The organism is Arthrobacter sp. Leaf69 (assembly GCF_001422645.1).
Classification (GTDB): domain Bacteria; phylum Actinomycetota; class Actinomycetes; order Actinomycetales; family Micrococcaceae; genus Arthrobacter.
In genome coordinates, this window is record NZ_LMLR01000001.1 from 226,256 (window position 1) to 454,526 (window position 228,271).

218 protein-coding genes, 4 tRNA genes and 1 pseudogene (2 of these 223 cut by a window edge) are annotated in these 228,271 nt (G+C 66.7%); 144 read left to right on the forward strand and 79 right to left on the reverse strand.

Features of this window, described 5'->3' with window-relative positions; all coding sequences use genetic code 11:
- Together ASE96_RS01060 and ASE96_RS01065 are read left to right on the forward strand one after the other, a co-directional pair.
- Window positions 1-653, forward strand: partial view of a GAF and ANTAR domain-containing protein gene (locus ASE96_RS01060; RefSeq protein ID WP_056424782.1) — the 3' portion only. 82 nt of this gene lie to the left of the window's left edge; 653 of the gene's 735 nt are visible here — the last part of the coding sequence; the start codon falls outside the window, past its left edge; its stop codon occupies window positions 651-653.
- A 36-nt stretch (window positions 654-689) separates the two neighbouring features.
- Window positions 690-1,907, forward strand: a complete 1,218-nt coding sequence (locus ASE96_RS01065) for an MFS transporter (protein WP_056424783.1) — start codon at window positions 690-692, stop codon at window positions 1,905-1,907.
- Between the two features lie 510 nt (window positions 1,908-2,417).
- Here the strand turns inward: ASE96_RS01065 and ASE96_RS19435 are convergent.
- Window positions 2,418-2,993, reverse strand: a pseudogene (locus tag ASE96_RS19435) (flavin-containing monooxygenase); the annotation flags it as partial.
- A 75-nt stretch (window positions 2,994-3,068) separates the two neighbouring features.
- Between ASE96_RS19435 and ASE96_RS01075 the strand changes: the two are divergent.
- Window positions 3,069-3,683, forward strand: coding sequence for a TetR/AcrR family transcriptional regulator (locus tag ASE96_RS01075; RefSeq protein WP_056424789.1), 615 nt, complete (start codon window positions 3,069-3,071; stop codon window positions 3,681-3,683).
- A 116-nt stretch (window positions 3,684-3,799) separates the two neighbouring features.
- Here ASE96_RS01075 and ASE96_RS01080 read toward each other — a convergent pair whose 3' ends face one another.
- A complete protein-coding gene (locus tag ASE96_RS01080; protein WP_056424792.1) occupies window positions 3,800-5,011 on the reverse strand; it encodes an aminotransferase class I/II-fold pyridoxal phosphate-dependent enzyme in 1,212 nt (403 codons plus the stop codon).
- 116 nt (window positions 5,012-5,127) lie between these two features.
- Window positions 5,128-6,102, reverse strand: coding sequence for a phosphatase PAP2 family protein (locus ASE96_RS01085; RefSeq protein ID WP_082492511.1), 975 nt, complete (start codon window positions 6,100-6,102; stop codon window positions 5,128-5,130).
- A gap of 74 nt (window positions 6,103-6,176) precedes the next feature.
- Between ASE96_RS01085 and ASE96_RS01090 the strand changes: the two genes are divergently transcribed.
- The 6 genes from ASE96_RS01090 (at window position 6,177) to ASE96_RS01115 (ending at window position 16,142) form a co-directional block, all read left to right on the forward strand.
- Entirely contained in the window at window positions 6,177-7,517 is a 1,341-nt protein-coding gene (locus ASE96_RS01090; RefSeq protein WP_056424795.1) for a glycoside hydrolase family 32 protein, read from the forward strand.
- 97 nt (window positions 7,518-7,614) lie between these two features.
- Window positions 7,615-8,673: an o-succinylbenzoate synthase gene (locus tag ASE96_RS01095; protein WP_082492512.1), complete on the forward strand. Its 1,059-nt coding sequence runs from the start codon at window positions 7,615-7,617 to the stop codon at window positions 8,671-8,673.
- Window positions 8,674-8,825: 152 nt separating this feature from the next.
- The gene (locus ASE96_RS01100) at window positions 8,826-10,910 is read left to right on the forward strand and encodes a PhoX family protein (protein ID WP_056424797.1); all 2,085 of its coding nucleotides are present in this window, start codon (window positions 8,826-8,828) and stop codon (window positions 10,908-10,910) included.
- Between the two features lie 236 nt (window positions 10,911-11,146).
- Window positions 11,147-12,943: an arginine--tRNA ligase gene (gene argS, locus ASE96_RS01105; RefSeq protein WP_200912966.1), complete on the forward strand. Its 1,797-nt coding sequence runs from the start codon at window positions 11,147-11,149 to the stop codon at window positions 12,941-12,943.
- Window positions 12,940-14,661 carry a 2-succinyl-5-enolpyruvyl-6-hydroxy-3-cyclohexene-1-carboxylic-acid synthase gene (menD, locus tag ASE96_RS01110; protein ID WP_056424801.1) on the forward strand — a complete coding sequence of 574 codons (1,722 nt, stop codon included), beginning with the start codon at window positions 12,940-12,942 and terminating at the stop codon, window positions 14,659-14,661. The genes argS and menD overlap by 4 nt, the downstream gene beginning before the upstream one ends.
- 527 nt (window positions 14,662-15,188) lie before the next feature.
- Window positions 15,189-16,142, forward strand: a complete 954-nt coding sequence (locus ASE96_RS01115; RefSeq protein ID WP_056424804.1) for a type IV toxin-antitoxin system AbiEi family antitoxin domain-containing protein — start codon at window positions 15,189-15,191, stop codon at window positions 16,140-16,142.
- A gap of 114 nt (window positions 16,143-16,256) precedes the next feature.
- Here ASE96_RS01115 and ASE96_RS01120 read toward each other — a convergent pair whose 3' ends face one another.
- From ASE96_RS01120 to ASE96_RS01135, 4 genes are all read right to left on the reverse strand, one after another.
- Window positions 16,257-17,060, reverse strand: coding sequence for an amino acid ABC transporter ATP-binding protein (locus tag ASE96_RS01120; protein ID WP_056424807.1), 804 nt, complete (start codon window positions 17,058-17,060; stop codon window positions 16,257-16,259).
- An 11-nt stretch (window positions 17,061-17,071) separates the two neighbouring features.
- Entirely contained in the window at window positions 17,072-17,863 is a 792-nt protein-coding gene (locus ASE96_RS01125; protein ID WP_056424810.1) for an amino acid ABC transporter permease, read from the reverse strand.
- Window positions 17,864-17,960: 97 nt separating this feature from the next.
- Complete coding sequence (locus ASE96_RS01130; RefSeq protein ID WP_056424812.1) at window positions 17,961-18,764, reverse strand: ABC transporter substrate-binding protein; 804 nt, start codon at window positions 18,762-18,764, stop codon at window positions 17,961-17,963.
- Window positions 18,765-18,937: 173 nt separating this feature from the next.
- A complete protein-coding gene (locus tag ASE96_RS01135) occupies window positions 18,938-20,410 on the reverse strand; it encodes an isochorismate synthase (protein ID WP_056424814.1) in 1,473 nt (490 codons plus the stop codon).
- 87 nt (window positions 20,411-20,497) lie between these two features.
- On the opposite strand from ASE96_RS01135, the gene ASE96_RS01140 reads away from it, so the two are divergent.
- From ASE96_RS01140 to ASE96_RS01155, 4 genes are all read left to right on the forward strand, one after another.
- Complete coding sequence (locus ASE96_RS01140; RefSeq protein ID WP_235500064.1) at window positions 20,498-21,283, forward strand: demethylmenaquinone methyltransferase; 786 nt, start codon at window positions 20,498-20,500, stop codon at window positions 21,281-21,283.
- Window positions 21,284-21,295: 12 nt separating this feature from the next.
- Complete coding sequence (locus ASE96_RS01145) at window positions 21,296-22,690, forward strand: geranylgeranyl reductase family protein (RefSeq protein ID WP_056424820.1); 1,395 nt, start codon at window positions 21,296-21,298, stop codon at window positions 22,688-22,690.
- A 9-nt stretch (window positions 22,691-22,699) separates the two neighbouring features.
- Window positions 22,700-23,800 (forward strand): polyprenyl synthetase family protein, encoded by a 1,101-nt coding sequence (locus tag ASE96_RS01150; protein ID WP_056424821.1) that lies wholly within the window; start codon window positions 22,700-22,702, stop codon window positions 23,798-23,800.
- 415 nt (window positions 23,801-24,215) lie between these two features.
- Window positions 24,216-25,052 carry a DUF559 domain-containing protein gene (locus ASE96_RS01155; protein ID WP_056424822.1) on the forward strand — a complete coding sequence of 279 codons (837 nt, stop codon included), beginning with the start codon at window positions 24,216-24,218 and terminating at the stop codon, window positions 25,050-25,052.
- 141 nt (window positions 25,053-25,193) lie between these two features.
- Here ASE96_RS01155 and ASE96_RS01160 read toward each other — a convergent pair whose 3' ends face one another.
- Together ASE96_RS01160 and ASE96_RS01165 are read right to left on the reverse strand one after the other, a co-directional pair.
- The gene (locus ASE96_RS01160; RefSeq protein WP_056424825.1) at window positions 25,194-25,622 is read right to left on the reverse strand and encodes a hypothetical protein; all 429 of its coding nucleotides are present in this window, start codon (window positions 25,620-25,622) and stop codon (window positions 25,194-25,196) included.
- A 14-nt stretch (window positions 25,623-25,636) separates the two neighbouring features.
- The gene (locus ASE96_RS01165; RefSeq protein ID WP_056424827.1) at window positions 25,637-26,308 is read right to left on the reverse strand and encodes a trimeric intracellular cation channel family protein; all 672 of its coding nucleotides are present in this window, start codon (window positions 26,306-26,308) and stop codon (window positions 25,637-25,639) included.
- A gap of 61 nt (window positions 26,309-26,369) precedes the next feature.
- Between ASE96_RS01165 and ASE96_RS01170 the strand changes: the two genes are divergently transcribed.
- From ASE96_RS01170 to ASE96_RS01215, 10 genes are all read left to right on the forward strand, one after another.
- A complete protein-coding gene (locus ASE96_RS01170) occupies window positions 26,370-27,104 on the forward strand; it encodes a sirohydrochlorin chelatase (RefSeq protein WP_056424830.1) in 735 nt (244 codons plus the stop codon).
- 132 nt (window positions 27,105-27,236) lie between these two features.
- Entirely contained in the window at window positions 27,237-28,985 is a 1,749-nt protein-coding gene (locus tag ASE96_RS01175) for a nitrite/sulfite reductase (RefSeq protein WP_056424834.1), read from the forward strand.
- On the forward strand, window positions 28,982-29,713 hold the full coding sequence (locus ASE96_RS01180) for a phosphoadenylyl-sulfate reductase (RefSeq protein ID WP_056424836.1): 732 nt from the start codon (window positions 28,982-28,984) through the stop codon (window positions 29,711-29,713). The genes ASE96_RS01175 and ASE96_RS01180 overlap by 4 nt, the downstream gene beginning before the upstream one ends.
- A gap of 89 nt (window positions 29,714-29,802) precedes the next feature.
- Window positions 29,803-30,795, forward strand: a complete 993-nt coding sequence (gene cysD / locus ASE96_RS01185) for a sulfate adenylyltransferase subunit CysD (protein ID WP_235500109.1) — start codon at window positions 29,803-29,805, stop codon at window positions 30,793-30,795.
- A complete protein-coding gene (locus ASE96_RS01190) occupies window positions 30,795-32,219 on the forward strand; it encodes a sulfate adenylyltransferase subunit 1 (protein WP_056424839.1) in 1,425 nt (474 codons plus the stop codon). The genes cysD and ASE96_RS01190 overlap by 1 nt, the downstream gene beginning before the upstream one ends.
- A 300-nt stretch (window positions 32,220-32,519) precedes the next feature.
- Window positions 32,520-33,773: a glycosyltransferase gene (locus ASE96_RS01195; RefSeq protein WP_056424842.1), complete on the forward strand. Its 1,254-nt coding sequence runs from the start codon at window positions 32,520-32,522 to the stop codon at window positions 33,771-33,773.
- 141 nt (window positions 33,774-33,914) lie between these two features.
- Complete coding sequence (locus ASE96_RS01200) at window positions 33,915-35,081, forward strand: RtcB family protein (protein ID WP_056424846.1); 1,167 nt, start codon at window positions 33,915-33,917, stop codon at window positions 35,079-35,081.
- A gap of 225 nt (window positions 35,082-35,306) precedes the next feature.
- Window positions 35,307-36,482 carry an ABC transporter substrate-binding protein gene (locus tag ASE96_RS01205; protein ID WP_056426540.1) on the forward strand — a complete coding sequence of 392 codons (1,176 nt, stop codon included), beginning with the start codon at window positions 35,307-35,309 and terminating at the stop codon, window positions 36,480-36,482.
- Between the two features lie 48 nt (window positions 36,483-36,530).
- A complete protein-coding gene (locus tag ASE96_RS01210; protein ID WP_056426543.1) occupies window positions 36,531-37,256 on the forward strand; it encodes an ABC transporter ATP-binding protein in 726 nt (241 codons plus the stop codon).
- Window positions 37,246-38,181, forward strand: a complete 936-nt coding sequence (locus ASE96_RS01215) for an ABC transporter permease (RefSeq protein WP_056424849.1) — start codon at window positions 37,246-37,248, stop codon at window positions 38,179-38,181. Before ASE96_RS01210 ends, ASE96_RS01215 begins: the two co-directional genes overlap by 11 nt.
- A gap of 461 nt (window positions 38,182-38,642) precedes the next feature.
- Here the strand turns inward: ASE96_RS01215 and ASE96_RS01220 are convergent, their stop codons facing one another.
- A complete protein-coding gene (locus ASE96_RS01220; protein ID WP_200912967.1) occupies window positions 38,643-40,883 on the reverse strand; it encodes a hypothetical protein in 2,241 nt (746 codons plus the stop codon).
- A 338-nt stretch (window positions 40,884-41,221) separates the two neighbouring features.
- Between ASE96_RS01220 and ASE96_RS01225 the strand changes: the two genes are divergently transcribed.
- From ASE96_RS01225 to ASE96_RS01240, 4 genes are all read left to right on the forward strand, one after another.
- Complete coding sequence (locus ASE96_RS01225; RefSeq protein ID WP_056424852.1) at window positions 41,222-41,518, forward strand: putative quinol monooxygenase; 297 nt, start codon at window positions 41,222-41,224, stop codon at window positions 41,516-41,518.
- A 119-nt stretch (window positions 41,519-41,637) separates the two neighbouring features.
- Window positions 41,638-42,933 (forward strand): uroporphyrinogen-III C-methyltransferase, encoded by a 1,296-nt coding sequence (gene cobA, locus ASE96_RS01230; RefSeq protein ID WP_056424855.1) that lies wholly within the window; start codon window positions 41,638-41,640, stop codon window positions 42,931-42,933.
- A gap of 89 nt (window positions 42,934-43,022) precedes the next feature.
- On the forward strand, window positions 43,023-44,483 hold the full coding sequence (locus ASE96_RS01235) for an FAD-dependent oxidoreductase (protein ID WP_056424858.1): 1,461 nt from the start codon (window positions 43,023-43,025) through the stop codon (window positions 44,481-44,483).
- A gap of 200 nt (window positions 44,484-44,683) precedes the next feature.
- Window positions 44,684-45,685, forward strand: coding sequence for a DNA topoisomerase IB (locus tag ASE96_RS01240; protein WP_056424861.1), 1,002 nt, complete (start codon window positions 44,684-44,686; stop codon window positions 45,683-45,685).
- A 32-nt stretch (window positions 45,686-45,717) separates the two neighbouring features.
- Here the strand turns inward: ASE96_RS01240 and ASE96_RS01245 are convergent, their stop codons facing one another.
- Window positions 45,718-46,560, reverse strand: coding sequence for a DUF1206 domain-containing protein (locus ASE96_RS01245; RefSeq protein ID WP_056424863.1), 843 nt, complete (start codon window positions 46,558-46,560; stop codon window positions 45,718-45,720).
- A gap of 137 nt (window positions 46,561-46,697) precedes the next feature.
- Here ASE96_RS01245 and ASE96_RS01250 point away from each other — a divergent pair, with 137 nt between their 5' ends.
- Window positions 46,698-47,234, forward strand: coding sequence for a hypothetical protein (locus ASE96_RS01250; protein WP_056424866.1), 537 nt, complete (start codon window positions 46,698-46,700; stop codon window positions 47,232-47,234).
- Window positions 47,235-47,351: 117 nt separating this feature from the next.
- On the opposite strand, the gene ASE96_RS19675 is transcribed toward ASE96_RS01250, so the two are convergent.
- From ASE96_RS19675 to ASE96_RS01305, 12 genes are all read right to left on the reverse strand, one after another.
- Entirely contained in the window at window positions 47,352-47,477 is a 126-nt protein-coding gene (locus ASE96_RS19675; RefSeq protein ID WP_268753729.1) for a hypothetical protein, read from the reverse strand.
- Between the two features lie 57 nt (window positions 47,478-47,534).
- Window positions 47,535-48,215, reverse strand: coding sequence for a FadR/GntR family transcriptional regulator (locus ASE96_RS01255; RefSeq protein ID WP_056424871.1), 681 nt, complete (start codon window positions 48,213-48,215; stop codon window positions 47,535-47,537).
- Window positions 48,212-49,516 carry an MFS transporter gene (locus ASE96_RS01260; RefSeq protein ID WP_082492514.1) on the reverse strand — a complete coding sequence of 435 codons (1,305 nt, stop codon included), beginning with the start codon at window positions 49,514-49,516 and terminating at the stop codon, window positions 48,212-48,214. Before ASE96_RS01260 ends, ASE96_RS01255 begins: the two co-directional genes overlap by 4 nt.
- A gap of 31 nt (window positions 49,517-49,547) precedes the next feature.
- Complete coding sequence (locus ASE96_RS01265) at window positions 49,548-50,375, reverse strand: 4'-phosphopantetheinyl transferase family protein (RefSeq protein WP_056424876.1); 828 nt, start codon at window positions 50,373-50,375, stop codon at window positions 49,548-49,550.
- A gap of 2 nt (window positions 50,376-50,377) precedes the next feature.
- Complete coding sequence (locus tag ASE96_RS01270; protein ID WP_056424880.1) at window positions 50,378-51,178, reverse strand: ABC transporter permease; 801 nt, start codon at window positions 51,176-51,178, stop codon at window positions 50,378-50,380.
- Window positions 51,175-52,173 carry an ATP-binding cassette domain-containing protein gene (locus tag ASE96_RS01275; RefSeq protein WP_056424882.1) on the reverse strand — a complete coding sequence of 333 codons (999 nt, stop codon included), beginning with the start codon at window positions 52,171-52,173 and terminating at the stop codon, window positions 51,175-51,177. The genes ASE96_RS01270 and ASE96_RS01275 overlap by 4 nt, the downstream gene beginning before the upstream one ends.
- Complete coding sequence (locus ASE96_RS01280) at window positions 52,170-52,382, reverse strand: MbtH family protein (protein ID WP_056424885.1); 213 nt, start codon at window positions 52,380-52,382, stop codon at window positions 52,170-52,172. Before ASE96_RS01280 ends, ASE96_RS01275 begins: the two co-directional genes overlap by 4 nt.
- Before the next feature lie 64 nt (window positions 52,383-52,446).
- The gene (locus tag ASE96_RS01285; RefSeq protein WP_056424888.1) at window positions 52,447-63,138 is read right to left on the reverse strand and encodes a non-ribosomal peptide synthetase; all 10,692 of its coding nucleotides are present in this window, start codon (window positions 63,136-63,138) and stop codon (window positions 52,447-52,449) included.
- Between the two features lie 145 nt (window positions 63,139-63,283).
- The gene (locus ASE96_RS01290) at window positions 63,284-63,541 is read right to left on the reverse strand and encodes a hypothetical protein (protein WP_156367469.1); all 258 of its coding nucleotides are present in this window, start codon (window positions 63,539-63,541) and stop codon (window positions 63,284-63,286) included.
- Window positions 63,542-63,636: 95 nt separating this feature from the next.
- Window positions 63,637-66,402 carry a cation-translocating P-type ATPase gene (locus tag ASE96_RS01295; RefSeq protein ID WP_056424894.1) on the reverse strand — a complete coding sequence of 922 codons (2,766 nt, stop codon included), beginning with the start codon at window positions 66,400-66,402 and terminating at the stop codon, window positions 63,637-63,639.
- A gap of 25 nt (window positions 66,403-66,427) precedes the next feature.
- On the reverse strand, window positions 66,428-67,261 hold the full coding sequence (gene ppk2, locus ASE96_RS01300) for a polyphosphate kinase 2 (protein ID WP_056424896.1): 834 nt from the start codon (window positions 67,259-67,261) through the stop codon (window positions 66,428-66,430).
- Between the two features lie 241 nt (window positions 67,262-67,502).
- Window positions 67,503-68,945 carry a PucR family transcriptional regulator gene (locus tag ASE96_RS01305; protein ID WP_056424899.1) on the reverse strand — a complete coding sequence of 481 codons (1,443 nt, stop codon included), beginning with the start codon at window positions 68,943-68,945 and terminating at the stop codon, window positions 67,503-67,505.
- Between the two features lie 145 nt (window positions 68,946-69,090).
- On the opposite strand from ASE96_RS01305, the gene ASE96_RS01310 reads away from it, so the two are divergent.
- From ASE96_RS01310 to ASE96_RS01320, 3 genes are all read left to right on the forward strand, one after another.
- Window positions 69,091-70,521 carry a gamma-aminobutyraldehyde dehydrogenase gene (locus ASE96_RS01310; protein ID WP_056426546.1) on the forward strand — a complete coding sequence of 477 codons (1,431 nt, stop codon included), beginning with the start codon at window positions 69,091-69,093 and terminating at the stop codon, window positions 70,519-70,521.
- Between the two features lie 164 nt (window positions 70,522-70,685).
- Entirely contained in the window at window positions 70,686-72,050 is a 1,365-nt protein-coding gene (gene gabT / locus ASE96_RS01315) for a 4-aminobutyrate--2-oxoglutarate transaminase (RefSeq protein ID WP_056424902.1), read from the forward strand.
- Window positions 72,051-72,292: 242 nt separating this feature from the next.
- Window positions 72,293-73,165, forward strand: a complete 873-nt coding sequence (locus ASE96_RS01320; RefSeq protein ID WP_056424905.1) for a universal stress protein — start codon at window positions 72,293-72,295, stop codon at window positions 73,163-73,165.
- Between the two features lie 27 nt (window positions 73,166-73,192).
- On the opposite strand, the gene rarD is transcribed toward ASE96_RS01320, so the two are convergent.
- Entirely contained in the window at window positions 73,193-74,233 is a 1,041-nt protein-coding gene (rarD, locus tag ASE96_RS01325) for an EamA family transporter RarD (RefSeq protein ID WP_056424908.1), read from the reverse strand.
- Window positions 74,234-74,408: 175 nt separating this feature from the next.
- Between rarD and ASE96_RS01330 the strand changes: the two genes are divergently transcribed.
- The 7 genes from ASE96_RS01330 to ASE96_RS01360 all read left to right on the forward strand — a co-directional run bounded on the left by ASE96_RS01330 (window position 74,409) and on the right by ASE96_RS01360 (window position 83,150).
- Window positions 74,409-75,869 (forward strand): FAD-dependent oxidoreductase, encoded by a 1,461-nt coding sequence (locus ASE96_RS01330; RefSeq protein WP_056424911.1) that lies wholly within the window; start codon window positions 74,409-74,411, stop codon window positions 75,867-75,869.
- A 101-nt stretch (window positions 75,870-75,970) separates the two neighbouring features.
- Window positions 75,971-77,344: a GAF domain-containing protein gene (locus ASE96_RS01335; RefSeq protein WP_056424915.1), complete on the forward strand. Its 1,374-nt coding sequence runs from the start codon at window positions 75,971-75,973 to the stop codon at window positions 77,342-77,344.
- Window positions 77,345-77,478: 134 nt separating this feature from the next.
- Window positions 77,479-79,002 (forward strand): acetaldehyde dehydrogenase ExaC, encoded by a 1,524-nt coding sequence (gene exaC / locus ASE96_RS01340; RefSeq protein WP_056424918.1) that lies wholly within the window; start codon window positions 77,479-77,481, stop codon window positions 79,000-79,002.
- A gap of 163 nt (window positions 79,003-79,165) precedes the next feature.
- A complete protein-coding gene (gene adhP / locus ASE96_RS01345) occupies window positions 79,166-80,176 on the forward strand; it encodes an alcohol dehydrogenase AdhP (RefSeq protein WP_056424920.1) in 1,011 nt (336 codons plus the stop codon).
- Between the two features lie 16 nt (window positions 80,177-80,192).
- Complete coding sequence (locus tag ASE96_RS01350; RefSeq protein WP_056424923.1) at window positions 80,193-80,600, forward strand: DUF779 domain-containing protein; 408 nt, start codon at window positions 80,193-80,195, stop codon at window positions 80,598-80,600.
- A 197-nt stretch (window positions 80,601-80,797) separates the two neighbouring features.
- Window positions 80,798-82,390 (forward strand): amino acid permease, encoded by a 1,593-nt coding sequence (locus ASE96_RS01355; RefSeq protein ID WP_056424926.1) that lies wholly within the window; start codon window positions 80,798-80,800, stop codon window positions 82,388-82,390.
- A gap of 154 nt (window positions 82,391-82,544) precedes the next feature.
- Window positions 82,545-83,150, forward strand: a complete 606-nt coding sequence (locus ASE96_RS01360; protein ID WP_056424928.1) for a TetR/AcrR family transcriptional regulator — start codon at window positions 82,545-82,547, stop codon at window positions 83,148-83,150.
- A 43-nt stretch (window positions 83,151-83,193) separates the two neighbouring features.
- Here ASE96_RS01360 and ASE96_RS01365 read toward each other — a convergent pair whose 3' ends face one another.
- From ASE96_RS01365 to ASE96_RS01385, 5 genes are all read right to left on the reverse strand, one after another.
- Complete coding sequence (locus ASE96_RS01365) at window positions 83,194-83,829, reverse strand: DUF2461 domain-containing protein (protein WP_056424931.1); 636 nt, start codon at window positions 83,827-83,829, stop codon at window positions 83,194-83,196.
- Between the two features lie 140 nt (window positions 83,830-83,969).
- Window positions 83,970-85,997 (reverse strand): DUF6541 family protein, encoded by a 2,028-nt coding sequence (locus ASE96_RS01370; protein WP_056424934.1) that lies wholly within the window; start codon window positions 85,995-85,997, stop codon window positions 83,970-83,972.
- Between the two features lie 7 nt (window positions 85,998-86,004).
- Window positions 86,005-87,210 carry a polysaccharide pyruvyl transferase family protein gene (locus tag ASE96_RS01375; RefSeq protein WP_056424937.1) on the reverse strand — a complete coding sequence of 402 codons (1,206 nt, stop codon included), beginning with the start codon at window positions 87,208-87,210 and terminating at the stop codon, window positions 86,005-86,007.
- Window positions 87,211-87,338: 128 nt separating this feature from the next.
- Window positions 87,339-88,838 (reverse strand): catalase, encoded by a 1,500-nt coding sequence (locus ASE96_RS01380; protein WP_056424941.1) that lies wholly within the window; start codon window positions 88,836-88,838, stop codon window positions 87,339-87,341.
- Window positions 88,839-88,862: 24 nt separating this feature from the next.
- Window positions 88,863-89,330, reverse strand: a complete 468-nt coding sequence (locus tag ASE96_RS01385; RefSeq protein WP_056424945.1) for a Fur family transcriptional regulator — start codon at window positions 89,328-89,330, stop codon at window positions 88,863-88,865.
- Window positions 89,331-89,469: 139 nt separating this feature from the next.
- Here ASE96_RS01385 and ASE96_RS01390 point away from each other — a divergent pair, with 139 nt between their 5' ends.
- The gene (locus tag ASE96_RS01390; RefSeq protein WP_056424948.1) at window positions 89,470-90,741 is read left to right on the forward strand and encodes an MFS transporter; all 1,272 of its coding nucleotides are present in this window, start codon (window positions 89,470-89,472) and stop codon (window positions 90,739-90,741) included.
- A gap of 51 nt (window positions 90,742-90,792) precedes the next feature.
- Entirely contained in the window at window positions 90,793-91,665 is an 873-nt protein-coding gene (gene htpX, locus ASE96_RS01395) for a zinc metalloprotease HtpX (protein WP_056424951.1), read from the forward strand.
- A 169-nt stretch (window positions 91,666-91,834) separates the two neighbouring features.
- Here the strand turns inward: htpX and ASE96_RS01400 are convergent, their stop codons facing one another.
- Window positions 91,835-92,326 (reverse strand): YajQ family cyclic di-GMP-binding protein, encoded by a 492-nt coding sequence (locus tag ASE96_RS01400; protein WP_056424955.1) that lies wholly within the window; start codon window positions 92,324-92,326, stop codon window positions 91,835-91,837.
- Window positions 92,327-92,527: 201 nt separating this feature from the next.
- Between ASE96_RS01400 and ASE96_RS01405 the strand changes: the two genes are divergently transcribed.
- Both ASE96_RS01405 and ASE96_RS01410 read left to right on the forward strand, forming a co-directional pair.
- The gene (locus ASE96_RS01405; protein ID WP_056424958.1) at window positions 92,528-92,782 is read left to right on the forward strand and encodes a hypothetical protein; all 255 of its coding nucleotides are present in this window, start codon (window positions 92,528-92,530) and stop codon (window positions 92,780-92,782) included.
- Window positions 92,783-92,943: 161 nt separating this feature from the next.
- Window positions 92,944-93,025, forward strand: a tRNA-Tyr gene (locus tag ASE96_RS01410).
- A gap of 108 nt (window positions 93,026-93,133) precedes the next feature.
- Here the strand turns inward: ASE96_RS01410 and ASE96_RS01415 are convergent.
- Both ASE96_RS01415 and ASE96_RS01420 read right to left on the reverse strand, forming a co-directional pair.
- Window positions 93,134-94,345, reverse strand: coding sequence for a tyrosine-type recombinase/integrase (locus ASE96_RS01415; RefSeq protein ID WP_056424961.1), 1,212 nt, complete (start codon window positions 94,343-94,345; stop codon window positions 93,134-93,136).
- Window positions 94,338-94,973 carry a hypothetical protein gene (locus ASE96_RS01420; protein ID WP_056424964.1) on the reverse strand — a complete coding sequence of 212 codons (636 nt, stop codon included), beginning with the start codon at window positions 94,971-94,973 and terminating at the stop codon, window positions 94,338-94,340. Before ASE96_RS01420 ends, ASE96_RS01415 begins: the two co-directional genes overlap by 8 nt.
- Before the next feature lie 389 nt (window positions 94,974-95,362).
- Here ASE96_RS01420 and ASE96_RS19780 point away from each other — a divergent pair, with 389 nt between their 5' ends.
- Genes ASE96_RS19780 through ASE96_RS01445 form a run of 5 tightly spaced genes read left to right on the forward strand, consistent with a single transcriptional unit; the run spans window position 95,363 to window position 97,652 of the window.
- On the forward strand, window positions 95,363-95,866 hold the full coding sequence (locus ASE96_RS19780) for a helix-turn-helix domain-containing protein (RefSeq protein ID WP_442853881.1): 504 nt from the start codon (window positions 95,363-95,365) through the stop codon (window positions 95,864-95,866).
- Complete coding sequence (locus ASE96_RS01430) at window positions 95,863-96,165, forward strand: hypothetical protein (protein ID WP_056424970.1); 303 nt, start codon at window positions 95,863-95,865, stop codon at window positions 96,163-96,165. The genes ASE96_RS19780 and ASE96_RS01430 overlap by 4 nt, the downstream gene beginning before the upstream one ends.
- Window positions 96,162-96,875, forward strand: coding sequence for a hypothetical protein (locus ASE96_RS01435; RefSeq protein WP_056424972.1), 714 nt, complete (start codon window positions 96,162-96,164; stop codon window positions 96,873-96,875). Before ASE96_RS01430 ends, ASE96_RS01435 begins: the two co-directional genes overlap by 4 nt.
- Before the next feature lie 13 nt (window positions 96,876-96,888).
- Entirely contained in the window at window positions 96,889-97,293 is a 405-nt protein-coding gene (locus tag ASE96_RS01440) for a hypothetical protein (protein WP_056424975.1), read from the forward strand.
- Window positions 97,272-97,652, forward strand: coding sequence for a hypothetical protein (locus tag ASE96_RS01445; protein WP_056424978.1), 381 nt, complete (start codon window positions 97,272-97,274; stop codon window positions 97,650-97,652). The genes ASE96_RS01440 and ASE96_RS01445 overlap by 22 nt, the downstream gene beginning before the upstream one ends.
- 12 nt (window positions 97,653-97,664) lie before the next feature.
- Here the strand turns inward: ASE96_RS01445 and ASE96_RS01450 are convergent, their stop codons facing one another.
- A complete protein-coding gene (locus ASE96_RS01450) occupies window positions 97,665-99,128 on the reverse strand; it encodes a hypothetical protein (RefSeq protein WP_056424982.1) in 1,464 nt (487 codons plus the stop codon).
- Window positions 99,129-99,202: 74 nt separating this feature from the next.
- Here ASE96_RS01450 and ASE96_RS01455 point away from each other — a divergent pair, with 74 nt between their 5' ends.
- From ASE96_RS01455 to ASE96_RS01465, 3 genes are all read left to right on the forward strand, one after another.
- The gene (locus ASE96_RS01455) at window positions 99,203-99,916 is read left to right on the forward strand and encodes a hypothetical protein (RefSeq protein WP_156367471.1); all 714 of its coding nucleotides are present in this window, start codon (window positions 99,203-99,205) and stop codon (window positions 99,914-99,916) included.
- A 766-nt stretch (window positions 99,917-100,682) separates the two neighbouring features.
- Window positions 100,683-101,135: a DUF6325 family protein gene (locus ASE96_RS01460; RefSeq protein WP_082492516.1), complete on the forward strand. Its 453-nt coding sequence runs from the start codon at window positions 100,683-100,685 to the stop codon at window positions 101,133-101,135.
- 91 nt (window positions 101,136-101,226) lie between these two features.
- A complete protein-coding gene (locus ASE96_RS01465; protein WP_326951768.1) occupies window positions 101,227-101,499 on the forward strand; it encodes an SHOCT domain-containing protein in 273 nt (90 codons plus the stop codon).
- Window positions 101,500-101,596: 97 nt separating this feature from the next.
- Here the strand turns inward: ASE96_RS01465 and ASE96_RS01470 are convergent, their stop codons facing one another.
- From ASE96_RS01470 to ASE96_RS01480, 3 genes are read right to left on the reverse strand one after another with little or no spacing between them, the layout of a single operon-like run.
- On the reverse strand, window positions 101,597-102,094 hold the full coding sequence (locus tag ASE96_RS01470) for an SRPBCC family protein (protein WP_056424994.1): 498 nt from the start codon (window positions 102,092-102,094) through the stop codon (window positions 101,597-101,599).
- 13 nt (window positions 102,095-102,107) lie between these two features.
- A complete protein-coding gene (locus tag ASE96_RS01475; RefSeq protein WP_056426548.1) occupies window positions 102,108-102,440 on the reverse strand; it encodes an ArsR/SmtB family transcription factor in 333 nt (110 codons plus the stop codon).
- 52 nt (window positions 102,441-102,492) lie between these two features.
- Complete coding sequence (locus ASE96_RS01480) at window positions 102,493-102,759, reverse strand: hypothetical protein (protein ID WP_056424997.1); 267 nt, start codon at window positions 102,757-102,759, stop codon at window positions 102,493-102,495.
- 449 nt (window positions 102,760-103,208) lie between these two features.
- Between ASE96_RS01480 and ASE96_RS01490 the strand changes: the two genes are divergently transcribed.
- Together ASE96_RS01490 and ASE96_RS01495 are read left to right on the forward strand one after the other, a co-directional pair.
- Window positions 103,209-103,520, forward strand: a complete 312-nt coding sequence (locus ASE96_RS01490; protein WP_056425003.1) for a hypothetical protein — start codon at window positions 103,209-103,211, stop codon at window positions 103,518-103,520.
- A gap of 39 nt (window positions 103,521-103,559) precedes the next feature.
- Window positions 103,560-104,153, forward strand: a complete 594-nt coding sequence (locus ASE96_RS01495; RefSeq protein ID WP_056426551.1) for a DinB family protein — start codon at window positions 103,560-103,562, stop codon at window positions 104,151-104,153.
- Window positions 104,154-104,162: 9 nt separating this feature from the next.
- On the opposite strand, the gene ASE96_RS01500 is transcribed toward ASE96_RS01495, so the two are convergent.
- Window positions 104,163-104,522, reverse strand: a complete 360-nt coding sequence (locus ASE96_RS01500; protein WP_056425006.1) for a VOC family protein — start codon at window positions 104,520-104,522, stop codon at window positions 104,163-104,165.
- A 121-nt stretch (window positions 104,523-104,643) separates the two neighbouring features.
- Between ASE96_RS01500 and ASE96_RS18705 the strand changes: the two genes are divergently transcribed.
- Entirely contained in the window at window positions 104,644-104,820 is a 177-nt protein-coding gene (locus tag ASE96_RS18705) for a DUF1059 domain-containing protein (RefSeq protein WP_082492518.1), read from the forward strand.
- Window positions 104,817-105,971 carry an EAL domain-containing protein gene (locus ASE96_RS01505; protein ID WP_082492519.1) on the forward strand — a complete coding sequence of 385 codons (1,155 nt, stop codon included), beginning with the start codon at window positions 104,817-104,819 and terminating at the stop codon, window positions 105,969-105,971. Before ASE96_RS18705 ends, ASE96_RS01505 begins: the two co-directional genes overlap by 4 nt.
- A gap of 5 nt (window positions 105,972-105,976) precedes the next feature.
- On the opposite strand, the gene ASE96_RS01510 is transcribed toward ASE96_RS01505, so the two are convergent.
- A complete protein-coding gene (locus ASE96_RS01510) occupies window positions 105,977-106,414 on the reverse strand; it encodes a DUF1810 domain-containing protein (RefSeq protein WP_056425012.1) in 438 nt (145 codons plus the stop codon).
- 33 nt (window positions 106,415-106,447) lie between these two features.
- Window positions 106,448-107,077 carry a GAF and ANTAR domain-containing protein gene (locus ASE96_RS01515; RefSeq protein ID WP_156367472.1) on the reverse strand — a complete coding sequence of 210 codons (630 nt, stop codon included), beginning with the start codon at window positions 107,075-107,077 and terminating at the stop codon, window positions 106,448-106,450.
- 243 nt (window positions 107,078-107,320) lie between these two features.
- On the opposite strand from ASE96_RS01515, the gene ASE96_RS01520 reads away from it, so the two are divergent.
- The 4 genes from ASE96_RS01520 (at window position 107,321) to ASE96_RS01535 (ending at window position 109,771) form a co-directional block, all read left to right on the forward strand.
- Window positions 107,321-108,052 (forward strand): MgtC/SapB family protein, encoded by a 732-nt coding sequence (locus tag ASE96_RS01520; protein ID WP_056425019.1) that lies wholly within the window; start codon window positions 107,321-107,323, stop codon window positions 108,050-108,052.
- A gap of 77 nt (window positions 108,053-108,129) precedes the next feature.
- Window positions 108,130-108,753, forward strand: a complete 624-nt coding sequence (locus ASE96_RS01525) for a hypothetical protein (RefSeq protein WP_056425022.1) — start codon at window positions 108,130-108,132, stop codon at window positions 108,751-108,753.
- 19 nt (window positions 108,754-108,772) lie between these two features.
- Window positions 108,773-109,315 carry a GNAT family N-acetyltransferase gene (locus tag ASE96_RS01530; RefSeq protein ID WP_056425025.1) on the forward strand — a complete coding sequence of 181 codons (543 nt, stop codon included), beginning with the start codon at window positions 108,773-108,775 and terminating at the stop codon, window positions 109,313-109,315.
- A gap of 51 nt (window positions 109,316-109,366) precedes the next feature.
- Window positions 109,367-109,771: a VOC family protein gene (locus ASE96_RS01535; protein ID WP_056425026.1), complete on the forward strand. Its 405-nt coding sequence runs from the start codon at window positions 109,367-109,369 to the stop codon at window positions 109,769-109,771.
- A gap of 28 nt (window positions 109,772-109,799) precedes the next feature.
- Here the strand turns inward: ASE96_RS01535 and ASE96_RS01540 are convergent, their stop codons facing one another.
- Window positions 109,800-110,288: a GNAT family N-acetyltransferase gene (locus tag ASE96_RS01540; protein WP_056426552.1), complete on the reverse strand. Its 489-nt coding sequence runs from the start codon at window positions 110,286-110,288 to the stop codon at window positions 109,800-109,802.
- A 137-nt stretch (window positions 110,289-110,425) separates the two neighbouring features.
- Between ASE96_RS01540 and ASE96_RS01545 the strand changes: the two genes are divergently transcribed.
- Entirely contained in the window at window positions 110,426-110,971 is a 546-nt protein-coding gene (locus tag ASE96_RS01545) for an acyl-CoA thioesterase (protein WP_056425029.1), read from the forward strand.
- A gap of 29 nt (window positions 110,972-111,000) precedes the next feature.
- Here the strand turns inward: ASE96_RS01545 and ASE96_RS01550 are convergent, their stop codons facing one another.
- Together ASE96_RS01550 and ASE96_RS01555 are read right to left on the reverse strand one after the other, a co-directional pair.
- A complete protein-coding gene (locus tag ASE96_RS01550; RefSeq protein WP_056425032.1) occupies window positions 111,001-111,801 on the reverse strand; it encodes an ABC transporter permease subunit in 801 nt (266 codons plus the stop codon).
- Entirely contained in the window at window positions 111,798-112,802 is a 1,005-nt protein-coding gene (locus ASE96_RS01555; protein ID WP_056425035.1) for an ABC transporter ATP-binding protein, read from the reverse strand. The genes ASE96_RS01550 and ASE96_RS01555 overlap by 4 nt, the downstream gene beginning before the upstream one ends.
- 156 nt (window positions 112,803-112,958) lie before the next feature.
- Between ASE96_RS01555 and trxA the strand changes: the two genes are divergently transcribed.
- On the forward strand, window positions 112,959-113,372 hold the full coding sequence (trxA, locus tag ASE96_RS01560) for a thioredoxin (RefSeq protein WP_056425038.1): 414 nt from the start codon (window positions 112,959-112,961) through the stop codon (window positions 113,370-113,372).
- Between the two features lie 155 nt (window positions 113,373-113,527).
- Here trxA and ASE96_RS01565 read toward each other — a convergent pair whose 3' ends face one another.
- Window positions 113,528-113,806: a putative quinol monooxygenase gene (locus ASE96_RS01565; protein ID WP_056425040.1), complete on the reverse strand. Its 279-nt coding sequence runs from the start codon at window positions 113,804-113,806 to the stop codon at window positions 113,528-113,530.
- A 101-nt stretch (window positions 113,807-113,907) separates the two neighbouring features.
- On the opposite strand from ASE96_RS01565, the gene ASE96_RS01570 reads away from it, so the two are divergent.
- The gene (locus ASE96_RS01570) at window positions 113,908-115,584 is read left to right on the forward strand and encodes an AMP-binding protein (RefSeq protein ID WP_056425042.1); all 1,677 of its coding nucleotides are present in this window, start codon (window positions 113,908-113,910) and stop codon (window positions 115,582-115,584) included.
- A 20-nt stretch (window positions 115,585-115,604) separates the two neighbouring features.
- On the opposite strand, the gene ASE96_RS01575 is transcribed toward ASE96_RS01570, so the two are convergent.
- Window positions 115,605-116,597 (reverse strand): DNA-3-methyladenine glycosylase family protein, encoded by a 993-nt coding sequence (locus tag ASE96_RS01575; protein ID WP_056425045.1) that lies wholly within the window; start codon window positions 116,595-116,597, stop codon window positions 115,605-115,607.
- 163 nt (window positions 116,598-116,760) lie between these two features.
- Between ASE96_RS01575 and ASE96_RS01580 the strand changes: the two genes are divergently transcribed.
- Window positions 116,761-117,195, forward strand: a complete 435-nt coding sequence (locus ASE96_RS01580) for a VOC family protein (RefSeq protein ID WP_056425048.1) — start codon at window positions 116,761-116,763, stop codon at window positions 117,193-117,195.
- A gap of 34 nt (window positions 117,196-117,229) precedes the next feature.
- On the opposite strand, the gene ASE96_RS01585 is transcribed toward ASE96_RS01580, so the two are convergent.
- Window positions 117,230-118,396, reverse strand: coding sequence for an SLC13 family permease (locus tag ASE96_RS01585; protein WP_082492520.1), 1,167 nt, complete (start codon window positions 118,394-118,396; stop codon window positions 117,230-117,232).
- Window positions 118,397-118,505: 109 nt separating this feature from the next.
- Here ASE96_RS01585 and ASE96_RS01590 point away from each other — a divergent pair, with 109 nt between their 5' ends.
- The 7 genes from ASE96_RS01590 (at window position 118,506) to ASE96_RS01620 (ending at window position 126,806) form a co-directional block, all read left to right on the forward strand.
- The gene (locus ASE96_RS01590) at window positions 118,506-119,891 is read left to right on the forward strand and encodes a cystathionine beta-synthase (protein WP_056425050.1); all 1,386 of its coding nucleotides are present in this window, start codon (window positions 118,506-118,508) and stop codon (window positions 119,889-119,891) included.
- Window positions 119,892-119,971: 80 nt separating this feature from the next.
- The gene (locus ASE96_RS01595; RefSeq protein ID WP_056425053.1) at window positions 119,972-121,189 is read left to right on the forward strand and encodes a cystathionine gamma-synthase; all 1,218 of its coding nucleotides are present in this window, start codon (window positions 119,972-119,974) and stop codon (window positions 121,187-121,189) included.
- A gap of 6 nt (window positions 121,190-121,195) precedes the next feature.
- Window positions 121,196-122,473 (forward strand): glycosyltransferase 87 family protein, encoded by a 1,278-nt coding sequence (locus ASE96_RS01600; protein WP_056425057.1) that lies wholly within the window; start codon window positions 121,196-121,198, stop codon window positions 122,471-122,473.
- 137 nt (window positions 122,474-122,610) lie between these two features.
- Window positions 122,611-123,150 (forward strand): winged helix-turn-helix transcriptional regulator, encoded by a 540-nt coding sequence (locus tag ASE96_RS01605; RefSeq protein WP_056425060.1) that lies wholly within the window; start codon window positions 122,611-122,613, stop codon window positions 123,148-123,150.
- Window positions 123,147-124,475: an MFS transporter gene (locus ASE96_RS01610; protein ID WP_056425062.1), complete on the forward strand. Its 1,329-nt coding sequence runs from the start codon at window positions 123,147-123,149 to the stop codon at window positions 124,473-124,475. The genes ASE96_RS01605 and ASE96_RS01610 overlap by 4 nt, the downstream gene beginning before the upstream one ends.
- 83 nt (window positions 124,476-124,558) lie before the next feature.
- Window positions 124,559-126,001, forward strand: coding sequence for a glycosyltransferase 87 family protein (locus ASE96_RS01615; protein ID WP_082492521.1), 1,443 nt, complete (start codon window positions 124,559-124,561; stop codon window positions 125,999-126,001).
- Window positions 126,002-126,011: 10 nt separating this feature from the next.
- Complete coding sequence (locus ASE96_RS01620) at window positions 126,012-126,806, forward strand: SDR family oxidoreductase (RefSeq protein WP_056425066.1); 795 nt, start codon at window positions 126,012-126,014, stop codon at window positions 126,804-126,806.
- An 88-nt stretch (window positions 126,807-126,894) separates the two neighbouring features.
- Here the strand turns inward: ASE96_RS01620 and ASE96_RS01625 are convergent, their stop codons facing one another.
- A complete protein-coding gene (locus ASE96_RS01625; RefSeq protein ID WP_156367496.1) occupies window positions 126,895-128,067 on the reverse strand; it encodes an acyl-CoA dehydrogenase family protein in 1,173 nt (390 codons plus the stop codon).
- A 359-nt stretch (window positions 128,068-128,426) separates the two neighbouring features.
- Between ASE96_RS01625 and ASE96_RS18710 the strand changes: the two genes are divergently transcribed.
- The 7 genes from ASE96_RS18710 to ASE96_RS01655 all read left to right on the forward strand — a co-directional run bounded on the left by ASE96_RS18710 (window position 128,427) and on the right by ASE96_RS01655 (window position 134,575).
- Complete coding sequence (locus tag ASE96_RS18710; RefSeq protein ID WP_082492522.1) at window positions 128,427-128,951, forward strand: RNA polymerase sigma factor; 525 nt, start codon at window positions 128,427-128,429, stop codon at window positions 128,949-128,951.
- Window positions 128,952-129,094: 143 nt separating this feature from the next.
- Window positions 129,095-130,021 carry a CU044_5270 family protein gene (locus tag ASE96_RS01630; RefSeq protein WP_156367473.1) on the forward strand — a complete coding sequence of 309 codons (927 nt, stop codon included), beginning with the start codon at window positions 129,095-129,097 and terminating at the stop codon, window positions 130,019-130,021.
- Window positions 130,022-130,122: 101 nt separating this feature from the next.
- On the forward strand, window positions 130,123-130,776 hold the full coding sequence (locus ASE96_RS01635) for an MOSC domain-containing protein (protein ID WP_056425072.1): 654 nt from the start codon (window positions 130,123-130,125) through the stop codon (window positions 130,774-130,776).
- 410 nt (window positions 130,777-131,186) lie between these two features.
- Entirely contained in the window at window positions 131,187-133,328 is a 2,142-nt protein-coding gene (locus tag ASE96_RS01640; RefSeq protein ID WP_056425075.1) for a DEAD/DEAH box helicase, read from the forward strand.
- Between the two features lie 231 nt (window positions 133,329-133,559).
- Window positions 133,560-133,631: transfer RNA gene (locus ASE96_RS01645), tRNA-Thr, on the forward strand.
- 62 nt (window positions 133,632-133,693) lie between these two features.
- Window positions 133,694-133,767, forward strand: a tRNA-Met gene (locus tag ASE96_RS01650).
- Between the two features lie 148 nt (window positions 133,768-133,915).
- The gene (locus ASE96_RS01655) at window positions 133,916-134,575 is read left to right on the forward strand and encodes an NAD(P)H-binding protein (RefSeq protein ID WP_056425079.1); all 660 of its coding nucleotides are present in this window, start codon (window positions 133,916-133,918) and stop codon (window positions 134,573-134,575) included.
- 128 nt (window positions 134,576-134,703) lie between these two features.
- Here the strand turns inward: ASE96_RS01655 and ASE96_RS01660 are convergent, their stop codons facing one another.
- Both ASE96_RS01660 and ASE96_RS01670 read right to left on the reverse strand, forming a co-directional pair.
- Entirely contained in the window at window positions 134,704-137,838 is a 3,135-nt protein-coding gene (locus tag ASE96_RS01660) for a M43 family zinc metalloprotease (protein WP_162238808.1), read from the reverse strand.
- Between the two features lie 229 nt (window positions 137,839-138,067).
- Window positions 138,068-139,252, reverse strand: coding sequence for an ROK family transcriptional regulator (locus ASE96_RS01670; RefSeq protein WP_235500066.1), 1,185 nt, complete (start codon window positions 139,250-139,252; stop codon window positions 138,068-138,070).
- A gap of 103 nt (window positions 139,253-139,355) precedes the next feature.
- On the opposite strand from ASE96_RS01670, the gene ASE96_RS01675 reads away from it, so the two are divergent.
- The 5 genes from ASE96_RS01675 (at window position 139,356) to ASE96_RS01695 (ending at window position 144,447) form a co-directional block, all read left to right on the forward strand.
- Window positions 139,356-141,062, forward strand: coding sequence for a glycoside hydrolase family 13 protein (locus ASE96_RS01675; RefSeq protein ID WP_056425092.1), 1,707 nt, complete (start codon window positions 139,356-139,358; stop codon window positions 141,060-141,062).
- A 44-nt stretch (window positions 141,063-141,106) separates the two neighbouring features.
- Window positions 141,107-142,081 carry an aldo/keto reductase gene (locus tag ASE96_RS01680; RefSeq protein WP_268753738.1) on the forward strand — a complete coding sequence of 325 codons (975 nt, stop codon included), beginning with the start codon at window positions 141,107-141,109 and terminating at the stop codon, window positions 142,079-142,081.
- A gap of 162 nt (window positions 142,082-142,243) precedes the next feature.
- Complete coding sequence (locus ASE96_RS01685) at window positions 142,244-143,107, forward strand: HpcH/HpaI aldolase/citrate lyase family protein (protein WP_056425099.1); 864 nt, start codon at window positions 142,244-142,246, stop codon at window positions 143,105-143,107.
- A 24-nt stretch (window positions 143,108-143,131) separates the two neighbouring features.
- Window positions 143,132-144,094, forward strand: coding sequence for a DUF2797 domain-containing protein (locus ASE96_RS01690; protein ID WP_200912968.1), 963 nt, complete (start codon window positions 143,132-143,134; stop codon window positions 144,092-144,094).
- A 128-nt stretch (window positions 144,095-144,222) separates the two neighbouring features.
- Window positions 144,223-144,447, forward strand: a complete 225-nt coding sequence (locus tag ASE96_RS01695) for a DUF3188 domain-containing protein (RefSeq protein WP_056425101.1) — start codon at window positions 144,223-144,225, stop codon at window positions 144,445-144,447.
- Here the strand turns inward: ASE96_RS01695 and ASE96_RS01700 are convergent.
- Both ASE96_RS01700 and ASE96_RS01705 read right to left on the reverse strand, forming a co-directional pair.
- Entirely contained in the window at window positions 144,437-146,098 is a 1,662-nt protein-coding gene (locus ASE96_RS01700) for a SulP family inorganic anion transporter (protein ID WP_056425103.1), read from the reverse strand. The genes ASE96_RS01695 and ASE96_RS01700 overlap by 11 nt on opposite strands.
- Window positions 146,095-146,472 carry an ArsR/SmtB family transcription factor gene (locus ASE96_RS01705; protein ID WP_056425106.1) on the reverse strand — a complete coding sequence of 126 codons (378 nt, stop codon included), beginning with the start codon at window positions 146,470-146,472 and terminating at the stop codon, window positions 146,095-146,097. The genes ASE96_RS01700 and ASE96_RS01705 overlap by 4 nt, the downstream gene beginning before the upstream one ends.
- A gap of 145 nt (window positions 146,473-146,617) precedes the next feature.
- Here ASE96_RS01705 and ASE96_RS01710 point away from each other — a divergent pair, with 145 nt between their 5' ends.
- From ASE96_RS01710 to ASE96_RS01725, 4 genes are read left to right on the forward strand one after another with little or no spacing between them, the layout of a single operon-like run.
- Entirely contained in the window at window positions 146,618-147,103 is a 486-nt protein-coding gene (locus ASE96_RS01710; RefSeq protein ID WP_056425109.1) for an FAS1-like dehydratase domain-containing protein, read from the forward strand.
- 2 nt (window positions 147,104-147,105) lie between these two features.
- Window positions 147,106-147,543 (forward strand): MaoC family dehydratase, encoded by a 438-nt coding sequence (locus ASE96_RS01715; RefSeq protein WP_056425112.1) that lies wholly within the window; start codon window positions 147,106-147,108, stop codon window positions 147,541-147,543.
- A 15-nt stretch (window positions 147,544-147,558) separates the two neighbouring features.
- Complete coding sequence (locus ASE96_RS01720) at window positions 147,559-148,836, forward strand: MFS transporter (RefSeq protein ID WP_056425113.1); 1,278 nt, start codon at window positions 147,559-147,561, stop codon at window positions 148,834-148,836.
- A gap of 51 nt (window positions 148,837-148,887) precedes the next feature.
- Window positions 148,888-149,955, forward strand: a complete 1,068-nt coding sequence (locus tag ASE96_RS01725) for a UDP-N-acetylmuramate dehydrogenase (protein WP_056425116.1) — start codon at window positions 148,888-148,890, stop codon at window positions 149,953-149,955.
- A gap of 35 nt (window positions 149,956-149,990) precedes the next feature.
- Here the strand turns inward: ASE96_RS01725 and ASE96_RS01730 are convergent, their stop codons facing one another.
- Window positions 149,991-150,467, reverse strand: coding sequence for a hypothetical protein (locus tag ASE96_RS01730; protein WP_056425117.1), 477 nt, complete (start codon window positions 150,465-150,467; stop codon window positions 149,991-149,993).
- A gap of 70 nt (window positions 150,468-150,537) precedes the next feature.
- Between ASE96_RS01730 and ASE96_RS01735 the strand changes: the two genes are divergently transcribed.
- Window positions 150,538-151,647, forward strand: coding sequence for a winged helix DNA-binding domain-containing protein (locus ASE96_RS01735; RefSeq protein WP_056426569.1), 1,110 nt, complete (start codon window positions 150,538-150,540; stop codon window positions 151,645-151,647).
- Between the two features lie 18 nt (window positions 151,648-151,665).
- Here the strand turns inward: ASE96_RS01735 and asd are convergent, their stop codons facing one another.
- From asd to ASE96_RS01805, 14 genes are all read right to left on the reverse strand, one after another.
- Window positions 151,666-152,808 (reverse strand): aspartate-semialdehyde dehydrogenase, encoded by a 1,143-nt coding sequence (asd, locus tag ASE96_RS01740; protein WP_056425118.1) that lies wholly within the window; start codon window positions 152,806-152,808, stop codon window positions 151,666-151,668.
- A gap of 51 nt (window positions 152,809-152,859) precedes the next feature.
- Window positions 152,860-153,276, reverse strand: coding sequence for a hypothetical protein (locus ASE96_RS01745; protein WP_056425120.1), 417 nt, complete (start codon window positions 153,274-153,276; stop codon window positions 152,860-152,862).
- Between the two features lie 245 nt (window positions 153,277-153,521).
- The gene (locus ASE96_RS01750) at window positions 153,522-153,938 is read right to left on the reverse strand and encodes a hypothetical protein (RefSeq protein ID WP_056425123.1); all 417 of its coding nucleotides are present in this window, start codon (window positions 153,936-153,938) and stop codon (window positions 153,522-153,524) included.
- A complete protein-coding gene (locus ASE96_RS01755) occupies window positions 153,935-154,585 on the reverse strand; it encodes a hypothetical protein (RefSeq protein ID WP_056425125.1) in 651 nt (216 codons plus the stop codon). Before ASE96_RS01755 ends, ASE96_RS01750 begins: the two co-directional genes overlap by 4 nt.
- Before the next feature lie 23 nt (window positions 154,586-154,608).
- Window positions 154,609-155,583: a hypothetical protein gene (locus ASE96_RS01760; RefSeq protein WP_235500067.1), complete on the reverse strand. Its 975-nt coding sequence runs from the start codon at window positions 155,581-155,583 to the stop codon at window positions 154,609-154,611.
- A gap of 151 nt (window positions 155,584-155,734) precedes the next feature.
- Complete coding sequence (locus tag ASE96_RS01765) at window positions 155,735-155,953, reverse strand: NF038396 family protein (RefSeq protein WP_056425129.1); 219 nt, start codon at window positions 155,951-155,953, stop codon at window positions 155,735-155,737.
- Between the two features lie 4 nt (window positions 155,954-155,957).
- Entirely contained in the window at window positions 155,958-156,545 is a 588-nt protein-coding gene (locus ASE96_RS01770) for a dihydrofolate reductase (protein WP_056425130.1), read from the reverse strand.
- Window positions 156,542-157,345 carry a thymidylate synthase gene (locus tag ASE96_RS01775; RefSeq protein ID WP_056425131.1) on the reverse strand — a complete coding sequence of 268 codons (804 nt, stop codon included), beginning with the start codon at window positions 157,343-157,345 and terminating at the stop codon, window positions 156,542-156,544. Before ASE96_RS01775 ends, ASE96_RS01770 begins: the two co-directional genes overlap by 4 nt.
- A 33-nt stretch (window positions 157,346-157,378) precedes the next feature.
- Window positions 157,379-157,783, reverse strand: a complete 405-nt coding sequence (locus ASE96_RS01780) for a GntR family transcriptional regulator (RefSeq protein WP_056425132.1) — start codon at window positions 157,781-157,783, stop codon at window positions 157,379-157,381.
- The gene (locus ASE96_RS01785) at window positions 157,780-159,429 is read right to left on the reverse strand and encodes a hypothetical protein (RefSeq protein ID WP_235500068.1); all 1,650 of its coding nucleotides are present in this window, start codon (window positions 159,427-159,429) and stop codon (window positions 157,780-157,782) included. The genes ASE96_RS01780 and ASE96_RS01785 overlap by 4 nt, the downstream gene beginning before the upstream one ends.
- Window positions 159,430-159,507: 78 nt before the next feature.
- Window positions 159,508-160,482, reverse strand: coding sequence for an NUDIX hydrolase (locus ASE96_RS01790; protein WP_056425133.1), 975 nt, complete (start codon window positions 160,480-160,482; stop codon window positions 159,508-159,510).
- 11 nt (window positions 160,483-160,493) lie between these two features.
- Window positions 160,494-162,758 carry an RNA degradosome polyphosphate kinase gene (locus ASE96_RS01795; RefSeq protein ID WP_056425135.1) on the reverse strand — a complete coding sequence of 755 codons (2,265 nt, stop codon included), beginning with the start codon at window positions 162,756-162,758 and terminating at the stop codon, window positions 160,494-160,496.
- A gap of 115 nt (window positions 162,759-162,873) precedes the next feature.
- Window positions 162,874-163,851, reverse strand: coding sequence for a mycothiol synthase (gene mshD, locus ASE96_RS01800; RefSeq protein WP_056425138.1), 978 nt, complete (start codon window positions 163,849-163,851; stop codon window positions 162,874-162,876).
- 253 nt (window positions 163,852-164,104) lie between these two features.
- Entirely contained in the window at window positions 164,105-164,803 is a 699-nt protein-coding gene (locus ASE96_RS01805) for a winged helix-turn-helix transcriptional regulator (RefSeq protein ID WP_056425141.1), read from the reverse strand.
- A gap of 255 nt (window positions 164,804-165,058) precedes the next feature.
- Here ASE96_RS01805 and ASE96_RS01810 point away from each other — a divergent pair, with 255 nt between their 5' ends.
- From ASE96_RS01810 to ASE96_RS01835, 6 genes are all read left to right on the forward strand, one after another.
- A complete protein-coding gene (locus tag ASE96_RS01810; RefSeq protein WP_056425144.1) occupies window positions 165,059-165,793 on the forward strand; it encodes a hypothetical protein in 735 nt (244 codons plus the stop codon).
- Window positions 165,794-165,976: 183 nt separating this feature from the next.
- Window positions 165,977-166,591 carry an FABP family protein gene (locus ASE96_RS01815; RefSeq protein ID WP_056425148.1) on the forward strand — a complete coding sequence of 205 codons (615 nt, stop codon included), beginning with the start codon at window positions 165,977-165,979 and terminating at the stop codon, window positions 166,589-166,591.
- Window positions 166,592-166,730: 139 nt separating this feature from the next.
- A complete protein-coding gene (locus tag ASE96_RS01820; protein WP_156367474.1) occupies window positions 166,731-167,438 on the forward strand; it encodes a flavodoxin family protein in 708 nt (235 codons plus the stop codon).
- Window positions 167,439-167,460: 22 nt separating this feature from the next.
- On the forward strand, window positions 167,461-168,543 hold the full coding sequence (gene ygfZ / locus ASE96_RS01825; protein WP_056425155.1) for a CAF17-like 4Fe-4S cluster assembly/insertion protein YgfZ: 1,083 nt from the start codon (window positions 167,461-167,463) through the stop codon (window positions 168,541-168,543).
- A complete protein-coding gene (locus tag ASE96_RS01830; protein ID WP_056425158.1) occupies window positions 168,540-168,938 on the forward strand; it encodes an ankyrin repeat domain-containing protein in 399 nt (132 codons plus the stop codon). Before ygfZ ends, ASE96_RS01830 begins: the two co-directional genes overlap by 4 nt.
- Window positions 168,939-168,982: 44 nt before the next feature.
- Complete coding sequence (locus ASE96_RS01835; RefSeq protein WP_056425161.1) at window positions 168,983-170,509, forward strand: DHA2 family efflux MFS transporter permease subunit; 1,527 nt, start codon at window positions 168,983-168,985, stop codon at window positions 170,507-170,509.
- A gap of 24 nt (window positions 170,510-170,533) precedes the next feature.
- On the opposite strand, the gene ASE96_RS01840 is transcribed toward ASE96_RS01835, so the two are convergent.
- From ASE96_RS01840 to ASE96_RS01860, 5 genes are all read right to left on the reverse strand, one after another.
- Window positions 170,534-171,244, reverse strand: coding sequence for a GNAT family N-acetyltransferase (locus ASE96_RS01840; RefSeq protein WP_056425163.1), 711 nt, complete (start codon window positions 171,242-171,244; stop codon window positions 170,534-170,536).
- Window positions 171,245-171,286: 42 nt separating this feature from the next.
- A complete protein-coding gene (locus ASE96_RS01845; RefSeq protein WP_056425173.1) occupies window positions 171,287-172,312 on the reverse strand; it encodes a 6-phosphofructokinase in 1,026 nt (341 codons plus the stop codon).
- A gap of 169 nt (window positions 172,313-172,481) precedes the next feature.
- Window positions 172,482-172,736 (reverse strand): PspC domain-containing protein, encoded by a 255-nt coding sequence (locus ASE96_RS01850; protein ID WP_056425176.1) that lies wholly within the window; start codon window positions 172,734-172,736, stop codon window positions 172,482-172,484.
- Between the two features lie 3 nt (window positions 172,737-172,739).
- A complete protein-coding gene (locus ASE96_RS01855) occupies window positions 172,740-172,994 on the reverse strand; it encodes a hypothetical protein (RefSeq protein WP_056425179.1) in 255 nt (84 codons plus the stop codon).
- Between the two features lies 1 nt (window position 172,995).
- Window positions 172,996-174,630 carry a PspC domain-containing protein gene (locus tag ASE96_RS01860; RefSeq protein WP_056425181.1) on the reverse strand — a complete coding sequence of 545 codons (1,635 nt, stop codon included), beginning with the start codon at window positions 174,628-174,630 and terminating at the stop codon, window positions 172,996-172,998.
- Between the two features lie 124 nt (window positions 174,631-174,754).
- Between ASE96_RS01860 and ASE96_RS01865 the strand changes: the two genes are divergently transcribed.
- On the forward strand, window positions 174,755-176,122 hold the full coding sequence (locus ASE96_RS01865; protein ID WP_056425185.1) for an ATP-binding protein: 1,368 nt from the start codon (window positions 174,755-174,757) through the stop codon (window positions 176,120-176,122).
- Window positions 176,119-176,793, forward strand: a complete 675-nt coding sequence (locus tag ASE96_RS01870; RefSeq protein ID WP_235500069.1) for a LuxR C-terminal-related transcriptional regulator — start codon at window positions 176,119-176,121, stop codon at window positions 176,791-176,793. Before ASE96_RS01865 ends, ASE96_RS01870 begins: the two co-directional genes overlap by 4 nt.
- Window positions 176,794-176,954: 161 nt before the next feature.
- Here the strand turns inward: ASE96_RS01870 and ASE96_RS01875 are convergent, their stop codons facing one another.
- A complete protein-coding gene (locus ASE96_RS01875; protein WP_056425187.1) occupies window positions 176,955-178,172 on the reverse strand; it encodes a pyridoxal phosphate-dependent aminotransferase in 1,218 nt (405 codons plus the stop codon).
- Between the two features lie 286 nt (window positions 178,173-178,458).
- On the opposite strand from ASE96_RS01875, the gene ASE96_RS01880 reads away from it, so the two are divergent.
- The 9 genes from ASE96_RS01880 to rplL all read left to right on the forward strand — a co-directional run bounded on the left by ASE96_RS01880 (window position 178,459) and on the right by rplL (window position 185,053).
- A tRNA-Trp gene (locus ASE96_RS01880) sits at window positions 178,459-178,531 on the forward strand.
- A gap of 78 nt (window positions 178,532-178,609) precedes the next feature.
- Window positions 178,610-178,894, forward strand: coding sequence for a preprotein translocase subunit SecE (gene secE / locus ASE96_RS01885; RefSeq protein ID WP_056426579.1), 285 nt, complete (start codon window positions 178,610-178,612; stop codon window positions 178,892-178,894).
- Between the two features lie 115 nt (window positions 178,895-179,009).
- Entirely contained in the window at window positions 179,010-179,834 is an 825-nt protein-coding gene (nusG, locus tag ASE96_RS01890) for a transcription termination/antitermination protein NusG (protein ID WP_056425188.1), read from the forward strand.
- 130 nt (window positions 179,835-179,964) lie between these two features.
- Window positions 179,965-180,396 carry a 50S ribosomal protein L11 gene (gene rplK / locus ASE96_RS01895; protein WP_018773647.1) on the forward strand — a complete coding sequence of 144 codons (432 nt, stop codon included), beginning with the start codon at window positions 179,965-179,967 and terminating at the stop codon, window positions 180,394-180,396.
- 185 nt (window positions 180,397-180,581) lie between these two features.
- Window positions 180,582-181,289, forward strand: a complete 708-nt coding sequence (rplA, locus tag ASE96_RS01900) for a 50S ribosomal protein L1 (protein WP_056425191.1) — start codon at window positions 180,582-180,584, stop codon at window positions 181,287-181,289.
- 95 nt (window positions 181,290-181,384) lie between these two features.
- Entirely contained in the window at window positions 181,385-182,479 is a 1,095-nt protein-coding gene (locus tag ASE96_RS01905) for a hypothetical protein (RefSeq protein ID WP_056425192.1), read from the forward strand.
- 108 nt (window positions 182,480-182,587) lie between these two features.
- The gene (locus tag ASE96_RS01910; protein ID WP_056425193.1) at window positions 182,588-183,697 is read left to right on the forward strand and encodes a GNAT family N-acetyltransferase; all 1,110 of its coding nucleotides are present in this window, start codon (window positions 182,588-182,590) and stop codon (window positions 183,695-183,697) included.
- 310 nt (window positions 183,698-184,007) lie between these two features.
- Complete coding sequence (gene rplJ, locus ASE96_RS01915) at window positions 184,008-184,604, forward strand: 50S ribosomal protein L10 (RefSeq protein ID WP_056425194.1); 597 nt, start codon at window positions 184,008-184,010, stop codon at window positions 184,602-184,604.
- A gap of 74 nt (window positions 184,605-184,678) precedes the next feature.
- A complete protein-coding gene (rplL, locus tag ASE96_RS01920; protein WP_056425195.1) occupies window positions 184,679-185,053 on the forward strand; it encodes a 50S ribosomal protein L7/L12 in 375 nt (124 codons plus the stop codon).
- Window positions 185,054-185,323: 270 nt separating this feature from the next.
- On the opposite strand, the gene ASE96_RS01925 is transcribed toward rplL, so the two are convergent.
- A complete protein-coding gene (locus ASE96_RS01925; protein WP_056425198.1) occupies window positions 185,324-185,851 on the reverse strand; it encodes an aminoacyl-tRNA deacylase in 528 nt (175 codons plus the stop codon).
- 5 nt (window positions 185,852-185,856) lie between these two features.
- Window positions 185,857-187,056: an acetyl-CoA C-acetyltransferase gene (locus tag ASE96_RS01930; RefSeq protein WP_056425201.1), complete on the reverse strand. Its 1,200-nt coding sequence runs from the start codon at window positions 187,054-187,056 to the stop codon at window positions 185,857-185,859.
- 416 nt (window positions 187,057-187,472) lie between these two features.
- Between ASE96_RS01930 and rpoB the strand changes: the two genes are divergently transcribed.
- The 8 genes from rpoB to ASE96_RS19680 all read left to right on the forward strand — a co-directional run bounded on the left by rpoB (window position 187,473) and on the right by ASE96_RS19680 (window position 201,952).
- Window positions 187,473-190,991: a DNA-directed RNA polymerase subunit beta gene (gene rpoB / locus ASE96_RS01935; protein ID WP_056425206.1), complete on the forward strand. Its 3,519-nt coding sequence runs from the start codon at window positions 187,473-187,475 to the stop codon at window positions 190,989-190,991.
- Between the two features lie 119 nt (window positions 190,992-191,110).
- A complete protein-coding gene (locus ASE96_RS01940; RefSeq protein ID WP_056425211.1) occupies window positions 191,111-195,010 on the forward strand; it encodes a DNA-directed RNA polymerase subunit beta' in 3,900 nt (1,299 codons plus the stop codon).
- Window positions 195,011-195,508: 498 nt separating this feature from the next.
- Window positions 195,509-195,883 carry a 30S ribosomal protein S12 gene (gene rpsL / locus ASE96_RS01945; RefSeq protein WP_011692814.1) on the forward strand — a complete coding sequence of 125 codons (375 nt, stop codon included), beginning with the start codon at window positions 195,509-195,511 and terminating at the stop codon, window positions 195,881-195,883.
- A 1-nt stretch (window position 195,884) separates the two neighbouring features.
- The gene (gene rpsG / locus ASE96_RS01950; protein WP_011692813.1) at window positions 195,885-196,355 is read left to right on the forward strand and encodes a 30S ribosomal protein S7; all 471 of its coding nucleotides are present in this window, start codon (window positions 195,885-195,887) and stop codon (window positions 196,353-196,355) included.
- A 69-nt stretch (window positions 196,356-196,424) separates the two neighbouring features.
- Entirely contained in the window at window positions 196,425-198,539 is a 2,115-nt protein-coding gene (gene fusA / locus ASE96_RS01955; RefSeq protein ID WP_056425214.1) for an elongation factor G, read from the forward strand.
- Between the two features lie 263 nt (window positions 198,540-198,802).
- On the forward strand, window positions 198,803-199,993 hold the full coding sequence (tuf, locus tag ASE96_RS01960; protein WP_056425216.1) for an elongation factor Tu: 1,191 nt from the start codon (window positions 198,803-198,805) through the stop codon (window positions 199,991-199,993).
- A gap of 169 nt (window positions 199,994-200,162) precedes the next feature.
- A complete protein-coding gene (locus tag ASE96_RS01965) occupies window positions 200,163-201,719 on the forward strand; it encodes a carboxylesterase/lipase family protein (RefSeq protein WP_056425219.1) in 1,557 nt (518 codons plus the stop codon).
- A 107-nt stretch (window positions 201,720-201,826) separates the two neighbouring features.
- Entirely contained in the window at window positions 201,827-201,952 is a 126-nt protein-coding gene (locus ASE96_RS19680) for a hypothetical protein (protein ID WP_268753730.1), read from the forward strand.
- A gap of 10 nt (window positions 201,953-201,962) precedes the next feature.
- On the opposite strand, the gene ASE96_RS01970 is transcribed toward ASE96_RS19680, so the two are convergent.
- Entirely contained in the window at window positions 201,963-203,390 is a 1,428-nt protein-coding gene (locus ASE96_RS01970; protein WP_056425225.1) for a GH1 family beta-glucosidase, read from the reverse strand.
- A 452-nt stretch (window positions 203,391-203,842) separates the two neighbouring features.
- Here ASE96_RS01970 and rpsJ point away from each other — a divergent pair, with 452 nt between their 5' ends.
- The 32 genes from rpsJ to ASE96_RS02130 all read left to right on the forward strand — a co-directional run bounded on the left by rpsJ (window position 203,843) and on the right by ASE96_RS02130 (window position 223,144).
- Window positions 203,843-204,151, forward strand: a complete 309-nt coding sequence (gene rpsJ, locus ASE96_RS01975) for a 30S ribosomal protein S10 (protein WP_038464699.1) — start codon at window positions 203,843-203,845, stop codon at window positions 204,149-204,151.
- A 17-nt stretch (window positions 204,152-204,168) separates the two neighbouring features.
- Window positions 204,169-204,819 carry a 50S ribosomal protein L3 gene (rplC, locus tag ASE96_RS01980; protein ID WP_024366134.1) on the forward strand — a complete coding sequence of 217 codons (651 nt, stop codon included), beginning with the start codon at window positions 204,169-204,171 and terminating at the stop codon, window positions 204,817-204,819.
- Window positions 204,820-204,823: 4 nt separating this feature from the next.
- Window positions 204,824-205,447: a 50S ribosomal protein L4 gene (gene rplD / locus ASE96_RS01985; protein WP_056425230.1), complete on the forward strand. Its 624-nt coding sequence runs from the start codon at window positions 204,824-204,826 to the stop codon at window positions 205,445-205,447.
- Complete coding sequence (rplW, locus tag ASE96_RS01990; protein WP_056425233.1) at window positions 205,444-205,749, forward strand: 50S ribosomal protein L23; 306 nt, start codon at window positions 205,444-205,446, stop codon at window positions 205,747-205,749. Before rplD ends, rplW begins: the two co-directional genes overlap by 4 nt.
- Window positions 205,750-205,778: 29 nt before the next feature.
- Window positions 205,779-206,618 carry a 50S ribosomal protein L2 gene (gene rplB / locus ASE96_RS01995; RefSeq protein ID WP_024366131.1) on the forward strand — a complete coding sequence of 280 codons (840 nt, stop codon included), beginning with the start codon at window positions 205,779-205,781 and terminating at the stop codon, window positions 206,616-206,618.
- Between the two features lie 12 nt (window positions 206,619-206,630).
- Window positions 206,631-206,912: a 30S ribosomal protein S19 gene (rpsS, locus tag ASE96_RS02000; protein ID WP_018773666.1), complete on the forward strand. Its 282-nt coding sequence runs from the start codon at window positions 206,631-206,633 to the stop codon at window positions 206,910-206,912.
- 38 nt (window positions 206,913-206,950) lie between these two features.
- Entirely contained in the window at window positions 206,951-207,316 is a 366-nt protein-coding gene (rplV, locus tag ASE96_RS02005) for a 50S ribosomal protein L22 (protein WP_003803798.1), read from the forward strand.
- The gene (gene rpsC / locus ASE96_RS02010) at window positions 207,317-208,162 is read left to right on the forward strand and encodes a 30S ribosomal protein S3 (RefSeq protein WP_056425234.1); all 846 of its coding nucleotides are present in this window, start codon (window positions 207,317-207,319) and stop codon (window positions 208,160-208,162) included. It begins immediately after the preceding gene.
- Window positions 208,163-208,579: a 50S ribosomal protein L16 gene (rplP, locus tag ASE96_RS02015; RefSeq protein WP_011692803.1), complete on the forward strand. Its 417-nt coding sequence runs from the start codon at window positions 208,163-208,165 to the stop codon at window positions 208,577-208,579. It abuts the gene before it with no gap.
- Between the two features lie 2 nt (window positions 208,580-208,581).
- Window positions 208,582-208,911 carry a 50S ribosomal protein L29 gene (rpmC, locus tag ASE96_RS19740; RefSeq protein WP_056425235.1) on the forward strand — a complete coding sequence of 110 codons (330 nt, stop codon included), beginning with the start codon at window positions 208,582-208,584 and terminating at the stop codon, window positions 208,909-208,911.
- Entirely contained in the window at window positions 208,908-209,216 is a 309-nt protein-coding gene (rpsQ, locus tag ASE96_RS02025; RefSeq protein WP_056425236.1) for a 30S ribosomal protein S17, read from the forward strand. The genes rpmC and rpsQ overlap by 4 nt, the downstream gene beginning before the upstream one ends.
- A gap of 411 nt (window positions 209,217-209,627) precedes the next feature.
- Window positions 209,628-209,996, forward strand: coding sequence for a 50S ribosomal protein L14 (rplN, locus tag ASE96_RS02030; RefSeq protein WP_003803789.1), 369 nt, complete (start codon window positions 209,628-209,630; stop codon window positions 209,994-209,996).
- Window positions 209,997-209,999: 3 nt separating this feature from the next.
- Complete coding sequence (gene rplX / locus ASE96_RS02035) at window positions 210,000-210,359, forward strand: 50S ribosomal protein L24 (RefSeq protein WP_056425237.1); 360 nt, start codon at window positions 210,000-210,002, stop codon at window positions 210,357-210,359.
- The gene (gene rplE, locus ASE96_RS02040) at window positions 210,359-210,940 is read left to right on the forward strand and encodes a 50S ribosomal protein L5 (protein ID WP_056425240.1); all 582 of its coding nucleotides are present in this window, start codon (window positions 210,359-210,361) and stop codon (window positions 210,938-210,940) included. The genes rplX and rplE overlap by 1 nt, the downstream gene beginning before the upstream one ends.
- Before the next feature lie 95 nt (window positions 210,941-211,035).
- Complete coding sequence (gene rpsH / locus ASE96_RS02045) at window positions 211,036-211,434, forward strand: 30S ribosomal protein S8 (protein ID WP_056425243.1); 399 nt, start codon at window positions 211,036-211,038, stop codon at window positions 211,432-211,434.
- Between the two features lie 18 nt (window positions 211,435-211,452).
- The gene (gene rplF, locus ASE96_RS02050; protein WP_056425247.1) at window positions 211,453-211,989 is read left to right on the forward strand and encodes a 50S ribosomal protein L6; all 537 of its coding nucleotides are present in this window, start codon (window positions 211,453-211,455) and stop codon (window positions 211,987-211,989) included.
- A 2-nt stretch (window positions 211,990-211,991) separates the two neighbouring features.
- Complete coding sequence (gene rplR, locus ASE96_RS02055; RefSeq protein WP_018773674.1) at window positions 211,992-212,375, forward strand: 50S ribosomal protein L18; 384 nt, start codon at window positions 211,992-211,994, stop codon at window positions 212,373-212,375.
- Between the two features lie 26 nt (window positions 212,376-212,401).
- A complete protein-coding gene (gene rpsE, locus ASE96_RS02060; RefSeq protein ID WP_173403037.1) occupies window positions 212,402-213,082 on the forward strand; it encodes a 30S ribosomal protein S5 in 681 nt (226 codons plus the stop codon).
- Between the two features lie 3 nt (window positions 213,083-213,085).
- Window positions 213,086-213,292 (forward strand): 50S ribosomal protein L30, encoded by a 207-nt coding sequence (gene rpmD, locus ASE96_RS02065; protein ID WP_056425250.1) that lies wholly within the window; start codon window positions 213,086-213,088, stop codon window positions 213,290-213,292.
- Entirely contained in the window at window positions 213,293-213,787 is a 495-nt protein-coding gene (gene rplO / locus ASE96_RS02070) for a 50S ribosomal protein L15 (RefSeq protein WP_056425252.1), read from the forward strand. It begins immediately after the preceding gene.
- A gap of 185 nt (window positions 213,788-213,972) precedes the next feature.
- Complete coding sequence (gene secY / locus ASE96_RS02075; protein ID WP_056425255.1) at window positions 213,973-215,283, forward strand: preprotein translocase subunit SecY; 1,311 nt, start codon at window positions 213,973-213,975, stop codon at window positions 215,281-215,283.
- Between the two features lie 5 nt (window positions 215,284-215,288).
- Window positions 215,289-215,858: an adenylate kinase gene (locus ASE96_RS02080; protein WP_200912986.1), complete on the forward strand. Its 570-nt coding sequence runs from the start codon at window positions 215,289-215,291 to the stop codon at window positions 215,856-215,858.
- 105 nt (window positions 215,859-215,963) lie between these two features.
- Window positions 215,964-216,791 carry a type I methionyl aminopeptidase gene (gene map, locus ASE96_RS02085; RefSeq protein WP_056425261.1) on the forward strand — a complete coding sequence of 276 codons (828 nt, stop codon included), beginning with the start codon at window positions 215,964-215,966 and terminating at the stop codon, window positions 216,789-216,791.
- A 387-nt stretch (window positions 216,792-217,178) separates the two neighbouring features.
- Window positions 217,179-217,622, forward strand: coding sequence for a hypothetical protein (locus ASE96_RS02090; protein WP_056425264.1), 444 nt, complete (start codon window positions 217,179-217,181; stop codon window positions 217,620-217,622).
- Window positions 217,623-217,808: 186 nt separating this feature from the next.
- Complete coding sequence (locus tag ASE96_RS02095) at window positions 217,809-218,831, forward strand: P1 family peptidase (RefSeq protein WP_056425268.1); 1,023 nt, start codon at window positions 217,809-217,811, stop codon at window positions 218,829-218,831.
- Between the two features lie 177 nt (window positions 218,832-219,008).
- Window positions 219,009-219,230: a translation initiation factor IF-1 gene (gene infA, locus ASE96_RS02100; protein ID WP_009358723.1), complete on the forward strand. Its 222-nt coding sequence runs from the start codon at window positions 219,009-219,011 to the stop codon at window positions 219,228-219,230.
- 69 nt (window positions 219,231-219,299) lie between these two features.
- Window positions 219,300-219,413 (forward strand): 50S ribosomal protein L36, encoded by a 114-nt coding sequence (gene rpmJ / locus ASE96_RS02105; protein ID WP_009358722.1) that lies wholly within the window; start codon window positions 219,300-219,302, stop codon window positions 219,411-219,413.
- A 182-nt stretch (window positions 219,414-219,595) separates the two neighbouring features.
- The gene (rpsM, locus tag ASE96_RS02110) at window positions 219,596-219,970 is read left to right on the forward strand and encodes a 30S ribosomal protein S13 (RefSeq protein WP_024366110.1); all 375 of its coding nucleotides are present in this window, start codon (window positions 219,596-219,598) and stop codon (window positions 219,968-219,970) included.
- A gap of 51 nt (window positions 219,971-220,021) precedes the next feature.
- Window positions 220,022-220,423, forward strand: coding sequence for a 30S ribosomal protein S11 (rpsK, locus tag ASE96_RS02115; RefSeq protein ID WP_018773682.1), 402 nt, complete (start codon window positions 220,022-220,024; stop codon window positions 220,421-220,423).
- Between the two features lie 133 nt (window positions 220,424-220,556).
- Window positions 220,557-221,567 (forward strand): DNA-directed RNA polymerase subunit alpha, encoded by a 1,011-nt coding sequence (locus tag ASE96_RS02120; RefSeq protein ID WP_024366109.1) that lies wholly within the window; start codon window positions 220,557-220,559, stop codon window positions 221,565-221,567.
- Between the two features lie 76 nt (window positions 221,568-221,643).
- Window positions 221,644-222,222, forward strand: coding sequence for a 50S ribosomal protein L17 (gene rplQ / locus ASE96_RS02125; protein ID WP_056425271.1), 579 nt, complete (start codon window positions 221,644-221,646; stop codon window positions 222,220-222,222).
- Between the two features lie 31 nt (window positions 222,223-222,253).
- On the forward strand, window positions 222,254-223,144 hold the full coding sequence (locus tag ASE96_RS02130; RefSeq protein ID WP_056425275.1) for a tRNA pseudouridine synthase A: 891 nt from the start codon (window positions 222,254-222,256) through the stop codon (window positions 223,142-223,144).
- A 34-nt stretch (window positions 223,145-223,178) separates the two neighbouring features.
- On the opposite strand, the gene ASE96_RS02135 is transcribed toward ASE96_RS02130, so the two are convergent.
- The gene (locus tag ASE96_RS02135; RefSeq protein WP_235500070.1) at window positions 223,179-224,582 is read right to left on the reverse strand and encodes a sensor histidine kinase; all 1,404 of its coding nucleotides are present in this window, start codon (window positions 224,580-224,582) and stop codon (window positions 223,179-223,181) included.
- Window positions 224,583-224,791: 209 nt separating this feature from the next.
- Here ASE96_RS02135 and ASE96_RS02140 point away from each other — a divergent pair, with 209 nt between their 5' ends.
- Window positions 224,792-225,556, forward strand: a complete 765-nt coding sequence (locus ASE96_RS02140) for a response regulator transcription factor (protein ID WP_056425280.1) — start codon at window positions 224,792-224,794, stop codon at window positions 225,554-225,556.
- On the opposite strand, the gene ASE96_RS02145 is transcribed toward ASE96_RS02140, so the two are convergent.
- From ASE96_RS02145 to ASE96_RS02160, 4 genes are all read right to left on the reverse strand, one after another.
- Entirely contained in the window at window positions 225,553-225,999 is a 447-nt protein-coding gene (locus ASE96_RS02145; protein WP_235500071.1) for an Hpt domain-containing protein, read from the reverse strand. The genes ASE96_RS02140 and ASE96_RS02145 overlap by 4 nt on opposite strands.
- 86 nt (window positions 226,000-226,085) lie before the next feature.
- On the reverse strand, window positions 226,086-226,970 hold the full coding sequence (locus ASE96_RS02150) for a type II secretion system F family protein (protein ID WP_056425282.1): 885 nt from the start codon (window positions 226,968-226,970) through the stop codon (window positions 226,086-226,088).
- 7 nt (window positions 226,971-226,977) lie between these two features.
- Window positions 226,978-227,913 (reverse strand): type II secretion system F family protein, encoded by a 936-nt coding sequence (locus tag ASE96_RS02155; protein ID WP_056425284.1) that lies wholly within the window; start codon window positions 227,911-227,913, stop codon window positions 226,978-226,980.
- Between the two features lie 7 nt (window positions 227,914-227,920).
- Window positions 227,921-228,271, reverse strand: partial view of a CpaF family protein gene (locus ASE96_RS02160; protein ID WP_056425287.1) — the 3' portion only. Its footprint extends 1,146 nt past the window's final position; only the last 351 of its 1,497 coding nucleotides appear in the window; its start codon lies beyond the right edge, outside the window — the gene reads right to left on this strand; its stop codon occupies window positions 227,921-227,923.

Genomic DNA, 228,271 nt, shown 5'->3' on the forward strand with positions numbered 1-228,271 from the left:
GCCGCCTCGCTGAATTTTCCGCGGCCACACTCAGCCACGCCGCCGGCGCCGAGATCGAATGCGGCGTCACCCTGCAGCGCCGGAAAAAGACCATGACCGTGGCGGGGAGCAGCCCCAGGGCCGTCATCCTGGACCGCATCGAGCAAAGCCTCGGCGACGGCCCCTGCATCGAAGCCCTGCGGACCCGGTCCGTGGTGCTGCTCGCCGACGTCGATACCGATCCGCGCTGGCCGGACTACCAGGTGCAGCTCGCGGCACAGGGCGTCCGCAGCACCCTCGGCGTGCCGCTGGAAATCGGCGAGGACGCCATCGCCGCCCTGAACTTCTTCGGCTCCGACACCGGGCTGTTCACCGAGGACATTATTGCCAACGCCTCTGGCTTTGCCGACCTCGCCGGCCGTTCCCTCCGCCTGGCGGTCCGGATCGGCACCGCGCAGTCCCGCGCCGAGGATCTGCAGGCCGCCATGGAACACCGCACCTCCATTGATCTTGCCTGCGGCGTGGTGATGGCCCAGAACCGCTGTTCCCAGGAGGAAGCCATGAGCATCCTCAGCCGCGTTTCCAGCAACCGGAACCAGAAGCTCCGGGACGTCGCGGCCGAGGTTCTCCGGAACCTCACTGCGGACGAAGTCCGCACGCACTTTGACGCCTGACCGCCCCGGCACGCCGTCCGCCCTAGGATGAAGGGGATGACCACCACCAGCCACGCCGCCCCCTTCACCCTCCGCAGCATCGCCGTCCCCGCCTTCGGCCCGGCGCTGCTGTTCAGCATCGGCGAGGGCGCCATCCTGCCCGTGGTGGCACTGTCGGCCCGCGACCTCGGCGCCTCGGTGGCCGTCGCCGCGCTGGTCGTCACCCTCATTGGCCTCGGCTCCTGGTTCTTCAACCTGCCCGCCTCACTCATCACCCTGAAGTTCGGCGAACGCTGGGCCATGGTGGGCGCGGCGGTTGCGAGCGCCGTCGCCCTGGCCGCCGCGGCGCTGTCCCCGCTGCTGTCCGGCGGACTCTGGCTGCTGGCGGCGGCCATGGTTGTTGTCGGCATGGCCGCCAGCGTCTTCAGCCTGGCCAGGCAGAAATACCTGACCGAGGCGGTACCGGTGATCATCAGGGCCCGGGCGCTGTCCACGCTCGGCGGCGTCAACCGGATCGGCATCTTCATCGGACCGTTCATCGGCGCCGCCGTGATGCAGTTCTCCGGAATCACCGGCGCCTACTGGGTGGGTGTCGTGGCCATGGCCGCGGCCGCCGTCTTGTCCATCACCATCCCGGACTTCGTAGCCAAGCCCGCCGCGCACGACGGCGTCCCGGTCCAGCAGGCAACGCTGCGCGGCGTCGCCGTCTCCCATGCCGGGGTCTTCCTGACTGTGGGCGTCGGCGTGCTGCTGCTCAGCGCACTGCGTGCGTCCCGGCAGGTGGTCATCCCGCTGTGGGCCGAGCACCTCGGAATGGACGCGACACAGGCGTCGCTGATCTACGGGCTGTCTGGCGCCATCGACATGCTGGTCTTCTATCCGGCCGGCAAACTGATGGACCGCAAGGGCCGGCTGTGGGTGGCCATCCCGTCGACCCTCATCATGGGCACGGCCATGCTGCTGATCCCGCTCAGCACCGGCTTCGCGGGCCTGTTGCTCGCGTCACTCCTGATCGGCTTCGGCAACGGCATCAGTTCAGGCCTGAACATGACGCTGGGGGCCGACTTCTCACCCGACAACGGCCGGGGCCAGTTCCTGGGCATCTGGCGGTTCATGGCCGACGCCGGGGCCACCGGCGGCCCGGTGCTGCTTTCAGGCGTGACCGCCGTGGCCTCGCTCGGAGCCGGAGTGGCCGCCACCGGAGTGCTCGGCTTCGCTGCCGCCGCGGTCTTCGCCGTCACCATCCCCAAGCTGAAGCACCGGCGCAACTACTGAGGGTTCCGGCATGCGCCTTTCTATCTGCTTGACCACGTAGGCTGCGTCCCGGTCCACACCGCCGATCAGCCCCGAGGTGAGGGCGTACTGGAACGGCATGCCGACGAAGTAGAGCCCCGGGATCCCGGGGACGGCACCGCGTTGAGTTTCCGGCCAGCCCGATGGCGCCAGCTTCAGCCCGTCGATCCAAGCCAGGTCCGGGCGGTAGCCGGTGGCCCAGATGACGGTCCGCACGACGGCGGGGCTGCCGCCGTCGGCGGGGGTGCCGCCGTCGAACACGGGCTGGCCGCCCGCGGTGCCGGTCATGCGCGGCACCCGGACCACACCGGCGCGGTCCAGGTCCTTCGCGGAGATCCGAATCAGCGGTGCCCCGCGCTGGTGGAAGCCCGCCGCGACCTTGCACCCGACCGGTGTGCGCAGCGTCAGGACATTGTGGATGAACCGCCAGTAGGCCCCTCCGGCGTAGCGGAGCAGGGGGTCGGGGATGTGCGGGGTGGGCCGGCCCGCCAGGAGCACCCGGTGGCTGGCCGCGAGCTCCAGGGCGATTTCCGAGCCCGAGGTTCCGGCGCCCACCACCAGCACATCGCCGTCGGGGATGTCCGCCGGGCCGCGGTACTGCGAGCTGTGGAGCTGGCGGATCGAAGCGTCCAGTCCGGCGGCGGCGTCCGGAAGGCGGGGGAGTGCGTTGGCCCCGGTGGCGACGATGACGTTCCGCGCCCGCACGGTGCCGGCCGTCGTTTCGACGGCGAACCCCGCGTCGGCCGGGGTGACGCCGGTGACGCGGATGCCCGTCCGCACCGGCAGGCCGAAACGCGCCGCGTAGCTTTCGAGGTAGGCGGCGAACTCGTCCTTGCCCGGGAAGGTGTTCCGCGCCGCGGGGAAGGGGAGGCCGGGGAGGCCGTCGTGCTGGGCGGGGGTGAACAGCCGCAGCGAGTCCCAGCGGCGGCGCCAGATATCGCCCATCCGCGGGCCGCCCTCGAGGACCTCGAACCGCAGCCTGGTGCGGGCGAGGTGGTAGCCGGCGGCGAGGCCGGCCTGTCCCGCGCCGATCACGACGGCATCCAACGGCTGGCGGTTCTGGTCCATGGCGGGCTCCTTGCTGAGAGCATTTCCTTAGTCACTAGAATACCGTTCTAGTGAGTGGAGCGGTAGTCTAATTTCATGGCAAAATCCACGCGGCGGACGCTCCAGGCGGCCGGCACCCGGGACGTGATCGTCCAGGCGGCCGGTCGGCTGTTTGCCGCCGACGGGTACGTCCGCACTACCATCGACGGGATCGCCGCCGAGGGCGGGGTGGCCGTCCAGACGGTCTACAACTCGGTGGGCAACAAGGCCGCGCTGCTCTCGGCGGTGCTGGACAGTGCAGCTGCGGGGCCCGGCGCGCAGGCCGGGGTGCTGGACTTCATGCGGGAGCGCACCCGGCAGGCTGCCGACCTCGACGCCCTGGTCAACGTGCTGGCGGACTGGTTTGCCGAAGTCCATCCGCGCACCGCCGGGATCACCGCCGTCATCGCCGGGGCCGCGACCGTGGACGACGCGGCAGCACAACTGGAGACGGACCGCGCGCAGCAGCGGCTCCGGCGCTACGAGGAGGCCGCCGCCGCTGCCCGGGCCCGCGGTGGGCTCAGCTCCGGGATGTCCGACGCCGAGGGGGCCGCCGCCATCTGGTCGCTGGGCCACCCCCAGACCTACCGCGCCCTGGTGCAGGACGCCGGTTGGTCCACGACGGCCTACCGGGAGTGGATCGCCAAGGCCCTCGCGGCGGCGCTCGCCTAAGATGCACCTTTTCCTCGCGAATGAGTCCGGCACCATGCTGTGTACGAAGTATCCACGACTGCGAGGTAGGCCCGACATGGCGCGGGGCAACGCCCACGGCAGACGCCGGCGGGGATTCAGAGCCGCGGCAGCGTGCCGCCGAAACGCTGGATCGCCGCGGCAAAGACCGGCAGGGCGCGCTGGATCATGTCCTCTGACGCGGTGAGCGAGATCCGGAAATAGCCCGGGGTCTCGAACAAGGTCCCCGGCAGGACAAAGACATCCTGGTCCGCGAGGGCAGCGGTGAACTGCTCGTCGTCGTCCGAGGGGGTGCGGACGAAGAGGTAGAACCCCCCGTCCGGCCGGGTGACCTGGTATCCCATCCCGGCCAGCGCGTCGACCATCAGGTCGCGTTTGCGCTGCAGCCCGGCGACGTCGATCGAGAACTGTTCCAGCCGCGGCAGCGCGTACTGCAGCAGGGCATTGGGGTAAATCCAGCCCATCGCCATCTGCAAGGCGGTGAGCGCTTCCCGGAGCGGACCGCGGTCCGGCATGGTGGGCGGCAGCGCGAGGTAACCGATCCGCTGCCCGGGCGCCAGATGGGTCTTGCCATAGGAGTAGGCCAGAAGCGTGTACGGATAGTATTCGGCGGGGCTGTGGAACCGGGCGCCGTCGTAGACGATGCGGTTGTACGGCTCGTCGGAGAGCAGGTAGACCCGCCGCCCGTTGCTGCGCGAGGCCCCTTCCAGCATGTCCGCCAGGTCCTTCAGGAGCGAGGGCGGATAGATCCTGCCGGTCGGGTTGTTGGGCGTGTTGACGATCACCACCCGGGTCCGCGGCGTAATGGCCGCCCCCAGCGCCGCCAGATCGAAGTCGAACGTCTCGGCGTCGCAGCGGATCTTCACGGGCACCAGCCCGGCCTCGATCGCCAGCGGTTCGTAGAAAAACCAGGGCGGCAGGGTGAAGATGACTTCATCCCCGGGGTCGGCGACGGTCTTCAGCGCCAGCGGAATCGCGGTGAAGCCGCCCGTCGTGAGGTGGATGTCCGCCGGCTCGAAGGGCAGCCCCAGCAGCCGCTGCAGGGATGCCGCCGCCGCGGCCTGCGCCTCCGGCTCGTTCGTCTTGTAGGCAAACCACCGCTCATTGCGGGGCGTCAGCGCTTCCGCCAGGGCTTCGACATAGGCGGGCGGCGGCATCTCATGGGGATTGCCGAGGGCGAAGTCGCAGATCCCCGGGGCATGCTGGCGCCGGGCGTAGACGGAGTCGCGGAGGAACGTGTTGATCCGCTGTTGCGACGGTACGGACGCGAGGGTGGTGGCGCGCCGTGAAACCGGAGAATCAGTGCTCATGGCAGTTCCTCGAGACGTGGCAGCTGACCGTGTGGACGGCCGGGCCAACGCGCTGCCGAGCCAGTGGCTGTGCGGGACTAATTCTGGCCCCCGGCGGGCCGGATGTAAACGGCCGGTCAGCGCCGGGGCGGGTTCCGCCGTCGTGCCGCATAGCCGAACAGCCATACGCCGGCGGCCGTGGCGAAGTAGCCCGCCATAACAATCAGCGAGGTCCCGGCCCAGAAATAGTGCGTGCTGCTGCCGCTGTTGTTCTGGCCTTGCCAGGCCGCAGCGCCCAGCAGGGAGAAGGCAGCGACGGCGGCCGCGGCGAGTCCCGCCAGCAGTGGCAGCGCCAGCCACAAGCGGGAAGAGGCCCAGTGCTCTCCGTAGCCGTCCCAGACATTCCAGCGCGGTCCCGTGCGGATGATCAGCCAGCCTGCCGGGAGCATAAAGACCGCCACCACGAGGAAGGCCGCGACCACGTCCGCGGGCCGGTGCCACTGGTTGATCAGGGTGGACAGCCCCGTGGCAACGGCGAAACTGCCGCCCAGGAACCCGGCCAGCGGACGCCAGCGCGGGGTCGCCATGAGGAACACCGCTGCCGCGGCTGACGCGGCCAGGGTGGTATGTCCGGACGGCAGCGAATTCAGTTCCAGGGTTTCGATCCCGCGGTAGGGCCGGACGGGAACGATGTCCTTCAGGATCTGGGTGGCCACGTTGGCGCCCACGCAGGCTGTCACGGCGATTCCCGCCGCCGCCCAGCGCCGCCGCATCACGGTCACAAAAAGGACCACAACCGTGGCGAGCAGCAGGGACAGCGCCGGCAGCCAGTCCAGGAGCTTGGTGGCGGCCTTTCCGGCGGCCCCGTGGATTTCGACTGCTTCCACGAGCGCGGATTCGTCGATGAACTGGCCCGTCGTGGTGCGGACAAAGAAGTAGTAGGTCGCGGCAAGTGCGGCCATGCTGACGAGGGTGGCCAACAGGAAGAGGACGCCGGCGCCCCTGCCCTGGCGGCCGGCGTTGCTTGCGGGCGTGCCCGGGGCGTGCGGGGACGGCGGCTGCGGGTATTCCGAGGCCGCGTGCATGCTGGTGTGGTCCTGCCGAAAACTCATCCGTATCAGGTTCCCACAGAACTCTGCGAACTTTCTGAGGGCTCCTGCTACCCGCGCGCGGGTAGTGTTTGGCCATGGACACCGCGGCGCAGCATCCGGACCCGGCCTTTCCCCACTTCCATCCGAGGCCCGCGAAAGGCTGGATCAACGATCCGAACGGCCTGTGCTACACCGACGGCCGCTTTCACGTGTTCTTCCAGTACAACCCCGCTTCGGCCCGGCACCAGCGCATCTGCTGGGGACACCTGAGCTCCCCGGACCTGGTCCGCTGGGACGAGGAACCGGTGGCGCTCCGGCCACAGCCCGGCGGACCGGACGCGCTGGGGTGCTGGTCGGGTGTGGTGACCCACGACGACGGCGTCCCCACCGCCGTGTACTCCGGCGTGGACACCGAGGGAAGCCATTCGCGTGTGGTCCTGGCCCGGGCGGACGCGGTACTCCGCTCCTGGACGCAGGAGGGCCACGTCGCGGCGGAGATTCCACCGGACCCGCAGGTCACCGCCGTCCGCGATCCCTTTCTGTTCCACTTTCAGGGCCGCCGCTTCGCCCTCCAGGGCGCCGGGCTGGCGTCCGGCCACGCGGCCGTGCTGCTCTACAGCGTCGATGACGTCCGGCGGTGGACGTACGAGGGGATCTGGTTCAGCACGGAGGACCACCTCGCCGCCCGGCATCTGCCCGCGGAGATCTGGGAGTGCCCGCAGCTGGTCCGGGTCCCGGACTCGTCCGGGGCGGAAACCTGGCTCCTGATGGCCTCATTGTGGCTCGCGGCAGACCACCACGACCACCCGAACGGCGTCGGCTACCTCCTCGGCTCGCTGGCACCCAACGGAGCAGGGCTGCCCGTGTTCACGCCCGCGGCGGGAGGCAAAGCGGATCTGGGACCGGCGTTCTACGCCCCGCAGATCCTCGCCCTCGACGACCGGGCGCTGCTCTGGGGCTGGTCCGCTGAACTGGAGGACGGTGAGGGGAGCCCCGGGCGCAGCCCGGAAGAGATCGACGACGCCGGCTGGGCCGGGATCCTGACGTTCCCCCGCCAGCTCTCGGTCCACGGCGGCGTCCTCGCCGTCGAACCCGCGGCCGAACTTCGTGCCTACCGCGGCGCCCGGCTGCACCGCGGGGCCGCCGGCACCCTGGCGGTGCCGCCTGAAGCGGAAATCCGGGTGAGCGGCGGAGAAGGCACCCTCCGGCTGGTCCTCAATTCCGCGGGGCAGCGACGGACCGTATTCGCCGACGCGGTGGCGGGCGGCGACGAGCTCAGGATCTTTATTGATGCCTCCATCGTGGAGGTGTACCGCCACGGTTCGGTGCCCACCACACTGCGTGCCTACCCGGGCCCCGGCGAGGACTGGCAGCTGGAACTGCCGCAGGGCGCAGCGGCGGACGTCTGGGAACTCCAGCACCCGGGGCGTTCCTAGCGTCCGGATGCCCGCGGCGGGCGGGTGGTCCGGCTTGGCCCGGTGCTGCGTGCCGGGGGCCCGCGGCCCGGCGCGGAGCACCGGTACAGTGAATCCCATGCCCACCCACTCGGCCCCGCCGTCGCCGGATGCTCCCGGAAACCATGCCCCGTTGTCCGCCGGCCCGCTGCCCGGACTCGAGGAACTCCTCGCTGTCGCGCATGTGGTGAGCCTGCCCATGCGGGTGAAGTTCCGCGGCATCCTCCAACGCGAAGCCCTGCTGCTGGAAGGCCCGCTCGGCTGGGGCGAGTTTTGCCCCTTCCCGGAATACGGCGATCAGGAAGCCTCCCGGTGGCTCGCCGCCGCCGTCGAAGCCGGCTGGCAAGGCTTCCCGACCCCGCTTCGGGGCAGCATCCCTGTCAACGCCACGGTCCCCGCCATCGGCGCGGACAGGGTCCCGGACATTCTGGCCCGCTTCGGGCGGGTGGACGCCGTCAAAATCAAGGTGGCCGAGCCCGGGCAGAGCCTGGACGACGACGTTGCCCGCGTCGCCGCCGTCCGCGCCGCGCTGCCGGACGCCGCGATCCGGGTCGACGCGAACGGCGGCTGGGACGTGCCGACCGCCGTCGCGGCACTCACCAGGCTGGCCGACGTCGGACTCGAATACGCCGAACAGCCGGTCCCCGACATCGCCGGCCTCGCCGAGGTGCGCCGCCGGCTGCGGGCTGCCGGCGTCCCTGTGCTGATCGCCGCGGATGAGAGCGTGCGCAAGGAGGACGATCCGCTCAGGGTGGCCCGCGCCGGCGCCGCGGACCTGATCGTGGTCAAAGTGGCGCCGCTCGGGGGCGTGCGCCGCGCGCTGGACATCGTGGCGCAGGCCGGGCTCCCCGCCGTGGTCAGCTCGGCCCTGGACACGTCCGTGGGAATCCGCGCCGGGCTGGCGCTCGCCGCCGCCCTGCCCGAACTTCCGTACGCCTGCGGGCTGGGCACCGTGTCCCTGCTCGCCGCCGATGTCACCCGGGATTCCCTCGTTCCCGACGACGGCGCCATCCGCCTCCGCCACGTCGCCGCCGATCCGGGCCTGCTGGCAGAGTACGCCGCCGCGCCGGAGCGGCGGGACTGGTGGCTGGACCGTCTGCGCCGCGTCCACGCGGTGCTCGCCGCCCCCGCCCGCTGAGACGCCACGCCCGCTGAGACGCCCACGCCCGCTGAGACGCTCCTTCACGTCTGGCGGGAGTTCACCCGGACTTCATCCGGAAGACTCCTGCGCGTAGGACCCGGCTGGAACGGTGGGGAGGCCCGCAACCCACCCCCGTGGAAGGTCTCTCCATGTCTGTCTCCTCCGGACGCAAGTTCTCCCTGCTCCCCATGCTCGGCCACACCAAAGGCAAGCGGAGCCCCGTCACCTGCGCACTCAAGTGCGACAACGCCTGCTCCGGCGAGGTCTGCAACACCAGTTCGAACAGCTACTTCCGGGACATCGCGTCCGCCACGATGTCGCGCCGCGCGGCCTTGGGCTTCGGCGCGGCCGGGGCGCTCGCCGTCGCATTCGGAGGGGCCGTGACGTCGGCGGAGTCCGCCGCGGCCGACGGCGGCCCCGGCCTGTCCGCGGCAGCCAAGAACGGCTTCGGCGCGTCCAAGCTCCGGTTCGCCGCCATCGCCCCGGTGGACGCCGCCGTCGACGCCTTCACCGTTCCGGAAGGCTTCACCTGGCAGCCCGTGATCCGCTGGGGCGACCCCATCTTCAACGATGCCCCGGACTTCGACCTCGGCAACCAGAGCGCTGCCGCGCAGGCCCGGCAGTTCGGCTACAACAACGACTACACCGACATCCTCGAGCTCCCCGGCAGCAAGGGCCGCCGCGCGGTGCTGTTCACCAACCACGAATACACGAACGAGACCATCATGTTCCCGGCTTCGCTGCCCGCCGCGGATGTCCGGGCGATCGGCGCCGCGGCCCACGGGCTCTCCGTGGTGGAGCTGGAACGCAAGAACAAGAACAAGCCCTGGAGCTACATCAAGGGTGCCAAGCTCAACCGCCGCTACCTGAACAACACGGCCTATGAGCTCACCGGCCCGGTGGCCGGCTCCCCGCTGGTCCGCACCAAGGCGGACCCGGCGGGCCGCACCATCCTCGGCACGCTGGGCAACTGCTCCGGCGGCACCACCCCCTGGGGCACCATCCTTTCCGGCGAGGAAAACTTCAACGGGTACTTCGTCGCGCCCGGCACCTCCGCCGAAGACAAGCGCTACGGACTCACCAACAAGCCCACGGCCCGGCAGTGGGAACTGGACGATCCGCGGTTTGATACCCGCACCGCGGGCTACGAAAACGAGGCCAACCGCTTCGGCTGGATCGTGGAGGTCGACCCCTTCGACCCGACGTCGACGCCGAAGAAGCACTCCTCGCTGGGCCGTTTCAAGCACGAGGGCGCCAACGTGATCGTGGCCGAATCCGGGCATGTCGTGGCCTACTCGGGCGACGACGAGCGCTTCGACTACCTTTACAAGTTCGTCTCCGCCGGCAAGTACCGCGAAGGCGACCGCAAGCACAACATGACGCTGCTCTCGGCCGGGGACCTGTACGTAGCCCGGTTCGCCGGCAATTCCCCGGCGTCCGAGATCACCGGCACCGGCACGGTCCCGTCCGACGGCGGATTCGACGGCACCGGCGAATGGCTGCCCCTCGTCGTCGGCGGGAAGTCCTGTGTGACCGGGATGTCCGTCGAGGAAGTGCTCGTGTACACCCGCGTGGCTGCCGACAAGGTCGGCCCCACCAAGATGGACCGCTGCGAGGACGTGCAGCCCAGCCTGCACACCGGCAAGGTCTACGTCGCCTGCACCAACAACTCGGACCGCGGCAAGATCGGCAAGGAAAGCGCCACCGAGGTCAACCCCCGCAACGAAAACCGCGACGGACACATCGTGGAAATCACCGAGACCGGCGACCAGACTTCCACGGCGTTCACCTGGAACCTGCTGATGGTCTGCGGCGATCCCGCGCAGGGCGATGTCACCTACTTCTCCGGCTACCCGGTGGACAAGGTCTCGCCGATTTCCTGCCCGGACAACCTCGCGTTCGACTCGGTCGGCAACCTCTGGATCTCCACCGACGGCGCCCCCTCCGGAATCGGCAAGGCCGACGGGCTGTTCAAGGTCACCCTCGACGGCGCCGAACGCGGACGCGTCGAACAGTTCCTCGCCGTCCCGCGCGACGGGGAGACCTGCGGGCCCATCATCCACGACCAGGAACGCACCGTCTTCGTCTCCGTGCAGCACCCGGGCGAGGACGGCACCTTCGATGCACAGCTGTCCTTCTTCCCGGACTACGTTCCGGCCGGGGCGACGCCGGCGCGTGGCCAGGCGCGCGCCCCGCGCCCGTCGGTGGTCCAGGTCTTCCGCACCGACGACTAGCTCCTTCCTGACGCTCCCTCACTTTTCGGGGCTTGTCGGGTGACGCTCCCTCACTTCCTCTTGCTTGACGGACAGGACGTGGGGGAGCGTTCCTCTTGTAGCGGCAAGATCTGAGGGAGCGTTCGTCTTGTGGCGGCCAGATCTGCGGGGGCGTTCCGGAATTGCCCACCGGATGTGAGGGAGCGTCGGGGGTTGGCGGAACTGATAATTTGAACAGTGTGAATAATCCGGCCGAAATGGTTGTCCCCAGAGTCCAGGCAGCAATTGCCAGCGCGTTCGGCGAAGAGTACCGCGGGACGGATCCCGTGGTCCGGCCCTCGCAGTTCGCGGACATCCAGATCAACGCCGCCATGGCGCTGGCCAAGAAGGTCGGCCTGCCGCCGCGGGACGCCGCCGCCCGGATTGTCGAGGCCCTCGACCTGGACGGGATCTGCACCGCCGTCGAGATCTCCGGACCCGGCTTCATCAACCTGACCTTCGACGGGACGTGGATCGAAGAGCTGCTCAATGCCGAGTCTCCCGGCGTCCAGGCCGCGCCGCCGGCGGAGGCCCAGCGCGTCGTCGTCGACTATTCCTCCCCTAACGTTGCGAAGGAAATGCATGTCGGCCACCTGCGCACCACGGTGGTGGGGGACAGCCTCGTGAAGGTTTTCGAGGCGCTGGGGGACACGGTCATCCGGCAGAACCACATCGGCGACTGGGGCACCCCGTTCGGCATGCTGATCGAGCACTGGCTGGAGGTCGGCGAGGATTCCCCTGAAGCGGCACTGCTGGTTGATGACCCCAGCGCCTTCTACCAGGCCGCCCGCGCCAAGTTCGACGCCTCCGCCACCGACGAGGAAGGCTTCGCCACGCGCGCAAGGCTCCGCGTGGTGGCGCTGCAGGGCGGCGACCAGGAGACGTTCGCCGTCTGGCAGCGGCTTGTGGCCCAGTCCAAGCGCTACTTCAACGCCATCTACTCCATGCTGGGGATCAGCCTCACCGACGACCACATCGCGGGCGAAAGCTCCTACGACGCCCATCTTGCACAGCTGTGCCAGGAACTCGAGGACCGCGGCATCGCCCGGATCAGCGACGGCGCCCTGTGCACCTTCCCCGCCGGATTCACCGGCCGCGACGGCCTCCCGATGCCGCTCATCATCCGCAAGTCCGACGGCGGCTACGGCTACGGCACCACGGACCTCGCCACCATCCGCTACAGGGTCCGAGAGCTCGAGGCCAACCGCGTTCTCTACGTCGTGGGCGCCCCGCAGAACATGCACCTGCGCATGGTCATGGCCACGGCCCGCGACGCCGGCTGGCTGCCGGACACAGTGGAAGCCGTGCACGTCCAGATCGGCAACGTGCTGGGGGAGGACGGGAAGATCCTGAAGTCCCGTTCCGGTGCCCCGGTCAAACTGATGGCCCTGCTGGAAGAAGCCGTGGACCGCGCCCGCGCCGTCATCGACGCCAGCCGGCCCGAACTCACGGAGGACGAACGCGCCGTGACCGCCCGTCAGGTGGGCATCGGCGCAGTCAAGTACGCCGACCTCTCCGTCGGGCACGACACTGAATACGTTTTTGACTTCGACCGGATGCTGGCCCTGAGCGGCAACACCGGTCCCTATGTGCAGTACGCCGCCGCGCGGATCCGTTCGATCCTGCGCAAGGCCGGGGTGCTTGAGCAGCACACGGCTGCAACCGGTGCTGCCGGAACCAACGCGGCCGGGACCAACGCGGCCGGGACCGACAGCGACGGCGGCACGCCGGCGACGGTGATCGCCGTCGTCGAACCCGCCGAACGCGCACTGGCCCTGCACCTCCTTGAGTACGGCGCCACGCTGCACAAGGTGCGCGAGGTGCTGGAGCCGCACCGGCTGTGCACGTACCTGTTCGAACTTGCGCAGCTCTTCACGTCCTTCTACGACCAGTGCCCGGTGCTGAAGTCCGAGGACTCGGTCCGGGAATCGCGGCTGGCCCTCTGCGCCCTGGTCCTGCGCCGGCTGTCCGAGGGACTGGACCTCCTCGGCATCGAGACGCCGGAGAACATGTGAGCGCAGGGGAGCTGAATGCGGAGGAGCTGAGCGCACTGGATTCCGCGCGGATCGCAGTCGCCGCCCTGCTGCTTGAAGGAGTGCGCTACGTGGTGGTGGCACCGGGCTCGCGTTCCGCCCCGATGGCCTATGCCCTGGCCGAAGCCGACGCCGCCGGACGGGTCGAACTGCTGGTCCGGATCGATGAACGGGATGCCGGCTTCACGGCGCTAGGGCTGGCACTGGCCACCGGGGCGCCCGCAGCCGTCCTCACCACCTCGGGAACCGCCGTCGGGAATCTCCTGCCGGCCGTGATGGAGGCCAACCACGCCGCGGTTCCGCTCGTGGTGGTCTCGGCCGACCGTCCGGAGGAACTTCGGGGGACGGGCGCCAACCAGACCACGGTGCAGCTGGACCTGTTCGGCGAGCACGTCCGCTTCGCCGCCGACGTGCCCGCCGGCAGTGACCCGCGGCGCGCCGTCGAGACCGCCCTCAGCGCAGCCACCGGGGCCTTCGAGGACACCCCGCCCGGGCCGGTGCAACTCAACCTGGCCTTCCGCGACCCCCTCGTTCCCGCCCCCGGCGACCAGCTGCCGCCCGAGTCCGGCCGCCGGGTGTACCGCGCGCCCCGCGGCCCGCTGGCCCTCGATTTCCCGCCGGCCTCTCCCGGCCTGCCGGAACGGCGCACCGTGGTGCTCGCAGGGCACGACGCCGGGCCCGTAGCCGAGGCCTTCGCCCGCGCACACGGCCTGCCGTTGCTGGCCGAGCCGTCCTCCAACGCGAGGTTCGGGCCGAACGCGGTGGGACCGTACCGGATTGTCCTCGACGCGTTCGGTCCGGAGTCGGCGCAGCCCATCGAGCGGGTGGTGCTCTTCGGGCGGCCCACCCTCTCGCGCCCGGTGAGTGCCCTGCTGGCCCGCGCCGACATTCCCTCCGCCCTGTACCAGCCGGTGCCCGTGGCCTGGTACGAGCCGGGCCGCCGCACCGAACTCCCGCTAGACAACCTGGGGGACCTGGCCGATTTCGCCGGCCGGGGCTCCGCGGCGTGGCTGGATGCCTGGCTCCTGGCCGGGGCCGCCGCCCAGCACGCCGTTGACCAGGTGCTGTCCGGCTCCGCCGCGGCCACCGGGCCGGCGGTCGGCGCCCTCGTCTGGGAACATTCCCGCGGCCAGCTCGTGCTCGGCTCGTCCAACGGCATCCGCGACGTCGACCTCGCCGGCGCGCCCGCTCCGGAGCCGGGCGCCGTCGTCTTCGCCAACCGCGGTCTCTCCGGGATCGACGGGACCCTGGCCACCGCCACCGGCATCGCCTTGGGCGGCCGGCAGGAAACCACGGTGCTGCTGGGCGACGTCACGTTCCTGCACGACGCCGGCGGGCTGCTCCTCGGCGCGGGGGAAGAGGAACCTGCGTTGCGGATCGTCGTCCTCAACGACGCCGGCGGGGCCATCTTCGGCCTGCTGGAACACGGCGCCGTCGAGGCCGCGGGCCGGTACGGAACCGCCGTCGAACGCCTCTTCGGCACCCCGCATGGTGTGGACCTTGCGGCCCTCGCGGCAGCCTACGGCGTCGCGCACCGTGCGGTCAGCACGACGGCGGAGCTCGCCGCGGCGCTGGCGGAGCCGTGGCAGGGGCGCAGCATCATCGAGGTGAGGACGGAGCGGCACGGGCTGCGGGAGCTGCACCAGCGCGTCCGGGCAGCCGTGGGTGCTGCCGTGGCCGGAGTCCTCGCCGCGGAATAGTCCCTCGCCGGGAAATCGCTACGGAAACGGACAGCCGCTACGTGGATCCACGTAGCGGCTGTCCGAATACGCCGCGGATGCTTGCTTCCGGGTGAGGGATGCCGACGTTCTCCTAGCAGTGCGCCGCGCGAAGTGCCCTGGGACGCGTCTTGCACCTGGCGACGCTCTTCTACCTTGGCGCGGCGCTAATTTCCCTGCGCGCCCGTATACCTGCCGCGTCAGGGCTTTCGCGCCGCGCAGAACGGGAACCGCGTCGCACATCTGGCCCGTCCACGAGGGAACGTGCCGGCCGACGCGTATCGCACCTGGCGATGCGCTCTCAGCTTGGCGCTCCGCAAATTGCCGTGCGCGCCCGTATACCCGCCGCGTCAGGGCTTTCGCGTACCGCACAGCAGGAGGCGCGTCGCGGAGCGGGAACGAGGGTCGCGCGGGGCGCGGCCTGGTCGCACAACGTGAACCGCGTCGGGTTGTCCACATGGTGCGGCTGGGGGATAGAGTCGCTGCCGCGGGGCTGGCACCTTCGTTCCATGAACGAGCTCCCTACGTTGATCCTTGCCCGCGAGCACATCCAGCAGGGCCTGACGCCCAAGGAGCTGGCCAGCCGTTGCCGCTCGGGCTCGCTGGTCCGGGTGCGGCGGGGTGTTTATGTCGACGGCGGCGCCTGGCGGGCCTTGAACCCCTGGGAACAGTACCGGGTCCGGGTCAGTGCAGCGGCCGAGACCTTCGTTGCTCCGACGATCTTTTCATGGCACTCCGCAGCGTCGGTCTGGCGCATTCCGACCGTCGGAATACAGCAACCGGTGCATGCACTGACGCTGCAAAACGACGGCGGACGCTCTAGGGCGGGGGTGGTGCGGCACTACGTCCCACCCGCCGGAATGAATTGTGTCCGGCGGGACGGGCTGCTGGTGACCGGGCGAGTTCGTACCGTGCTGGATCTCGCGGCCTTCTCACCGTTTGCCGAGGCAGTAGTGCCCGTGGACCATGTGCTCAAAGCGGACGCTGCGCAACGTCTTCCGGCCCTCTCTAAGGAGCAGCTCTTGGCCGGAATCGAGGGCAATTACACCGCGGCAGCCTCGAAGCGGATCCGGGCGGCCGTGGAGTTCGCTGATCCGCGGTCCGGATCTGCCGGCGAGTCATACAGCCGGGCCATCATGTGGATGGCCGGGTTCGAAGCGCCGGAACTCCAGCACGAGGTGCGTGATGTCTTAGGACTCGTCGGTTACACGGACTACTACTGGGACGGCGTGCGCGTGGCTGGCGAGTTCGACGGAGTCGAAAAGTACGTCAGGCCCGAATACCTCAAGGGCCGGACCGTCTCCCAGGCCGTCGTCGACGAGAAGGAACGGGAGAATCGAATCAGGGCATTGGGAAACGGCGTGGTCCGCTGGGTCTGGGCCGATCTGATGGCAGCCGGGCAACTCGAAAGGAAGCTGGCAGCGGCGGGAGTGCCCCGTCGTCGTGCGCGGTCTGCCCGGTGACTGCGATGCGCAATCGGACCCAGGAGGCGCAAAAGCCCTGGCGCTACCGGAATACGGCAGCGTCAGGGCTTTTGCGGGTCGCCCGGCGGAATCCGCCGCGCAGGCGTGCGGAAGCTACTCCGCGATGTCGATGTGCGTCGGGTCGAGCACCCGGCGGAGGAATTCCTTGGTGCGGGCATGGGTGGGGGCGCTGATGACCTGCTCCGCCACACCTTCCTCGACGACGACGCCGCCGTCCATGAACACCACACGGTCGGCAACCTCGCGGGCGAAGCCCATCTCGTGGGTCACCACCAGCATGGTCATGCCCTCCTTGGCCAGGTTCCGCATGACGGCCAGCACGTCGCCCACGGTCTCAGGGTCCAGGGCCGAGGTGGGCTCGTCGAACAGCATCAGCTCGGGGTCCATGCTGAGCGCGCGGGCAATGGCCACCCGCTGCTGCTGGCCGCCGGAGAGCTCGTCAGGGAAGCGGTCGGAAAGGTGTCCCAGGCCCACCCGCTCCAGATTCCGCATCGCCACGGCCGAGGCGTCCGCCTGGCTGCGCTTGAGCACCTTGGTCTGCGAGATGGTGCAGTTGCCCAGGGCGCTGAGGTGCGGGAAGAGGTTGAACTGCTGGAAGACCATGCCCACCTTGCGGCGCATCTTGTCGATGTCCACATCCGGGTCGGTTGCCTCGAAGCCGCCCACATGGACGCTGCCCACGTTGGGCTGCTCCAGCAGGTTGACGCAGCGGAGCAGGGTGGACTTGCCGGAGCCGGACGGGCCGATCAGGCACACCACCTCGCCGGGCTTCACCTCGAGGCTGATGCCCTTGAGTACTTCGTTGGATCCGTAGGACTTACGGAGATCCGTGATGGACACGCCGGCGGCCTTCACGGCCCCGCTGCGGTCATCGGCGTTCTGTACGACGTCGTTCATGACTGTCCTGCCTATCGCTTCGTCCGCGCGGAGCGGCTTTCGAACTTCCGGGCCAAGAGGCTCAGCGGGATGGTGATCACCAGGTAGAAGGCGCCGGCCACGAGCAGCGGCGTGAGGCCCGCACCCAGGCTGGAGATGCCGTCGCGGCCGAACTTCGTCAGCTCGTACTGCGAGGCGGTGAGGCCCAGCACGTAGATGAGTGAGGAGTCCTTGGTCAGGAGGATGACTTCGTTGGTCAGCGGCGGCAGGACGATCCTGAACGCCTGCGGGATGACAATCGAGATCATGGCCCGCCACTGCGGCATGCCCAGCGAACGGGCGGCCTCCATCTGGCCTTTGGGCACAGCCTGGAGTCCGGCGCGCAGGGTTTCGGCGATGTAGGCGGCCGCCACCATGCCGAGCGAGATCATGGCCACCACGGTCACGTTCCAGGAGACTCCGAAGGCCAGCGGGACGCCGTAGCCGAAGGCGATGAACACCAGCAGGGCCGGGATCCCGCGGAAGAACTCGATGTAGCCCGTGGCCAGCCAGCGGTACAGCGGGAAGGAGGAGAGCTTCATAAGCGCCAGCAGCAGGCCGCCGGACAGGCCCACCATAAAGCCAAGGGCCGTGTAGATCAGGGTGTTCTTGAGGCCCACAAGGATGATGTCCGGGAACATCGGGCCAATCTTGCCGAAGTTGAAGACGCTGGTGCTGATGGTCTCCCAGTCCGTGGCCAGGATCAGGGCAACCATCGCCACCACAAAGATTCCGGCTTGGACGTACAGGCTGACTCTGGCTCGTTGACGTGCGGTCATTGCCATGGTGTTCTCACATTCGTTTCGCGCACGTGAGGCCCCGTACGGACTGTTCTACAGCGGTACGGGGCCTCAACTGCGTAGGTCTCAGGCCGGGTGCTGGCTACTTGGCGGCTTCGCCGAACCAAGTGGTCTCGAACTTCTTCAAGGTGCCGTCATCGGTCAGGCGCTTGAGCGTGCTGTTGACCTGGGTGGCCATCGCGGTGTTGCCCTTCTTGATGGCGATGCCGAGCTGCTCGCCGGTGGTGAAGTTCTCCACGCGCTTGAACTTGGGGTCATCCTTGACGGCGTAGGCGAGGACGGACTGGTTGCCCAGGGCGGCGTCAATGGTGCCGGCCTGCAGGGCCTGGACCAGGAGGCCGGTGTCCTCGAACTGCTGGGCGTCGAGGCCCTTCTCGGCGGCGAACTTGGCGCCGGTGGTCGCCTGCTGGACGCCCACCTTCTTGCCCTTGGCGCTCTCCAGGTCCGTGATCCCGGAAGCCTCGCTGGCCACGAGGGTCAGGTCGTCGTCCATGTACGGGTCAGAGAAGTCCATGACCGACTTGCGGGTGTCCGTGATGGAGACGGAGGAAATGGAGACGTCGCACTGGGTCAGTGCGGTACCGGTCTCGATAGCCTCGAAGGAGCTGTCCACAACGTTGAGTTCGGCCTTCAGGTCCTTGGCCACCTCTGCCGCGATGTCCATGTCGAAGCCGACGATCTTGCCGTCCTTCTGGAATTCGAACGGCTCGTAGGGAACGTCCGAGCAAACGGTCAGCTTGCCGGCGTTGATGAGCTGCACGCCGCCCTCTGAGGTGGCTGCGGGGGTGGAACTGCCACCACAGGCCGTGAGCGTGAGAGCGCCGGCGGCGAGGATTGCGGCTGCCTTGGCGGCCAACTTTGCCGAGGCGAGGGACTTGAGCTGCATGGTTTCTTCCCTTTTGTTGCAGGTTATTGCAGGAGCAGGCGTGACTAAATCGGCTTATAGTGTATCGCCGAATACGAGATGTGCATCACAGGAAACTTAGTTTCACCATTGGATAACTATTCTCGAGACTAGCGCAAGGTGAAACGGCCGGAACATGTCTCCTATCCCGGACTCTAGCTGTTGATGCCGAGGGACTCCAGCATCGGCCGGAACTTCGCCCAGGTCTCCGCGAGCTCAGCTTCCGGGACGGAGCCCTCGACGACGCCGCAGCCGGCATAGAGCCGCACCGTCGTCGGGGACTCGATAACGGCGCCGCGCAGCGCGATGCCCCATTCCCCGTTGCCGGCCGCGTCGAGCCAGCCGACCGGTCCGGCGTAGGGTCCGCGGTCCAGGTGTTCCAGTTTGCGGATCAGGGCGCCGGCAACAGCGGTCGGTGTGCCGCAGACCGCTGCCGTGGGATGCAGGGCGTTGATCAGGGCGAGACACGTGGGGACATGGCCCTCCACCTCGGTCAGCTCAGCCTTCACGTCCGACGCGAGGTGCCAGACGTTGGGCAATTCCAGGATGAAGGGTTCGCTGTGCGCATTCATCGCTTCCGAGAACGGCGCCAGCTGGGTGGTGAGGGATTGGATGGCGATGTCGTGTTCGTGCCGCTGCTTTTCGGACCCCGCCAGCACCCGTTCCGCGAACTCCAGCGGCGAGCCGTCCATGCCGTCGGCGTCGCGGCGGTCCAGTGTGCCGGCCAGGACGCGGGCCTGCGCGGTGCGGCCCTCCACCTGGATCAGCATTTCCGGCGTGGCGCCCACCAGTCCGTCGACGCCGTAGGTCCAGCATTCGCGGTACCGCGCGGACAGCTCGCGCAGCACCTGGGCGGCATTCACGCCGGTGGGCAGGGTCGCCACGATGTCCCGGGCCAGCACCAGCTTCTCCAGCGCCCCGGACCGGATCTCTTCGACCCCGGAGGCGACGGCGGCCATCCAGTCTTCCTCGCCCAGCGATCCGGTGTGCAGCGTTGCCCCGGCGGCCAGTGGCAGGGGGCGGACGACGGCGCGGCCCGCCTGCACGGTGGTCGTGCCCGCCGCACCCCCGGCTGCACTGAAAGCGGTGCCGTCCCCGGCCGAGTCGGCGCCCGCCCCGGAGCTGTCAACAAAAGAGCCGTCCGCCAGGGCGCCGGCGCCGGCCAGGGCACCAGCCGCAGAGCCGCCGTCAATCCATTGGGTGAGTGCCGCGCGCGCGCCGGCCTCGGTGAGTTCGACGTCGTCGAACGTCAGCTGGGTGAGCCAGGCCGTGCCGTCGCGCAGTCCGACGACGATTTCGGGGACGATCAGCCGCGACGCGTGGGCGGAGGCTTTGGAGAAGGCGAAGGAACCGAACGCGACCGGGCCGGTGCCGGGCCGTTCCACCGCGTCCTCAATCTCGGCCTCAAGGACCAGATGGCGCCACCAGATGTCTGCCTCGAGGAAACGCTCGGGTCCCGTGGCGGTAAACCGGGCCACTTCGCCGAAGCCGACCAGGCCCGCTTCGCGGCGGGTCCAGCAGAGCAGGTCGTCACGGACCAGAAACGACGGCAGCCCCCCGGGAAATGATTCTGCATCGAGGGGCACTGTAAGTGTTCTGATAATTCTGGTACGGAACGCGCTGGTCATAGTGAGATAACACTACTCCCGCGCCCACCGGACTCCCTGCTCAGGGCGTGGTTCGTGGGTGTGCCGAACATTTGAGACAATGTCAGGGTGAACCGAGCATCCTTGGATAAGCGTCCGGACGAAGTAGCCACGATGTTTGACGACGTCGCCCCTAAATACGACGTCGTCAACGATGTCCTGTCGATGGGGCAGACGCGGCGTTGGCGCAAGGTTGTGGTCGAAGCCATGGATGTGAAGGCGGGCCAGCGGGTCCTTGACCTCGCCGCCGGCACGGGCACTTCCAGCGAACCGTATGCCGACGCCGGCATCGACGTGATCGCCTGCGACTTCTCGCTTGGCATGCTCAAGGTCGGCAAGCGGCGCCGCCCCGACATCGACTTCATCGCCGGTGACGCCACCCGCCTGCCGTTCGCGGACAACACCTTTGATGCCAGCACCATCTCCTTCGGCCTGCGCAACGTCAACGAGCCGAAGAAGGCCCTCGCCGAGATGCTGCGGGTCACCAAGCCCGGCGGCAAGCTGGTCATCGCCGAGTTCTCCCAGCCCGTGGTGCCGCTGTGGCGCACCATGTACACCGAATACCTCATGCGCGCGCTGCCCGCGATCGCCGTCAAGGTCTCCTCCAACCCGGATGCCTACGTGTACCTCGCCGAGTCCATCCGCGCCTGGCCGGACCAGGACCACCTCGCGGCCTGGCTCCAGGAAGCCGGCTGGGACAACGTCACCTACCGCAACCTCAGCGGCGGCATCGTCGCCGTGCACCGCGCCGTCAAGCCCGGCGCTGAGTCCGACCCTGCCGCGGGTGCGAAGGCACTTGCAGCCCACACCGGACCGGTGGCGAGGCTGCGCCGCAACACCCGGCCCGCCCGTTAGTCCATCGCCGCCGTGAAAGTACTGATTGTCGGGGCCGGTCCGGCCGGGTCCACTGCCGCCTACTACCTGGCCAACGCAGGCATCGACGTCACGGTGCTGGAAAAGACCAGTTTCCCGCGCGAAAAGGTCTGCGGCGACGGGCTCACCCCCCGCGCCGTCCGGGAGATCCAGAAACTTGGACTGCCCCACCCCGAAACGGAGGGCTGGCGCCGCAACAAGGGCCTGCGCCTGCTGGCCGGCGGACGCAGCATCGAGCTGCCCTGGCCCGAGGTCTCCGACTTCCCGCAGTACGGACTGATCCGGACCCGGCTCGGGTTCGATGAGGAGCTGGCCCGGCACGCCCGGTCCGCGGGCGCCGTCGTGCTGGAACGGCACAGCGTCACCGAGGCGCTGCACTCCGAAGATGGCCGGGTGACGGGCGTCCGCGCCGCCCTGCTGGACGAGTCCGGCCGCAAGACCGGCGAAACTCGGGACTTCACCGCCGACGTCGTGCTCGCCGCGGACGGAAACTCGACCCGCACCGCCGTCTCGCTGGGGATCCGGAAGCGCGATGACCGGCCGCTGGGCGTCGCCGTCCGCACCTACTTCACGTCGCCGCGGCACGACGACGACTGGATGGAAGGCTGGCTGGAGCTTCCCGGCCGCGACGGCAAGCTGCTGCCCGGCTACGGCTGGGTGTTCGGCGTCGGCGACGGCACCTCCAATGTGGGCCTCGGCATCCTGAACTCGTCCAAGGAATTCGGCAAGCTGGACTACAAGCAGGTCCTGCGCGAATGGACCGCTGGCATGCCCTCCGAGTGGGGCTTCACCCCGGAGAACCAGGTCGGCGAGATCCGCGGCGCCGCGCTGCCCATGGGCTTCAACCGCACGCCGCACTACTCGCCGGGCCTGCTGCTGCTCGGTGACGCCGGCGGCATGGTCTCCCCGTTCAACGGCGAAGGCATCTCCTATGCCATGGAGTCCGCACGTTTCGCTGCCGAATTCATCATCGACGGCGCCGCACGCTCGGCGTCCGCCGGCTGGGCCAAGGCCGACGCCGATGCGCACCTCTCCCGGTACGCGGACTACGTGCGGGACCAGTGGGGTTCGCACTTCACCCTGGGCCGCGCGTTTGCCGCCCTGATCGGCAAGCCGGCCGTGATGAAACTGGCTCTCCGGACGGGCATGCCCATCCCTGTACTCATGCGGTTCGTGGTGCGGTTGCTGGCCAACCTGACCGACCCCGCGGCCAAGGGCTTCGAGGACCGTGTCATCCGGGTGCTGGAATCGTTGGTCCCGGCGACGTCCAACCAGGCCCTGCCCAACGCGGCCCCGTCCAACCAGGCTCCGTCCAACCGGGCTGCGTCCGACGCGGACGCGTCTTCGCACTCCGGCGCCAACTCCGCGGTTTCCGCAACAAAAAGTTAGGGTTAACCCGTGACCAACTCCGCAGACCAAAGCTGGACGCACGCCGGACACGGCCTGCCGAGCTCTGAACCCGACCTGAACACCACCGCCATCGCCACCGGCCTGCAGCTGCCGGCGGGCTTTGCGGCGATCGCGGGGGACCCCGAACTGGGGCCCGCGATCACCACCAACCTGGCCCGCGTGGAGAAGAAGCTGCGCGAAGCCATTGCCAACTCGGACCCGCTGGCTGACGCGACGTCGCGCCACCTAGTGGAAGCCGGCGGCAAGCGCATCCGGCCGCTGCTGACCCTGCTCTGCGCCCACCTGGGCGACGCCTCGCTGCCCGCCGTGGTGCAGGCCGCCGTCGTCGTCGAGCTGACCCATCTGGCGACGCTCTATCACGACGACGTAATGGACTCCGCGCCGTTCCGCCGGGGCGCCCCCACGGCGCACGAGGTCTGGGGGAACTCCGTCGCCGTCCTGACCGGTGACCTGATCTTTGCCCGGGCCTCCATCCTGGTTTCCGAACTCGGTTCGCGTGCGCTCGGCATTCAGGCCCGCACCTTTGAGCGGCTGTGCCTGGGCCAGTTGCACGAAACCGTGGGGCCGCGCCCGGATGAGGACCCGGTGGAGCACTACCTGTCCGTCATCGCGGACAAGACCGGATCGCTCGTGGCGGCGTCCGGGCAGCTCGGCGCGATCTTCTCCGGTGCCGACGAAGCCTACGAGCCGATGCTGGTCGAGTACGGCGAAAAGGTGGGCGTCGCCTTCCAGCTTGCCGACGACGTCATCGACGTCACCGGTGTGAAGGTCAAGTCCGGCAAGTCCCCGGGCACCGACCTGCGCGAGGGCGTGCCGACGCTGCCCGTGTTGCTGCTGCGCAAGAGGGCCGACGACGGCGACGCGTCCGCCGTCGAACTCCTGAAACTGATCGACGGCGACCTCAGCTCCGACGAGGCCCTTGCTGCCGCCGTTGCCGGTCTCCGCGAGCACCCCGTGACGGCGGAATCCTGGGTGGTGGCACGTGCCTGGGCCAATGAGGCGATTGCCGCGCTCGCGCCGCTGCCCGAGGGCGTGGTGAAGGACTCGCTGACCAACTTCGCGCTGGCCGTGGTGGACCGCGCCAGCTGAGCTTGGCGTGCACCCGCCGGGTGACTTTCCGCGGGTGTTCCGGTTTAAACGGAATGGCCCCGGTTCCTCACAACGTTTCGAGTCATCCGTTGTGCGGAACCGGGGCCATTTCTCCGTTCGCATCAGGTCCACCGGAGGCATTTGATGAACCCATGAATGAGCATATGACAGAAATGTCACGCTGTCTAGGGTGTTTGTAAATTCACTGTCACAGTTCTTTGGGTCTGTGTGGGCTGTCTGCTGCTTGCTTGCCGGTGGCTTCGGCCGAGCGGGGGCACTTTGCGGCCCCCATTGCGGGATGCCGGGCTGGGTTGCGGCGTGTCCGCGTCGAAGTGCCCCCTGGCCGCGGCAGGAGTTGTCCACATGGCACAGTCTGCGTCGGCAATACCGGCCGTTGCTGGGGCACATTGGCGGAATGAACATCGCCACTTTCCTGGGCTCGCGGGGCGGACCGGCCAGCACGGCCGACCTCGGGCGGGCCGGATTCACCCGGTATCGGATTGGCCTGGCCGTGGCGGACGGCACCATCGTGAGGATCCGCCGCGGACACTATGCGTTGCCCCGGGAAGCCTCGGTCCTGCGGGCCGCCCGCGAGGCTGGAGGGCTATTGACCTGTGTCTCCGCTGCGCCGAGCCACGGCTTGTGGACGCTGGTCCCGGCCTCGAAGTTGCACCTCTGCGTCGGGCACCGGCCGGCTCCGTCCGGCTCGGTCGCACATGGCCAGTGCCGGCATCCACGGCACCCGTGGCTCCCTCTGGCCGGGCTGGCCGACACCCTGATCCACGCGCTGCGCTGCCTGCCGGAACTGGAGGCGCTCGTCATGGTCCAGTGTGCTGTGGGCCGCGGCGACATCAGCTTGGCCTTCCTCCGCGGCAAACTCCCGGGCAACCGCAACGCCCGGGCCAGGTCGGTGCTGGACCTGGTCATTCCCCGGGCCGACTCGCTGCTGGAGGTTCTCGCCAACACCGTCTTCCTCCGGGCGGGGCTGCACGTGCGCAGGCATGTCCAGATCCCCGGGGTGGGGGAGGTGGACTTCCTTGTTGAGGACTGCCTCATCGTGGAGACCGATGGTGAATCGCATCTGGAGCCGCGGCAGGCCAAGAAGGACCGGGGGCGGAACAACGCGAGCATGGTCGGAGGCTATTTGGTGCTCAGATTCGGCTATGACCTGGTCGTCTACCACCCCGAGCAGATGCTCGCACAGGTCCTCGCGGTGCTGGAGCAGCGCCGTCGGGGTGCGTTCAATCCCTGAAGCGCGGGCCGCATAGGCGGTCCGGGGCTACTTTGAAGCCTTAGCCGGTGATTCCCGGGCCGGGCGGCGGCGTGTCCGTGTCAATGTGCCCCCGGACCGCCGATGGCCGAGCCCGCGGGAAGCGGAACCTGCCCCTAGCCCCTAGTCCTCGTCGTCGTCGTTGAACGCCCACTCGAACATGTCGAAGACGAACTCGGAGAAGGTCCCCTCTTCGCTCTTCCACTGGCCGCGGGCGTTGTTGCGGCGGTACACAATCGGGTCCGGAACGCTGAGGTCGCCGACCCGGAAGCCCCACGTGAACTGTTCTTCCTCGTCCTCGAGGAACATGAGGAAGCCTTCGTCATCAACTTCGAGCTCTTCGGGGTCCCAGAAGTAGTGGTACGCCTCCATGATGTCCTCGCATCCGCCCACCGCGAGGTAGAACTCCCGCAATACCAGCGGCACCTGGAACTGGTGCTCGGCGAGGGCCGCATCCAGCTCGTCAGCCGGGAGGCCATCCTCTTCCTGCCATTCGTCTTCGAGATACTTCGGAACAAGCGCGCGGAACTTCTCGAGGAACATGTCAGTCATGGTTCTTATCCTAGCTAATCCTTAGCCCCGCCATCCCCAGTATCCAGGCCAAGCCGGTGCCAGCCGCGGACGGCCAGCGGAACGTACCATTTGCGCCGCCAGGCCGTGACCCGGAAGGCGAAAACGATGGCAGCCACGGCGCCCGCGGTGACCGCATTGAAGGTGCCGGTGACGGACAGCGCCACGGTCAGGGCAGCCCCGGCGAACGCCGGCAGGGCGTAGAGATCCTTGGGGTCGAACAGCTGCGGCACCTCATTGGCAGTGATGTCGCGCAGCAGGCCGCCGCCCACCGCCGTCGTGACCCCGAGGAGCACCGCCGCAATGGGGTTCATGCCGGCCTCGAGCGCCTTGAGGGACCCGGTGATGCAGAACAGGGCCAGTCCGCCGGCGTCGAAGAGCACCAGCAGCGAGGTGAAGCGCTGGACGCTGGAGAACAGGAAATACACCAGCACCGTGGCGAGCAGGGGAGGAGCCAAATAAGCCGGGTTGACGAAGGCCGTGGGAGGACCCGCATTGATGACGATGTCGCGGATGACGCCCCCGCCCAGGCTGACCATCGAGGCCAGCAGGAGTGAGCCGATGATGTCGAACTGCTTCCGCGCCGCGAGGAGGGACCCTGACACCGCGAAGAAGAAGACGCCGGCCAGGTCCAGCCAGATCAGGACTGCGCTAAAGGAAAAAGTCATGGAGCGTCCCGGTCGAATCTCGAGGGGCGGATGGGGCGGCTCCAAGGTTACGCTAACGGCTATGAATAGCCCCATCCTGATCGCCTGCGCCCACGGCACCTCGAGCACAGAGGGTGCTGCCGAAGTCAACGCCCTGCGGGACGGGATCGCCGCGCTCCGGCCGGGACTGGACGTCCGCGAGGCCTATGTCGATGTCCAGGAACCCGAGCTGCCGGCCGTCGTGGCAGGCCTCCCGGCGGGGGAGGCCGCCGTCGTCGTCCCGCTACTGCTCAGCGTCGGCTACCACGTCAAGGTGGACATCGCGCGGGCCGTCAAGAGCCGGCCGGGCACCCTCGCCGCCGCCCCGCTGGGGCCCGATCCGCGGCTCGCGGCCCTGCTGGACCAGCGCCTCCGGGAAGCCGGAGTGACCGACAACGACGCCGTGATCCTCGCCGCGGCCGGTTCCTCCGACCCCACCGCCGCGCAGAATGTCGAGGAACTCGCCGGCCAGCTCCGCGCCCTGCGTTCCAACCGCATCGTGGCCGCGTACGGCGCCTCCGCGAAGCCCTCCGTCCCCGAGGCCGTGGCCATGCTCCGCGAGGAGGCGGCGGGCGGCGCCGGCGCGGGGGAGTCGGCGGGGGGAGTGGACCTGGGCGGCCGCGTGGTCATCGCCGCCTACCTGCTGGCCCCGGGATTCTTCCATGACCAGCTCGCCAAGGCCGGCGCGGACCTCGTCACGGCGGCCCTGCTGCCGTCGCCGGTGCTCGCCGAAATCGCCCTGGAACGCTACGACGCCGCCCTCGCGGCGGGCGGCTGAACTGCACCACACCATGCACAGCAGCCCCCGTCACTTCAAGGCTCGCCGACGCTTCGTGACGATTTGTTGCCCTAGGTGACCTCGCGTTTCTGACCCTTTGAGACGGCATTCCGGCCCGCCTACAGTCGATCCATGACTGATACAGCTCTAGCCGGAGCGTCCCCGGACCAGGCTGCCCCAGGCCGCACCAAACGCCCCACCTCCCGCCCCGCCGCGAAGCCGCACGGGCAGTGGAAAGTGGACGGCACTGCGCCGCTGAACGCCAACGAAACGTGGAAGCAGGAGGACAACGGCCTCAACGTCCGCGAGCGTATCGAGTCCGTCTACGCCAAGCACGGCTTTGACTCGATCGATGGAACGGATTTGCACGGCCGCTTCCGCTGGTGGGGGCTCTACACCCAGCGCAAGCCCGGGATCGACGGCGGCAAGACCGCCACGCTCGAGCCGCACGAGCTCGAGGACAAGTACTTTATGCTGCGCGTCAGGATCGACGGCGGCGCCCTCACCACCGAACAGCTGCGCGTCATCGGCCAGATCTCGGTCGACTTCGCCCGCGATTCGGCTGACCTCACCGACCGGCAGAACATCCAGCTGCACTGGATCCGGGTCGAGGACGTCCCGGAGATCTGGCGCCGCCTCGAATCGGTGGACCTCTCCACCACGGAAGCCTGCGGCGACGTTCCCCGCGTCATCCTCGGCTCCCCGGTCGCCGGCATCGCCAAGGATGAGATCATTGACCCGACGCCGCTGATCCACGAGCTCGCCGAACGCTTTATCGGCGACCCGGAGCTGGCCAACCTGCCGCGCAAATTCAAGACCGCCATCACCGGCCACCCCAGCCAGGACGTTGTCCACGAAATCAACGACGTCGCCCTGGTGGGCCTGGTCCACCCCGAGCTTGGCATCGGCTACGACCTCTGGGTGGGCGGTGCGCTCTCCACCAACCCCATGCTGGGCAAACGGCTCGGCGCCTTCGTCCGCCCGGACCAGGCCGCCGACGTCTGGCTCGGTGTCACCAGCATCTTCCGCGACTACGGCTACCGGCGCATGCGCACCAAAGCCCGGCTGAAGTTCCTGCTGGCCGACTGGGGCCCGGTGAGGTTCCGCCAGGTCCTCGAGGACGACTACCTCGGCTACAAGCTCGACGACGGCCCGGCCGCGCCCAAGCCCTCCACGCCGGGCGACCACATCGGCGTGCACGAGCAGAAGGACGGCAAGTTCTTCATCGGCGCCACGCCGCTCGCCGGACGCCTCTCCGGCAGCCAGCTCGTGAATCTCGCCGACACGCTGGAAGCCCGCGGCTCGCAGCGGCTGCGCACCACACCGCACCAGAAGCTCGTGGTCCTGGACGTGCCCAAGGAGGAGGTGGAACCGCTCGTCGCCGAACTTGATGCCCTGGGCCTCTCCGCCCGGCCGTCCGTGTTCCGCCGCGGCACCATCGCCTGCACCGGCATCGAATACTGCAAGCTCGCCATCGTCGAAACCAAGGTCACGGCCGCAACCGCCGTCGCCGAGCTGGAACGCCGCCTCGCCGACCTCGTCGAGTCCGAGCAGCTCCCGCAGGCTCTGTCGCTGCACATCAACGGCTGCCCCAATTCCTGCGCCCGGATCCAGACGGCGGACATCGGCCTCAAGGGCATGATGCTTCCCACGCCCGACGGCGACCCCACCCCGGGTTTCCAGGTCCACCTCGGCGGCGGGCTGGCGTCCGACAGCCGCGAGGAAGCCGGCCTCGGACGCACCGTCCGCGGCCTCAAAGTCACGGCCGGGGAGCTGCCCGACTACGTGGAGCGTGTGGTCCGGAAATTCGTGGCCGACCACACCGAGGGCCAGACCTTCGCCGAGTGGGCCTTTGCCGCCGACGAGGGGGATCTCCAGTGAGCAAGCACGCGCCGGGGGTGGACCCCGTCCTCCGCACCCACGACGAGCTCAAGGTCCTCGCCGAAGCCGGTGCCGCCGAGCTCGGCTGGGACGCCCCCTCGCGCGAGGTGATCGCCTGGGTGGCACGCAACTTCGAGCTGCCCGCTGTCGCCGTCGCCTGTTCCATGGCCGACGCCGTCCTCCCGGCGCTCGTCGCGGACCAGCTTCCCGGCGTCGACGTGCTCTTCCTGGAGACGGGGTACCACTTCCCGGAAACGTACACGACGCGCAACGAGGTCGCGGCGAGCCTGCGCGTCAACGTGGTCGACGTGCTGCCGGAGAACACCGTGGAGCAGCAGGACCGGCTGCTCGGCAAGGACCTCTTCGCCCGCGACGCCGCCCAGTGCTGCGCGCTGCGCAAGGTGGCCCCGCTGCGCCGCACGCTGGCCGGCTACGAGCTCTGGTTCACCGGCGTCCGCCGCGACGAGGCCCCCACCCGCACCAACACGCCGCTGGTTACCTGGGACGAAACCAACGGCCTGGTCAAGGTCAACCCGGTGGCGGCCTGGAGCTTCGACCAGTTGGTGCAGTACTCCGATGACAACCTCCTGCCCGTCAACCCGCTGCTTTCACAGGGCTACCCGTCCATTGGCTGCCAGCCCTGCACCCGCAAGGTGGCTCCCGGCGACGACCCCCGCGCCGGACGCTGGGCAGGAACCGACAAGACAGAATGCGGACTACACGTATGAGCAACTTGAGCATAACGACGACGGACGGCTACGCCTCCGCAGCAGATGCCGCCCCCGCCCCTTCGCTGGACGGCAATGCTGCAAGCAGCATGCCGTCCAGCTCCGGAAGGCCCGATGCCACTCCCGGGGCGGCACCTGCCGCTCCGGCTCTGCAGTCGGGTCGCCTGAGTTCTGCGGCTCCGCGCGCGGCCCGCCTGTCGTCTTTGGATACTTTGGAATCCGAGGCCATCCACATCATCCGTGAAGTGGTTGCCGAGTTTGAGAAGCCGGCGCTGCTGTTCTCCGGCGGCAAGGACTCCGTGGTGATGCTGCACCTGGCCACCAAGGCGTTCTGGCCCGGCAAGGTGCCTTTCCCCGTGCTGCACGTGGACACCGGGCACAACTTCCCCGAAGTCATCGACTTCCGCGACCGGACCGTGGAGCGGCTGGGGCTCAAACTCGTCGTCGGCTCCGTGCAGGAGTTCATCGATTCCGGCGAGCTGGCCGAGCGTTCCGACGGCACCCGCAACCCGCTGCAGACCGTGCCGCTGTTGGATGCGATCCAGCGCAACAAGTTCGACGCCGTCTTCGGCGGCGGCCGCCGCGACGAGGACAAGGCCCGGGCCAAGGAACGGATCCTGAGCCTCCGCGACGAGTTCGGCCAGTGGGACCCGCGCAACCAGCGCCCCGAACTCTGGAACCTCTACAACGGCCGGCACACCGTCGGCCAGCACGTCCGCGCGTTCCCCATCAGCAACTGGACCGAACTCGACGTCTGGCGCTATATCGAGCGCGAGAACATCGAGCTGCCGGGCCTCTACTACGCGCACGACCGCGAGGTTTTCGCCCGCGACGGCATGTGGCGCGCCGTCGGCGAGGTCTCGCCGCCCCGCGATACCGAACAGGTGATCACCAAGACCGTCCGCTACCGGACCGTCGGTGACATGTCCTGCACCGGCGCCGTGGAATCATCGGCCGCCACCGTGCGCGACGTCGTCATTGAAGTCGCCGCCTCCACCATCACCGAACGTGGCGCCACCCGGGCCGATGACCGCATCTCCGAGGCAGCCATGGAAGACCGCAAGAAGGACGGCTATTTCTAATGAGCACCGACACTTTCCTGCCCGGCACCGCCGTGGAAGCAGCGGTTCTGTCCACTACCCTGTTCCGCTTCGCGACCGCCGGTTCGGTCGACGACGGCAAGTCCACCCTGGTGGGCCGGCTCCTGCACGACTCCAAGGCGATCCTCGCGGACCAGCTCGACGCCGTCGCCCGCACGTCCGCGGACCGCGGTTTCGGCGGGGCCGGTGCAGCCGGTGTTCAAGCGATCGACCTCGCGCTGCTGACCGACGGCCTGCGCGCCGAGCGGGAACAGGGCATCACCATCGACGTGGCCTACCGCTACTTCGCCACGGACCGCCGCAGCTTCATCCTCGCGGACTGCCCCGGCCATGTGCAGTACACCAAGAACACGGTGACCGGCGCGTCCACCGCGGACGCCGTCGTCGTGCTTATTGACGCCCGCAAGGGTGTCCTGGAGCAGACCCGCCGGCACCTCTCCGTGCTGCAGCTGCTGCGCGTGGCGCACGTGATTGTGGCCGTGAACAAGATCGACCTCGTGGACTTCAGCGAGGACGTGTTCCGCGGAATCGAAGCCGACGTACAGAAAGTCGGCCGCGAGCTGGGGCTCGGCGCCGATGGCATCACCGATCTGCAGGTCATTCCGGTGTCCGCGCTCGACGGCGACAACGTGGTGGACCGCTCGGACCGCACGCCCTGGTACGACGGCCCGGCCCTGCTCGAAGTCCTTGAGACGCTGCCGGCCGCGGACGAACTCGAAAGCCACCTGGAGAGTTTCCGGTTCCCGGTGCAGCTGGTGATCCGGCCGCAGGGCGCCCTGGCGCCCGACGCCGTCGCCGGGGGACTCGACGTGGAAGGCTACCGGGACTACCGCGCCTACGCGGGCCAGATCACCGAAGGTTCCGTGAAACTGGGGGACCAGGTCAGCGTCCTGACGCCGGGCCAGGCCCCGCGCACCACCACCGTCACAGGGATCGACTTCGCCGGAGAAGACCTCGCCGAGGCTGTGGCCCCGCAGTCCGTCGCGCTGTGCCTGGCAGACGAGTTCGACGTCGCCCGCGGTGACACGATCGCTGCGGCTGGCACGATCCGTGAGACGTCTGCGGACCTCTACGCCGCCCTGTGCTGGCTCTCGCCGAAACCGCTTCGCGAGGGCGCCAAGGTGCTGGTCAAGCACGGCACCCGCACGGTCCAGGCGCTGGTCCGGAACGTGACCGGAAAGCTGGACCTTGCCAACTTCCAGTTGGAACCCACCTCCACGCTGGAACTCAACGACATCGGACATGCCCAGTTGCGGCTCGCCGCGCCGCTGCCGCTGGAGAACTACCTGCACCACCGCCGCACGGGGGCGTTCCTGGTGATCGATCCCCTGGACGGCAACACCCTCGCTGCGGGCCTCGTCAAGGACCACCCGGGGGACCACGAGGACGAGCGCTACTCGATCTGAGTCGTGATCCCTAAGCCCGTCTCGACTGGTTGCGGCGTGGAAAGGCTGTTGCCGCTCGAAGGGGGTACTGCATAATAAGCGGCACGAGCGGCGAAAGCGGGTTGATGATGCGTGAGCGTGACGCGGTGCGGCAGGCTGCAGTGGCGACAGCGCTGAATGGGGGATTGCCCTCCGGGATCTGCCGGGACGAGGGGCAGTCTTTACAGCGTCACGCCGTCTATCAGGACCTTCCATCCCAAACCAAAAACGCATTGCTGCGCCGCCCTGGCTGTGCCACTGAAGCAGCCGCGGGGTAACCGCGTGCGCATCGTCGTTGTCGCCAATGACACTCGAGGCGGCGTGCAACCCTACATCGCGTTGGGCGCCGGACTCCAAGACGCCGGACATAACGTGCGCGTCGTGGCACCGGCGGACTTCGCGTCAATGGTTACCAGCCGGGGACTGGCTTTTTCCGGGCTCTCGGGCAACGCCCAGGCCGATGCCCGGCGTGTGGGGTCGACGTCGAAGCGCGGCCCGATCGCGAGCATGTGCTCGATCGCGGGGGAAATGACCACACGCATGGAGACCTGGACCAGGGAAACGCTCGAGGCCAGCGACGGGGCCGATCTGCTAACCGGCGGAGTGGGAGGCATGATCGTCGGGCTATCGGTCGCCGACAAGCTCAGCGTTCCCTTCGTCCCCACGCACCTGCAGCCGGTCGATGCACCTACTGGCGATTATCCGGGAGTCCTGTTCGCCGGAATGCCCACTTGGCTCGGGCGGCCGGGGCGCCGCCTGGGCCACACCTTGACAGGTCTGGCTCTCTGGACCCCGTTCAAACGGCCCATGATGTCGGCCAGAGCTTCCGTGCTCAAGCTCAGTGGACCGCCTGCGGCCGCGAAGGGCCAGCCGGTCCTCTATGGCTTCAGCCCGCGAGTGGTACAGGTGCCAACTGTGCCCGGGAAAGAGCGCCATGTGACCGGCTACTGGTTCGCCGATTCCTCCGGGTGGACTCCGCCTCCGGCGCTTGACGCCTTCCTCGCCCGGGAGGGCCCGGTGGTGAGCATCGGGTTCGGCAGCATGACCGGCGAGGACCCGGCCCGGTTCACGGCGACCGTGCTCTCCGCCGTGCGTGCCGCCGGCGTGCGGGCGGTGTTGTTGTCAGGCTGGGGCGGGCTGGCAGCGACACCGGACACTGACGACGTACTCGTGGCCGATGCCGTTCCGCATGACTGGTTGTTCCCACGCGTCGCGGCGGCGGTGCACCACGGCGGGGCGGGCACCACCGGGGCAGCCCTGCGGGCGGGCATTCCGGCGATCGTGGTCCCGTTCGGCGCGGACCAGCCGTTCTGGGGCGCCCGGGTCGCGGCACTGGGCGTAGGACCTGCACCCATTCCGCGACGGCAACTCACGGGGCAGGGGCTGGCCGCAGCCCTCAGCGACACGCTGGCGGACGCGGCTATGCGGTCAAGGGCCCCAGACTTCGGAATGGCGATGCGGGCTGAGGACGGTGTCGCTGCAGCAGTCCTGGAATTCGACCGGATCGGTCGTAGCGGCACAGTTTTCCCGGCCTGACGCTGTCACAGCCTCTTATTAGCCACGACCCTACAACGGCCGCGGTAGACTGACCGGCAACACCAGAAGGACAGCGGTCTGCCGGGTCAGCAGGCTGTCGGGCAGGAGTTCCGCGGGTGGCGGGCCAGGACGGGGGCTCCGTTGGAAGTCATTAACAGCAGGCTCTTCAGCTGGGCGTCGATCCTTGATGACAAGACCCGCGAGCAGGCTCTGACCACCGCCAAGCTGTCCATTATCTATCCGCATCTGGCGCTCATGCCGGACGCCCATCTGGGCCTGGGCGCCACCGTGGGATCCGTCATCCCCACCCTGCACGCTGTCATCCCGGCTGCCGTGGGCGTGGACATCGGCTGTGGCATGATCGCCGTCCGCACGCAGTATGCCGTGAAGGACCTGCCCGCGGACCGGAAGCGGTTGCGGCAGGGTATTGAGCACGCCGTTCCCCTGTCCGCCGGCCACTACAACCGCAGATTCACCGCCACCGCCGTACCGAGGCTCGCCGAGCTGCGGCGGATGGCAGCCAACGCCCGGTTCGACCCCGGCCAGTACGCCGCGAACTGGGAGCTGCAGCTCGGATCCCTAGGCTCCGGAAACCACTTCATCGAGGTGTGCGCGGATGAGGCGGACACCGTGTGGCTGTTCCTCCATTCCGGCTCGCGCGGCGTCGGCAACAAACTTGCGCAGCGGCACATCGCCGAGGCCCGGAGCGCGGTGCGGAACCGGCACATCGTCCTGCCGCACCCGGACCTGGCCTACCTCGAGGAAGGCACCCCCGAATTCGACCGGTACATCCGGGAACTCCGCTGGGCCCAGCATTTCGCCCTGTTGAACCGTGAGGAAATGATGGACCGGGTGATCCAGCAGTTTGAATCCTGGACGGGCGGTCGTGTCCGGGAGGCCGAACGGATCAACTGCCACCACAACTTCACCGCGCAGGAACAGCACTACGGCAAGACGGTCTGGGTCTCGCGCAAAGGAGCCATCAGGGCCCGGGCCGGGGACCCCGGACTGATTCCCGGCTCCATGGGCACCGCCTCCTACGTCGTCGTCGGCCTGGGCAACCGCGAGTCGCTGAATTCCTCGCCGCACGGCGCCGGGCGGGAATACTCCAGGAACGCCGCTAAAAAGACCTTCACCCTCGCCGAGCTGAAGGCCGCCATGAAGGGCATCGAATTCCGGCCCAGCGACGCTTTCATCGACGAGATCCCGGCCGCCTACAAGCCGATCGACCAGGTGATGCGGGATTCTGCGGACCTTGTCAAGATCCGGCACAAGCTGCGGCAGCTCGTCAACGTCAAGGGCGACTAAAACGTCCCGGTGCCCGATTAACCGGCCCGCATATGACGTTGCATGAACCCGCGTGACCCCGGGTTTCCGGACCGTTGAACCGCGCTCACGGCAGTCCCTATGGTGAAGCAATGACAACTACGGAACGGCTCTCCAACGGCCCCCGCAATGCGTTCCGGGGGCGATGTAGCCGGCGCTGAACAACCGCCCGGCCACCCCGAAACCACCACGAACAGGACCCTTTCCATGTCAGCCACCCCAGAACCCTCGAAGTCCAGCAGCCCGCCCCGAACCACCCGGATCGTCGCCGGCGAATCCGCCAGGCCCAAACGCAAACGAACCCTGGAGATCAGCCTCGCCGTCGGCCTCGTGCTGCTGATCGGCGCCGGCGCCGCCGTCGCATCCACGGTGTCCCGCGCGAACGAAACCGCTGCGCCCGCCGACGCCGTCAACACCCCCGCTGCTGAACTCAGGCTGGGCTACTTCGGCAACATCACGCACGCCCCTGCCCTCGTCGGGGTCAGCCAGGGCCTGGTCGCCAAGAACCTCGGCGAGACCAAGCTCAGCACCCAGGTCTTCAATGCCGGCCCTGCCGCAATCGAAGCCCTCAATGCCGGCGCCATCGACGCCACGTACATCGGCCCCAACCCGGCCATTAACTCCTACGTCAAGAGCAAGGGCGAATCGATCAGCATCATCGCCGGTGCCGCCTCCGGCGGAGCCCAGCTGGTGGTCAAACCCAACATCACCACGGCGGCGGAGCTCAAGGGCAAGAAACTCGCGACGCCGCAGCTCGGCGGCACGCAGGACGTGGCCCTCCGCGCGTGGCTGGGCAAACAGGGCTTCCAGACCACCACGGACGGCGGCGGCGACGTCGCCATCAACCCCACCGAGAACGCCCAGACCCTGAAACTGTTCCAGGACGGCAAGCTCGACGGCGCGTGGCTGCCGGAACCGTGGGCCTCCCGGCTGGTGCTCCAGGCCGGAGCCAAAGTCCTTGTCGACGAAAAAGACCTGTGGGAGAAGGGCGAATTCATCACCACCGTCCTGATCGTCAACAAGAAGTTCGCCGCCCAGCACCCGGACACGGTCAAGGCACTGCTGAAAGGCCACGTCGAATCCGTGGACTGGCTCAACGTGGCCCCCGACGCCGAGAAGTCCACGGTCCTCAACGCCGCCCTCAAGGAATCCGCCGGAGCCGCCCTGCCGGCCGACGTGATCGACAGGTCGCTCAAGAACATCGCCTACACCGTTGACCCGCTGGCCGGAACGTACCAGAAGCTGCTTCAGGACGGTGTCGACGCGGGCACTACCCAGCAGGCCGACATCAACGGCCTCTTCGACCTCACGGCCCTTAACAGTGTCTTGAGCGAGAGCGCCACCGGCACGAAGATCTCCGCACAAGGACTGGGCAAGGACTGACCAACCAGTTCCCGCCTCCAGCCCGCCAAGAGAAGTTAGGACATGACCATGCCAGTCGTACTGGAAAACCTGGGCAAGCGCTTCGGCGACGGCGCCCCGGTGCTGGACGACGTCAATGCCACCATCGGGCAGGGCGAGTTCGTCGCCCTGCTCGGTGCGTCCGGCTGCGGCAAGTCCACCCTGCTGAACATTATGGCGGGACTGGAGGCGCCGACGTCGGGCGCCCTTGAAGTGCCGAGCGACGGCGCCGCCTTTATGTTCCAGGACGCGGCGCTGTTCCCCTGGCTGACCGCGCGGGAGAACATCGAGCTGGCCTTGAAGCTGCGCGGCGCCGGCAAGGCCGAGCGGCGCGCGAAGGCGGGAGAATTGCTGGACCTCGTGCATCTGGGCGGGGCGGGGGACAAGCGCCCGCACGAGCTCTCCGGCGGGATGCGCCAGCGCGTGGCGCTGGCCCGTTCGCTGGCCCAGGACCGGCAGCTTCTCCTGATGGACGAACCCTTCGCGGCACTGGACGCGATCACGCGCGACCTGCTCCACGACGAGCTGGAGCGGATCTGGAAGGAAACCGGCCGCACCATCGTCTTTGTCACGCACAACGTCCGCGAGGCCGTCCGGCTGGGCCAGCGTGTGCTGCTGCTCTCCTCCCGGCCGGGCCGCGTGGTGCGGGAGTGGCATGTCAGCGAAGAGCACCGCACCGACGCCGGACTGGCCGGCCAGTTGACCGGCGAAATCACCGCCCGGCTACGCGAGGAGATCCGCCGCCATGCCAAGTAAGCCAACGACGCTGGTTGAGCCCGGCGAGACCCGCCACATTACCGCCGCCCTGACCCGGTCCTCCACCGGCTCGGCGGACCTCCGCGAACTGGAAGCCGGGCTGGATTCGCTGCAGTCCGACGCCGTCCGCACGTCGCGCATCGACTGGAGCCGGATTCTGCTGCCGGTCGCCGCGCTGGCGGTGCTGGTCATCATATGGCAGCTCTATGTGTCCCTGGGGTTCAAGCGGCAGGACCTGGTGCCCGGACCGCTGGATGTGCTCGCTCAGTTCGGGCAGCTCTGGGCCGACGGCAAGCTGCAGGAAGCGGTGTGGACCTCGCTGCAGCGCGGGCTGGTCGGGTTCTTGATCAGTGTGGCCATCGCCACGCCGGTGGGACTCCTGCTGGCCCAGGTTGCCCCGCTGCGCCGCGCTTTCGGGCCGCTGATCTCCGGTCTGCAGGTGCTGCCGTCCGTGGCGTGGGTGCCCGCGGCCATCATCTGGTTCGGCCTGACCGACGCCACCGTGTACTTTGTGGTGTTCATGGGCGCTATCCCCTCGATCATCAACGGACTGATCTCCGGCGTGGACCAGATCCCGCCGCAGTACCGCAGCGTCGGCACCGTCCTGGGCGCGTCCCGGCTCCAGCTGGCGCTCCAGATCATCCTCCCGGCTGCACTGCCCGGATACCTGAGCGGACTCAAGCAGGGCTGGGCTTTCTCGTGGCGCTCGCTGATGGCCGCGGAGATCATCGCGGTCGGCGGCAGCATCGGCTTTGGCCTCGGTTCCATGCTGAACCAAGGCCGCGACCTGTCCGACATGACCATCGTGATGTCCGCGATCCTGCTGATCCTCGCCGTCGGCATCCTGATCGAACTGCTCGTATTTGGCCCGATTGAAAAGCGGCTGCTCCGCCGTCGTGGCCTGCTGGCCGGCAGCACCCGGTAGGCACCTGCCGTCCAAATCCAACGCGGGGTCATCGAGCTCCCGTAGCCCGCGGGTTTATGGGTCGTACGTGGCCCCGCGTTGCTGTTTTGTGGCGTCACTCGCGTGTCTAGACTCACGGCTACGGGTCAACGATTACACCTTCGGCATCTTCCACCCCGAGGAAGCCCGCAGGCGTACCTCAACGGTGCCATCCCCGCGGCGCTCGGCGAACACGGCCCCACGCTGCTGTCCAAGGACCCTGACATCAAAGTGGTTGAACTCATCGCGGTGAAGTAGCCCGCGCTGCCGCCGCGCACGGCATCTCGACGGCCGAACGGGGGCGTATCGACACGGACACACCGTCATTTGTGCCCCGATCCGGCCGCTGCGGCCGTCAAAGTGCCCCCAGACGGCCACGCCTTTTGTAACAGCAGGGCCCGACGGCGAGTCCCGCCGTCGGGCCCTGAATTGATGGTGATCTTCTAGCGGCGCTTCAGAGCGCCGCAGCCGCTGACTTCGAAGCCCTTGGCTTCGCTTGGGATCGTCACGACCGTCAGGGCCGATCCGAAGTAGTTCTCGATAATGTCATCGAAGCTGCCGCTCAAACCGCTTAGGGTCGCCCAGTAGCAGGTATCTCCGGCGCCGTTTCCATAGTAGGTGCCAGACAGGATGTCTATCCCTACCCGGTAGGTGCCGTCGGCCGTGATGCTCGTGGCTCTGGCCCCAGTGGATGGAACGGGGGCATGACCTTGGGACGGAGCTGCAATCCGCGTCCACCCACCACAACGTTGCGAGCGGAACCCAACGTCACTGGGGAGTATCTCCACGTAGGTGTTGGCAGGACCAATATCGTTCTTATTTATGTCACCGAAGCTTCCGCCGAAACCGCCTAAGCGGGCCCAGTAACAGCTGTTGCCTGTGCCGGTTGCCTTATACATGCCGGGCAGGATGTCGATACCCACCCTGTACGTTCCGTCTTTAGTAATCCGCGTTGCTTTAGCTCCCGTCGACGGGACAGTGGTCCAGCCGCCACAGCCGGAACTCTTGAAGCCAACATCTCCTGGGAAGATTTGCACGTAGGTGACTCCGGAAACGATGTCGTTCTTGTTGATGTCTTTAGTGCTTCCCGAGAACCCTCTGAGCCGTGCCCAGTAACAGAAGGATCCGCCCGTTGCCTTGTACAGCCCCGGCTTGATCTGGGTTCCGACCCGATATGTGCCGTCACCACGAAGTACCGTCACAGGCCAAACCGGCAGTTTCAGCGCCGGACTCATGGTGACCCGCGTATCTGAGTAGATCCGCCCGGCGGAAACCCGCACCGTGATGGAGCGGCCGTTGTCCGCCGCCGCCAACCGGTATGTGCGGTAACGAGCGCCCGTGATCGCGGCGCCGTTACGGTACCACTGGTACGCGTAGGCTGACGGTGCCGGCGCGTAGGTGCCGACGTTGGCTGTCAGGGTCGAGCCCAGGGACGTTGCCCCGGTGATCCTTGGCGCCGTCTTCAAAGTGATCAATGCCTTGCCTACGGTGATTGCCGGAGTGGTGGCCGAGCGGGTCGCGTACCCGGCCTTGGACACTGTGACCTTGACGTTCACCCGGGCGCCGATGTAGCCGCTGCTAAGGTACAGGGCGTAACCGGTCCCGCCCCTGATCGCGACGCCGTTCCGGTACCACTGGTATCGGATGGTTGAACCGGCAGTCCACCCCTGAGAGACCTTCACCGTCCGTTCATAGCGGTGGGTTCCGCTGACCGTCAGCGACTTGGTGGCCGCGATAGTCCCGGCAGCGATCGGGCGGGCGGCGGAGTAGCGGTCCAGCGCTATGTAGCCGGACTTGGCTGCACGCACCCTGACCTTGAGCGTCTTCCCGTAGTCGAGTGCTGTGGTGGTGTAGGTACGGCTGACTGCGCCGACGATGGCTGCCGTTCCGCGGTACCACTGGTATGAGAGCGTGGCCCCGGTCGGCGCCCATGTGCCTGCGTTGGCAGTCTGCAGCTGGCCCACCTTGGCGATACCGCCAACGGTCGGGACCGGCGCCGTCACAGAGCTTCCCTTGCCTGCGGTGACTTGGGCAGAAGTCAGTACCACGGAGGTGAACCCCGGCGCGGAGAGCGTCACCTTGGCCCACAGCTTCTGAGCGTCATCGGCGGCAGCCACCGTGTGGCTCGGCCCGGTCGCACCAGCGATGGGCCCAGCACCTCGGTACCACTGGAAGCCGGTTGCGGCACCTTGGACCGCAGAGTTGCTCCACCGGGGTGCGCTCAGCGACAGCGCCTGCCCGACGACGGGTTTGCCGATGACGGCGTTGTTCCAGCTGACACCGGTGAAGCTTCCCTGACGAACCGTTACCGGGGTGGCTGCCAGTTCGGTGCCGAGCCCCTGCGCCTCCAGCGACGCCAGCACCGTTAGCTGGACCGCCTTGCCTGCCATTGACTGATCAATGTGAAGTACGTCAGCTTCGCCAACCGGGTGGTCGGCCGCTTGAACTGTGACGCCGTCGACGATCCAGCGGTACTTGATCCAGCCGGCACCGTTCCACCGGCCGCCCGTCGAGGTGAGCGTGCCACCCGCGACAGGGTCACCCTCAATAACCGGCGGGCTGACGTTGTCCGGCGCGGCGGGCGATACTTCCCCCGGCGGTGCTGCGGCTGGCGGGTCGACCGGTGCCGGCTGCTCGGCGATAGCGTCCGTTTCCATCGGCAGCGCCTGTGCTGCCGGTGCCATCAGAAGACCGGCGAGCAGTGCGATGCTCCCGGCTGTGGCTACTGCCCTGGTCATACGGCCAGGGCGCGTCCGAATACGGACGTTTTCGTGCAGAGACAACGAAGTCCCCTTCCCCCATTTTGAGACTGACCGGCTAGCCCGGTCGGAGCAATTGTATGGCTCATCACAACGGGTGAGTGTGCGGGCTCTTGTCAGAACACAAAATGCTGGACGGCGATGCCCGCCGTCGGGCTTTCCGCTGTCCGCTGGCGGACCCTTGTTCCGCCGAAACCGCAGGCCTACACTCACGGCTATAGGCCGGTGTACGGCCCATCCCGCCCGATTCTGAGGAGACAGCTGTGGCGCCAAAATATGGAGTACTGGCACTGGTCGAGGCAAAACTGGGGAAGGAACAAGAGGTCTGGGACTTCCTCAACGGGGGCCGCGAGATAGTGCTCAACGAACCCGGAACACAGACCTGGTATGCCTTCCGGGTCAACGATTTCACCTTCGGCATCTTCGACACCTTTGACACCGAGGAAGCCCGTCAGGCGCACCTCAACGGGGCCATCCCCGCCGCGCTCGGCGAGCACGGCCCCACGCTGCTGTCCAAGGACCCTGACATCAAACTGGTTGAACTCATCGCGGTGAAGTAGCCCGCACCGCTGGCGGGAGGCCCCCGGACGGCAGCAACTATGTGACGTGCCGTTACCCTGCGTGAACGGGTGTTTCCGAACCGTTGTTCCGCGATATGAGGCCGCCCTATCGTCGATGCATGGCAATTCAGGACATTTACCCCACGGCGCTGCGACTCCTCGGCCGCCCCGTGCTGGTGGTCGGCGGCGGCCCGGTGGCCACCCGCCGCGCCAAGGGACTGCTCGACGCCGGCGCCCGCGTCACCGTCGTCGCCCCCTTGGCGAGCCCGGCACTGCACGAGCTTGCCGACGCCGGCCTCCTTGCCTGGAAGCCGCGCCACTACCGCAGCTCCGACGTCGACCGCGCCTGGTTCGTCCAGACCGCGACGGGCGACTCCGCCGTGGATGCGCAAGTTGCGGCCGACGCCGAGGCGCAGCGCATCTGGTGCGTCAATGCCTCCGACCACGAAGCTTCCGCCGCCTGGACGCCCGCCGTCGCCGTCGTGGACGACGTCAAGATCGCCGTGAACGCCGGGGGAGACCCGCGCCGCGCCATGGCCCTGCGGGACGCCGTGGCCACCGCCCTGGAAACGGGGGACCTGCCGCTCCGCCGGCACCGTGTTGCCGGCCCGGGGGCAACCTCCGGGTCCGTGGCGCTGGTGGGCGGCGGACCCGGGGATTCCGGGCTCATCACCGTCCGCGGGCGGCGCCTTCTGGGCCAGGCCGACGTCGTGGTCGCGGACCGCCTCGGTCCGCGCGAACTCCTGGCCGAACTGGCCCCCGACGTCCGGGTCATCGAGGTCGGCAAGACCCCCGGCCACCACCCCGTCCCGCAGTCCGAGATCAACCGCATCCTCGTCGACGAAGCCCTGCAGGGCCATCGTGTGGTCCGGCTCAAGGGCGGCGACCCCTACGTGCTGGGCCGTGGCGGCGAGGAAGCCGAGTTCTGCCGGCAGCACGGCGTCGAGGTGGAAGTGGTTTCCGGCGTCACCTCCGCCATCTCGGTCCCGGCCGCCGCGGGCATCCCGGTCACGCACCGCGGGCTGGCCAAGGGCTTCAGCGTGGTCACCGGCCACGAGGAACTTTCGGAAGTTCCGGCGCGGTCCGACCACACCGTGATCCTGCTCATGGGCGTGGGCCAGTTGCGCGATTCCGCGGCCTCGCTGGGACGCGCCGGTTTGCCAGCGGAGACGCCTGTTGGCATCGTAGAGAATGGTTATCTGCCGAACCAGCGGGTGACCATCGGAACGCTCGGGACCATCGCGGACCAGGCGGAGGCCGCAGGCGTCGCGAACCCCGCCGTAATCGTGATCGGTGACGTGGTCCGCGTCAGCCCGTTCGCGCCGTCGCACTTCAAAACCGCGGACTACAGCACCACCACCCCGAACACTCCCCGCTCCACCCGCTCCACCAAGACCCGCGTACTGACCCTCTAAGACCCGTCGATTGCTCCGTAACTGCCGTTATCAGGCCTCAAAAGGGCGGCTGCGGAGCAACGGATGCAGAAGAACAAAGGAACACAGCCGTGTCAACGAACACCCCTGTAGGAACTGCTGCCCGCCCGCTGCGCATCGCCGTCGTCGGCTCCGGACCCGCCGGTGTGTACGCCGCGGACATCCTGACCAAGAGCGAGGCTGTCAAGAGCGGCGAGCTCACCGTGAGCATCGACCTCTTCGACCGCTACCCGGCGCCGTACGGCCTGATCCGCTACGGCGTGGCCCCGGACCACCCGCGCATCAAGGGCATCGTCAACGCCCTGCACAAGGTCCTGGACCGCGGGGACATCCGCTTCTTCGGCAACGTCGACTACGGCACGGACCTCTCGCTGGAGGACCTCCGCACGCACTACGACGCCGTCATCTTCGCCACCGGGGCCATCAAGGACGCGGACCTGAACATCCCGGGCATCGAACTTGACGGCTCCTACGGCGGCGCCGACTTCGTCTCCTGGTACGACGGCCACCCGGACGTTTCCCGCGACTGGCCGCTGGAGGCCAAGGAAATCGCGGTGATCGGCAACGGCAACGTGGCCCTCGACGTCGCCCGGATGCTCTCCAAGCACGCCGATGACCTCCTGGTCTCCGAAATCCCGGACAACGTCTACCGCGCCCTGAAGGACTCCCCGGTGACGGACGTGCACGTCTTCGGCCGCCGCGGCCCGGCCCAGGTGAAGTTCACCCCGCTGGAGCTGCGCGAGCTGTCCCACTCCAAGGACGTGGACATCATCCTCTACGCCGAGGACTTCGAGTTCGACGCCGAATCGGACCGGCAGATCCAAAGCAACAACCAGACCAAGACCATGGTGGGCACACTCACCAACTGGATCGCCGAGCAGCCCGAGGACCACTCCGAGCTCACGGCTTCCCGCCGGCTGCACCTGCACTTCCTGCACAGCCCGGTGGAGGTGTATGACGACGCCGACGCCCCCGGCCGAGTCGCGGGGATCAAGTTCGAGCGCACGGAGCTGGACGGCACGGGGAACGCCCGCGGCACTGGCGAGTTCGTCGACTACCCGGTCCAGGCCGTCTACCGCGCGATCGGCTACTTCGGCTCCTCGCTGCCCGAAGTCGAGTTCGACCACAGCAAGGGAGTTGTCCCGAACGACGGCGGCCGCGTCCTGGACGCTTCCGGCACCCATGTGCCGGGCATCTACGCCACCGGCTGGATCAAGCGCGGCCCGGTGGGCCTGATCGGCCACACCAAGGGCGACGCCCTGGAAACCGTGACCTACCTGCTGGAGGACCGCGAGAACCTGCCGCTGGCCGCGGCGCCCGCACCGGAGACCATCGTCGAACTCCTGGAAAACCGCGGCGTGCAGTACACCAGCTGGGAAGGCTGGCTGGCCCTGGACGCGCACGAGCGGTCCCTCGGCGAGAAAGCCAGCGCCGACGCCGGTGCGGACGGCATCCAGCGCGAGCGCATCAAGGTGGTCCCGCGCGAGGACATGGTGGAAATTTCCCGCGGCGGGGTGGCCGCGGAGGTCTAATCTCCCATCACCGCACAGCAACGCGGGGTCACTCCGCGCCCGTCCCGGAAGGGATTATGGGCCATGAGCGACCCCGCGTTGTTTCGTGGTGGGGGAAATCGGGGTTTGGTCAGTAGGCTTACCGTTATGGATGAGCAGCGCACACGAACGGCCGTCCCGGGGACCCCCGCGCCAGGAACCTCCGGATTCGGAATCGGCCGATGAGGCTCCGGCACAGCAACGCGTCCGGCCGCGGCTACCGCCGGGTCGCTGCCGGGACCGGCTTCAGCTACAAGGACCTGGACGGCTCCACCCTGCCGCCCGGGCCTGTGCGCGAGCGGCTGGAGAGCATCGGCATCCCGCCGGCGTGGACGGACGTATGGATTGCGCCGTACGACAACGGGCACATCCAGGCCACCGGACTCGACGCCGTCGGCCGGCGCCAATACATCTACCACCCCAGCTGGCGGGAGAAAAAGGACCGGCTGAAGTTCGACCGCTCCCTCCAGCTTGCGGAAACCCTGCCGGCCGCGCGGCGGCTCGTCACCATGGACCTGCGCTCCGAGGGCCTCGGCCGGGACCGCGTGCTGGCCGCCGCGTTCAGGATGCTGGACAGCGGATCGCTGCGGGTCGGCTCCGAGCGGTACACGAACGAGAACGGCAGCCACGGCCTCGCCACCCTGCTCTGTGCCCATGTGGGCGTGCGCAAGGATGAGCTCCGGCTCAGTTTCCCGGCCAAGAGCGGCAAGAACTGGGAGTCGCGGATCCACGACGCCGACCTCGCCGCCGTCATGCGCCAGCTCAAACGCCGCGGCGGCAACGCCCGCCTGCTGGCCTACAAGGACGGCCGGAGGTGGCGCCCAGTGACCAGCGCGGAAATCAACGAGTACGTCAAGGAGCGCACCGGCCAGGACTTCACCGCCAAGGACTTCCGTACCCTGCGCGGGACGGTGGCCGCCGCCGCCAGCCTGGCGAAGAGCGGTCCGCAGCCCAAGGTGTCCGCGCGGAAGCGGGCGGTGAGCCGCGCCATGCTGGATGCATCCGAGGTCCTGGGCAACACGCCGTCGATCGCCCGGAAGAGCTACGTCGACCCGCGGGTCCTGGACCACTTTGCCGCGGGGGAGACCATCGACCCGAAGCGGCTGGACTCCGCCGAATCCGAAGTCCGGGCCCTGCTATACCAGGAAGGCGACGTCGTCCCGCTGCAGAAGGCCGCGGGATAGCTGCTGCGCTGCACGCCCCCTACAGCCGCCCGCTACATCCGCCCGAACCGGGCCCGAACCAGCGCGAACGCCCCGTAGGCGATGAAACCTGCCCCGATTGCCAGGAGCAACGCGGGGCCGAAGCTGTGGTCCTGCAAGGCCTTGAGGCTGCCGTCCAGGCCGGTGGACGACCCGGGATCGTTGGTGGCCGCGGCGATCACGAACAGCAGTCCCGTCAGGATCAACGCCACACCCTTGGCGATGTGGCCGGCTACGCCCAGGCCGCTAATGAGATGGCCCCTGTGCGTCCCCTCGAAGTGGGCCAACTCTTCCTTGAACTTCTTCCCCACGCCCTTGACGACGAAGTACACCCCGATCCCGATGATGGTCAGACCCAAAGCGATCAGTGCCGGCACTCCGAACGGGCTCCGCACCAGAGCCGTGCTGAAGTCCCGCGTGGAGTCGCCGGAATCGCCCCGGTTGCCCAGCGCGAACCCTGCGAAGCTCAGCCCCACGCTCCCGTACGCGATGCTGAGGAACCCGGAGGACACCAGCTTGCCGAGCCGCTCCCGGCGCGGGAGGTGCCGCGCGCGGAGGGTCGCCTCGCTCAACTGCCACAGCGAGAGCCCGGCGCAGGCGATGAAGCCCGCCCACATGACCGCCGGGCCCCACGGGTTGGCCGCGAGCTGTTCGATGGCCCCGGTGGGCTCGGCCTGGCCCGGGGCGCCGAGGACCAGTGCCACGGCGATCGCACCGATGACGATGTGCAGCAGCGCCATCACGGCAAAGCCGGTGCGGGCGACGACGTCGAGCGCCGCGCTGTCCGATGCGGCTTCTGCGGCGTCAACGGCGTCGCCGGCGGCTGACTGGCCGTCCGGCGTCCGCGAAGATTCCATGCAGTTGAGTCTACGCACGGGGGACTCCGTCCCTCGAAGTATCAAGAATTTCATAAGTGTGCTTACCATAGCCGGGTCGCGGCCTTTCGCAGGCGGCGACATTTCCGGATTCGAATACAGACGATAGGAAGCTCAACATGGCAGGTAATCTCGTTGCCCGATCCATCCACGACCTGACGGCAGGCGCCTGGTTCGGCGGCTCGCTCATGGGTGCCATTGGTCTGAACGGTGCGGCGGCGGAAGCCAAGGATCCGGCCGAACGCACCCGGCTGTCGAGCCTGGGCTGGAAGAAGTGGGCCCCGTTCCAGACGGCGGCCTTCGGTGCGCACTTCCTCTCCGGCCTCGCGATCATGTGGGAGAACAAGGGCCGGATGGCCAAGCAGGACGGCGTCGCCCGCCTGACCGTCTACAAGTCCGTGGTCACCCTCGCCGGCGCCGCCGTGAGCCTGTATGCCGGACTCCAGGGCGCCAAGGTGGACAAGCTCGCCAGCGAAGGTGCTGAGGGCGCCACCGAACCCAAGCCTGGCGCGTCCGAGGAGCTCCGCTCCGCACAGCAGCAATTGAAGGTTTTGCAGTGGGCCATCCCGGTCCTGTCCGGCCTGGTGATCGTCCTCGGCGCCAAGCACGGCGAAATGCAGCGCCCGAAGAACGTCTTCAAGGGCCTCGCGCGCTAACCGCGTCTGCACTTGCACGATTGAAGGGCTTCCGGGCCGGAGCGTTGACATCCAGGCCCGGAAGCCCCGCCGTGCCGGTCCCGGTGCTGGGGAGGAACCGGCCGCTGGAACGGGTGGTCAGAATTCGGCGCTGACGAACCCGAAGATGATGGCCGGCCGCCAGCTCACCTGGGAGACGGTCAGGGAACAAACCGCGAAACCATCGCAGGGTGTCCGGACGGTGCCGCTGAACCTGAGCATCATCCCGCAACCTTGGGAAAACCCTGTGAACCGGCTGGCGGAGCCTGAGCCGAGGGCGCCCTACTGCTGGATCCACTCCGCACAGGAGTTCAGGTTCCGGTGCACGCTCTCGACGGCGGCCGTTTCGTCGTGCGCGGCAATCGCGTCCACAAGTTCGTCGTGACCTTCGTGCGGGAGCCCGTTGAAGCCGCTGCGGCCCTGCTGCCGGAGAAGGTCGGCGTGGAAGACGACGCCGAAGCTGACGTACAGCTCGTGAAGCAGCGGATTGCCCGACGCCTGTGCCACGAGCACATGGAAGTCCCAGTCGGCACGGGCCCAGCCGGCGTAGTCCTTAGCCAGCCACGCGACACGGCGCGCCTCGAGCAACTCACGCAGGGCATCGACGTCGTCCGCGGTGGCGTGGCGGGCGGCGAGCCGCGCCGCCTGGGTGTCGAGCCCGACGCGGACCTCCAGGATGTGCACCTGCGAGTGGTCCCGGTACATCCGCTGGGCGGCTCCGGAGATCTCGCTGGTGGCGCGGACGTAGGTGCCGTCTCCGCGGCGGACTTCCAGCATGCCGCTGTGGGCGAGGGCCTTGACCGCCTCGCGCAGAGTGCCCCGCGAAACGCCGAGAACTGCCATGAGTTCGGGTTCGGCCGGAATCCGCTGCTGCAGCGGCCATTCGCCTGAATGGATCAGCTCCCGCAGTTTGGCGGTGACCTCCTCCACGAGCGGCGTCCGGTGGGATGTGCTCAGTGTCATGACTGCGCCTCAGCGGTAGATGCCAGCGCAGACGGGCCAGCGGACTGCGGCTCCGGGGACTGCGGCTCGGGGCGCCGGGGAACCCTGGGCAGGGACGTCAGGAGATGCCCGACGGCGATCTGGCCGAGCGCCACGGCCAGCAGCAGGATCAACGGCAGCGTCCAGGAGCCGGTGGCGCTGTGCAGCAGCCCCATGCCGAAGGGGCCGAGCGTAGCCAAGAGGTAGCCCGCGGACTGCGCGACCGTGGACAGGGCGGTGGTTTCGGCGGTGGTGCGGCCGCTGCGGCTGATCATCACCATTACGAGCGGGAAGATGCCGAGCCCGAACCCCAGCAGCACCGCTGTCAGCGGCGCCCAGGCGACCGGCAGGACAAGCATAGACAGGACCCCGGCCGCCATCGTGACAGTTGCCAGGTAGAAGGCCGTCCTTTGCATCCGGGGGCGTGAGCCGATTGCGACCAGAGCCATGCCGGCCGGAACGGAGACGAGCTGCATCAGGCCGAACATCAGTCCGCCCTCGGAGGCTGTGAGGCCCAGTGTGACCAGCATGTAGGGGAACCAGCTCAGCACGGCGTAGGCCAGCAGGGCCTGGACGGTGAAGCCGAGCGTGATCAGCAGGCCGGTGCGGGTCCGCAGCAGGGGCCAGGGGGACACCCGGCCGGCCTTGACGGCGGGCGCGTTGCGGTGGGCGTGCAAGGCGATCGGCAGGAAGCCGAGGCAGGCGCCCAGGGCCAGGAATCCGATGGCGCCGACGCCGGCGGAAGGCGAGCCGAGCTGCTGCGCCACGGGGACGATCAGCACAGCGACCACGGTGGCGCCGGTGGTCATGGTCACCGTGTACAGCGCCGTCATCAGGGACGTCCGGTGCGCGAAATGGACCCGGATGAAGGACGGCATCGCCACGTTGCAGATCGCCAGCCCGGACATCCCGACGACGGTGCCCGCCAGCAGCATGCCGGTGGACGGAATGCCGCGGACCAGCAGCCCGGCCGCGAGCAGCACGAGGGAGAGCAGGATGGCCTTCTCCAGCCCCAGGGAGCGGGTGAGCCACGAGGTGGCGGCGCCGGCCACGGCGAAGCACAGCGTGGGGATGGAGGGAATAATGGCCGCGATCAGCGGCCCGTAGCCGAGGACCTGCTGCAGGTCGTGCAGGAGCGCGGCGGCGCCGGTGATGCCGGCGCGCAGGTTGAGGCCGATCAGCACGATCGCGACGACGCCGGCGATGATCACGCCGCGCGGTGCGCGCACGACGGCGGGAGGTGCTGTCTCGGGAAGGGCGGTCGCCGCCATACTGCTAGCCATACCCAAAGGTTAGACGTTTGACGTTTGCGGTTTAACCTTTAGTGGCGAATATCTCGCCAAGTGACACGGCCCGGGCGGTCAGGCCGGCGGGGGCGGCGACGGCGGCGGCGTAGCCGTCGGGCGCTGGAACTGGAGTGACGAGGAGGCCATGGATCCCCGGGTACCCGGCGCACTCCGCGCGCAAGGTGCCCGACGTGCCGATGCCCGCCGTCTCCCGGGTGCCCGCGGGGACCAGCCGCACACTGGACGGGTCCAGGGCCAGGCCCACGCCCGAGGCTTTCAGCGCGGCCTCCTTCGCCACCCACAACCGGATCCGTCCGGCGTCGGTGAGCTCGGCGTCGGCCGGGTCAGGGTCCGTCGGTTCGGCAGCGGTGACGGCGTCCGGCCAGGTCCGTTCCTCCGGGGCGAGAACATAGTCGTCGAAGCCCGCGAACACCTCGGCCGGGACGCGTTCGATGTCCGCGCCGAGGCTTGCCCCTTCCGGAGCCGATGCCGCCATAACGGTTCCATGGCTGCGGGACAGGCTCAGCGCGACGCCGTCGATCGAGGGCTTGCCGTGACCGGTGCTGCCGCAGCCGGCGCACCGCCGCCGGACGTCAAGCCCGGCGGCGTCGGCGGGCGTTAGCCCCAGCCGCCGCGCTGCCAGCAGCCGGAACAAGGCATGGGACGCCACGTAGTCCAGCCGGTCCGCCGCGCGCCTGAACCGGAGTGAGGCGTCGCGTTCCCGCGCCGACAGGAATGCCCCAAGATCCCCGAACAGCCTGCCGCAACCACCCAGGCTGGAACGGGCCGCGGCGTCCTGCAGCGCGGCGGACGGCACCGCCGCGTACTCGATCCAGGCGCCACGGGTGCCGGGCATCGTCACCGCTTGCTGATCCGGCGGTACTGCGCAATCGCCAGCGGGGCGAAGACGGCGATGATGCCGACGCTGCACAGCACCGAGTAGAGGATGGCGTTGTCCGCGGGCCAGCCGCCCGGGGTGCCGAAGCCGGCCGGGGCGGCGTTACCAAAGAGCTCGCGGGCGGCGGTGGCGACGGCGGTCACCGGATTCCATTCTGCAATCACGCGGAGCGGGCCGGGAAGGGAGCTGACGGACACGAAGGCGCCCGAGACGAAGGTGACTGGGAACAGCCACACAAGGCCCAGGCTCTGGGCGACTTCAACGCTCCTGGCCGTCAGGGCGATGACCGCTCCGATCCAGGAGACTGCGAAGGCAAACAGGAGCAGCAGGGCCAGCGCCGCGAGGGCGGATGCCGGGCCGGTGGTGATCCGCCAGCCGATGGCGAGGCCGCAGAGCAGCGTCACGGCCACGGACAGCACGCTCGTGGACAGGTCAGAGGAGGTCCGTCCCAGGATGACGGCCACGCGGGACATCGGTAGTGAACGGAAGCGGTCGATCAGCCCGAGCTGGAGGTCCTTGGCCAGGTAGACCGCCGTGAACGAGGCGTTGAAGGTCAGGGTCTGCGCCAGGATGCCGCCGATCAGGTAACTGCGGTACTGGTCACCGCCGAGGGTGCCGCCGAAGACGAAGCCCAGCAGCAGCACGAACATGACGGGCTGCACGATGCCGGTGACCAGCGCCCCGGGGGTGCGCAGAACGTTGATGAGGTTGCGCCGGGCAATGACGGAGCTGTCGCGGGCAGCGGCCGTGATGGCGCTCATGCGGGCACCTCGACTTTCTCCAGAGCAGAAGCTTTCGGGGTCTGCGCGTCCGGGGTTGCCGCCGCGGCGTGGCCCGTGAGCCGCAGGAACACGTCGTCCAGGGTGGGGCGGCGCAGGGAGGCCTCGTCCACCGGCAGGGCGCGGGCGTCCAGTTCGGACAGGACCCGGACCAGCAGCCGGTGGCCTTCGGGGGCGGCAATGGAGACGCGCAGGTTCTGCGGGTCGTGTTCGGCCCGGGAACCCGGCCCGGACGCCCGCTCCAGCACCCCCGCGGCCGCGGTGAGGTCTGCGGCGTCGCGCATGACGACGTCGATCCGTTCCGTTCCGGCGCTTTGCTTCAGTTCCGCAGCGGTCCCCTCGGCGATGACGCGGCCGTGGTTGATGACCGCGATGTGGTCCGCCAGCCGGTCGGCTTCCTCGAGGTACTGCGTGGTCAGGAGGACAGTGGTGCCGTCCGCTACGAGACTGGACACCACGTCCCAGGTGTCCAGCCGGCCGCGGGGGTCCAGCCCGGTGGTGGGCTCGTCCAGGACAACCACCTTGGGCCGGGCCACGATGGCCCCGGCGAGGTCCAGCCGCCGGCGCATGCCGCCGGAAAAGGTACCGGAGCGTTTGCCGGCCACGTCGGTGAGCCGAAAGCTTTCGAGCAGCTCGTTTGCCCGGGCCACGGCGTTCCGGCGGTTCATGCCGTACAGCCGGCCCACCATGTGCAGGTTTTCGAAGGCGGTGAGTTTCTCGTCCACGGCGGCGTACTGCCCGGATAGGCCCAGGTTCCGCCGCACCAGGTCAGGATCGGCCAGGACGGAGTGTCCGGCGATCCGGGCGTCACCGCTGTCGGGCGACAACAGGGTGGTGAGCACCTTCACTGTGGTGGTTTTGCCGGAACCGTTTGGTCCCAGCAGGCCCAGGACGGTTCCTTCGCCTGCCTGCAGGCAGAGCCCGTTTAGGGCCTTGAAGCTGCCGAAACTCTTGCTGACGTTCTCGACCCGGATCACTGCGAGGCGGCGAGTTCGGCGACCTTGCGCGGAGCCATGTCCGTCCAGGTCCGGGAGACGTAGTCGAGGCAGGCTTCGCGGGTGTCCGGGCCGAACATGGTTACCCAGCCCTGCGGCACGGCCGCGAAGGCGGGCCAGAGGGAGTGCTGCTGATACTCATTCACGAGTACGGAGAACGTTGCGGACTTGTCATCGAATGGATTCGTCACGTTGACCTTTCCTGTCGGTTCTGGCGTTCGGAAAGCCCCTCTTGTGGAGCGGAGGCATCACTGGTTATTCGTCTCCGCCGCCCAGTTGGATGGCCAGCGCGGGCATAATTGCGCTGAGAGCCCCGTCACTGAGCAGCTGGGAGTGCCGCTCCGCCACGGGAACGTCGGTGATGGTTCCGGTGATGAACGGCTGCCACGCATCGCTGCCGGGAGTACCGGCAGGCACCTCCCGGGTGGCCCGGAAAAACACCAGCTCGCCGTCGAACACTTGCGGCTGCTCGTCGCGGATCAGCCGGGCCAGCTCGGGGAAGTTCCCCACCATGGCGTTGACGGAGTCCAGCGGAACCGTGCCCAGCGGGTTGTGGTGTTCCCGCAGGATTTCCTGCGCGCGCTGCCCGTCCAGCCCGGCCATGTCCTCGGCCGGCAGTTCGTAGCCCTGGGCGTCGAGGTAGCTGGCCCACAGCCCGGGGCCGGACCCGACGTCGGCGTTGTCCTCCTGGTTGCCGGGGAAGGCATCGAGGATGGCCAGGAACGCCACGTCCTCGCCGAGTTCCTGCAACCGGGTGGCCAGCCGGTGGACCAGATGGCCGCCGAAGGACCAGCCCATGAGGTGGTAGGGGCCCTCGGGCTGCACGGAACGGAGCTGGGCGATGTAGTCGTCCGCCAGTTCGGTCAACGTGGCGGCCTCCACCGGGTGGGTCCGGCCCGGTTCCATTCCGGGCATTTGCAGCCCGATCAGCGGCCGTTCCGGATCCAGCTTGCCCAGCATGGACGCGTAGCCCCAGCTGATGCCGGAGGCCGGGTGCACGGCGAAGAGCGGGAGCTTGGTCCCCGTGGTCCGGAGCGGCAGCAGCTGGCGCAGGCTGTCCGCGGCGCTTTCGTCGGCACCCTTGGCGGCCTCGCGGAGCAGACCCTCAACAGTGGGCGCCCGGAACAGCGACTGGACCGTCAGATCCGTGCCCAGCGCCGCGTTGACCTGGGCGATCAGCGGCCGGGCCAGGAACGAGTGGCCGCCGAGCTCGAAGAACGATTCGTCCACGCCGGCACGGTCCAGGGACAGCACCCCGGCGAAAATCCCCGCGACGGTCTTTTCCCGCGGGGTCCGCGGACCGCGCCCGGCACGACGGTCCGCGCTTCCGGGATCCGGCAGCGCCCCCGCGTCCACCTTGCCGTGCGGGGTCAGCGGCACCTCCGGGATCACGACGACGGCGGCTGGCACCATGTAGTCCGGCAGCAGCCCGCGGACGTGGTTCCGGATGGCGTGCGGCAGGGTGCCGACGTCGATTTCGCAGTCGGGCCCGGATCCGGGTTCGGACCCGGCGTCCGTGCCCTGGCCGGCTGCCGCCGGCACGATGTAGCCGATCAGACGCGTACCGCCGCCGCCGTTCCCGCCGTCGTCCCCGATAGAGCGGACGACGGCGGCGCTGACGCCGGGGGCGCTGCGGAGGGCCTGCTCCACTTCGCCCGGTTCCACCCGGAAGCCGCGGATCTTCAGTTGGTCATCGTTGCGGCCCGCAAAGACGAGCCGGCCGTCGGCGTGCCGGTACACCACATCACCGGTGCGGTACATCCGTTCGCCGCCGCCGGCGAACGGGTCCGCGATGAAGCGTTCAGCCGTCAGTTCGGGACGGCCGCGGTAGCCGCGGGCCAGCTGGCGGCCGGCGATGTAGAGTTCTCCGGCCGCGCCGGGCAGGGTGTGCTGCAGCCTGTCGTCCAGGACATAGAGGCGCGTGCCGGCGGTGGGCTTGCCCAGCACCGGTGCGCCGGTATCGACGCGGGCCAAGACAGTGTCCACAGTGGCCTCGGTGGGTCCGTAGAGGTTCCAGGCCTGGACGCCGGGGTGCGCCGCGACCGTGTCCCAGAGCCCGGCGTCGAACGCTTCCCCGCCGAGGGCCAGGCTGAAGCGTCCGGGACGGCTGCCGGTGGCGTGCGTGTCGAGCAACCGGGTGAACTCCGGTTCGGTCAGGAGTTGGCGCAGGTAGCCGGGGGTGGTTTCCCAGGCGCTAATGCGGTGCTCCGAGAAGTAGGCGGCCAGTTGCTGGGAGTCGCGGCGGGTCTCATCGCCGATCAGGTGCAGTTCGTGGCCGGCCACCATCCAGAGGATCGGGTCCCAGGAGGCGTCGAAGCCGATGCCCGTCGTGTGGGCGACCCGCCGGGGTCGTGCGCCGGCCAGCAGGGTGTCGCGGTGCGAGCCGAGGAGCGCCGCCAGTGCGCCATGGCTGACCTCGACGCCCTTCGGCCGGCCGGTAGAGCCGGAAGTGAACATCACGTAGGCCAACTCGTGCGGGGCCGGCGCGGTGAAGGCTGCCGGGCCGGCGGCCGCCGCATCCCCGCCCGCTTCCGGGGCTGTGCCCGGGCCTTCCTCCTTGGCTGCCGCGAGGTCTTCCAGCACCAGCACGCGGGGCCGTTCCGTCAGCTCCGAGAGGAGCTGTTCCACCCGGGCTGCCACGGTGCGGCTGGTAAGGATCACCGGCGGGGCGGCGTCCTCGATGATGGCCGACGCCCGCTCGTCCGGGTATTCGGTGTCGATCGGGTTGTAGACCGCGCCCGCGGCGAGCACGCCGAACATGCTCTCGACTGTTCCCCGTGAACGGGGCAGCAGCACGGAAACCACATCGCCGCGGCTGACTCCGGCCCCCGCCAAGGCGGCGGCGATCAGGGACGCCGAGGCGGCGAGGCTCGCAAAGCTCAGGGTCCCGTCCTCGGCGACCAGTGCGGAGGCATCCGGCGTCGCCCTGACCGTGGCGGCGAGAGCCGCCAGGATGCCGGGCTCCGCGCCGGAGGTGGCTGAGCCGGTTGCCGGGTCCGAGCGGGTTCCGGCGGTGGCCGCCATCAGCGTGATGGCCTCCTGGTCCCCGAGCATGGGGAGCAGGGAAACCGGGGTGTCCGGCGACGCGGCGGCCAGTTCAAGGAACCGGCTGAAGCTGTCCGCCAGCCGCCTTGCGGTTGCCTCCTCGAACATCGCCGAGTTGTAGTCGAGCGTGCCGTTGAGTCCGCTGTTGTTGCTGTTGGCGTCGGGCCGGAAGGTGAAGGAGAGGTCGAACTTGGCTTCGCCCGATGCTGTCTCCGGCTCGGTGTCCACGCGGACTCCGGGCAGCTGCGGGACCGCCGGCGCCTCGTTGTCTACGGTGAGCATGGTCTGGAACAGCGGGTGGCGGCCCAGCGCACGGTCCGGATTTACGGCCTCGACGAGACGTTCGAAGGGCACGTCGTCGTGGTCGAAGGCCGCCAGGATGCTCTCCCGTGACCGGCCGAGCATGGTCCGCAGGCTGGGGTCGCCCGCAGCGTCGACCCGCAGCGGCAGGGTGTTGACGAAGAAGCCGACCAGTTCGCGCAGCGCCGGATCCGTCCGGCCGGCCGTGGGGGAACCGATCACCAGGTCCTCGCCGGCGCCGCTGCGGTGCAGGAAGGCGGCCAGTGCGGCGTGGAGCGCCATGAACAGGCTCGCGTTCGACGCCGAAGCCAGTCCGTTGAGTGCCGTGACGCTGGCGGGGGCCAGCCGGAAAGTCAGCTGCCGGCCGGGCTGGTGTGATTCGCGGGGCCGGCGGTGGTCCGCTGGCAGCATGATTTCGGCCGGGATGCCGGAGAGGGCATTGCGCCAGTGGCCCAGCTTGGCGGTGAGCGCCGTCCCGTCGAGCTGCTGCCGCTGCCAGTTGGCGTAGTCGGCGTACTGCAGGGGCAGCGGTGCCGGGCCGGCAGCCGGGCCTTGGCCGCGGGCGGCTTCGTAGGCGGCAGACAGGTCCCGGGCGAGCGGGGCCAGGGACGCGCCGTCGCTCGCAATGTGGTGCATCACGAGGTGCAGGACCCACTCCGGTTCGTCCGCCGAGTCGACCGGGATGAGCCTCGCCCGCAGCGGCAGCTCGGCGCGGACATCGAAGCCGCGTTCGGCGTCGTCCCGCAGCAGGCCGGGCACCTCGGCCCGGGTCGCGACGGCGCTGATGGTCAGGCGCATGCCGGCGCCGTGGGCGCCGTCGGACGGGTCCAGGACCACCTGCTCCGGGACCCCGCCGGTCTCCGGATAGATGGTCCGGAGGACTTCATGGCGCCGGAACAGGGCGCCGACGGCGGCCGCCAGCGCCTGCTCGTCGAGCGCCCCGGTGAGGCGCACCGCGAGCGAGATGTTGTAGTCGGCCGAGCCCGGGTCCAGCTGGTTCAGGAACCACATCCGGGACTGGGCGTAGGAGAGCGCCAGACTGTCCGGCCGGACAGAATCAGCGCCGGCCAGCCAGTCCGTGAGCGCGACCGGTGCCGCGGCAGGGTCCGGCTGCCCGGTGTCCGTGTCGGACCCGGGGGCTGCGACGGAACCGGCAGGACCCTCTGGGCGCGTCTGCCCGTGGACTGCGGCCAGCAGCCCCGCCGGCGTGGGCTGATCAAAGAGCATGCGCAGCGGCAGTTCGGTGCCGAAAGCTTCGCGAATGCCGCCCATCATGGCGACCGCGAGCAGGGAATGCCCGCCCAGGACAAAGAAGTCATCGCCCATCGAGACCTCGGTGACGCCGAGGACGTCGGCGAAGATCCCGCACATCGTGTGTTCGTCCCCGGTCGCCGGGGCGGGACCGGTGCCGGTGCCGGCACCGGCGGACGGAGCCGGGAGGGCCTTCCGGTCCAGTTTGCCGTGCGGGGTCAGGGGGATGGCGGGCAGGTGCACAAAGACGGCCGGGACCATGTAGTCGGGCAGTTTACCGGCGGCCAGGGCGCGCAAGTCCTCGGACCCCGCGGTGCCGGTGTAGTAGGCCACCACGCGGTGGGCCGGTTCGCCGTCGGCCACGGCCACGGCGCGCTCAACCTGCGGATGGGAGGACAGCGCGGCCTCGATCTCGCCGAGTTCGATCCGGAAACCGCGGACCTTGACCTGCTCATCCGTGCGGGAGAGGAACTCGAGCGAGCCGTCCGGCCTCCGGCGGACCAGGTCGCCGGTGCGGTACATCCGGCTGCCGTCGGCGGCGAAGGGGTTGGCCACGAAACGGGAGGCGGTCTCGGCGGGGCGCCGGTCGTAGCCGCGCGCCATTCCTGGACCGGCCAGGTACAGCTCGCCCGGGACGCCGGCCGGCACCAGCGCCAGGTATTGGTCCAGGACGAAGGTGTCCGTATTGGCGATGCCGCGGCCGATGGCCGGTGTTCCGCCGCTGATCTCCGCGGTCACCGAGTCCACGGTGAACTCGGTGGGGCCGTAGAAGTTGTGGGCCGAGACCTCCGGGGCCGAGGCCAGCTGCGTCCACAGCCCGGGGGTCACGGCTTCGCCGCCGAGGGCCAGCAGCAGGGGCTGTTCCCGGGGCGCCTCGAGCAGGCCGCTCTGCAGCAGCTGGCCGGCGTAGGACGGCGTCGTTTCCAGCACGTCGATGCCGTGGTTGCGGCAGTAGCCGGCGAGCGACTCGGCGTCGCCGCGACCCTCGTCGGCCACGAGATGGAGCTCCGCGCCGGCGATCAGCCACAGCATCGGGTCCCAGGCGGCGTCGAAGCCGAGGCCGGCGATGTGCGCCACGGAGACGGTGCCGTCCGCACCGGCGGCCTCGAAGCGCGGCGCGTACAGGGTGCGGTGGTGGTGGCGGTACAGGTTCGCGAGGGCGCCGTGCGGGACGGCCACCCCCTTGGGGCGTCCGGTGGAACCGGAAGTGTAGAGCACATAGGCCAGGTCACCGGCGGCCGGGCGGCGCTGTGCCAGGGCGGCGTCGGAAATGCCGGCACCTGCTGCCAGCAGCGTGTCGACGTCCAGGGTCCGCGGACCCTCGGAGCCATCCCTACCTGTGGCCGGTGCGCCGGAGATGACGACGGCGGGTGCGCCGTCCTCGAGGATGATCCGGATCCGCTCCTCCGGGTAGGAGAGGTCCACCGGGATGTAAACCGCGCCCGCGGCCAGCACCGCCAGTGCGGCAGCGACGACGTCGGCCGTGCGCGGCAGCGCCACGGCCACCCGGTCGCCGGGCTTCACTCCGGAGGCCAGCAGTCCCTTGGCGAGGGCCTGGACCCGGCGGTGGAGCTGGCCGAAGCTGGCGCCGGCCTCCGTCCCGGCGGCGTCGACGAGCGCCGACGTGTCCGGGATCCGTGCCACGGTGGCCCGGAAGGCGTCGACGACGGTCTCCGGCGCCTCCGCGCCGGGTGCAGAGTCTCCGGTCCGAAGGCTCTGCTCCAACGCGAGCCGGTGCTGCTCCGGGGACTGGATCCGGAGCCGGTCCAGGGTGATTCCGGGATCCGCGGCGAACTGCTCCGCCACGGCCAGGAAGCCGGCCACGAGCTGCTCGGCGGTGGCCCGGGTGAACAGGGCAGGGTTGTAGGCAAGCGAGCCGCGGATGCCGGCGTCATCTTCAGCCAGGTCCAGCAGCAGGTCGAACTTGGCCCCGCCCGGTTCCTGGCTGAGGTCCGCGGTGGCTTCGAGACCGTCCATGGAGAGCCCGGCAACTGCCGTGTTCTGCAGCGTGAGCATGACCTGGAAGAGCGGATGGCGGTGCTGGGACCGGGCCGGGTTGAGTTCCTCAACCACGCGCTCGAAGGGCGCGTCCTGGTTGGCGTAGGCGTGCAGGTTGGTGTACCTGACGCTCTCCACGAGCTCCGCCGCGGTGGGGTTTCCGGAGGTGTTGGTCCGCAGCACCAGGGTGTTGACGAAGAAGCCCACCAGTTCGTTGAGCTGGGTGTCCGTGCGGCCGGCCACCGGCGTGCCCAGCGGGATGTCCTCGCCCGCGCCGGACTTGGTGAGCAGGGCCGCGAGCGCGGCCTGCAGCACCATAAAGAGGCTGGCGTTGTGTTCCCGTGCCAGGGCGTTGAGCCGGGCGCTGGTTTCCGGACGGATGGTGAGGTGAAGGGACGACGCCGGTTCGGCGGCGCCCTGCGCGCCCCGGCTGAAGTCGAACGGCAGCCGCAGTTCCTCGGGGGCGCCGCGCAGTTCGCGGGTCCAGAACTCGAGCTGGCGGGAGATGGCGCTCGCGGGATCGTCCTCGCTGCCCAGTTCGTCGCGCTGCCACAGTGTGTAGTCGGCGTACTGCACCGGAAGTGGCGCCAGAGGGGTGTCCGTGCCGGCCGCCAGTGCGTTGTAGGCGAGCGAGAGATCCTGCGCGAGTGGGGCCAGCGACCAGCCGTCAGCGGCAATATGGTGCAGTGTTATGGCCAGCACGTGGTGGTCGGGGGCCAGCTGGAACAGGACGGCGCGCAACGGCAGTTCCCGCGTGACATCAAAGCCTCGCCGGGTTTCAGCCGTGAGGGCGCCGGCCAGCCCGTCGGCGGTGCACTGGACCGCCAGCAGCTCCACCGGGCGCTCGGACAGGATCTGCTGGATGGGTTCGCCGTCGAGCAGCGGGAAGAGGGTCCGCAGGGATTCGTGGCGGCCCGCCACCTGGGTGATCGCGCCCCGAAGCGCCGCGACGTCCAGGCTGCCCTTGAGCGCCAGTACCACGGGGATGTTGTAGGCGCCGGATCCGGGGTCGAAGCGGTTCAGGAACCAGAGCCTGCGCTGGGCGAAGGAGAGCGGAATGACGGCCGGGCGTTCCGCCGGTTTGAGCGGGTTCGCGTTGCCGGTTGCCAGCTCAAGCGTCTCCGCGAGGGCGGCCACCGTGGCCTGTTCAAACACGGTCCGCAGGGCGGGCGCGGCGCCGGTGCGGTCCCGCAGTATGGCGACCAGCCGGGTTGCGAGCAGGGAGTGCCCGCCGAGTTCGAAGAAGTCGTCGTCAAGTCCTACGGCATCGAGCCCCAGGACTTCCTGGAAGGCCTCGGCCACGATCCGTTCCCGTTCGTTGCGGGGCGCGGTGACGGCGGATTCCGTCTCCGGCGCGGGGAGCGCGCGCGTGTCCAGCTTCCCGTTGGCGGTCAGCGGGATGGCCGGGATTTGCTGCACGGCGGCGGGCACCATGTAGTCCGGGAGCTGCCGGCGGGCCAGCTGGCGCAGTTCCGCCGTGTCCAGTTCCGGAATGTTCAGTTCGGCCGTGGCCAGCCCGGCGCCGTCGGGCACGGCGGCGGTGACGTAGCCGAGCAGTTGGTCGTAGCCGGCCCGGTTCTTCGTGACGGCGACAGCGGCGTGTTCCACGCCGTCGAGGCCGCGGAGGACCTCTTCGATCTCGGCGAGCTCGATCCGGAAGCCCCGGATCTTGACCTGGGCGTCCATGCGCCCGCGGAACTCGAGGGTCCCGTCCGGAAGCCGCCGGACGACGTCGCCTGTGCGGTACATGCGGGAGCCGTCGGGGACGAACGGGTCGGCGACGAAACGTTCGGCGCTGAGCCCGGGCTGGTCCAGGTAGCCGCGGGCCAGGTTGATGCCGGCGACGTAGAGCTCACCGATGGCGTTGACGGGGACGGGGTTCAGGCCCGAGTCCAGGATGTAGTGCCGGCTGTTGGCCACGGAGTCGCCCAGGGTCGGTTCGGTGCCGGGCCGCATCACGGCGGTGAGGGAATCGACTGTTGTCTCGGTGGGGCCGTAGAAGTTGTAGGCCACCAGCCCGTCCTTCTCCGCGAGGGCGTTCCACAGCGGGGGATCCACGGCCTCGCCGCCCAGGGCCACCACCGACGGGTGGGTGTCCTGGTCGAACAGGCCGCCGGCGAGGAGCACCTTGGCGAAGGACGGGGTGGTTTCGATCGAGTCGATGCCCGTGCCGGCCAGGTAGCCGCTGAGCGCTTCCGGGTCGCGGCGGGTCTGGTTGTCCACGAGGTGGAGTTCATGGCCGGCGATGAGCCAGAGGATGGGGTCCCACGAGGCGTCGAAAGAGAGGCCGGCGGTGTGCGCGACCCTGAGCTTCCGGCCGAGCCGCTCTTCCGCGGGCAGGAAGATGCTGTCCCGGTGCGAGGTGTAGAGGTTCAGCAGGGCGAGGTGCTCGACGCCGACGCCTTTGGGCCGGCCGGTGGAGCCGGACGTGAAGATGACGTACGCAAGATCCTGCTGCCCGGCCGGGCACTCCAACGCGGACCCGTCCTTGCCGTCCAGGCAGGACACCATCAGGGCGGCGTCCAGCACGGTGACGGGGACGTCCGTTGCGAGTTCGGCATGCCCGGAGTCCCCGCCGGTGAACGCGGCGGACGTCAGCAGGCGGACCGGGGCAGCGTCTTCGAGCATGCCCTCAACCCTGCCCGCGGGGTAGTCCGGGTCCAGCGGCAGGTACGCGGCCCCGGATTTCAGGATCGCCAGGATCGCGACGGGCAGCAGGACGCTGCGGTCCAGCCGGACGGCAACGGTCAGCCCGGGGCCCGCCCCGTGGCTGCTGAGGAACCTGGCCAGCTGATTCGAGCGGGTTTCCAGCTCGCCGAAGGTGAGTTCGCCGTCGGGCGCGACGACGGCGGTCCGGGAAGCGGACTCCCGGGCGCTGTGCCGGAATTCCTCCACGAGGGTGTGCCGGGGGAGGGTCGTGTCGCCGGCGTCGCCGGCCGCCAGCAGGGAGCGTTCCTCGACGGCAGTGGTCACTGACAAGGCGGCGACGCGGGACTCGGGCCGGGTGGCCACATCGGCGAGGAGCCGGACGAACCGGTCCAGGTGCTCCTCCAACTGCGTGGTGCTGTAGAGGGCGGCGTTCGCTTCGAACTGGATTCTGGGTCCAGGTTCCGGGGGCGCGGTTGTGCCGGACTCGACGCCGGACCCGTCGCGGCTTGCGGTTGTTCCGGCGTCGAGGCCATGGACGATGACCGAGAGGTCGTCGATGGGGCCGGTGGACAGGATGTTCATGGTGCCGCGGGCGGGGCCGAAGCTGATGTCGTCCAGGACGGGCAGGATGTTGACCGAGGGTCCCCGGTAGCCGCTGTGGGCGTTGAGGTCCTCGAAGCGGCCGCGCTGGTGGATCACGGCTCCGCGGAGGGTGTCACCCACGGCCGTGATGGTGTCGCGGACTGTTGAGCCGGGTTCGACGGCGACCCGGATGGGCACGATGTTGGAGAGCATCGACGGCGTGGATTTCGCCAGTTTGCCGCGGCGCGCGGTCACGGGCAGGGCCACGGAGACGTCGCGCTCTCCGGTGATCCGGTGAAGGTACAGGGCTGCCGTCGTGAGGATCAGCGCCGGCGCGGAGCCGGCCGCAGACCGTAGCGCTGCGGCAGCCGAGTCAGGCAGGACTCTGGCGGCACGGACCAGCGAACTGGCGGCACCCGCGGGCCGGCCGGCAAGTCCTGCAGCGGCCGGGGCATCCCGCAACTGGTCTTCCCAATAGACCCGGTCGGCGTCGGCGGCATCGGACCCTGCATGGGCGTTCTCAGCGGCCAGGAGTTCGGCGAGGGAGCCGAAGGCCCGAGTGTTTCCGGGTCCCGTGTCCCCGGTGGCAGCGCCGCCTGGTTCCGCGCCGTCCAGCAGCTGCTGGTACTGCTCCGCCACGCGCTGGAGCACCAGCACGGCGGAGTAGCCGTCCAGCATGAGGTGGTGGACCCGCTGATAGAAGAAATGCCGGTCGTCGGCGAGCTTGATGAGTTCGGTATGGAGGAGCGCGTCCGTGACGGCGTCGCGGGCGAGGCCCAGGTCCGAGTCCATCAGTACGCGGGCTTCGGCCTCCGGGTTCTGAGCGCCGCTCAGGTCCGTCACTTCCATCCTCGCCGGATGGGGCCTCGGGAGCTGGAAGGGGCCCGCATGGTCCTCACCGAAGACCATGTTGAGGGCATCGGTCCCGCCCACGGCCCGCGCCACGGCGTCGGCCAGCACCGGCACGTCGAGCGGCCCCAGGATCTCGACGAACTGTCCGATCTGGTACATCGGATTCTCCGGCGCCAGCTGCTGCGCATACCAGATGCCTCGCTGGGCCGGACTCAGATCGAGCCGGCCGCCGGAGTTGTCGGGCTGGGCGTTCAGGGGATTCGGGGACATGTTCCTTCTCGGGTATCTCGAGTGGCCGGTGGGCGTATTCGGGGCACCCCGCAGGGGCCCGCGCCGAGGGCTCAGGCAAAACGATCCCCCGGCGAGTCAGCCGGTGCGGCCGCTGTGCCGGGGGATCAGGGGAGTGCTGGGAGGCTTACTGGAACTGCCCGAACTGGAAGGGCCCGGTCCCGCCGGTGCTGACGAGGGGGCCGTCCACCAGGGGGCCGTCGATGAGTCCGCCCTCGATCAGCGGTCCGAATGTGAGCTGGTTGTTGGACGCCGCGTCGCTGGTCACCGCGGTGGTGTCAGGTGCGGTGGCGGCCTGCGCCGGCATCGAAGTCACGGCGAGGGCAGAGAATGCCAGTGCTGATCCAGCAGCGATCCGGGCAGCGGTCTTGAGGGTCTTAGTCACGTTCATCTCCAGTTAGGTAGCCGTACAGTTTCCACACACCAAGAAGGTGTCATGAACTATTCGGACCTGCGTGGAGACCGGATGGGTTGGTGCGGTCAGGCGGGGACCGCGGAAGCGGGGACCTTGGCCGTAACCTTCGAGTGCCGTGCCCGAAGGATCAGCTTGAACAGCTCGCCGAGGATCAGCAGCACAACAGCCGGAACCAGGCAGACCAGCCACTGCTGACCGGTGAGCGGGACGGTGCCGAAAAGGTCCTGCAGCACCCGGATCTGGGTGATCAGCATCGAGCCGACGATGGCCCAGGCGAACGCCCAGAGCAGCTTCGGGTTGGACACCGTGGACGGCCCGAAGGCGCTTTCCTCGGGGAACCGCAGGTTGAGCGCGACCGTGATGTTCATCAGCCCCAGCCCCACGATGGCCATGCTCTGGCCGACGTCGAGGGAGTCGTAGCTCGTCTTGCCGATCTGCACGAGGACCAGCGTGGCGGCCGCCATGAACAGTCCCACGATGAACAGGCGCACCATCATCGACCGGACAATGATCGGCTGATTGAACGGCCGGGGCTTGCGGTCCATGATGCCCGGCGTCGCGAGATCCAGGCCCATCACCGCGCCGATGGGGGCGACGATTGCCATGTGGATCCACAGCACCTGGGCCGGGCTGAGCAGCGCCGTGCCGGCGATCGCGAACGCGGACGATCCGATGAACGCCAGGATGAACATGAACAGGTTGGCGACCTGGATCCGGATGAACTTCTGCAGGTTGTCGTACACCAGCCGGCCCTGCTCCACCGCGGCCACGATTGTGGCGAAGTTGTCATCGGCCAAAATCATCTTGGCCGCTCCCTTGGCGACGTCGGTGCCGGTGATGCCCATTGCGATCCCGATGTCGGCCGCAGCGATGGCCGGCGCGTCGTTCACGCCGTCGCCAGTCATCGCGACGATGTTGCCTTTGCGCTTGAGCACCTCGACGAGCCTGACCTTGTGCTCGGGCGCCACGCGGGCGATCACGCCGATCCCGTCGATCTGGCTGTCGGCCTCGGCATCGGACATCGCCGCGAACTCGGCCCCGGTGACCGCGCGGCCCCTGATGCCCAGTTCGTCGGCGATCGCGGCCGCGGTGATGGCGTGGTCGCCGGTGATCATCCGGACCCGGATGCCGGCGTGCTTCGCCTTGGCGATGGCGGCCACCGCTTCGGCGCGCGGCGGGTCCACCTCACCAATCAGCGCCGAAATCTCCAGGTCCTGCATCAGCGCCATCAGGTCGCCCGAAGGCTGGAACGTTGCCGGGTCGAACTCGCGCTGCGCCAGGGCGAGCACCCGCCGGCCCTGGCTGGCGATGCGCTCGTTCGCGGCCAGCACTTTCGCCCGCATTTCCTCGGTAAGGGTCTCGGCGCGGCCGCCCGGCATCCGCGCGGACGTGGACCTGTTGAGGACGACGTCGGGTGCCCCCTTCACGTAGGCCCGGATCACCGGCCGGCCGTCGGCCCCCGGCATCCGGTGGAACGTGGCCATGAACTTGTAGTCAGAGTCAAAGGGCACGGACGCCACGCGGGGGTTGTTCCGGCGGAACTCCGTGACGTCCACGCCGCCCTTCTGCGCGAGGACGTACAGTGCCGCCTCGGTGGGGTCCCCGATGACTTCGCCGTCCTGGATATCGGAATCGTTGCACAGGGCGCACGGGAACATCACGTAGTCGAGGTCGCGTTCGGCGTCGCCCGTGGTCCGCTGGACCTGGCCGTCGAAGCTGTACCCCTCACCGCTGACCGTGTAGTGATGCTGTACGGTCACGATCTCCCGCACAGTCATCTGGTTCAGGGTCAGGGTGCCCGTTTTGTCCGAGTTGATGGCGGATGTGGAGCCCAGCGTCTCCACCGCAGGCAGGACCTTCATGATGGCGTTCTTCTTGGCCATGTTGACCGAGCCGACCGACAGGATCGTCGTGACGACGGCGGGGAGCGCATCCGGGATGGAGCCGACCGCCAGCGCGACGCCGATTCCGAAGAGCACCGCGAAGGAGTCGCCCTGGGCCAGGCCCATCACTACAATCGCGACGAACGCGAAGAGGGCCGCGATGATGATGAAGATGGTGAGCCGGTCGACTTGCTTCGTGAGGGGGGTCTTTTCCTCTTTTTGTCCGGACAACATGTGGGCGATGTGGCCTACCTCGGACCCCATGCCCGTGGTGGTCACGAGGATCTCGCCGTGTCCACGCGTCACGTTCGTGTTCATGAACGCCATGTTCACGCGGTCTCCGATGCCGACGTCGTGCCCGCCGATGGGTGCGGTGTCCTTCTCGACCGCGACGCTCTCCCCGGTCAGGGCCCCCTCCTCGATCTGGAGCGTGGCGGCAAGGACCACCCTGCCGTCGGCGGGGATGCGGTCACCGGCGTCGACCATGACGATGTCGCCGGGAACGATCTGCTCGGCGGGGAGCTCCGTCATCACGCCGTCGCGGCGCACCTTGGCCATTGCCTTCATCATCTGCCCCAAGGAGGCGGCGGCCTCTTCGGCCTTGCCTTCCTGGTGATATCCCAGCCATGCGTTGAACAGCGTCAGCAGGGCAAGTCCGATCGCCGTGCCGTATTCCGCAATCAACAGGCTGACCAGGGCGGCGACCACGAGCACGATCTGCATGTAGTCCCGGTAATGCTTGAAGAACCGTTTCCACACCGGTTCCTGCTTCGCGGCGGCCAGGGCGTTCGGGCCGTATTCCTGCAGCCGCTGCTGCGCCTCGGCCGTGCTGAGGCCGCTGGCCGGGTCCACCCTCAGTTCGGCCGCCACCTCTGCCGGTGCCAGTGCGTACCAGGTCGCGTCCGGCTCGGTCGCGGCCACGGCTGCTGCTCCGGGATTGTCGTTCATGACTTCCTCCTCATGGCGGCGCTGCTCAGAACGGGGTTGGGACGCGCCGCACCGCGAGGCTCGGCTCGCGGTAGTTGCCGGCCTTTTGGCGGTTCGGTAGTTCGACGTCGAGTCCCGGGAACGGCTCGTACGGCACCTGGCTGAGCAGGTGGCTGATGATGTTAAGCCGGCCGCGCTTCTTCACGTCGTTGTTCGCGACGAACCAGGGGGCCCATGCGGTGTCGGTCGCCGCGAACATGGCGTCCCTGGCCCGGGAGTAGTCGTACCACCGTTTGTAGGACTTCAGATCCATCGGCGAAAGCTTCCACGTCTTGCGCGGATCGTCCATCCGGCTCTTGAGCCGACGCGTCTGCTCGTCCGCGCTGACCTCAAGCCAGTACTTCAGCAGGATGATGCCGGAGTCGACCATCGCCTTCTCCACCAGCGGAGTCATGTTGAGGAACCTCTGGGTCTGCTCCGGGGTGCAGAAACCCATCACGCGCTCCACTCCCGCACGGTTGTACCAACTGCGATCGAAGATGACCACCTCGCCAGCCGCTGGGAAGTGCGCCATATAGCGCTGGAGATACATCTGGGACTTCTCCCGGTCCGTCGGTGTGGGGAGGGCCACCACCCTGAAGACCCGGGGGCTCACCCGCTCGACGATGCGCTTGATCGTGCCGCCCTTGCCGGCCGTGTCGCGGCCCTCGAAGACGATGCAGATCTTGGCTCCGGTGGACTTCACCCACTCCTGCATTGCGACCAGTTCGCCTTGCAGGACGGCCATCTCCGCCTCATATTCCTTGCGCGGCATCTTGGTTCGGGGCGGCCCCTCCGCCGGTTCGTCGGCGCTCTTCTTGGTGCTCTTCTTCTTGCCCACGTTCGGCCTCCTAGTCGGGTATTTCCTAGGGCGAATCAGGCAGCCGAACTGCGGCACCGACGGGACTGGCACTTCCGCCCGTGGAAGGGGACGGAGGGGCGCAGGCACCTTTTCCGGGCGCTCTTGTGCAGCGTACTGCCTCTCCCAGTCTTGCGACCGGCCGCGGTCCGGTCTACGGCACTAAGACCCTATTGAGGTGCTGTTTCCTGCGTTGCTGTGGGCGAGGAGGGGGCAAGGAGGGTCAGCGCGGGTGCCGGGCGCTCAGCCGCTGAACGGCCAGCGCGAGCCACAGCTGCACCCGGTCCGACGTTTGGGCGGGGTCGTAACCGGTGAGTTCGGTGATCTGGGCGAGCCGGTAGCGGACCGTGTTCCGGTGCAGCGTCAGCTCCTCGGCGACGGCGGCCACCGAGCCGTTGTTGTTCAGGTAGCTCTCCAGCGTGGTCATCAGCTCGGCGCCATGGGTCGCATCGAAGCTCCGGAGCGGATTGAGTGACTCGTTCGCCATGTCAGCCAGCGGCACATCCTCGCTGGCCAGCAGCAGCGACGTCAGGCTCAGCCGTTCCGGTTCGTTCACGGGCAGGCCGTGGCTGGCGGCATCGCGCGCCTCGAAGTAGCTCCAGCGCAGCCCGTTGGGCTTGGTATACGCCCCGCCGATCCCAATCGTGGCGTGGATCCCGGCCTCGGCAAGGTGGTCGCTAAGGCTCCTGGCCAGGGCGCTGGCGCCGCTGCCGTCGTCGGGGACCACCGCGACCAGGTCCTTTCCGACGACGGCGCTCACCGATTTTTCCAGCGGTTGCGGCAGGGAGGACGTCCCGAGCTGCTTGAAGTGGGGAGCGGACTCAGCCAGCAGGACCACGTTCCTGCGGGTGCTGTTGACCCCGATGCCGGCGAGCCGGCGGGTCGCTTCGCTGGGCTCGAGGGTCCCGTGGATCACGTCCTCCAGGACCTGCCCGGCCAGGGCGCGCTGGGACTGGCGCTGCTTGACCATGTTGTTGAGTTCGACGCTGATCAGGTTCTGGGCGTAGCCCACGATCCCGGAATCCTCGAACGGCTGTTTCACCCACAGGGTGCACGCGTCGCGGCGGCCGGTGGGAATCGGGAAGGACGTCCAGCCTTCGGTGCTCGGCGCGGGGTTGCCCGGCACGGTGCTGTAGAGCTGGGCAGTGAACTGGGTCAGCACGATCTCTGTCCGGAGCATGGACCCGAGGTGCTTGAGGAGTTCGGTCAGTCCGCCGCCGGTGAGCAGGGCGCGGGCCAGGATCTGGTGCCCGGCGATGAGCCGCTCCAGCTTGGTGAAGTGGTCCGCCGACTGGGCGTCGGCGACGAGCTTGCCGATCGCGATGAACGGTGTCTCATACGGCACCTCGACCACGGGCAGCCCCCAGCGGTTGGCCTCGGCAATCAGGGCCGGAGGCACGGCGTCGTGCGTCAGGCCGATCCCGAAACCGATCCCCACCGCGCCGGCGCGCTGGACCTGGCGGACGAAGCGGCGCTGTTCGGGGGCGCTCTTGAGCCGCATGCCCGTGGTGAGCACCAGTTCCCCGCCATTGAGGAACCGCTGCGGGTCCTCCTGCTCCGTGACGGCCACCCACACAATGTCCTGGTGCCAGGTGGTCTCCGCGAGGCCCGCCTTGGCGAGTTTGAGGGACGGAACCCCCAGCAGGGCAGCGAGTGAAATGGCCATGGATTCAGGATAGCCGGGGGCTGGTCAAGCGCACTAAAATGTGGCGTCAACGGTGTGCAGGTGACTATTCCCCGGGGTTGACCGGCTGGCATAGGCTCGGAGCAGTCTCATTGGGTCCTTTTCAGCGTGAAAGAGGTTGTACACCGTGGTTCAAACCTTGCAGAACTTCATCAACGGCGAGTTTGTCACCCCCGCCGGAACCGGGGTGCTGGACATCGTCAATCCCACCAACGGCGACGTCGTGGCCACCTCTCCGATCTCGGTCGCGGCCGACGTCGACGCCGCCATGACGGCCGCGCAGGACGCCTTCAAAACCTGGAAGCACACGACGCCGGGGCAGCGCCAGCTGATGCTGCTCAAGCTCGCCGACGCCGTCGAGGCAAACAGCGACGAACTGGTCGAGGCCCAGCACCGCAACACCGGCCAGGTCCGGTCCCTGATCGCCTCCGAGGAAGTCGCCGCCGGCGCCGACCAGCTGCGCTTCTTCGCCGGCGCCGCCCGGATCATGGAGGGCAAGTCCGCCGGAGAATACTTCGAGGGCCACACCTCCTACGTGCGGCGCGAACCGATCGGCGTCGTCGCGCAGGTGGCACCCTGGAACTACCCGTTCCTGATGGCCATCTGGAAGATCGGTCCCGCCCTGGCGGCGGGCAACACCGTGGTGCTCAAGCCCTCGGACACCACCCCGGAATCCACCCTCGTCCTGGCCCGCCTCGCCGGCGAGATCTTCCCGGCCGGTGTACTCAACGTTGTTCTGGGCACCGGCGAGACCGGCGCGCTGATGGTGGAGCACAAGGTCCCCGGCCTCGTCTCCATCACCGGCTCCGTCCGGGCCGGCATCGCGGTCGCCTCCGGCGCCGCGAAAGGCCTCAAACGGGCCCACCTGGAGCTCGGCGGCAAGGCCCCTGCCATCGTGTTCAAGGACGCGGACATCAAAAAGAGCGCCGCGGCCATCGCCGAATTCGCGTTCTTCAACGCCGGCCAGGACTGCACGGCGATCACCCGCGTGCTGGTCCAGGACGAAGTCCACGATGACGTCGTCGCAGCCATGGTGGAACACACCAGGACCCTGCACACCGGTTCGCAGAACGACGAGGACAACTACTACGGCCCGCTCAACAACGTGAACCACTTCAATGCCGTGACGTCCGTGGTGGAGCACCTCCCGGCGAACTGCAGGATTGAAACCGGCGGCCACCGCGCCGGGGAGAAGGGCTTCTTCTTCGAGCCCACCATCATCACCGGTGCCAAGCAGACCGATGACATTGTCCAGAAGGAAACCTTCGGACCCGTCATCACGGTGCAGAAGTTCAGCACCGAAGACGAGGCCGTGGAAATGGCCAACGACGTCGACTACGCCCTCGCCTCCAGCGTCTGGACCACGGACCACGGCACCGCCATGCGCGTCAGCCGCGACCTGGACTTCGGTGCGGTGTGGATCAACACCCACATCCTCCTCACTGCCGAGATGCCGCACGGCGGCTTCAAGCAGTCCGGCTACGGCAAGGACCTCTCCATGTACGGCGTTGAGGACTACACCCGCATCAAGCACGTCATGAGTGCGCTCGACGCATAACCACAGATGCATAACGCTGTCGCATAACCACAGATGCATAACGCTGTCGCATAACTACAGACGCATAACGCTGTCGCCTGATCCCCGCCGGCGCCCCAACCTCGCTCCGCTTCGGCCAGGGAACCCCGCCGGCGTCGCCCCATTCAGTAAAGGAAGGCTCTCCCATGACCACCACCGCCCATGACATCACGTACCGTCTTGAGCAGAAGCGCCGCGTCCAGGCCGATTTCCCCGGCCCCAAGTCCGTGGCCCTGACCGAGCGCCGCAAGGCCGTCGTCGCCGCCGGCGTCGCGTCCAGCGTCCCCGTCTTCGTCGCCGACGCCGACGGCGGCATCATCCACGACGTCGACGGCAACTCCTTCATCGACCTCGGCTCCGGCATTGCCGTGACCAGCGTCGGCGCCTCCGACCCGGCCGTCGTCGGCGCCGTCAAGGAAGCCGTAGAGCACTTCACGCACACGTGCTTTATGGTCACGCCCTACGAGGGCTACGTCGCCGTCGCCGAGCAGCTGAACCGGCTCACCCCGGGCGACCACGAGAAGCGCACCGTGCTGTTCAACTCCGGCGCCGAAGCCGTCGAGAACGCCGTCAAGGTGGCCCGCCTCGCCACCGGCCGGGACGCCGTCGTCGCCTTCGACCACGCGTACCACGGCCGCACCAACCTGACCATGGCGCTGACCGCCAAGGCCATGCCGTACAAGACCAATTTCGGCCCGTTCGCGCCCGAGGTCTACCGCATGCCGATGAGCTACCCCTACCGCGAGGAAAACCCGGAGATCACCGGTGCGGAGGCTGCCAAGCGCGCCATCACCATGATCGAGAAGCAGATCGGCGGCGAGCAGGTTGCCGCGATCATCATCGAACCCATCCAGGGCGAAGGCGGCTTTATTGTCCCCGCCGAGGGATTCCTGCCGGCACTGGCCGCGTGGGCCAAGGACAAGGGCATCGTCTTCATCGCCGATGAGGTCCAGTCCGGTTTCTGCCGCACCGGCGAATGGTTCGCCGTGAACCACGAGGGCGTCGTCCCGGACATCATCACCATGGCCAAGGGCATCGCCGGCGGCATGCCGCTTTCCGCCATCACCGGCCGCGCCGACCTGCTCGACGCCGTCCACCCGGGCGGCCTCGGCGGCACCTACGGCGGCAACCCCGTGGCGTGCGCCGCGGCCCTGGCGTCCATCGGCTCGATGGAGCAGTACGGCCTCAACGCCCGCGCCAAGCACATCGAGGAGCTGGCCCTCGGCAAGCTGCGGGACCTGGCCACGGAGCTTGCCGACCGGTCCGTGATCGGCGACATCCGCGGCCGTGGTGCCATGCTGGCGATCGAGCTGGTCCAGGCCGGGTCGAAGGAACCGAACCCGGAGCTGACCAAGGCTGTTGCCGCGGCCTGCCTCAAGGAGGGCGTCATCATCCTCACCTGCGGCACCTACGGCAACGTCATCCGGCTCCTGCCGCCGCTGGTCATCAGCGACGAACTGCTGCTGGACGGCCTCCAGGTCCTGGCCTCGGCCATCAAGGCGCACGCATAAGCAGTTCGGCCACCCGGAATCCGGCCACAGCAGCAGAGCCGCGGACACAGGTCCGTGGCTCTGCTGCGTTAAGCCCCCGGACTGTTTTGTTTTGCGCCGTTTCCGCCCGCCGGTTCCCGCCACATCCGGGTCCCGCTGGGCTAGAGTCGTTCCTACCACTGCAGGAACGCAGACCGGCCGACGTCGCCCGGAACCCCCGGAGCAAAGCTGGCTTCTGCCACAGACCCATAAGGGGTTCATACATGCGATACGTAGTTGGCTATACCCCCAGCGAACGCGGCGCCGACGCCGTTGCGCTGGCGTCTGCTCTGGCCCGCGCCCAGGGGGCGCACCTTGACTTGGTTTACGTCGTGGACCGGCGCACGCCCTATGTCGCGATGAACCCGGAGGGAAGCCGTGTCAGCGCCGCGGAGCAGAAGGTGCTCAGCGCGGAACGGGAGGGCCTGGCCCTCGTCCCGAAGGACCTCGAGGCCAGGTTCCATGTCCGCCAGGCCGACTCACACGCCGCCGGCCTCATCGATGCCGCCGTGGAATACAAGGCCGGCCTGATCGTCGTGGGCGCAGCCAGCGCCGGGCTGTTCAAGCGCTATACCATCGGAAGCGCGGCCAACGCCCTCCTGCATGCCTCGCCCGTTCCGGTGGCGCTGGCACCCCGCGGTTACCGCCACACGGAGCCGATCACCCGGCTGACCCTCGCGGTAGGCCAGCGCACCGGCGCGGAGGCGGCGATCGACGTCGCGGTTGAAGCCGCCGAGCGCCACGGTGTCCCGCTGCGGCTGGTCTCGCTGGTGGAACTTGACGCCGAAGGGGACAGCGGCGAAAACATCAACGCTGCGCACGTCCACGCCAACACCGTCCTTACGGCGGCCGCACACCGGCTGCCGGAAGGCCACCAGGTCACGGTGGAAGTCGCCCATGGGCGCACCATCGAGGAAGCCATCGACGACCTCGAATGGGACGACGGCGAGATCATGATCGTGGGTTCGTCCCGCCTGGCGGAGAAAAACAAACTGTTCATCGGCAGAACGGCCAACAAGGTGCTCCTTGCCCTGCCGGTGCCGATGATTGTGGTCCCGCGCGACTACGAACGGTTCGACACCAGCCCCGAGGACTGACGGCGTCAGGCCGTTCCGCCGCCTGGGTCAGGCTCGGGCGGCGGAGCGGGCCAGCCTGCGGGTCACGGAGTTCCTCCGGGTAGCGAGCAGCATGTCCACGGTCAGGATCAGCAGCGCGAGCCAGACGACGCCGAAGCCGATCCAGCGGTCCGTCGTCATGGGCTCATGGAACACGGCCAGCGCCACGATGAACTGCAGCACGGGGGCGAAGTACTGCAAGAGGCCGATTGTCGTCATCGGCAGACGCCGGGCCGAGGCGCCGAAGAACAGCAACGGCACGGCGGTGATGATCCCCGACGCCGCGAGGAGCCAGAAGTGCGCGGCGCCGTAGGCGGCCAGCGTCGCGGATCCGCTGAGCGCCAGCATGGTCATGGCGGCGGCCGCCACCGGCGCCAGCACGATCGTCTCTACCGTGAGGCTGGTGATCGCGTCAGCCCGCGGGCCGACACGCTTTTTGACGAAGCCGTACAGACCAAAGCTCAGTGCCAGGGTCAAGGCAATCCACGGCAGTTTGCCGTAGGAAACGGTCAGGACGCCCACGGCAATGAAGCCGATGCCGACGGCGGCCCACTGCAGCGGCCGCAGTTTCTCCTTCAGCACCACCACACCCAGCAGGACCGAGACGAGCGGGTTGATGAAGTAGCCCAGTGACGCCTCCACGGCCTGTCCGGTGGTCACGCCGTAGACATACGTCAGCCAGTTCACCGCGATCAGGCCCGCGGCGATGGCCAGCGGGAAGATGACTGTGCGGTTGCGGAAGGCTGCTCCCAGGACCCGCCAGGAGCGGGTGATGGTGATCAGCAGCACGCAGAACAGCAACGACCAGAGCACCCGGTTGGCCACAATTTCGACAGCTCCTGCGGGTTGCAGCAGGAAGAAGTAGAGGGGCATGAGCCCCCACAGGCCGTAAGCGCCGATCCCGAAGATGATTCCCGCCGTCGTATCCGTGTCCACTGCCTTGAGCGCGGCCGGCGGACGCTTCGCCGCGTTTGCGCCGGGGGCAGCAGCGCCCGGAGAGGTCAGTGCGGCTGGGGAGTGGGATCCGTCGGGGGTAGGCACAAGATCCATAACACCACCCGCGGGGCGCCTATTCCTGCCTTTGGACCCGATGTTCCGGGCGTCGGGGCGCAGATCCCTGCGACGTCAGGCACCAGGGCGCCCGCACCGGGGTGCGGACATTTAGAATAGGGGGATTGTGCGCTGCTTGATCCGGCGCAGCCGCTAAGACTCAGAAGGGCTCCCGGTGTCCAACTCGGCCAAAACTTCGCCTGAAAGTTCGCCTAACAGAACGTCCAAACGTCCGCTCCGCGTTGCGATTGTCGGCGCCGGACCGGCCGGCGTCTACGCCGCGGACATCCTGACGAAGTCCAATGAAGTCAAGGACGGCGACTTCGAGGTCAGCATCGACCTCTTCGAGGCGTACCCGGCCCCGTACGGCCTGATCCGGTACGGTGTCGCCCCGGACCACCCGCGGATCAAGGGGATCGTCAACGCGCTGCACAAAGTCCTGGACCGCGGCGACATCCGGTTCCTGGGCAACGTCACCTACGGCCGCGACCTGACCCTGCACGATTTCCGGTCCTTCTACGACGCCGTGATCTTCTCCACGGGCGCCATCAAAGATGCGGAGCTGGACATCCCCGGCGTCGGGCTCCAAGGGTCCTTTGGCGGGGCCGACTTCGTCTCCTGGTACGACGGGCACCCCGACGTGCCGCGTGACTGGCCGCTGGACGCGAAGGAGATCGCGGTGATCGGCAACGGCAACGTGGCCCTCGACGTCGCCCGGATGCTGGTCAAGCACGCCGATGAGCTGCTGGTGACGGAAATCCCGGACAACGTTTATCAGGCGCTCAAGAACTCCCCGGTCACGGACGTGCACGTATTCGGCCGCCGCGGCCCGGCGCAGGTGAAGTTCACCCCGCTGGAACTGCGCGAGCTTTCCCACGCACGCGACGTCGACATCGTCCTCTATCCGGAGGACTTCGAATTCGACGATGCCTCCGACGAGGCCATCCGCAGCAACAACCAGATCCGCACCATGGTCAACACCCTGACGAACTGGCTCGTCGAGGAGCACGCCGAGGCCGAGGAACCGTCGTCCCGCCGGCTGCACCTGCACTTCCTGCACAGCCCCGTTGAAATACACGACGACGCCGACCACCCGGGAAAAGTCACCGGCATCAAGTTCGAGCGCATGCAGCTGGACGGCACCGGCAACGTCAAGGGCACGGGGGAGTTCCTCGACTACCCGGTCCAGGCCGTCTACCGGGCCATCGGCTACCACGGCTCGCCGCTGGACGAACTGGAATACGACGCCCGCCGCGGCGTGATCCCCAACGAGGGCGGGCGTGTGCTCGACGCCGACGGCAATCCCGTCCCGGGCATCTATACAACGGGCTGGATCAAGCGCGGGCCCGTAGGCCTGATCGGCCACACCAAAGGCGACGCGCTGGAGACCATCGGCTTCCTGCTCGAGGACCGGCTCAGCCTTCCGCCGGCGCAGAACCCGGATCCGCAGGCGATCCTCGACCTCCTGGACGAGCGCGGGATCGAATACACCACGTGGGAGGGGTGGAACAAACTCGACGCCCGCGAACTCGCCCTCGGCGCGGAGTGGTCCGCTTCCCCGGACGCCAACGGCATCGTGCGGGAACGCGTCAAGGTGGTTCCCCGCGAGGACATGGTGCAGATCTCCCGCGGCTAGCCCTCCTGTCGCCGCCGCTCTGGCGGGGGCCCGGAACGCCCCGTAGACTCGACTGGACATGGTTGCCTCCGGCATGCCGTCGCGCTTGACGTGGGAGTTCAATGAGGAATTTGGTCCGTCCGGCTGGCCCGCTCCAGCCGGAGAACGGGGTCAGCGCGCAGTTGCGCCAGCACTTCGCCAATGCCGGGCATGAACAGCTGGACTCACGGGGGCTGGGGCTGCCGGAGGACTTGCAGCTGCCGGGTCTGAGCAGCCTCATCCAGGAGTCCTGGCGGAGGTCGGCGCAGTTGCAGGCGAACCCTGACAACCCCGAGGCCCCGCTGGCGATGGACCGCGAAGAACTCGAAGAATACCGGCGGCAGCATCCGCTGGCCGCCATCATGCCGGTCATCCACAAGCTGCTGGTCCTGCCCAGCCACGACAGCGGGATGCTCGTGGCCGTGGGGGATGAGGTGGGCCGGCTCCTCTGGGTCGAAGGCGACGCCGCCATGCAGCGCCGGGCTGAAGGCATGATGTTCGTTCCCGGAGCCGACTGGTCCGAAGCCACCGTGGGCACCAGCGCCCCCGGCACCGCACTTGCCCTGGGCCGGGGCATCCAGATCTCCGGCGCGGAACATTACAAGCGCTCCGTCCACCCGTGGAGCTGCACTGCCGTTCCTTTCCACGATCCGGATTCCGGCGCCCTCCTGGGGGTGGTGGACATCACCGGCACCGAGTCCGCCGTGGCCCCGCACACCCTCTCACTGGTCGAAGCCACCGTGGCCGCGGCCCAGGCCCACCTCCGCGTGGAGCGGCTGCAGCTCGCCGCCGCGCGCCAGACGTCGCCGGCCCGGCGTCGTAATTCGGCTGCGCCGAACGCGCCGGCCGCCACCAGCCTGTACCGCAATAGCCTCCAGCTCCTCGGCCGGGACCAGGCGCTGCTCAGCATCGACGGGCGCACTGTGGCGCTTTCCGCCCGGCACAGCGAGATCCTGACCCTTCTCAGCACGCACCCGGAAGGCCTCAACGCCGAGGAACTCTGCAACTTTCTGTACCCGGGGGACGCTTCCACCATGACACTGCGGGCCGAGATGGTGCGCCTGCGCAAGGTGCTCCAGCAGCTGAATCCGGGTGCAGTTCCGGAGTCCCGTCCCTACCGGCTGCCACTGGACCTGGTGCCGGACTCCGGACAGGTCCTGAACTGCCTGCAGCGCGGCGCCCACCGGATCGCCCTGGAGATCTACCGGGGCGCGGTCCTGCCCCGCTCCGAAGCCCCTGGCATCGTCGAACTGCGGAACCGGGTCTCCTCCCTGCTCCGGGAAGCTGTGTTGACGGACGGCAGCGCCGAGTCGCTCCTGAGGTACGCCGAGCTTCCCGAGGCGAGGGACGACGTCGAGATCCGGGTCGCAGCACTGAAGCTCCTGCCGCCGCGCTCGCCGAAACGCGCCGCGGTGGTCGCTGATCTGGAACGGCTCGAGACCGAACTCAGCGCCTGACCCGATACCGCTCCCGGGCAGGTGACCCGGGTCACTTTCATTGCAACCTGACTGCAACCCCCTTGCTCCTAGGCTGAACGCAACGGCGGCGCCGATATCTGGCCGCCTCAATCGTGAACAGCAAAGGAGCTGCAATGACTGTCTACGCACAGCCGGGTACCGAGGGTTCGAAGGTCACTTTCAAGGACCGCTACGAGAACTGGATCGGCGGCGAGTGGGTTGCCCCGGTCAAGGGCCAGTACTTCGAGAACATCACCCCCGTCACCGGCAAGGTATTCTGCGAGGTCGCCCGCGGCACCGCCGAGGACATCGAGCTGGCCCTCGACGCCGCCCACAAGGTTGCACCCTCCTGGGGCAAGACCTCCGTCGCCGAGCGCGCCGCGATCCTGAACAAGATCGCCGACCGGATCGACGAGAACCTCGAGATGCTCGCCGTCGCCGAATCCTGGGACAACGGCAAGCCGATCCGCGAGACCCTCAACGCGGACATCCCCCTCGCCGCCGACCACTTCCGCTACTTCGCCTCCGCCGTCCGCGCCCAGGAGGGCCGGCTGTCCCAGCTCGACGACGACACCACCGCCTACCACTACCATGAGCCGCTCGGCGTCGTCGGCCAGATCATCCCCTGGAACTTCCCGATCCTGATGGCCGTCTGGAAGCTCGCCCCGGCCCTCGCCGCCGGCAACGCCGTCGTCCTGAAGCCGGCCGAGCAGACCCCGTCCTCGATCATGGTGCTGATGGAGCTCATCGGCGACCTGCTTCCGGCCGGCGTCCTCAACGTGGTCAACGGCTTCGGCGTCGAGGCCGGCAAGCCGCTTGCCTCCAGCCCCCGGATCCGCAAGATCGCCTTCACCGGCGAAACCTCCACCGGCCGGCTGATCAGCCAGTACGCCAGCCAGAACCTGATCCCGGTCACCCTGGAACTGGGCGGCAAGAGCCCCAATATCTTCTTCAACGACGTTGCCGACACCAACGACGCGTTCTACGACAAGGCCCAGGAAGGCTTCACCCTCTTCGCCTTCAACCAGGGTGAAGTCTGCACCTGCCCGTCCCGCGCCTTGGTCCAGGAAGACATCTACGATTCCTTCATGGCCGACGCCGTGGCCCGGGTGGAGAAAATCATCCAGGGCAACCCGCTGGACACCGAAACCCAGCTCGGCGCCCAGGCCTCCAACGACCAGCTGGAAAAGATCCTGTCCTACATCGACATCGGAAAGCAGGAGGGCGCCAAGGTGCTCACCGGCGGCGGCCGGGCCGAAATGCCCGGAGACCTGGCCGGCGGCTACTACGTCCAGCCGACCATCTTCGAAGGCCACAACAAGATGCGGATCTTCCAGGAGGAAATCTTCGGTCCGGTGGTGTCCGTAACCCGCTTCAGCGACTACAACGACGCCATGGGCATCGCCAATGACACCCTCTACGGCCTCGGCGCCGGCGTCTGGTCCCGCAACGGCAACGTCGCCTACCGTGCCGGGCGGGAGATCCAGGCCGGGCGCGTTTGGGTCAACAACTACCACGCCTACCCGGCGGGCGCTGCGTTCGGCGGCTACAAGTCCTCAGGCATCGGCCGCGAGAACCACTCGATGATGCTGGACCACTACCAGCAGACCAAGAACCTCCTGGTCAGCTACAACGAGAACAAGCTCGGCTTCTTCTAAGCCGCAACAAAACCCGGGCGGGGCGGATCACGATGGATCCGCCCCGCCCGCACCACTTGTGCACCGACGCGGAAGGACACGGCCCACTGCACACGCCTTTAGCTGCACCCACGCTTGATGACGCAAGGATTTCGCTATGACGACGACAACGACGACGACGACGATGCAAGCCGCAGTAGTAACCGAATTCGGCAAGGACCTGCAGATCCAGACCCTCCCCGTTCCAGTGCCGGGCCGGGGAGAGGCGCTTGTCAAAGTACTGACCACCGGCGTCTGCCACACCGACCTCCACGCCGCGGAAGGCGATTGGCCGGTCAAGCCGACCCCGCCGTTTATCCCCGGACACGAAGGGGTCGGTGAAGTGGTTGCCCTCGGTGAAGGCGTGACGGACCTGGCCGTCGGGGACCTCGTCGGCAACGCCTGGCTCTGGTCCGCCTGCGGCGATTGCCAGTACTGCCGCACCGGCTGGGAAACCCTGTGCGAGGCGCAGCAAAATGCCGGCTACAGCGTTGACGGCTCCTTTGGGGAGTACATGCTGGTGGACACGCGCTTCGCGGCCAGAATCCCGGCCGGTTCGGACCCCGTGGAGGTGGCGCCGGTGCTCTGCGCCGGGGTGACCGTCTACAAGGGCCTCAAGATGACCGAGGCCCGGCCCGGCCAGTGGGTCACCATCTCGGGAATTGGCGGACTCGGCCATATTGCTGTCCAGTACGCCGTGGCCATGGGCCTTCGTGTTGCCGCAGTGGACATTGCCGATGACAAGCTCGCCCTGGCAAAGAAGCACGGTGCGGAACTGACCGTCAATGCCCTGCACGAGGATCCCGCCGAAGTCATCCAGCGCGAAACCGGAGGTTGCCATGGAGTCCTCGTCACGGCTGTGCACCCGTCAGCATTTGGCCAGGCGATCGGGATGGCCCGCCGCGGCGGAACGATTGTGTTCAACGGCCTGCCGCCGGGTGACTTCCCGGCGCCGATCTTTGAGATTGTGCTCAAGGGCCTGACGGTCCGGGGCTCCATTGTCGGAACCCGGCAGGACCTGGAAGAAGCCTTGGAATTCTACGCTCAGGGCAAGATCCATCCGACGGTCTCCACCCGGGAACTCTCCGAAGTGAATGCCGTCCTCGACGAAATGAAACATGCCAAGATCGACGGCCGCGTGGTCATCAAGTACTGATGAAGGAAGGATTCTGATGCCTGACGCAAAGCTCCATGCTGCAGTCACCCGCCCCGGCGAAGACTTCTCGCGGGTGGCGCTCACCCCGGAAGCGGTGGAACTGCTGCGCAAGCTCTGGCTCCAGCACGGACCGCTGATGTTCCATCAGTCCGGCGGGTGCTGCGACGGTTCCTCGCCAATGTGTTATCCGGCAGGGGAGTTCATCACCGGGGACTCGGACGTGCAGCTGGGCCTGTTCGACATTTCCGACGGCCTGCAGCCGCAGCCGATCGACTTCTGGATGTCGAAGGAACAATTCAACTACTGGAGCCACACCCACCTGACCGTGGACGTGGTCCCGGGCAGGGGGAGCGGGTTCTCGGTGGAAGCACCTGAGGGCAAACGGTTCCTGATCCGGTCCACGCTGATGGATTGGCCGGTCTGAGCGGACGTTGGAACGCGCTGAACCGACGCGGGAGCGGCGCGGGAGCGGCGCTGCAATGGCGCGGACGGGCCGGGCGGGGAAACCTGCCCGGCCCGTCTTTTCGTCTCACGATGTGGGACAAATCTGGCCGTCCAGTGGATGGACACTACGATAGATAGGTCTGTTTCCAACAAGTTATCGAGATTGTGGACTTTCCTATGAACGTTTTCCGGACCAAATCGATCGAGCAGTCCATGTCGGACGCCGATGAACCCGGACGCAAGCTGAAGCGCTCGCTCAGCTCCTGGGACCTGATGATCATGGGTGTCGCCGTTGCCGTCGGCGCCGGCATCTTCTCGGTCGGCGCCAAGGCTGCAGCAAACTTCGCCGGCCCGGCCGTGACCCTCTCCTTCGCCATTGCCGCTGTCACGTGTGCGCTGGCGATCATGTGCTACGCCGAGTTCGCCACCGCCATTCCGGTAGCCGGCTCCGCTTACGTCTTCACCTACGCGACAATGGGCGAGCTGCTGGCCTGGATCATCGGCTGGAACCTCATCCTCGAGCTGTTCACCGCCGGTGCTGTGATCGCCAAGTACTGGGGCATCTACCTCAGCAAGGTGTTTGCGCTGATGGGCGTGGACATCCCTCCGTCGATCTCCCTCGGCGGTGTGGACCTGTACTGGGGCGCGTTCCTGATCGTCGCCGTGTTCACCGTGCTGTTGGTGCTGGGGACGAAGCTGTCCGCCCGTGTCGGCAACATCTTCACCCTGATCAAGATCGGCGTTGTCCTCTTTGTGATCGTGGTGGGCTTCACCTACGTGAAGTTCGAAAACTACACTCCGTTCGTTCCGGCCTCCGAGCCCACCGGCGGGACCGGTGCCGCCGACGTCATGAAGCAGTCCTTTTTCGCCTTCCTCACCGGGGCTGCCCCGGCGCAGTACGGCACGCTGGGCATCTTCGCGGGAGCCGCCCTGGTCTTCTTCGCCTTCATCGGCTTCGACGTCGTCGCCACCTCGGCCGAGGAAGTCAAGGACCCGCAGAAGACGCTGCCCCGCGGCATCTTTGGCGGCCTCGCCGTCGTCACTGTCCTCTACATCCTGGTGTCCCTGGCCCTGACCGGCATGGTGTCCTACACCCAGCTTGCCGAGGCCGAGAACCCGACCCTCACCACGGCATTCGAGGCCGTGGGCAACACCGACGCCGCCAAGATCATCGCCTTCGGGTCCCTCGTGGGCCTGACCACCGTGATCATGGTGCTGCTGATGGGCCTCTCCCGCGTGGTGCTGGCCATGAGCCGCGACGGACTGCTGCCGCGCTCGCTGTCCAAGACCAGCACCATCCGCGCGACGCCGGTCCGCCTGCAGATCATCTGCGGTGCTGCCGTGGCGGTTGTCGCCGGACTCACCAACGTGGACCTGCTGGAAGAAATGATCAACATCGGCACGCTGTCCGCGTTCGTGACGGTGAGCATCGGCGTCCTTGTGCTGCGGAAGAAGCGCCCCGACCTGAAGCCGGCGTTCCGGGTGCCGTTCGGCAAGGTGCTCCCGATCATCTCGGCCGTCCTGTGCCTCTACCTCATGACCAACCTGGCAGTGGAGACCTGGATCTTCTTCGCCATCTGGCTCGTGATCGGCGTGGCCATCTACTTCTCCTACGGACAGCGGCACTCCCGGCTGAACGAGAAGTTCGCCGAAGCCAAAGCTTCTGTCAACGGCCCCGGAGACAAGGGCGCCGCCAGGGCCAAGGCTGCGGCACCCGCTGATGCCAATGCCGCCGCCGCGGAGAACGAGGCCCCGGTCAACCGCTCCTGACGGCCGGCCGCCGGTACTGATACACCGAGGTCGCCGGAGACGTGTGAATTCGCTGGAAGTTCCAGCGAGTCGGCACGGCTCCGGCGACCCCGGCGTTTGACCGCCGGATCGGTTACGGCAGGCGCGCTCCGCCCGCGCTCCCTATGATGGATTTATGGCCCGCCCTGCACGACCTGAACGCAAGGCAGAGCTGTTGGCCGCCATTCTTGACTACCTCATGGACAAGACCCTCGCGGAGCTCACCTTCCGTGGCCTGGCCGAGGGGCTGGGGGTCAGCAGCTATGTGCTCGTGTACCACTTCGGCCACCGCGAGGAGCTGGTCAACGAAATCATCCGCACCATCGAATCCCGGCTCGACAGCATCCGGGCCACGGACGTGCGGGACATTGACCGGGAAGCCTGGCGGGCGTTCCTGCTGGAGTCCTGGCGCTGGACCATGGCGCAGCGCAACCGCCACCTGGCCAGGCTCGAGTTCGAGGCGACAGCGCAGGACATTGTGGCGGAATCACCCCGGGGAACAGCGCAGGAACATTTCAGGATGCTCCATCACAAGGCCCGGGACTGGCTGATGCTCCAGGGCATCCGGGAGGAATTTGCGGACACGGACGCCCGCCTGTTCACGGCAGCCTTCTACGGGCTCCAGTTCGATTTCGTCGTGAACAACCAACCCGAGGAAGCCAGCAAAGCGTTTGACCTGATGATGCTGGTCTTCTTCAACAACCTCGACCGGCGCCTGGCCGCCGACGGCGAACACATCTGACGCGGGCCGTCTGACCCCGCCCGGCCGCACGCGGCTGCCCGCCTTATGGCGCGGCGTAGCGGCCGATCCACTCAACCAGCGGCCGCAGCTGCGCCCAGCGCCTGGCCACCTCGCCAGCGGCATCCGGCGTGGAGAGCCAGCCCGGACGTCCCACGTGCGTTCCGGCGGCGAGTGACTTGTGCTTCAGCAGCTCCGCGCGGGGATGATGCTTGTCGAACCCCCGCGGGACCGTCTTCAGGGTCTCACCCTCCACCGTGAAGCCGAGGGCGCGGACCTGCGCGACAATCTCCTGCAGGACTTCCCCGCTGGAGGGAGCATCCACGGCGCTGCGGAAGCGTGCCAGCTGGGCCGGTGTGTGCGTATGGTATCCGCCGCCGATGAGCAGGCCGTCAGCGTCGAGCTGGACGTAGAAGCCCATGCCTTCGGCAACGGTGGCGACCGCACCCTGGGCAGTCTTGTAGGGAGACTTGTCCAGGGAGAACCGGATATCCCGGTTGGGCCGGAAAAGTTTGGCCCCGCCGAACTCGGGTTCCAGCTCCGCCAGAAGCCCCGTCAGCGGTTCCTTGACCGCGGAGTCATACGTGGCCTTATGCGCAAGCCACCAGTCGCGGTTGTTGTTGTGTTCCAGCTCCGTATAGAACTCGAAGGCGGCGTCAGGGATGCCTGCAAATGGGGTCATGTATGCATCCTAGGGACATGGCTCGCCCCACGGCGAGCGGCACATCCCCTATGTGGAAAACGAAAAAAAGCCCCGACACGCGGCCGCCGTGGCGGGGCGCTGAAGGGCGGCCTGCCCCTTGCCCCGGCCGCACACCACGGCTAGCCGCAGGCCGTGATCCGGTAGAGGGTGCGGCCGTTGGCGGACGCGACTTTCTCAAAGCCCCTGTCGGTCGGCACGTTGTAAAAACCCGGCCATTGCTTCAGGCTGATGCTGCCGTGGGATGCACCGGGCGCGTCCTCATAAAAGTGTGTGGCTCCGACCTTGAGGACGGCCTCGCAGATCGACTTGTCCGTCGCGATCCGATTGAACCCGGCGCGGAGCAGCTCCTTGGCAGCGCTCCCGGCCGTCGGGGCGCCCAGCTGCGTGTACACCACGCGTCGTCCGGTGAGGGCGTAGAAGTACGTTTCGCCGTTGAAGGGGTCACCGATTACCACTGCGTCGTCCGGTAGCAACTCGCCCGCCCGCTCGATGAATTCTTGTTCACCGCTGGACAGGACGCCAGTTCCCGGTTTGTCGGAGACCACGTAGTTCTGTGCGGCCACTGCCACCCGATCCACCGAGCGGTAGCCCCCCGATTCCCAATAGATTCCGTATGCCAGGACGGCCACGGACAGGGCGACAACAATCTGGGGCAGGGGCCACCTGCCGCCGGTGCGGGCCGGGGGGAGCCGCGCTGACACTACACGGTGTGCGCCCCTCGCGAGCACCGCGACGGCCAGGGCCGCCAGCAGGCTGCCCGTCATCGCGATGAACGGGGCGATTCGCTGCGTGTCTTTATACCAGAAGCCCGTCAGCCACCTCAGTGCGTTTTCGGGTCCGGCGGCAAGCACGTAAAGGGCAACAAAGGCCAGCCAGGCGATGGCCAGCGGCCGCGCCTCCCTGATGAAGACGGCCGTGGCAGCGCCGACGATCACCAGCAGCCCCACCGCGAGGTTGAAATCGTCCGGGGCAGGCGGGGACAAGGCCGGAAACCTCGGAAGGTCGAAGAACGCAAGTTGCAGTGAATCCGGCACTTCGGCCCGCACGGCACGCTTGTAGGCCATCACCCCGGTGAGCAGCCGGGAGTTGGCCAGCACCGCGGAGACCGCCACCGCAGCAGCCACCACAGCTCCGGCCGCCGCGACCGCAGGCCAAGGTCGGCGGCGCGCGACCTGCGCCACGAGCGGCAGCAGGCTGGCGGCCACAAAGGGGAGGATGGCAACGGCGGTGGCAAAAACGGCACTCGGGTGCGCGGCAGCACAGCCGCCGAGGACTGCGGCCAGAACAGCCGCCAGGAGCACACGCTCCCGGGCCGGCGTTCCGGCACGCTCCGCGGAAGTCAGGTGCCGTAGAAAGAGGACTCCGACGGCGAGCGTGGCAGGGACCAGGGCCGTGGCGAGGCCGTTGGGCCACTGGCCGCTGCGGAGCAGCTGGGAGAAAGGAAAGCTGACGAACGAAGCAGCGAACACCGGCGTCAGTGCCCAGGCCGCTGGATGCCGCGGCAGGACTGCGGAGGCCAGAAACATCAGGCCAATTGGCCAGATCATGCCGCCGATGACGATCGAGGACAGGTTGGCCGCTTCCGTCATACTGCCCGGGACCAGCGACACTGCGCTGTGCCAGCCCGCGGGGTAGTACGTGGACCGACTGGCACCGAATATCGGAGCGACGCCCCACGGCGTGGCGCTGCCGGACTCCTGGATCCACGTCAGCAGGTTCAAATGGAAGATCGGATCCCAGCCCTGGGACGCTTTGGCCGGGTCGCCGATTCCGCGGAGCAACGCCAGGCAGGTCACCATGGAACCGATTGCCACGCCCGCACCAACAGCCAGTTTCGCAGGCGCGCCGAGGCCGCCGGGCCACAGGGGTGTGCGGAAGCTGAGCCTCCTCCCGGCAAGCCACGCGGCAAGGACAGGCGGCAGGGCCGTCAGGGCGGCCGTGGCGGCGTTCCACGGCACGCCCAGGGAGTCCGCCACGATGCTTCCGGCCAGAAAGATCAGCAGGGTGATGGCCGGGCTGAGAGCGATGGCTGCCGGCAAGCCCGGCTTCAGCGGCAGGAGCACCAGAAGCCCCGGGAGGAAAAATGCGGCTACAAGGAAAATAACGGTCGGAGCATGTGGAAGCAGCTCAAGAAGCCCATTCAGCATGGTCTTTTCAGCGCGCTCCGGCCCGGATCTTGTTCTTCAGCGGGGCGGCCACGGCTTTGTTGAAGAGCTTGGCGGCCCCGGCAGTCAGGGATCCGGTCTGGCCGTGCAGCGGCGGATAGAGAGTGCCGGCCTCTGCGCGTTTCCGTGCCGTGAGTGCAGGCAGGTCACCCCGCAAGGATCCGGGCTGCTGCGGCATGGCGGGAGCGTCGCTGCCCAGGGCCAGCGACCAGCCGCTTCCCAGAGCGGCCACGGACTCATGCTTGACGTCGTAGTAGCCCTTTTTCACGCCGACGGCAATGCCTCGGGCACCCGCGGCAGCCGCCAGCAGATGGATGTGGAAGCGGCTGGTGACCCAGGTCTGCTGGGCGGACAGGGGAAGGCCGTGGGTCCAAACCTGGGCGAATGATATGAACCGGGTCTCGGGGATGAGGTCTGCCATGCGCTCGTAGGCGGCATGGTCGACGCCGGGAATCGCCTCGACGTAGTAAGCCTTGGTCCCTCGGCGGCGGGCAGCCTCGACCTCCGTCCGTGCCAGTTCGACGGCGGCCTGGAACCGTCCGGGATCAGCCATGTCGCTCTGGATGCAGACATAAAGTCCCGATGGGGCGTCGTTGCGCCCGATTTCCCCGGTGACGCCCAGGAACGCGTCGTCGAGGCCCAGTTCCAGCCCGTGTGCGTCGGCGCTGGCCTGGTCCCGTGCGTGGGCGTGATCGAAACCCCGGAACAGCGGGGCTTCCGCGGGGGCCGGAGCGAGCGCCGGCATCAGGCCCTGTCCGGTGGCGTAAAGCTTTGCCCCGGTCAGTTCACTGACGGCACGCATGCCGACGACGAGGCCGGCGTGGTGCGGCCACGTGTCGTTGACGTAGCCGCCGCCGATGAGATGCAGGGACCCGGCTTCCCGAAGCTTGAGGATGCCCAGATCGTAGGCCGGCGTGCCGAAGCCGGCAACGCGTTCGCGGATGTTTTTCGCCGCCACTTCGGCGGGGAGCTCGGCGTTGTCGTGGACCAGGCGCCAGAGCGTGTTGGTGACCCGAAGCCGCGGGTGCATGCCCTCGAACAGTACCTGCGCCATGCCGGGTTGGGGGCAGTCCAGCCAGACGTCGGCGTCGGGGCGGGCTACGGCCAGGTATTTCAGCCACGCAGCGGCGATGAACTCATCGCCGAAGTTGGGGTGGCCGGAGCTGCCGACCAGGTAAATGATTCGCGAATTCATCTACCCGACTATAGCGGCGCGGCCACGTTGTGATACACCAAGGGCACCCCGCCGCGCATATTCGCGGCGGGATGCCCTTCCCCAAACGGGGTGCCTACGGTGCGGGTGCCCCCGGCCGAGCCTGAGGATCAGACCTTGTTGGCGGCCTCGGCGTCCGACTCGACCTGGCCTGCACCCAGGTTGGCGCGCAGCTTGGCACCGAACTCGGCGTCGACGTTCGTCCAGTACTGGATGGCGCGTTCCTTGATCTCAGCGGTCTTGACGCCGCTGACGGCACCGGTGACGGTGTCCAGCAGGCGGGCCTTTTCGCCGTCGTTGAAGACCTCGCGGTACAGCGTGCCGGCCTGGCCGAAGTCGCCGTCCTCAGCGTGCAGGGAGTGCGCGGAGAGCGTCAGCTCGCCGTCGTTCTCCCAGCCGCCGCCGGCAACCGCAGGCTCCACGGCAGCCGGGCCGCCGACGGAGTTCGGTGCGTAGACCGGAACCGAGGGCGCGTTGAAGTGGTAGCGGCCGGCGCCGTCCTGGCTGTAGTTGTTGACCTGGTTCTTGGGCAGGTTGACCGGCAGCTGGGCGTGGTTGGTGCCCACGCGGTAGCGGTGCGCGTCCGCGTAGGAGAAGATGCGGGCCTGCAGCATCTTGTCCGGGGAGGCGGCGATACCCGGCACAAAGTTCGACGGCGCGAAAGCGGCCTGCTCGATCTGCGCGAAGTAGTTCTCCGGGTTCTTGTTCAGTTCCATGGTGCCGACCTTGATCAGCGGGTAGTCCCCGTGCGGCCAGACCTTGGTGAGGTCGAACGGGTTGAAGCGGTACGACTTGGCATCCTCGTACGGCATGACCTGGACGTGGAGGTCCCAGGACGGGAAGTTGCCGGCAGCGATGTTTTCCTGCAGATCGCGGATGTAGAAGTCGCCGTCAGCGCCGGCCAGTGCCTCGGCCTCGTCGCCGGTCATGGACTTGACGCCCTGGTTGGACTTGAAGTGGTACTTAACCCAGAAGCGCTCGCCCTCGGCGTTGATCCACTGGTAGGTGTGCGAGCCGTAGCCCTGCATTTCACGCCAGGAGGCCGGCAGGCCGCGGTCGCCCATGAGCCAGGTGACCTGGTGTGCGGACTCGGGGGAGAGGGTCCAGAAGTCCCACTGCATGTCGGCATCGCGCAGGTGGGTGCCCGGGAGACGCTTCTGCGAGTGGATGAAGTCCGGGAACTTGATGCCGTCGCGGATGAAGAACACCGGGGTGTTGTTGCCGACGAGGTCGTAGTTGCCCTCGGTGGTGTAGAACTTCACGGCGAAACCGCGGGGGTCGCGCCAGGTATCGGGGGACCCTGCCTCGCCGGCGACGGAGGAGAAGCGGATGAGCATCTCGGTCTCAGTGCCCGGCTGGAACAGTGCGGCCTTGGTGTACTTCGAGACGTCCTCGGAGGTCTTGAACGTGCCGAAGGCGCCGCCGCCCTTGGCATGCACCACGCGCTCCGGCACGCGCTCGCGGTTGAACTGCGCCAGCTTTTCGATCAGGTAGTGGTCGGTGAGGATGATCGCGCCGTCAGCGCCGACGGATTTCGAGTGGGCATCGGAAGTGACCGGGGCGCCGGACTGTGTCGTGGACACGGCGGGCGCAGAGATGTGCTGAGTCATCGTTCTCCTATTTCTTGTTTCTTCTTATTTACGTTCGGCGGGAAGTTGTTGGGTGCGCTGGCAGTCCTGGCAGATGCCCTGGTACAGCACGTCGGCGATCTGGATGGTCATCGGCTTGGAGCCCTCATCCCAGTGCGGCGTCAGGCAGGGCGCGTGGCCGACGGCGCATTCGACGTCCTCCACCCGGCCGCAGCTGATGCACACGGCGTGGTGGTGGTTGTCGCCCACCCGCGTCTCGTACAGCGCAGGGGAGTGCGGGGGCTCAAACCGGCGCAACATCTGCAGGTCGGTCAGATCCCCCAGCACCACATAGACGGACTGCGCGGTCAGCTCGGGAAGTTCCTGGCGGGCAGCGGCGAGGATGTTCTCGGCGGGGGAATGCGGGTGATGCTCGACGGCGGCCAGCACTGCCAGCCGCTGCTTCGTCACCCGGCGGCCGTGGGCGCGCAGGGCGGCAGCCCATGCCTCGTGGGTGCCCGTCGAATCCGTCATGCCCCCATTCAAGCATTTATTATGAGTCGATCATAATAAGGCGCGGCTTATGACTCCGCCGGGGCCGGCTTCCGTCGCGTCGCGCGCGGCACGCGCCGGGGTCACCGGGCCACCGGTCCTGCGCCACTAGAGTGTCCGGGTGGGGAATCTTCTGGCGGACATCACGCCCTTGCGCGAGAGTCCGGCGTTCCGCCGCCTGTGGCTGGGATCCGCCGTCGCGGCCCTGGGCAGCCAGTTGACCCTGGTGGCCGTGAGCCTTGAGGTTTACCGGCTCACCCAGGACAGCCTGTACGTCGGGCTGCTGAGCATCTTCGCCCTCGTCCCTCTGGTAGTCGGCGGGCTGCTGGGCGGGTCGATCGCCGATGCCCACGACCGCCGCACGGTGGCGCTCCTGGCCTCGTCGGTGCTGTGGCTGACCACCGCCTGCCTGGCCCTGCAGGCCTGGCTGCAGCTGGGGAATGTCTGGGTGCTGTATGCCCTTGTTGCGGTGCAGAGCGGCGCGCAGGCCATCAACCAGCCGGCCCGCAGCGCCATTATCCCGCTGCTGGTCCGCAAGGAGCTCCTGCCCGCCGCCAATGCGCTGAGCATGATGAGCTTCGGCCTTACCTTCACGGCCGGGCCGCTTTTGGCCGGGCTGCTGGTGGCAACGGTGGGGTTCGCCTGGACCTATACGGTCGACGTCGTCACCTTTGCCTTCGCACTGTGGGCCTTGCTGAGGCTGCCGGCCATGCCGCCGGGGGACCGGGCGCGGCCCGCGGGGCTGCGGTCCGTCGTCGAGGGCTTCCGCTTCCTGGGCACCCGACCCAACCTGAGGATGACCTTCGTCGTGGACATCATCGCGATGATCTTCGCCCAGCCCCGGGCCCTGCTGCCCGCGATCGGCGCCGTCATGATCGGCGGCGGCGAAACCACGGTGGGGATCCTGCTGGCGTCCACCGCCGTCGGCGCGTTCCTGGCCGGCCTCTTCTCCGGCCCGCTGGGTGCGGTGCGGCGGCAGGGAGCAGCCGTTGTCTGGTCCGTGATGGGCTGGGGCGCCTCGATTGCCGGCTTCGGCCTCGTCGTTGTGCTCGCCGGGAACTCCGGCGCCGACGGCGTGACCTGGTGGCTGCTGCCCGCCGCCCTGTGCTGCGGGCTGGCCGGAATCGCAGACTCCGTCAGCGCCGTCTTCCGCACGACGATCCTGCAGTCATCCACGCCGGACCACCTGCGCGGCCGGCTGCAGGGCGTGTTCATCGTGGTGGTCGCCGGCGGGCCCCGGGTGGGGGACATGCTTGCGGGCGGGGGGACTAAAATTCTGAGTGAAGGCTGGGTTCTGCTTCTGGGCGGCCTGTTGTGCATCGCGGTGGCCTGGGCCGTGGCGCACTGGCAGTCGGGCTTCCTGAAGTACGACGCGCGGAACCCCGTGCCGTAGCGGGACGTTTTCCGGGTGTGGGTCCACCGTCGGACGACTTCAGGAGGAACAGTGCATCAGCATCACAACGGACTGAAGACCGCAGCCCTTTTCGGTGTCCTGTGGGCGGTGCTCCTGGGTCTCGGCGCGCTGATGGCCTCCAGTATGGGCAGCTCCGCGCCGATCTGGATCATGGCCCTGGTTGGCGTCGCCACCACGGCCTACGGCTACTGGAACAGTGACAAGATCGCCATCCGGTCCATGCAGGCTTTTCCCGTGACGGAAGCCGAAGCGCCCCAGCTCCACCAGATTGTCCGGGAACTCTCCGCCACGGCGCAGCAGCCGATGCCGCGGATCTACATTTCACCCACGATGGCCCCGAATGCATTCGCGACCGGCCGGAGCCCGCAAAACGCCGCGGTGTGCTGCACCGAAGGCATCCTCCGGCTCCTCGACGCCCGGGAACTCCGCGGCGTGCTTGGCCACGAGCTGATGCACGTCTATAACCGGGACATCCTGACCTCGTCGGTGGCTGCCGCCGTCGCCGGTGTTATCACCTCGGTGGCTCAGATGTTCCTGATCTTCGGCGGCGGCGGGGACCGGCGCAACGCCAACCCCATCGCCGCGATTGCCATGGCGTTGCTGGCGCCGTTTGCGGCGTCGCTGATCCAGATGGCCATCTCCCGCACCCGGGAGTTCGACGCCGACGAGGACGGGTCCAGACTCACGGGAGACCCGCTGGCGCTCGCCTCAGCCCTGCGCAAGATCGAGCAGGGCGTGCAGCTGGCACCGCTGCCGCAGGACCAGCGGCTGGTCAACGCCTCGCACCTGATGATCGCGAACCCGTTCCGCGCCGGCGGTGTGGCGAAAATGTTCTCTACCCACCCGCCGATGAGCGAGCGCATTGGCCGGCTGGAGCGGATGGCCGGCCAGCCGCTGGGCTAACGTGGCGGCCGACTGCGGGTTGCGACGCGCTTAGCGTCCCGCGCGCGCAATGTCCCGCGGCGGGCGCAGTGTCCCGCGGCGCGGCGCGCGAAAGGGCTGCCGGCGCGGGAAGACCCGGTGCGACAGCCCTTTGGCGCGGCGTGCGGAAACGAGCGCCGCGGATAAGTGCCTAGCTTCGGAAGTTCACGAACTGCAGGTCGGCCTCGTCGAAGCCCTTCAGCAGGTTCATGGTTTCCTGGAGGTCATCGCGGGACTTGGAAGTCACACGGAGCTCGTCGCCCTGGATCTGTGACTTGACGGACTTGGGGCCCTCGTCGCGGATGAGCTTGTTGATCTTCTTCGCGAGGTCCTGCGCAATGCCCTCCTTGATGGTGGCTTCGAGCCGGAATTCCTTGCCGGACGCGTAGGGCTCGCCTGTGTCGAGGGACTTCAGGGAGATGCCGCGGCGGATGAGCTTGGACTGCAGCACATCCAGGACGGCGAGCACACGCTCCTCGGAGTTGGCCTTCATGAGGATCTTCTCGCCGCTGAAGTCCACCTCAGCGCCGACGCCCTTGAAGTCGTAGCGCTGGGCCAGTTCCTTCTGGGCCTGGTTCAGCGCATTGGCGACCTCCTGCTTGTCGACTTTGCTGACGACGTCGAATGTGGATTCGCCTGCCATGACTGTCCTCCTGTTGGTTGGGGGGTGCCCGGTGAGGGGCCGTTGGGTCTGGAATCCAGCCTAGTACGGATGCCCCTGTTGTGAAGGTTGGCGGCGTGTGGTCCCGTTTCACAGTCTGCTCAAAGCTGAGTCAGGGCGGGAACGAAGTTTCGCGCGGCAGAGTTGCAGGAGTTGGAAGAGTCGCTTGAAAGGTGCCAGCTCATGCAGAACAAGGCCGTCCACTATGTCATTCGTTCCACCGCGGCGGCCGCGGGCGGTTTCGCGACGGCCGCGACGTCGGTGGCGGCTGCAACGCTGGCGGCCTCGATCATCTTGAGCCCGGCCGCGGATGCCTCGTCGAGACTGGACGGCGTCCACGCTGACCTGGCGCGCGCCGTACAGCTGAATCAGATCACGGAGGAGCAGGCCGCCCGGTTTGAGTCCAAACTCGCCGGCCGCATCCTCGGAGAAGCCTGATTTTCCGGGCTTTTTGGCGCTTTATTGAACCGCTGGGACGCCGATTCGATTCTTCGGCGGAAGTTCTGTAAAGTTGTCTTGCCCGCGGTTGCTGGAAGTGGAACGAACTGGAAACAGTGGTTCTGAACACGGAAGCCGCGAGTGATCTTCTTTTGAAGTTCGGCAGATTACCCGAGCGGCCAAAGGGGGCTGACTGTAAATCAGCTGGCAACGCCTACGGGGGTTCGAATCCCTCATCTGCCACAGTCCCGGATTTCCGGGGAATTTAGACCCGTTTGGATCTCTTCGGAGGTCCGGACGGGTCTTCTTTTTGCCTATTTGTTGGGGAACTTGTGGGGGAAGCGTCCAGAATCAGGCGCTGAAGGCCCGCGCATAGGCCGCGGTAACGTCATCCTTCAGCCGCTGATCCTTGACCACGTCGAAATACAGGTCTGACGTGACGGTGATGGTGGAGTGCCCCAGGATTCGGGACACCACGGGCAGCGGCAGACCGTTCTGCAGCATGATCGTGGCGGCCAAGTGCCGGAGGCTGTGGAAAACGACTTTGGGCAGTCCCGCGCGTTCGGCCATGCGCCCGAAGGTCTTGGAGACGTTGTTGGGGATCAGCGGCGCTCCGAGGGCGTCCGTGAAGACCAGTCCCCGGTCATTGGCCCACGCTTCCCCGGCGATCAGGCGTTCCCGTCCCTGCTGGACCTTCCACGCCTTCAGCACGTCAGGCACCCAGCCCGCGAGCGGCACCCAGCGATCCTGCCCGGCCTTTGTCTTGACGGGCTGAAATACAACTTCCTTGCCCTGCAGCTGTGCCTGCTGCCGGACGGTCAGGTCCCCGGCCGCGAGGTCCACGTCTGACCAGCGGAGCCCGCAGACTTCCCCAAGCCGCATACCTGTGCCCACCGCAAACAGGATCAGCGGGACGAGGCGTTCCGCGTGACCCGATTCCTGGGCTTCCATCCAGCCCCGGAACTGGCCGAACTCTTCCGGGCTCCACACGTCCCTCCGCTCCGCCGCTTCCTTGGAAACGTGAGCGCCGATAGTCGGGTCCCGGTGGATCTGGCCCGCCCTGAGGGCATCACGCAGCGCTGATCGGAGCGTGGCAACGATCCGCCGCTCTGTGGACGCACTGACCTGCTGATTCAGGGGCTTCCCCGCGTTCGCCTTCCGGACCTTGACCAGCATGGCGTCTATCTGAGACGCCTTCAGGTCGGACAGCCGAACGCCGCCAAGGTTCGGGGCTAGGTAGTTGTCCAAGTGCCCGCGGTAGGACCGGATGGTGGCCGCGCGGATGGTCTTAGCTGATTCCTTGGCCGCCAGCCACCGCTCCAGATACTGGCCTACGGTTTCCTTCCGCCGGTCAGCCTCCAACGTGCCTTCCTTGTGCGCCCGGATCGCCTTTGCCCGGGCTTGCTTGGCCGTCTCCTGATCCGGGAAACCCGATTCAGCAATGCGGAGCCGCTTACCGTCCTGACCGGGCGGGAACTCCACACTGAAGGCCCATTTGTGCCGCTTGCACCGGGCGGGGCATTCCTTGGTGCACCTCTGGTAGACGCCTGCTGCTTTAGCCATTCTCTTTGTTCCTTTCGCCGTGAATCAGTCCGCGCTTCCGGGCTTCCCTGACCCAGGCTTTTACGCGGTTGTCTTTGGTTAGTTGCGGGTCTTCCATGGTTGCGGCCAGCTGGTGCGCGACGGTCCGAACCGGGCGGGTATCCCCGGACCGGACCGCGGCGTTGTAGAGACCGGCCACGCGGGCAAAATGGGCGGCGTCATAGATGGACCGCCTGCCGCGCCTCGGGGTGCCTGCCAGTGGGTCCGCGTACGCCTTAGCCGTCGTGGCCGCTTCCGGGTTCCCCTTGCCCGCTAAAACATCCGAGATGCGGCCGTAGATCCAATTGAGGCGGTTGCGGGTTTCCCCTATGACGGCGGCGACCTTGACGGTGCGCCATGCCTCCGGGGTGACCGGCTGGCCGTTCCGGGACCGAAGTTCGACGGCAATCGGTGTTGCCGTTTCCCCGTCGAGCGACCAAGTCACTGTGCCCTCCCATGGTGCCGTTTCATCGTGGGAGATCGACGCGAGGTCCAGCATGGCCGCAGCGGCGTCTGGGTCCATTCCAAGCCGGTCGACGGTGGTCTGCCATTCCTCGAAAGTGCCGGAGTTTTCCCCGCCTACCGGGACTGTGATCTTGTGCTCGTGCATGTCGCCTTTCCGGATGAAATCGCCGTCCGGATAACAGGTCCGGCTGACTGGTTAGATTTATAGTCTACTTCTGACAAAGGCGGGGCACAATTGAGGATGTGAGCAAACCACTAAGCACAGATGAAGTCTTGTCCCTGCCAGCGTCAATACAGCTGGAAACAGCGTGTAGCGCCCTCGGAATCTCCCAAGCCACGGGCTACCGGCTGGTGAAGGCGAATGCCTTTCCCTGCCCCGTGGTGAAGGCAGGCCGCGCCATCCGGGTCCCGAAAACGGGGCTCTTGCGGGTCCTGGGGCTCGAAGCCACCGAAGACCGCAGCGCTACCGGAGCCTGACGCCGTGCCCGGTATCGGCCGGGGTGGACCATGAGCGGGCAGGCGGTAACGCGGGTGATGCAGCACGTAACCGGGTTGCATCCCACGATGAAGCTAGTTCTGGTGTGCCTCGCTGACCACGCGGGAAAGGACGGGACTAACGCCTTCCCGTCCGTCCCGACGATCGCGGAACTGTGCGGGGTCGATGCACGAACAGTGCGCCGCACCATCTCCGCGCTGGAAGGCCGTGGGCTGATACGCCGGGGCAATCAGGCGGCGGCCTCCGGCATTCCGCCCCAGTACCGGCCGATGGTCTGGGATCTGGTCATCTTCCCCGCAGACGTGTCACCCGTGACAGGTCCAGAGGTGTCATCGGTGACAGGTCCAGACCTGACATCAGGGGTGACAGCAGGGGTGACATCAGACCTGACACCCGTGTCACCCAAACAGAGTAAACAGGGAAACCAAAAGAAAACCGGCCGCGGCCGAACTGCTCTCGCAGCCCGAAGTGACTGGGAAAACCCACCTGCCGACAGCTGGGCTTATGGGCAAGAAGCACCTATTGAAAGGAACTCATCATGACCACGACTCCCGAAACCGCCGTAGTGATGGCATTTGACGTTTTGCAAGACGTGATCGCCACCGGAGCAGACCCAAGAGGCCCGCTCGGATCCGGAGCCGCCTGGACTATCGACACGTACGGGACCCCAAGGCAGCGGGCGCAGCTGCAGCGGCTGGAAATGGCGGCCGCCAGCAAGCACGGCGCTGTCCCGTCCCGGACCACGGCCAAGGACGGCAAGGCCGGGGCTGCTGACACGTTCGGCATGGACGCTCTGGACCGTGCCATTGCCAAGAGCTTTGACACGGAGGAGGACGCATGAGCCCGAAGACAGCACCGCTCACCGCTGAGCAGGTCCGGGCGGACATACTGGCCCCGGTGATTGAGGAGCAGGAGCGGATCAACGCGGGGGAGAGGGCAGCGCGGGCTGCCATCGACGCAGCGCGGGCCAAGCGTGACGAGGAAGTGACCGCATGGCGGGCAGAAGCCGCGGAAAGCCTGAGGCTCTTCCTGCCGGAACCGCCGCCACCGGCACCCGTGGAGATGCCCCAGCATCACGCCGTGCTGCACCGCGTGATCACAGCCCGTCAGGCAGCCTCAGAGTGGCAGGACCGGTTACTGGCCGAACAGCGCGGGAAAGCGGAAACGGCATACAAGCAGGCCCTTCCGGACCTGATCGAGCGGACACGGACAACCGCGCTCGGAACAACGGAGGCAATCGTGGCCGAATGGAACGGCTGGCTGCAGCTGGTCAAGGACTGCCGGGCCGCTGACGAACGCAAGGGAGGCCGGAGGCAGTGGGACCCCGCCACGGGCAGGATGCGGGCCACGATCACCCCAGCGGACCTGCTGGAAGCCGTGAACGGCGTGGATCTCCTCGACCCGTCCCCCGTGGCAAAAGAGTGGATCGACGGGGGACCCCGTGACGGATTCCACCAGCCCATGAGCGGGGGACCGGACGGGCCGGACGGAATAACCCGGGAAGAGGCTGCACAGCAGCGGAGGCCCGGCGGTGCCCGGGCGTGGCTGTGACCGTGGAGCGCGAATGAGCACGGATGAGCGTCTAAGCCGGGGACAGCGGGCAGCGCTCACGGCCCTGCTGGTCACGCCGAACCTCCGAACAGCTGCCCAGAGTGCCGGGGTAGGGCACTCCACGCTCCGGCGCTGGCTCGCTCAGCCGGAATTTCAGGAGGAGTACCGGCGGCTGTCCCGGGAGACGCACCAGCAAGCCGTGAGCGCGGTCCTCTCAGCCCAGCAGGAGGCTGTGGCAGTTCTGGTCCGTCTGATGGCCAGCCGGTCCGCAGAAGTCCGCCTGCGGGCCGCCAGCAAGCTGCTGGAACTTGGGCACCGGATCGCCGGGGATGACCTGGACCAGCGTCTGACCCGCCTTGAAGAGATCGCCAAAGAACAGGAGCAGGAGAAATGGGCATGGGACGCAAGGCACGGGTAGGCCAGCTGGAGGGCAAGATCAAGGGCCCGGAACGTCGGGAGCCCTTCGACTGGGAAGCCGAGTATGGCGAAATCGGGGCACTGACCCGAGACTGCATCATCCAGTACCTGACCAGCAGCAAGACCCGGGAAGCGCTGGAAGGGCACGTCTATCAGCTGATGCGGGTGGGAACCTTCGCAATGGACATGCTCACGGAACACCGGAAAGTGAGCGAAGGCGAGCGGGCAGCGCTACGGCAGCTGATGACGGACCCGGATTACCGCGGCTTCGGCTGGACCGAGTTGAAGCACCCCAAGGCCCTGCAGCTGTACCGTATGTGTGTGGTGCGGGGGTGGCTGGATAGGGAGGTCTTGGCCTAAGCTTGATGCCCCCTACACCACGCCGGAATCAGCTTCGGTCGGCTCTTCTCGGAGGGGATTGTCTCTACCGGACGCAAACTCTTCGAAAGACATTCTTTCTGGCACGGATTTGATAGCAGACGTCTTCGAGACAATACTTTCGATCCCCAAGAACTCGTGCATTGCAGCCATACTTTCCAGCCACGGGGCAGGGATTTCCACCGACAACCGTTCACCTGTGGGCCACTGCAACGTTGTTCTGAGCTTAAAAGACCTTCCATCCCGGGCGCCGGGTTCAAGCTCAACCTTGAGCCCGGCATCGGCCAGCGCTCGTTCTACGTGTCCGGTGTTCATGGCCGCCATAATGACCAAACGGCCGTGCAAGATGTCCGAGATCGCCCTTTGCGGGATTTCGTAGACAGTGAAGGGCATGAGGAGCGGTGCATGGGCGTTGTCTTCTTCGATAGGGATAGCTCCGATCGTCAGGCTATTCCTGTCTCCCAGGTCATCTGAGAGAACGTGGCTCTGAATGTCTTCGACGAAGCGTGGGTCAGCTACGTCTTCCTTCACAACGCCGTTTGGGTTGAACCACAGCCCGTAGCCGATGAAATTGTCTACCGAGAAAAAAGCGTAACCGTTGCTGCGGGCATGACGGATCGCTTTGCGAAGCTCGGCCCAGTGGTGGTGGTCTTCCACATCTGACACGAGAGAGAGGTGTGAGGAGCCATCAATCTTTGTCAACTTGTGGTCTTCCGCCGTCCTATGAGCCACAGCCTTGACCATACGGTTGAACTGCTTGTCTAAACGGCGGTCCTCCCGCCGCGGCTTACGTTCGGGATTTTCCAACTCTTCTGCACGGAAAGTACCCAATTCCAATACGGCCTGACGGGCAATGGGCGGAAAGGGTTCGGTTCCGATCGCTGTCACCTGCAACGAGACATTCTCTTTGCCCTTGTCGTCCACACTCGCGTCCAAGCGGCTGGTCTTGACTTCGATGGTTCGGAACAGTTTATCGGCGGCGCCGTCCCCAAAGGAGAGGAAGGTGATGTCACCTATTCGTAGACAATCTGTGATGTCGTGAATTATCGGTAGACCGAAACCGCTCTGCAGCAACTTCATGGCTGTCACTGACACGCCCCGGCTTCCGTCGTCTTCTTCAGACGACAAAGGCACACGGCTGTTCGTTGTCAAAGCGCGGATCGTCTTCCTGTCGAAAAGGAGGACCATCCAAGCCAACCCGTCTCCAAGCCTCCGGGAGTGCCACCGGATCACCTGAAGATCTCGGAGATGGGCAAGCTGCTTCTTGTCTTTCCGAGCTTTGACTTTCGTCTCGGTGATGGCCCGCTGCACGTCGCGTTGTAGTGCAGCGATTTTTTCTTGGTACGGCGAGAACTCCTCGAGCCCATCGGATAGGAACTTCCGTCTGTTGAGCTTAGTAATCAAGTGTTCAATGCGGCGCAAGAGTGTACGAGCCCTGCGCTCTTCGATATCCCCCATGCATACATCATCTCGCACCTGACGGACGACCAGTCGCTTGAGCTGCGGTGCTAAGTCAGTGGCAGTATGACTGCGTGACCGAAGAGCAAATTTTATATACCTTCCAAGCTGTGAGACGTGCCGAGAGCGGGGAGCTTTTGGCTCGTCCGATCCGCCAGTTGTCAGAGCAAGAGTTTGAGGAAACACGGACGGCCATCTACCGGCTGGAGAACTATCTGACCGGGTTTGATGCTTACATCTGGCGGGCCCTGGAGGACCTGAGAGCCACCGCAGAGAAAGCGCGGACACAGTTCGCGGAGAAGGGAAGCAGCTTTAGCCCCGGTCCTGTCGTTAGCGAGCTGGAGCTACGGATAATAAACGTCTGCGCGGTCGTAAAGATGTACGCCGAGCACGTCATAGTCCGGCTCGGCGAGATGTATGGGAAAGAGTCGACGGAACGCGGCGACGTGAAAGCGCTATTTTCCCAGCTGTACGATTCCAGCCTGCCCTACAGGGTGAGCAACCACCTGAGGAATGCGCTGGTACACGGATCCCCGGCTGAACTGATGCAAACGACCTTGCACACCAGCCTGCCCGAGTCCGGGCAACCTGTCACAACAGTTGAAGTGCGGCTATCCCGTGACGGTTTCCGGAAACACGCTCAGAATGCGAAGGTCCGCGATGAAGTAGTCGCGCTTTCCGAAGAACTGGAGCTGATCGCCACTGTCACTGACACGGCCACGGGAACGATGGCCCTCCACGAAGACATAATGCACCTGCTCAGCCCCGGAGTGGTGTGCCCGCGATGAAGCTGTTGGCACGTCTATTTGAGGAAGCTGACGCGGTGCTTGTGGAGGACGAATGGCCCGGCTTCTTTGAAGTATCTCCGTCTGCGCCTGAAGGTTCGAGGATCAGGCCGCTTCCATTGCCGGAAAGCGTCTCCAGATTTGTCAGGGACTTCCTCGACACTCAGCCGGCGGATTGATGGGGAATTGTCGGGGAAGAGGCGTTTGTGGGGGATAACAGCTGACAAATAGAGCGGCTTGCGTCCGGGAGAATCCCTGACTGCAAGCCGCTCTAGGGCACTTCTGATAGCTGCTGCTAACTCGGCTGTGACAACTGTAAATCAGCTGGCAACGCCTACGGGGGTTCGAATCCCTCATCTGCCACCCTTGGAGAAGCCTCCGGAACCAACAGGTTCCGGAGGCTTTTTCTTTGCCCTCCGGAGGGTTGCGCGGGCAGGTTTTCGGGGGCAGGTGCCGACGCGAGGGCAGGTCCGGGCGGATCGGCGTCGCGCATTCGCCCTGATCTGCCCGCGGGCTGCGGGAAATCCGCCGGGGCGCGTGGGCCTCCGGCGCGGCACGCAACCGGCGTTGGGCTCACCCGAAAGGGATGATGCGGGGCCTCCTCGGAAGAGCTGAAGTGGTCTCAAGAATCCCCTGGGCATCGAAGCGTAGTTGCCGGCCGCCCGCCGTCGGAATCATCCGACGCGGGTGGTGACCGACAGGCGGGCGGCGTCCCACACTTAGACGAGCGTGCCGGACAGTGCGCTCGAAACAGAACGGAGGAATGCCAGTGACAACCACACCGGAGACCGAGGCCCACGGGCCGGTCGACTTTGTGCTCCTCGAGTTCCCCATGGCTGGACTGACGGGGCGGGCCAGTGAAGAACTGATACGGCTCGTTGAGCAGGGTGTGATCCGGCTCTTCGATCTCCTTGTCGTGATGAAAAACGAGGACGGCGCCGTCGAGGTTCTCGAGCTCACTGATCCAGGCGGTCCCGCAGAGTCGTTCTCCTACTTTGACGGCGCGCAGAGCGGGCTTCTCGGCGAAGAGGAAATCGCCGAGGCAGCTGACGCGATCCTTCCCGGAAGTGTCGCCGCGCTGATTGTCTACGAGAACATCTGGGCGGCACCCTTCGTGGCGGCCGTACGCGACGGCGGGGGCGAGCTCGTCGCGAGCACGCGGATCCCTGCGCCGGACGTGATGGCAGCCCTCGAGGCCCTCGACGCCCCGCCCGTGGCCTGACACACATAAAACGCGATGCGAGAGGAGACGAATTATGGGATTACTCAGGGGTATGGCACGGACAGCGGTGGTAGCCGGCACAGCATCTGCCGTGAGCGGCCGCGTCCAGCGACGGCAGGCTAACAAGTTCGCCGAGAAGGACGCCGCGACGGCGGCCAAGCAGCAGGAGGCCTACGACGCGCAGATGGCCCAGCAGCAGCCCGCGTATCAAGAACCTGCGTACCAGCCGCCGCCACCGCCCGCAGCCGGGGGAATCTCCAACGAAGCAATCGAGCAGCTCAAAGAGCTTGCTGCGCTGAAAGAGCAGGGGATTCTCACGGAACAGGAGTTCGGGGTGCAGAAGGCGAAGATCCTCGGCGGGTAGTACCGGCGGGCCTTTGATGCGAAAAACACCCCCGTACGTGCCGGCGAAGGCACCTACGGGGGTGTTCTCGGGCGGATCTGATGCGGACCGATTGCGGTCAGCGGACCTCGGATCCGGCCAGGATGGCGTCGATCTGACCGAGGGCCTGCTTCATCCCCTCTTCCATGCCCATGGCGAGAACCTTCTCCAGCGCATCTGCGGAGTCGAAGGTGGACACCATGGTCATCCGCGTGCGGTTGCCGACTGCCTTAAGCCGCATCACGGCATGACTGGTGCCCATCGCGGGGATCGGATCGCCGTTCTCGTCGGCGAAACCGTCGTCGAACTCCAGGCGGTGGGGAGCCTCGATGGCGGTGAACCGCCACCAGCCCCGGCTCTTCTCGCCGTCGGGCCCGGTCATGTAATAGCTGGCCTTCCCTCCGGACACGAAGTCGTGGCCATCGAAGGTCGCGGGCCAGGTGGGCGGCCCCCACCAGCGCTCGAGCTGGCGCGGGTCTTCCCAGACCTGCCAGACGCGCTCGACGCCGGCGTCGAACTCGGCGATGACGGTGAAGCTCAGGGTCTCGGCGTTTTTCTGCGAACTGATAACGGTCATGGCTGGTCTCTCCCTATCCCTCTGCGAGAATGTCTGCGATCCGGTCAGCGCGCTGCCGCCAGATCGTTTCGTACTCATCGAGCAGCCGTCGAGCTCGCTGTAGGCCATCGTGGTGCGCCCGCACGATCTGCTCCCGTCCGCGCTTCTCCTTCGTGACGAGGGAGGCGCGCTCCAATACCGCCACGTGTTTCTGTACGGCGGCGAAACTCATGGCGTAGTGCTCCGCCAGCATTGACACGGAGTATTCGCCAGCCGTCACCCGGGCGACGATGTCCCGGCGGGTGGCATCGGCGAACGCCTGGAACAGGCGGTCAAGATCGACATCCCTCAACTCATCTACAACCATTTGGTTGTACGATAGGCCGCCCGTCACGCGGTGTCAAGGGCTCGCCGGGCGGCTACTTGGCCATGCCGGGGTGCACCGCGACGAACTCGATCTTGGTGGAAGGCTGGACCGTCTTTTTCGGTGCCCGGGAGTATCCCTTGGCGTCCAGGTGATTTTCTGCCCGGTAGACGGCCAGGGCTTCGTCATAGATCGCGTTGAGCTGCTCGCCGGAGAACTCCTCCGAGGACCCGTCGTTGAAGGTGACGGAAATGACCGTGCTGCCGGGGAAGTGCCTCTTCATGCGGATGAAGCCTTCGGCGTCCTGCTGGAGACTGATCAATGTGGTCCTGCCTTTGCGATCGGGGACTTCCAGTCTCCCGTACGTTTGTCGAGTTGGCCTGCAGGGCATGCGTGCTCGCGCGGAAGGCCCCTCGTGGAGGAGCCTTCCGTCGATTTCCGGGCTAAACCCTCTCGCGGGTTTGGTCGGCCTGCGCCGGCTCCTCGACCGTAAATTCCCTGCTGCGGCGGGGGAAAGCCCAGAACTTGAAGTCAGGCCTTTTCGCCCGGGGTTCCGGACGCGCAGTTGTTTCTTTTGGTTCCTTTGCTTCATCCTTCTTGATGTCCCGCCGGAATTCCTTGTTGTACTGATAGCACATCACTGACCTCCTTATCGTGACTGCCCCTTAATCCTCCTCCGCATCGAGCCGCGCGTCGATACCTTGCCTCCTCTTCCGCTTTGGCCGGGGAACCGGTTTACTGAACCCTGACAGACACAATGGAGGGGGAACCATGAAGTCCAAAGGAACGTGGCAGATCGCGGTGGGGAGAGTTGCCCTGGCCGCAACTCTTGTTGTCCTGCCAACGCCGCTTTTTCACGTGGCTTCCGGCAGTGCCGATGCCGGCGCGACCGGTCTATTCGTTGTCGGACTGGCGCTGCTGGCAGGCGGACTGGGATTCCTCGGCTACGGGCTGCGCCGGCGTTCCCGCGAGCTGAACACGGCACGGAGCTATGCCACCAGGGAGCCGTCCTCCCTGGACGAGGACCGCCCCGTCAACCCGTATGAGCTTCCCAAGTCGTACGGCGCGGTCCCTCCGCTGTAAGGTCCGGGGCCCGCGGAGTGCTCCGATATAGTGCGTTTCATGGATGACAAAGCGATTCTGCACAGCTATCTGCGCACGCGGCGCGCCGACCTGCTCGGCAAGCTCGACGGGCTCAGCGAATACGACGCCCGCCGGCCGATGACTCCGACAGGCACCAACCTCCTGGGCCTGGTCAAGCACGTGGCAAGCGTCGAACTCGGCTACCTTGGCGACGTCTTCGGCAGGCCGAGCGGTGTGGAGCTGCCGTGGTTCGCTGATGGCGCCGCACCGGACGCCGACCTGTGGGTGGCCGCGGACGAAACCCGGGAACAGATCATCGAACTGCACCGGCTCTCGGCCGCGCACGCTGATGCGACGATCGACGCGCTCCCGCTCGACGCCCCCGGCGAGGTCCCTTGGTGGGCGGGGGAGCGGCGGCACGTGACCCTGCAGCAGATCCTGGTGCACCTGTGCGTCGAGACGGCCCAGCACCTGGGCCACGCCGATATCCTGCGCGAACTCATCGACGGGACGGCCGGCCAGCGGCCCGGCGACCCTAATCTCTCGCAGCGGACCCCGGCCGAATGGGCCGGACACTGCGCCACCATCGAAGCGGCGGCCCGGCAGGCTTCGATGGCAGGGGACCGGCCCTAGCCTGGCGTGCTACCGTCCGGCGGTGTCCACGACACAGAAGCGGTTGCCCTCGGGATCGGCCAGGATGACGTAGTCCGCGTCCGCGGGACGCTTGCTCCATTCCACGCGGCTCGCGCCCAGTCGCAGGAGCCGTTCCACGTCGTGCGTCTGCTGGCCGGAATAGAGGTCGAGGTGGATGCGGGGCGGGACGTGGACCTTCGCCGGGACGCGGTCCAGGGAGATGTTCGGGCCCGCCCCATCCCTCGGCTCAAGGACAACGAAGTCTTCTTCGGGAGGCCGCCGCGGCACATAGTCCAAAGCGGCCGTCCAGAAGTCCAGTTGGCGCTGGAGGTCATCGACACGGATGACGATGGAGCCAATCCTGATCATGCAGCCAAACTACACCGTGCAAGCGGCCCGAAACACCCGGAGGCCGTTGGCTAATATCGCCGAATTCCAGCGAGTGGCGCAGTAGGGTGGTGCAGTTCGCCGTCGAATATAAGGAGCCTTAGTGAAATCGTTTGCATGTGGTGATGTAGTGCCCGGTTGTGAAGCCAAATGGGTTTGCAGCACGGAAGATGAAATCCTGGTCAACGTCGCCGCCCACGCCGCGTCCGCGCACGGCCTGGTGGATCTGCCGACCGAAGTGGTCCAGTCGGTGCACAAAGCAATCGTTCCGGTTAGTTGAGCAGTCCCGCGGCAGGCGGGTCCGTCCCCGGCGCTGGTACTTCTGTGGGCCCGGACTGGGACGAACTCCTGGCGGCCGCCTGCCGCGGTGAAGGCCTCGCCGCGGCCTACCAGCCGATCGTCGACACGTCGCGTGGCACGGTGGTGGGCTACGAAGCGCTGGCACGCTTCCCCGGCTATTCCGAGAAGAACCCCGAAGTGTGGTTCTCCGCGGCCCGGAGCCACGGGAAATCCGCGGAGTTGGAATCGGCCGCCCTGCGGACTGCTCTGGCAGCCCGCTCCACCCTGCCTCCCAACTGCTTCCTGACCCTCAACGTCTCACCCGAACTGCTGTCCACCGAGGAAATCCGGAGCGTCTGGCGGAACGAGGGGAACCTGGGCGGGATCGTCGTCGAACTCACCGAGCAGACCCCCATCGATTCCTACGTTGGGCTGGAACCGGACCTGAACCAGTTGCGTGCCGCAGGGGCGCTGATCGCCGTCGACGACGCCGGGGCCGGCTATGCGGGACTGCGGCACTTGCTGGCGCTGCGACCCTCGCTGATCAAGATCGACCGTGAACTGATCCAGGATGTGGACCGCGACGAAGCCAAACGCGCCCTGATCGAGATGCTCGGCACTTTTGCGGGCCGGGTCGATGCGTGGATCCTGGCCGAGGGGGTGGAGCGCGTGGAGGAACTGGACGCCCTGGTTTCCCTTGGCGTGCCGCTGGTGCAGGGTTACTACCTGGCCAGGCCCGCGCCGTCGTGGGCCGGCATTGACCTGGACCTGGCGCACCGTCTCGCATCGAAACCGCCGGTGACCCATAAGGCCGTCATCCGTGACGTCCTCGAATCCGCGACGACGGCCACCACCGCCGCGCTCGCCGCGGAAGCCTTTGCCACAAGCCCGGCGCTTCAGTCGGTGGTGCTGATCGGAGACCACCTCCGCCCGGTTTGTGTGCTGGACCCGGTGGCCGCGGGCTTGGGCATGGTGAGCCCCGGGATGCGCGTGAATCTGGACACTCCGCTGAGCGAAGCGCTGGCCCGGTCCATGACTCGGGCCACCTCCAGCCGTTTTGAGCCCCTTTTGGTGACGGACAACGCCGGCCGCTACGCCGGCGTCGCCCGCATGGAACGGATGATCACGGCGCTGGCGGCGCCGGGCGCGTAATCCGGTCAGCCCCGCCCGGCGAGAAGCCGCTCCGTGGCCGCATCGGGCAGCCCTTCGAAGTACTTCGCCAGGACCGCGCGGAAGACGGGCTGCTGCGGGTCCGCCCTGAGGAAGAGAGTCATCGAGGAATGCAACTTCCGCTCGTCGATGCCACCCAAAATCTGCCCCGCAGTGCGGCCTTCGAGCCCGGCCACCACTTCAGCGCATTCGACCAGCCGCGGACCCAGCACCGGGTGCCCGAGGTAGGATCGCGCCTCATCAATGGACGTGACGGCATATTTCCGGGCCGTGGGGCTTTGCCCGAGCCCGGCGAGCTGAGGGAACACGAACCACATCCAGTGGCTGCGCTTGGCACCGCCCCGGAGTTCGTCGAGGGCCTGCCGGTACGTTCCGCCCGCGTCCTGGGCAAGGATGAACCGTTCCAGGTCGTAGGGATCTTCCATGGTGACCTCCTGTTTCTGATTGCCGCCGGGGCGTTACTCCTCGAAGCGTGCGGTGAAGTCGGTATCGCCGGCGATGGAGGCCACGACTCCTGCCGCGACGTCGCGGATCTTCAGGTTCCTGTTGTTGGAGGTGTTGCGGAGGATTTTGAAAGCGGCGTCCCTGCCGCACCGGTTCTGGGCCATGATCGCTCCGATTGCCATGTCGATGATGGTCCGCGACTGCATGGCGGCGGACAGGTCCCGACGCGATTCCCGGAGCTGTGAGATCCGGAGCGCCAGGAGCAGTGCCCGCGAGGCGTCGTCGGCGAACCGGTGCGCGGCCGCGAGGTCTTCGCCCGAGAAAGCCCCGGCCCGCGGCGAATAGAGGTTGACGACGGCGGAGTCCTCACCGTCGAGCTCAAGCGGGATCCGAACCTTGCTGACGGAGCCCTCTCCGCTGCTGCCCACAGCTGAGGAGGGCTGCTTCCGACGGTTGATGGTGATCCCGCAGGAAACTTCGCGTTCCGGGCGGGACAGCTCTCCCGCCGTCAGGCTGGCCAACTCGGCCAGGAAATCGGCGACGTCGGCTCCTGTCTCGGTGCTGTCCAGCACGAGATCCAGCAGAGTGCTGACAGCGTCGCGGATGTTTTGCGACGTCGACGAAATGGCATTGTTCTCATGCATGGCGGCCCCCAAGTCCTCACCGCACCGCATTGCAAGGTCGGCGGCGTTCTCCGATCCTATGGCGGGGGCACCTCCGAAGGAAGAGAACCTTCAGGGTATCGGCGGCGACGGGCTAACGCCGTCCCGGCAACGGTCTGAAAAAGTGTCCGACGACGACCGGCGGCGGCCTTGCTAAAGTCGGCACTAGAGGCAGTGATCTCCGGCCGGGCGCCACAGACTGACCGGCCAAGGAAGGCGGGCGGCATGTTCTTCTTCACTGACACAAGCCTGGTGGAAGCGGGCCTTCTGCTCGCAACGTTCGTGTTGTGTTCCCTGATCGGCATCGAGCGGCAGGTCCGGCAGAAGAGCGCGGGATACCGGACCCACGTGCTGGTCGGACTTGGCTCGTGCGCCTTCACGCTGGTGTCCGCCTACGGGTTCGCGTTCGTTATGGAGCCCGGGGCCGTCCTGGACCCGTCCCGCATCGCGGCCCAGATCGTCAGCGGGATCGGCTTCCTGGGCGCCGGCGTCATCTTCAAGGGCCGGGACGTTGTCCGCGGGCTCACGACGGCCGCCACCATCTGGGTCTCCGCCGCGGTGGGCATGGCCTGCGGGGCGGGCATGGTTTCGCTGGGCGTGGTGCTGACCATTTTCCACCTCATCACACTGTTCGTGATTGCCCCGGCCGTCCGCAAAATCCCCTCCGTGGACAGGAACCGGGTCATGCACATCGACTACGCCGATGGCCAGGGCGTGTTGCGGCAGATCCTCGAAATCGCCACCACCATGGGGTTCAGTTCCTCGATTCTGCGTACCCGGAGGACAGGGGATGAGCAGAAACCGATGGTCTCGATGGAGGTGAGGTTCTTCGGACGTCATCCGCTGCGCAACCTCGTTATGCCCCTCATGGACCTGCACGGCGTCGCCAGCGTCACTGTCCGGGGTACGGATTCGAGCGAGGACGACGACGATGATGACGACGACGACGAATCCTGAGCCGCTGGACCGAGTCCGAGGCGGCGTCTCGGGCTTGGTGCGCCGTGCGTGGGTTGACGATGGTGCAAGGATGAGGCATGTCCTTCTTTGACGAACTTCCGGTGCCGCCGGAGCGGCCGCGGCAGCCCAAATTTGTGGTTCCCCCGTGGGCGGCACCGCCGTCGGATGAACTTCCCGCCGTCGTCGGTGTCGGCCAGTTCCTCCGGCGCACTCCGCAGATGGTGATGGCGGTGACGAGCGCGGAGGTGTACTCCACCGGCTGCGTGCTCGAACTCGTGTGGACGGTCCGCCGGGGAACCGAAACCGACGCCGAATGGGCGGCCTTGTGCGAGCGGTGCTTCAACCGAGCCTCCTTCCGCGCTGGCCCGCACGGCGGCGGCGGGGGACTCCGGCTCGGCGTGGCCTTCCCCGACGGGCGGAAAGCCACGGCGGACGAGTGGCCGAACTGGGGCATCGAACCTGCTGACCCGGGTCCGGGACCGGTGCTGACGACGGCCGGGGGCGGAAGCGGATCGGGCAGCGACGACGAGGCCAATTCCTCCACAAAGTTCTGGCTATGGCCCTTGCCGCCGCTCGGCGAGCTGCGTATCGTCGCGCAGTGGACGGACCTCGGCATGGCGCAGGAGTCCATGGCGGTAAATGGTGACGAATTGGCCTCGGCCGCGGAGCGGGTCCAGCCGTACTGGCTCACGCCAGGTTGAGCTGGCGCGGAGCATTCAGATGACGGGTAAGAGCACGCCCCTGGCCGGCAGCGTCCGGATCCGGATCCTCAGAGCCTCCGACCCGGAACTTATGTGCGCCGCCTACCTGCGAAACCGCGACCACCTGGCGCCCTGGGAGCCGCTGCGGGCCGAGGAGTTTTTCACCGTTGACGGTCAGATGGTGAGCGTTCAGTCCAAGCTCGCCCTGTTCATCGCCGGCTCTGATGTTCCGTGGGTCCTGACGGACGGCGAGGCGATTGTGGGGCTGATGACCCTCAGCGGCATCGTCCGGGGACCGTTCCTCAGCGCCCACCTCGGATACTGGGTGGACAAGGACTACACGGGGCGCGGGCTCGGCTCGGCAGCGGTGGCTTTCGCCGTCGACGAGGCCCGGGACGAGCTGGGCCTGCACAGGTTGCAGGCCGCGACCCTCCAGCACAATGCCGCCTCACAGAAGATCCTCAGACGCTCCGGTTTCACGGAGATCGGCATAGCCCCGGCCTACCTCAAAATTGCCGGAGGCTGGCAGGACCACGTCCTCTTGCAGCGGATTTTGTACTGAGGCACGGCCACCCGCCAAACCCAGTGTCCTCAGCCGTGCGAGACTCTCCTGGTGACTGATGAAACCCTCGGGGCCCTGCACCACGTCGAGCTATGGGTGCCGCATCTTGGCCGTGCCAAGGACGAATGGGGCTGGCTGCTGGCCTGCTTGGGCTATCAGCCCTACCAGGGCTGGCCGGACGGGTGCAGCTGGCGGCGGGGGACCACCTACATCGTCGTCGAGGAATCCCCGGCCCTGAGCAGCCGGACGCACGACCGCACCGCGCCCGGGCTCAACCACCTGGCATTCAACGCGGGGACCAGGCAGCAGGTGGACGCACTGGCGGCAGCCGCCGTCGGGCGTGGCTGGCGCGAACTTTTCCCGGAGAAGTATCCGCACGCCGGCGGCCCGGACCACTTCGCCGCCTACCTGGTGAATTCGGACGGCTTTGAAGCCGAACTGATCGCCACAGACTGAGCTGCGCCCGCGAGGCCCCGCGGACTGCTCAGCGCACCATCCGCAGGATCGGGACCGCCGTCCCTACCAGTTCATGCGCCGATGTGGCGCCGTCAGGGACAAAACCGTTGCGCCGGTAGAACGCGAAGGCACGAGGATTCTCTGCGGCGATCCAGAGATACGCGCCGCCGCTGCCCACGGCTGCGTCCAGCAGCAATTGCCCCGCCCCCGAGCCGTACTCACTGGCGAGCACATAGATCCCGTTCAGCTCCCTGGGCCGGGGCGAGTCGTCGTCACGCCCGGCGCCGGCGCTCGCCCAGCCGACGATGTCCGTCCCGCGGCAGGCCACCCAGACGTCTGAGGCGGCAGCGGCAATGATCTTGCGCCACCTGTCCTCCCGCGGACCCTGCTCCAACCCGGCAAGGGAGGCCGCCGGCAGCAGGTGGGCATAGCTCTCACGCCAGGCCTGGATGTGCACGCGCGCAATGCCGGCGGCGTCGTCCAGTTCGGCGGCCCTGAAGGTCAGGTCTGTGGTCATCCGGACAGCGTAATACTGAATAGCGCCCACGAGGCCGCGTCGCGGGACCGGCAACTGCTGGCTCGTCCACGGAACCGGACACAAAACCGCAGTTTCCATCCTTGGCAGCGTTGTTACCCACGGGTAACATATTGCCCATGCATCTGCTTCTCCGCACGCTTCTCCTGCTCTTCACGTCCTCGCGCCGTTCGCCGCTGAGCATCTGGGACACGTCGTCACTTCCGCTGAAGGTCCTGCCGACTGACATCGACATTGCGATGCATGTCAACAACGGCATGTATTTCTCCCTGATGGATCTGGGCCGGTTCGATCTGATGGCCCGCAGCGGAACCTGGAGGGCCATGCGCCGCCGGGGATGGAGCCCGGTGGCGGCCGGGGAAACCATCGCCTTTCGACGTTCGCTGCAGTTGTGGCAGCGGTACACGATCGAAACGAAGATCATCGGCCTCGACGAGAAGGCCATCTATTTCGAGCAGCGCATGGTGGTGGACGGGGAAATCTACGCCCGCGCATTCATCGCTACCCGCCTGGTCAGCAAGGGCAAGCCGGTCAGCCAGGAGGAGATCATCCGTGAGTTCGGGGCGCCTCCGGCGGACCTCGAACTGCCCGAATGGATCCACGAATGGCGGGAAACCAACGCCCTGCCCGGGGCGCGGCGCCCGGCGCCGCACGTCTGGGCCTGAGACGGCCAGCACCTAAGCCCGGCCGCGCCTTAGGTCCCGACGTCCCGCCTGCTGAGGGCCACGGCGCTGAGTGCCACGAGGGCGGCCGAAATACCCCACAGCCAGCCGGCGGCCGCCCAGTCAGCCCCGTTGGCTACAGGGTTGTTTTCGTAGGCCCAGCTGTAGGGCGAAAGATTCAGGAGCCAGTCGACCTCCTTGCTTTGCCTGCCGACGGCGTTGAACACGTAACCCAGGACGCCGACGCCGGCGCCGGCGGCCACACCGTACGTCTTCCGTCCCGTCACCGCGCCGAGGAAGAGCGCCGTGCTGCCCGAGAGCATGGTCAGCCCGGCAAAAAGCACGGAGGTGCCGAGGAGGTTTTCCGGTCTGATGTTCAGCTGCGCGGAATCGGTCAGCAGGAGGATCAGGACAAACACCAGGGTGACCAGCAGCAGCACCCGCAACAGGATGGCCAGCGCCCGCTCCAGAACCACCTGCGTGCGGGTCACGCCGTGCGCCAGCGTGAGTTCAAGCTGGCCCGATTCCTCGTCCCCGCCGACGGCCGCCGCTCCCCACGCCACCGACGCGATGGTCATCAGCAGGAAACCGATCAGCCCGAACATCGTGGCCTGGGTGTACCCGGGTCCTGAGGTGATCTGGTCGTAGTTGAGGGCCTTGATCATCTCCGGCGGAAAGGCGTCCATCACACCCTGCATCTCGGGGCTTCCGCCGATCGAGGGGTAGAGCGGCAGGTAGATGAAGATCGTTGCGGCCAGCCCTGCCGCCCACCCGAGCGTAGAGTGCCAGGAGTCCACGAAGGCCCTCCTGAAGAGGGGCAACGGCCGCTTCATGCGCCGTGTCCTCTCCGCCGGCGGCGGCGTCCGTTCCCGTTAACGTCGGCTGTGCCGGGGCCATTGCCGCGGATGGTTCCGTAGAGCTCAAGGACCGACTCCTCGAGGTCCGGTTCCTCCAGCACCAGCTCGGTCAGTTCGAGGCCGGCGAGGACCCGGAGTAACGGCTGGATCGCGCCGCCCAGCGTGGCGGACAGCTCGACGCCGTCGCCCGCCGGCAGCACCTCAAGGTGCCCGATCCCGGGCACCCGTGCCAGCAGCGCGCCGGCGTCGGCCGTCGAAATCCCGGAGGCGGTGAACCGCACGTGCCGCACCGCACCTTGCCGCAGGCTGTCCACCGTGGCGACGGTGACGATCCGGCCGTCACGGAGAATCGCGACCTCGTCGGCGGCCTGCTGGACTTCGCTGAGCACGTGCGAACTAAGAAAGACTGTCTGGCCGTTGGCCTGGGCCTCGCGGACCATGGCGAGGAATTCCTGCTGGACGAGTGGGTCCAGCCCGCTGGTCGGTTCATCCAGCACCAGCAGCTCGGGATCATGCATAAACGCCTGGACGAGTCCCAGCTTCTGTTTGTTTCCCTTGGAGAGCTTGCGGGTGTGGCGGTCCAGGTCCAGGCCCAGCCGTTCCGCCAGGGAATCGACCCGGCCCGGCCTGACGGGTCCGCTGATGTCCGCATAATGGGACAGCAGTTTGCGCCCGGTGATCCGTCCCTCCAGGAACAGTTCGCCGGGCAGATAGCCGATCCGGCGGCGGAGCGACGGGCCTGCGGCCCGGGGGTTCTCGCCGAGTACCGTCGACGTGCCGGACGTGGGCCGGATGATGTCCAGCAGGCACCTCATGACGGTCGTCTTCCCTGCACCGTTGGGCCCGATCACGCCAAAGACGGAGCCCTTCTCGATGCCGAAGCTGATGCCGTGGAGCACTTCGCGGTGGCCGAACTTCTTGGTCATGGAGCCAACCGTGATGGCCTGGCTGGCGGTGTTTCCCGGGGCTGGAGGCATGGCGCCGATGGTAGGCCGTGGGCGTTGTGCGGGCTAGGGTCCAAGGGCCCCGGCCCAGATGGCGGGGCACGCCCGGGGTTTTGATGGGCCGTCATATGGATGTGCCAACAGCGAAATGCAGGGGACAAGGCCGGGCTGCTCGCGTACCGTTGACCCATGGCTACCGTTGACATTACAGGTGAACAGTTCGCATCGACCGTCGAGGACAACGACATTGTCCTCGTTGATTTCTGGGCCGAATGGTGCGGCCCGTGCAAGCAGTTCGGACCCACATACGCCGCAGTTTCCGAGAAGCACCAGGACGTTGTCTTCTCGAAGGTGGACACCGAGGCCGAGCAGCAGCTCGCCGCCGAGGCCGGCATCACGTCCATCCCGACGTTGATGGCGTTCCGCGAAAAGGTCCTCGTCTTCTCGCAGCCGGGCGCCCTGAACGCCCAGCAGCTGGAGCAGGTGGTTGACGCCGTCAAGGCCCTCGACATGGAGGAAGTCCACGCGCACGTGGCCCGGTCCCAGGCCGAGGCGGCCGCTGCGGCCAGCAAGCAGGACGGCAGCCAGATTCCGGAGGCCTGAGCGCCCCCAGCCCTAACGGCCGCTCCCGCCCGAACAGCAGAGCAGCCCGACCTACAGCAACGCGGGGTCACTCCGCGCCCATGATCCTGAGATTGATGGGCGGGGAGTGCCCCCGCGTTGTTGCTTCCGGGGCCGGGACCGGGTACGTGCCGTGCCTAGAGTGTGACGAGCTGGACCGGCTCGGCCAGCAGGGCGCTGAGGGACTCGTTGAGGTCCTGGACCGCCGTGCCCTTCGAGTGCTTGTCCAGATCCTCCTGCGAGGCCCACCGTTCGGTCAGCACCAGCTTGTCCTCGCTGGCCTCGGTGAGTTCGTACCGGATGCAGCCGGGTTCGTTGACCACCTCGTCGATCGCGATCTCCAGCGCGAGCTTCACGCGGAAGAACTCGCCGTCGTTGGGGATGAAGATGGCCTGAAGGTCAATGGGTGCGCTCATGGTTTTCACAATACCGGGCGGCGGCTTTTTGTCCCGAAGATTTCGTAGGACATCCAAGCTTTGGTCTTCTTTTGGCGGCCGAGTGTTGGTAGCGTCACACCATGCTTTCATACACAGCCGGGGACACTGACGTCCCGCTGCTCAAGGAAACCATCGGCGAGAATTTCGAACGGATCGTGGCCAGGTTCCCCTATCAGGACGCCCTGATCGAGGCCGCCGCGGTGCCGGGGGAAGAAGCCCGCCGCTGGAGCTACACCAAACTGAACGACGACGTCGACCGGGTGGCGCGCGCGCTGCTGGCCCTGGGCGTGGCCCGCGGCGAACGGATCGGTATCTGGAGCCCGAACTGCGCTGAATGGACCATCCTGCAGTACGCGACTGCCAAGGTCGGGGCGATCCTGGTCAACGTGAACCCCGCGTACCGCAGCCATGAGCTGGAGTTCGTGGTCAAGCAGAACGGCATGCGGATGCTGGTCGCGGCGCCGTCGGACCGCAACAGCGACTACACCGATATGGCCCGGCAGGCGCTGGCCGAATGCCCCGAGCTGCGCGAACTTGTGTTCCTGCCCGACGCCGGCCAGCCCGGCCTCACCGCCGGCGTCCCGGCACGGGAGGAGGAGCGGACGTGGGCGGAGCTGCTCAAGCGGGCCGACGACGTCGCCCATTCCGCATTGAAGGCGCGCATGGCCGAACTAGACCCCCACGACGCGATCAACCTGCAGTACACCTCCGGCACCACGGGCTTCCCCAAGGGCGCCACCCTCTCGCACTACAACATCCTGAACAACGGGTACTCGATCGGTGAGCTGCTGGAATACACGGAGCACGACCGGGTGGTGCTGCCGGTGCCGTTCTACCACTGCTTCGGCATGGTGATCGGCAATCTGGCCGCCCTGAGCCACGGCAGCGCCACCATCATTCCGGGCCGGGGATTCACGCCCGCCGCTGCGCTGGAAGCCGTCCAGGACTTCGGCGGGACGTCACTGTACGGCGTGCCCACGATGTTCATCGCCGAACTCGCCCTGCCGGACTTCGCGTCCTACGACCTCTCCACCCTGCGCACGGGGGTGATGGCGGGCTCGCTGTGTCCCATCGAAGTGATGAACCGCGTCATCTCGGAGATGAACATGCGGGACGTCGCCATCTGCTACGGCATGACGGAGACCTCACCTGTGTCCACTATGACCCGCAGCGTGGACACCATGGCCCAACGCACCGAGAGCGTCGGCCGGACGATGCCGCGGCTGGAAAGCCAGGTGGTGGACCCGGTGACCGGCGAGGTGATGGAGCGCGGTGAGATCGGGGAGCTGTGCACCCGCGGATACTCCGTGATGAAGGGCTACTGGGACCAGCCGGTCAAGACCGCCGAGGCCATTGACGCCGACGGCTGGATGCATACCGGGGACCTGGCCCGGATGGACGAGGACGGGTACATCGTGATCGAAGGCCGGATCAAGGACATGGTGATCCGCGGTGGCGAGAACGTCTATCCCCGCGAAATCGAAGAGTTCCTCTACACGCATCCGGATATCCAGGATGTTCAGGTGATCGGGGTGCCGGACGCCAAGTACGGGGAGGAATTGATGGCGTGCATCATCCTCAAACCCGGTGCCGCGCCGTTGGAAGCCGGCAGCCTGGCCGAGTTCTGCCGCGGGAAGCTGGCACACTACAAGATCCCGCGTTACGTAGACGTACGCGAAAGCTTCCCCATGACCGTCTCCGGGAAAATCCGCAAGGTGGACATGCGGCAGGAAGCGGTGGCCCGGCTGGGGCTCTAAGCCCAGCGCGGGGGACGGTGCTAGTGGCCGCGGTGGTCCTGGATGGTCATCCGCGGACCGAAGGTCGGCTTGCGGAAGCCGCTGAGGCCGATCATCCGGACCACACGCTGCCGGTGCCCGGCCCACGGGGCCAGCAGCCGGAGCATGCCGGCGTCGTCCGTCCTGCGGCCGGTCAGGGCCGCCCCGACGTACGCCGCGAGGTGGTAGTCGCCCACCGCGATGGAGTCCGGGCAGCCGTGCGTGCGCTGCACCACCTCCGCCGCGGTCCAGACGCCGATGCCGGGAATGGTCTGCAGCTTCGCGGAGGCCTCCGCCGCCGTCAGCGCGGCGAGCCGTTCCAGCGCGACGGCGGAGCGCAGGGCGCGCATGACGGTCGCCGACCGCTGCGGACCCACGCCGGCCTTGTGCCATTCCCACGAGGGGATGCGCAGCCACTGCTCGGGCGTGGGCTGCACCAACAGATTCGCCGGGGCAACCGTCCCGGCGCCGGGCGCCGGTGTTCCGAAGCGGTACATCAGATAGCGGTAGCCGCGCCGGGCCTCGATCACGGTAACCTTCTGCTCCAGGATCGTGGGCACGAGGGAGTCGATGAGGCGGCCGGTGGCTGGCAGCCGCACGGCGAGGTTTCGGCGTCGGGCCTCAACGACCATCCGGGGCAGCGTGGCGTGGAACGCGGGCTCATCAAAGGCGGACCAGTCGTCGTCGCTGCCCAGCATCCGCGGCGCGGAACCGGCGGCATCGGCGGCGCCGGGCCCCCAGGCCTGGACATCGACGGCGGTATCGGCGGCGGGGCAGCCCCGCGGATAAGCCACAGCCAGCCGGAGCGTGGCGGGACCTGACGGCGTTGTGAACGCCATCCAGAGGCCGTCCGGTGCGGTGCGGATGGACGGGTCGCCGTGCCCCCGCAGGAGCGTGCCGACGGTCCGGGACAAATCGAAAGGACCGCCCGGGTGCCACCGCAGCGAGGCGTCAGCCGCGGCGGCAACGCCGGCGGGGACGTCTGCAATGGTCATCTGACCATGATTCCACGAACGCCTGACAGCGGCTGTTCCGGCCTGTCCGAAGCGTGCGACCGGTGGCCCTTAACTCCCGGTTTGGGCGGGACTAGACTTCGGCTGTGGCGTGGAGCCACCACGCCTGCCTGGAGGCCCGGATCCCTGTTTTTAGGAGAGTGTGATGGCTGGTGGAGTAGTACATTTCGAGATCCCCGCGGACGACGAGACACGCGCGCGGGAGTTCTACAGTTCGGCGTTCGGCTGGACGATCAGCCCCGTGCCGGAGATGAGTTACGCAATGCTCATGACAACGCCGTCGGATGAGACGGGCACGCCCTCGGTGCCGGGTTCCATCAACGGCGGCATGTTCCGCCGCGAAGGACACCTCACCTCCCCGTTGGTCACTGTGGACGTTGAGGACATCGACGCGTCGCTGGAGAAGATCAAGTCCCTGGGCGGCAGCACCGTCCAGCCACGGCAGGAAGTCGGCACCATGGGCTGGGCCGCCTACTTCCGGGACACCGAAGGCAACATCATCGGTCTCTGGCAGAACGCCGCGCCCGAAGGCGGCGGAGCCACCGCAGGGGAAAATGGGGTGAACGACATCGGCGCCTGAGGAACCCGAGGCCCCTGAGGAAACTCCGGCAGCGTCAGGGCATGCCCGAGGCGAGCCAGAGCGCCACAACGGCCAGCGGGACGGTGAGCACGACGGCGGCGATCCCGGCGGCCGCGAACCCTCCCCACCGGATCTCGACGTTGAGGGTGCGGAGCCGTTCGTGCCAGAGCAGCGTGGCCAGCGATGCCCACGGGGTCACCAGCGGGCCAAGGTTCACGCCGATCAGGAGGGCCGCGAGCCGCACCGGCGAGTCGCCTACCGGTTCCAGGGCGAGGTAGGCCGGCAGGTTGTTGACCGCGTTCGCGGCACCGGCGCCCAGGCCCGCGAGCTGCAGCAGGGCCGGCAGGTCCTCACCGGAACCGGCGATTCCGGACAGGAACTGTGTCAAGCCGTTCGCGTGCAGGGCCTCCACCACCATAAACAGCCCCGACGTGAGCATGAGCGGCCGCCAGGGAACCATGGACCACCCCAAGGCCGAGCGGCGGCGCCAGAGGAACAGGCCCAGCAAAACCGCCGCCGCAGCGATCGCCGGGAACTGCACGGGCACACCTGAGACGAGCGCGGGCAACAGCAGGGCCATCACCCCGGACGCCGAATACAGCAACACCTTGTCACGCGCCTTGTGGACGTGCTGCGGCCCGTAGCGGCCGGACAGGTCCTTCCGGAACGCCAGCCACAGGAGCCCGATCGGGACCAGGATCCCCACCAGCGCCGGCGCCCAGACGAGCCCGGCGAAGGCTGCCGGGCTGAGATTGAGCCGGTCCTGGGCCAGCAGATTGGTCAGGTTCGAGACCGGCAGCAGCAAGGACGCGGTGTTGGCGAGCCAGATCGTGGTCAGCGCGAAGGGCAGCGGCGGGATCCGGGCGTGGACCGCCAGCAGCACGACGACGGGAGTCACCAGCACCGCCGTCGTATCCAGCGACAGGAAAACGGTGGAGACGGTGGCCAAGCCCACCACCAGCAACCACAGCAGGAACACCCGGCCCCGGCCCAGCGCGGCGAGACGCTCCGTCACCACCCGGAACAGCCCGGCGTCGTCCACCATTTCCGTCACGAGGGACATGGCCACAACGAACGCCAGTACGGGTACGGTGCGGGCGGCCAGTTCCTGGAACGCCGGCCAGGGCAGGAACCCGGTGAATAGAGCCGCGCACCCCGCAGCCAGCATGCCGGCGGGGAGCAGATAACTTTTCAGCCTCATCGGCCGGATCCACGGTTCACCGCACAATCTTCGCACCCGGCGCGGCCGGGAGGCCGCCCCGACGTGCCTGAATCCGCCCCTGGCGGGTGGAGACGGTAACTTTGTACCTATGAAGTACGCCCAGTCCGTTCTGGACCTCATCGGCAATACGCCGCTCGTCAAGCTGCACCACGTAACCGACGGCATCGGGGCCACGGTCCTGGTGAAGCTGGAATACCTGAACCCCGGCGGTTCCATCAAGGACCGCATCGCGGTGAAGATGATCGAGGAAGCCGAACGCACCGGCAAACTCCTGCCCGGCGGCACCATCGTGGAACCCACGTCCGGAAACACCGGCGTCGGCCTGGCGCTCGTGGCCCAGCAGAAGGGCTACCGCTGCATCTTCGTGGTGCCGGACAAGGTGGGCGAGGACAAGCGCGCCGTGCTCCAGGCCTACGGCGCCGAGGTAGTGGTGACGCCCACCGCCGTCGCCCCCGACAGCCCGCAGAGCTACTACGGCGTCTCGGACCGCCTCGTCACCGAGATTCCGGGCGCCTACAAACCCGACCAGTTCTCCAACCCGGCGGCCCCGGCTAGTCACTACGAGTCCACCGGGCCTGAAATCTGGCGCGACACGGACGGCCGAGTCACGCACTGCGTGATCGGTGCCGGAACCGGCGGCACCATCACCGGCACGGGCCGGTACCTCAAGGAAGTCTCCGCCGGGCGCGCGGAGTCCGACGGGGGCATGGTCAAGATTATCGGCGCCGACCCGGCAGGTTCGGTCTACTCGGGCGGCACCGGCCGGCCGTACTTCGTTGAGGGCGTCGGCGAGGACATGTGGCCCGCCAACTACGACAAATCGGTCCCGGATGACGTCATCGCCGTCAGCGACGCCGACTCCTTCGACATGACGCGCCGGCTCGCCCGCGAAGAAGGACTGCTGGTGGGCGGCTCCTCCGGCATGGCCGTCGTCGCCGCCCTGCAGGTCGCCAAAGACCTGCCGGACGATGCCGTCGTCGTCGTGATCCTGCCGGACTCCGGCCGCGGCTACCTGGCCAAGATCTTCAACGACCAGTGGATGCGCTCCTACGGCTTCCTGGCCAGCGGCGACGAAGCGTCCGTGGGGGAGATCCTTAAGGCCAAGACCGGGGAACTGCCAGACCTGGTGCATATCCACCCCAATGAGAGCGTCCGTGACGTCATCAACATCATGAACGAGTACGGTGTCTCGCACATCCCGGTGCTGTCCCAGGAGCCGCCCGTGGTCATGGGCGAGGTCCTCGGCGCCGTCGACGAACGCACCCTGACCGCGAAGCTTTTCCGCGGCGAGGCCAAACTGTCGGACAAGATCTCCGAACACATGGAGGCCCGGCTGCCGGTGATCGGCTCGCTCGAATCGATCTCGACGGCCCGGGAACTCCTCTCCGACGCGGACACCCTCATGGTGACGTTCGTCGGCGCCCCGGTGGGGATCCTGACCCGCCACGACCTGCTCGCCTACCTGAGCAACTGACCTCAGCAACTGACCGCACACTGACCCGGACACCGGACCGCCCTCCCGGGGCGCCCGGCCGCCGGCCGAAAGGAACGCACATGTCTTTGCCAGAAAGCTCCTCCGCGAACACCCCCGGTTTCAACACCCGCGCTGTGCACGCCGGCCAGGCGTTCGAGCCGCGCACCGGCGCCGTCGTGCCGCCCGTACACTTCTCCTCCACCTACGCGCAGGAAGCGATCGGGGTGCTGCGGGCCGGCTACGAATACGGCCGCGGAACCAACCCCACCCGTGACTCCCTGCAGGAGCAGCTCGCGGCCCTGGAAGGCGGGACCGCCGCGTTCTCCTTCAGCTCCGGCCTCGCCGCCGAGGACTCGATGATCCGCGCGCTCACCCGCCCCGGTGACCACATCGTCCTCGGCAACGACGCCTACGGCGGTACCTACCGGCTGATCAGCCGGGTGCTGGGGGAGTGGGGCATCGGCAACACCCCAGTGGACATGTCCAATCTTGACGCCGTCGCGAAGGCTGTTGCGGCCGGCGGGTCGAACGGGGGCAAGACCCGCCTCGTGTGGGTTGAGACGCCGTCGAACCCGATGATGAAGATCACCGACATCGAGGCCCTCGCCAAAGTGGCGCACGACGCCGGCGCCCTCCTCGTGGTGGACAACACCTTCGCCTCGCCCTACCTGCAGAACCCGCTGGCCCTCGGCGCCGACGTGGTGGCGCATTCCACCACCAAGTACATCGGCGGGCACTCCGACGTCGTGGGCGGTGCGATCATCGTGAACGACGCGGAGCTGGCCGAGAAGATCGGTTTTGTGCAGTTCGCCGTCGGTGCCATCTCCGGCCCGATGGACGCCTTCCTCACCACGCGCGGGCTCAAGACCCTTGGCGTCCGGATGGACCGGCACAGCGACAACGCCCAGGCCGTGGCCGAGTGGCTGCTGCAGCGCCCCGAGGTCGAGGCCGTGCTGTACCCGGGACTGCCCTCGCACCCAGGGCACGAGCTCGCCAGGAAGCAGATGAAGAAGTTCGGCGGCATGATCTCCGTGCAGTTCAAGGGCGGCGAGGCGGCGGCGCGCAAGGTGGCCGAATCGACCTCCGTATTCACCCTCGCGGAGTCCCTCGGCGGCATCGAATCCCTGATGAACTACCCCTCGGAGATGACGCACGCCTCGGTCAAGGGCACCGAACTGGCCGTCCCCGTCAACCTGATCCGGCTCTCCTGCGGCATCGAGGACGTCGAGGACCTCATCGCCGACCTCGAGCAGGCGTTCTCGCAGATTGATACCGCGCCCGGCGAGTCAGGCAGCTAAGCACCCGTGACCACCACCATCAGGGCCACGGCCTCCACCACGCGCGCCCGGGTCGCGACGGCGGCCGGCGCGCTCGCCGTCGTCGCCGCCCTGGTGGTCCTGTACTCGGCCTACATCCCGCTGATGAACGACTTCGAGGTGTACTTCTACGGCGGCAACCGGGTGCTGCAGACCGGGGAAGCCGGCGTCAACGAGCTCTACGCGCCGCGCGACGGACTGCCGTTCACCTACCCGCCGTTCGCCGCGCTGCTGTTTGCCGCCATGGCGACCCTCGGCCAGAGCGGCGGCAGTCTCCTGTTCATCACGACGGCGCTGCTGGGTGCCGGGGTGGTGTCGGCTTGGCTTACACGGCACTATTTCCGCCTCGGCGGCTGGCGGGACGCGTTCGCCGACTGGCGGTTCCGCGCCGTTTCCCTGACCGGGACCGCCGCCATCCTGCTCCTGGGGCCCTGGCGGGACACCTTCGACTTCGGCCAGATCAACATCATCCTGATGGGACTGATCCTGGCCGACTTCGCGCTGTACGGGAAAGCCCGGTCGGGGGAGATCCGCTGGCCCGCCGGGCTGCTGATCGGCATCGCGGCCGGGATCAAACTCACCCCGCTGGCGTTCGGGCTGTACTTCCTGGTCCGCCGCGATTTCAAGGCCCTCGGCTGGATGGCCGCCGGGTTCTTCGGCTCGATCGCTCTGGCCTGGGCCATCCTGCCCACGGCCTCGGTCACGTTCTGGACCAAGATCCTGCCGGACACCGGACGGATCGGCGGGCCCGCCTACGTGGACAACCTCTCGGTCAAGGGCCTGCTGCTGCACCTGGGACTGCCGGATTCCGGCCTGACCAGCCTGCTGTGGCTGGTGCTGTCCCTGGCGCTGGCCGCGCTGGCCGCGCTCGTCATCACCTGGGCGGTGGCCGCGGACGAGAACTTCGTGGCGGTCTCAGCCACCGCCGTGCTGATGCTCCTGATCAGCCCGGTGTCCTGGTCCCACCACTGGGTGTGGATGGCCGTGGCACTGCCCTGCATGGGCTTCGCGATCCACCGTGTGCCGTCCCGGAACGGACGGATGCGCCTCGCCGGTTGGGTCATCGTCGCCTTCTCGGCCCTGGCCTTCTACCTGACGCCCAAGTACCTGTCCGTCATGGCAGGCGCGGCCGAGTGGGGCAAGGACCCGCAGACCCAGTGGCAGCTCATCGTGGCGAGCCTCGGCGTACTCTGCGGCGTCGCCATGCTGGTCTTCTGGGCACTGGCCTACCGCCCCTCCCGCGCCGCGCTCCGCACGGGGGCGTAGCGCCGGGGTTGCCCCTTCCCTCTCCGCCGGCCCGCGAGTGTGCATTTCACGGCAGTTTTTTCGCGGAATACTGCCGTGAAATGACATCTGGGCGCACCATCTAGCTATCTTGAAGATAGTCAGCTAGTTTTGTCCGCATGGCACTTCGATCCGACTGGTCCCGGCGGGACTGCAGCATGGCCCGGGGCCTCGACATCCTCGGCGATCCGTGGGGCATGCTGGTCCTCCGCGAGGTCTTCTTCGGCAACGGCCGCTTCGACGCCATGAAATCCCGGCTCGGGGCGGCGGATTCCGTCCTCACCAAACGCCTGGCCGCACTCGTCGACGCGGGGCTGCTCACCCGGCGCCCGTACGACGACGGCGGCCGCACCCGCCAGGAGTACGTGCTCACCGCGAAGGGGGAGGACACCCTGCCGGTGCTCAACGCCGTCGTCATCTGGGCCGAAAGGCACCTGCCGGCGCCCTCGGAACAGGCCCACATGTTCGTGGTCCACACCGGCTGCGGCTCGCGGACCTCGTCCGCGGACAGCTGCACCGAGTGCGGGGAACGGCTCACGGCCCGGAACACGAGCTGGCACAGCCTCGCCAGAACCCCGGACCCCGTGCCCCTTGCCGCTACCTACGCTTCTCCGGCCCAGTCCGTGAACGCCCCTTCCGAGAACGGACCCGCCCTATGAGCGCCCCCGAAACCACGCTGCTGCCAGCTCCGAAGCGCAGGATCCACCCGGCCTGGATCGTCGCCGCGGTGGCCTTCCTCGCTCTCGTCGGGGCCGCGGGTTTCCGGGCCGCTCCGGGTGTGCTGATGGTGCCGCTGCAGGAGGAATTCGGCTGGTCCACCACCGTGTTGTCGGCCGCGGTCAGTATCAACCTGGTGCTCTTCGGCCTCACCGCCCCCTTCGCCGCGGCCCTGATGGAGCGCTTCGGCATCCGCGCAGTGACGGCCGTGGCACTCGTGCTGATTGCGGCCGGCAGCGCCCTGACCGTGTTCGTCACGCAGTCATGGCAGATCCTGCTCACCTGGGGTCTGCTCATCGGGCTTGGAACCGGGTCCATGGCGCTGGTCTTCGCCGCGACCATAGCCAACACCTGGTTCGCGAAAAGCCGCGGCCTCGTCATCGGCATCCTCACCGCCGGCAGCGCAGCCGGGCAACTGGTCTTCCTGCCGTTCATCGCCGTCCTCGCCCAAGACCCGGGCTGGCGGCAGGCTTCGCTGTTGATCGCCGCCGGCGCCCTCGCTGTGGTGCCGCTGGTCCTGAAATTCCTGAAGAACTCACCGGCCGACGTCGGCGCGCTGCCCTACGGCGCCGAAGCGGTGCCCGGGTTCGTGCCGGGACCGGGCGCCGCGGCGGGCGGGGCCGGCGAACCAGGCCGCAACGCCGCCGTCCGTGCCCTGCAGGTGCTCAAACGGGCCAGCAAAGTGCGGACCTTCTGGGCACTCGTTGCCGGGTTCGCGATCTGCGGTGCCACCACCAACGGCCTGATCGGCACCCACTTCATCCCCTCCGCCCACGACCACGGCATGACGCAGACCACCGCGGCGGGCCTGCTGGCCGTCGTCGGGATCTTCGACATCGTCGGGACGATCGCCTCCGGCTGGCTGACGGACCGCTTCAATCCCCGGATCCTGCTCGCGGTCTACTACCAGTTCCGCGGCATCGGCCTGCTGGTGCTGCCGTTGCTGCTCAGCGCCACAGTCCAGCCCAGCATGATCGTGTTTGTGGTGATCTACGGACTGGACTGGGTGGCCACCGTGCCGCCGACCGCCGCCATCTGCCGCCAGGTGTTCGGGGCGGACGGCAGCGTTGTGTTCGGCTGGGTCTTCGCTGCCCACCAGCTCGGCGCGGCCGCCGCCGCGCTGGGGGCCGGCGCCATCCGGGACGCCACCGGGCAGTACACCTACGCCTGGTTCGGCGCCGCCGCGATGTGCACCATCGCCGCCGTCGTGAGTGCGGGCATCCGCAAGGACGCCGCCAGGAAGGACGCCGCCGCCGTCCCCGCCTAGGGCTTCGGTAGGATGGGCAGCGAGGCCGGGCGCCCTGGCGGCGCCCCGTACGAGCCTCGAATCAGCCAGATTTTGGGGGATCCATGTCACTGCTCGACGCCGAAAACCGGCCCGCGCCGCCCGCCGCAGCGCCGCCTCCCGGGCCGGTCCGGCCGTCCGGCCTTGCTCGCGTGGCCGGGCTGGCGCAGCTCTCCCGGCTGGGGCAGCGGCTTCCGGTGCCGCAGTTGCTGCGGCTCTCCACCGCCTTGGCCGTGGCCGCGGTGCTGTTCCTGGTGTGGACCTGGCTCGGTGTCTGGGCGAAGCAGGGACTCGACTTCAGTGTCTACTGGCACGGCGGCAAGATCCTCAACGAGGCCGGGGCAACGCCGTCGGACCTTTACCGCGGCAACATCGACTGGGCCGGCGGTCCCCAGCTCCCGTTCACGTACCCGCCCTTTGCCGCGCTGCTCTTCAGCCTGCTGGCCCGGCTGCCGGAACCCGTGGCCCTCACCATGTTCAACGCGGCCGGCACGGTTGTGGCGGGGTGGCTGGCCCTGCTCGCGGTGCGGTACTGGCATGGCAGGACGGACTGGCGGGGCACCTTCAACCAGGCGCGCAACCGGTGGGGCGCCGCGGTGCTGGTCCTGGCCGTGCTGAACCTGGGTCCCTGGCGAGAAACCCTGGCCTTCGGGCAGATCAACGTCCTGCTTCTGGGCCTCATGGCGGCGGACCTGCTGTCCCGGAACCGGCGCTGGACGAGCGGGTTCCCCGGAAGCGGGTTCCTGGTGGGCGTCGCCGCAGGCATCAAGCTGACGCCCCTTGTCTTTGGGCTGTACTTCCTGATGCGCAAGGACTGGCGCGGACTGCTGAACATGGGCGCGGGCTTCGCCGGCACAGTACTGGTCGGCTGGTTGCTCCGTCCGGCGGAGTCTCTGCAGTTCTGGCTGCAGATCCTCCCGGACACGTCAAGGATCGGCGGCGCGGGCTACGTCGACAACCTCTCCCTCAAGGGGGCGCTGCTGCACTTTGGCGTCCCCGAGGCTGCAGTCACCGTGCCGTGGCTCCTGCTGAGCCTGCTGGTGGTGGCGGTGGCGGCCGCGGTCATCAGGCTGGCGAGCGCCCAGGGATCGCGTGTGGTGGCCATCTCGGCGACCGCACTGACCATGCTGCTGATCAGCCCGGTGTCCTGGTCACACCACTGGGTCTGGGTCGCGGCCGTGCTGCCGGCCTTCGCCTGGACCCTCCGCGAGACCCCGTTGCGCCACCGCGGGCTGCGCTGGCTCATGGGCGGAGTGCTGGGGATCTCTGTCCTGGTCTTCCTGTTCTCACCCAAGACCATTGGCACGGCGCTGGGCGCGGAGAACCTGGACATCCAGACGCCCGGCCTCTGGATCATGGCCTCCAGCGCCGGTGTGTTCTGCGCGCTCGCCCTCCTGATCTGCTGGCTCGTGGTGCTCCGGCGAGGGTCGCCGGCGCCGGCGTTCGACGCCCACCGGGGCATTGCCCAGGGCGAGGATCAAGGCCGGCAACCGGCGGTCCGCGGCTAGGCTGGTCGGCATGGACGCCAACGCACCCGAGATTCCGCCGGTCCCGCCCGCAACGCCGCACCGGAAGACGGCCCTTGTGACCGGCGTCGGCCGGCTAGCGGGGATTGGAGCGGGCATCGCGCGCCGGCTGGCGGCCGACGGCTGGGACCTCGTGCTGACGTACTGGCGGGACTATGACGCCCGGATGCCCTGGGGCGTCCAGCCGGACGACGTCGAACGCCTCACCGCGGAGCTCCAGGCCACGGGCGCCGCCGTCGTGGCGCTGCCGGCAGATTTCCAGGACCCGCAGGCCGTGGACCGGCTGATGGAGGTTATCGCGGCGGAGGCCGGGCCGTTGCAGGGACTGGTGCTAAGCCACGCTGAATCCGTGGACTCGAGCATCCTGGACACCACTCTGGAGAGCTTCGAGCGGCATTTCGCCGTCAATGCCCGCGCCAGCTGGCAGCTGATCGCAGCGTTTGCGCGGCAGGTCCCGGCCGAGGGCGGCGCTGTAGTGGCTCTGACCAGCGACCACACCGCCTTCAACCTGCCCTATGGCGCATCCAAAGGCGCGCTGGACCGCATCGTGATCGCGGCGGCCCGGGAACTTGGCCCGCAGGGGATCAGCGCCAACGTGCTCAACCCCGGTCCGGTGGACACCGGCTGGATGGACCAGCAACTGCGGGACGAACTGGCGCAGCGCCAGCCGGGCGGGCGGCTGGGAACGCCGGCGGACGTGGCCGGGACGGTGGCGTTCCTGCTCTCGCCCGAAGGCCGCTGGGTGTCGGGCCAGCTGGTCAAGGCCGACGGCGGGTGCTCCGCCTGAGGCGCCCAGCCCTTCACCGAGCTGGCATTTCGCGGCAGTGTTCGCGCTCAACACTGCCGCGACGTGCCAACTCGCGGAGGGTGCAGGGTCAGCGGAAGGCGGCCAGCCCGGTGAGGTGCTGGCCCAGGATCAGGGTGTGGACCTCGTCGGTGCCCTCGTAGGTGCGCACCGACTCAAGGTTGGCGGCGTGCCGCAGCGGCGAGTAGTCCAGGGTGATGCCGTTGCCGCCCAGGATGGTCCGGGCCTCGCGGGCGATCACGATCGCCTCGCGCACGTTGTTGAGCTTGCCCAGCGAGATCTGCTCGGGCCGCAGCTTCCCGGCGTCCTTGAGCCGTCCAAGCTGCAGCGCCAGCAGCGTGCCCTTCTGGATTTCCACCAGCATGTTGACGAGCTTCTCCTGGGTCAGCTGGTACCCGGCGAGCGGCCTGCCGAACTGCAGCCGCTCCTGTGAGTACTTCAGCGCGGCCTCGTAGGAGTCCCGGGCCGCGCCCATGGCACCCCAGGCGATGCCGTAACGTGCCTCGTTCAGGCAGCTGAATGGTCCTCGCAGGCCCCGGGCGGCCGGCAGCAGGGCCTCGGGACCCAGCCGGACGCCGTCGAACGTGACATCGCACTGGATCGAGGCGCGCATCGAGAGTTTTTGTCCGATCGGCGTCGCGGTGACCCCGGGGGTCCCGGCGGGGACCAGGAACCCGTGGACCCCGTCGTCCGTCATCGCCCAAACGACCAGCACGTCGGCCACCGACGCGAGTCCGATCCAGCGTTTGGCGCCGTCCAGGATCCAGCCGGCGCCGTCGCCAGTGCCGTCGCGGCGGGCGAACGTCTTCATTGCGGCGGGGTCTGAGCCGGCGGTGGGCTCGGTCAGCGCGAAGCTGCCGATCAGCTCACCGGCGGCCATCCGGGGGAGCCACTCCTGCTTCTGCTCTTCCGAGCCCCACTTGTGGATGGCCGTCATGGCCAGTGAGCCCTGCACGGAGACGAACGTGCGGATCCCGGAATCGCCGGCTTCCAGCTCCATGGCTGCCAGCCCGTATTCGACGGCGGAGCGGCCCGGGCATCCGTAGCCGTCCAGATGCATGCCGAGGACGCCGAGTTCTCCGAGTTCCGGCGCCAGCTCGAGCGGGAAGACCCCGTCGTCGTACCAGGCCGCGATGCCTGGACGGATCCGCTGTTCGGTGAAATCCCGGATCCGCTCACGTACGGCCAGCTCCCCGGCGCTCAGCAGCGAATCGATCGCCAGCACGTCGGAGACGTCGGAAATGCCGGAGACGTGGGAATTTCCGGAGATGTCGGAGATTTCGGAACCATTGGGGCCAGCCTCGTTGCTCATTCCAGCATCCTACGGTCTCGGTGCTGCCGCTGGCCCGGCCTTCCTGCCCGGTTGCTTCCGGACCGGGCTACGGATTCGGGGCGACCCGCCGGTGTCGCGGGCGAATAGGGTGCCGGGCAGGAAAGCGACCGGGCAGGAGCTCTTCCTATAGACAAGCCTGGGCTTCACCAAAGGTTGTGAAAGGCATTCATACCTGCGCAGCTTCAGCGCAATGGCTCTTGTTGGTGCGCATTACGGCCAATCTTTCCACGGCTCGTTACACTTTCGGGGTTGCCGGACATTAAACGGGTATGAGCTTTCAAGCAGTCCGGAAGGATAGAGCGGATTTGGAGCGGGAGAAGCATTTCTTGATAGCGCACGCGGCCGCCCACGACCGCATCTACCGCTATCTCCGCCGACGAACTGCGAATGCGGCGACTGCTGAGGACCTGTGCGCAGAGGTCTTTCGGATTGCTTGGGAGAAATCAACTGACAGCGAATCCCTGACAGTGATGGTGCTTTTCGGTGTTGCTCGTAACGTACTAAGAAACCATGACCGGTCGTCAGTCCGCTCCGCAAAACTCATAGAAGAACTTCGGCCACCGGAGCATCACGGTGGCGTCGAAGCCCTTTCGAGGGAATCTCCCCTTCAGGAAGCCCTGCACCGATTGAGTCCGGAGGACCGAGAAGTTCTCCTCCTGACCTACTGGGACGGCTTCAACTCCAGGGAGATATCCGACTTACTGAATACCAGCGCCACGGCCATCAGGATGCGTCTGCATCGAGCCCGAAAAGCACTGACCCACCTATTACAAGCAGAGGGGGCAGAAAAATGAATCAGAGAGCCTTAGAGGAACAGGTAAGGCGCCACCTAGCGACTGTAGATCCAGCAGCAAGTATCGCGGAGCAGGAATTGGCCACAAGTAGGGAGCGTTCCCTCAGAGCCTTCCAGACGGCGGAGACGAATCTCTTGGACCAAATGTCCAAGACGGGCAGCCCGCAGCACGCACCGACCGTCGTTTCGCTGTCCGTTGAGCGGCAACGGCGGAGGCGGAAGTGGGTTACTTCGGTAGCTGCAGCAGCCGTTCTCGCTGGGATTGTTGCCGGGGACCTCGTAGGGCTTGCCGGCTGGCGAGGAAGCGCCACCGCTGAAGCCGCTGAAGTTCTCAATACGGCGGCGGAAACGGCAATTACCAGCACCGATCCCGTCGTGAATCCAGGCCAGTATCTGAGGATCAGAAGCACCAACGTTTGGTCGACGGAAGACTGGCCCGAGGACGGTTCCAAATATCAGTGGCTGGATACAGAAAAGATGGATATGTATATCCCGGCTGACCGGACTTCGGAGTGGGTGTGGCTGCGTTCGGGGCGTGTGCCTACAACGTTCTTCGACGACAAGGCACGAAATTACGTCCAGGAGCAGGGCATCCAAGCCCATCCCGAGACGCTGCGGGCGCCAAAGGGAGAGTTCTATGGCCAGCCAGGCGGCACGCTCACCACGGATATGTCGACCTTTCCCCGAGACCCTTATCGACTCCTGAACCACATCTACATACGAACCCTGGGCGCAGGGCAATCAGTGGACGGTGAAGCGTTGGTCTTCATCGCTGATCTCCTTCGAACGGGACTCGTCCCTGCGGATCTGCGGGCCGCACTGTACAAAGCCGCGGCCATGATTCCCGGGGTGACGATTATGGAAGGGCAGGCGAACCTCGACGGGCGAACAGGCGTGGCAATCGGTCGGACAGAAGGCACTCTTACCCGCCAAGAGATCATCATCGATCCCAAGACGGGCCAGCTGATCGGGGAACGCGAAGTCCTCACGAAGGATTACGGCGTGATGCCAGCGGGCACGCCCTTTGCCTGGACTGCTGTGGAAACCTCAGTGTCCGATACGGCTCCCTGACGCTCCATACGGTCCTGGCTCCGTCCGCGCCAGCGGCAGGGAAGCAACCGGGCAGGAGCTCTGCGGGGGAGTCCGGGCGGCCCCAGGCCTACACTGGTGCCATGGACACCGCATCCGTTCTCGCCGTCTGCCGCGTACACCAGTTGCTGGACGATCCAGGCAGTGTGGGCGTGACCGCGATCGACAAACGCCCCGCGGATGGGCCGGTCAAGGTCCACAGGCTCGGACTGCATGGCGACATCCAGGCCAGCCGCGTGCACCACGGCGGCGAGGACCAGGCGCTGTATGCCTACTCCCAGGACGACGCCGACTACTGGGCAGCGGAACTCGGCCGCGAACTCCCGCCAGGGATTTTCGGTGAGAACCTGCGCGTTGCCGGGATCAGCGCCACGGACGCCATCATTGGCGAACGCTGGAAGATCGGGCTGGACGTTGAAGTCGAAGTGACCTCGCCCCGCACCCCGTGCGCCACCTTCCAGCGCCGGATGCACGAGCCGCACTGGGTCAAGCGGTTCGGGGAGGCAGGCCGCGTGGGAACGTATCTGCGCGTCGTGCGGGTCGGCAGCATCCAGGCAGGAGACCACATCCACCGGATATTCGTCCCCACCCACGGGGTAACCATCAGCAAATGGTTCAGCGCGCCCACGGTTGAGGACATGGAAGCCCTGCGGGACGCCGACGCCGACGGCGAGATCCGCCTCCAGCCCGAGTACCTCGCGGAGTTTGAGAAGCTCCAGCGCCGCCTCGGCGTGTAGCAGCGCCGCCCCGGGCGTCTCCGGGCGGGCGGCGTGTGCGCAAGCTCACCGCCGTCGTCGGCCCCTGAGTTACCCATGCGCGGATCGATGCCCTACAATTGAAATATCCCCCACTCCGGAAATCCCTTATTTCCTGCCCAATTCTTGAGGCAAGACTGGTAAGTGTTGGGGCCCGCGCGAATGAGATGCGGGCATTTTCATAGGGAGAGCCGGCTAAAGAAAACGCTGTACAGACTGCTGGGATAGCAGCCAAGAGATGCAGCGGGAAGTCCTGCCACGGGATTGCGAAAGCGCCGGGCTTCTATGTGACCGGCCGGTCAAAGTACGTCCGGCGATTCCGGTCACGCGTACTGCGGCTCCGCTCACCTCGGGTTGTGCCGCTTGGCCCCTATGAATGAGGATATTCACCTATGCCCGAAAATCAGAACAACTCCGTCGACACCGAACTCGCCACCGAGAACAGCCAGGTCGACGTCGAGACTTCTGAAACGGCTGCCCCCGCAGCCGGCTCCGCCCCGGTCTTCACCGAGGCCCCTGCGAACACCGACGCTCCGGCCGCTGCCGTAGCCGAACCGCAGGCTGACACCCAGGCCGAGGCCTCTGCGAACACCGCCGCCCCGGCCAAGGCTGAAGACGCCGAAGAAGAAGGCGTCAAGTTCGTTGACCTCGGCATCGATGGCCGCGTCCTGGCTGCCCTGCAGGACGTCGGCTACGAGAAGCCCTCCCCCATCCAGGCAGCAACCATCCCGCTGCTGCTCGAAGGCCGCGACGTCGTGGGCCTGGCCCAGACCGGCACCGGTAAGACTGCAGCATTCGCAGTACCGGCGCTGTCCCGCCTGGCCGAGCTCCACGACCTCAACGGCCCGTCCCGCAAGACCCAGGCCCTGGTGCTCGCTCCGACCCGTGAGCTCGCCCTCCAGGTCGCCGAGGCCTTCACCTCCTACGCCAAGCACATCGACGACTTCACCGTCCTCCCCGTGTACGGCGGCTCCGCCTACGGTCCCCAGCTCGCTGGCCTGCGCCGCGGTGCCCAGGTTGTTGTCGGTACCCCCGGCCGCGTGATCGACCACATCGCCAAGGGTTCCCTGGACCTGTCCGAACTCCAGTACCTGGTGCTGGACGAGGCTGACGAGATGCTCCGCATGGGCTTCGCCGAAGACGTGGAGCAGATCTTCCAGCAGACCCCCGCGGGCCGCCAGGTCGCCCTGTTCTCCGCCACCATGCCGAGCCAGATCCGCCGGCTCTCCAAGCAGTACCTGAACAACCCGGCCGAGGTGCAGGTCAAGTCCAAGACCACCACGGGCGCCAACACCCGCCAGCGTTACCTGCAGGTCATGGGCCCGCACAAGCTCGACGCGCTGACCCGCATCCTCGAGGTTGAAGAGTTCGAGGGCGTCATCGCCTTCGTGCGGACCAAAATGGCCACCGAGGACCTCGCCGACAAGCTGCGTTCACGCGGTTTCCAGGCTGCCGCCATCAACGGTGACATCCCGCAGCAGCAGCGCGAGCGTACCGTCGAGGCCCTGCGCGACGGCAAGATCGACATCCTGGTCGCCACCGACGTCGCGGCCCGCGGCCTCGACGTCGAGCGCGTCAGCCACGTGGTCAACTACGACATCCCGCACGACACCGAGTCCTACGTTCACCGCATCGGCCGCACGGGCCGCGCCGGCCGTTCCGGCGACGCGATCCTCTTCATGACGCCGCGCGAGAAGTACCTGCTGCGTTCCATCGAGAAGGCGACACGCCAGCCGGTGGAGCAGATGCACCTGCCGACCGCGGAGACGGTCAACACCCTGCGCCTGGGCAAGTTCGCTGAGAAGATCACCGAGACCCTCGCCTCCGAGGATGTTGCGTCGTTCCGCGACCTCATCTCCTCCTACGAGGAAGAGCACAACGTTCCGGCTTCGGAAATCGCCGCAGCACTCGCAGTGATGGCCCAGGGCGGCCAGCCGCTCCTGGTCAAGGAACTGCCGGCCGCTCCTGAATTCCAGAAGCGCGAGCGCTCCAAGGACGGCTTCGGTTCACGCGGCCCGACCCGCACCCTGACCGAGGGCAACGCCACCTACCGGATCGCCGTCGGACGCCGTCAGCGCGTGATGCCGGGTTCCATCGTTGGCGCCATTGCCAACGAAGGCGGCATCTCCTCGGCCCAGATCGGCGGCATTGACATCCGTGCGGACCACTCCCTCGTGGAGCTCCCGGCGGACCTCAGCTCCGACCAGCTGAAGGCCCTGTCCCGGACCCGGATCGGCGGCGAGCTGATCCACCTCGAACTGGACAACGGCCGTAAGCCTTCCGGTGACCGGGGCAGCTACCAGGGCGGCAGCCGCGGCGGCGACCGTGGCGGGTACTCCGGCGGCGGCGACCGTGGCGGCAACTTCAAGGGCAACGGCGGCTTCAAGCGCGAATTCCGCAAGAACGACGGCGAGCGGTCCTCCGCTGACCGCGGCGGACGCTCCTTCAGTGACCGCAACGAGCGCGGCGTCGGCTCCGACGCGGCCCGCAAGCCGCGCACCGAAGGCGGCTTCAAGCCCCGCAACAAGTGGTAACTGTCAGCTGCTAAGCACTGATTCACCGTGAGAACGGGCCGGCTCAACAGCCGGCCCGTTCTTGTTTAAGTTCCCTTGGTCACATCGGGGAGTCCCGCGGTGCCGAAGGCCCGTTCCCGGACGCCATCCAGGCCTTCTGCACCCCGGATTTCCGCTGTTTTTGGCGCATTCCCGGCCTCCCCGGCACCGATTTGTTGGGAGGGGAATCTTCCGGTAGAGTATTTACTCGTTGCCCCCCTAGCTCAGTGGTAGAGCGCGTTCTTGGTAAGAACGAGGTCACCGGATCGATTCCGGTGGGGGGCTCTGAATGAGGGCCTGTGTCAAGGCGGTTTTTGACCGGCTTAGCGCAGGTTTTCCTCATTTATGGCGGCGTAGCTCAGTTGGTTAGAGCGCACGACTCATAATCGTGAGGTCGGGAGATCGAGCCTCCCCGCCGCTACAGAAAGACCCTGCAGGCATCGCCGGCAGGGTCCTTTTGTTTAACCCCCCGTTGCGCTATCACTTTGGGTGCCTCAAAGGCCCTCTGAGCCGCGCTAAGTGATAGCGCAACGGGTGCGGCTCGTGGCGCCGTGGGACAGAATGGGTCCATGACTCGAATCGCAATCATCGGCGGCCACGGCAAAGTGGCTTTGGAACTGTCCAGGATCCTCTCCGCGGAGGGGTTCGACGTTACGTCGATAATCCGCAACCCTGACCACCGGGAGGACGTCGCCGCAGCCGGGGCCACCCCGGCTGTCCTGGACGTTGAAAATTCGACGACGGCGGAGATCGCCGAGGCGCTCCGGAACCACGACGCCGTGGTCTGGTCCGCCGGTGCCGGGGGAGGGAGCCCGGACCGCACCTACGCCGTGGACCGGGACGCGGCGATCCGGTCGATGGATGCGGCAGCCCTGGCCGACGTCGGGCGCTACATCATGGTGTCCTACTTCGGAGCCGGGCCTGATCACGGCGTTCCCGCGGACAACGGCTTCTTCGCCTACGCCGAAGCCAAGGCGGCTGCTGACGCCTACCTGCGCGGAACGCAGCTGGACTGGACCATCCTGGGGCCTGGAGCGCTCACTGACGGCCCCGGCAACGGCCTGATCGATGTCAACCCGGCGGATGCCTCCGGCGGTCAAGAGACGGCACGTGCCAACGTTGCCCTCGTCGCGGCCGCGGTTCTGGGGCTGCCCTCAACCGCGGGGCGCACCATCGAGTTCCGCGACGGCACGCTGCCCGTGGCGGCTGCCCTGGAGCACCTGAGCTAACCGCAGCGTCCGGCTGCCGACACGCACGGGCCTCCACAACGCACAGAGCCGCCAAAACCCACAGAGCCGCCGGCAGCGTCACTTCGCTGCCGGCGGCTCTGTGCGGACTCAGACCTTCGGAGACAGTCCTAGGGAAGGACTTCAGTTCCCCGGGCTGCCGTCCAGGTGATGGTGCCGCGCTGGAAGCGCTGGCTGCACGGTCCGGTGGCGGAGCTGCAGCTCTCGTTCGACGTCGGGTAGCCGAGTTTGCCTCGTTCGTAGCCCAGGCTGGCCCAGGTCGAGCGGATGGCACCGGTCGTGGCGACAGCGCCGGTGGTGGGCGACCAGTGGATGCTGCCGCCCGTGAAGGACTGGTAGCAGCCGCCGCCAACCAGGCCGCAGGTTTCCTTGCCTGTCGGGTAGCCGAGTTTGCCTCGTTCGTAGCCCAGGCCGGCCCACGTCGAGCGGATGCCGCCCCACGTCGGGAAGGCGCCGGTGCCGGGGGACCAGTGGATGCTGCCGCCCGTGAAGGACTGGTAGCAGCCGCCGCCAACCAGGCCGCAGGTTTCCTTGCCTGTCGGGTAGCCGAGTTTGCCCTTTTCATAGCCCGTGCTGGCCCAGGCTGTGCGCATGCCGCCCCACGTGGCGAAGGCGCCGGTGCCGGGGGACCAGTGGATGCTGCCGCCCGTGAAGGTCTGGTAGCAGCCGCCGCCAACCAGGCCGCAGGTTTCCTTGCCTGTCGGGTAGCCGAGTTTGCCCTTCTCGTAGCCCGTGCTGGCCCAGGCTGTGCGCATGCCGCCCCACGTGGCGAAGGCGCCGGTGGTGGGGGACCAGTGGATGCTGCCGCCCTGGAAGGCCTGGGAGCAGCCGCCGTTGGTCAGACCGCAGATTTCCTTACCGGCCGGGTAGCCGAGCTTGCCCTTTTCGGATCCCAGTGACGCCCAGGTTGCACTGATCGGTCCCGCAGTGGCGAATACTCCGGTGGCGGGGGCGTTGAGGATGGCGCCGCCCACAAAGTTCTGCGCGCAGCCGCCGTTGACCAGGCCGCAGGTTTCCTTGCTTGCCGGGTAGCCGAGCTTGCCCTTTTCGTACCCCAGTGTTCCCCAGACGGACCGGATCGGTCCGACCGTGGCGTAGGCGCCCGTGCCGGGGGACCAGTGAATGCTGCCGCCCTGGAAGGCCTGGGAGCAGCCGCCGTTGACCAGGCCACAGGTTTCCTTGCCGGCGGGATAGCCGAGCTTGCCCTTTTCGTAGTCCATGGCGGCCCAGGCGGACCGCATGCCGCCCCAAGTCGCGACAGCGCCGGTGGCCGGGGACCAGTGGATGCTGCCGCCCTTGAAGGACTGGTAGCAGCCGCCGTTGACCAGACCGCAGGTTTCTTTGCCTGTCGGGTAGCCGAGCTTGCCCTTTTCGTAGCCCGTGCTGGCCCAGGTGGCGCGCATACTGCCCCAGGTGGGGAAGGCGCCGGTGCCGGGGGACCAGTGGATGCTGCCGCCCTTGAAGGACTGGTAGCAGCCGCCGCCAACCAGGCCGCAAACTTCGTTCCCCGTCGGGTAGCCGAGTTTGCCCTTTTCGTAACCCGTGCTGGCCCAGGCGGTGCTCATGCCGCCCCACGTGGCGAAGGCGCCGGAGGCGGAGGACCAGTGGATGCTGCCGCCCTGGAATTTCTGGTAGCAGCCGCCGCCAACCAGGCCGCACGTCTGGGGGCCGGCGGGGTAGCCGAGTTTGCCCTTTTCGTAGCCCAGGCTGGCCCAGGAGGCCCGGATCGGCCCCGTGGTGGCGACGGCGCCCGTGCTGGGGCTCCAGTGTACGGATCCACCCTGGAAGTTCCTGTAGCAGCCGCCGTTGCGCAGCCCGCAGACGACAGCCGACGTCGCGGTCCCCAGGGCCGGCGTCTTGGCCGCGACGGCGTCGATCGCCTTGCCGGCGAGGGAATCCAACGTTTCGATGGTGATGCCGGCCGCCGCGGAGGAAATCCAGTCCACGCTCACCCGCGTTCCTGCATGGGTCTTGAAGACCTGGCCGGCCTGCCAGGTCTGGTTGTAGCTGTAGAAGCCGTTGAATGTTGTGGTGCTCGGCTGCAGCGCGATGGATCCAGCTCCGAAGCCCTGAACAACCTTGACTCCGCGGTTGCCGCCGAGGGCCGTTGCCGCGTCGTTGCCCACCGGGAGGCGGAGCTCAACGTAGTAGACCTCGCCGCTCACGGGATCCGTGAATTTGACGGCACGGTTGGCGTCCGCGCTTCCCCAGGCCCGGAGCTCGTAGGACTTTTTGCCCGTTGCAGTCCCCAGGTTTCTGACCTCGGTGCCGGCTCCGAATCCGCCAAATTCATAGATCGGGGAGCTGACCACCGGCTGGCTGACCTGGGAAACACCCATCAGATCGAGATTGTCCTTGTATTCCTGGACGCTGCACGAACTGTTGGCGAAGGTGCCGTCGGCGTTGCTGGCTGTGTCCACGGCACCGTTGGCGCACGTGAGCCTGTTGGCGTGCATGAGCCCCAGGACGTGCCCGAATTCGTGGGTCAGCACGCTCTTGGTCAGGGTGGCCGGGAGCGGCATCAGCACGCGCCCGCTGGTTCCGTTGTAACTCCAGCCCGCGCCGTACGCCCCGTCGGAGAGGGTGGGCGTGGAAACGAACACCACGAGGGCCGTGTACGAACTGGGGGTCCACCCAATTTCGTTGGAGATCGTGTTCATCATGGATGAATAGCTCTGGGTCGTGGTCGCCTTGCTGGACCGCTTTTCGACCGTGGCCACGCTCATGGACAGCCTGCCGTTCGACATGGCCTGCCAGTACTGGCTGCTGGTACTAATTGCGGCCCGGGCGTCCGCCTCCGGGATGGTCGCTTTCCGGTCGGCCAGCTGGACCAGGACCAGCTTCACCTTGATATTGCCGCTCCTGGCCAGGGAGTAGGCCTCCGTGGCCGCCTTGTGCTGTTCAGCACCCTTGCTCCCGTGCCCTGCGGTCCCGTCGCCGTGCGTGGACGTGGGGTTGTTGCCGCCAATGACCTCCGTGAACAACGGCTCCGGGGCTGTCAACGCCTGCGACTCGACGGTTGCCGGGGATACCGCTGCCGGCGTCGGCTCGGCCGTGGGCGCCGGCGCGGCAGTAGTCTCCGCGGATCCAGTGGCCGTCGGGCCAACCGTCAGGCCGGGCGTCGGTGTGGACTTCGCCGACGCCGTCGCCGTCGCCGACGCCGTCGGTGCCGGTGCCGGATCGGCGAGGGCAGGCGTGAGCGTCACAGCGGTGAGCGAGGCAAGTGTGACGACCAACGCCGTCATCAGCGCTGTCGTCTTCCGTATTGAAATCAATTTTTGTCTTTCATGAGACCGCCGCATCACTGACTGCTCAGCGGTGCGGCCGGGAGACCGGGAAGTGAGGTCAGTCTACGGATGGCACGCCGCCAGACCCGGTAACTTGCACGAATCTTTCGTCTTAGGTAGCGAATCGTTGCCGAATCTTGAGCTAAGTCCCTGAGTCCCCATGACGCGGCGGACCTGGTTCCCGGGGCTATCCCGGGGGGAGCGCCAGCTCCAGCGCGTTGGCTTCGACGTAGTCCAGGGCGCGGCGGACGGCGCCCATCGTGACAATCGAGTCGCCCAGCGGTGAGACCGTCACACGCGGGGGCGTCGCCGTGAAGCGGGGGAGCAGCGCGGTGATTGCCGGCAGGAGCGCCGCCGCCGATTCAGCCACCGCACCGCCGATCACCACCTGCTCGGGGTTGATGAAACTCGCCACGGAGGCGATGACCCGGGCCATCCGCTCCGAAATCCTGTCCAGGATGGCCAGCGCCCCGGGATCCCCGGCGGCGGCGTCCTCAAAGACGCGCCGGGCACTCGCCTCACCGCCGGAGGCGGGGCCGCCCCCGGCCGCGGACCACTGCCGGGCCAGGCTAGCGATGCCGTCGCTGGAGCCGACGCCCTCCACGAGGTCCAGGTACCCCATTTCGCCGGCCGCGCCGCCCCGGCCGTGCAGCAGACGCCCGGACTCCATCACCCCGGCCCCCAGCCGTTCTCCGGCCAGGAGCACCACCAGGTCGTCGACGCCGGCGCCGGAACCCCGCCAGCGTTCGCCCAGGGCGGCAAGGTTCGCATCGTTTTCCAGCAACACCGTCCAGCCGTGCAGTTCCTTCAGCGCCGTCCGGAGCCCGACGTCGAACAGGCTCCAGAAGTGCTGGCTGGCCAGCACATTCCCGTCGCGGTCCACCGGCGCGGCGATGCCCGCGCTGACGGCCAGGACCTTTTCCGGCCCGGTCCCGGCGGCTGCCAGCGCCCGGCGGCAGGCACGGTCGACGACGTCGATCCGCTCCTCCGCGGGGATGTCCGTGGCCCGGAAGCTCCCGCTGGCGCGTCCGATGACGGTGCCGCGGAGGTCCGCGACGGCCGCGGTGGTGGTGGCGGCCCCGATATCGATGCCGAGGACAAAACCCGCCCGTGTATTGAGCTCGAAGCGCCGGGCGGGACGTCCTTTGCGCGGGCCCGGGGCCTGTTCTTCGTCCCGCGTGTCCAGTTCACGGATCCAGCCGCGCCGGATCAGGTCTTCGCAGACGGCAATGACCGACGCCCGCGTCAGTCCGGTCCGGCTCATCAGTTCCGTCCCGGTGGCCACGTCCGTGTTCCGGATGAAGCCGAGCACCGACTGGGCGTTCACCCGGCGCAGCAGCTGGGGCGTGGCGGCGGCTGCCGTCGGCTTCAAATCTTGACCTCCCCGTAAGTACGGACCCATAATTGATCCGGCAATATATTTAGCTTGTATCTAAATTATCAGAAGCACTGCTCCGAACCCGAAGGATCTTCCCTTGTCCAACACCGCCACGCTGGCAACCCTGTCCGGTTCCGATCTCGCAGCCGACCCCAACTGGTGGCGCCAGGCATCCGTCTACCAGATCTACCCGCGGAGCTTCTCCGATTCGAACGGCGACGGCCTCGGCGACATCAAGGGCATCACCGCCAAGGTCCCCTACCTGAAGGAACTCGGGATCGACGCCGTCTGGCTCAGCCCGTTCTACCCCTCAGCGCTCGCGGACGGCGGCTACGACGTCGACGACTACCGCGACGTGGACCCCAAGCTCGGCACGTTGGAAGACTTCGACGAAATGTCCGCCGCGCTGCACGCTGCCGGCATCAAGCTGATCGCCGACATCGTCCCCAACCATTCCTCCAACCGGCACATCTGGTTCCGGGAAGCCCTCGCGTCCCCCCGCGGCTCCGACGCGCGTGAGCGCTACATCTTCCGGGACGGCAAGGGCGAGAACGGCGAGATCCCGCCGTCGGACTGGGAATCCGTCTTCGGCGGACCCGCCTGGGAACGCATCACCGAACCGGACGGCACCCCCGGCCAGTGGTACATGCACATTTTCGCCAAGGAACAGCCGGACCTGAACTGGTCCAACCGTGAAATCCGGGACGACTTCCTCAAGACCCTGCGCTTCTGGTCCGACCGCGGCGTGGACGGCTTCCGCGTCGACGTCGCCCATGCCCTCACCAAGGACCTCACCGAGCCGCTGCTGTCCAAGGTCGAGCTGAGCGAGGCCAACAGCGGCACTGACGGATTCGATGATGGCTCGCACCCGTTCTGGGACCGCGACGAGGTCCACGAGATCTACGTCGAATGGCGCGAGGTCTTCAACGAGTACAACCCGCCGCGCACCGCCGTCGCCGAGGCCTGGGTCCACGCCAGCCGCCGCGGCCGCTACGCGAGCCCCGAGGGCCTGGGCCAGGCGTTCAACTTCGACCTCCTGCAGGCCGACTTCGACGCCGACGAGTTCCGCGAGATCATCACCCGGAACCTCGCCGAAGCCACCGAGTCCGGCGCCTCCTCCACCTGGGTGTTCTCCAACCACGACGTCGTCCGGCACGCCACGCGCTACGGCCTGCCCAAGGGCGGCGGCAAACACGCCAAGGGCCAGGACGGCAAGGGCTGGCTGCTGGCCGGTGCCCCCGCCGAGGAGCTCGACGTCGACCTCGGCCTGCGCCGCGCCCGTGCGGCCACCCAGCTGATGCTCGCGCTGCCGGGCTCCGCGTACCTGTACCAGGGGGAGGAACTCGGCCTGCAGGAGGTCGCGGACATCCCCGACTCCGAGCGGCAGGACCCGACGTTCTTCCGCAACAAGGGCGTGGAGATCGGCCGGGACGGCTGCCGCGTCCCGCTGCCTTGGGCCGCCGAGGGCAGCTCCTTCGGCTTCGGCGACGGCGGGGCGCACCTGCCGCAGCCGGAGTGGTTCGGCCGCTACGCCGTCGCGGCCGAGGACGGCGTGGACGGTTCCACGCTGGAGTTCTACCGCCAGGCGCTGAAGCTGCGCCGGGAACTCCAGACCTCGGAGGAGCTCGAATGGCACACCGCGGCCAACCCCGACGTCCTGCACTTCAGCCGCCGCGGTGGCTGGCAGACAGTGACCAACTTCGGCGACATGCCCGTTGAACTTACCGCCGGAACTGTGCTGCTCAGCAGCGGACCGCTCGACGGGAACCTCCTGCCGGGCAACACCACCGTCTGGCTGCGGTGACCCCCGGGGCGCAGAAGAGGCCGGCCGAGCAACCGGACCCCGGCCTGCAATCGAACCCTGTCCAGCAACCGAACCCTGGCCAGGAGCTGATTTATGGCTGCATGGGTCTTGGCGGCAGCTGGTCGTCGGAGCCGTACTCGTCCGCGCAGGTGGACGAGGCGGCGGCCGCCGTCGACGCTGCCCTCGAAGCGGGCATCACCCTCTTCGACCATGCCGATATCTACCGCGGCGGCAAGTCGGAGGCGGTGTTCGGCGAGGTGCTGGCCAACACTCCAGGTCTGCGGGAACGTATCCGGCTGCAGACCAAGTGCGGCATCCGGCTCAACGAACACGGGCTGGAGGGCTACTACGACCTGAGCCGGGACTCCATCCTGGCCCGCGTCAACGAAAGCCTCGCCCGGCTCCGCACGGACTACGTGGACGTGCTCATGCTCCACCGCCCCGACCCGTTGATGGACCCCGCGGAGGTGGGTTCCGCCGTCGGGCAGCTGATGGCGGAAGGCAAGGTCCGGGCGCTGGGCGTGTCCAACATGTCGGGGGCGCAGATCGAGGTCCTGCAGGACCGCCTCGAGACTCCGGTGGTCGCCAACCAGCTGGAGATGAGCCTGCTCAAGCGCGCCTGGCTGGAGAGCACGGTGCTGGTCAACCATGCCGAGGGGACGGACTACAGCTTCCCGCACGGCACGGTGGAGCACGGTGTCCGGCACGGGATCACCCTGCAGGCTTACGGCGCACTGGCCCGGGGCCTCTACACCGGGGCGCCTGCCGCAACTCCGTCGGCGGCGGAAGAAGCGACCACCGCGCTCGTGGCGCAGCTGGCCGCGGAGAAGCAAACCACCGGGGAGGCGATCCTGCTGGGCTGGTTGATGAAGCACCCGGCCGGTATCGCCCCCGTGATCGGCACCGCCAATCCGGACCGCATCCGGGCCTGCGCGGACGCGGCCGCTGTGGCCGCGGCCATGACCCGGCCCGAGTGGTACCGGCTCTGGGTGACGGCGCGGGGCAGCAACATCCCGTAAAGCTTCCGCCTTCCGGGCAGCTGGCAGCAGGGGCCTTTTTGAGCGCTCAAAAGGGCTTCTGCTGCCGGTTACCCGGGCGGGGCTGTGATATTGGTCGTATTGGACACCGTCGGGGGCCGGAATACTTCGCGGGAGACACCCCGGAACGGATAGCGTAGATACATGACCTCCACCACCACCGCCGGGACCGTCCGGCCTCAACGCAACATTCCAGCTGAAATCGCCCGCTCCTGGCTGCTGGTGAACGCAATGAAAACCGAACTCTTCGATCAGTCCTCCGTCTCCCGGGCGGACGCCATCATCCTGGATATCGAAGACGCGGTGGACCCCTCGCAGAAGGACGCAGCCCGCGCCAACGTCGTGGACTGGCTGACCGCCGGCGGCAACGCCTGGGTCCGGATCAACGACGCCACGAGCCCCTTCTGGGCCGACGACCTCGCCGGGCTGCGCGGCACCCCCGGCCTGCTCGGCGTGATGCTCGCCAAGACCGAGTCCGCGGACCAGGTCACCGAGAGCTTCCACCGGATGGACGGCAAAACGCCCGTCATCCCCCTCGTCGAGTCCGCCGTCGGCATCGAGGAAGCCAACAACATCGCCAAGGCCCAGGGCGCGTTCCGGCTCGCCTTCGGCTCCGGCGACTTCCGCCGCGACACCGGCATGGCAGCCACCCCGGAAGCCATGGCGTACCCGCGCGCCAAGCTGGTCGTGGCCAGCCGCGTGGGCAACCTGCCCGGCCCCATCGACGGGCCCACGGTGGGCACCAACCACCCGATCCTGCGCGAGCAGACCGGCATCACGGTCATGATGGGCATGACCGGCAAGCTGTGCCTCGCGATCGACCAGACCCACGTCATCAACGAGGTCATCAGCCCGACGCCGTCCGACGTCGCCTGGGCCACTGACTTCATGGCCGACTTCGAGGCCAACGGCCGCGTGATCCGCGACGGTTCGGACCTGCCGCGCCTGGGCCGCGCCGAGAAGATCATGAAGCTCGCGGTAGCCTTTGGGGTGCAGCCGGCCCTGTAGCCCGCCCCGAACCAAGGAGACCCCGTGACCGATACCCGCTATCTGGTCCACGGGGTCTTTTGGGATGCCGAACTTTCCGGACCCGGCTCCAAACCGGCGGAAGCCGGCCCCTCCGGCGGTGTGCACCCGGTGATGCGCCTCCAGGACCCCGACGGCGGAGTCACCGGCCTGGCGCTGGAAGCAGGCACCCGGCTGGGTTTCCGCGTCCCCACGCCGGGGAAGCGCTGCCTGGGCCACCACAAGGTGCATGGACCCGCGGACCGGGACCACGTCCTCTGCGCGGCCCGGGCGTACGCGGTGAAAGGAAGCCAGTGCGAACGGTGCTTCGTGGTGGACGATTCCCGGCTCATCCACGACTTCCACCGCGGCGGACGCGTGCCGCCCGGACTGCGGGCCTACCTGATGCAGCCGCACTGGCTGTACATCGCCACGTTCGCCGGCGGCGCCAGCAAAGTGGGCACCGCGGCGGACCTGCGGAAATGGAAACGGCTCGCCGAGCAGGGCGCCGTCGTCGCCCGCTACGTCGCCCGCGCCGACGACGGCCGGGTGGTCAGGCTCCTGGAGGACATGGTGACCCGCGACGCCGGCCTGCCGCAGCAGATCCGGTCGGCTGCCAAGGCCGCGGCCCTGACCGGCCCGGTCCCCGCCGTCGGGCTGGACACCCTGAACAGCAGGCTGGCCGGCGGCGTCCGTGAGCTGTTGGCCGGTGTCGGGGGAGGCGGATTCGAGGTCGTCGACGAGCCATGGATCCGGCCGGGACTGTCGGACGCGGCCTGCGCGCCGGCCGTCCGGCACGCCTACCCGCACGAGCTCAGCACGGGAACCCACGGGTTCCGGATCGACTCGCTGAGCGGCAGCATCGCACTGGCCCGGCTCGACGGGGCCGACCTTGAGTTCGTCGTCAACCTCGGCCAGTTAAAGGCCCGGACCATTGTCTTCGGCGACCATGGGACGGACGTTCCGGCGGTCCAGGAGTCGCTGTTCTGACGCTGGAAGTGCCCCGTGATGCGCCAAATACCGGACGCTCCCGTACTCCCGCGTCGCCAGGCATTTTGAGTGTCGCCAGGAATTTAACGGCTCGCGGAGTTGCCGGCGGTCCCCAGTAGACTGGCACGGTGCTGAAAGAATTCTGGGAAACCGCATCGACCACCTACAAGGTACTGGTTTTCAGCGCCATGGGGATGCTCGGAATCGGGATCGTCCTCAACCTGGTGGGTAACAGCACGGGCAACCAGGACCTCGCCGTTGCCTCCCTCGCTGTGATCGGAGCCGGCCTCATCCTGCACATCGCCGGGATTGTGGTCCGCGGCCAGACGATCCGCAAAAACCTCAAACGTTAGCGGCGGCATTCCGGCGGACATGGCTGCGGGCATGTTCCACGGCCGCGGGCAGCGACGTAAACAGGTGCTTGTGGTGCCGCAGCGACCGGATCACCCCGACGTTGGTCACAAGATCGAGGTGTTGTGGCTGGACGCCCTTGAGGAGAACCGTCACGCCGCGCAGCTCCAGCGCTGAAATGACCTCCACCAGTGTGTGGGCCCCGGTGGCGTCGAGCATCCGCACCTGTGACAGCCGGATGATGGCCACCTGGATGTCCTTGACCTGGCTGATTTCCTGCAGGACGCGCTCCGCGGCGCCGAAGAACATGGCCCCGTCCAGCCGGAAGATCGCGATGTGTTCGTCGCCCGGTTCAGGTGGTCCCGGGATTTCCTCGCGTTTCACCCCGCTGAGCGAGGCGAACTTCCGCAGCGTGAAGAGGGCCGCGGCGACCAGGCCGATCTCGATGGCCACGATCAGGTCGAATGCCACGGTGATGAGGGCTGTCAGGACGAACACAAAGGCGTCGGCGCGGGTGGAACGCATGATGGCTGTCACCGTGTGCCTGGAAACCATCCGGCTGGCTGTGACCATCAGGATCCCGGCGAGGACCGCCAGCGGGATCTTCCCGACCAGCCCGGCCGCAAAGTAGATGATGGCCAGCAGAACCAGGGCGTGCACAATGGCGGAGAGCCGGGTCCTGGCCCCGGACCGGACGTTGACCGCGGTCCGGGCGATGGCGCCCGTGGCGGGCATGCCGCCGAAGAACCCCGCCGCGATCGAGGCGAGTCCCTGCCCCGTGAGTTCCCGGTCCGGGCTGTAAGCCCCGGAGGGCCTCCCGTCAGGACCCACCAGGCCGGCGGCCACCCGTGCGGACAGCAGGGACTCGATGGCCGCGAGCATCGCGATGGACACCGCGGGCATCAGCAGCCCGCCCATGGTCGCCGGATCCAGGGCGGGCATCGACGGCGCGGACACGGACTGCGGCAAGGCTCCGATCCGGGGAATGTCCAGCTGGAGCAGCTCGGCGGCCGCCGTGGCCAGGAGCACGGCGATCAGGCTCGCGGGCAGGGCTTTGTTCAGCCTCGGAAGCAGCAGCATCACCGCCGCCACCCCCGCGACGACGCCGAGGGTCTGCAGCACGGTGGGCAAGGTCGCCTGGGAGGCGCTCTCGACGGCGGCCAGCAGGGTGTTGTGCCCCGGGATCCCCGCGGTGCCGGTCGCCATCGGGACCTGCTGGAGGAAGATGATCGCGGCGATACCGAGCGTGAAGCCCTCCACGACGGGCCACGGAATGAAGGCCACCGCCCGGCCCAGTCCGCTGATGCCCAGCATGACGACCAGCAGGCCGGCCAGCAGGGAGACCAGGGCGATGCTGCCGGGGCCGTGGAGCGCGACCACCGGGGCCAGCACTACCACCATGGCGCCGGTAGGCCCGGACACCTGCACGTGGGAGCCGCCCATGACCGCTGCCACCAGGCCGGCCACCACGGCGGTGATGAGCCCGGCCTCTGCGCCCACACCGGAGCTCACTCCGAAGGCCAGCGCCAGCGGCAGGGCCACAATCCCGACGGTGATGCCCGCCAGCAGATCCGTTTTCCAGGAGGAGCGCAGCCCGTCGTAGTCGCGGCGGGAAGGCAGGAACCGGCGGAGATGCCCGGGGACGGCACTCACGAATCGGCGCCCTTGAGATGCTCGCTGGGCAGTCCCTGCGCGAGTTTTAGCTGTTCGTTGGAATCGGCCAGGCTGTCGAGGAGGAACGTCCGGGCGATGGCCAGTAGCTCGGCGATCTTCGGATGCGCCAGCCGGTAGGTCACGGCGTTGGCGGACCGGGACGAGGTCACCACCCCGTGCCTGCGCAGCGTGGCGAGGTGCTGGGAAAGATGCGACGCTTCCAGGCCGGTCTCGGAAAGCAGATAGCTGACGGGTGCCGAATGGTCCGGCGCGGCAGACAGCAGCTCAAGGACCCGGATCCGTGCCGGGTGGGCAAGGGCCTTGAACAGGTTGGCTTTGATTTCGTACAAGGGGGTCTGCGCTGGTGAAATCATCGCGGCCTGTGCTTTCTCATCGCCGCTACCCGGGGCCGGCCATGAATTGATGAAATGATGTTTTCATCATACCGTATCTCGTCATCCTGTTCATCCCCGGTCATCGGCGCGGGAGGCCCGGCGGCGTGGCGATAGGCTGGTTCCCATGACTATCAATCCGGATCTGCAGGGCCGCAGCTACCCTGCCGCAGAGGTGTACGACGTCGGCCGCGAGAAGATCCGCGAGTTCGCCCGCGCGGTGAAGGCCACGCACCCCGCCCACTTCGACGTGGCGGCCGCCGCCGCGCTGGGGCACCGCGACCTCGTGGCACCGCCGACCTTCGCGATTATTGTCGCCCAGCGGGCCGACGCCCAGCTGATCGAGGACCCGGACGCCGGCATCGACTTCTCCCGGGTGGTCCACGCGGACCAGCGCTTCGTCCACCACCGCCCGATCCTGGCCGGGGACCGCTTGGTCGCGGAACTCCATGTCGACGGCGTCCGCGCGATGGGCGGCGGTGCCATGATCACCACCCGCTCGGAGATCTTCGCACTTACCGCAGGTGCAGACGCCGTCGCCGCAGGCGACGATTCGCGTGAAGCCGTCGCCACCGCCACCTCGTCCATCCTGGTCCGCGGAGAGGGACAGTAGCCATGACACCCACACTTGCAGAACTCACTATCGGCCAGGACATCGGCAGCCGCAGCATCGACGTCACCCGCACGGACCTCGTCAAGTACGCCGGCGCCTCCGGCGACTTCAACCCCATCCACTGGAACGAGGCCTTCGCCACCAGCGTGGGGCTGCCCGGCGTGATCGCCCACGGCATGTTCACCATGGGTTCGGCCGTCCAGCTCGTCACCGACTGGGCCGGCGATCCCGCCGCCGTCATCGATTTCCAGACCCGCTTCACCAAGCCCGTTCCGGTGGCGGACACCACCGGGACGCCCGACGCCGGCGCCGTCATCGAGGTCTCCGGCGCCATCGGGGCGCTCGACGCCGACGCAGGTACCGCCCGCGTCGACCTGACGGTCCTCTCGGCGGGGCAGAAGGTGCTGATGAAGGCCCAGGCCGTCGTCAGGCTGGCCTGACCGTATGGCGATGCTGTGAGCGTGCGCACCGGCCAGTCCGCGGAGGTCACGCACTGGCGTAACGCCGTCGTGGTCGCCTACGCAGTCAGCGGCATCGCGTTCGCCAGCTGGGTGTCCCGGTTGCCGGCCATCCGCGACGGGCTGGACCTCACCCCCGGAAGCGTCGGGCTGCTGCTGCTGTGCATGACCCTGGGTTCCTTCATTTCGGTCTCCGCATCGGGGCTGATCGTGCTGCGGTTCGGCTCGAAGCAGACCATCCGGATCGGCAGCATCATGGTGGGCGCCGGACTGATCCTCGCCGGACTTGGAACCTCCGTCCTGGTCAACCCGCTCGCCGTCGCCGCCGGGCTGGCCGTGATCGGACTTGGCACCGCCAGTTGGAACACGGCCTCCAACGTCGAAGGTGCCGCCGTGGAGCGCGCCGTCGGCCGGCACATCATGCCGCGGCTGCATGGCTCCTTCAGCCTCGGTACCGTGGCCGGCGCCGCGGCGGGCGCCTGGGCCGCCGGTGCCGGCGTCCCCGTCTTCTGGCACCTCGGGGCCGTGGGGCTGCTGGTCGCGGGTTCCGTGGCCACGGCCGCGTCGTGGTTCCGCGCCGACATCACTCCGGTGGACGGCAGGCAGACCTTCAAGCCGGGCGAACTTGATACGTTCGAGGATCCCTCCACCGGGCCGATCCCGGTCATCCGGCCGGCGACGGACCAGCCCGATGAACCGCTGGACAACAAACGCCAGATCGCCCAGGCCTGGCGGGACCGCCGGACCCTCCTGCTGGGCGTCCTCGTGCTGGGACTCGCCCTCGCCGAGGGCGCAGCGGGGGACTGGGTGGCACTCGCGCTCGCCGACGGCCACGGCCAGTCGGACGCCGCAGGAGCCGCCGGGTACGGGCTCTTCGTCACGTTCATGACGATCGGCCGTTTCGCGGGGACCGTAGTCCTTGACCGCTTCGGCCGGGTCCCGGTGATGCGCTGGTGCGCGGCCCTGGCCGTACTGGGGCTGGGCCTGTTCGTCTTCGCGCCGGAGCCCTGGGTTGCCTACGTCGCCCTCGCGGTCTGGGGACTCGGCGCCTCCCTCGGCTTCCCGGTGGGCATGTCCGCCGCTGCCGATGACCCCCTGAAGGCGGCCGCCCGGGTTTCTGTGGTGTCCACGATCGGGTACGGCGCTTTCCTCTGCGGCCCGCCCCTGCTCGGCCTGCTGGCGGAGCACGTGGGCATCCTGCACTCCTTGCTGGCCGTGATGGTGATGCTGGTGGTCAGCTTCCTGCTCTCCCCGGTGGCCCGGAAGGCCAGCTAGCGGAAGCGCTCGGCTTAGGGGAGGCCGCCGGAACCCCGCTAGGCTGGTCAGGTGACCCAGACTCTGCTTTCCGCCCTGACCACGGCCGCCGTCGGCGGCCCCGCCGGACGTTTCATCGAGGCCCGCACCGAGGCCGAAATCATTGATGCCGTCCGATCGGCGGACGCCGCCGCCGAGCCGCTGCTGATCATCGGCGGCGGCTCCAACCTGCTGGTGTCCGACGACGGGTTCCCCGGCACCGTCCTGAAGATCGCCTCGGAGGGATTCGCCGTCAGCGCGGAGGATTCCTGCGGCGGGGTCGCCGTTGTGGTCCAGGCCGGCCACAACTGGGATGCCCTGGTGGCGCACGCCGTCCGGCACGCCTGGTCCGGCATCGAGGCGCTCTCCGGCATCCCCGGCGCCACGGGAGCCACCCCGGTCCAAAACGTTGGAGCGTACGGCGCGGACGTCTCCCAGACGATCGCCGCCGTGCGGACCTGGGACCGGCACCGCAACGCCGTGCAGACCTTCACGAACTCGGAGCTGAAGTTCGGCTACCGCGATTCAGTCCTCAAGCAGACCACCGTCAACGGCTCCCCGCGCTACGTCGTCCTCACGGTCGAGTTCCAGTTGCCGCTGGGCCGCATGAGTGCCCCCGTCCGCTACGCCGAACTCGCCCGTGCCCTGGGCGTCGAAGCCGGCCAGCGCGCCTATTCCACCGACGTCCGGCGCGAAGTGCTCCGGCTCCGGGGGTCCAAAGGAATGGTGTGGGACGCGGCGGACCGGGACACCTACTCCACCGGCTCCTTCTTCACGAACCCCATCGTGCCGGCAGAGGTCGCCGCAACGCTGCCCGACGATGCGCCGCGGTACCCTGGCGGCGCCGACGGGCTGACCAAGCTCTCGGCGGCCTGGCTGATCGACCAGGCCGGCTACGCCAAGGGATTCGGGCTGGAACCCGACAGCGTCTCCGGCGGCCGGGCGTCCCTGTCCACCAAACACACGCTCGCCATCACCAACCGGGGATCGGCCAGTGCGGCGGACCTGCTGGCGATTGCGCGCGAGGTGCGCCGCGGCGTCGTCGAACGCTTTGGGATTGAACTTCATCCGGAACCGCTGCTCATCGGCGTGGAGCTCTAGGGCGCGGCGCTCGTCAGTTCCTGCTGCGGCCCTCGTCAGTTCCTGCTGCGGCGCGGGGCGACTTTGCTGAAGAGCAGGAACGTCAAGCCGGAGGCGGCGGCGCCAAGGAAGAACACCTGGCAAAAGGCGACGGACTGCGTGCTGGGCCCGCTGCGGAGCATAAGCCCCGCGACCGCGAAGACCACCGCCCCGGCGAGCAGGGCCACGGAGCCGAGCAGGAGGCTTTGCACCGTGTCCGGCAGGCCGCCGGATTCCAGGTCCTCCGGTGCAACGTCGTCCAGCGCACGCTGGCGCGGCTGTACGGATGCTGCCGTGACGAAGCTGGCCACCGCCACCGCTGTGGACGCCATGGCCACCAGCTGCAGGGTGCTCATCATGGGGGAGAGGCGTGTTCCGCTGGCAATGGCAATGGCGAGACCGGCAGTCATGCCGGCTGCGCTGGAAGCCCAGCCCAGCAGGGCTAGGCTCCGGCTCAGGGGCCGCAGCAGCGGCCACATCTCACTCATGGTCATCCATCAAGGGTAGGCAGTCCGGCTGGAAGGCTGCTGGGAACCAGCCGCCAGGAGTCCTAGCATGGTGTGCATGACAGCAACGGCGCGTGTCCGGCTCAGCCGGGGGATCCTGGGGCGGCTGCGGCTGGCCTCGCAGGGACTGGCCGGGTCCGGGTTCCGCAGTGTCGCGGCAGCGGTGCGCTGGATGACGGCCATGCAGGCCCAGGACCTGCAGGCGGCCCTCTGGGCCGTCGGTCAGCGGGTGCCGGGGTCCCGCGTCACGGATATCCGCAGCGCCCTGGACCGCGGGGAGATCGTGCGGTCCTGGCCGATGCGCGGCACGCTGCACCTGCTGGCACCCGAGGACCTGAAGTGGATGCTGGCCATCACCTCCGACCGGCTGATCCGGGGTATGGCCGGGCGCCACCGGGAGCTCGAGATTGGTGCCGCGGACGTCGGCGTCGCAGCGGACACCGCGTTGCAGCTGGTCTCCGGCGGGGCGGCCGCCAGCCGGGCGGAGCTGTTCCAGGCCTTCGAGCGGGCCGGCCAGAGCACGGCCGGCCAGCGCGGCATACACCTGCTGGGGGTCCTGTGCCAGCGCGGTTGGCTGGTGCAGGGGCCGCTCGTCGGCAACCAGCAATTAGTGGTGGCCTTCGACGACTGGATCACCGGGTCGCGCTCCCTGGACCGCGCGGAGGGCATCGCAGAGTGGCTGCTGCGCTATCTCCGCAGCCACGGGCCCGCCACGGAACGTGACTTCTCCTGGTGGTCCGGCATCCCCCTGAAAGAGGTCCGCGCGGCCCTGGCCCGGGTGAAGAACCAGCTGGTGGAGTTGACGTTCGAGGGGACAACCTACTGGCTCTCCCCGGAAACGGCGGCCCTCCTCGATGAAGGGGTCCCCGCGGGGCGCCTGGTGCTTGCGCTGCCCGGATTCGACGAGTTCCTGCTCGGCTACACGGACCGGTCGCTCGTGCTGCCGCCGGAGCATGCCGACAAGATCGTGCCGGGCGGCAACGGCGTTTTCCGGAAGACGATCGTCGCCGGCGGCCAGGTCGTTGGCACCTGGGAGGTGTCGCGCAACGGGAAGGCCGCGGTGGTGGTGGTGCCGGAGCCCTTCGACGAGATCAACGGACTGCGGCCTGCCGCCCAAAGATCCTTTGAGCTGCAGGCCGCGAAGTACCGGAGATTCGTCGGCACCTGAACGGGGGCGGAGACGTCCCTAGAGGTTTCCGGTCGCGATGTTGAGCATACGGCGCAGCGGTTCGGCGGCACCCCACAGAAGCTGGTCGCCCACGGTGAAGGCGCTGATGTACTGCGGCCCCATTTCCAGCTTGCGGATGCGGCCCACCGGAATGTCGAGGGTGCCGGAGGCCGATACGGGGGTGAGGTCCGCCATGGACGCGTCCTTGGTGTTGGGCACCACCTTGGCCCACTCGTTGTCCGCGTCCAGGAGCTTCTCGATCTCAGCAACGGAGAGGTCTTCGCGGAGCTTGAGCGTGAGTGCCTGGGAGTGCGAGCGCATCGCGCCGATCCGGATGCACAGGCCGTCCATGATGATGTGCTCGTCGCCGGACGTGCCGAGGATCTTGTTGGTCTCCACCCCGGCCTTCCACTCCTCCTTGGACTGGCCGTTGCCGAGGTCCGCATCGATCCACGGGATGAGCGATCCGGCCAGCGGGACGCCGAACTGCGAGGCGTCGATGTCGGTGCGCTGGTGGGCCAGGACCTTGCGGTCAATGTCCAGGATGGCCGACGCCGGATCATCCAGTTCCGAGCTGACCTGGGCGTTGAGCGTGCCGAACTGGTTCAGCAGTTCGCGCATGTGCCGGGCGCCGCCGCCGGAGGCGGCCTGATAGGTCATGGAGGTGCCCCACTCGACGAGGCCGTTCTTGAACAGCCCGCCGAGGCCCATCAGCATGCAGGAGACGGTGCAGTTGCCGCCGATGAAATCCTTGGTGCCGTTGGCCAGGCCCTTGTCGATGACGTCGCGGTTGATCGGGTCCAGCACGATGATCGAATCGTCGTTCATCCGCAGCGTGGAAGCGGCATCGATCCAGAGACCGTCCCAGCCGCGGCTGCGCAGCTCGCCGTGGACCTGTTTGGTGTAGTCCCCGCCTTGGGCGGTCACGATAATCGGCAGCTTGGCGAGGGTCTCGACGTCGAACGCGTCCTCGAGCTTGCCGGCATCGCCCCCGGCAGGACCAGCGAAGGAGGGGGCGGCACCTCCGGCGTTGGAGGTGGAGAAAAAGACCGGGTTGATGTTGGCGAAGTCGCCCTCATCCTGCATGCGCTGCATCAGGACGGAACCGACCATGCCACGCCAACCGACAAGTCCAACGGACGGAGTAGCTGCTGTAGTCATTGGCCCAGTTTAGACTTTGGCGGCTCCGGGGCGCAGCCGGTTACGTCACTCTCAGTTCAGCTGGCGCGGGCTGGGATCCGGGAGGCCCCGCTCCCGGCGGATTTTTCGTGCCCGGAATTCGGACAGCGCCAGCCGCACGGCGTAGACCAGGCCGGCCATGCCGCCGATCGTCAGCACGAGTGCTCCCCACCGCGGGTCCTGGCCGTTGGCGGTGGGAGCAGCGATCAGGAAGATAGAAAATGCCGTCACCGCAGCGAAAACGGCGCCGAGGACCAGCATGCCCGGGGCGGTGGTGACGATGGGGCCGGAGCCGGCCCGGGCGAACCCGATTTCATCCGCGGCGTAGCTGTGCAGCCTGCCGCCGTCCATGGTCCGGGTCAGGAGGCGCTTTTCGCCGGCGGCTACGGCTTGTTCGTGCCAAGCCCTGGTCTGTTCGTCCTCGCGACGGCGGGCTGCGTCGTTGTCCATTGTCTTCAGTCTTTCCGGGTTGAGCGGATACGTTCGAGGACCTCGTTGTCAGCGAGTCCGGCGATCTCCTCGATGGTGCCGGTGCCTGGGCCGCTGTAGCCGACGCTCTAAGAACCGCCGGCCCGCTTGACCAGCAGTTGGCGCCCGTCCGGATCTTCGAGGCGCCCGCGCCCAACGCGCTCTTCGACGGGCCTCGGGACGTTATCGGCCCTGTGCGGCGGCCTCACGGAGCCCGGCTTTGCGAATTACTGGGAGACGTGCCCGGCGCCAGGCTCGGGTACCCGCCGCTCTTTCCGTAGCTTCTTGGCCCGGTACTCGCCTCTGGCCATGCCGAAGGTGTACCAGGCTCCAAAACCTCCGAGCGCCGTCAGGAATAGTGCGCCCCAGAATGGCTGCTCGTTGCGGCCCACGGGGCCCAGCAGCATCACCAGGGACAGAATAATCAAGAGTCCCATCACGGCTGTGAGGATTCCCATACCCCACCAGGACCGGACCTGCACTTGTCCACGGCCGGGAGAAAACCCGATTTCGTCGGCGGGATAGCTGTGCAGTTCGCCGGTGTCGGTCTTGCGCAGCACGCGCTGCTCTCCCCGCGCGAGCGCCTCCTTGTGTTCGGCATACACGTCATCGTTGCGGCGTTCACGCTCGCGATCGAAGCTCACAGTTCGTCCTGACGGATGGTGCGGATCTGGTCAAGGAGGGCAGTATCGTCCAGGCCGGTGGTTTCAGCGATGTCCTGCTGCCCCGTGCTGGACGTGCCGATCGTCCATGACCCGTCACCGCCCTTTTTCACGTATAGGGTCTGCCCCGTGGGCTCCTCCCGGCGGCGAAGTGTAGCTCCGCCCTGCGGATGAGTGTGCAGATGCTGCTTAATGACCATCATATTGGCCTCAGCGGCGGTGACGTCAGGCCTCTGCGCCATGGCCCACCATGTGAAGTAGGCGCGGGGCTGGAACAGCAGATGGACGTCCTCGCTTTCCATGCAGATGACGCTGTCACCTCCGTCCGCCGTGAGCAGGGAGATCTCCATGCGGCGGCTTGCGGAACTGAGCACTGCGGCCACGGCAGCAGTGGGTCCTGCTACGGAAAGAAGGCCATCGCTTTCGGCCTCAGCCAGCCCGCGAGCCACCAGGGAGGAGGCGCCTGCGCTCACCATGTCTGTATCGCCCAGATAGCTGCCCACCCTCAGCGCCTCGGCGCTAAGCACCGCCGCTTCACCGCCCCTCAGGCTTGCGAGGGTAGCTATCTCGGCAAACCCGAAGCCGATGGCATCCGGTATGGCGGTGGCCTCCGTTGCAGTTTCAGTCATCGTCGATACCTTTCGTTATGAGCTCAGAACCCGAAGAAGTCGCCAACTTTGTCGGCAGCGTCCCCGGCGCCGTCCCAGGCCGCCTCGGCGCTGTCGGCGATGGAGCCGCCGATGGCATTGACAGTCTCCTTGACCACCGGCACATTGTCGTAAATCGCAAGTGCACCGGAAGCGACCATGGCCGCGGTTCCTACCGGTGGCGGGGCGAAGCTTGCCACGCCCAGACCCGCCTTGATTCCAGAGTAAACGGCGGCACCCTGGTCACCATCACTGATGTGGTTGACCGTGTCCAGCAGGTCAAGGCCAACGCCGACTCCGCCGAGGGCTTTTCCTCCGACCTCAAAAAATGTTGCTGCCTTCCCGCCGTCGGCAAGGTTCAGGGCCGTATCCCACCTGCCATCGAACAGCTCAGAAGAAGTGTTGAAATACTGGCTCAGCATGTTCGTGTCCTGGAATGCCTTAGCCACATTCCTGAAGTCCTTGGAGAAGAACTCGGAAACGCCGTCTGCTTTGCTGATGAAGTGAGCCAGGTCGAAGAGGCCGGCTCGGAGATTCGGAAGAGCTTTGGTTAGGCCATAGATGTCCCAGCCGTCGCGGAACGGGGAGTCCGGGTCCGCAAACCAGTCCGGGCCCCACGGGTCATTGCTGCCCTGGCCCGGGAGAGGTGCATGGGAACCGGTGGTGCCGGCAGGTCCAACCCCGGATCCGCCGCCGGCCCCCGTAGCCGCATTGCTGGCCTTCTCCTGCTGCTCGGCGTGGGTCATCAGCCGTTTTGACTCTTCCTTGAGGGCCAGTGCGGTCTTCTGGATCAGGGCCCGGTGGTTTCCGTTCCATTCAGACTTGAAGCGGGCGCCGTCGGCCCCTTTCCACGACGTATTGCCATTGATGGCAGAGGTCAGCGTGGTGGACTGCTGCAGCAGTGTCTCGGACGTTTTGCCGAACTGTTGCGCGAGTGTCCGCAACTGGGCGACGTCGGCGCCCCACAAATTTCCTGCCATCCTGGCATCCCCCTTTGACGTGCATCAGCCTAACCGGCTTCGTCCGGGACCTGATGCATCCCGGTGTGCGAATCTAACCGGGACCAATGTAGCCGGAACCGCGGCACCCGGGCGATGGGGTGATCTCCCCATCACCCCGACTAAACCGGGCTCACTCGCCGCGGCGCTCCGTGAGCAGCGCATGCTTGCGCTTCCGGAGCGCGAAGAATGCTCCGAAGGCGAAGGCCTGGGTGATCACCACGAGCACGATTGCCCCGACGATCTTGTTGCCGCCCAGGATCATGGTCAGCCCCACGATCGCGGACAGCAGCGCCAGCAGCGGGAGCAGCATGTAGCCAAGGACAAAGAGGGTTTCGGGTTTCTTCAGCATTTCCTTAGCCCTCCGTCCGGCGCCACACGTTGATGCGGTAGCGGGTGCCGTTCTCGGCGCTCTGCCACCCGTCGGCCGGCAGGCTCGCGCCCATGGTCCAGTCGTAGCCCAACTCCGGGGCGAAGGTGTCGCCTTCGGTGGTGGTGTCGATCGTGGTGATGACGGCGACATTGGCCAGGTCCATGGACTGCGCGTAGATGTTGCCGCCGCCGATGATCCAGACCATGTCGTTGCCGGGGGCGAACTGGGACTCCAAGAGCGCGTCGTCCAAAGACTTAACCGCGATGGCGCCTTCCGCCGCGGGGGTCCCGCCCCAGTCTTCCTGGCGGGTGATGACAATGTTCGTCCGCCCGGGCAGCGGCCGGTATTTGTCGGGGAAGGACTCCCACGTCTTGCGGCCCATGATCACCGGGTGGCCGGTAGTGAGCCGGGTGAAGTGCAGCATGTCCTCGGGCAGGCGCCACGGCATGCCGCCGTCCTTGCCGATGACACCGGTGCTGGTCTGGGCCCAAACAACGCCAAGCCCGGTGAGGGCCGTCAGCGCGTCGGAAAAGTGGGCGGGCTGATGGCCCGGCAGTTTGTCGTTGCTCATACGGCTATCGGGGCCTTAATCGTCGGGTGGTGCTGGTATCCGACCACCTCGAAGTCATCGAGGGTGTAGTCGAAGATGGAGTCCGGCTTGCGGGTGATCTTGAGCTGCGGGTACTCGTAGGGGGTGCGCGTGAGCTGTTTGAGGACCTGGTCCATGTGGTTGTCGTAGATGTGGACGTCGCCGCCGGTCCAGACGAATTCGCCCGGTTCCAGGCCGGTCTGCTGGGCGATCATGCAGGTCAGCAGGGCGTAGGAGGCGATGTTGAACGGCACGCCCAGGAAAGTGTCCGCGGAGCGCTGGTAGAGCTGGCAGGAGAGCTTGCCGTCGGCCACGTAGAACTGGAAGAAGGCGTGGCACGGCGGGAGCGCCATGTCCTTAAGCTCGGCGACGTTCCAGGCCGAGACGATGTGACGGCGGGAATCCGGGTTGGTCCGGAGGTTCCCGATGAGTTCGGCGATCTGGTCGATGTGGCCGCCGTCGGGGGTCGGCCAGGAGCGCCACTGGACGCCGTAGACCGGGCCGAGTTCGCCGTCGGCGTCGGCCCATTCGTTCCAGATGGTGACGCCCTGGTCCTGCATCCATTTCACGTTGGTGTCACCGCGGAGGAACCAGAGCAGCTCGACAGCGACGGACTTGAAGTGCACGCGCTTGGTGGTGATCAGGGGGAAACTCTTGCTCAGATCGAAACGCATCTGGCGGCCGAACACACTCAGGGTGCCCGTCCCGGTACGGTCCGATTTGTGCGTGCCGTGTTCCAGGACATCGCGCAGGAGGTCTTCATAGGGCGTTGGAATGCTCACCGTCCCAGTCTACTGAGAACTGGCTTTCCGTCCTTATCCGTCTTGCTGGCTGAGCTTCGTCTGCAGGATTGCCAGCAGGGCGGCGTCGTCGAATCCCGATTTTCGGCCTTCCGCAATGTAGTGCTCGACGGCGGTGGTCACCGCCCCGGCGACGCTCTCCGGTGCTGGGACGCCGGGCGGGTTCGCGTCCCCAAGCGTCCCCGCGACCACCGTGCCGTTGCGGCGCCTGGTCTCGATCAGCCCCGCCTGCTCGAGTTCCCGGTAGGCGCGCGCAACGGTCCCGGGCGCGATGCCGAGGTCCGCGGCCAGGCTCCGGACCGTGGGCAGCCGGGTGCCCGGCGCCAGTGTTCCAAGGGCGATCAGCGAGGCGATCTGCGCCCTGATCTGTTCGAACGGCGGTGTGGCCGAGCCCAGATCCACGGAGATCCCTGCGGTCATGCGGAGACTTCCTGCCTCGGCAGGGGAGGAGCCGCGGCCGGCCGGGCCAGGGCCCGCACCGGGATGACCGCGATGACTGTGGCCGCGACCCCGAGGACGGCTCCGACAGCGATCGCGGGCCACCAGGACGTTGCGGCGGGGTCGGTCTCACCGAAAGCAGCCCGGCCCAACAGCTCCGCCCAGGCATTGCTCCGGGTCAGCAGGAGCACTGCGGCCTGGGCGGTGAGGGTGGCTGCGAGGGTCCGCACCACACGGTGGACCGTGACGGCCCGCAGGGCCGCGTCCAGACCGGCGGGAGCATCGGCAATTCCGCGGCGGCGCCTCGCCGTGACGATCGCGGGCAGGGACACAGCGAACACTCCGGCCGTGAGGAGCGTGGCCGGAACCCAGTCCTGGTTCTCACCGCGGCGGGCCTGCCCCGCCGCGGTGAGAACCAGGACAATAAGGAAGACGAGCAGCGCCAGGACGGCGGTTGTCAGCAAAGCGGGGCTCACCGGCTGCCGGGGCCAACGGCGCGGTGCGTCAGGGCTGCCGTAGTTGTGCTGCAGCAACAGTTCCCCGGCGGCAATGACCAGCAGCACGGAGGCGGCCATCAACGCCACGAACCCCGCAAAACCGTACGTGGCGGCAGCCATGAGGGCCTGGGTGAGGAATACACCGGCCACCAGCGGCACAGCGGCGGCCAGCCCCAGCAGCGCGCCGAGGGAGGAGACCAGCCTGGCGGCCGGGTGCTGCCGGACGGCGGCGGTCCCTGGTTCCGGGCGGTTCCGGACGCCCAGCCCGGCTGCCGCCAACCGCGGAGGCCGCCACCACCACATCACGAGCAGGACCACCGTGCATGCCAGGCCGGCCGGATTCGCCCACGACGTCATCCCCTGGGCCGGATCGGGCCGCGCCGCGAAGTTCCCCGCGATGGCCGCCAACCCGGCAGCCACCGTGGCGACCGTCCGGAGCAGCCGGTTCATCGCGATGGTCCGCAGGACGGCGTTGTCCGCCGCGTCGAGGGACTCCAGCTGCCGGCGGCTGGCGATCAGCCACAGCACCAGCCACGTCCCGCCGGCCAAGACCAGCAGGGCGCCGCCGAGCCAGCCGGCCACTTCCGGCCCAGGGATGCGTCCGTCCCCGCCGCCGTTGTAGTAGGTGGATTGGCCGTCGCTGACCTGGGTGGGCGCCACGGCAGCGAATCCCGGGAGGGTGGCGGTCCCGGCAATACCTGCAGCGGCGGTGCCAAAGATGGCGGCCGTGGTCAGTGCCAGCCTGCGGGGCAGGAAATCGCGGATCCGCCGGACGGACAGGACGGCCTGCCGCCGCATCCGCCGGGGGCCCGGGTAACTGATCTGGCCCAGGGCATGCACCGTCAGGCAGCCCAGAACCGGCCACATGAGCGCCGGCAGGATGGTCCCGGCGGTGGTCAGGGCAGCGCCGGTGGAAGGGTTGGCCGGAATGATACCCACGTTTACCGCCCCCTGCAGGGAGCTCGCCAGCCAGCCGATGACGCCCACCCAGAGCGCGTGCTCCGACACCGACGCCGGCGACGTTCCCGTGTTGGGCGCCCAGATCACCCAGCGCAACACCAGGTAGACAACGACGGCGGTGAGGAGCGGACCCAGCAACAGCAGCGGCGTCAGGTCGGACTGGACCGGCATAAATCCCCCAAAGATTCTGCGGCAATGTATCAAGTGTTTGATACAAACTACGGCCAGGACCGTGGAGGGTCAAGGACCTCAGTCGTCAAAGGGCCGGAACCGCTCCACCGCGACCACTTTGTCCTTGCTGTGATGCGCCACGTGGCACACCACGATTTCGCCGGGGGCGAGGAACGGATCGGAGTCCGGCAGTTGGCCCCGCAACCGGGATCCCATGTGCTTTGCGAGCTGCGCGAACACGGTGGGGAGGGCAGGGCGATGCGTGCACAGCGCCACGGCCCGCTGCTTGTCGAAAAGTCCCTCGACGGCGGCGGCTGTCTTGTGCGGATGGCGGCCGTGCCGGTGCTCCGTGAGGGCTTCATTCAGCTTCACTTTTGCATCGGTTGCCTTGGCGTAGGGGGCGATGGTGGCGACGCACCTCAGCCAGGGGCTGGACACAACACGCATGGGCTTCCAGGCCTGCAACAGCCGCCCTACCGCCTGCGCTTGCCGCAGACCGGTGGCGGCCAGGGGACGGTCCCCTTCGGCCTTGGACCATGACGAGCGCGGCTTGGCTTTGGCGTGGCGCACGACAAGGAGCGGCCACGTCTTCAGTTCGCCCCGGGCGTGGGCCGCCGCCAAATGCTCCAGCGGGCCCACATCGCTCGGGTTGCTCAGCAGCCGGGCCGCTTTCTCCGGCGAGCACCACATGACGCTGTCCACTTCCTTGCCGTCCGGCAGCAGCGCCGCCCCGTCGACGTCCACCGCCCAGTAATGGACAACCTTCAGGCCGGCGGGGACGTGGTAATGGATGGGGGGCAACGGGATGCCCAGCGGCGCTTTCAACCCGATTTCCTCGTCCACCTCGCGGGCGGCACACTCGGGCACCGTCTCGCCGGGGTCGATCTTGCCTTTGGGCCAGGACCAGTCGTCATACCGCGGGCGGTGGATCAGGAGGACCTCAAGGTCCTTGCCGCCCGCGGTGACGCGCCACGGCACGGCACCCGCAGCCACCACCGCAATTTCCTCGCCGGGATGGTCTGTCTGGTCGGCGACCAGTGCATCGCTACTCAATGCCAGAGCCCCTACCGCAGCCCGGACGAGCGCTGACGCGAACGGGAATTGAGCAGCCAGGACTGGATATCCTCGAGGCTCTGTCCGTCTTCGGCGAGGTGGTGGCGGGTCCATTCGCCTGCGTTGTCCAGGTGCCAGCTCGCGGTATCCGGATCCATGTAGCGGCGCAGCAGGTCCATGACGTAGCTTGTGTCGTCCCCGCTGGTGAGCTGGACGAGGGCCTCCACGCGGCGGTCAAGGTTGCGGTGCATCATGTCCGCCGAACCGATGTAGACCACCGGGTCCCCGCCATTGGCGAAGGCGAAGACGCGCGAGTGCTCCAGGAAGCGGCCCAGCACGGAGCGGACGGTGATGTTCTCGCTGAGGCCGGGCACGCCCGGACGCAGGGAGCAGATGCCGCGGACGATGATGTCCACGGGAACCCCGGCCTGGGATGCCCGGTACAGGGAATCGATGATGGCTTCATCCACCATCGAGTTGACCTTGATCTGGACCCGGGCGGCGAGGCCTGCCCGCGCGTTCCGGATTTCGGTTTCGATCCTGTCGATGAGTCCTGAGCGCACCGATCGCGGGGCCACCAGGAGCCGCTTGAAGGTCGACTTCGGGGCGTAGCCGGAGAGCTGGTTGAAGAGCCTGGAGAGGTCCTCGCCCACCTGCTCATTGGCAGTGAGGAGGCCCAGGTCCTCGTAGTAGCGGGCCGTGCGCGGGTGGTAGTTGCCGGTGCCGATGTGGCAGTAGCGGCGGAGGCCGTCCACTTCCTGGCGCACCACCAGGGAGAGCTTGCAGTGGGTCTTGAGGCCCACGATGCCGTAGACCACGTGGACGCCGGCCTGCTCCAGCTTCCGGGCCCAGGAGATGTTGGCCTGCTCATCGAACCGGGCTTTGATCTCGACGAGGGCCAAGACCTGCTTGCCGGCCTCGGCGGCGTCGATCAGGGCGTCGACGATCGGTGAGTCGCCCGAGGTGCGGTAGAGGGTCTGCTTGATGGCCTGGACCTTCGGGTCCGAGGCCGCCTGCTCCAGGAACGCCTGCACCGAGGTGGAAAAGGAATCGTAGGGGTGGTGCAGTAGGATGTCCCGCCGGCGCATGGCCGCGAAGACGTTTGCCGCCTTGGACGTTTCCGATTCGTTGAGGTGGCGGGAGGTGTGCGGGACATGCTTGGGGTAATGCAGGTCCGACCGGTCGATTCCTGCGATGACCGAGAGCCCGCGGAGATCCAGCGGGGCCGGGACCGAGTAGACCTCGGATTCCTCGACGCCGAGTTCGCGGATCAGCAGCGCCCGGATGTTCGGGTTGATGTCATTCGTGACTTCCAGCCGGACCGGCGGGCCGAAGCGGCGGCGCAGCAGTTCCTTCTCGAGGGCCTGCAGCAGGTTCTCGGCGTCGTCCTCTTCGACCTCAACGTCTTCATTGCGGGTGACGCGGAAGGTGTGGTGCTCCAGCACCTCCATCCCGGCGAAGAGCTGGTCCAGGTGGACGGCGATGACTTCTTCGAGGGCGATGAAGCGCGCTACCCGGCCCGGCACCGAACCGGCGCGCGGGCCGTCAATCGAGATCAGCCGGGGGAGCTGGTCCGGTACCTTGAGGCGCGCGAAAAGTTCCTTGTCGCTGACCGGGTTGCGGACCACGACGGCGAGGTTCAGTGAGAGCCCCGAAATGTAGGGGAACGGGTGGGCCGGGTCCACGGCCAGCGGCGTCAGGATGGGGAAGACCTTCTCGGCGAACATGGCGCTGAGCTGGTCCTTGGCCTGGGAATCGAGTTCCTCCCAGTGCATGAGGTGGATGTGCTCGTAGGCCAGCGCCGGACGGATCTGCTCGGCGTACACACGGGCGTGGCGCTGCTGCAAGCGGTGTGCCTCGTCGCCGATCTGCTCGAGGACCTGCACCGGGCTGAGCCCGGCAGGGGAGGGGACGGCCAGGCCGGTGGCTATCCGGCGCTTGAGCCCGGCGACGCGGACCATAAAGAACTCGTCCAGGTTGGACGCGAAGATGGAGAGGAAGCTGACGCGTTCGAGCAGGTGCAGGTCGGGGTCTTCGGCGAGCTCCAGCACGCGGGCGTTGAAAGCGAGCCAGCTCAGTTCGCGGTCCAGGAAGCGGTCGGGGCTGAAGTCGCCCTCCGGCTCCAGGTTGGGCGCGAATTCGGGGATGTCGATCCGGTCCTGGGTGGCGCGTGAGGCAGGCACTTCGGAGGAGCCGAACCGGGCACGCGCGGGGCGGATTTTCTTGTCCGACGTGGCGGCCCCAGACGTGGCGGTCCGGGCAGATTCCGGTTGCATGGTCTCTCCTAATGCTGGCTCGATTTAGCTTCAACCTTACAAGCAATCAGACCGCGGACAGCTTTCGGAGGGCCCAGATTTCCCGCGGGTGGGAACCAGATGTCTGCCGATTGGATTAACGCCCTTCCAATGGGGCATACATGACGTCGACGTCCCAGCGGGTGAAGCCCAGCCGCCGGTACAGCGAAACGGCCGGAATGTTGTCCGCGTCGACGTAGAGCATGACGGCGTGCAGGCCCTGATGCTGCAGGTGCCGGATGCCAGCGACCGTCAATGCTTTCCCCAGCCCGGTGCCCTGGGCGGCGGGGGATACCCCCACCACGTACACCTCGCCGATCGCCGGGTGGTCGCCGTGCCGGGGGTGCACCTTCGTCCAGTGGAAGCCGAGGATCCGGTCCGACGAATCGACGGCCAGCAGGAACCCGGAGGGATCGAACCACGGCTCCGCCATCCTGGCGTCCAGGTCGGCACGGGTCATGCTGCCCTGCTCCGCGTGATGCGTGAAAGCGGCCCGGTTCGCGGCGAGCCAGGCGTCCTCGTCACGGCCCGGCACGAAGGCGCGCAAGGCCACCCCGTCCGGCAGCGGGACGTCAGGCAGCTCCGCCGCCGCGGTGGTAAGGCGCATCTTCCACAGCTCACGGACCGGACCGTAGCCGTAACGCGCGGCGAGGTCTGCTGCGGCCTCGTGGTTGCCGTGGGACCAAGCCTTGAGGCCGGCGAAGCCGCGGGTGTTCTTGAGCTCGCCCACCAGCCGGTCCGCCACGCCTTGGTTTCGGTAGCTGGGATGGACCGCGATTTCCAGCACGCCCGTGCCGTCCGGTTCCTCGATGACGACGGCGACTCCGGCCAGGTCCTGCGCCGTTGCCGGGTCGGATTTCTCATCGGGGCTGTACAGGGCGAGCGCCAGAACCGTGTGCGAACCGGCGTCGGCGTCCGAGGCGCGCAGCGTCACGAGTGTCTGTTCGGAGAGGGGCGGATTGCCATCGGATTCCTCCGCGGCGGCGGCGAGGGCCTTGACGTCCTTCAGGAGCTGCGGATCCGCAGCTCCTTTGGCGGCGAGCACGGGCCAGTTCTCAGGATGCGCAGGACTCATGGTGCAAGGCTATACGCTGGCGCCGGGCCGGGGCCGGTTTTGAAGTTTCCGGAACAGTTACGTATAGTCTTTTCTCGTCCGGTTTGTTCGGCGCGGGACCTTGGTTCCCGAACCGTCAGCGCGGATGCGAGGGGGATCCACCACTGGGGTGGCCTCGATACGTTCGACCCGTATGTCCTCCACTGAAAAACAGCGAAAGCCCCGGACTCAGGTCCGGGGCTTTCTGCGTGTCAGGTCTATTTCGGGCCCGCTTCTAGGCCTCGGTGAGTTCTTCTTCCGGATGCCGGACCAGGGTCAGGCGGTAACCGACGTTGCGGACCGTGCTGATCAGGTTCTCGTGGTCGGCGCCGAGTTTGGCCCGCAACCGCCGGACGTGGACGTCCACGGTGCGGGTGCCGCCGTAGTAGTCATAGCCCCAGACCTCGGTCAGCAGCTGCTGGCGGGTGAAGACCCGGCCGGGGTGCTGCGCCAGGTACTTGAGCAGTTCGAATTCCTTGAAGGTCAGGTTCAGCGGTGCGCCGTTGACCCGGGCGGTGTAGCTGGCTTCGTCGATGACAACGCCGGCGGCGCGGATCTCGGTCGGCGCATCGTCCTGCTCCGGCACGGCCCGGGCGACGCCCAGGCGGATCCGGGCCTCCACCTCGGCGGGCCCGGCGGACTCGAGCAGGATGTCGTCCACGGCCCACGCCGAGGACACCGCGGCCATGCCGCCCTCGGTCAGGATGAGCATCAGCGGGGCGCTCAGGCCCGTGGCCTTGAGCAGCTGGGTCAGGGAGCGTGCGCCGACGAGGTCTTTGCGGGCGTCCAAGAGGACGATGTCGCAGGGGTCGGTCTCGAGCAGGGCGGTCGGTTCCGCGGGGAGAATGTGGACCCGGTGGTTCAACAATTCCAAAGCAGGCAGGACGTCCACCGATGAGCCGGTGCTGTTCGTCAGTAGCAGGATGTGCGACATGTTTCCTCCAAGGGGTGTCCGCGCATCTTCGGGCGTCTGTAGCTGAGTCTGAGTATACCTAAACGACCCTTACCGGCCATGGTTCCTTCACCTCCGGCCAGTCCTTTGGCGACACAAATCGGTCATATAGGGCAGGATTGATCCGTCGGGGCCCGCAGCCCCCTGACGCAATCAGGTCGAATTGGGGTCCGCAGTGAGCGAAGGTACGGCAATGACCGGAAGACGGATGACGGATAAACAGATGTCGGGTACGAAGTGAGGTCTTGGTCCATCGGTGCCATTGGCCTGGCCGGACTCGCCGCGATCGTCGGGGCGTCCTACTCCTCGCCGGAGGCACTCCTGGCCGTAGGCGTGCTCACCGCCGTCGGCGTTGGAATCGGCTGGCCGCATTTCCTGGGCATTCCCGCCCGGAAAACCCTGGCTGTCCTGATCGGGCTGCCCGGGGTTGGCTCCGCCATTGGCGCCACCTACCTTCCTGCCCCGGGATTCCTGGACTGGACGCCGTCGTTCATGGCCGCAGGCGTTATGGCGGTCTTTGTGATGCAACTGATCCGCGGAACCGGCCAGGCGCAGCGCCTGGAGTCCACGCTGGGGTCCTGTGCGGGCGTCATGTTGTCCTGTCTGGGGGCCGGCTGGATTGCGTGCTTCCGCTTTAACGGTGTCCGCGAGATGCTCCTGGTCGCGGCGATCAGCGCAGCGATCGCGCTGCTGGCGGGGCTGATCCGCTGGCCGGACCGGGTGGTGGCGCCCCTGGGGGTTATCGGCGCCGGGCTGGCCGGACCGCTCGCGGGCCTCGTCTTCTCCGACATCGCAGTGTTGCCCGCCGTGATCGTCGGGGTGGTGGTGGGCGCAGTGCTGGTGAGCTTCCGCCGCCTGGTGATCCTCCGCGGTGAGTCGCTGAGCTTTGCGGCGGCCCTCGGCATGGGGCTGGGCCCGGTCGCAGCCGTCGGGTCGCTGGCGTACTTCATAGACAAACTACTCATCTTCTAACGCGTTAGGATGGCATCATGTCCGTACTTGCATTTGAAATCTTCTTCCTTGTCCTCCTCGGCGTTGCCAGCCTGGCCATGGCCTGGTTTGCCGGTTTTGTTGTGTACCGGCTCTTCAAAGGCCAGAAGTAACAGCCAGAAGTAAACGCCCCGCATAGTCCCGTCGTTTCCAGAGGTAACTGCTGTGCCGATTGAAATTCCAACAGATCTGACACCCGAAATCGTTCCGCTGTCCTGGCTCATTGGTGAGTGGGAGGGCCGTGGCCGGCTGGGGGCCGGGGAAGAGGATTCCGAGCACTTCGTTCAGCACGTGTCCTTCACGCATAACGGCCTGCCGTACCTGCAGTACCGTGCGGAAAGCTGGCTGACCGACGACGAAGGCACCAGGTTGCGTCCGTTGACCGTCGAAACCGGTTTTTGGGCCCTGGAGCGCAAACAGCGCGAGGAAGACGGCGGGCCCGGGCTCATCCCGGCCGACATCGTTCCCGTGCTCAAGAGCGCCGACGAAGTCGAAGCCCTTCGCAACAAGGACGGCGGCTTCGACATCTCCGTCTCGATCTCCCACCCCGGCGGGATCTCCGAGCTTTACTACGGCCAGATCAAAGGGCCGCAGATCCAGCTCAGCACCGACATGGTGATGCGCGGCAGCCACTCCAAGGAGTACACGGCCGCCACCAGGATCTTCGGACTCGTGGACGGCAACCTGCTCTGGCGCTGGGACGTGGCAACGGGCAAGGGCCCTGCGGGGGGCAGCGGCCTGGAGGCTCACGCGTCCGCCATTCTCCACAAAGTCACCTGATCGGCCGCGCGCACCAAGCCGGCTGAGCGGCCGCCGACACGCCGCCGGGGTTGAGGGTCTCACTGATTTTCCGTTGTCCGTAGCGACCGCAGGGAGTACCAAAGTGAATGCCACAGCTGCCATGCCTGGAACGTCAGGAATGCCTGCCGATTTCAGCGACCTCAAAGCCGTGTTCTTCAACGGCACGCTCAAGAAGTCCCCGGAGACGTCCAACACGCAGGGCCTGATCGATGTCAGCCGCCGGATCATGGACAAACACGGGGTCACCACACGGGTCATCAGGACGGTGGACCACGACATTGCCAGCGGCGTGTACCCGGACATGCGCGAGCACGGCTGGGCCACCGATGAATGGCCCGAGCTGTATCCGGCCGTCCGGGAAGCCGACATCGTCGTCGTCGCCGGACCAATCTGGCTGGGCGACAACTCCTCGCAGACCAAGAAACTGATCGAGCGGCTCTATGCGCACTCCGGCGAGCTCAACGACAACGGCCAGTGGGCCTTCTATCCGAAAGTGGGCGGCTGCCTGATCACCGGTAACGAGGACGGCATCAAGCATTGCGCCATGAACGTCCTGTACAGCCTCCAGCACATCGGCTTCACCATCCCACCGCAGGCCGACGCCGGCTGGATCGGCGCCGTGGGGCCGGGCCCGAGTTACCTCGATGAAGGTTCAGGCGGCCCGGAAAGCGACTTCACCAACCGCAACACGACCTTCATGACGTGGAACCTGCTGCACCTCGCCCGGATGCTCAAGGACGCAGGCGGCATCCCCGCCTACGGAAACCTGCCCGAAGCGTGGAAAGCCGGAACCAGGTTTGACTTCGAAAATCCGGAATACCGCTAACCCCTGAGGACTTCTACTACATATGACTATCAAGAGCCCCCTGCTGGCGCGCCCTGGCGCAGTCGAAGCCGGCGGTGCTGACGCCGGCGTCGCATCCCACTATGGCGAACCGCTGCGCGAACAGCGGGCGCTGGCCGGCGGCACCGCCGTCGTGGACCTCTCGCACCGCGGGGTCGTCACCGTGACCGGGCCGGACCGGCTGAGCTGGCTCAACACCTTGTCTTCCCAGCAGCTCACCAACCTGGCGCCCGGGCAGTCGAGCGAACTGCTGCTGCTGAGCGTCCAGGGCCGGATCGAGTTCGACGCGCGAGTGGTGGACGACGGCGCCACCACCTGGCTGATCGTCGAGGCGGCAGAGGCCGGACCGCTGGCCGAATGGCTCAACAAGATGAAGTTCATGCTCCGCGTCGAGATCGCCGACGTGTCGGGGGACTGGGCCGTGCTGGGGTCCACCCGCAGGGTGCCGGACTGGTCCGGCCTGCTGGTCTGGGAAGACCCCTGGCCGCATGTCGGCGCCGGCGGCTACTCCTACGCCGTGGTGGGGGAGGACGCCCACCCCGGGCTGGAACGGCCCTGGTTCGAGTACCTCGTCCCGGCCGCTGCGCTGGAGTCCACGGTCGGCGAACGCCCGCTCGCCGGTGTGTGGGCAGCCGAAGCCCTGCGCATCGCGGCGTGGCGGCCGCGCTGGGGCGCCGAAACCGACGACAAAACCATCCCGCACGAACTTGACCTCCTCCGCACCGCTGTTCATCTGAACAAAGGCTGCTACAAGGGTCAGGAAACCGTGGCCCGGGTCCACAACCTGGGCCACCCGCCGCGCCGGCTGGTCTTCCTGCAGCTGGACGGCTCGCAGCACACCATGCCTGCAGTGGGCAGCGAGGTCCGTGCAGGTGACCGCAAGGTGGGCACAGTGACGTCCGTGGCGCAGCACTACGAAATGGGGCCGGTGGCCCTGGCCGTGGTCAAACGCTCGGTCGCGCCGGAAGAAGTCTTGACCGTCCTAGACGGCGAGGAGCCCTACGCCGCCGCGCAGGAAGTCATCGTGGCGCCGGACGCCGGCCAGGTCGTGGGACGCCAGACCGGTTTCCTGCGGGGGACCCGATGACGGCCGCCAACCCCGGTGAGCCGGACGCGGAAACCCTGGCTCTGGCCCATGCCCTCTTTGACGCGGCCCGGGAAGGCAACACCGCGCTGCTCGCCGGGTACCTGACGGCCGGTGCGCCGGCGGCCATGACGAACGCGGCCGGCGATTCCCTGCTGATGCTCGCGGCCTATCACGGCCACCCGGACACCGTCCGGCTGATCCTGGCGCACGGCGGAGATGCGAATACCGCCAACGACCGCGGCCAGACGCCGCTCGCCGGAGCCGTCTTCAAAGGCTACCCGGATGTGGTCCAGGTGCTGGTCGACGCCGGCGCGGACCCCGACGCCGGCACGCCCTCCGCCCGGGCGGCCGCGCAGATGTTCGAACGGCTTGACATCCTGGCGCTGCTAGGCTGACTCGTCCGCCGGTCCACGGCAGCACCCTGACCCTAAGGAATCTCATGGAAATCGTTGCCAGGCCGTGGCCGGCACTCTGGTCCCTTGTCATCGGGTTCTTTATGATCCTGATCGACACCACCATTGTCTCGGTGGCCAACCCCAGCATCATGGAGGGCCTCAACGCCGACATCAACTCGGTGATCTGGGTGACCAGCGCTTACCTGCTCGCCTACGCCGTGCCGCTGCTGATCACCGGCCGGCTGGGCGACCGCTTTGGCCCGAAGAGGCTGTACCTGTCCGGCCTTGTGGTCTTCACCGCGGCCTCGCTCTGGTGCGGGCTCTCCGGGGACGTGAACACCCTGATCCTGGCACGGGTGTTCCAGGGCTTCGGCGCCGCGCTGATGACACCCCAGACCATGGCCGTCATCACGCGGATCTTCGCGCCTGACCGGCGCGGAGCGGCGATGAGTATCTGGGGCGCCACCGCCGGCGTCGCCACGTTGGTGGGGCCGATCCTCGGCGGTGTCCTCGTCGACGGCCTCGGCTGGGAGTGGATCTTCTTCATCAACCTCCCGGTGGGTGTCATCGGCTTTTTCCTGGCCCTGCGCTACGTGCCGGCCCTGAGCACCCACCCGCACAAGTTCGATATCCCCGGCGTGCTGCTCAGCGCCGTCGGGCTGTTCCTGCTGGTGTTCGGAATCCAGGAGGGCGAGACCTACGACTGGGGCACTATCGCCGGACCCATCACCGTGTGGGGGCTCATCATCTCCGGGATCGCCGTGCTGGTGGTTTTTGTCGTGTGGCAGAAGATGAACAAGGGCGAGCCCCTGCTGCCGCTGTCCCTGTTTAGGGACCGCAATTTTTCCCTGGCGAACATCGGCATCACCACCGTCGGTTTCACGGTGACAGCCTTCACGCTGCCGCTGATTTTCTACTTCCAGCTGGTCCGGGGCCTGACACCCACCGAATCGGCGCTGATGATGGTGCCGATGGCGCTGATCTCGGGCGGACTGGCCCCGGTGGTGGGCAGGATCATCGACCGGGTCAACCCGAAATTCATCACCGCGTCCGGCCTGCTCCTGATGTCCGTGGCGCTGACGTGGAATGCCCTCCTGATGCACCCGGACACGCCGATCCTGCTCTTCCTGCTGCCGAGCGCGGTGCTGGGCTTCGCCAATGCCGGCATCTGGGCGCCGCTGGGGACCACAGCGACCCGGAACCTGCCGCCGAGGCTCGCAGGTGCCGGCGCCGGCGTCTACAACACGACGCGCCAGATCGGGGCCGTCCTGGGCAGCGCCGCCATCGCGGTGCTGATCCAGGCCCGGCTCGCAGCGGAACTCCCCGCGGTTCCGGGCGGATCCGGAGAAGCGGCTCCGACGTCGTTCGCCGGAGCCCTGCCGGAGTCCCTGCACGAGGGATTCTCGACGGCGATGGCCCAGTCCATCCTGCTCCCCGCCGCCGTCATCCTCATCGGCGCGGCCGTGGCGCTGTTCTTCGCCAAGCCCCAGCCGCTGCAGGGCTGGGGAACACCCGGGGTGCTGCCGGCAGCGTCGGCCGGCGCCGAGGGGGCCGGGGCACGCGCCAGCTGACGCCTCGCCGTGCGGGTTGCCGGATCAGCCCAGCAGCACACTCGTCTGGATGCCGCCGGGGGTGAAGCCCAGGCTCCGGGCGATGGCCAGGGAGCCTTTGTTGCTGACGTCGGAGCGCCACTGCAGGGTCAGGCCCGAGGCGAGCGCCTCATGGGCCGCGATGGAGGCTGCCAGTGAGCCCAGCCCCCGCCGGCGCCACTCCGGAGCCACCAGCACCCCCATCTGCGCCAGGATGCCTTCCCATTCGGTGTAGGCGCCGCAGGCTACAGGGGTCCGGCTGCCGTCCTCGTCATGCATGACGGTGAAGCGGTGCTCGAGGTCCGAGAGGCCCACTTCGTTGACGTCGTCGGGCGGGCAGGCGGCTTCCAGCTCGATCGCTTCGGGATTGCCGTGCGAGACGGTCATTTCCTCGGAGGGCTGCTTGAGGGGGAGGTCGTCCGCGAAGAACAGCGCGGCGGCGCCGAGACCGTGGCCGCCATGGTCCCGCGTGATGGTCAACAAGGTGACATGCTGCGCGAGTTCCTCGTCGGACATCCCGACGGCGGCGTCCAGCGCCCATTGGGGGCCGACGAGGACGGAATTGCCGAACAGGCGGATGAACTGGACAGCACGGGCTGCCTCATCCGCACGGGTGATGCGTTCACCCGCGGCAGCCGCAAACGCGCCGTCGTCGAGCCCCAGCCGGCGGGCCCACGCGAGCTGGATGATGTCGACCGAACCGGGCTCAAGTGTCATGGCTCCACCCTACCCACCGGCGTGGCGGGTCCGGCGTCCGGCTCAGCCGAAGAGGACTGCGGCCTCGTCGTAGCGGTACTTCGGGACGGTCTTAAGGTTGCCGAGCGCAGCGTCGAAACCCACATGGACGATGTCGGTGCCGTTGAGGGACACCATGGTTCCCCAGCGCTCTTCGACCACTGAGTCGATGGCCGCCATGCCCAGGCGGGTCGCGAGCACGCGGTCGAACGCCGTGGGGACTCCGCCGCGCTGGATGTGGCCCAGGACAGTGGCGCGGGTTTCGATGCCGGTCATGGCTTCCAGTTCCGGGGCCAGCCGCTCGGAGATCCCGCCCAGCCGGGGGCGGCCGAAGGTGTCCAGGCCGCGCTCGGAGTGCGGTGTCTCCTGTCCGTCCGGGACGAAGCCCTCCGCGACGACGACCAGCGGCGCGCGGCCGCGGTCCCGGGCCGACACCACCCATTCGGCGATCTGCTCCATCGAGGCCTTCTGCTCCGGGATCAGGATGGCGTGGGCGCCCGAGGCCATACCGGCGTGCAGGGCGATCCACCCTACGTGGCGGCCCATAACCTCGGCGATCATGCAGCGGTGGTGCGACTCTCCCGTGGTGCGCAGCCGGTCGATCGCCTCGGTGGCGATCTCGACGGCGGTGTCGAAGCCGAAGGTGTAGTCCGTCGCGTCGAGGTCATTGTCGACCGTCTTGGGGACCCCCACGATCTTCAGGCCGGCGTCGGTGAGCCGCTTGGCGGCTGCCAGCGTACCCTCGCCGCCGATGGCGATGAGGGCGTCGATGCCCAGGCGGTCCATGTTGGCTTTGATGACCTCGGGCCCGCCGTTGTTTTCGAAGGGGTTGGTGCGGGACGTGCCCAGGATGGTCCCGCCCTGCTTGGCGATGCCGCGGACCATGCTGCGGGGGATGTCGATGGTGTCGCCCTCGACGACGCCGCGCCACCCGTCCAGGAATCCCACGAATTCGTGGCCGTGGACGGCGATGCCCTTCAGGACGGCGCCACGGATGACGGCGTTCAGTCCGGGGCAGTCTCCGCCGCTGGTGAGGATTCCAATTTTCATGTTTCGGCTCAAATCCTGGCTCGAAGGTTTACAGGCGTTTACAGGCAGAGCGCCACGCTGAGCTCACCTAGAGTCTAGTGGCGCATGTGTGGCAGGACACAAACGGTTACAACGCGGAAGTGCCCCTGCCGCGCGGGCAGGGGCACTTCTTGTTCTCGCTAACGGGTGCTCAGGGCTTGGCCGAACGCTTCGCCAGGAACGTCTCAAGGGCGATGGCGTTCCGCTGGTCTGGCAGAAGAAGCCAGGCCACGACGTACAACACGAAGGCCGGCCCGGGAAGCAGTGCGAAGAGCAGGAAGGCGATGCGGACGAACGCGACATCCACGTTGAGCTTGGCGGCGATCCCGCCGCAGACACCGCCCAACCAGCGCTGCGGACCACGTTTCAGGCCGAGGCCCCTGACGGTGCTGAAGAACTTTTCCATGGCTCAAGACTTCCCTGTTGGTGATTGTTTGTCACGTCCCCGGGCCGAAAGCAGCCCGCCGATCACGAGTGCTGCCCCGGCGCCGATCATCAGTCCGATCGCCACGTAGGTACCGTTGAGGGCCACAAGGCCGAGTTGGGAGACGATGATGAGCGCGGCGAGGGCCACCACGATCAGCCCCCAGACGATGGTGCCCACGCGGGCCGGGGAATCCTCCTGCGGCTCCGGGCTGCCGGCCGGTGCGTCATAGCTGCTCATGTCAGTTCCCTTCCTTGATGGTGACGTTGCTGAAAGTGCCGTCGATCTCGACGATCAGCGTCGCTCCCGGCTGGCCCGTGTTGTAGTTGCTTTGCCGGGTGGTCATGCCGCCGTGGCTCTGGCTGCCCTCATTGAGGTTGCCCATGGTCATGTCCGAGCGGACCTGCACCGGCACGGTATCCGGAATGATGACCGTGAGGTTGCTCGCCGTGGCGTCGATAGGGACTACTACATCGGTCCTGAGCGGCGGGTTGAGCGGAACGCCCGACAGGTCCACGGTCCCGGTGCCGGCCGTGATGTCGAAACCACCCCGGGCCTGCTCGATGCTCACCGGTGACCAGTTGGCGTTCTGCGGGCGGAAGCGGTCGCCGTTGGGGAGCACATTGAAGATCCCGCCGACGATCAGCGCCACCGCGGCGAAGAAGCCGAGGATGCCCGAGGTGCGGCCCCTGAGCCCGGCGATGAGGATCCCGAGGCCCAGGACCACCGCGGCGCTGGCCCAGACGACGGCGTTGCTGGAGGTGCCGAGGTCAATCACGTTCGCGACGTCGAGGGCCTTGATGCCGCCGCCCACCAGCAGGGCCAGGCCGGTGGTGACCGCGACGGCGGGCGCGCCGGGACCGAAGCTCCGGGGTTTGGCCGGCGGGACGGGGCCGTCGCCGGGAACCGGACGGTAGCCGCCGCTGGGGGGAGGGACGGGACCCGAAGGCGGGGGCGCGCCCCAGGCCGGGACCGGCACAGCTGACTCGCCGTAGCGGGGCAGCGCGTCCGAGCCGCTGTACCCGGCCGCGGCGAACGGAGCCGCCTGCGTTGGCGGCGTTGCCGGGTTCTGCGGATAGGCGGGGCCAGCCGGGCCGCCCGGCTGCGGACTCGAGGACATGGGAGTGACTCCGTTCAGGGACTTGTTGCGCTGTGACAGGTAGTAGATGAGGTAAATGACGCCCCCCACCCAGAAGACCGTCCAGATGAACGCGCCAAAGCCGTAGCGGTCCCAGCCCCAGACTCCGACGCCCAGGCTGGGGAAGCCGATGACAGTGGTGACCAGGGCGCCGGTCATCCCCGACGACCACCGGCCCGCTGCGGCCTCCTGGACATGGATGCGGCCGTCGGGTTCGGGCAGCAGCGCCCACGCGATGCCGTAAAGCAGGACGCCGACGCCCGCGAAGACCGTCAGGACGATCAGGATGCCGCGGACAATCAGCGGGTCGACGCCGAAGCGATGGGCAATGCCGCTGGCGACACCGCCCACCCAGCGATCACGGCCCCGCTGTATGCCCTGGCTGCGGATCCAGTCGAAGAACGTCAGCGATTGGCTGCCGGGCGGCGGAGGCGGCGGGGGCGTCGGGCCGTAGTACGGGGGCGGCGGCGGAAGCGCTCCGCCACCGGCGGACCCTGTCGGTCCGGTGCCCGCCGGGAATTCCAACGGGAGGGTGGCTGAGGTACCCACCGGTTCGGTGGGTGAGGAGTCTGCAGCGGGCCGCTGGGCCTCGCCGGCACGGCCGGCAGTTTCGTCGGCGGGCCCTGCCGGCAGCCCGGCGGGTTGTCCGCCCGGTTGTCCGGCGGGCTCGGCAGGCGTCCCGGGAGTGCTGCCGGAGGGGTCGCGGCCTTCAGTGGGGTGGTCAGTGTGCGGATTCATACTTCGATCCTTCCGCCTGAGACCCGTCCGCTCTACTGGGGAACACCCTGAACTGCCCCTGAGTGGCCCCCTGTTAGGGCTGGAATCGGGTCCGGGAAACCCTGATCCGTGCTTGGATTGAGTCATGACAACCGCCGTTTCCCGCCCGCCGCTGGTCCGTGGCGGCGACCGCGTGATCGCCGGGGTCTGCACCGGCCTCGCCCGTCACCTCGGCTGGCCGGTGCGGATGGTCCGGCTCGGCATGGTGGCCGCAGCGCTCGCCGGCGGTGCCGGCGTCGTGTTCTACGCCTGGCTCTGGATCATGGTTCCCACCGCGGACGAAAGCGCCAAGCGCAACGCCCGGCAGCCGGCGTCGCCCATTGCCCCGGCGGTGAGCGCACCCTTCGCGGCGCCCCCGACGACGGCCACGTCCCCGGCAGCGACCCCCCAGGCGGCGTCCGCCGCTGCGGGCGCGGTTCCTGCCGATTCGTGGCGGAACCGGGTCACCGGCGTGCGCTACGGCAAGGAGATCCTGCTGGGCGCGGGACTGCTGCTGGCCGCCGGCATCCTGATCGCCCGCGTGCTCGGCGTTGACGTGCCCCTCGGGACGCTCATTCCGGTGGCGGCCATTCTGGGCGGCGCGGCCATCGCTTGGATGCAGCTGGATGAGACGCGCCGGGCGGGCCTCGTGGACAAGACCAAGGCGGACCAGGCCGGCGGCTGGGCGCGTCTCGCGGCCGGGCTGGCGCTCGTGGTGGCCGGTGTCCTGGTCATGGTGTCGGGCTCCGGGTCCTGGGAACAGACCTGGCTTGCCCTGCTGTCCTCGGTCGCGGTGCTGGGCGGCGTGGCCCTGGTCCTCCTGCCCTGGGGGCTGAAGTTCTGGCGCGATCTCGAGACGGAGCGCGCCGGCCGCGTCCGCGCCACGGAACGGGCCGAGATCGCCGCCCACCTCCACGACTCGGTCCTGCAGACACTGGCACTGATCCAGCGGCGCGCCGGCAACGAGACCGACGTCGTCCGTCTCGCCCGCGCCCAGGAACGCGAGCTGAGGGGCTGGCTGTACCGGGATCCGGGAAAGGACGCCGGACAGCTCTCCGAGGGCATCAACGCAGCGGCTGCGGAGGTGGAGGATTCCCTGGGCCACGCCGTCGAGGTCGTCACGGTGGGCGACTGCGCCATGTCTGAACGCCGCGAGGCCCTCGTCCAGGCCGCCCGCGAGGCCATGCTGAACGCCGCCCGGCACGGCGGCGGCGCCGTGTCGGTCTACCTGGAAGTCACGGACGACGCGGCGGAGGTCTTCGTCAAGGACCGCGGTCCCGGCTTCGATCCGGACGCCGTCCCGGCCGACCGGCTGGGCGTACGCGAGTCGATTGTCGGCCGGATGAACCGCCACGGAGGCACCGCCACCATCACCAGCAGCCCGGACGGCACCGAGGTGCGGCTCAGGCTTCCCCTGTCAGCGGTTGCGTCAGCGGCCGCCGCCAGTAACAGCAACGGAGAGGCAAGACTGTGACCAGTACCGAAGCGGGGAGCCCGGCGCCGGGGATCCGGGTGGTGATCGTGGATGACCACGCCATTTTCCGGTCCGGTCTGAAGGCCGATCTGGACCCGAACATTATCGTGGCCGGCGAGGCCGGCACGGTGGAGGAGGCCGTCGCCGTGATCGCGGCGGTGCGTCCCGACGTCGTGCTCCTCGATGTCCATCTGCCGGGCGGACTCGGCGGCGGCGGGCGCGACGTGCTGGCCGGCTCCGCGCCTTTGCTGGGCAGCACGCGGTTCCTGGCCCTGAGCGTCTCGGACGCCGCCGAGGACGTGGTCTCCGTGATCCGTGCCGGGGCCCGCGGTTATGTCACGAAAACCATTTCAGGAGCGGAAATCTCCGACGCCGTCCGCCGGGTCGCGGGCGGGGACGCCGTCTTCTCGCCGCGGCTGGCAGGCTTTGTGCTGGATGCCTTCGGAACGGCGCCGGCGGACATCGCCGACGACGAACTGGACCGGCTCTCCGCCCGCGAACTGGAGGTGATGCGGCTGATCGCCCGCGGCTACAGCTACAAGGAAGTGGCCAAGGAGCTGTTCATCTCGATCAAGACGGTGGAAACCCACGTCTCGGCAGTGCTGCGCAAGCTCCAGCTCTCCAGCCGGCACGAACTCACCCGCTGGGCCGCCGAACGCCGGCTCCTCTAACCACGACGCTCCCGCAGGTTTGGGGGCTTAACTCCTAACGCTCCCGCAGGTTCGGCTGTCCTACGACGAACGCTCCCGCAACGAGTGCGGGAGCGTTCGTAGGACTCGTGCAGGACCTGAGGGAGCGTCCGGGTTTTTGCTGCGGGACCTGAGGGGGCGTCCTACTGCGCCTTGCCGAGGAAGTCCTGCAGCCGGGCGACGCCGGTGGCCAGGTCCTCGTCGCCGAGGGCGTAGGAGAGGCGCAGGTAGCCCGAGGGGCCGAAAGCCTCGCCCGGAACCACCGCCACCTCCACCTCGTCCAGGATCAGGGCGGCAAGCTCGGCTGACGTCGACGGCCGGACCGGGCCGTTCGCGGAGGGGAACTCCTTGCCGAGCAGGGCGCGGACGTCGGCATAGACGTAGAAGGCGCCCTTCGGCGTCGGGCATTCCACGCCCTCGATGGCGTTCAGCCCGGCCACGATGGCCTTACGGCGGCGGTCGAACGCCAGTTTCATCTCGTCGACGGCGGTCAGCGGGCCGGACACTGCGGCGAGGGCTGCCACCTGCGGGATGTTGGAGACGTTGGAGGTGGCGTGCGACTGCAGGTTGGTTGCGGCCTTGATGACATCGGCCGGGCCGATCATCCAGCCCACGCGCCAGCCGGTCATGGCGTAGGTCTTCGCGACGCCGTTGAGGATGACCACCTTGTCGCCCAGCTCCGGGACGGCCGTGGCGATCGAAGTGAAGGGCACGCCGTCATAGGTCAGGTGCTCGTAGATCTCATCCGTGACCACCCAGAGGTCCTTGGCAGCGGCCCACTGGCCGATCTCCCTGACCTGTTCCGGGGAGTACACGGCCCCCGTGGGGTTGGACGGGGAGACGAAGAGCAGGATTTTGGTGCGGTCGGTGAGGGCGCCCTCGAGCTGCTCCACCGTGACCAGGTACTCCTGCTCCGGTCCTGCGAAGACCTCGACCGGAACGCCGCCCGCGAGCCGGATGGCTTCCGGGTAGGTGGTCCAGAACGGCGTCGGGACGATGACCTCGTCGCCCGGATCCAGCAGTGTGGCGAAGGTGTTGTACACGGCCTGCTTGCCGCCGTTGGTGACCAGCACCTGGGACGCCTCGGCCTTGTAGCCGGAATCCCGGAAGGTCTTGTCCGCGATGGCCTGCTTCAGCTCCGGCAGCCCGCCGGCCGGAGAGTAGCGGTGGTACTTGGGCTGGCTGGCGGCTTCGATGGCTGCCTGCACGATGTACCCGGGGGTCGGGAAGTCAGGCTCCCCGGCGCCGAAGCCGATGACTGGGCGGCCGGCCGCCTTCAGTGCCTTCGCCTTGGCATCAACGGCCAACGTGGCGGATTCGGCTATGGCGGAAATTCGCTGTGAAATGCGGGCGGCAGGCATCGCGGGTCCATTCTTCGCTAGCAGCCTCTGGGGCTGTTTGTGGGATTCGACGAAATCTACTCTATGCTGATCTGCGGACGGTCCGGGGTGCCGGCCGGGAATTGTGACTGCGCACGCGGTGGCGACTTCGCGGCTTATTTTCCCGGTGACACGGAGCGTCCGGTGAGGCCGGTTCGACGTAGGCGCAGTTGTTGCGTAGACTGGTTCTCCGGTGTTGAAAACACGATGATGGTCTGCGCCTCAGGGAAGTCTGGGGAAACGGGCCGGAACCGGTTTTTCAATCCATAGGGTAGTGGCGCAATTGGTAGCGCAGCGGTCTCCAAAACCGCAGGTTGCAGGTTCGAGTCCTGTCTGCCCTGCGCAAGCTGTTCCGGTTTCTCCGGAACAAGCGCAGCAACCATGGTTCAGTTCAGAGCCGGGTATCCGACATTGCGAGGATGAGTGAGGACCAGGTGACCGAAACGGCTGCAAGCAGCTCCAGTGGCCGCCCCGCCAAGAACGCCCCCAAGGCGGGCTTCTTCGCTCGAATCGCGCTCTTCGTCCGCCAGGTCATCGGCGAACTGAAGAAGGTCGTCGCACCGACCCGCAAGGAACTGATCAACTACACCCTCGTGGTGCTGGTGTTCGTGGTCATCATGATGCTCATCGTCACCCTGCTGGATCTGGCCTTCGGGACCGCCGTGGGCTGGGTCTTCGGCGGCACGGGCCCCACGGACAGCTAAGGCGACCGGTCCGCAGACTGCGTGGATTACCACCGGGATTCCGGGGAATCCGCGGGGTGTGCGGAATTGAGTCATTTAAATAGGCATGTTAGGCAATGAGGAAGCAGGAGACCAAGTGTCAGAGCAGGAGCTCGAGGTAACTGAGACTGAGCTGGATAAGAGCCAGGACGCCGCGGTGGAAGCCGGGGAAGAGTCCGAGGCTGCGTCTGCTGCGCCCGAATCCGACGTCGCTGACGAGGCTGCTGATACGGCTGAAGCCGCTGAGGCGGGCGACGACGCCGGCGAAGAAGCTGAGGGCGAGTCCGGCGACGCGCTGGCCGCTGCTGCTGCCGCCGCAGAGGTTGATCCGGCCGATGAATTCAAGGCCAAGCTGCGCCGCCAGGAAGGTGACTGGTACGTCATCCACTCCTACGCAGGTTATGAAAACCGCGTGAAGGCCAACCTTGAAACCCGCATCCAGACCCTGGACATGGAAGATTACATCTTCGAAATCCAGGTTCCGATGGAGGAAGTCGTTGAGATCAAGAACGCTCAGCGCAAGGTCATCAACCGCGTCCGCATCCCCGGCTACGTCCTGGTCCGCATGGACCTGACGGATGCCTCCTGGGGCGCCGTCCGCCACACCCCCGGTGTCACCGGCTTCGTGGGCAACGCCCACAACCCGGTCCCGCTGCGCCTTGACGAGGTCTTCTCCATGCTCGCCCCAGTCTTCGAAGAAGAGCAGGCCGAGAAGGGCAAGCCGGTCAAGCACGCCGCCGCACAGATCGACGTCGACTTCGAAGTTGGCGAGTCGGTCATCGTCAAGGAAGGTCCCTTCGAGACCCTTCCGGCCACGATCTCCGAAATCAAGGTGGATTCCCAGACCCTCGTGGTGCTGGTTTCCATCTTCGAGCGCGAGACCCCGGTCACGCTGGCATTCAACCAGGTCAGCAAGATCTAGTTACCCCCACAGAATTCGCCCCGGACTGCCCGCTTTAGCAGTCAGGGGCGGCCGGCCGCCTCGCCATGGCGGCCACCAACCTGAGGCACGCTCCTGTGTCCCAGGACGTAATTGAGAGAAGGACCCTACATTGGCTCCCAAGAAGAAGGTCACCGGCCTCATCAAGCTGCAGATCCAGGCAGGTGCCGCTAACCCGGCCCCGCCGATCGGTCCTGCGCTTGGCCAGCACGGTGTCAACATCATGGAATTCTGCAAGGCGTACAACGCTGCGACGGAAGCCCAGCGCGGCAACGTTATTCCGGTTGAAATCACGGTCTACGAGGACCGTTCATTCACGTTCATCACCAAGACCCCGCCGGCTGCAGAGCTCATCAAGAAGGCTGCAGGCGTCGCCAAGGGTTCGGCTACCCCGCACACCGTCAAGGTTGCCAAGCTGACCCAGGCCCAGGTCAACGAGATCGCCACCACCAAGATGGAAGACCTCAACGCCACCAGCCTGGAAGGCGCCGCCAAGATCATCGCCGGCACCGCCCGCTCCATGGGTATCACCGTCGAGGGTTAATTCCTCACCGCTGATGCGCCGCGTCCGGGAAACCGTGCACGACGCCGATCAGCACCGCCGGGCAACCGGCACCACCTAAACATTCAAGAGCGGGACCCCGGAACGGATAAACCGTTCGGAGCCCCGACTGTGGCAGGGCCCAGCGCGGTCCGCAGACCACAACTGCACAAGGAGAAATAAGCAGCATGGCAAAGCGCAGCAAAGCATATGAGGCAGCCGCAGCCAAGATCGACGCGGAGAAGTTCTACGCGCCGTTCGAGGCAGTGACGCTGGCCAAGGACACCAACCCGTCCAAGTTCGACGCCACCGTTGAGGTCGCTTTCCGCCTGGGTGTAGACCCGCGTAAGGCTGACCAGATGGTCCGCGGCACCGTCAACCTGCCGCACGGCACCGGTAAGGTCGCCCGCGTCCTCGTTTTCGCAACGGGCGACAAGGCTGAAGCAGCAATCGCTGCCGGCGCCGACTTCGTTGGTTCCGATGACCTGATCGAAAAGATCGCAGCCGGCTGGACCGACTTCGACGCCGCCGTCGCCACCCCTGACCTCATGGGCAAGGTTGGCCGCCTCGGTAAGGTCCTGGGCCCGCGTAACCTGATGCCGAACCCGAAGACCGGCACCGTGACCGCTGACGTCGCCAAGGCCGTCAACGACATCAAGGGCGGCAAGATCGACTTCCGCGTCGACAAGCACTCGAACCTGCACTTCATCATCGGCAAGGTTTCCTTTGACGCCATGAAGCTGGCCGAGAACTACGCCGCCGCTCTGGAAGAGGTTCTCCGCCTCAAGCCGTCCGCTTCCAAGGGCCGCTACATCCAGAAGGCCACCGTCGCCACGACGTTCGGCCCGGGCATCTCGGTTGACCCCAACGTCACCAAGGTCCTGACCGAGGTCTAAGCCTCACCAGGCTTGCCCTAACAAGCAGCGAAAAGACCGTCCCGCCTCCGCGGGGCGGTCTTTTCTGCATTCCGGGCGCCCGTTAGGCTGTCCCGGTGAATGCAACGACCTACCACGTAGAACCCCTGATCCTGCCGGAATCCATCGACGCGCCGGACGCCGGTGACTTCATGGACTTCAGCCGGCTCAGCGACGCCCTGGTGCTGGAGAGCTGGGGCAACCTCGACCGGGCCACACCGCCCGAGGCACGGCTGCGGTACTGGAAGGACGACGCCTACACGCGCATGCGGCTTTTCTTCGTCCGGGTGGACGGCCGGATGGTCGCACGGTCCTGGATCCGCTGCGAGCTGCAGGAAAACCTCGGCAGCGCGCTCCTCCACGTGGACGTCCTGAACGGCTACACCGGCAGCGGGATCGGCCGCGCCCTGCTCGAGCACGCCGAAGCGCTGGCCGCCGCCGACAACCGCAGCATCCTGATGACCTTCACGGAACACCCGACGGACTTCGACGCTGACGGCCCGGAGGTGATCACGCCGCTGACCGGCACCGGCGCGCTGCCGACGGCGGCCCGTGGCGTCCGCTTCGCCACGGCGGCGGGATACCGGCTGGAGCAGGTGGAGCGGTTCAGCAGCCTCAGCATGCCGCCGGCTCCGGCCCTGCTGGACGCCTTGGAGCGGGAGGCGCTGGCCAAAGCCGAGGACTACGAGCTGGTCACCTGGACGGACCGTTGCCCGGATGAGTACGCCGAGCAGCTTGCCGTGCTGATGTCCCGGATGAGCACGGATTCGCCGACGGGCGGGCTCAGCTATGAGGAAGAGACTTGGGATGTTGCCCGCGTCCGGAACGTTGAGGAGACTTGGATGCAGGCCGGAAACATCTCCCTCGTCACCGCCGCAAGGCACCGCGAAAACGGCGAACTGGCCGCGTACTCCGTGCTGGAGCTGGCGCCCAGCAAACCGTGGCTGGCCGACCAGGACGACACCCTCGTCGCGGCCAGCCACCGCGGACACCGCCTGGGCATGCTGGTCAAGATCCGGAACCTCCGCCGCCTCCTGGCGGAGTACCCGGCGGTGGAACGCGTCATCACCTTCAACGCGGCGGAAAACGACCACATGCTCGCCATCAATGTCGCCCTTGGTTTCCGGCCCGCGGGCTGGGACGGCGAATGGCAGAAGGTGGTGACGGCGTAACCCATGGAACGGTGACCGAAACCGGCATATGCTGACGGGTGAAAGCCCGGCTGATGCCGGGTTCCGGCACACGTGGTGGACGGCAGAACGGCTGGGATGATGCCCTCTATGGCAGACGACGTACGGATTGAACAGCTGTGGATCCCCGATTCGCTGGCCGGGAAGGACGCTGCGGACTTCATCGCCGCCGTCGAAGTGGGCCGCAAGGTGCGCATGCAGACCTGGGGGAGCGATGACCTCGCCTACGCGCCGCAGGAAAAACTCCTGGAGATGGCGGACCCCTACGAGCGCCAGGTCATCCTCGTGGCCAAGGTCGACGGCGAGATCGTCGGGACCGTTGACATCGCCCTGCCGCTCGCGGACAACCTCGATCTGGCGGAGTTCGCCCTCGACATCCTGCCCGAGTTCCAGGGCCGGGGCGTGGGCCGGCAGCTTCTTGAAGCCGCGGAGCACTTCGCTCGTGACGAGGGCCGGCACACCATCCTCATCGATACGAACCATCCGAGTTCCTCGCTGGGGGACAACGCGGAGGGCCAGCTGGTGCCCGGCACGGGCCTCGGCTTCGTGCCGATGAACAGCCGTGAGGTGGAGTTCGCCCGTCACAGCGGCTACACCCTGCAGCACATCGAACAATTCAGTGCCTGCACACTTCCCCTCGACAGCGCGCTGGTCGAGGAGCTGGAGACCGAGGCGGAAGAAGCCAACGGCGGCCGGTACCGGCTGCATCACTGGACGGACCGGTGTCCCGACGAGTGGCTTGAGGCGGTCGCCGCGCTGGAAAACAGCGCCGGCGAAGACGGCGTGCCCGGGGTTGATGACACGGTCATGGTGTTCGACGGCGGCATCCTCCGTGAGGCGGAGGACGTCGCCATCGCGCAGGGCCGCAGAACGGTGGTCACCGCCGTCGAGCATCTCGCCAGCGGCGGCCTCGTTGGGCTGACCACCATCAGCGTCCTCGCGCTGCGCCCCGACGTCGTGTTCCAGGACGACACGGTGGTCCTGCGGGAGCACCGCGGGAACAAGCTGGGCCTGCTGATCAAGGTCGCAAACATGGAACGGCTCTCTGAGCAGTTCCCGGATGCCCGGGTCCTCTATACCTGGAACGCCCCCGAGAACCGGTACCTGCTCAAGGTCAACCTGCAGCTCGGGTTCACCACCGCCGGCGTGACGGGGATCTGGCAGAAGGAACTCCCGGACTTCGGCCCGAGCAGCAGCTGACCGGCCGGCCGGGCCGCCGATTTGGACTGGGTGCCACGTCTCGCGTAAGCTGGGTGAACCAAAGACCGTCGGTTGTTGGAAATCCACTCTCCCAAGCAAGACTCACTTCTGCAGTCGCGCCGGGAGGGCCAGTGGATTTTCAGACGAAGGACCCTGAACAGAGGGCGGCCGGCGCAGGTGAACGAAGCAAAGCTCCGCAGTCATGGACTGCGTCGAGACAAGCCCCGTGCATCTGCGCGGGGCGTTTTTAGTTTTTAGCTCTTTTGAGCGGGGACCGGGAAACACCGGCACTATCCCCGGAAGGAGGGTTATGGCAACGCCTAGCAAGGTTTCAGCAGTAGCTGAGATCACTAACGATTTCAAGGAATCGAACGCCGCTGTCCTGACCGAATACCGCGGGCTCACCGTTGCACAGCTCAAGCAGCTGCGTGTCTCTCTCGGCCAGGACACCAAGTTCTCGGTCGTCAAGAACACCCTGACCGCCATTGCAGCCAAGGAAGCTGGTGTCGAAGCATTCGACGGTCAGCTCGCCGGCCCCACTGCAATCGCGTTCATCAAGGGTGACGCAGTTGCCGCTGCCAAGAGCCTGACGGATTTTGCCAAGACCAACAAGCAGCTGGTTATCAAGACCGGTTACTTCGAGGGCAAGGCACTGAACGCCAGCGAAGTTGCTGCCCTGGCAGCACTCGAGTCCCGCGAGCTGCAGCTCGCCAAGGTTGCAGGCATCCTCAAGGCTCCTGCTGCCGCCGCTGCACGCATCATCGACGCGCTGCGCCTCAAGCTTGAAGAAGAGAACGGTGCACCGGCCGAAGCCGAAGCGCCCGCCGCTGAAGAAGCCCCGGCCGACGCTCCCGCTGACGCAGCTGCTGAGGCTCCGGCCGACGCCGCAGCCCCCGAAGAGAACTAACTCTCTAAACCAGACTCCGGTGTAAAGGCGAGCCTCCGGGCCGCCGCGCACCACTATAGGAAGGACGCCACACCATGGCGAAGCTCACCAACGAAGAGCTCATTGAAGCTTTCAAGGAACTGACCATCATCGAGCTCTCTGAGTTCGTCAAGCTCTTCGAAGAGACCTTCGAAGTTACCGCTGCTGCTGTTGCAGTTGCTGGCCCCGCTGCCGGCGCTGCTGCAGAAGAAGAGGAAAAGACGGCATTCGACGTCGTCCTCGAAGCTGCTGGCGACAAGAAGATCGCAGTGATCAAGGAAGTTCGCGCAATCACTTCCCTCGGCCTCAAGGAAGCCAAGGACCTGGTTGACAGCGCTCCGAAGGCTGTTCTCGAAGGCGTCACCAAGGAAGCTGCCGAGAAGGCTGTTGCACAGCTCGAAGAAGCCGGCGCACGCGTTACCCTCAAGTAACTCGCCGCTTCTGGAACCGGCCGGGAACCTCGTGTTCCCGTTCTGCTCCGGGAAACCCCGTCCACTCCGGTGGGCGGGGTTTCCTGCGTTCCGGGCGCACCGGTGCCTGACGTTCCGGCACACCGGTGCCAGCGTCCGCAGACAAGCAACGCGGGGTCACTCCGGCCCATCCCAGGTGTGGGACGGACGCGAAGTGACCCCGCGCTGGTTGTTAACCCGGCCCAGTTAACCCGGCCGGGTTAGATCGGCCGGGTTATATCGGGTGGCCGGTCAATTCGGTTCGGAGATGTCAGCGACGACCGCATCGAGGGCGGCGGTCAGGGCGTCGGCGTCCACGAAGGCGCTGTAGCCGTGTTCGCCGGCACCCATGGAAATCCGGCGGCCCGTGATGCTCCGGTCCGCGTACACGGGCCAAGCCACGGTGCTCCCCAGCGGGGTGATGGTGCCCCGCTCATAGCCCGTGGCATCCAGGGCGACTTCCGCCGTCGGCAGCGAGAGTTTGTTGACTCCGAGCAGCGCCCGGAGCTTGGGCCAGGAGATCTGCCGGTCGCCCGGGATGAGGGCGAACAGGAAGCTGCCGTCCTTGTGCTTGACCACGAGCGACTTCACGATATCCCCGGGCTGGATCCCCAGGATCCGTGCCGCCTCCTCGAGGCTGTTCGCGGCCAGCCGCTCGACGAGCCGGACGTTGAGGCCCCGCGCGGCGGCGGCGGCCAGGAACCGCTCCCGGCCGACGGGTCCGCCGTCGTCCGCACTTTCACCGGCCCGGCCCTTTCCCGGCGCTGCGGGATCCGTCACAGCGCTCAGTCGCGGTACAGCAGGAGGGCTTCGCCCTGGCCGCCGCCGCCGCACAGGGACACAGCCGCCTTCCCGGTGCCGCGGCGCTTGAGCTCGTGTGCGGCATGCAGCGCAAGCCGGGCGCCGGACGCTCCGATGGGGTGGCCCAAGGCGATCGCGCCACCGTGGAGATTGCACTTCTCCAGCGGGTAGTCGAGGTCCTTGAGCGACTGCACGGCTACGGAGCCGAAGGCCTCGTTGATCTCGATGAAGTCCAGGTCGGCGGCGGACCAGCCGGCCTTGTCCAGGGCGCTTTTGATGGCATTGGAGGGCTGGGAGTGCAGCGAGTTGTCCGGCCCTGCAACCTGCCCGGGCTTGCCGACGACGGCGAGGTACTCCAGACCGTTGTCCTCGGCGAACCGCCGCGAGGAGAGCACCAGGGCGGAGGCGCCATCGGACAGGGGAGAGGAGTTGCCGGCGGTGATGGTGCCGTCCGTGGCGAACGCTGCCCGCAGGCCGGCCAGGGAACCCGCGGTCGTGTCCGGCCGGATGCCTTCGTCCGCGGCCAGGATGACCGGGTCGCCCTTGCGCTGCTTGACGCTGATCGGGGAGATTTCGACGTCGAACACGCCGTCCTTGGCGGCCCGGGCGGCGCGCTGGTGGGACGCCGCCGCCACCTCGTCCTGGGAGGCGCGGTCGATCCCCAGCGTGAGGTTCCTGCTCTCGGTGGACAATCCCATGGACTGGCCGTCGAAGGCGTCGGTCAGGCCGTCGTGGGCTGCGGCGTCGAGGGCCTGGATGGAACCGTAGGTCCAGCCCTGCCGGGAGCCGGGGAGCAGGTGCGGTGCGCGGGTCATGGACTCCTGTCCGCCGGCCACCACCACTGTAGCGTCGCCGCTGCGGATCATCCGGGCCGCGTCGATCACGGCGGTCAACCCGGACAGGCAGACCTTGTTGATGGTCACGGTGGGGACGTTCCAGCCGATGCCGGCGCCGACGGCGCTCTGGCGGGCGGGGTTCTGGCCCGCCCCGGCCTGCAGTACCTGGCCCATGATCACCGAGTCCACCTGCTCGGCGTTGACGCCGCTGGCGGCCAGGGCTGCCTTGATGGCGTGGGCACCGAGCTGCACGGCCGTGAAGCTGGCGAGCTGCCCGTTCAGGCGGCCCTGGGGGGTGCGGGCGGCGGCGAGGATGACAACATCATTGTCGTCTGCAGAGTTGCTCATGGTTTTCTCTTCCGATCTTGGACGATATACAGCAAGGTTATCGTGACCCCCGTCACGGAGCCATTTGAGCGCCGGTTGAGCCCGCCGGGGCGTGGTCCGCGCGCTCTGCCGCCCTGTCTGCCGCATCCGGGGGCCCGGCCGATGTTTGCAATCCCGGGCGAAGTGGGGTAGACAAGTAGGTTGCTTTGCCGTATCGTAGATATTTGCGTCTTCCCTGTTTACCTTCAGCCTTCATATAGCGGTGGGCTTAGCCTGGCAGCTGCGCCATCAATGTGCCGTCAACAACGGCACCATCATGGTCAGCGCGGGTCCCGGGTCATATAGCGGAACCGGACTGGTAGCACTGCGGAGTCACTCTGCAGGGTGCATAACGGGGGAGATCTGAAAACGCCTGAAGGTCTGTGGAAGGATCCCTCTTGGTCGCCTCGAGCACCTCTAATGTAAACAACGCTGCAACCGCTATCAATGCCGACAGCACCGACGGTGCAACCCGCCGGCTCTCATTCGCAAAGATTCACGAACCGCTTGACGTTCCGAATCTGCTTGCCCTGCAAACCGACAGCTTTGACTGGCTGGTCGGAAACGAACGCTGGCAGGCACGCGTAGCCAAGGCCGTCGAAGAAGGCGACCTCAGCGTCGCCACCTCCTCGGGGCTGTCCGACATTTTCGAAGAGATCTCCCCGATCGAGGATTTCCAGGGCACCATGTCCCTGAGCTTCTCCGAGCCGGAGTTCGCTGATCCGAAATACACGATGGCCGAGTGCAAGGACCGGGACGCAACGTACTCGGCTCCGCTGTACGTCAAGGCCGAATTCATGAACAACAACACGGGCGAAATCAAGCAGCAGACCGTGTTCATGGGTGACTTCCCGCTGATGACCGAGAAGGGCACCTTCGTTGTCAACGGCACCGAGCGTGTTGTTGTCTCCCAGCTGGTCCGCTCCCCGGGCGCCTACTTTGAGCGCACCGCCGACAAGACCAGTGACAAGGACATCTTCACTGCGAAGATCATCCCGTCCCGCGGTGCCTGGTTCGAACTTGAAATCGACAAGCGCGACCAGGTCGGCGTCCGTCTCGACCGCAAGCGCAAGCAGTCCGTCACGGTGCTGCTGAAGGCCCTCGGCTGGACCGAAGGCCAGATCCTCGAAGAGTTCGGCCAGTACGACTCCATGCGCGCAACGCTGGAGAAGGACGCCACCGAAACCCGCGAAGACGCCTTGCTGGACATCTACCGGAAGCTGCGACCGGGCGAGCCGCCCACGGTCGAGGCTGCCCAGTCCCTGCTGGACAACCTGTACTTCAACTCCAAGCGCTACGATCTGGCCAAGGTTGGCCGCTACAAGATCAACCGCAAGCTCGGCATCGACCGCTCCCTTGGTGACAAGGAAGCGTCTGTCCTGCACGTTGAAGACATCGTCGCCATGATCAAGTTCCTCGTCGCACTGCACGCCGGTGAGAAGACCCTCACGGGCAAGCGCGACGGCCAGGACCACGAGCTGCGCGTTGAGATCGATGACATCGACCACTTCGGCAACCGCCGCATCCGCGCCGTCGGCGAGCTCATCGAGAACCAGGTCCGCACCGGCCTGTCCCGTATGGAGCGCGTTGTCCGCGAGCGTATGACGACTCAGGACGTCGAGGCCATCACGCCGCAGACGCTGATCAACATCCGCCCCGTCGTGGCAGCCATCAAGGAGTTCTTCGGAACGTCCCAGCTGTCCCAGTTCATGGACCAGAACAACCCGCTGTCGGGTCTGACCCACAAGCGCCGTCTGTCGGCGCTTGGCCCGGGTGGTCTGTCCCGTGACCGTGCAGGCATGGAAGTCCGAGACGTTCACCCGTCCCACTACGGACGTATGTGCCCCATCGAAACCCCTGAAGGCCCGAACATTGGTCTGATCGGTTCGCTGGCTTCCTACGGACGTATCAACCCGTTCGGCTTCATCGAGACCCCGTACCGCCTTGTGTCCGAGGGTGTCGTCTCCGATGAGGTCCAGTACCTCACGGCCGACGACGAAGCAGAGGTCCTGATTGCCCAGGCCAACGCTCCGCTCGACGCGAACAAGAAGTTCGCCGAAGAGACCGTCCTCGTCCGCGCCCGTGGTGGTGGAGGCGAGCCTGTGCTGGTTCCCGCCGCCGACGTCGAGTTCATGGACGTTTCCCCGCGCCAGATGGTGTCCGTTGCTACGGCCCTGATCCCGTTCCTCGAGCACGACGATGCTAACCGCGCACTCATGGGTGCCAACATGCAGCGCCAGGCCGTGCCGCTGGTCCGTTCCGAGGCGCCGTTCGTCGGTACCGGCATGGAGCGCGCCGCTGCAGTCGACGCCGGTGACGTTGTCATCGCGAAGAAGGCAGGCGTGGTGACCGAGGTCTCCGCTGAGCTGGTCATCGTGCTCAACGACGACGGTACGGAAACCAACTACCGCATCAACAAGTTCGCCCGCTCCAACCAGGGCAACTGCTACAACCACCGCGTTCTGGTGAGCGAAGGCCAGCGCCTGGAAGTTGGCGGCATCATCGCCGACGGCCCGGCAACGGACCAGGGCGAACTGGCCCTTGGCAAGAACCTGCTCGTGGCATTCATGTCATGGGAAGGCCACAACTTCGAGGATGCCATCATCCTGTCCCAGCGCATCGTGGCTGAGGACGTCCTTTCCTCCATCCACATCGAGGAGCACGAAATCGATGCCCGCGACACCAAGCTTGGTGCCGAGGAAATCACCCGTGACATCCCGAACGTGTCGGAGGAAGTCCTGGCCGGCCTGGACGAGCGTGGCATCATCCACATCGGTGCCGAGGTCGAAGCCGGCGACATCCTGGTCGGAAAGGTCACGCCGAAGGGCGAGACCGAGCTGACCCCGGAAGAGCGCCTGCTGCGCGCCATCTTCGGTGAGAAGTCCCGCGAAGTGCGCGACACCTCCCTGAAGGTTCCGCACGGCGAGTCCGGCACCGTGATCGGTGTCCGGGTCTTCGACCGCGACAACGACGACGAGCTGCCCCCGGGCGTCAACCAGCTGGTCCGTGTCTACGTGGCTGCCAAGCGCAAGATCACCGACGGCGACAAGCTCGCCGGCCGCCACGGCAACAAGGGTGTTATCTCCAAGATCCTCCCGATCGAGGACATGCCCTTCCTTGCCGACGGTACCCCCGTTGATATCGTCCTGAACCCGCTGGGTGTCCCGGGCCGTATGAACGTCGGCCAGGTGCTGGAAACGCACCTTGGCTGGGTTGCCAAGACCGGCTGGAAGATCGAAGGCGAGCCCGAGTGGGTCAAGCAGCTGCCGAACCTGCCGCGCGAGAGTGGCTCGACCACTGTTGCAACGCCGGTCTTCGACGGTGCGCGTGAAGAGGAAATCACTGGTCTCCTCGACTCCACCAACGTCACCCGCGACGGCGACCGCCTGATCAACTCCTCAGGCAAGACCCGTCTGTTCGACGGCCGCTCCGGCGAGCCGTTCCCGGATCCGATCTCGGTCGGCTACATGTACATCCTGAAGCTCCACCACCTGGTGGACGACAAGATCCACGCGCGCTCCACCGGCCCGTACTCCATGATCACGCAGCAGCCGCTGGGTGGTAAGGCACAGTTCGGTGGCCAGCGCTTCGGTGAAATGGAAGTGTGGGCGCTCGAAGCTTACGGCGCCGCATACACGCTCCAGGAGCTCCTCACGATCAAGTCGGATGACATCCATGGTCGTGTGAAGGTCTACGAAGCCATCGTCAAGGGCGAGAACATCCCGGAGCCGGGCGTTCCTGAGTCCTTCAAGGTCTTGATCAAGGAAATGCAGTCGCTGTGCCTGAACGTGGAAGTTCTTTCCACGGACGGAACCACAATTGAAATGCGTGACTCTGATGACGCAGTCTTCACGGCTGCGGAAGAACTGGGCATCGATCTGTCTCGTGCAGAGCCCAGTTCCGTAGAAGAGGTTTAGCAGGCAGGGGTCGGGGAAAAGCAAGCGGCCCCGCCGCGCTGTCTTTTCCCCGGCGCCTCCTCCCTCTTCCCGTAACCCAAGACTTCAGAATTTAGAGAACAAGAGAGAACAGGGACCATATGTCCAGCGAATCCTCCTTCGGCCTCATGCAGATCGGCCTCGCCACCGCGGAAGACATCCGTGGCTGGTCTTACGGCGAGGTTAAGAAGCCGGAAACCATCAACTACCGCACGCTCAAGCCTGAGAAGGACGGCCTCTTCTGCGAGAAGATCTTCGGCCCGTCCCGCGACTGGGAATGCTACTGCGGTAAGTACAAGCGCGTGCGCTTCAAGGGCATCATTTGTGAGCGGTGTGGCGTTGAGGTCACCCGTGCAAAGGTCCGCCGTGAGCGCATGGGCCACATCGAGCTGGCCGCCCCGGTCACGCACATCTGGTACTTCAAGGGTGTTCCGTCCCGCCTGGGCTACCTCCTTGACCTGGCACCGAAGGACCTCGAAAAGGTCATCTACTTCGCCGCCTACATGATCACGAGCGTCGACGCCGACAGCCGCCACGAAGAACTGCCCAACCTCCAGGTTGAGCACGACATCGAAAAGAAGCAGCTGATCGACAACCGCGACTCCGACATCGCCACGATCGCCCGCGACCTTGAGAACGAGCTTGCCCGTCTCGAAGGCGAAGGCGCCAAGGCTGCCGACAAGAAGAAGGCCCGCGACTCCGCTGACCGCCAGATGGCCAACGTCCGCAAGCGCGCGGATGCTGAGATCGAGCGCCTCGAGCAGGTCTGGGACCGCTTCAAGAACCTCAAGGTCGCCGACCTTGAAGGTGACGAGGGCCTGTACCGCGAACTGCGCGACCGCTACGGCATGTACTTCGAAGGCTCCATGGGTGCCGAGGCGATCAAGAAGCGTCTTGAGAACTTCGACATGCAGGCCGAGTCGGACATGCTCCGTGACGTCATCGCCAACGGCAAGGGCCAGCGCAAGACCCGCGCCCTGAAGCGGCTCAAGGTGGTCAACGCGTTCCTGACCACCAACAACAGCCCGCTCGGCATGGTGCTGGACGCCGTCCCGGTGATCCCGCCGGAACTGCGCCCCATGGTCCAGCTGGACGGCGGCCGCTTCGCGACCTCCGACCTCAACGACCTGTACCGCCGCGTGATCAACCGCAACAACCGCCTCAAGCGACTGCTTGATCTGGGTGCTCCGGAGATCATCGTCAACAACGAGAAGCGCATGCTTCAGGAAGCTGTTGACAGCCTCTTCGACAACGGCCGCCGCGGCCGTCCGGTCACCGGACCGGGCAACCGTCCGCTGAAGTCCCTGAGCGACATGCTCAAGGGCAAGCAGGGTCGTTTCCGCCAGAACCTCCTGGGTAAGCGCGTTGACTACTCCGGCCGTTCGGTGATCGTCGTCGGCCCGCAGCTGAAGCTGCACCAGTGTGGCCTGCCGAAGCAGATGGCACTGGAGCTCTTCAAGCCGTTCGTGATGAAGCGCCTGGTTGACCTCAACCACGCGCAGAACATCAAGTCGGCCAAGCGGATGGTCGAGCGTTACCGCCCGCAGGTCTGGGACGTCCTCGAAGAGATCATCACCGAGCACCCCGTGCTGCTGAACCGTGCACCTACCCTGCACCGTCTCGGCATCCAGGCGTTCGAGCCGCAGCTTGTTGAAGGCAAGGCAATCCAGCTTCACCCGCTGGTTTGTGGCGCTTTCAACGCTGACTTCGACGGCGACCAGATGGCAGTCCACCTGCCGCTGAGCCCCGAGGCCCAGGCTGAAGCCCGCATCCTGATGCTGTCCTCGAACAACATCCTGAAGCCGTCTGACGGCCGCCCGGTGACGCTGCCTTCGCAGGATATGATCATCGGCCTCTACCACCTGACCACCAAGCGTGTCGGTTCAGCTGGCGAGGGCCGGATCTTCTCCTCCGTGTCGGAAGCCATCATGGCGTACGACCTGCACGAGCTGCACCTGAACTCCCAGGTCAAGATCCGGCTTGAGGGCTTTGTGCCTTACGCCGGCTGGGAAGCTCCGGAAGGCTGGGAGCCGGGTCAGACCGTGCTCGTCCAGACCTCCCTGGGCCAGGTCCTCTTCAACGAGACCCTGCCCGAGGACTACCCGTGGGTTGAGGATGTAGCCGACAAGGGCGAGCTGTCCCGGATCGTCAACGACCTCGCGGAGCGCTACCCGAAGGTGGTCACGGCGGCAACGCTGGACAACTTGAAGGATGCCGGTTTCTACTGGGCCACCCGGTCCGGCGTCACCGTCGCCATCTCCGACATCGAGGTGCCCCAGGACAAGCCGCGGATCCTCGCCGGCTACGAGACCATGGCTGCCAAGATTCAGGGCCAGTACGACAAGGGCCTGATCGACGACGACGAGCGTCGCCAGGAACTGATCGAAATCTGGAACAAGGCAACGAACGAAATCGCCCAGGCGATGCGTGACAGCCTGTCCCCGATGAACACCATCAACCGCATGGTGTCCTCCGGCGCACGTGGTAACTGGATGCAGGTCCGCCAGATCGCGGGTATCCGTGGCCTGGTGGCCAACCCTAAGGGTGAGATCATCCCGCGTCCGATCAAGTCCTCCTACCGCGAGGGCCTGTCGGTGCTGGAATACTTCATCGCCACGCACGGTGCCCGTAAGGGTCTGGCTGACACCGCGCTGCGTACCGCCAACTCGGGTTACCTGACCCGTCGTCTGGTGGACGTGTCGCAGGATGTCATCGTCCGTGAAGAGGACTGCGGCACCGAGCGCGGTCTCATGACCGCCATCGCCGTGGCTGACGCCAACGGCGAGCTGGTCCTGGACGAGAACGTCGAGAACAGCGCGTACGCCCGTACCCTGGCCGTGGATGTCGTTGACTCCAAGGGCAAGGTCCTGGCCGCGGGCGGCACTGACTGCGGCGACGTCGTCATTGCCGAACTGTTCGCCGCCGGCATCACCGAGGTCAAGGTCCGCTCCGTACTCACCTGTGAGTCCAGCGTCGGCACCTGCGCCCTGTGCTACGGCCGTTCGCTGGCCACGGGTAAGACCGTCGACATCGGTGAGGCAGTCGGCATCATCGCCGCACAGTCCATCGGTGAGCCGGGCACCCAGCTGACCATGCGTACGTTCCACACCGGTGGTGCTGTTTCCTCCAGCGGTGGCGACGACATCACCCAGGGTCTGCCCCGTATCCAGGAGCTCTTCGAAGCCCGTACTCCGAAGGGTGTCGCACCGATTGCTGAAGCAGCCGGCCGCATCGCCATCGAAGAGTCCGAGCGTCAGATGCGCCTGGTCATCACCCCGGATGACGGATCCGAAGAGATCGCTTACCCGGTGCTGCGCCGTTCACGTCTTCTCATCGAAGACGGCGATCACGTCAGCGTCGGCCAGAAGCTCATCAACGGCCCGGTCGACCCCAAGCAGGTTCTGCGCATCATGGGCCCCCGTGCCGCGCAGAAGTTCCTGGTGGACGAGGTCCAGGGCGTGTACCGCAGCCAGGGCATCGGTATCCACGACAAGCACGTCGAGGTTATCGTCCGCCAGATGCTGCGCCGCGTCACGGTGATCGAGTCCGGCGAATCGGATCTGCTGCCCGGCGAGCTCGCCGAGCGCAGCCGCTTCGAGGATGCCAACCGCCGCGTTGTGTCCGAGGGCAAGACGCCGGCTTCCGGCCGTCCCGAGCTCATGGGCATCACCAAGGCGTCCCTGGCGACCGAGTCCTGGCTGTCCGCAGCTTCCTTCCAGGAGACCACCCGCGTCCTGACGCAGGCGGCCATGGAAGGCAAGAGCGATCCGCTGCTCGGCCTCAAGGAAAACGTCATTATCGGTAAGCTCATCCCGGCCGGCACGGGTCTCCCGCGCTACACCGAGGTCACCGTGGAGCCCACTGAAGAAGCAAAGGCCAATCTGTTCACCGGCCCCAGCGCGTTCAGTGACTTCTCCTACGATTCCCTGGGCGGCGACGGAGCTCCTGAGTTCCACGCCATCCCGCTGGATGACTACGATCTGGGCAGCGACTTCCGCTAACGGGCAGGGCGGGCCCTTTCGTGTCGCGTTCCGCGCCACGTAGGGACCCGGTCGCCCTGCCCTTGGTAGTTCAAGCCATGAACCACGGGATGGTCCCTCACCGCAAGGTGGGGGACCATCCCCGTTTAAACCGGGGAGCGGCCGACGTCGGAGGAGCCAGGTTCCGCGCCGATTAAGGGCTGGGACCCGTCCGTGTTAGACTTGAGACTAATTGTTATTGTGGCAGTGGATGAGTGCGCCGGTTTAGTTAGACAGCTGAGAGCTGAAGGCTGAACCAGGACGACGTTTCCGGTTTGCAGGGTTCTTGTGCAACGTATGCCACATTTTCGCATGCCTAGGGGCAATTCAGGATGGAAGTCCGTGGATCCCGGCGTGCGGTCCGACTATTAAGGCTTCGCCTCAGCTGCTCTGGAGAGAACTTCAAAGCTCGAGCGGCGGGGCGCAGCGACAAGAGAGCGGCTGCCAACGGCCGCTCCGGATAAAACGGAGAACACGAGAGTGCCTACGATTAACCAGCTGGTCCGCAAGGGCCGCACGCCTAAGGTCAAGAAGACCAAGGCTCCCGCGCTTAACGGCAGCCCGATGCGCCGCGGTGTTTGCACCCGCGTGTACACGACGACCCCGAAGAAGCCGAACTCGGCTCTGCGTAAGGTTGCACGTGTGCGCCTCAACGGCGGCGTTGAAGTCACCGCGTACATCCCCGGTGTAGGCCACAACCTGCAGGAGCACTCCATTGTGCTCGTCCGTGGCGGCCGCGTTAAGGACCTTCCGGGTGTCCGCTACAAGATCGTCCGTGGCGCCCTCGATACCCAGGGTGTCAAGAACCGTAAGCAGGCTCGTAGCCGCTACGGCGCAAAGATGGAGAAGAAGTAATATGCCTCGCAAGGGTCCGGCCCCCAAGCGGCCGCTAGTTCTAGATCCCGTTTACGGCTCCCCGCTGGTCACCCAGCTGATCAACAAGGTGCTCGTTGACGGCAAGAAGTCCACCGCAGAGCGCATCGTTTACGGTGCACTCGAAGGTGCTCGTGCCAAGTCCGGCGGCGACCCCGTTGCAGCCCTCAAGAAGGCCATGGAGAACGTCAAGCCTTCCCTCGAGGTCCGCTCCCGCCGTGTCGGTGGCGCCACCTACCAGGTTCCGGTTGAGGTCAAGCCGGGTCGCTCCACCGCACTCGCCCTGCGCTGGCTGGTTGGCTACTCGAAGGCCCGCCGCGAGAAGACCATGACCGAGCGCCTCCAGAACGAGATTCTGGATGCCTCCAACGGTCTCGGTGCCGCTGTGAAGCGTCGCGAAGACACCCACAAGATGGCCGAGTCCAACAAGGCCTTCGCACACTACCGCTGGTAATACTTCCCGGACGCCGCCGGCTCAACCGAGCCGGCGGCGAACGTGCAGTCCATCCGAAAGGGAGACACCGTGGCACAGGACGTGCTTACCGACCTTAGCAAGGTCCGCAATATCGGCATCATGGCCCACATCGATGCCGGCAAGACCACTACTACCGAGCGCATCCTGTTCTACACGGGTGTGAACCACAAGATCGGCGAAACGCACGACGGCGCTTCGACGACTGACTGGATGGAACAGGAAAAGGAACGCGGCATCACCATCACGTCTGCCGCCGTGACCTGCTTCTGGGAAAACAACCAGATCAACATCATTGACACCCCCGGCCACGTGGACTTCACGGTTGAGGTTGAGCGCTCCCTGCGCGTCCTCGACGGTGCAGTTGCCGTGTTCGACGGCAAGGAAGGCGTGGAGCCGCAGTCTGAGACTGTTTGGCGCCAGGCTGACAAGTACAACGTTCCGCGTATCTGCTTCGTCAACAAGATGGACAAGCTCGGCGCTGACTTCTACTTCACCGTCGACACCATCATCAGCCGCCTGGGTGCCAAGCCGCTCGTTATGCAGCTGCCGATCGGCGCCGAGAACGACTTCATCGGCGTCGTCGACCTGCTCTACATGCGTGCCCTGGTCTGGCCCGGCGACTCCAAGGGTGACGTCACCATGGGTGCCAAGTACGAGATCCAGGAGATCCCGGCTGACCTCAAGGAAAAGGCTGAAGAGTACCGCGCAACGCTCGTTGAGACCGTTGCAGAGTCCTCCGAAGAGCTCATGGAGAAGTACCTCGAAGGCGAAGAAATCTCCGAGGACGAGCTCAAGGCCGGCATCCGCAAGATGACGATCAACTCCGAGCTCTACCCGGTCTTCTGTGGCTCCGCGTTCAAGAACCGCGGCGTACAGCCGATGCTTGACGCCGTCGTGGACTACCTGCCGAACCCGCTCGACGTCCCCCCGATGATCGGTCACGATCCTCGCGACGAAGAGAAGGAACTGACCCGCAAGCCGTCCTCCGAGGAGCCGTTCTCGGCCCTGGCGTTCAAGATTGCTGCTCACCCCTTCTTCGGCCAGCTCACCTTCATCCGCGTGTACTCCGGTCACGTGGAAGCAGGCGCCCAGGTGGTCAACTCCACCAAGGGCAAGAAGGAGCGCATCGGCAAGCTGTTCCAGATGCACGCCAACAAGGAAATGCCCGTTGACGGCGCTACCGCCGGCCACATCTACGCAGCGATCGGCCTGAAGGACACCACCACGGGCGACACCCTGTGCGATTCTTCGAACCAGATCGTCCTCGAGTCCATGAGCTTCCCGGAGCCCGTGATCTCTGTTGCGATCGAGCCGAACACCAAGGGTGACCAGGAGAAGCTCTCCACGGCCATCCAGAAGCTCTCCGCTGAGGACCCGACCTTCCAGGTCTCCCTCAACGAAGACACCGGTCAGACCATCATCGCCGGCATGGGCGAGCTCCACCTGGACATCCTGGTGGACCGCATGCGCCGCGAGTTCAAGGTCGAGGCAAACGTGGGCAAGCCCCAGGTTGCTTACCGCGAAACCATCAAGCGTGCTGTAGAGCGTCACGACTACACGCACAAGAAGCAGACCGGTGGTTCGGGCCAGTTCGCAAAGATCCAGATCGCGATCGAGCCGCTGGACACGTCCGAAGGCGAGATGTACGAGTTCGAGAACAAGGTCACTGGTGGCCGCGTTCCGCGCGAATACATTCCGTCTGTTGACGCCGGTATCCAGGATGCACTGAACGACGGCGTCCTGGCCGGCTACCCGGTTGTCGGCATCAAGGCCACGCTGATTGACGGCGCGTACCACGATGTTGACTCCTCGGAAATGGCGTTCAAGATCGCCGGCCGTATGGCTTTCAAGGAAGCCGCACGCAAGGCGAACCCTGTCCTGCTCGAACCGCTGATGGATGTAGAGGTCCGCACCCCTGAGGAATACATGGGTGAAGTTATCGGTGACCTCAACTCCCGCCGTGGCCAGATGCAGTCCATGGAAGATGCCCAGGGCGTCAAGGTCATCCGTGCGCACGTTCCGCTGTCCGGCATGTTCGGCTACATCGGTGACCTGCGTTCCAAGACCCAGGGCCGCGCTGTGTACTCCATGACGTTCAACAGCTACGCCGAGGTCCCGAAGGCAGTCGCCGACGAGATCATCCAGAAGAACCGCGGCGAATAGTCCCCGCGACTCTCGCAGCTACAAAAACTCGGGTGCGTCTCTAACTACGGAGATTCACCTGGTGCAGATGGCCGGTCCCCGGTCCGCCGCTTTCCGGTCAGGCCGGATCCGGCCATCTGCACCGACAGACTCGTGGGACTAGTATTAGTTCCTGAATCTGCAATTTCATCAAACCAAAGCCCCCCAAGTAGACTTACTGGAGTTTCTGCCGCGACAAGCGCGGTTGAAGGGTAAGTCATTTGAAAACGTTCTAGGAGGAACCTGTGGCAAAGGCAAAGTTCGAGCGGACTAAGCCGCACGTTAACATCGGCACCATTGGTCACGTTGACCACGGTAAGACGACGTTGACGGCCGCGATTTCCAAGGTGCTGTACGACAAGTACCCGACTCTCAACGAGCAGCGCGACTTCGCGTCGATTGACTCTGCTCCCGAAGAGCGTCAGCGCGGCATTACCATCAACATTTCCCACGTTGAGTACCAGACCGAGAAGCGCCACTACGCACACGTAGACGCTCCGGGTCACGCCGACTACATCAAGAACATGATCACCGGCGCTGCTCAGATGGACGGTGCAATCCTCGTGGTTGCCGCCACTGACGGCCCGATGGCTCAGACCCGCGAGCACGTCCTGCTCGCCCGCCAGGTTGGTGTTCCCTACCTGCTGGTCGCGCTGAACAAGTCGGACATGGTTGACGACGAAGAGCTCCTCGACCTCGTCGAAATGGAAGTTCGCGAGCTGCTTTCGGCTCAGGGCTTCGATGGCGATGAAGCTCCGGTTGTCCGCGTCTCCGGCCTGAAGGCTCTCGAAGGCGACCCGGTGTGGGTCAAGTCCGTCGAGGATCTCATGGAAGCTGTCGACGAGTCCGTTCCGGACCCCGTACGTGACCGTGACAAGCCGTTCCTGATGCCGATCGAAGATGTCTTCACGATCACCGGCCGTGGCACCGTTGTTACGGGCCGCGCCGAGCGTGGAACCCTCGCCATCAACTCCGAGGTCGAGATCGTCGGCATCCGCCCGGTCCAGAAGACCACGGTTACCGGTATCGAGATGTTCCACAAGCAGCTCGACGAAGCATGGGCCGGCGAGAACTGTGGCCTCCTGCTCCGCGGTCTGAAGCGCGACGATGTCGAGCGTGGCCAGGTTGTCGTCAAGCCGGGTTCCATCACCCCGCACACCGACTTCGAGGCTAACGTCTACATCCTCTCCAAGGACGAAGGCGGACGTCACAACCCGTTCTACTCCAACTACCGCCCGCAGTTCTACTTCCGCACCACGGACGTAACCGGCGTTATCACCCTGCCGGAAGGCACGGAAATGGTTATGCCCGGCGACAACACTGAGATGACCGTTGCGCTCATCCAGCCCATCGCCATGGAAGAGGGCCTCGGCTTCGCTATCCGCGAAGGCGGCCGCACCGTTGGTTCGGGACGCGTTACCAAGATCCTCAAGTAATACTTGCTGATCTGTGTTTAGATCTCTGATCGGTACAGCCGTCTGACGGCCTCCGTGAAGTAAGGAACAGCCCCGCTGCATTTGCAGCGGGGCTGTTTTTTTGTGCCCTCTTGCCGCTGAAGGACCAACGCCCCTTTCGGTACCCGGCGTCAGGACCCACGATGGTGTGATGAACGTAGTGGTCAAGACTATTGGCGGCGAGCTGCGCGGCAGCACTGCGGCCGGCGTACATTCCTTTCTCGGAGTCCCGTACGCCGCACCGCCTTTCGGCGCGAACCGGCTCCGGCCGCCACAGCCGGCCGAGCCGTGGTCCGGCGTCCGGAACGCCACGACGCTTGGGCCGGAGCCCCCGCAGGTGGCGCTTCCCGCCACCGGCGGTCCGGAGACCGGTGCCTCGGAGAACTGGACGGACGTCAGCTCCGCGTTCGCGGCGGTGGAACGCGCTGCCCCCTCGGCGGACTGCCTCAACCTCAACGTCTGGACGCCGGATCCCGGCGCCACGAAGCTCCCCGTGATGGTGTGGATCCAGGGCGGCATGTTCGAGCTCAGCTCGACGGCGGCCTACGACGGGAGCCGCTTCGCCCGGGACGGGGTGGTCTGTGTTGTCATCAACTGGCGTCCCGGCGCGGAGGGGTTCCTCTACCTCGACGACGGCATCGCCAACCTCGGCCTGCTCGATCAGGTCGCGGCGCTGCAGTGGGTGCAGACGAACATCGCCGCCTTCGGCGGGGACCCCGGCAACGTCACGGTCTTCGGCGAGTCCGCCGGGGCGATGAGCATTGGCATGCTGCTGGCGATGCCCCGCGCAGAGCGGCTGTTCAACAGGGCCATCCTGCAGAGCGGCGCGGCCCACCAGGTCACGCCGGCTGATGATGCGTTGCGCATCGCCGGATACCTGGCCGGCAAGCTGGGGGTGCCCGCCACCCGGGATGCGATCGCCGCCGTCGGAGTCCAACGGCTCCTCGCGGCGCAGGCCGCGCTGAAGGATGACTTGCTCGCCGACCCGGACCTGGAACGCTGGGGACAGGCCGTCGTCGCGAGCGTGATGCCGTGGCAGCCGATCGTCGACGGCGACATCCTGCCGGGCCCGCCGATAGAGCGGATCGCGGCGGGAGCCGGGGGAGCGGTGGACGTCATCGTCGGCACCAATACCGATGACTGGCGGCTGTGGCTGGTGGCCAGCGGGGCGATGGCCCGCATTACCGTGGGAATCCTGACCGGTCCGGTCCGTGCCTACGGCTATCAGTCCCTGGCGGCTTACGGGCTGCCGGCCGAACAGGCCCTGTCCGCCTACCGGATGAGATACCCCGAAGCGCCGCCCGGTGAACTGCTGGCCGCGGTCCAGACGGACTGGTGGATGCGGATCCCCGCCATACGGCTTGCCGACGCCCACGCCACCGCCGCCAGTGCGGGCGCAGGCACGTTCATGTACGAGTTCGACTGGGCCTCGCCGGGCCTCGGCGCGGTCCACGCCGTCGAAGTTCCCTTTGTATTCGACACGGCCGCCACGGATGCTCCGCTCTTCGGACCGCTGCTGGGAAACGACCCGCCGCAAGAACTGGCGCGCAGCATGCACGCCGCGTGGGTTTCCTTCGCCGGCACCGGGGACCCGGGCTGGCCAAGGTATGACCTTCGGCGGAGGGCAACCATGCGGTTTGGCGCGGTCTCCCAGGTGGTGGAGGATCCCCGGCCGTGGGAGCGGGCCCTGTGGGAGGGCGTCCGCTGACCCCCGCCGAGGCGAAGGTCCGCCGTGCGCCGGCACGAGGGCCGGCGGACCGTGGTTGACCGGGGCCAAGCGCTGATATCGTTGCTTCCAATCGAAGGGAGCTCACAATGGGCTGGTTGATTTTCCTGTTGGTGGCTGTTGCCGTCGTCGCCGGCGTTTTCTGGGCCAAGAACCACTTCCGCCACGAGATTGAGCGGGCCAAGCGCATCAACCGGGCCAACAAGGACAAGTAGGCCCGCGGGCTCAGGCTCTGCGGGCCCGGCTGAGCGCCTGGTACCAGTAGTAGGAATCCTTGGGCGTCCGTTCCTGGGTGTCGAAGTCCACATGGACCAGACCGAATCGCTGTGAATACCCGGCCGCCCACTCGAAGTTGTCCATCAGGGTCCAGACGTAGTAGCCCAGCAGTTCAACGTCCTCAGCGATCCCGCCGGGTGCCGTGGCATCCAGGGCATGGCCCAGATGGGACGCGATGTAGTTGATCCGGTCAGCATCGGCGATGGGACCGGACACATGGTCGGGTTCGGGGAAGCTGGCCCCGCTTTCTGTGATGTACAGCGGTGGGAGCGCCCCGCCGTACCTGTCCTTCAGTTCCCGGAGCAGCGGGCCCAGATGGTCCGGAGCCACGGGCCAGCCGAAGCCCGTGGTGGCGTATTCCGGGAACGCGGCCATATGGAACGGCATCTTGAGCATCGCCTCGGTGCTGCCCACGGGGCTTTCGCCCGGACCGCGTCCGGTGGCGACTTTAACGGGGTAGTAGTAGTTCAGTCCGTAGAAGTCCAGGGGCTGGTGGATGGTCCGCAGGTCGGCGTCGGAGACCTTCCCCAGCGAACGGAACCACGGCTTGGCGACGAGCGGAACCTTGGGGTACCGGCCCAGGAGAAGCGGGTCCGCGTACACGCGATTCAGCGTCAGGTCGAAAATGCCGGCCAGGAACTTGTCCGAAATGGAGCGGGTTGCGGGCCGTACCGGGGAATGCAGGTTGGTGACGCCGACGGCGCCCGTGACCGCCTCCGCACGCAACGCCTGCACGGCGAGGCCGTGGGCGAGCAGCTGGTGATGAACGGCTGGCAGGGCGTCGAAGAGCAGGTCATGGCCCGGGGCGTGGACCCCGAGGGCGTAGCCGTTGAGGGTGACTGACACCGGTTCGTTGAGCGTGACCCACTGGGCCACTCGGTCGCCGAAGCGCCGGCCGGCTGCCGCACTGTACTCGGCGAAGCGTTCCGCCGTGGAACGGTTCAGCCAGCCGCCGCGGTGTTCCAGCGGCAGGGGAGTGTCCCAGTGGTACAGGGTGGCCATCGGGGAGATGCCGGCCTCAAGCAGCTGGTCGATGAGCCGGTCGTAGAAATCGAGTCCCTCGCTGTTGAACGGCCCGGTGCCATCAGGCTGGACCCGCGGCCAGGAGATGGAGAAGCGGTACGAGTCGACGCCGAGGGTGCGCATCAGTTCGACGTCCTCGGTGGCGCGGTTGTAGTGGTCGCACGCGACCGCGGGGGAGTGGCCATCCTGGATGCTTCCGGGTTTCTCGACGAAGGCGTCCCAGCCGGAAGGCCCGCGGCCGCCGGCCGCGAGGGACCCCTCGATCTGGAATGCGGCCGAGGCCACGCCCAGCTGGAAATCCGGGCTCAGGCGCGCGGCCAGGGCCTGGACCGCTACGGAATCCTGCACAGACATGACCCCATCATGCCCACGCCGTCCGCTGAAGGCAATGACCGGAACGCCGGTCCTGCAGTCGCCCGGGCCCCGACGAGTGCTCCCCGCGGGCGTCGTGGCCACCCGAGCGCGGCCGCTGATTGGCTTATGCCCGTTAATTCCGGCATACTAGATGAGTTGTTCAAGCGCTCTTTCGCGTCCCGATCCGGATAATGCCGGGTGTCAGGGTCCAGGTAGGAGCCCAAACATAACCCACTCCCCATGGAACTGCGGACGAGTACGCGTGCACAGCGCGACACGCCCGACCGCGGGGGTCGGTTACGCCGGCAGGTTGAGGAACCCGGATTCATCCGGATTCAGCTTGTGCGGCGGGTGGTAGTTACGACTTCAATTGCTTCGGCAGCCACACAACGCGTAAGTAAACAGGGCAGCCCCAAACAGGGGAAGCACAGACTGAAAGAGAGTCAGGCGACATGGCGGGACAAAAAATCCGCATCCGGCTGAAGTCATATGACCACGAGGTCATTGACGTTTCAGCACGGAAGATCGTTGAGACGGTCACGCGCGCAGGCGCCACGGTAGTAGGCCCTGTGCCGCTGCCGACGGAGAAGAACATCTACTGCGTCATCCGCTCTCCGCACAAGTACAAGGACAGCCGTGAGCACTTCGAAATGCGTACTCACAAGCGTCTGATCGACATCATCGACCCCACGCCCAAGGCTGTTGATTCGCTGATGCGTCTCGACCTGCCGGCCGACGTGAACATCGAAATCAAGCTGTAGGGAGGTGCTGAGAGACTATGACCGCAACCCGTAACGTAAAGGGCCTGCTGGGCACGAAGCTCGGCATGACCCAGGTCTGGGACGAGAACAACAAGCTCATCCCCGTCACTGTGGTCCAGGCTGACTCGAACGTCATCACGCAGCTGCGCAATGCAGACACTGATGGCTATGTCGCCGTTCAGATCGGCTACGGCCAGATCGATCCCCGCAAGGTCACCAAGCCGCTGGCTGGTCACTTTGAAAAGGCAGGCGTCACGCCTCGCCGCCACGTCGTAGAACTGCGCACTGCAGATGCTGACTCTTACGAGCTGGGCCAGGAGCTCTCTGTAGAGCTCTTCGAAGCCGGCCAGAAGATCGACGTCGTTGGCACCACCAAGGGTAAGGGCTTCGCCGGTGTTATGAAGCGTCACGGCTTCCACGGCGTTGGAGCTTCCCACGGTGCCCACAAGAACCACCGTAAGCCCGGTTCAATCGGTGGCGCATCCACCCCGAGCCGCGTCTTCAAGGGCATGAAAATGGCCGGCCGCATGGGCGCCGTTCGTCACACCACGCTGAACCTCACGGTCCACGCGGTTGACGTCGAGAAGTCGCTGCTCCTGATCAAGGGCGCCGTCCCCGGCGCCCGCGGCCAGGTCGTACTCGTACGCACCGCCGTGAAGGGAGCCTAGTTCAATGACTAGCACTGTCAAGGTTGACCTGCCTGCAGAGATCTTCGACGTACAGACCAACGTGCCGCTGCTGCACCAGGTCGTCGTTGCACAGCTCGCTGCTGCTCGCCAGGGTACCCACAAGACCAAGACCCGCGCCGAAGTTTCCGGTGCAGGTCGCAAGCCGTTCAAGCAGAAGGGCACCGGCCGCGCCCGTCAGGGTTCAATCCGTGCTCCTCACATGACCGGTGGTGGCGTTGTCCACGGCCCCACGCCGCGTGACTACAGCCAGCGCACCCCCAAGAAGATGATTGCTGCTGCACTGCGCGGCGCTCTCTCTGACCGCGCCCGCAACGGCCGCATCCACGTTGTCGCTGAACTGGTAGCCGGCACCAAGCCGTCCTCCAGCGCTGCGCTGGCAACTCTGCGAGGTGTCTCCGAGCGCAAGAACCTGCTCGTCGTCATCGAGCGCGCCAACGATGTTGCTGCACTCTCCGTGCGCAACCTCACGGATGTTCACGTTCTGTACGCAGACCAGCTGAACACCTACGACGTTCTCGTTTCCGATGACGTTGTCTTCACCAAGGCTGCCTACGAAGCATTCGTTGCTGACCGGGCAGTGGCAAAGAACCAGGAGGATGCCAAGTGAGTGCAGCCACCCTCAAGGATCCGCGCGACGTCGTGCTTGCACCCGTCGTCTCGGAAAAGAGCTACGGCCTGATCGACGAGGGCAAGTACACCTTCCTGGTGGACCCCCGCTCGAACAAGACCGAGATCAAGCTGGCCGTGGAGAAAATCTTCTCCGTCAAGGTCGACTCGATCAACACCATCAACCGTGCCGGTAAGCGCAAGCGCACCAAATTCGGATGGGGTACCCGCAAGAACACCAAGCGTGCAATTGTGAGCCTCAAAGAAGGCACTATCGACATCTTCGGCGGTCCGCTCTCGTAGCGGAGACCACTTTAACGAGGAAATAAATTATGGGAATCCGTAAATATAAGCCGACTACCCCGGGCCGACGCGGCTCGAGCGTAGCGGACTTCACTGAAATCACGCGGTCGACGCCGGAAAAGTCGTTGGTACGTCCCCTCCCGAAAAAGGGTGGCCGTAACAACACCGGTAAGATCACGACCCGTCACAAGGGTGGTGGCCACAAGCGCCAGTACCGTCTGATCGACTTCCGTCGTCACGACAAGGACGGCGTCAACGCCCGCGTTGCCGAAATCGAGTACGATCCGAACCGCACGGCTCGCATCGCCCTCCTGCACTACGTTGATGGCACCAAGCGTTACATCATCGCCCCGAACAAGCTGGCCCAGGGTGACACCGTAGAGGCAGGTGCCGACGCTGACATCAAGCCCGGCAACAACCTTCCGCTGCGCAACATCCCGGTCGGTACCGTAATCCACGCAGTTGAACTGCGTCCGGGTGGCGGCGCCAAGATGGGCCGCTCCGCCGGCGCGTCGATCCAGCTCGTTGCCAAGGAAGGCCGTTTCGCCCAGCTGCGTCTGCCCTCCGGTGAAATCCGCAACGTTGACGTGCGCTGCCGCGCAACCGTCGGCGAGGTCGGCAACGCCGAGCAGTCGAACATCAACTGGGGCAAGGCCGGCCGTATGCGGTGGAAGGGCGTTCGCCCGACCGTCCGTGGTGTCGCCATGAACCCGGTCGACCACCCCCACGGTGGTGGCGAGGGTAAGACGTCCGGTGGACGTCACCCCGTCAACCCGAACGGTAAGCGCGAAGGCCGCACCCGCCGTCCCAACAAAGAGAGCGACAAGCTTATTGTTCGTCGCCGTCGTACTGGCAAGAACAAGCGATAGGAGCCTGGACACATGCCACGCAGCCTGAAAAAAGGTCCTTTCGTTGACCAGCACCTCTTTGTGAAGGTAGCCAGGGAAAACGAAAAGGGCACCAAGAACGTCATCAAGACCTGGTCCCGCCGTTCGATGATCGTCCCCGACATGCTCGGCCACACGATTGCCGTACACGACGGACGCAAGCACATCCCCGTGTTTGTCACTGAGTCGATGGTCGGGCACAAGCTCGGCGAATTCGCTCCCACGCGGACATTCCGCGGCCATGTCAAGGACGACCGTAAGGGCAAGCGCCGCTAGGCGCCTGCACTTACGTCAAAGACGAGAGAAGGAAAGCAATGGAAGCCAAGGCAATTGCGCGTCACATCCGCGTAACGCCTATGAAGGCCCGGCGCGTCGTCAACCTTGTTCGTGGTAAGCAAGCGAATGAGGCTCTGGCAATTCTGAAGTTTGCCCCGCAGGCAGCTTCGGAGCCGGTTTTCAAGGTAGTTCAGTCGGCAATCTCCAACGCCCGGGTCCTCGCGGACCGCGACGGCGTGGCGTTTGACGAAGGTGACCTCATCATCAGCGAAGCGTTTGTTGATGAAGGCCCGACCATGAAGCGGTTCCAGCCGCGAGCCCAGGGTCGTGCATTTCAGATCAAGAAGCGCACGAGCCACATCACCGTGGTAGTCGCTACCCCGGAGAAAGAGGAGGCTCGCTAAGTGGGACAGAAAGTTAACCCGCACGGGTTCCGACTCGGCATCACCACCGATCACGTATCGCACTGGTTTGCTGACAGCACCAAGGCCGGCCAGCGGTACAAGGACTTCGTTCGCGAAGACATCCGCATCCGCCAGCTCATGTCCACGGGCATGGAGCGCGCCGGTATCGCCAAGGTTGAAATCGAGCGCACCCGCGATCGTGTCCGTGTGGATATCCACACGGCACGTCCGGGTATCGTCATCGGCCGCCGCGGCGCCGAAGCAGACCGCATCCGCGGCGAGCTCGAAAAGCTCACCGGCAAGCAGGTTCAGCTGAACATCCTCGAGGTCAAGAACCCCGAGATGGAAGCACAGCTTGTTGCCCAGGGCGTTGCTGAGCAGCTGACTTCCCGCGTGGCTTTCCGCCGTGCGATGAAGAAGGCCATGCAGTCCGCACAGCGTGCAGGTGCCAAGGGCATCCGTATCGCTTGCTCGGGTCGACTGGGCGGCGCAGAAATGTCCCGCTCGGAGTTCTACCGCGAAGGCCGTGTGCCCCTGCACACCCTCCGCGCGAACATCGACTACGGCTTCTACGAAGCCAAGACCACCTTCGGCCGCATCGGCGTGAAGGTCTGGATCTACAAGGGTGACGTCACCGCCAAGGAACTGGCTCAGCAGGCAGCTGCTGCTCCGTCCCGCGGCCGTGGTGCCAGCGACCGCCCGGGCCGCCCGGGTGGCGCTGACCGTGGTGACCGCCGTCGTCGTAACGACCGCCCGGCAGCCGACGCAGCACCTGCTGCTGAAGCGCCGGCAGCTGAGGCAGCTGCTGCCGCTCCGGCACAGGCTGTAGAAGGAGGACAGGCTTAAATGCTTATCCCACGTCGAGTCAAGCACCGTAAGCAGCACCACCCGGGTCGTTCCGGCGCTGCTACGGGCGGCACCAAGGTCTCCTTCGGTGAATGGGGTATCCAGGCTCTGAGCCCGGCATACGTCACGAACCGTCAGATCGAATCTGCCCGTATCGCGATGACCCGCCACATCAAGCGTGGCGGCAAGGTCTGGATCAACATTTACCCGGACCGTCCGCTGACCAAGAAGCCTGCCGAAACCCGTATGGGTTCCGGTAAGGGTTCTCCGGAATGGTGGGTCTCAAACGTCAAGCCGGGCCGGGTTCTCTTCGAACTCTCCGGTGTCAGTGAAGAGGTAGCTCGCGAGGCCCTGCGCCTGGCAATCCACAAGCTGCCGTTGAAGGCACGCATTGTGCGTCGCGAAGGTGGTGAGTAGAAATGGCAGTAGGATCCAAGGAACTTGCATCCGCACAGCTGGACGGTTTCGACAACGAGCGTCTCGTTGAAGAACTCCGCAAGGCCAAGGAAGAGCTGTTCAACCTGCGTTTCCAGTCCGCCACCGGTCAGCTGGAGAACCACGGTCGTCTGCGCGCGGTAAAGAAGGACATCGCCCGCATCTACACCGTTCTCCGTGAGCGCGAACTGGGCATTCGTGCCGAGGTTGCCGCACCGGTTGTGGAAGCCAAGGAAGAGAAGAAGTCCAAGAAGGCTGCAACCAAGAAGGCCGAAAAGGCTGAAACGGTTGACACCGAGGAGGATGCCAAGTGAGTGAAAAGGACGAGAACGTGACGGAAACTGTTTCCGACGCAGCCAAGGCTGACGAGCGCGGTTACCGTAAGACGAAGCGCGGCTACGTCGTCTCGGACAAGATGGAAAAGACCATCGTTGTCCAGGTCGAAGACCGCGTGAAGCACGCCCTCTACGGCAAGGTCATCCGCCGCAACACGAAGATCAAGGCTCACGACGAAGAGAACAGCGCCGGCATCGGCGACCTCGTTCTCCTCGCCGAGACCCGCCCGCTCTCCGCTACCAAGCGGTGGCGTCTGGTGGAGATCCTCGAGAAGGCCAAGTAACACCTGCAGCCTCCCCGCGAGGGGATCTGCGCCGAAACCCCCGTTCCCTTCTGGGAACGGGGGTTTCTCCGTTGCCGGGGTAGGGGGCGCTGCCGTAACGGCTTCACCTGTGCGGCGGCAGGGCAGCTGTGATATGGGGATATGCCCAAAACGTGCTAAGATTTTGAGTTTGTATGGCGCTATCTGTGCGCTGTCATCAACCTCGTAAACAATCGTGCCACGGCATAGTGCCCCCTTGCGCCCCGACTCGTCGGGATCCGGTTTGGGAAGCAAATGTTTTTGGCACGGGAGTTTAGGCCTGGTCTGGCAAAATCCAGGCAGGTCAAGAGACACCCCGATCAACCGTTCCGCAAGGCTCATTCCGTAGGAAGATTTTCGGTCTGAGAACCAGCGCGACGCAAGGAGTAAATAGTGATTCAGCAGGAGTCGCGACTCAAGGTCGCCGACAACACGGGTGCTAAGGAAATCCTTACCATTCGCGTTCTCGGTGGATCTGGCCGTCGCTACGCAGGCATTGGCGACGTAATCGTCGCTACCGTCAAGGACGCAATTCCGGGCGGCAACGTAAAGAAGGGCGACGTCGTCAAGGCTGTCATCGTCCGTACCAAGAAGGAACGCCGCCGTGCGGATGGTTCCTACATCAAGTTTGACGAGAACGCAGCTGTGATCCTGAAGAACGACGGTGACCCCCGCGGTACCCGTATCTTCGGACCGGTTGGTCGTGAACTTCGCGATAAGAAGTTCATGAAGATCGTTTCTCTGGCTCCGGAGGTGCTTTAGTCCATGGCTAAGATCAAAAAGGGTGACCTCGTTCAGGTCATCACTGGCGCCAAGGCTGAGCGCGGCGGCGACAAGGGCAAGCAGGGCAAGGTTCTGCGCGTATTCCCCGAGACCAACCGCGTGCTGGTCGAAGGTATTAACCGCGTAACCAAGCACACCAAGGTCGGTCAGTCGCAGCGCGGCACCAAGACCGGTGGCATCGAAGTCGTCGAGGCTACGATCCACATCTCCAACGTGGCTCTGGTTGACCCGTCCACCAAGAAGCCCACCCGCGTCGGTTTCCGCACCGAGACCGTTGAGCGCGATGGCGTGAAGCGCGAAGTGCGTGTCCGCGTGGCCAAGAGCTCAGGGAAGGACATCTAATGACTGAGACTCTCGAGACTCCGGCAAGCAAGATCGTTCCTCGTCTGAAGACCAAGTACGCGGATTCTATCAAGAGCTCGCTCGTTGAGGAATTCAAGTACGAGAACGTCAACCAGGTTCCCCGTCTGGTCAAGGTCGTTGTGAACATGGGTGTTGGAGATGCCGCCAAGGACTCCAAGCTGATCGACGGCGCTGTCCGCGATCTGACCCTTATCACCGGCCAGAAGCCGCAGGTAACCAAGGCCCGCAAGTCGATCGCACAGTTCAAGCTGCGCGAAGGCATGCCGATCGGTGCACACGCAACTCTGCGTGGGGACCGCATGTGGGAATTCCTGGACCGTCTGGTCACGCTGGCTCTGCCGCGTATCCGCGACTTCCGGGGCCTCAGCGGCAAGCAGTTCGACGGCAACGGCAACTACACCTTCGGTCTGACCGAGCAGGTTATGTTCCACGAGATCGACCAGGATTCCATCGACCGCGTTCGCGGCATGGACATCACCGTCGTGACCACTGCCAAGACCGACGACGAAGGCCGCGCGCTGCTCAAGGCGCTTGGCTTCCCGTTCAAGACCGAAGATTAATCTAGCTACGTAAAAGGTCCGTCCGCGCTGGTTCCGAGCTTTGCTCGGGAAAGCAGCACGGCGGAAACCGTTATGAGGAAGGGCAAGAGCCCACCATGACAATGACAGATCCCGTCGCAGACATGCTTACGCGTCTGCGCAACGCAAACTCGGCATACCACGATTCCGTGTCTATGCCGTACAGCAAGCTCAAGGCACGCGTTGCCGACATCCTGAAGGCCGAAGGTTACATCGCCTCCTGGAAAGAAGAAGACGCTGAGGTTGGCAAGAAGCTGACCCTCGAGCTCAAGTTCGGTCCGAACCGCGAGCGTTCCATCGCTGGCGTTCGTCGTATTTCCAAGCCGGGACTGCGCGTTTACGCAAAGTCCACCAACCTGCCGCACGTGCTCGGTGGCCTGGGTGTCGCAATCCTGTCCACCTCTTCCGGCCTCTTGACTGACAAGCAGGCCGGCAAGAAGGGCGTGGGCGGCGAAGTCCTCGCTTACGTCTGGTAACGGGAAAGGAAGAGAATAATGTCACGTATTGGACGTCTCCCCATCACCGTTCCTGCCGGCGTTGAGGTCAAGGTTGACGGCTCTGTCGTCAATGTCAAGGGTTCCAAAGGCGAGCTGAGCCACACTGTGCCCAGCCCGATCGAGGTTTCCCTGGAAGATGGCACCCTGACTGTCGCCCGCCCGAACGACGAGCGCGCCTCACGTTCGCTGCACGGCCTGACCCGCACCCTGATCGCCAACATGATCCAGGGTGTCACCGCAGGCTACGAGAAGAAGCTTGAAATTGTCGGTACCGGTTACCGCGTTCAGGCCAAGGGCGCTGACCTGGAGTTCGCTCTGGGCTACAGCCACCCGGTCAACATCACGGCACCGAACGGCATCACCTTTGCAGTAGAGACCCCGACCAAGCTCTCTGTTTCAGGTATCTCCAAGCAGCAGGTCGGCGAGGTTGCTGCCAACATTCGCAAGCTGCGGAAGCCGGACCCCTACAAGGGCAAGGGCATCCGTTACGCAGGCGAAGTCATCCGCCGCAAGGTCGGAAAGGCTGGTAAGTAACCATGGCGATCGCAATTAACAAGAAGCGTACGAACAAGAGCAAGTCTGCCCAGCGCAGCCGTCGCCAGCTTCGTATCCGCAAGCGCATCTCCGGCACGGCTGTACGTCCTCGTCTGGTCGTCAACCGTTCCGCACGCCACGTATTCGTCCAGGTTGTCGATGACACCAAGGGCCTGACCGTGGCAAGCGCCTCCACTCTGGAAGCCGACCTTCGGGCATTCGACGGTGACAAGACTGCCAAGGCCAAGCGCGTTGGCGAGCTCGTCGCCGAGCGTGCCAAGGCCGCCGGTATCGAAGCAGTTGTCTTCGACCGCGGTGGTAACAAGTACCACGGCCGGATCGCCGCCGTCGCTGACGGCGCACGTGAAGGTGGGCTGGCACTGTGACCGAAAATAACGAAAAGGACATTCAGGTGACTGAAGCTGTAGCTGCTCCGGCAACTGAGACCGCTGCGCCTGCTACCACTGACGACCGCCGTGGTGGCGCTCGTCGTGGCGAGCGTGGCGACCGCGGCCAGGGCCGTGGCGACCGTGGTGGCCGTGGTGGCCGCGACGGTGGCCGCGAAGCCGAAAAGAGCCAGTTCGTAGAGCGCGTCGTAACCATCAACCGCGTTTCCAAGGTCGTCAAGGGTGGTCGTCGCTTCAGCTTCACCGCCCTCGTCGTCGTCGGTGACGGCAACGGTATGGTCGGCGTTGGCTACGGCAAGGCTAAGGAAGTTCCTGCCGCCATCGCGAAGGGCGTTGAAGAGGCCAAGAAATCCTTCTTCCGCGTTCCCCGCATCGGCAGCACCATCCCTCACCGCGTTCAGGGTGAAGCCGCCGCAGGCGTTGTTATGCTGCGTCCGGCTTCCGCTGGTACCGGTGTTATCGCCGGTGGTCCGGTCCGCGCGGTACTGGAGTGCGTGGGCATCCACGACATCCTCTCCAAGTCGCTCGGTTCCTCCAACGCCATCAACATCGTTCACGCGACCGTTGACGCGCTGAAGCGCCTCGAAGAGCCGGCAGCAGTGGCAGCACGCCGCGGCCTCCCGCTCGACGAGATCGCCCCGCCGGCAATGGTAAAGGCTCTCTTGAACCAGAAGGCAGGTGTCTGAGTCATGGCTAAGAACGTGCTTGTCTCCGACGCAAAGTTGGAGATCACTCAGCTCAAGTCCGCCATTGGCGGCAAGCAGAACCAGCGCGACACCCTGCGGTCCCTCGGCCTGAAGCGGATCGGACACACCGTTGTCCGCACCGCCGACGCCGTGACCGTCGGAATGCTCAACACGGTTCCGCACCTGGTAAAGGTAGAGGAGGCGAAGTAAATGGCAGAGAAGAAAACCGCCGAAAAGGCACAGGGCGCCACTGTTGAGAAGCAGAACGCACTGAAGGTTCACCACCTGCGTCCCGCCCCGGGTGCCAAGACCGCCAAGACCCGTGTTGGTCGTGGTGAAGGTTCCAAGGGTAAGACCGCCGGTCGCGGTACCAAGGGTACGAAGGCCCGCTACCAGATCAAGGCTGGCTTTGCCGGCGGCCAACTGCCGCTGCACATGCGCCTGCCGAAGCTGCGCGGCTTCAAGAACCCGTTCCGGGTTGAGTTCCAGGTTGTTAACCTGGACAAGCTCAACGAGCTGTTCCCGGAAGGTGGCACTGTCACCGTGGAGAACTTGGTCGAAAAGGGTGCCGTTCGCAAGAACCAGCCCGTCAAGGTGCTGGGCACCGGCGACATCACCGTCAAGGTGAACGTCACCGCCCACGCATTCTCGGCCAGCGCCGCAGAAAAGATTGAAGCAGCAGGCGGAAGCACCACCGCCCTCTAAGGAGGCGGCGGGGCAGTTGCCCGTTGTGAAAACTCCCGGTATCCGGGGCTTCGGCCCCGGGTGCCGGGAGTTTTTCTGTTTTTCCGGCCCGGCGATTGTTCGCAGGGCGCGTCCACCCGTTAGACTCGGTTGTTGGGTTTATTTGACCTATCTCACACGACTTTACTTAATACTCAGGAGGACGCTTGCTTAGCGCATTTGGCCGGGCCTTTCGCACGCCTGATCTGCGACGCAAGTTGTTGTTCACGCTGGGAATCATCACAATCTTCCGCTTGGGTGCTTTCATCCCCTCGCCTGGTGTGAGCTACCAGAATGTCCAGCAATGCTTGCAGACCGGTGAGACCTCGGGCGGTATCTACCAGCTCGTCAACCTGTTCAGCGGCGGTGCTTTGCTGCAGGTGTCGGTTTTCGCCCTGGGCATCATGCCGTACATCACGGCCAGCATCATCGTGCAGCTGCTCCGGGTGGTTATTCCCCGGTTCCAGCAGCTTTACGAGGAGGGCGCTTCGGGCCAGTCCAAGCTGACGCAGTACACCCGTTACCTCACGATCGCCCTGGGCCTGCTGAACGCCACGACCCTGGTGTCGCTGGCGCGCTCCGGCCAGTTGCTGCCGAACTGCCAGCTGCCGATCATCCCGGATGACAGCATCGTCACCACGCTCCTGATCATCATCACGCTGACGGCCGGTACCGGCCTCATCATGTGGATGGGTGAGCTCGTGACCGAAAAGGGCGTCGGCAACGGCATGTCGTTGCTCATCTTCACGTCCATTGTTGCCAGCTTCCCCGGCTCGCTCGGTGCCATCTGGACCTCGCAGGGTCCGGGCACGTTCTTTATGGTCCTCGTCATCGGCCTGCTGACCGTGGCCGCGGTGGTCTTCGTGGAGCAGTCCCAGCGCCGCATCCCGGTGCAATACGCCAAGCGCATGATCGGCCGCCGCACCGTGGGTGGCACCAGCACGTACATCCCGATCAAGGTGAACATGGCCGGCGTCGTGCCCGTCATCTTCGCTTCTTCGATGCTGTACCTGCCGGGCCTCATCTCGCAGTTCAACCAGCCCAAGCCCGGCGAGCCCGTGGCCCCTTGGGTTGAGTGGGTCAACAACAACCTGACCCGCGGCGACCACCCCATCTACATGCTGCTCTACTTCGCCATGATTGTGTTCTTCACGTACTTCTATGTTGCGATCACTTTCAACCCTGAAGAAGTTTCTGACAACATGAAGAAGTACGGCGGCTTCATTCCGGGTATCCGTGCCGGCAAGCCGACCGCGGACTACCTGCAGTATGTGCTCTCCCGGATCACGCTTCCCGGCGCCATTTACCTGGCATTTGTGGCACTGATACCGCTGGTCGCACTGGTCCTGATCAACGCCAACCAGAACTTCCCGTTCGGTGGCACCTCGATCCTGATCATGGTCGGCGTAGGTTTGGAGACCGTCAAGCAGATTGATGCGCAGCTACAGCAGCGTCACTACGAAGGGCTTTTGCGATGACGAGAATGTTGATTATCGGACCTCCCGGATCCGGCAAGGGAACGCAGGCGGAGCGCATTTCAGAGCGCCTCGGCGTCATTGCGATCTCCACGGGGGACATCTTCCGCGCCAACGTCAAAGGTGAGACGCCGCTTGGCCTCGAAGCCAAGAAGTACATGGATGCGGGCGACTTCGTTCCGGACAGCGTGACCAACAAGATGGTCCGCGACCGTCTCAGCGAGGACGACGTCGAGAACGGCTTCCTGCTGGACGGTTACCCGCGCACCACCGCGCAGGTGGACTACCTCGACGGAATCCTCGCCGACGGCGACCAGAAGCTCGACGTCGTCCTGCAGCTCACGGCCGACGACGAGGAACTCGTCACCCGCCTGCTGGGCCGCGCCAAGGAGACCGGGCGCACTGACGACAACGAAGCCGTCATCCGGCACCGCCTGGACCTGTACCACGGCCAGACGGAAGCTGTGGTGGCCAAGTATGCCGACCGCGGCATCCTGACCCGGGTCGACGGCATCGGCGGCATCGACGAGGTCACCGACCGCGTCATGCAGGCCATCAAAGAGGCCCAGTCGGCCTGATCGGCCCGTGCACTTCGAGGCTCCTCCCGGAACACCGGGAGGAGCCTCAGCCATTTGGCCGCCCGCCTCCCAGGGCGGCACAGCCCCATTGAAAGGAAGTTGCGGATGGCATTCGGCCAGCCACGCATCGAATACAAGACCAACGCCCAGATGCGCTCCATGCACCAGGCCGGGCTCGTCCTCAGCCGCGCCCTGGACGCCGCCGTTGCGGCCGCCGCACCGGGGAAGACCACCAAGGACCTCGACGCCGTGTTCGCCGCGGTGCTCAAGGACGCCGGCGCCACGTCCAATTTCCTCGGCTACCACGGCTTCCCCGCCACCATCTGCACCTCGGTCAACGAGGAAGTGGTGCACGGAATCCCCGGCAGCCGCGTCCTGCAGGACGGTGACATCCTCTCCATCGACGGCGGCGCAATCCTGGGCGGCTGGCACTCCGACTCCGCCCGCACCGTGATCGTGGGCACCGCCGACCCCGAGGATCAGCGGCTTTCCGAGGTCACCGAGGCGGCGATGTGGCACGGGATCGCTGCCCTGGCGACCGGGAAGTTCATCGGCGACATCGGAAATGCCGTGGACGACTACGTCTCCTCTGTCCCCGGGAAGGCCCTGGGCATCCTTGAGGACTACGTGGGCCACGGGATCGGCTCCGAGATGCATATGGCGCCGGATGTGCCGAACTACCGCACCAACCACCGCGGTCCCAAGATCCGCCCGGGACTCTGCCTGGCCATCGAGCCGATGCTGGTCCGCGGAAGCATCGAAACAGCCGTACTGGACGACGACTGGACCGTTGTGACAACGGACGGCAAGCGGTCCTGCCAGTGGGAGCACTCCGTCGCGGTCCACGACAAGGGCATCTGGGTTTTGTCCGCCCCGGACGGGGGAGCGGCGAAACTGGCCCCGCTCGGCGTCGTGCCCGTCCCGATCCCCTAGGGCCCGCACGGGGCGACGCGGTGACGCCGAAGTGGCTGCCGCCTGGCGACGCCCCGGCGACGCGCACGCGACGCACTTCGGCTCCGGCGACGCGAAGAATCCCTGGCGACGCCGGAGTACGGCAGCGCCAGGGATTTAGGGCGTCGGACGGAAACTGCAGTCGCGAAACCAGGCCCGTCCGCCGGGTCCGTCCCGATTCCATGACACCGTCGGGCTATCGGTTGTCTCTGCAACGGCAACGGCAACGGCAACAAGGCGAACAAGGGATACGCGGGAGTCCACATTGGAGCCGGGCCAGCGACTAATGTTTGATTTCACTGGGCTGAAATCATTGCTCGCACATTGCGAGAGTGACGCCGCCTCTGGTCCACCGGGGGAGAAGCAAACATGTTCAAAGTTGAAGCGATTGCGGACAGCTACGATCAACGGGTAGTGGATGTTGACACCGGCGTGTACCTTGAATGGCTGGTGACTGGGAGCCGGTACACCACGGAGGTTTTCAACCTCGTCCATCCCGGCGGAATGATTCCCTTTACAACCTCCCGTGAGTATGGCGTCGACCCTCACACGGGGTTGCCGTTCCTAGTGTTCAGATTCATCACCTTCGGCAGCGCAGTGAGGGCACAACTGCGGACCAAGCACCTGATCAACTGCACCTTCACGGACGACTTGGCGAAGAAGTTCTGGATGACGGTCGCTGCAGAAGCCCTGGTTGTTTTCGGCTCGGCGTACAACGGATTCAAAGTCCCGAATCGGCGATACACACGAGTCGAAGTCAACGAGAAAATCTACACTCTCGAAGACTTTGGCTACACAACATCGCCCGGTTAGATCCGCTCTCACGTCCGGTGCGCGACCGTCATGGCACCAACCGCCCGACCCGATCCCTGCGTTACCGCCGGCGACGCACACCTTGCCCTGCGACACGAGAAATCCCTGGCGACGCAGGAGCACGGCAGCGCTAGGGATTTGTCGTATCGCGAGAGGGTATCCGCCGCGAGGGCGCACAATGGTCCCATGACTGCGATTACGGACGTGCCGGGACTGAGAGTGGGCCACGCCGGCCGGACGGGCGATGGCTGGCTGAGCGGGGTGACGGTGGTGCTGCCTCCTGCGGGGACGGTGGGGTCCGTCGATGTCCGGGGAGGCGGTCCGGGTACGCACGAGACCGACGCCCTCGACCCGACCACCCTGACCCGCACCGTGGACGCCGTGGTCCTCACAGGGGGAAGCGCGTTCGGCCTCGCTGCGGCGCACGGCGCCCAGCGCTGGTGCGAGGAGAACGGCCGGGGGTTCGCCGTGACCGGCGGTGTGGTCCCGATCGTTCCGGCCGCAGCGATCTTCGACCTCGGCCGCGGCGGCGACTTCGCCGCCCGCCCGGACGCGGCCATGGGCTACGCAGCCACGGCAGGCGCCGCCGCCCGCAAGATCCAGCACGACGTCGAACGCGGCAACGTAGGAGCAGGCACCGGAGCCCTCATCGGCAGAGGAAAATACAAAGGGGGAGTAGGCACAGCCTCCATCACCCTGGAAAACGGCGTCGTCGTAGGAGCGCTGGCCGTAGTCAACGCGCTGGGACTGCCATTTGGCACATCGCCGGCGCGGGGGGAACCCGGCAGCGTGCGTCTAAGCGAGGAACGAGCGAGCACGCCGAGGGTTTCGGCCGAGGCGGCGGAAGCCGCCACGGCCACCGCGCCAGGCGAGGTGCCGCAGCCGCCCGCGCTCAACACGACCCTCGTCGTCGTCGCCACGAACGCCATCTTGGACAAGGCCGAATGCAAGCGCACGGCGTCGGCTGCCCACGCCGGCCTGGCCCGGGCGCTGGATCCCAGCCACACCCTGGCGGACGGGGACACCGTCTTTTGCCTCGCCACCGGCGCGCTCGCGCTGGACCGCAGCAGCGAGGCCGCCCGGCAGGTGAGTCTTATCACGCTGCAGAGTGCGGCAGCGGACGTCGTGCGGCTCGCCATCCTTGACGGGATCGGCTGCGCGGAGTCCGTGAGCACGCCAGCGGGCGAATTTGGTGCATACGGCCGCTGAGTGCGCTACGATTGCTGGATTTAACATTCGGGCCGTAATGGCGTAGTGTTGTCTGTTGGTTGTCTGCCCTGTTGTGCCCTTTTGTGGCCGGGAGGCATCAGCCAATCAATCAAAAACGTCCGCGGTCATTTCCGGTGCAAGCCAGAGGGCTGCGGCAAACAACAGTTAGCGGAGGGTATGGCCAAGAAGGACGGGGTCATTGAGATCGAGGGCGTTGTGACCGAGGCGCTGCCCAACGCGATGTTTCGCGTTGAGCTCACCAACAAGCACATCGTTCTGGCACACATCTCTGGAAAGATGCGCCAGCACTACATCAGGATTCTCCCTGAGGACCGGGTAGTGGTGGAGCTGAGCCCGTACGACCTGACACGTGGTCGTATCGTCTACCGCTACAAATAAACACTGGGCGGCCAGAGCAACAGCCGAAGGCCGGTCCAGCTGACCAACTGCAACACGCAAAGGAATGCCATGAAGGTCAAGCCGAGCGTCAAGCAGATCTGCGAAAAGTGCAAAGTGATCCGCCGTAATGGCCGGGTCATGGTGATCTGCGAGAACCCGCGCCACAAGCAGCGCCAGGGCTAATTTCCCTCTCGGGAAATCCTGGGTTGCTAACCCACGCAAGTAAATAAAGGCAGCACAAGCTGATCTGGGACATTGAGCACTAACGAGTCCGGACAGCTAACCCCCGGTCGGAGGCTGGGGCCGTACGGATCGTGCGGGTGTACTGCCTACGACCTCCGGTTTATTCAAGGAGCACTGCCACTATGGCTCGTCTCGCTGGCGTAGACATTCCCCGCGAAAAGCGGCTGGAAATTGCGCTTACTTACATCTACGGCGTGGGCAAGACCCGTGCACACGAAACCCTGGCTGCCACCGGCATCAGCGCGGACGTTCGGGTCAAGGACCTGTCCGACGCCGAGCTCGTCCAGCTGCGTGACTACATTGAAGGCAACTACAAGGTTGAGGGTGACCTTCGCCGCGAAGTAGCAGCAGATATCCGCCGCAAGGTTGAAATCGGCAGCTACGAAGGTATTCGCCACCGTAAGGGCCTGCCCGTACGCGGACAGCGCACGAAGACCAACGCGCGTACCCGCAAGGGTCCGAAGCGCACCGTCGCAGGCAAGAAGAAGACGCGCTAGTCCCTGAGGGACTAACTCGGCTTCCCCCGATAACTTTCTGTAGGAGAAAAAATGCCCCCGAAGACTCGTGGCGCGGTTCGCAAGCCGCGTAAGAAGGACAAGAAGAATATCGCGCTGGGCCAGGCGCACATCAAGAGCACCTTTAACAACACCATCGTGTCCATCACGGACCCGAACGGTGCTGTCATCTCCTGGGCTTCGTCCGGTGAGGTTGGTTTCAAGGGCTCACGTAAGTCCACCCCGTTCGCAGCCCAGATGGCCGCCGAAGCCGCCGCAAAGCGTGCACAGGAGCACGGTATGCGCAAGGTCGACGTATTCGTCAAGGGACCGGGTTCCGGACGCGAAACGGCTATCCGTTCGCTGCAGGCCGCTGGCCTCGAGGTTGGGTCCATCCAGGATGTCACCCCCAGCGCCCACAACGGCTGCCGTCCGCCGAAGCGCCGCCGCGTCTAAGGCTTTCCAACGCACCGGTGCTTGCCCGGACCCTCTCGGGTCCGGGCAGGCCCGGCGGCGTTAAGTCTTCAGACCGATCTTTCCACCACCTGTGTTGCGTCATATAGCGGATGCTCGCCGAAAGGAAACCTAAGTGCTCATTGCACAGCGCCCCACCCTCTCCGAAGAGGTCGTCTCCGACAACCGCTCCCGTTTCATCATTGAACCGCTGGAGCCCGGTTTCGGTTACACCCTCGGAAACTCCCTCCGCCGTACCCTGCTCTCCTCCATCCCCGGTGCCTCTGTCACGAGCATCCGGATCGATGGCGTGCTGCACGAGTTCACCACGGTTCCGGGTGTCAAGGAAGATGTCACTGAGATCATCCTGAACATCAAGAACCTGTCGGTTTCCTCCGAGCACGACGAGCCGGTTGTTGCTTACCTGCGCAAGCAGGGCCCGGGAGTCGTCACCGCCGCGGACATTGCTCCGCCGGCCGGCGTCGAATTCCACAACCCGGATCTGCACATTGCCACGCTGAACTCGAAGGGCAAGTTCGAACTCGAACTGACCATCGAGCGCGGCCGCGGCTACGTTTCGGCAGCTCAGAACAAGTCCGGCGACTCCGAGATCGGCCGCATTCCGGTCGACTCGATCTACTCGCCGGTCCTAAAGGTTACTTTCCGCGTGGAAGCTACCCGTGTTGAGCAGCGCACTGACTTCGACAAGCTCATTGTCGACGTCGAGACCAAGCAGGCCATCGCTCCGCGCGATGCCGTTGCGTCGGCAGGTACCACCCTGGTGGAACTGTTCGGTCTGGCCCGCGAGCTGAACACCGCAGCTGAAGGTATCGAGATTGGCCCGTCGCCGACGGACGCTGCCCTGGCAGCGGACATGGCCCTGCCGATCGAGGATCTGGACCTCACTGTCCGTTCCTACAACTGCCTCAAGCGTGAGGGCATCCACACCGTGGGTGAACTCGTGGCCCGCTCCGAGGCCGACCTCATGGACATCCGTAACTTCGGTGCGAAGTCCATCGATGAGGTCAAGGCAAAGCTGGTTGAACTGGGCCTGTCCCTCAAGGACTCGCCTCCCGGTTTTGACCTCGCAGCACGCGCCGCAGCAATTGAAGAGGACGACGCCGCTTTCAGCGACGACGAGCTCTAACAAACAGATCTTGGCCCGCGGGCTGATGCACCACGGTGTGCGCAGCCCAACGGCTTCCATATGAGGAGAAACTATTATGCCTACCCCCGCTAAGGGTCCGCGCCTCGGAGGCGGAGCGGCTCACGAGCGTCTTATGCTCGCGAACCTGTCCGCCGCACTGTTCGAGCACAAGCGGATCACCACCACGGTGACCAAGGCCAAGCGACTGAAGCCCTACGCCGAGCGTCTGGTGACTTTCGCCAAGCGTGGCGACCTGGCTTCCCGCCGTCGTGTGCTCGGCCTGATCAGCAACAAGGGCGTCGTCCACGAGCTGTTCACCGATATTGCACAGGCAGTGGAGAACCGCAACGGCGGCTACACCCGCATCACCAAGATCGGCAACCGCAAGGGCGACAACGCTCCCATGGCTGTCATCGAACTGGTTCTCGAACCGGTTTCCGCTAAGCAGGCAGTTGTAGCCGAGGCTACGTCCGCCGCCAAGCGCGATGCTGACAAGAAGGACGCTGACAAGGCAGAAGCTGCTCCGGTTGCCGAGACCGAAGCTGCTGAAACCGAAGAGGCTCCGGCCGCTGAAGCTGCCGAGACTGAAGCAGCTACCGAAGAGGCTCCGGCCGCTGAGGAAGCAGACGCCAAGGCCGAGAAGGACGCGAAGTAATTCGCTGATTTCTTCGCATAGACTTAAGTCTATGAACCACCAGAAACCCGCGGCCCCCGTTACAGGGGGCGGCGGGTTTCTGCGTATCCGGCTTGATCTTGCGTACGACGGCGGACCCTTCAACGGGTGGGCTGTCCAGCCCGGCCGGCGCACCGTTCAGGGCGCATTGGAAGAGGCCCTGGCGCTGCTGATCCGCCGGCCCATCAGGGTCACCGTCGCCGGACGGACCGACGCCGGTGTGCACGCCCGCGGGCAGGTGGTCCACGTGGACCTCAGCGAGGCGGAGTGGCTGGGACTGAACCGCGGCGTGGAGCTGGACCCGTCGGTGGCGCTGCTGCGGCGCCTCCGCGGTGCTCTCAGCCGCGGGCTCGGAGACCTTACCGGGGCCATTGAAGTCCACCGCGTTTCCATCGCACCCGTTGGCTTCGACGCCCGGTTCTCCGCGCTCTGGCGCCGCTACAGCTACCGGATCGCGGACGGCCAGGCCCGCTGGGACCCCCTGGGCCGCACGTCGACGCTGTGGCACAAGGACCAGCTGGACGTCGGGCTGCTCAACGAGGGCGCGTCGCAGCTGCTGGGACTCCAGGATTTCCGCTCCTACTGCAAGCCACGGGAAGGCGCCACGACCATCCGGGAGCTGCAGCGCTTCGAGTTTTCCCGTGGCGCCGACGGCGTCCTGGTGGCCACTGTCCAGGCCGATGCGTTCTGCCACAACATGGTCCGCTCGCTGGTCGGCTCGGCGCTGTATGTCGGTGCCGGCGTCGAGAAGCCGGGCTGGCTGCACGAACGGCTGCTCGCCCGGCAGCGGGACGCCAGATCCGTGCTCGCCGCCCCGCATCCGCTGGTCCTGGAAGAGGTGGCCTACCCGTCGGCCAGCGGGCTGCTGGCCAGGGCCGAGCTGACGCGCGCCCGGCGCCAGTAATCCGGCGCCAGTACCAACCGCCCGGACCAGGGTGCTAGAAGGCCGGCGGGGCCGCCTCCGCGGGGAGCTCCACGGTGAAGGTACTCCCGCGGCCGGGCCGCGAGCTGCAGGAAATCGAACCGCCATGCCGTTCCACGATCGCCTTGGTGATGGACAGGCCCAGCCCGGCACCGGGAATGGAGCCCTCGCGGACCGCCGGGCTGCGGAAGAACCGGGTGAAGACCCGTGCGGCGTCGGCAGCCGTCATCCCCATGCCGTCATCCGCCACGTGCAGCAGCACCCGTTCGCCGGCCGTGCTGGCGGAGACACGCACAGTGCCGCCGTCGGGGGAATACTTGATGGCGTTGGAAACGAGGTTGTCGAGGGCCTGGCCGATCCGCAACGGATCAACATGGGCCCAGAGCGGGGCGGGAAGGTCCATGGAGAGCGCAACCCGGGAGGCCTGGGCGTGGGCCTGAGCCGAGCCCAGGCTGGCTTCGACCAAGCTGGACAAGTCGGTCCGGCGGGGGTGGACGTGCACAGTGGAGTTGGCGGACATCAACAGGTCCGAGACGAGGGCCAGCAGCCGCTCCGCGTTGCGTTGCGCCACCTCGATCCGGCGCACGGTGGTGGTGGAGAGCTCGGCAGAGTCACCAAGCGCCAGGTCCAGGTTGCCTATGATCGAGGTCAACGGGGTCCGGAACTCGTGGGAGACGGTGGAGACGACGTCGTCCTTGACGGCCAGGGCATCGACCAGCCCCGTGACCTCGTTGAACACAACGACGGCGCCCCGGAAGCCGCCAACATCATCCCGCAGCGGGCGTGCGCCGGTTGAAACCACCCGGCAGCCCGGTGCCTCGCCGAAGCGCACGAGGTAGTCCGCGAAGGACTCGCCGGACGCGGCCCGCCGGATGGGACGGCGTTCGAGGGAGAGCGGAGTGGCCTGATCCTGGCCGGTGAGCAGGAGTTGGGCCTCCCCGGTCTCGTGTGCGGCACCCGCGGGCGCCGCAGACTTTTCAAGTTCCGACTGCCAGCTGTTGGTCAGCAGACGCCGGCCGGCGGCGTCGACCGCAACAATACCGACGTCGACAGTGTCCAGGATCGTGTTAAGCAGGCGTTCGCGCTCCCGGCTGTCCGCGAGCAGTGCCTGCAGCTCCGCTTCCTTGGCGCCGGTCCGGCGCTGTTCCTCGCGCAGCCGTGCCCGGGCAAGGCTCAGGGCGAAAGAAGCGGAAAGGGTGACGCCCGCCGCGAGCACCACAGCGGCGGTCAGCCCCGGGGCCTCGAGGAGGCCCGGCCAGCCGACGGCAGCCGCCAGCCCCGCAGCAGCCGCCAGCCCCGCAGCAGCCGCCAGCCCGGCAGCAACCGCCAGTGCCAATGGGAGGTGTCGCACCACCCACGCGCGCGGACCCAAGGCCTTGCCGAAACCGTCCGCACGCCGGACGTGCTGCTGTTCACTCACTGAAGCCGCGCTCCCTTCCTGCTCCAGTTTTACACCTGTTGTCACATAAACTTGACACAAAGTTGAGTATTCTGCCTTCTGTTACTGCGCCGTAACCGGGTTTTTCCCCCGGCATAGGTATTCTGGCAATGCCGGGTGGGGGCCGGGCGATGATCCCTGCCGGCGCACCCGCGTTGGCGAGTGGAGCAGGACCAGATGTGAGGGGGGCCATGACCGACCTTGGAGTCGCCGTCGTAGTTGAAGACGACGTAGACGTTCGCAACCTTGTCGAAGCCGTGCTGAGCCAGGCGGGATTCGAAGTCCATTCGGCCGGGGAAGGCCGCGAAGGTGTGGACGCTGTCCGGCGTCTGGAGGCCAACGTAGTCACCCTGGACGTGGGGCTCCCTGACATCGACGGCTTCGAAGTCCTCCGCCGGATCCGCCAGTTCAGCGATGCCTATGTGGTGATGTTGACGGCCCGCACTGACGAGCTGGACACGCTCACGGCGCTGCACACCGGGGCCGATGATTTTATGACGAAGCCGTTCCGCCCCCGCGAGCTGCGCGCCCGGGTGGCTGCCATGATGCGGCGCCCCCGCCAGGACACCATCAGCGGTGTTGCCCAGCCGGCAGTTGCCGCGGAGTCCGCCGCCCCGCCGCGGGACTCCGTGCTCCGCCACAACGGGCTGGCCCTGAACCCGGACAGCCGCACTGTGACGGTCGATGGTGCGCCCGTCAGCCTGACCCGCAGCGAGTTCGACCTGCTGCATGCCTTGCTCAAGGGGGCCGGCGCCGTCCGGTCCAAGACGGACCTGGTCCGCGTGGTGCGGGGCGAGTACTACAGGGCGGATGCGTACATCGGCGAATCCGACGAACGCGCTGTCGAAGTGCATATCGGAAACCTGCGGCGGAAGCTGCGCGAGGATCCCCTGCAGCCGCGCTGGCTTCAGACGATCCGCGGCGTGGGATACCGGCTCGCCCCGGAGCGGGACTAGCTCTCCCAGAGAATGTAGCTGTACTGCAGCTCATCCACCGTTTCGCTGCCGCTCTCGGCCACCTCGCCCAGCAGTGTGCCGGCCCGGTCCATGTCGCCGCCGCGGACCGCCGCCTCCAGCTCCCCGGCAAGCCGGGCGAGCTGCACGCCGCCCACCATGGCCGAGGACGTTTTCAGGCTCAGCACCGCCTCCAGGGAGCCGGCCTGGTCCCGGCGGTCCAGCGCCGACGCCAGCGCGTTGTAGCGCTGGTCCCACATCTTGGCGTAGTCCCGGGCGAACCCCTTGGCGACCGACGGGCTTTCCAGCTGCACACCCAGGTCCTGCAGTGCCGCGGGGTCCACAAGCGGGGCTGCGTCAGGGACGGCAAGCCCTGATCCGCCGGCGGCTGCGGGGGCGAAAGCGGTGTTGGCGTCGCCGCCGTCGGGGGCACTGAGAAAGGACATGCGACCACGGTACTTCCTGTCACGGCCGAGACCCCGCACTCCGGGTGATCCTGCGGAAAACTTGTGGCATTCCGGCGACGGCGGCGCTATTGGCCGCTGAACGTGTCAATCGCGTTGATGACGGCGGGGCCCAGGACGGCAATAAAGAGCACCGGGAAGATGAAGAAAAGCAACGGGAACAGGATGGTCACGGGCAGCTTCATGGCCTTTTCCTCGGCCCGCTGCCGGCGCTTGACCCGCATCACCTTCGCCTGGATCCGGAGCACCCGGCTGATGGCGATGCCATAGGTGTCTGCCTGCACCACCGCCTGGACGAAGCTGCGCAGCTCCGGGATGTTCGTCCGCTCGGACAACGCCAGATACGACTCGCGGCGGCTCCGGCCCACCTGCATGTCCTGCAGCGTCCGCACGAGTTCCTCGGCGAGTGGCCCTTTGCCGTTCTCGCCCGCCCGGGCCATGGCTCCCTCGAAACCCAGGCCCGCCTCCACGGAGATGAGCATCTGGTCGAGGGTGTTGGCGAGTTCCAGCTGCATAATTTTCTGCCGCTCCTGGCCCTTGCTGTACAGCAGCAGGTCGGGGATGAAATAGCCCAGCAGTACTACAAAAACGCCCACCAGCTTGATGATCGGCGTCGGACCGCTGGAACTGATGTAGAAGCCGAGCGCGGCGCCCACGATCCCCAGCAGCGGCTTCGCCGCCAGGACCCGTCCCAGCGGCAGCGAAGCGGGACGTCCGGCGAGCGACAGCAGCTTGTCGAGCCTGCGCACGTACCCGGCGGGCGTCAGCCGGTAGCCGAGCCGCTCCAGCAGCCTGCTCTGGTTCTGCTCCGTATGCCCGGCGGCGTCCGAGCCGAGGGCAAGCATCGTGCGGATGGCCCGCTGGGAGGGGCGGTCAACGGACAACAGCGACCACACCAGGTACCCCAGCGGAACGGAGACCAACAGCACGGAAAGCAGGACAAGGGAGTTCACGGCCGCCTCAGAACTTCAGGTCGATGATCTTGCGCATCCACAAGCCGCCGATCGTCATCAGGATGACGGACGCCCCGATCATGCCCCAGCCCAGCGGATTGGTGAACATCACGTTCATGTAGCCGGGGTTGACCAGCATCAGCATGACCACGATCCCGATGGGCATGGCCATCAGGATGTAGGCGGAGAACTTTCCCTCGGCGGCGAGGGACTTGATGTGGCCCTTGATTTCGCTGCGCTCGCGGATGGTTTCATTCACCTGGTCCAGCACCTCGGCCAGGTTTCCGCCGACTTCGCGGTTGATCTGGATGGCCTGGGCGATCCAGACGAAGTCCTCGTTCCGCATCCGCTCGGCGGTGTCATTGAGGGAGGACTGCAGGTCCCGGCCCAGGCTGGTTTCCGTGACCACCCGGCGCATCTCCTCTGACGTCGGACTCAGCGATTCGGTGGCGGCGGCGTCAATGGCCCGCAGGATGCTGTGCCCTGCCCGCAGGCCGCCGGCCAGGAGCTGGAGGGTATCGCCGAGCTGCTGGTCGAAGGTGTTCCGGCGTTTGCCGGCCAGGAAGCCGAGCACAAGATGCCCCGCCAGCGGGGACAGCAGCACGAAGACAACCGCCAGCAGCGGCCCGGCCACCACCAGGCCGGCCAGCGCTCCGACCAGGGCGCCGGCCAGCACCAGGACAAAAAAGTCGGCCTGGCTCATCCGCAGCCCGGCGTTTTCCAGGGTTTCCCGGTTGAAGAGCCGGACTTTTCGTTGGGCGAAGAATCCGTCCACCAGGTTCACTGCGGAGCCGGCGAACCGGGTCAGCTGTGAGTCGGGCTGGTGCTGGACCGGCCTGCGCCGGTCCAGGGGCACACCGGTTCCGCCCGTGGCCAGCAGCGCGTAGCCGAGCAACAGCACCGCCGTGAACAGCAGCCCAACTCCGATAGGCAACAGGGTCATCCGGGGCTCACATCCGTCCGGCTGCGGTCAGCGGGGCGGCAAACACGGCGGGGGAGACGTGGATGCCCAGATCCTCGAAGCGGTCAATAAAGCGCGGGCGGATGCCGGTGGGAACCGGTTTGCCCAGGAAGCGGCCGTGGGGGTCGACGCCGGCTGAATAGTCGAAGACAAAGGCGTCCTGAAGCGTCACGATGTCCCCTTCCATGCCTTGGACCTCCGTGACGTGGGTGATCCGGCGGGTGCCGTCGCGGAGCCGGGAAATCTGGACGATCAGGTTCACGGCTGAGGCGATCTGCTCGCGGATGGCCCGCAGCGGCAGGTCCATGCCGGCCATCAGCACCAGGGTTTCCAGGCGGGC

Coding starts and splice junctions, on each gene's coding strand:
- ASE96_RS01065 (WP_056424783.1), top strand. CDS start 690: ATGACCACCACCAGCCACGCCGCCCCCTTCACCCTCCGCAGCATCGCC.
- ASE96_RS01075 (WP_056424789.1), top strand. CDS start 3,069: ATGGCAAAATCCACGCGGCGGACGCTCCAGGCGGCCGGCACCCGGGAC.
- ASE96_RS01080 (WP_056424792.1), bottom strand. CDS start 5,011: ATGAGCACTGATTCTCCGGTTTCACGGCGCGCCACCACCCTCGCGTCC.
- ASE96_RS01085 (WP_082492511.1), bottom strand. CDS start 6,102: ATGAGTTTTCGGCAGGACCACACCAGCATGCACGCGGCCTCGGAATAC.
- ASE96_RS01090 (WP_056424795.1), top strand. CDS start 6,177: ATGGACACCGCGGCGCAGCATCCGGACCCGGCCTTTCCCCACTTCCAT.
- ASE96_RS01095 (WP_082492512.1), top strand. CDS start 7,615: ATGCCCACCCACTCGGCCCCGCCGTCGCCGGATGCTCCCGGAAACCAT.
- ASE96_RS01100 (WP_056424797.1), top strand. CDS start 8,826: ATGTCTGTCTCCTCCGGACGCAAGTTCTCCCTGCTCCCCATGCTCGGC.
- argS (WP_200912966.1), top strand. CDS start 11,147: ATGGTTGTCCCCAGAGTCCAGGCAGCAATTGCCAGCGCGTTCGGCGAA.
- ASE96_RS01115 (WP_056424804.1), top strand. CDS start 15,189: ATGAACGAGCTCCCTACGTTGATCCTTGCCCGCGAGCACATCCAGCAG.
- ASE96_RS01120 (WP_056424807.1), bottom strand. CDS start 17,060: ATGAACGACGTCGTACAGAACGCCGATGACCGCAGCGGGGCCGTGAAG.
- ASE96_RS01125 (WP_056424810.1), bottom strand. CDS start 17,863: ATGGCAATGACCGCACGTCAACGAGCCAGAGTCAGCCTGTACGTCCAA.
- ASE96_RS01130 (WP_056424812.1), bottom strand. CDS start 18,764: ATGCAGCTCAAGTCCCTCGCCTCGGCAAAGTTGGCCGCCAAGGCAGCC.
- ASE96_RS01135 (WP_056424814.1), bottom strand. CDS start 20,410: ATGACCAGCGCGTTCCGTACCAGAATTATCAGAACACTTACAGTGCCC.
- ASE96_RS01155 (WP_056424822.1), top strand. CDS start 24,216: ATGAACATCGCCACTTTCCTGGGCTCGCGGGGCGGACCGGCCAGCACG.
- ASE96_RS01160 (WP_056424825.1), bottom strand. CDS start 25,622: ATGACTGACATGTTCCTCGAGAAGTTCCGCGCGCTTGTTCCGAAGTAT.
- ASE96_RS01165 (WP_056424827.1), bottom strand. CDS start 26,308: ATGACTTTTTCCTTTAGCGCAGTCCTGATCTGGCTGGACCTGGCCGGC.
- ASE96_RS01170 (WP_056424830.1), top strand. CDS start 26,370: ATGAATAGCCCCATCCTGATCGCCTGCGCCCACGGCACCTCGAGCACA.
- ASE96_RS01175 (WP_056424834.1), top strand. CDS start 27,237: ATGACTGATACAGCTCTAGCCGGAGCGTCCCCGGACCAGGCTGCCCCA.
- cysD (WP_235500109.1), top strand. CDS start 29,803: ATGCCGTCCAGCTCCGGAAGGCCCGATGCCACTCCCGGGGCGGCACCT.
- ASE96_RS01190 (WP_056424839.1), top strand. CDS start 30,795: ATGAGCACCGACACTTTCCTGCCCGGCACCGCCGTGGAAGCAGCGGTT.
- ASE96_RS01205 (WP_056426540.1), top strand. CDS start 35,307: ATGTCAGCCACCCCAGAACCCTCGAAGTCCAGCAGCCCGCCCCGAACC.
- ASE96_RS01210 (WP_056426543.1), top strand. CDS start 36,531: ATGCCAGTCGTACTGGAAAACCTGGGCAAGCGCTTCGGCGACGGCGCC.
- ASE96_RS01215 (WP_056424849.1), top strand. CDS start 37,246: ATGCCAAGTAAGCCAACGACGCTGGTTGAGCCCGGCGAGACCCGCCAC.
- ASE96_RS01220 (WP_200912967.1), bottom strand. CDS start 40,883: ATGGCACCGGCAGCACAGGCGCTGCCGATGGAAACGGACGCTATCGCC.
- cobA (WP_056424855.1), top strand. CDS start 41,638: ATGGCAATTCAGGACATTTACCCCACGGCGCTGCGACTCCTCGGCCGC.
- ASE96_RS01240 (WP_056424861.1), top strand. CDS start 44,684: ATGAGGCTCCGGCACAGCAACGCGTCCGGCCGCGGCTACCGCCGGGTC.
- ASE96_RS01245 (WP_056424863.1), bottom strand. CDS start 46,560: ATGGAATCTTCGCGGACGCCGGACGGCCAGTCAGCCGCCGGCGACGCC.
- ASE96_RS01250 (WP_056424866.1), top strand. CDS start 46,698: ATGGCAGGTAATCTCGTTGCCCGATCCATCCACGACCTGACGGCAGGC.
- ASE96_RS19675 (WP_268753729.1), bottom strand. CDS start 47,477: ATGATGCTCAGGTTCAGCGGCACCGTCCGGACACCCTGCGATGGTTTC.
- ASE96_RS01255 (WP_056424871.1), bottom strand. CDS start 48,215: ATGACACTGAGCACATCCCACCGGACGCCGCTCGTGGAGGAGGTCACC.
- ASE96_RS01260 (WP_082492514.1), bottom strand. CDS start 49,516: ATGGCTAGCAGTATGGCGGCGACCGCCCTTCCCGAGACAGCACCTCCC.
- ASE96_RS01265 (WP_056424876.1), bottom strand. CDS start 50,375: ATGCCCGGCACCCGTGGCGCCTGGATCGAGTACGCGGCGGTGCCGTCC.
- ASE96_RS01270 (WP_056424880.1), bottom strand. CDS start 51,178: ATGAGCGCCATCACGGCCGCTGCCCGCGACAGCTCCGTCATTGCCCGG.
- ASE96_RS01285 (WP_056424888.1), bottom strand. CDS start 63,138: ATGTCCCCGAATCCCCTGAACGCCCAGCCCGACAACTCCGGCGGCCGG.
- ASE96_RS01295 (WP_056424894.1), bottom strand. CDS start 66,402: ATGAACGACAATCCCGGAGCAGCAGCCGTGGCCGCGACCGAGCCGGAC.
- ASE96_RS01305 (WP_056424899.1), bottom strand. CDS start 68,945: ATGGCCATTTCACTCGCTGCCCTGCTGGGGGTTCCGTCCCTCAAACTC.
- gabT (WP_056424902.1), top strand. CDS start 70,686: ATGACCACCACCGCCCATGACATCACGTACCGTCTTGAGCAGAAGCGC.
- ASE96_RS01320 (WP_056424905.1), top strand. CDS start 72,293: ATGCGATACGTAGTTGGCTATACCCCCAGCGAACGCGGCGCCGACGCC.
- rarD (WP_056424908.1), bottom strand. CDS start 74,233: ATGGATCTTGTGCCTACCCCCGACGGATCCCACTCCCCAGCCGCACTG.
- ASE96_RS01335 (WP_056424915.1), top strand. CDS start 75,971: ATGAGGAATTTGGTCCGTCCGGCTGGCCCGCTCCAGCCGGAGAACGGG.
- exaC (WP_056424918.1), top strand. CDS start 77,479: ATGACTGTCTACGCACAGCCGGGTACCGAGGGTTCGAAGGTCACTTTC.
- adhP (WP_056424920.1), top strand. CDS start 79,166: ATGCAAGCCGCAGTAGTAACCGAATTCGGCAAGGACCTGCAGATCCAG.
- ASE96_RS01350 (WP_056424923.1), top strand. CDS start 80,193: ATGCCTGACGCAAAGCTCCATGCTGCAGTCACCCGCCCCGGCGAAGAC.
- ASE96_RS01355 (WP_056424926.1), top strand. CDS start 80,798: ATGAACGTTTTCCGGACCAAATCGATCGAGCAGTCCATGTCGGACGCC.
- ASE96_RS01360 (WP_056424928.1), top strand. CDS start 82,545: ATGGCCCGCCCTGCACGACCTGAACGCAAGGCAGAGCTGTTGGCCGCC.
- ASE96_RS01365 (WP_056424931.1), bottom strand. CDS start 83,829: ATGACCCCATTTGCAGGCATCCCTGACGCCGCCTTCGAGTTCTATACG.
- ASE96_RS01370 (WP_056424934.1), bottom strand. CDS start 85,997: ATGCTGAATGGGCTTCTTGAGCTGCTTCCACATGCTCCGACCGTTATT.
- ASE96_RS01375 (WP_056424937.1), bottom strand. CDS start 87,210: ATGAATTCGCGAATCATTTACCTGGTCGGCAGCTCCGGCCACCCCAAC.
- ASE96_RS01380 (WP_056424941.1), bottom strand. CDS start 88,838: ATGACTCAGCACATCTCTGCGCCCGCCGTGTCCACGACACAGTCCGGC.
- ASE96_RS01385 (WP_056424945.1), bottom strand. CDS start 89,330: ATGACGGATTCGACGGGCACCCACGAGGCATGGGCTGCCGCCCTGCGC.
- ASE96_RS01400 (WP_056424955.1), bottom strand. CDS start 92,326: ATGGCAGGCGAATCCACATTCGACGTCGTCAGCAAAGTCGACAAGCAG.
- ASE96_RS01405 (WP_056424958.1), top strand. CDS start 92,528: ATGCAGAACAAGGCCGTCCACTATGTCATTCGTTCCACCGCGGCGGCC.
- ASE96_RS01415 (WP_056424961.1), bottom strand. CDS start 94,345: ATGGCTAAAGCAGCAGGCGTCTACCAGAGGTGCACCAAGGAATGCCCC.
- ASE96_RS01420 (WP_056424964.1), bottom strand. CDS start 94,973: ATGCACGAGCACAAGATCACAGTCCCGGTAGGCGGGGAAAACTCCGGC.
- ASE96_RS19780 (WP_442853881.1), top strand. CDS start 95,363: ATGCAGCACGTAACCGGGTTGCATCCCACGATGAAGCTAGTTCTGGTG.
- ASE96_RS01430 (WP_056424970.1), top strand. CDS start 95,863: ATGACCACGACTCCCGAAACCGCCGTAGTGATGGCATTTGACGTTTTG.
- ASE96_RS01435 (WP_056424972.1), top strand. CDS start 96,162: ATGAGCCCGAAGACAGCACCGCTCACCGCTGAGCAGGTCCGGGCGGAC.
- ASE96_RS01440 (WP_056424975.1), top strand. CDS start 96,889: ATGAGCACGGATGAGCGTCTAAGCCGGGGACAGCGGGCAGCGCTCACG.
- ASE96_RS01445 (WP_056424978.1), top strand. CDS start 97,272: ATGGGACGCAAGGCACGGGTAGGCCAGCTGGAGGGCAAGATCAAGGGC.
- ASE96_RS01450 (WP_056424982.1), bottom strand. CDS start 99,128: ATGGGGGATATCGAAGAGCGCAGGGCTCGTACACTCTTGCGCCGCATT.
- ASE96_RS01470 (WP_056424994.1), bottom strand. CDS start 102,094: ATGACCGTTATCAGTTCGCAGAAAAACGCCGAGACCCTGAGCTTCACC.
- ASE96_RS01475 (WP_056426548.1), bottom strand. CDS start 102,440: ATGGTTGTAGATGAGTTGAGGGATGTCGATCTTGACCGCCTGTTCCAG.
- ASE96_RS01490 (WP_056425003.1), top strand. CDS start 103,209: ATGAAGTCCAAAGGAACGTGGCAGATCGCGGTGGGGAGAGTTGCCCTG.
- ASE96_RS01495 (WP_056426551.1), top strand. CDS start 103,560: ATGGATGACAAAGCGATTCTGCACAGCTATCTGCGCACGCGGCGCGCC.
- ASE96_RS01500 (WP_056425006.1), bottom strand. CDS start 104,522: ATGATCAGGATTGGCTCCATCGTCATCCGTGTCGATGACCTCCAGCGC.
- ASE96_RS01510 (WP_056425012.1), bottom strand. CDS start 106,414: ATGGAAGATCCCTACGACCTGGAACGGTTCATCCTTGCCCAGGACGCG.
- ASE96_RS01515 (WP_156367472.1), bottom strand. CDS start 107,077: ATGCATGAGAACAATGCCATTTCGTCGACGTCGCAAAACATCCGCGAC.
- ASE96_RS01520 (WP_056425019.1), top strand. CDS start 107,321: ATGTTCTTCTTCACTGACACAAGCCTGGTGGAAGCGGGCCTTCTGCTC.
- ASE96_RS01525 (WP_056425022.1), top strand. CDS start 108,130: ATGTCCTTCTTTGACGAACTTCCGGTGCCGCCGGAGCGGCCGCGGCAG.
- ASE96_RS01530 (WP_056425025.1), top strand. CDS start 108,773: ATGACGGGTAAGAGCACGCCCCTGGCCGGCAGCGTCCGGATCCGGATC.
- ASE96_RS01540 (WP_056426552.1), bottom strand. CDS start 110,288: ATGACCACAGACCTGACCTTCAGGGCCGCCGAACTGGACGACGCCGCC.
- ASE96_RS01545 (WP_056425029.1), top strand. CDS start 110,426: ATGCATCTGCTTCTCCGCACGCTTCTCCTGCTCTTCACGTCCTCGCGC.
- ASE96_RS01550 (WP_056425032.1), bottom strand. CDS start 111,801: ATGAAGCGGCCGTTGCCCCTCTTCAGGAGGGCCTTCGTGGACTCCTGG.
- ASE96_RS01555 (WP_056425035.1), bottom strand. CDS start 112,802: ATGCCTCCAGCCCCGGGAAACACCGCCAGCCAGGCCATCACGGTTGGC.
- trxA (WP_056425038.1), top strand. CDS start 112,959: ATGGCTACCGTTGACATTACAGGTGAACAGTTCGCATCGACCGTCGAG.
- ASE96_RS01565 (WP_056425040.1), bottom strand. CDS start 113,806: ATGAGCGCACCCATTGACCTTCAGGCCATCTTCATCCCCAACGACGGC.
- ASE96_RS01570 (WP_056425042.1), top strand. CDS start 113,908: ATGCTTTCATACACAGCCGGGGACACTGACGTCCCGCTGCTCAAGGAA.
- ASE96_RS01575 (WP_056425045.1), bottom strand. CDS start 116,597: ATGACCATTGCAGACGTCCCCGCCGGCGTTGCCGCCGCGGCTGACGCC.
- ASE96_RS01580 (WP_056425048.1), top strand. CDS start 116,761: ATGGCTGGTGGAGTAGTACATTTCGAGATCCCCGCGGACGACGAGACA.
- ASE96_RS01585 (WP_082492520.1), bottom strand. CDS start 118,396: ATGAGGCTGAAAAGTTATCTGCTCCCCGCCGGCATGCTGGCTGCGGGG.
- ASE96_RS01590 (WP_056425050.1), top strand. CDS start 118,506: ATGAAGTACGCCCAGTCCGTTCTGGACCTCATCGGCAATACGCCGCTC.
- ASE96_RS01595 (WP_056425053.1), top strand. CDS start 119,972: ATGTCTTTGCCAGAAAGCTCCTCCGCGAACACCCCCGGTTTCAACACC.
- ASE96_RS01605 (WP_056425060.1), top strand. CDS start 122,611: ATGGCACTTCGATCCGACTGGTCCCGGCGGGACTGCAGCATGGCCCGG.
- ASE96_RS01610 (WP_056425062.1), top strand. CDS start 123,147: ATGAGCGCCCCCGAAACCACGCTGCTGCCAGCTCCGAAGCGCAGGATC.
- ASE96_RS01615 (WP_082492521.1), top strand. CDS start 124,559: ATGTCACTGCTCGACGCCGAAAACCGGCCCGCGCCGCCCGCCGCAGCG.
- ASE96_RS01620 (WP_056425066.1), top strand. CDS start 126,012: ATGGACGCCAACGCACCCGAGATTCCGCCGGTCCCGCCCGCAACGCCG.
- ASE96_RS18710 (WP_082492522.1), top strand. CDS start 128,427: ATGAGCTTTCAAGCAGTCCGGAAGGATAGAGCGGATTTGGAGCGGGAG.
- ASE96_RS01630 (WP_156367473.1), top strand. CDS start 129,095: ATGTCCAAGACGGGCAGCCCGCAGCACGCACCGACCGTCGTTTCGCTG.
- ASE96_RS01635 (WP_056425072.1), top strand. CDS start 130,123: ATGGACACCGCATCCGTTCTCGCCGTCTGCCGCGTACACCAGTTGCTG.
- ASE96_RS01640 (WP_056425075.1), top strand. CDS start 131,187: ATGCCCGAAAATCAGAACAACTCCGTCGACACCGAACTCGCCACCGAG.
- ASE96_RS01655 (WP_056425079.1), top strand. CDS start 133,916: ATGACTCGAATCGCAATCATCGGCGGCCACGGCAAAGTGGCTTTGGAA.
- ASE96_RS01660 (WP_162238808.1), bottom strand. CDS start 137,838: ATGACGGCGTTGGTCGTCACACTTGCCTCGCTCACCGCTGTGACGCTC.
- ASE96_RS01685 (WP_056425099.1), top strand. CDS start 142,244: ATGACCTCCACCACCACCGCCGGGACCGTCCGGCCTCAACGCAACATT.
- ASE96_RS01705 (WP_056425106.1), bottom strand. CDS start 146,472: ATGATTTCACCAGCGCAGACCCCCTTGTACGAAATCAAAGCCAACCTG.
- ASE96_RS01710 (WP_056425109.1), top strand. CDS start 146,618: ATGACTATCAATCCGGATCTGCAGGGCCGCAGCTACCCTGCCGCAGAG.
- ASE96_RS01715 (WP_056425112.1), top strand. CDS start 147,106: ATGACACCCACACTTGCAGAACTCACTATCGGCCAGGACATCGGCAGC.
- ASE96_RS01730 (WP_056425117.1), bottom strand. CDS start 150,467: ATGACCATGAGTGAGATGTGGCCGCTGCTGCGGCCCCTGAGCCGGAGC.
- ASE96_RS01735 (WP_056426569.1), top strand. CDS start 150,538: ATGACAGCAACGGCGCGTGTCCGGCTCAGCCGGGGGATCCTGGGGCGG.
- asd (WP_056425118.1), bottom strand. CDS start 152,808: ATGACTACAGCAGCTACTCCGTCCGTTGGACTTGTCGGTTGGCGTGGC.
- ASE96_RS01745 (WP_056425120.1), bottom strand. CDS start 153,276: ATGGACAACGACGCAGCCCGCCGTCGCGAGGACGAACAGACCAGGGCT.
- ASE96_RS01755 (WP_056425125.1), bottom strand. CDS start 154,585: ATGACTGAAACTGCAACGGAGGCCACCGCCATACCGGATGCCATCGGC.
- ASE96_RS01760 (WP_235500067.1), bottom strand. CDS start 155,583: ATGGCAGGAAATTTGTGGGGCGCCGACGTCGCCCAGTTGCGGACACTC.
- ASE96_RS01765 (WP_056425129.1), bottom strand. CDS start 155,953: ATGCTGAAGAAACCCGAAACCCTCTTTGTCCTTGGCTACATGCTGCTC.
- ASE96_RS01770 (WP_056425130.1), bottom strand. CDS start 156,545: ATGAGCAACGACAAACTGCCGGGCCATCAGCCCGCCCACTTTTCCGAC.
- ASE96_RS01780 (WP_056425132.1), bottom strand. CDS start 157,783: ATGACCGCAGGGATCTCCGTGGATCTGGGCTCGGCCACACCGCCGTTC.
- ASE96_RS01785 (WP_235500068.1), bottom strand. CDS start 159,429: ATGCCGGTCCAGTCCGACCTGACGCCGCTGCTGTTGCTGGGTCCGCTC.
- ASE96_RS01795 (WP_056425135.1), bottom strand. CDS start 162,758: ATGCAACCGGAATCTGCCCGGACCGCCACGTCTGGGGCCGCCACGTCG.
- mshD (WP_056425138.1), bottom strand. CDS start 163,851: ATGAGTCCTGCGCATCCTGAGAACTGGCCCGTGCTCGCCGCCAAAGGA.
- ASE96_RS01805 (WP_056425141.1), bottom strand. CDS start 164,803: ATGTCGCACATCCTGCTACTGACGAACAGCACCGGCTCATCGGTGGAC.
- ASE96_RS01820 (WP_156367474.1), top strand. CDS start 166,731: ATGCCTGCCGATTTCAGCGACCTCAAAGCCGTGTTCTTCAACGGCACG.
- ygfZ (WP_056425155.1), top strand. CDS start 167,461: ATGACTATCAAGAGCCCCCTGCTGGCGCGCCCTGGCGCAGTCGAAGCC.
- ASE96_RS01830 (WP_056425158.1), top strand. CDS start 168,540: ATGACGGCCGCCAACCCCGGTGAGCCGGACGCGGAAACCCTGGCTCTG.
- ASE96_RS01835 (WP_056425161.1), top strand. CDS start 168,983: ATGGAAATCGTTGCCAGGCCGTGGCCGGCACTCTGGTCCCTTGTCATC.
- ASE96_RS01840 (WP_056425163.1), bottom strand. CDS start 171,244: ATGACACTTGAGCCCGGTTCGGTCGACATCATCCAGCTCGCGTGGGCC.
- ASE96_RS01845 (WP_056425173.1), bottom strand. CDS start 172,312: ATGAAAATTGGAATCCTCACCAGCGGCGGAGACTGCCCCGGACTGAAC.
- ASE96_RS01850 (WP_056425176.1), bottom strand. CDS start 172,736: ATGGAAAAGTTCTTCAGCACCGTCAGGGGCCTCGGCCTGAAACGTGGT.
- ASE96_RS01855 (WP_056425179.1), bottom strand. CDS start 172,994: ATGAGCAGCTATGACGCACCGGCCGGCAGCCCGGAGCCGCAGGAGGAT.
- ASE96_RS01860 (WP_056425181.1), bottom strand. CDS start 174,630: ATGAATCCGCACACTGACCACCCCACTGAAGGCCGCGACCCCTCCGGC.
- ASE96_RS01865 (WP_056425185.1), top strand. CDS start 174,755: ATGACAACCGCCGTTTCCCGCCCGCCGCTGGTCCGTGGCGGCGACCGC.
- ASE96_RS01875 (WP_056425187.1), bottom strand. CDS start 178,172: ATGCCTGCCGCCCGCATTTCACAGCGAATTTCCGCCATAGCCGAATCC.
- secE (WP_056426579.1), top strand. CDS start 178,610: ATGAGTGAGGACCAGGTGACCGAAACGGCTGCAAGCAGCTCCAGTGGC.
- rplA (WP_056425191.1), top strand. CDS start 180,582: ATGGCAAAGCGCAGCAAAGCATATGAGGCAGCCGCAGCCAAGATCGAC.
- ASE96_RS01910 (WP_056425193.1), top strand. CDS start 182,588: ATGGCAGACGACGTACGGATTGAACAGCTGTGGATCCCCGATTCGCTG.
- rplJ (WP_056425194.1), top strand. CDS start 184,008: ATGGCAACGCCTAGCAAGGTTTCAGCAGTAGCTGAGATCACTAACGAT.
- rplL (WP_056425195.1), top strand. CDS start 184,679: ATGGCGAAGCTCACCAACGAAGAGCTCATTGAAGCTTTCAAGGAACTG.
- ASE96_RS01930 (WP_056425201.1), bottom strand. CDS start 187,056: ATGAGCAACTCTGCAGACGACAATGATGTTGTCATCCTCGCCGCCGCC.
- ASE96_RS01940 (WP_056425211.1), top strand. CDS start 191,111: ATGTCCAGCGAATCCTCCTTCGGCCTCATGCAGATCGGCCTCGCCACC.
- rpsG (WP_011692813.1), top strand. CDS start 195,885: ATGCCTCGCAAGGGTCCGGCCCCCAAGCGGCCGCTAGTTCTAGATCCC.
- ASE96_RS01965 (WP_056425219.1), top strand. CDS start 200,163: ATGAACGTAGTGGTCAAGACTATTGGCGGCGAGCTGCGCGGCAGCACT.
- ASE96_RS19680 (WP_268753730.1), top strand. CDS start 201,827: ATGGGCTGGTTGATTTTCCTGTTGGTGGCTGTTGCCGTCGTCGCCGGC.
- ASE96_RS01970 (WP_056425225.1), bottom strand. CDS start 203,390: ATGTCTGTGCAGGATTCCGTAGCGGTCCAGGCCCTGGCCGCGCGCCTG.
- rpsJ (WP_038464699.1), top strand. CDS start 203,843: ATGGCGGGACAAAAAATCCGCATCCGGCTGAAGTCATATGACCACGAG.
- rplC (WP_024366134.1), top strand. CDS start 204,169: ATGACCGCAACCCGTAACGTAAAGGGCCTGCTGGGCACGAAGCTCGGC.
- rplD (WP_056425230.1), top strand. CDS start 204,824: ATGACTAGCACTGTCAAGGTTGACCTGCCTGCAGAGATCTTCGACGTA.
- rplB (WP_024366131.1), top strand. CDS start 205,779: ATGGGAATCCGTAAATATAAGCCGACTACCCCGGGCCGACGCGGCTCG.
- rpsS (WP_018773666.1), top strand. CDS start 206,631: ATGCCACGCAGCCTGAAAAAAGGTCCTTTCGTTGACCAGCACCTCTTT.
- rplV (WP_003803798.1), top strand. CDS start 206,951: ATGGAAGCCAAGGCAATTGCGCGTCACATCCGCGTAACGCCTATGAAG.
- rplP (WP_011692803.1), top strand. CDS start 208,163: ATGCTTATCCCACGTCGAGTCAAGCACCGTAAGCAGCACCACCCGGGT.
- rpmC (WP_056425235.1), top strand. CDS start 208,582: ATGGCAGTAGGATCCAAGGAACTTGCATCCGCACAGCTGGACGGTTTC.
- rplX (WP_056425237.1), top strand. CDS start 210,000: ATGGCTAAGATCAAAAAGGGTGACCTCGTTCAGGTCATCACTGGCGCC.
- rplE (WP_056425240.1), top strand. CDS start 210,359: ATGACTGAGACTCTCGAGACTCCGGCAAGCAAGATCGTTCCTCGTCTG.
- rpsH (WP_056425243.1), top strand. CDS start 211,036: ATGACAATGACAGATCCCGTCGCAGACATGCTTACGCGTCTGCGCAAC.
- rplF (WP_056425247.1), top strand. CDS start 211,453: ATGTCACGTATTGGACGTCTCCCCATCACCGTTCCTGCCGGCGTTGAG.
- rplR (WP_018773674.1), top strand. CDS start 211,992: ATGGCGATCGCAATTAACAAGAAGCGTACGAACAAGAGCAAGTCTGCC.
- rpmD (WP_056425250.1), top strand. CDS start 213,086: ATGGCTAAGAACGTGCTTGTCTCCGACGCAAAGTTGGAGATCACTCAG.
- rplO (WP_056425252.1), top strand. CDS start 213,293: ATGGCAGAGAAGAAAACCGCCGAAAAGGCACAGGGCGCCACTGTTGAG.
- ASE96_RS02080 (WP_200912986.1), top strand. CDS start 215,289: ATGTTGATTATCGGACCTCCCGGATCCGGCAAGGGAACGCAGGCGGAG.
- map (WP_056425261.1), top strand. CDS start 215,964: ATGGCATTCGGCCAGCCACGCATCGAATACAAGACCAACGCCCAGATG.
- ASE96_RS02090 (WP_056425264.1), top strand. CDS start 217,179: ATGTTCAAAGTTGAAGCGATTGCGGACAGCTACGATCAACGGGTAGTG.
- ASE96_RS02095 (WP_056425268.1), top strand. CDS start 217,809: ATGACTGCGATTACGGACGTGCCGGGACTGAGAGTGGGCCACGCCGGC.
- infA (WP_009358723.1), top strand. CDS start 219,009: ATGGCCAAGAAGGACGGGGTCATTGAGATCGAGGGCGTTGTGACCGAG.
- rpmJ (WP_009358722.1), top strand. CDS start 219,300: ATGAAGGTCAAGCCGAGCGTCAAGCAGATCTGCGAAAAGTGCAAAGTG.
- rpsM (WP_024366110.1), top strand. CDS start 219,596: ATGGCTCGTCTCGCTGGCGTAGACATTCCCCGCGAAAAGCGGCTGGAA.
- rpsK (WP_018773682.1), top strand. CDS start 220,022: ATGCCCCCGAAGACTCGTGGCGCGGTTCGCAAGCCGCGTAAGAAGGAC.
- rplQ (WP_056425271.1), top strand. CDS start 221,644: ATGCCTACCCCCGCTAAGGGTCCGCGCCTCGGAGGCGGAGCGGCTCAC.
- ASE96_RS02130 (WP_056425275.1), top strand. CDS start 222,254: ATGAACCACCAGAAACCCGCGGCCCCCGTTACAGGGGGCGGCGGGTTT.
- ASE96_RS02140 (WP_056425280.1), top strand. CDS start 224,792: ATGACCGACCTTGGAGTCGCCGTCGTAGTTGAAGACGACGTAGACGTT.
- ASE96_RS02145 (WP_235500071.1), bottom strand. CDS start 225,999: ATGTCCTTTCTCAGTGCCCCCGACGGCGGCGACGCCAACACCGCTTTC.
- ASE96_RS02155 (WP_056425284.1), bottom strand. CDS start 227,913: ATGACCCTGTTGCCTATCGGAGTTGGGCTGCTGTTCACGGCGGTGCTG.